The sequence below is a fragment of the Streptomyces lanatus genome, assembly GCF_014655715.1.
Taxonomy (GTDB): Bacteria; Actinomycetota; Actinomycetes; order Streptomycetales; family Streptomycetaceae; genus Streptomyces; species Streptomyces lanatus.
Genome location: NZ_BNBM01000001.1, coordinates 1 through 230,686, shown reverse-complemented (window position 1 = coordinate 230,686; position 230,686 = coordinate 1). Strand labels below are relative to the sequence as shown.

206 protein-coding genes, 2 tRNA genes, 3 pseudogenes and 1 riboswitch (1 of these 212 cut by a window edge) are annotated in these 230,686 nt (G+C 70.6%); of the genes and pseudogenes, 122 read left to right on the top strand and 89 right to left on the bottom strand.

Annotated features, from left to right (window positions below):
* The 3 genes from IE325_RS01050 to IE325_RS01040 all read right to left on the bottom strand — a co-directional run.
* Positions 1-624, bottom strand: the 5' portion of a protein-coding gene (locus IE325_RS01050) for a carbohydrate ABC transporter permease (RefSeq protein ID WP_190067705.1). It extends 327 nt beyond the left edge of the window; 624 of the gene's 951 nt are visible here — the first part of the coding sequence; the start codon lies at positions 622-624; its stop codon lies off the left edge, out of view.
* Positions 624-1,910, bottom strand: a complete 1,287-nt coding sequence (locus IE325_RS01045; RefSeq protein WP_190067704.1) for an ABC transporter substrate-binding protein — start codon at positions 1,908-1,910, stop codon at positions 624-626. The genes IE325_RS01050 and IE325_RS01045 overlap by 1 nt, the downstream gene beginning before the upstream one ends.
* 67 nt (positions 1,911-1,977) lie before the next feature.
* Positions 1,978-2,997, bottom strand: a complete 1,020-nt coding sequence (locus tag IE325_RS01040; RefSeq protein WP_190067703.1) for a carbohydrate kinase family protein — start codon at positions 2,995-2,997, stop codon at positions 1,978-1,980.
* 128 nt (positions 2,998-3,125) lie between these two features.
* On the opposite strand from IE325_RS01040, the gene IE325_RS01035 reads away from it, so the two are divergent.
* The 4 genes from IE325_RS01035 (at position 3,126) to IE325_RS01020 (ending at position 9,650) form a co-directional block, all read left to right on the top strand.
* Positions 3,126-3,890: a DeoR/GlpR family DNA-binding transcription regulator gene (locus IE325_RS01035; RefSeq protein WP_190067702.1), complete on the top strand. Its 765-nt coding sequence runs from the start codon at positions 3,126-3,128 to the stop codon at positions 3,888-3,890.
* The gene (locus IE325_RS01030) at positions 3,887-5,227 is read left to right on the top strand and encodes a 6-phospho-beta-glucosidase (protein WP_190067701.1); all 1,341 of its coding nucleotides are present in this window, start codon (positions 3,887-3,889) and stop codon (positions 5,225-5,227) included. The genes IE325_RS01035 and IE325_RS01030 overlap by 4 nt, the downstream gene beginning before the upstream one ends.
* A gap of 86 nt (positions 5,228-5,313) precedes the next feature.
* On the top strand, positions 5,314-8,400 hold the full coding sequence (locus IE325_RS01025; RefSeq protein ID WP_190067700.1) for an alpha-mannosidase: 3,087 nt from the start codon (positions 5,314-5,316) through the stop codon (positions 8,398-8,400).
* Complete coding sequence (locus IE325_RS01020; RefSeq protein WP_190067699.1) at positions 8,400-9,650, top strand: alpha-L-fucosidase; 1,251 nt, start codon at positions 8,400-8,402, stop codon at positions 9,648-9,650. Before IE325_RS01025 ends, IE325_RS01020 begins: the two co-directional genes overlap by 1 nt.
* Positions 9,651-9,838: 188 nt before the next feature.
* Here the strand turns inward: IE325_RS01020 and IE325_RS01015 are convergent, their stop codons facing one another.
* Positions 9,839-11,524: a carbohydrate binding domain-containing protein gene (locus tag IE325_RS01015; RefSeq protein ID WP_190067698.1), complete on the bottom strand. Its 1,686-nt coding sequence runs from the start codon at positions 11,522-11,524 to the stop codon at positions 9,839-9,841.
* 195 nt (positions 11,525-11,719) lie between these two features.
* Positions 11,720-12,853, bottom strand: a complete 1,134-nt coding sequence (locus IE325_RS01010; protein WP_190067697.1) for an ATP-grasp domain-containing protein — start codon at positions 12,851-12,853, stop codon at positions 11,720-11,722.
* 336 nt (positions 12,854-13,189) lie between these two features.
* Between IE325_RS01010 and IE325_RS01005 the strand changes: the two genes are divergently transcribed.
* Together IE325_RS01005 and IE325_RS01000 are read left to right on the top strand one after the other, a co-directional pair.
* A complete protein-coding gene (locus IE325_RS01005; protein ID WP_190067696.1) occupies positions 13,190-14,077 on the top strand; it encodes a metallophosphoesterase family protein in 888 nt (295 codons plus the stop codon).
* On the top strand, positions 14,074-14,754 hold the full coding sequence (locus tag IE325_RS01000) for a 4'-phosphopantetheinyl transferase family protein (protein WP_190067695.1): 681 nt from the start codon (positions 14,074-14,076) through the stop codon (positions 14,752-14,754). Before IE325_RS01005 ends, IE325_RS01000 begins: the two co-directional genes overlap by 4 nt.
* 22 nt (positions 14,755-14,776) lie before the next feature.
* Here the strand turns inward: IE325_RS01000 and IE325_RS00995 are convergent, their stop codons facing one another.
* From IE325_RS00995 to IE325_RS00985, 3 genes are all read right to left on the bottom strand, one after another.
* Positions 14,777-15,007 carry a hypothetical protein gene (locus IE325_RS00995; RefSeq protein WP_190067694.1) on the bottom strand — a complete coding sequence of 77 codons (231 nt, stop codon included), beginning with the start codon at positions 15,005-15,007 and terminating at the stop codon, positions 14,777-14,779.
* A 118-nt stretch (positions 15,008-15,125) separates the two neighbouring features.
* Positions 15,126-15,650: a toxin-antitoxin system, toxin component gene (locus IE325_RS00990; protein ID WP_190068469.1), complete on the bottom strand. Its 525-nt coding sequence runs from the start codon at positions 15,648-15,650 to the stop codon at positions 15,126-15,128.
* A gap of 39 nt (positions 15,651-15,689) precedes the next feature.
* Positions 15,690-16,340 carry a helix-turn-helix domain-containing protein gene (locus IE325_RS00985; RefSeq protein ID WP_190067693.1) on the bottom strand — a complete coding sequence of 217 codons (651 nt, stop codon included), beginning with the start codon at positions 16,338-16,340 and terminating at the stop codon, positions 15,690-15,692.
* 223 nt (positions 16,341-16,563) lie between these two features.
* Here IE325_RS00985 and IE325_RS00980 point away from each other — a divergent pair, with 223 nt between their 5' ends.
* The 6 genes from IE325_RS00980 (at position 16,564) to IE325_RS00955 (ending at position 22,203) form a co-directional block, all read left to right on the top strand.
* Positions 16,564-17,226, top strand: a complete 663-nt coding sequence (locus IE325_RS00980) for an MmyB family transcriptional regulator (protein WP_190067692.1) — start codon at positions 16,564-16,566, stop codon at positions 17,224-17,226.
* Between the two features lie 123 nt (positions 17,227-17,349).
* Positions 17,350-18,510, top strand: a complete 1,161-nt coding sequence (locus tag IE325_RS00975) for an NAD(P)/FAD-dependent oxidoreductase (RefSeq protein WP_190067691.1) — start codon at positions 17,350-17,352, stop codon at positions 18,508-18,510.
* Entirely contained in the window at positions 18,507-18,815 is a 309-nt protein-coding gene (locus tag IE325_RS00970) for a (2Fe-2S)-binding protein (protein ID WP_190067690.1), read from the top strand. Before IE325_RS00975 ends, IE325_RS00970 begins: the two co-directional genes overlap by 4 nt.
* Positions 18,802-20,208, top strand: coding sequence for an NAD(P)/FAD-dependent oxidoreductase (locus IE325_RS00965; RefSeq protein WP_190067689.1), 1,407 nt, complete (start codon positions 18,802-18,804; stop codon positions 20,206-20,208). The genes IE325_RS00970 and IE325_RS00965 overlap by 14 nt, the downstream gene beginning before the upstream one ends.
* A 73-nt stretch (positions 20,209-20,281) precedes the next feature.
* Positions 20,282-21,181 (top strand): dihydrodipicolinate synthase family protein, encoded by a 900-nt coding sequence (locus tag IE325_RS00960; RefSeq protein ID WP_190067688.1) that lies wholly within the window; start codon positions 20,282-20,284, stop codon positions 21,179-21,181.
* 20 nt (positions 21,182-21,201) lie between these two features.
* On the top strand, positions 21,202-22,203 hold the full coding sequence (locus IE325_RS00955; RefSeq protein ID WP_190067687.1) for a proline racemase family protein: 1,002 nt from the start codon (positions 21,202-21,204) through the stop codon (positions 22,201-22,203).
* 13 nt (positions 22,204-22,216) lie between these two features.
* Here the strand turns inward: IE325_RS00955 and IE325_RS00950 are convergent, their stop codons facing one another.
* The 3 genes from IE325_RS00950 to IE325_RS00940 form a co-directional block, all read right to left on the bottom strand.
* On the bottom strand, positions 22,217-22,891 hold the full coding sequence (locus IE325_RS00950) for a response regulator (RefSeq protein ID WP_190067686.1): 675 nt from the start codon (positions 22,889-22,891) through the stop codon (positions 22,217-22,219).
* A complete protein-coding gene (locus tag IE325_RS00945; protein ID WP_229911603.1) occupies positions 22,888-24,111 on the bottom strand; it encodes a histidine kinase in 1,224 nt (407 codons plus the stop codon). Before IE325_RS00945 ends, IE325_RS00950 begins: the two co-directional genes overlap by 4 nt.
* 103 nt (positions 24,112-24,214) lie before the next feature.
* A complete protein-coding gene (locus IE325_RS00940) occupies positions 24,215-24,733 on the bottom strand; it encodes a hypothetical protein (RefSeq protein ID WP_190067684.1) in 519 nt (172 codons plus the stop codon).
* 159 nt (positions 24,734-24,892) lie between these two features.
* On the opposite strand from IE325_RS00940, the gene IE325_RS00935 reads away from it, so the two are divergent.
* Positions 24,893-25,591, top strand: a complete 699-nt coding sequence (locus IE325_RS00935) for a GntR family transcriptional regulator (protein WP_190067683.1) — start codon at positions 24,893-24,895, stop codon at positions 25,589-25,591.
* A gap of 21 nt (positions 25,592-25,612) precedes the next feature.
* Here IE325_RS00935 and IE325_RS00930 read toward each other — a convergent pair whose 3' ends face one another.
* Together IE325_RS00930 and IE325_RS00925 are read right to left on the bottom strand one after the other, a co-directional pair.
* Complete coding sequence (locus tag IE325_RS00930) at positions 25,613-26,389, bottom strand: MerR family transcriptional regulator (RefSeq protein WP_190067682.1); 777 nt, start codon at positions 26,387-26,389, stop codon at positions 25,613-25,615.
* A 23-nt stretch (positions 26,390-26,412) separates the two neighbouring features.
* Positions 26,413-27,231, bottom strand: a complete 819-nt coding sequence (locus tag IE325_RS00925) for an alpha/beta fold hydrolase (protein ID WP_190067681.1) — start codon at positions 27,229-27,231, stop codon at positions 26,413-26,415.
* Positions 27,232-27,323: 92 nt separating this feature from the next.
* Between IE325_RS00925 and IE325_RS00920 the strand changes: the two genes are divergently transcribed.
* The 6 genes from IE325_RS00920 (at position 27,324) to IE325_RS00895 (ending at position 35,458) form a co-directional block, all read left to right on the top strand.
* Positions 27,324-28,322 carry a LacI family DNA-binding transcriptional regulator gene (locus tag IE325_RS00920; RefSeq protein ID WP_190067680.1) on the top strand — a complete coding sequence of 333 codons (999 nt, stop codon included), beginning with the start codon at positions 27,324-27,326 and terminating at the stop codon, positions 28,320-28,322.
* A 109-nt stretch (positions 28,323-28,431) separates the two neighbouring features.
* A complete protein-coding gene (locus tag IE325_RS00915; RefSeq protein ID WP_190067679.1) occupies positions 28,432-29,781 on the top strand; it encodes an ABC transporter substrate-binding protein in 1,350 nt (449 codons plus the stop codon).
* 6 nt (positions 29,782-29,787) lie between these two features.
* Positions 29,788-30,744, top strand: a complete 957-nt coding sequence (locus tag IE325_RS00910) for a carbohydrate ABC transporter permease (RefSeq protein WP_190067678.1) — start codon at positions 29,788-29,790, stop codon at positions 30,742-30,744.
* Complete coding sequence (locus IE325_RS00905) at positions 30,741-31,601, top strand: carbohydrate ABC transporter permease (RefSeq protein WP_190067677.1); 861 nt, start codon at positions 30,741-30,743, stop codon at positions 31,599-31,601. The genes IE325_RS00910 and IE325_RS00905 overlap by 4 nt, the downstream gene beginning before the upstream one ends.
* Positions 31,602-31,634: 33 nt before the next feature.
* Complete coding sequence (locus IE325_RS00900; RefSeq protein WP_190067676.1) at positions 31,635-33,236, top strand: glycoside hydrolase family 13 protein; 1,602 nt, start codon at positions 31,635-31,637, stop codon at positions 33,234-33,236.
* A 68-nt stretch (positions 33,237-33,304) separates the two neighbouring features.
* On the top strand, positions 33,305-35,458 hold the full coding sequence (locus IE325_RS00895) for a discoidin domain-containing protein (RefSeq protein ID WP_229911602.1): 2,154 nt from the start codon (positions 33,305-33,307) through the stop codon (positions 35,456-35,458).
* On the opposite strand, the gene IE325_RS00890 is transcribed toward IE325_RS00895, so the two are convergent.
* Genes IE325_RS00890 through IE325_RS00875 form a run of 4 tightly spaced genes read right to left on the bottom strand, consistent with a single transcriptional unit; the run spans position 35,427 to position 38,772 of the window.
* A complete protein-coding gene (locus tag IE325_RS00890) occupies positions 35,427-36,239 on the bottom strand; it encodes an ABC transporter ATP-binding protein (protein WP_190067674.1) in 813 nt (270 codons plus the stop codon). The two genes, IE325_RS00895 and IE325_RS00890, sit on opposite strands and share 32 nt — an antisense overlap.
* A gap of 24 nt (positions 36,240-36,263) precedes the next feature.
* Complete coding sequence (locus IE325_RS00885) at positions 36,264-37,040, bottom strand: ABC transporter permease (RefSeq protein WP_190068468.1); 777 nt, start codon at positions 37,038-37,040, stop codon at positions 36,264-36,266.
* Positions 37,040-37,807, bottom strand: a complete 768-nt coding sequence (locus IE325_RS00880) for an ABC transporter permease (protein ID WP_190067673.1) — start codon at positions 37,805-37,807, stop codon at positions 37,040-37,042. The genes IE325_RS00885 and IE325_RS00880 overlap by 1 nt, the downstream gene beginning before the upstream one ends.
* Entirely contained in the window at positions 37,804-38,772 is a 969-nt protein-coding gene (locus IE325_RS00875; RefSeq protein ID WP_190067672.1) for an ABC transporter substrate-binding protein, read from the bottom strand. The genes IE325_RS00880 and IE325_RS00875 overlap by 4 nt, the downstream gene beginning before the upstream one ends.
* Positions 38,773-38,950: 178 nt before the next feature.
* Here IE325_RS00875 and IE325_RS00870 point away from each other — a divergent pair, with 178 nt between their 5' ends.
* Entirely contained in the window at positions 38,951-39,802 is an 852-nt protein-coding gene (locus IE325_RS00870; RefSeq protein WP_190067671.1) for an IclR family transcriptional regulator domain-containing protein, read from the top strand.
* Here the strand turns inward: IE325_RS00870 and IE325_RS00865 are convergent.
* The 4 genes from IE325_RS00865 to IE325_RS00850 form a co-directional block, all read right to left on the bottom strand.
* The gene (locus IE325_RS00865; protein ID WP_190067670.1) at positions 39,717-40,652 is read right to left on the bottom strand and encodes a PDR/VanB family oxidoreductase; all 936 of its coding nucleotides are present in this window, start codon (positions 40,650-40,652) and stop codon (positions 39,717-39,719) included. The genes IE325_RS00870 and IE325_RS00865 overlap by 86 nt on opposite strands.
* On the bottom strand, positions 40,645-40,812 hold the full coding sequence (locus tag IE325_RS00860; protein ID WP_190067669.1) for a hypothetical protein: 168 nt from the start codon (positions 40,810-40,812) through the stop codon (positions 40,645-40,647). The genes IE325_RS00865 and IE325_RS00860 overlap by 8 nt, the downstream gene beginning before the upstream one ends.
* The gene (locus tag IE325_RS00855; RefSeq protein ID WP_190067668.1) at positions 40,809-41,879 is read right to left on the bottom strand and encodes an aromatic ring-hydroxylating dioxygenase subunit alpha; all 1,071 of its coding nucleotides are present in this window, start codon (positions 41,877-41,879) and stop codon (positions 40,809-40,811) included. Before IE325_RS00855 ends, IE325_RS00860 begins: the two co-directional genes overlap by 4 nt.
* 104 nt (positions 41,880-41,983) lie before the next feature.
* Positions 41,984-43,057, bottom strand: coding sequence for an alkene reductase (locus tag IE325_RS00850; RefSeq protein ID WP_190067667.1), 1,074 nt, complete (start codon positions 43,055-43,057; stop codon positions 41,984-41,986).
* A gap of 126 nt (positions 43,058-43,183) precedes the next feature.
* On the opposite strand from IE325_RS00850, the gene IE325_RS00845 reads away from it, so the two are divergent.
* Complete coding sequence (locus IE325_RS00845; RefSeq protein WP_190067666.1) at positions 43,184-43,561, top strand: MerR family transcriptional regulator; 378 nt, start codon at positions 43,184-43,186, stop codon at positions 43,559-43,561.
* Between the two features lie 33 nt (positions 43,562-43,594).
* Positions 43,595-44,800 carry a cysteine desulfurase-like protein gene (locus IE325_RS00840; protein ID WP_190067665.1) on the top strand — a complete coding sequence of 402 codons (1,206 nt, stop codon included), beginning with the start codon at positions 43,595-43,597 and terminating at the stop codon, positions 44,798-44,800.
* 18 nt (positions 44,801-44,818) lie between these two features.
* Here the strand turns inward: IE325_RS00840 and IE325_RS00835 are convergent, their stop codons facing one another.
* The 6 genes from IE325_RS00835 to IE325_RS00810 all read right to left on the bottom strand — a co-directional run bounded on the left by IE325_RS00835 (position 44,819) and on the right by IE325_RS00810 (position 51,065).
* On the bottom strand, positions 44,819-45,817 hold the full coding sequence (locus IE325_RS00835) for a sugar phosphate isomerase/epimerase family protein (protein ID WP_190067664.1): 999 nt from the start codon (positions 45,815-45,817) through the stop codon (positions 44,819-44,821).
* A gap of 25 nt (positions 45,818-45,842) precedes the next feature.
* Complete coding sequence (locus IE325_RS00830) at positions 45,843-47,039, bottom strand: Gfo/Idh/MocA family protein (protein ID WP_190067663.1); 1,197 nt, start codon at positions 47,037-47,039, stop codon at positions 45,843-45,845.
* A 185-nt stretch (positions 47,040-47,224) separates the two neighbouring features.
* Positions 47,225-48,082: a sugar phosphate isomerase/epimerase family protein gene (locus tag IE325_RS00825; RefSeq protein ID WP_190067662.1), complete on the bottom strand. Its 858-nt coding sequence runs from the start codon at positions 48,080-48,082 to the stop codon at positions 47,225-47,227.
* Positions 48,083-48,115: 33 nt separating this feature from the next.
* The gene (locus IE325_RS00820) at positions 48,116-48,961 is read right to left on the bottom strand and encodes an ATP-binding cassette domain-containing protein (protein ID WP_190067661.1); all 846 of its coding nucleotides are present in this window, start codon (positions 48,959-48,961) and stop codon (positions 48,116-48,118) included.
* 5 nt (positions 48,962-48,966) lie between these two features.
* On the bottom strand, positions 48,967-50,046 hold the full coding sequence (locus tag IE325_RS00815) for an ABC transporter permease (RefSeq protein WP_190067660.1): 1,080 nt from the start codon (positions 50,044-50,046) through the stop codon (positions 48,967-48,969).
* The gene (locus IE325_RS00810) at positions 50,046-51,065 is read right to left on the bottom strand and encodes a sugar ABC transporter substrate-binding protein (RefSeq protein WP_190067659.1); all 1,020 of its coding nucleotides are present in this window, start codon (positions 51,063-51,065) and stop codon (positions 50,046-50,048) included. The genes IE325_RS00815 and IE325_RS00810 overlap by 1 nt, the downstream gene beginning before the upstream one ends.
* Before the next feature lie 177 nt (positions 51,066-51,242).
* On the opposite strand from IE325_RS00810, the gene IE325_RS00805 reads away from it, so the two are divergent.
* Positions 51,243-52,286, top strand: a complete 1,044-nt coding sequence (locus tag IE325_RS00805; RefSeq protein ID WP_229911601.1) for a LacI family DNA-binding transcriptional regulator — start codon at positions 51,243-51,245, stop codon at positions 52,284-52,286.
* Positions 52,287-52,305: 19 nt separating this feature from the next.
* On the opposite strand, the gene IE325_RS00800 is transcribed toward IE325_RS00805, so the two are convergent.
* Both IE325_RS00800 and IE325_RS00795 read right to left on the bottom strand, forming a co-directional pair.
* Positions 52,306-52,881, bottom strand: coding sequence for a hypothetical protein (locus tag IE325_RS00800; RefSeq protein WP_190067657.1), 576 nt, complete (start codon positions 52,879-52,881; stop codon positions 52,306-52,308).
* An 18-nt stretch (positions 52,882-52,899) separates the two neighbouring features.
* Entirely contained in the window at positions 52,900-54,198 is a 1,299-nt protein-coding gene (locus IE325_RS00795) for an MFS transporter (RefSeq protein WP_190067656.1), read from the bottom strand.
* Positions 54,199-54,369: 171 nt separating this feature from the next.
* On the opposite strand from IE325_RS00795, the gene IE325_RS00790 reads away from it, so the two are divergent.
* Entirely contained in the window at positions 54,370-56,421 is a 2,052-nt protein-coding gene (locus IE325_RS00790) for a phosphocholine-specific phospholipase C (protein ID WP_190067655.1), read from the top strand.
* 18 nt (positions 56,422-56,439) lie between these two features.
* Here IE325_RS00790 and IE325_RS00785 read toward each other — a convergent pair whose 3' ends face one another.
* Together IE325_RS00785 and IE325_RS00780 are read right to left on the bottom strand one after the other, a co-directional pair.
* On the bottom strand, positions 56,440-57,420 hold the full coding sequence (locus IE325_RS00785; protein ID WP_190067654.1) for a DMT family transporter: 981 nt from the start codon (positions 57,418-57,420) through the stop codon (positions 56,440-56,442).
* On the bottom strand, positions 57,417-58,223 hold the full coding sequence (locus IE325_RS00780; protein WP_190067653.1) for a phosphatase PAP2 family protein: 807 nt from the start codon (positions 58,221-58,223) through the stop codon (positions 57,417-57,419). Before IE325_RS00780 ends, IE325_RS00785 begins: the two co-directional genes overlap by 4 nt.
* A gap of 233 nt (positions 58,224-58,456) precedes the next feature.
* Here IE325_RS00780 and IE325_RS00775 point away from each other — a divergent pair, with 233 nt between their 5' ends.
* On the top strand, positions 58,457-59,077 hold the full coding sequence (locus IE325_RS00775; RefSeq protein ID WP_190067652.1) for a TetR/AcrR family transcriptional regulator: 621 nt from the start codon (positions 58,457-58,459) through the stop codon (positions 59,075-59,077).
* A 151-nt stretch (positions 59,078-59,228) separates the two neighbouring features.
* Here IE325_RS00775 and IE325_RS00770 read toward each other — a convergent pair whose 3' ends face one another.
* The 3 genes from IE325_RS00770 to IE325_RS00760 form a co-directional block, all read right to left on the bottom strand.
* Complete coding sequence (locus IE325_RS00770) at positions 59,229-60,257, bottom strand: DUF2510 domain-containing protein (RefSeq protein WP_190067651.1); 1,029 nt, start codon at positions 60,255-60,257, stop codon at positions 59,229-59,231.
* Between the two features lie 72 nt (positions 60,258-60,329).
* Positions 60,330-61,484: an anhydro-N-acetylmuramic acid kinase gene (locus IE325_RS00765; RefSeq protein ID WP_190067650.1), complete on the bottom strand. Its 1,155-nt coding sequence runs from the start codon at positions 61,482-61,484 to the stop codon at positions 60,330-60,332.
* A gap of 4 nt (positions 61,485-61,488) precedes the next feature.
* On the bottom strand, positions 61,489-62,760 hold the full coding sequence (locus tag IE325_RS00760) for an MFS transporter (protein WP_190067649.1): 1,272 nt from the start codon (positions 62,758-62,760) through the stop codon (positions 61,489-61,491).
* A 206-nt stretch (positions 62,761-62,966) separates the two neighbouring features.
* On the opposite strand from IE325_RS00760, the gene IE325_RS00755 reads away from it, so the two are divergent.
* A complete protein-coding gene (locus tag IE325_RS00755) occupies positions 62,967-65,636 on the top strand; it encodes an ATP-binding protein (RefSeq protein WP_190067648.1) in 2,670 nt (889 codons plus the stop codon).
* 101 nt (positions 65,637-65,737) lie between these two features.
* Here IE325_RS00755 and IE325_RS00750 read toward each other — a convergent pair whose 3' ends face one another.
* The 8 genes from IE325_RS00750 to IE325_RS00715 all read right to left on the bottom strand — a co-directional run bounded on the left by IE325_RS00750 (position 65,738) and on the right by IE325_RS00715 (position 72,999).
* Positions 65,738-66,529, bottom strand: a complete 792-nt coding sequence (locus IE325_RS00750) for an SDR family NAD(P)-dependent oxidoreductase (protein ID WP_190067647.1) — start codon at positions 66,527-66,529, stop codon at positions 65,738-65,740.
* 64 nt (positions 66,530-66,593) lie between these two features.
* Entirely contained in the window at positions 66,594-67,706 is a 1,113-nt protein-coding gene (gene pcaDC, locus IE325_RS00745; RefSeq protein WP_190067646.1) for a bifunctional 3-oxoadipate enol-lactonase/4-carboxymuconolactone decarboxylase PcaDC, read from the bottom strand.
* Positions 67,703-69,001: a 3-carboxy-cis,cis-muconate cycloisomerase gene (gene pcaB / locus IE325_RS00740; protein ID WP_190067645.1), complete on the bottom strand. Its 1,299-nt coding sequence runs from the start codon at positions 68,999-69,001 to the stop codon at positions 67,703-67,705. Before pcaB ends, pcaDC begins: the two co-directional genes overlap by 4 nt.
* Entirely contained in the window at positions 68,998-69,603 is a 606-nt protein-coding gene (pcaG, locus tag IE325_RS00735; RefSeq protein WP_190067644.1) for a protocatechuate 3,4-dioxygenase subunit alpha, read from the bottom strand. The genes pcaB and pcaG overlap by 4 nt, the downstream gene beginning before the upstream one ends.
* A gap of 6 nt (positions 69,604-69,609) precedes the next feature.
* Complete coding sequence (gene pcaH, locus IE325_RS00730) at positions 69,610-70,383, bottom strand: protocatechuate 3,4-dioxygenase subunit beta (protein WP_190067643.1); 774 nt, start codon at positions 70,381-70,383, stop codon at positions 69,610-69,612.
* A gap of 17 nt (positions 70,384-70,400) precedes the next feature.
* On the bottom strand, positions 70,401-71,603 hold the full coding sequence (locus tag IE325_RS00725) for a thiolase family protein (protein WP_190067642.1): 1,203 nt from the start codon (positions 71,601-71,603) through the stop codon (positions 70,401-70,403).
* On the bottom strand, positions 71,600-72,244 hold the full coding sequence (locus tag IE325_RS00720; RefSeq protein WP_190067641.1) for a CoA transferase subunit B: 645 nt from the start codon (positions 72,242-72,244) through the stop codon (positions 71,600-71,602). The genes IE325_RS00725 and IE325_RS00720 overlap by 4 nt, the downstream gene beginning before the upstream one ends.
* Positions 72,244-72,999 carry a CoA transferase subunit A gene (locus IE325_RS00715; RefSeq protein WP_190067640.1) on the bottom strand — a complete coding sequence of 252 codons (756 nt, stop codon included), beginning with the start codon at positions 72,997-72,999 and terminating at the stop codon, positions 72,244-72,246. The genes IE325_RS00720 and IE325_RS00715 overlap by 1 nt, the downstream gene beginning before the upstream one ends.
* A 211-nt stretch (positions 73,000-73,210) precedes the next feature.
* Between IE325_RS00715 and IE325_RS00710 the strand changes: the two genes are divergently transcribed.
* Positions 73,211-73,675 carry a MarR family winged helix-turn-helix transcriptional regulator gene (locus tag IE325_RS00710; RefSeq protein WP_190067639.1) on the top strand — a complete coding sequence of 155 codons (465 nt, stop codon included), beginning with the start codon at positions 73,211-73,213 and terminating at the stop codon, positions 73,673-73,675.
* A gap of 23 nt (positions 73,676-73,698) precedes the next feature.
* Here IE325_RS00710 and IE325_RS00705 read toward each other — a convergent pair whose 3' ends face one another.
* On the bottom strand, positions 73,699-74,646 hold the full coding sequence (locus IE325_RS00705; RefSeq protein ID WP_190067638.1) for a DUF3048 domain-containing protein: 948 nt from the start codon (positions 74,644-74,646) through the stop codon (positions 73,699-73,701).
* Between the two features lie 240 nt (positions 74,647-74,886).
* Between IE325_RS00705 and IE325_RS00700 the strand changes: the two genes are divergently transcribed.
* Positions 74,887-76,125, top strand: coding sequence for a zinc-dependent alcohol dehydrogenase (locus IE325_RS00700; RefSeq protein ID WP_190067637.1), 1,239 nt, complete (start codon positions 74,887-74,889; stop codon positions 76,123-76,125).
* A gap of 15 nt (positions 76,126-76,140) precedes the next feature.
* On the opposite strand, the gene IE325_RS00695 is transcribed toward IE325_RS00700, so the two are convergent.
* Positions 76,141-77,211 carry an ATP-dependent DNA ligase gene (locus IE325_RS00695; protein WP_190067636.1) on the bottom strand — a complete coding sequence of 357 codons (1,071 nt, stop codon included), beginning with the start codon at positions 77,209-77,211 and terminating at the stop codon, positions 76,141-76,143.
* Positions 77,212-77,285: 74 nt separating this feature from the next.
* Between IE325_RS00695 and ligD the strand changes: the two genes are divergently transcribed.
* Complete coding sequence (ligD, locus tag IE325_RS00690; RefSeq protein ID WP_190067635.1) at positions 77,286-78,299, top strand: non-homologous end-joining DNA ligase; 1,014 nt, start codon at positions 77,286-77,288, stop codon at positions 78,297-78,299.
* Here the strand turns inward: ligD and IE325_RS00685 are convergent.
* Entirely contained in the window at positions 78,296-80,473 is a 2,178-nt protein-coding gene (locus IE325_RS00685) for an OmpL47-type beta-barrel domain-containing protein (protein WP_190068467.1), read from the bottom strand. The genes ligD and IE325_RS00685 overlap by 4 nt on opposite strands.
* A 14-nt stretch (positions 80,474-80,487) precedes the next feature.
* Positions 80,488-82,965 carry a ThuA domain-containing protein gene (locus IE325_RS00680; RefSeq protein ID WP_190067634.1) on the bottom strand — a complete coding sequence of 826 codons (2,478 nt, stop codon included), beginning with the start codon at positions 82,963-82,965 and terminating at the stop codon, positions 80,488-80,490.
* A gap of 178 nt (positions 82,966-83,143) precedes the next feature.
* Here IE325_RS00680 and IE325_RS00675 point away from each other — a divergent pair, with 178 nt between their 5' ends.
* The 3 genes from IE325_RS00675 (at position 83,144) to IE325_RS00665 (ending at position 86,241) form a co-directional block, all read left to right on the top strand.
* Positions 83,144-84,145, top strand: a complete 1,002-nt coding sequence (locus IE325_RS00675; RefSeq protein ID WP_190067633.1) for a multicopper oxidase domain-containing protein — start codon at positions 83,144-83,146, stop codon at positions 84,143-84,145.
* Positions 84,146-84,159: 14 nt separating this feature from the next.
* Positions 84,160-85,095: an ornithine cyclodeaminase family protein gene (locus tag IE325_RS00670; protein ID WP_190067632.1), complete on the top strand. Its 936-nt coding sequence runs from the start codon at positions 84,160-84,162 to the stop codon at positions 85,093-85,095.
* A gap of 108 nt (positions 85,096-85,203) precedes the next feature.
* Entirely contained in the window at positions 85,204-86,241 is a 1,038-nt protein-coding gene (locus tag IE325_RS00665) for a LacI family DNA-binding transcriptional regulator (RefSeq protein ID WP_190067631.1), read from the top strand.
* A 21-nt stretch (positions 86,242-86,262) separates the two neighbouring features.
* Here the strand turns inward: IE325_RS00665 and IE325_RS00660 are convergent, their stop codons facing one another.
* Positions 86,263-87,054, bottom strand: coding sequence for a VOC family protein (locus IE325_RS00660; protein ID WP_190067630.1), 792 nt, complete (start codon positions 87,052-87,054; stop codon positions 86,263-86,265).
* Positions 87,055-87,284: 230 nt separating this feature from the next.
* Here IE325_RS00660 and IE325_RS00655 point away from each other — a divergent pair, with 230 nt between their 5' ends.
* Complete coding sequence (locus tag IE325_RS00655) at positions 87,285-87,578, top strand: WhiB family transcriptional regulator (RefSeq protein WP_373315062.1); 294 nt, start codon at positions 87,285-87,287, stop codon at positions 87,576-87,578.
* Positions 87,579-87,669: 91 nt separating this feature from the next.
* Here the strand turns inward: IE325_RS00655 and IE325_RS00650 are convergent, their stop codons facing one another.
* The 5 genes from IE325_RS00650 to ssgD form a co-directional block, all read right to left on the bottom strand.
* Positions 87,670-88,644: an acyl-ACP desaturase gene (locus tag IE325_RS00650; protein WP_190067628.1), complete on the bottom strand. Its 975-nt coding sequence runs from the start codon at positions 88,642-88,644 to the stop codon at positions 87,670-87,672.
* Positions 88,645-88,863: 219 nt separating this feature from the next.
* Positions 88,864-89,640 (bottom strand): dimethylargininase, encoded by a 777-nt coding sequence (ddaH, locus tag IE325_RS00645; protein WP_190067627.1) that lies wholly within the window; start codon positions 89,638-89,640, stop codon positions 88,864-88,866.
* A gap of 101 nt (positions 89,641-89,741) precedes the next feature.
* Entirely contained in the window at positions 89,742-92,021 is a 2,280-nt protein-coding gene (locus IE325_RS00640; protein ID WP_190067626.1) for an ATP-binding cassette domain-containing protein, read from the bottom strand.
* 10 nt (positions 92,022-92,031) lie between these two features.
* A complete protein-coding gene (locus IE325_RS00635; RefSeq protein WP_190067625.1) occupies positions 92,032-93,657 on the bottom strand; it encodes an ABC-F family ATP-binding cassette domain-containing protein in 1,626 nt (541 codons plus the stop codon).
* 284 nt (positions 93,658-93,941) lie between these two features.
* Positions 93,942-94,358, bottom strand: a complete 417-nt coding sequence (gene ssgD, locus IE325_RS00630; RefSeq protein ID WP_190067624.1) for a spore wall synthesis regulator SsgD — start codon at positions 94,356-94,358, stop codon at positions 93,942-93,944.
* A 240-nt stretch (positions 94,359-94,598) separates the two neighbouring features.
* Here ssgD and IE325_RS00625 point away from each other — a divergent pair, with 240 nt between their 5' ends.
* Together IE325_RS00625 and IE325_RS00620 are read left to right on the top strand one after the other, a co-directional pair.
* On the top strand, positions 94,599-95,684 hold the full coding sequence (locus IE325_RS00625) for a WD40/YVTN/BNR-like repeat-containing protein (RefSeq protein ID WP_190068466.1): 1,086 nt from the start codon (positions 94,599-94,601) through the stop codon (positions 95,682-95,684).
* Between the two features lie 48 nt (positions 95,685-95,732).
* Complete coding sequence (locus IE325_RS00620) at positions 95,733-96,059, top strand: plasmid stabilization protein (protein ID WP_190067623.1); 327 nt, start codon at positions 95,733-95,735, stop codon at positions 96,057-96,059.
* A gap of 3 nt (positions 96,060-96,062) precedes the next feature.
* Here IE325_RS00620 and IE325_RS00615 read toward each other — a convergent pair whose 3' ends face one another.
* On the bottom strand, positions 96,063-96,359 hold the full coding sequence (locus IE325_RS00615; RefSeq protein WP_190067622.1) for a YciI family protein: 297 nt from the start codon (positions 96,357-96,359) through the stop codon (positions 96,063-96,065).
* Between the two features lie 41 nt (positions 96,360-96,400).
* On the opposite strand from IE325_RS00615, the pseudogene IE325_RS00610 reads away from it, so the two are divergent.
* Positions 96,401-97,084, top strand: a pseudogene (locus IE325_RS00610) (endonuclease V); the annotation flags it as partial.
* A 546-nt stretch (positions 97,085-97,630) separates the two neighbouring features.
* The gene (gene mmpA / locus IE325_RS00605) at positions 97,631-97,777 is read left to right on the top strand and encodes a morphogenic membrane protein MmpA (protein WP_190067621.1); all 147 of its coding nucleotides are present in this window, start codon (positions 97,631-97,633) and stop codon (positions 97,775-97,777) included.
* A gap of 18 nt (positions 97,778-97,795) precedes the next feature.
* Here the strand turns inward: mmpA and IE325_RS00600 are convergent, their stop codons facing one another.
* Positions 97,796-98,974 (bottom strand): saccharopine dehydrogenase family protein, encoded by a 1,179-nt coding sequence (locus tag IE325_RS00600; protein WP_190067620.1) that lies wholly within the window; start codon positions 98,972-98,974, stop codon positions 97,796-97,798.
* Positions 98,975-99,065: 91 nt separating this feature from the next.
* Between IE325_RS00600 and IE325_RS00595 the strand changes: the two genes are divergently transcribed.
* From IE325_RS00595 to IE325_RS45890, 8 genes are all read left to right on the top strand, one after another.
* Entirely contained in the window at positions 99,066-99,446 is a 381-nt protein-coding gene (locus IE325_RS00595) for an MmcQ/YjbR family DNA-binding protein (protein WP_190067619.1), read from the top strand.
* Between the two features lie 129 nt (positions 99,447-99,575).
* Entirely contained in the window at positions 99,576-100,724 is a 1,149-nt protein-coding gene (locus tag IE325_RS00590; protein ID WP_190067618.1) for a CaiB/BaiF CoA transferase family protein, read from the top strand.
* On the top strand, positions 100,721-101,863 hold the full coding sequence (locus tag IE325_RS00585) for an acyl-CoA dehydrogenase family protein (protein ID WP_190067617.1): 1,143 nt from the start codon (positions 100,721-100,723) through the stop codon (positions 101,861-101,863). The genes IE325_RS00590 and IE325_RS00585 overlap by 4 nt, the downstream gene beginning before the upstream one ends.
* Before the next feature lie 21 nt (positions 101,864-101,884).
* Positions 101,885-103,099 carry an acetyl-CoA C-acetyltransferase gene (locus IE325_RS00580; protein ID WP_190067616.1) on the top strand — a complete coding sequence of 405 codons (1,215 nt, stop codon included), beginning with the start codon at positions 101,885-101,887 and terminating at the stop codon, positions 103,097-103,099.
* Positions 103,100-103,142: 43 nt separating this feature from the next.
* Positions 103,143-105,323, top strand: coding sequence for a 3-hydroxyacyl-CoA dehydrogenase NAD-binding domain-containing protein (locus IE325_RS00575; RefSeq protein ID WP_190067615.1), 2,181 nt, complete (start codon positions 103,143-103,145; stop codon positions 105,321-105,323).
* Positions 105,324-105,521: 198 nt separating this feature from the next.
* Positions 105,522-106,556: a sensor histidine kinase gene (locus IE325_RS00570; protein ID WP_190067614.1), complete on the top strand. Its 1,035-nt coding sequence runs from the start codon at positions 105,522-105,524 to the stop codon at positions 106,554-106,556.
* 121 nt (positions 106,557-106,677) lie between these two features.
* Complete coding sequence (locus IE325_RS00565) at positions 106,678-108,306, top strand: thiamine pyrophosphate-binding protein (protein ID WP_190067613.1); 1,629 nt, start codon at positions 106,678-106,680, stop codon at positions 108,304-108,306.
* Positions 108,307-108,397: 91 nt separating this feature from the next.
* Complete coding sequence (locus IE325_RS45890) at positions 108,398-108,718, top strand: helix-turn-helix domain-containing protein (protein ID WP_308437621.1); 321 nt, start codon at positions 108,398-108,400, stop codon at positions 108,716-108,718.
* On the opposite strand, the gene IE325_RS00555 is transcribed toward IE325_RS45890, so the two are convergent.
* The gene (locus IE325_RS00555; RefSeq protein ID WP_190067612.1) at positions 108,649-109,374 is read right to left on the bottom strand and encodes a MerR family transcriptional regulator; all 726 of its coding nucleotides are present in this window, start codon (positions 109,372-109,374) and stop codon (positions 108,649-108,651) included. The genes IE325_RS45890 and IE325_RS00555 overlap by 70 nt on opposite strands.
* Before the next feature lie 219 nt (positions 109,375-109,593).
* Between IE325_RS00555 and IE325_RS00550 the strand changes: the two genes are divergently transcribed.
* The 3 genes from IE325_RS00550 to IE325_RS00540 are packed head-to-tail and all read left to right on the top strand — an operon-like array spanning position 109,594 to position 112,484.
* Complete coding sequence (locus IE325_RS00550; protein ID WP_190067611.1) at positions 109,594-111,060, top strand: amino acid permease; 1,467 nt, start codon at positions 109,594-109,596, stop codon at positions 111,058-111,060.
* Positions 111,061-111,099: 39 nt separating this feature from the next.
* Complete coding sequence (locus IE325_RS00545; protein ID WP_190067610.1) at positions 111,100-111,588, top strand: macro domain-containing protein; 489 nt, start codon at positions 111,100-111,102, stop codon at positions 111,586-111,588.
* Positions 111,585-112,484 (top strand): PfkB family carbohydrate kinase, encoded by a 900-nt coding sequence (locus tag IE325_RS00540; RefSeq protein WP_190067609.1) that lies wholly within the window; start codon positions 111,585-111,587, stop codon positions 112,482-112,484. The genes IE325_RS00545 and IE325_RS00540 overlap by 4 nt, the downstream gene beginning before the upstream one ends.
* A gap of 25 nt (positions 112,485-112,509) precedes the next feature.
* Here IE325_RS00540 and IE325_RS00535 read toward each other — a convergent pair whose 3' ends face one another.
* Positions 112,510-114,003, bottom strand: a complete 1,494-nt coding sequence (locus IE325_RS00535; RefSeq protein WP_190067608.1) for a M1 family metallopeptidase — start codon at positions 114,001-114,003, stop codon at positions 112,510-112,512.
* A 229-nt stretch (positions 114,004-114,232) separates the two neighbouring features.
* On the opposite strand from IE325_RS00535, the gene IE325_RS00530 reads away from it, so the two are divergent.
* The 5 genes from IE325_RS00530 to IE325_RS00510 all read left to right on the top strand — a co-directional run bounded on the left by IE325_RS00530 (position 114,233) and on the right by IE325_RS00510 (position 122,107).
* Positions 114,233-116,182, top strand: a complete 1,950-nt coding sequence (locus IE325_RS00530) for a Xaa-Pro dipeptidyl-peptidase (protein ID WP_190067607.1) — start codon at positions 114,233-114,235, stop codon at positions 116,180-116,182.
* Positions 116,179-117,438 (top strand): M14 family metallopeptidase, encoded by a 1,260-nt coding sequence (locus IE325_RS00525; protein WP_190067606.1) that lies wholly within the window; start codon positions 116,179-116,181, stop codon positions 117,436-117,438. The genes IE325_RS00530 and IE325_RS00525 overlap by 4 nt, the downstream gene beginning before the upstream one ends.
* Positions 117,439-117,527: 89 nt before the next feature.
* On the top strand, positions 117,528-119,234 hold the full coding sequence (locus IE325_RS00520) for a BCCT family transporter (RefSeq protein WP_190067605.1): 1,707 nt from the start codon (positions 117,528-117,530) through the stop codon (positions 119,232-119,234).
* Between the two features lie 164 nt (positions 119,235-119,398).
* Positions 119,399-120,421, top strand: coding sequence for an oxidoreductase (locus IE325_RS00515; RefSeq protein ID WP_190067604.1), 1,023 nt, complete (start codon positions 119,399-119,401; stop codon positions 120,419-120,421).
* Positions 120,422-120,466: 45 nt separating this feature from the next.
* Positions 120,467-122,107, top strand: coding sequence for an ABC-F family ATP-binding cassette domain-containing protein (locus tag IE325_RS00510; RefSeq protein WP_190067603.1), 1,641 nt, complete (start codon positions 120,467-120,469; stop codon positions 122,105-122,107).
* Here the strand turns inward: IE325_RS00510 and IE325_RS00505 are convergent.
* From IE325_RS00505 to IE325_RS00495, 3 genes are all read right to left on the bottom strand, one after another.
* Positions 122,104-122,658, bottom strand: a complete 555-nt coding sequence (locus tag IE325_RS00505; RefSeq protein WP_190067602.1) for a putative glycolipid-binding domain-containing protein — start codon at positions 122,656-122,658, stop codon at positions 122,104-122,106. The two genes, IE325_RS00510 and IE325_RS00505, sit on opposite strands and share 4 nt — an antisense overlap.
* A 96-nt stretch (positions 122,659-122,754) precedes the next feature.
* Complete coding sequence (locus tag IE325_RS00500) at positions 122,755-125,136, bottom strand: Tex family protein (protein WP_190067601.1); 2,382 nt, start codon at positions 125,134-125,136, stop codon at positions 122,755-122,757.
* Positions 125,137-125,413: 277 nt separating this feature from the next.
* The gene (locus IE325_RS00495; protein ID WP_190067600.1) at positions 125,414-126,283 is read right to left on the bottom strand and encodes an SCO6745 family protein; all 870 of its coding nucleotides are present in this window, start codon (positions 126,281-126,283) and stop codon (positions 125,414-125,416) included.
* Between the two features lie 112 nt (positions 126,284-126,395).
* Between IE325_RS00495 and IE325_RS00490 the strand changes: the two genes are divergently transcribed.
* Both IE325_RS00490 and IE325_RS00485 read left to right on the top strand, forming a co-directional pair.
* A complete protein-coding gene (locus IE325_RS00490; RefSeq protein WP_190067599.1) occupies positions 126,396-127,358 on the top strand; it encodes a GlxA family transcriptional regulator in 963 nt (320 codons plus the stop codon).
* Between the two features lie 31 nt (positions 127,359-127,389).
* On the top strand, positions 127,390-128,025 hold the full coding sequence (locus tag IE325_RS00485; protein ID WP_190067598.1) for a DJ-1/PfpI family protein: 636 nt from the start codon (positions 127,390-127,392) through the stop codon (positions 128,023-128,025).
* Here IE325_RS00485 and IE325_RS00480 read toward each other — a convergent pair.
* Positions 128,012-128,767 (bottom strand): enoyl-CoA hydratase/isomerase family protein, encoded by a 756-nt coding sequence (locus IE325_RS00480; protein ID WP_190067597.1) that lies wholly within the window; start codon positions 128,765-128,767, stop codon positions 128,012-128,014. The genes IE325_RS00485 and IE325_RS00480 overlap by 14 nt on opposite strands.
* Positions 128,768-128,879: 112 nt before the next feature.
* On the opposite strand from IE325_RS00480, the gene IE325_RS00475 reads away from it, so the two are divergent.
* Both IE325_RS00475 and IE325_RS00470 read left to right on the top strand, forming a co-directional pair.
* Positions 128,880-129,512 (top strand): HdeD family acid-resistance protein, encoded by a 633-nt coding sequence (locus IE325_RS00475; RefSeq protein ID WP_190067596.1) that lies wholly within the window; start codon positions 128,880-128,882, stop codon positions 129,510-129,512.
* Between the two features lie 174 nt (positions 129,513-129,686).
* The gene (locus IE325_RS00470) at positions 129,687-130,196 is read left to right on the top strand and encodes an ATP-binding protein (protein WP_190068465.1); all 510 of its coding nucleotides are present in this window, start codon (positions 129,687-129,689) and stop codon (positions 130,194-130,196) included.
* A gap of 34 nt (positions 130,197-130,230) precedes the next feature.
* On the opposite strand, the gene idi is transcribed toward IE325_RS00470, so the two are convergent.
* The 3 genes from idi to galE form a co-directional block, all read right to left on the bottom strand.
* Positions 130,231-130,824, bottom strand: a complete 594-nt coding sequence (gene idi, locus IE325_RS00465) for an isopentenyl-diphosphate Delta-isomerase (RefSeq protein ID WP_190067595.1) — start codon at positions 130,822-130,824, stop codon at positions 130,231-130,233.
* A gap of 206 nt (positions 130,825-131,030) precedes the next feature.
* Positions 131,031-131,966, bottom strand: a complete 936-nt coding sequence (locus IE325_RS00460; RefSeq protein ID WP_190067594.1) for a cation diffusion facilitator family transporter — start codon at positions 131,964-131,966, stop codon at positions 131,031-131,033.
* Positions 131,967-132,134: 168 nt separating this feature from the next.
* Positions 132,135-133,106, bottom strand: coding sequence for a UDP-glucose 4-epimerase GalE (gene galE, locus IE325_RS00455; protein WP_190067593.1), 972 nt, complete (start codon positions 133,104-133,106; stop codon positions 132,135-132,137).
* Between the two features lie 267 nt (positions 133,107-133,373).
* Here galE and IE325_RS00450 point away from each other — a divergent pair, with 267 nt between their 5' ends.
* The 20 genes from IE325_RS00450 to IE325_RS00360 all read left to right on the top strand — a co-directional run bounded on the left by IE325_RS00450 (position 133,374) and on the right by IE325_RS00360 (position 154,491).
* Positions 133,374-135,182, top strand: coding sequence for a DUF5941 domain-containing protein (locus IE325_RS00450; RefSeq protein WP_190067592.1), 1,809 nt, complete (start codon positions 133,374-133,376; stop codon positions 135,180-135,182).
* Positions 135,179-135,931, top strand: coding sequence for a phosphocholine cytidylyltransferase family protein (locus IE325_RS00445; RefSeq protein ID WP_086868346.1), 753 nt, complete (start codon positions 135,179-135,181; stop codon positions 135,929-135,931). Before IE325_RS00450 ends, IE325_RS00445 begins: the two co-directional genes overlap by 4 nt.
* A complete protein-coding gene (locus IE325_RS00440) occupies positions 135,919-136,980 on the top strand; it encodes an iron-containing alcohol dehydrogenase family protein (protein ID WP_190067591.1) in 1,062 nt (353 codons plus the stop codon). Before IE325_RS00445 ends, IE325_RS00440 begins: the two co-directional genes overlap by 13 nt.
* Positions 136,958-137,737 carry a CDP-alcohol phosphatidyltransferase family protein gene (locus IE325_RS00435; protein ID WP_190067590.1) on the top strand — a complete coding sequence of 260 codons (780 nt, stop codon included), beginning with the start codon at positions 136,958-136,960 and terminating at the stop codon, positions 137,735-137,737. The genes IE325_RS00440 and IE325_RS00435 overlap by 23 nt, the downstream gene beginning before the upstream one ends.
* Before the next feature lie 32 nt (positions 137,738-137,769).
* A complete protein-coding gene (locus IE325_RS00430; RefSeq protein ID WP_190068464.1) occupies positions 137,770-138,615 on the top strand; it encodes a glycosyltransferase family 2 protein in 846 nt (281 codons plus the stop codon).
* Between the two features lie 93 nt (positions 138,616-138,708).
* Positions 138,709-139,638, top strand: coding sequence for an ABC transporter permease (locus tag IE325_RS00425; RefSeq protein WP_190067589.1), 930 nt, complete (start codon positions 138,709-138,711; stop codon positions 139,636-139,638).
* Entirely contained in the window at positions 139,631-140,410 is a 780-nt protein-coding gene (locus tag IE325_RS00420; RefSeq protein WP_190067588.1) for an ABC transporter ATP-binding protein, read from the top strand. Before IE325_RS00425 ends, IE325_RS00420 begins: the two co-directional genes overlap by 8 nt.
* Positions 140,411-140,800: 390 nt before the next feature.
* Positions 140,801-141,700, top strand: a complete 900-nt coding sequence (gene hpnC, locus IE325_RS00415; protein WP_190067587.1) for a squalene synthase HpnC — start codon at positions 140,801-140,803, stop codon at positions 141,698-141,700.
* Entirely contained in the window at positions 141,697-142,644 is a 948-nt protein-coding gene (gene hpnD, locus IE325_RS00410) for a presqualene diphosphate synthase HpnD (RefSeq protein WP_190067586.1), read from the top strand. Before hpnC ends, hpnD begins: the two co-directional genes overlap by 4 nt.
* Positions 142,644-142,787, top strand: a complete 144-nt coding sequence (locus IE325_RS46935; RefSeq protein ID WP_350895672.1) for a DUF6380 family protein — start codon at positions 142,644-142,646, stop codon at positions 142,785-142,787. The genes hpnD and IE325_RS46935 overlap by 1 nt, the downstream gene beginning before the upstream one ends.
* A complete protein-coding gene (hpnE, locus tag IE325_RS00405; RefSeq protein ID WP_190067585.1) occupies positions 142,784-144,211 on the top strand; it encodes a hydroxysqualene dehydroxylase HpnE in 1,428 nt (475 codons plus the stop codon). Before IE325_RS46935 ends, hpnE begins: the two co-directional genes overlap by 4 nt.
* A gap of 71 nt (positions 144,212-144,282) precedes the next feature.
* The gene (locus IE325_RS00400) at positions 144,283-145,347 is read left to right on the top strand and encodes a polyprenyl synthetase family protein (RefSeq protein ID WP_190068463.1); all 1,065 of its coding nucleotides are present in this window, start codon (positions 144,283-144,285) and stop codon (positions 145,345-145,347) included.
* Positions 145,348-145,490: 143 nt separating this feature from the next.
* Positions 145,491-147,506 (top strand): squalene--hopene cyclase, encoded by a 2,016-nt coding sequence (shc, locus tag IE325_RS00395; protein ID WP_190067584.1) that lies wholly within the window; start codon positions 145,491-145,493, stop codon positions 147,504-147,506.
* On the top strand, positions 147,506-148,147 hold the full coding sequence (locus IE325_RS00390; protein WP_190067583.1) for a phosphorylase family protein: 642 nt from the start codon (positions 147,506-147,508) through the stop codon (positions 148,145-148,147). Before shc ends, IE325_RS00390 begins: the two co-directional genes overlap by 1 nt.
* 5 nt (positions 148,148-148,152) lie before the next feature.
* Positions 148,153-149,175, top strand: a complete 1,023-nt coding sequence (gene hpnH / locus IE325_RS00385; RefSeq protein WP_030945596.1) for an adenosyl-hopene transferase HpnH — start codon at positions 148,153-148,155, stop codon at positions 149,173-149,175.
* A gap of 4 nt (positions 149,176-149,179) precedes the next feature.
* Positions 149,180-150,337 carry a flavodoxin-dependent (E)-4-hydroxy-3-methylbut-2-enyl-diphosphate synthase gene (gene ispG / locus IE325_RS00380; RefSeq protein ID WP_190067582.1) on the top strand — a complete coding sequence of 386 codons (1,158 nt, stop codon included), beginning with the start codon at positions 149,180-149,182 and terminating at the stop codon, positions 150,335-150,337.
* A 27-nt stretch (positions 150,338-150,364) separates the two neighbouring features.
* Positions 150,365-152,293 carry a 1-deoxy-D-xylulose-5-phosphate synthase gene (gene dxs / locus IE325_RS00375; protein WP_190067581.1) on the top strand — a complete coding sequence of 643 codons (1,929 nt, stop codon included), beginning with the start codon at positions 150,365-150,367 and terminating at the stop codon, positions 152,291-152,293.
* Positions 152,290-153,675, top strand: coding sequence for an aspartate aminotransferase family protein (locus IE325_RS00370; protein ID WP_190067580.1), 1,386 nt, complete (start codon positions 152,290-152,292; stop codon positions 153,673-153,675). The genes dxs and IE325_RS00370 overlap by 4 nt, the downstream gene beginning before the upstream one ends.
* A gap of 76 nt (positions 153,676-153,751) precedes the next feature.
* The gene (locus IE325_RS00365; RefSeq protein WP_190067579.1) at positions 153,752-154,375 is read left to right on the top strand and encodes a helix-turn-helix domain-containing protein; all 624 of its coding nucleotides are present in this window, start codon (positions 153,752-153,754) and stop codon (positions 154,373-154,375) included.
* Complete coding sequence (locus tag IE325_RS00360) at positions 154,372-154,491, top strand: DUF6126 family protein (protein ID WP_190067578.1); 120 nt, start codon at positions 154,372-154,374, stop codon at positions 154,489-154,491. Before IE325_RS00365 ends, IE325_RS00360 begins: the two co-directional genes overlap by 4 nt.
* Positions 154,492-154,507: 16 nt before the next feature.
* Here the strand turns inward: IE325_RS00360 and IE325_RS00355 are convergent, their stop codons facing one another.
* Positions 154,508-155,305, bottom strand: coding sequence for a tyrosine-protein phosphatase (locus IE325_RS00355; protein ID WP_190067577.1), 798 nt, complete (start codon positions 155,303-155,305; stop codon positions 154,508-154,510).
* Between the two features lie 180 nt (positions 155,306-155,485).
* On the opposite strand from IE325_RS00355, the gene IE325_RS00350 reads away from it, so the two are divergent.
* From IE325_RS00350 to IE325_RS00340, 3 genes are all read left to right on the top strand, one after another.
* Positions 155,486-157,555, top strand: a complete 2,070-nt coding sequence (locus IE325_RS00350; protein ID WP_190067576.1) for an alpha-galactosidase — start codon at positions 155,486-155,488, stop codon at positions 157,553-157,555.
* Positions 157,556-157,862: 307 nt separating this feature from the next.
* Positions 157,863-158,021: riboswitch (cyclic di-AMP (ydaO/yuaA leader) on the top strand.
* 4 nt (positions 158,022-158,025) lie between these two features.
* Complete coding sequence (locus IE325_RS00345) at positions 158,026-158,928, top strand: M23 family metallopeptidase (RefSeq protein ID WP_190067575.1); 903 nt, start codon at positions 158,026-158,028, stop codon at positions 158,926-158,928.
* Between the two features lie 307 nt (positions 158,929-159,235).
* On the top strand, positions 159,236-160,021 hold the full coding sequence (locus IE325_RS00340) for an SGNH/GDSL hydrolase family protein (RefSeq protein ID WP_190068462.1): 786 nt from the start codon (positions 159,236-159,238) through the stop codon (positions 160,019-160,021).
* A gap of 120 nt (positions 160,022-160,141) precedes the next feature.
* On the opposite strand, the gene IE325_RS00335 is transcribed toward IE325_RS00340, so the two are convergent.
* Together IE325_RS00335 and IE325_RS00330 are read right to left on the bottom strand one after the other, a co-directional pair.
* Positions 160,142-160,753, bottom strand: a complete 612-nt coding sequence (locus IE325_RS00335; protein ID WP_190067574.1) for a TetR/AcrR family transcriptional regulator — start codon at positions 160,751-160,753, stop codon at positions 160,142-160,144.
* A 70-nt stretch (positions 160,754-160,823) separates the two neighbouring features.
* Positions 160,824-162,002 carry a Glu/Leu/Phe/Val dehydrogenase dimerization domain-containing protein gene (locus IE325_RS00330; protein WP_190067573.1) on the bottom strand — a complete coding sequence of 393 codons (1,179 nt, stop codon included), beginning with the start codon at positions 162,000-162,002 and terminating at the stop codon, positions 160,824-160,826.
* Positions 162,003-162,235: 233 nt separating this feature from the next.
* Between IE325_RS00330 and IE325_RS00325 the strand changes: the two genes are divergently transcribed.
* From IE325_RS00325 to IE325_RS00300, 6 genes are all read left to right on the top strand, one after another.
* Positions 162,236-163,411, top strand: a complete 1,176-nt coding sequence (locus IE325_RS00325; protein WP_190067572.1) for an MBL fold metallo-hydrolase — start codon at positions 162,236-162,238, stop codon at positions 163,409-163,411.
* A 593-nt stretch (positions 163,412-164,004) separates the two neighbouring features.
* Positions 164,005-166,632, top strand: coding sequence for a sensor histidine kinase (locus tag IE325_RS00320; protein ID WP_373315060.1), 2,628 nt, complete (start codon positions 164,005-164,007; stop codon positions 166,630-166,632).
* A 92-nt stretch (positions 166,633-166,724) separates the two neighbouring features.
* On the top strand, positions 166,725-167,159 hold the full coding sequence (locus IE325_RS00315; protein WP_190067571.1) for a roadblock/LC7 domain-containing protein: 435 nt from the start codon (positions 166,725-166,727) through the stop codon (positions 167,157-167,159).
* 2 nt (positions 167,160-167,161) lie between these two features.
* The gene (locus IE325_RS00310; RefSeq protein ID WP_190068460.1) at positions 167,162-167,533 is read left to right on the top strand and encodes a DUF742 domain-containing protein; all 372 of its coding nucleotides are present in this window, start codon (positions 167,162-167,164) and stop codon (positions 167,531-167,533) included.
* Positions 167,511-168,110 carry a GTP-binding protein gene (locus IE325_RS00305; protein ID WP_030956515.1) on the top strand — a complete coding sequence of 200 codons (600 nt, stop codon included), beginning with the start codon at positions 167,511-167,513 and terminating at the stop codon, positions 168,108-168,110. The genes IE325_RS00310 and IE325_RS00305 overlap by 23 nt, the downstream gene beginning before the upstream one ends.
* A 61-nt stretch (positions 168,111-168,171) precedes the next feature.
* Complete coding sequence (locus IE325_RS00300; protein WP_190067570.1) at positions 168,172-168,750, top strand: GAF domain-containing protein; 579 nt, start codon at positions 168,172-168,174, stop codon at positions 168,748-168,750.
* A 49-nt stretch (positions 168,751-168,799) separates the two neighbouring features.
* Here the strand turns inward: IE325_RS00300 and IE325_RS00295 are convergent, their stop codons facing one another.
* Positions 168,800-169,405 carry a GOLPH3/VPS74 family protein gene (locus IE325_RS00295; RefSeq protein WP_190067569.1) on the bottom strand — a complete coding sequence of 202 codons (606 nt, stop codon included), beginning with the start codon at positions 169,403-169,405 and terminating at the stop codon, positions 168,800-168,802.
* 321 nt (positions 169,406-169,726) lie between these two features.
* Here IE325_RS00295 and tdh point away from each other — a divergent pair, with 321 nt between their 5' ends.
* The 11 genes from tdh (at position 169,727) to IE325_RS00240 (ending at position 180,131) form a co-directional block, all read left to right on the top strand.
* Positions 169,727-170,755: an L-threonine 3-dehydrogenase gene (tdh, locus tag IE325_RS00290; RefSeq protein ID WP_190067568.1), complete on the top strand. Its 1,029-nt coding sequence runs from the start codon at positions 169,727-169,729 to the stop codon at positions 170,753-170,755.
* Between the two features lie 39 nt (positions 170,756-170,794).
* Positions 170,795-171,988, top strand: coding sequence for a glycine C-acetyltransferase (locus IE325_RS00285; RefSeq protein WP_190067567.1), 1,194 nt, complete (start codon positions 170,795-170,797; stop codon positions 171,986-171,988).
* Between the two features lie 114 nt (positions 171,989-172,102).
* Entirely contained in the window at positions 172,103-173,005 is a 903-nt protein-coding gene (locus IE325_RS00280) for a LysR family transcriptional regulator (protein WP_190067566.1), read from the top strand.
* Positions 173,006-173,051: 46 nt separating this feature from the next.
* Positions 173,052-173,651: a helix-turn-helix domain-containing protein gene (locus tag IE325_RS00275; RefSeq protein ID WP_190067565.1), complete on the top strand. Its 600-nt coding sequence runs from the start codon at positions 173,052-173,054 to the stop codon at positions 173,649-173,651.
* Positions 173,648-174,160: a GNAT family N-acetyltransferase gene (locus IE325_RS00270; RefSeq protein WP_190067564.1), complete on the top strand. Its 513-nt coding sequence runs from the start codon at positions 173,648-173,650 to the stop codon at positions 174,158-174,160. Before IE325_RS00275 ends, IE325_RS00270 begins: the two co-directional genes overlap by 4 nt.
* Positions 174,161-174,264: 104 nt before the next feature.
* The gene (locus tag IE325_RS00265) at positions 174,265-174,624 is read left to right on the top strand and encodes an MmcQ/YjbR family DNA-binding protein (protein ID WP_190067563.1); all 360 of its coding nucleotides are present in this window, start codon (positions 174,265-174,267) and stop codon (positions 174,622-174,624) included.
* Positions 174,625-174,696: 72 nt separating this feature from the next.
* A complete protein-coding gene (locus tag IE325_RS00260) occupies positions 174,697-176,007 on the top strand; it encodes an MFS transporter (RefSeq protein WP_190067562.1) in 1,311 nt (436 codons plus the stop codon).
* Positions 176,008-176,087: 80 nt separating this feature from the next.
* Positions 176,088-176,161 (top strand) — tRNA-Pro (locus IE325_RS00255).
* Between the two features lie 87 nt (positions 176,162-176,248).
* On the top strand, positions 176,249-177,190 hold the full coding sequence (locus IE325_RS00250; protein WP_190067561.1) for a nitrilase-related carbon-nitrogen hydrolase: 942 nt from the start codon (positions 176,249-176,251) through the stop codon (positions 177,188-177,190).
* Between the two features lie 134 nt (positions 177,191-177,324).
* Positions 177,325-179,202 carry a serine/threonine-protein kinase gene (locus tag IE325_RS00245; RefSeq protein WP_190067560.1) on the top strand — a complete coding sequence of 626 codons (1,878 nt, stop codon included), beginning with the start codon at positions 177,325-177,327 and terminating at the stop codon, positions 179,200-179,202.
* Between the two features lie 149 nt (positions 179,203-179,351).
* Positions 179,352-180,131 (top strand): FHA domain-containing protein, encoded by a 780-nt coding sequence (locus tag IE325_RS00240; RefSeq protein ID WP_190067559.1) that lies wholly within the window; start codon positions 179,352-179,354, stop codon positions 180,129-180,131.
* Positions 180,132-180,137: 6 nt separating this feature from the next.
* On the opposite strand, the gene IE325_RS00235 is transcribed toward IE325_RS00240, so the two are convergent.
* The gene (locus tag IE325_RS00235) at positions 180,138-182,045 is read right to left on the bottom strand and encodes a serine/threonine-protein kinase (RefSeq protein ID WP_190067558.1); all 1,908 of its coding nucleotides are present in this window, start codon (positions 182,043-182,045) and stop codon (positions 180,138-180,140) included.
* A gap of 235 nt (positions 182,046-182,280) precedes the next feature.
* On the opposite strand from IE325_RS00235, the gene IE325_RS00230 reads away from it, so the two are divergent.
* From IE325_RS00230 to IE325_RS00205, 6 genes are all read left to right on the top strand, one after another.
* Positions 182,281-183,066 carry a polysaccharide lyase family 7 protein gene (locus tag IE325_RS00230; RefSeq protein ID WP_190067557.1) on the top strand — a complete coding sequence of 262 codons (786 nt, stop codon included), beginning with the start codon at positions 182,281-182,283 and terminating at the stop codon, positions 183,064-183,066.
* Between the two features lie 80 nt (positions 183,067-183,146).
* Complete coding sequence (locus tag IE325_RS00225; protein ID WP_190067556.1) at positions 183,147-184,229, top strand: serine/threonine-protein kinase; 1,083 nt, start codon at positions 183,147-183,149, stop codon at positions 184,227-184,229.
* A gap of 68 nt (positions 184,230-184,297) precedes the next feature.
* Complete coding sequence (locus tag IE325_RS00220; RefSeq protein WP_190067555.1) at positions 184,298-185,632, top strand: hypothetical protein; 1,335 nt, start codon at positions 184,298-184,300, stop codon at positions 185,630-185,632.
* A complete protein-coding gene (locus IE325_RS00215; protein WP_190067554.1) occupies positions 185,629-186,156 on the top strand; it encodes a hypothetical protein in 528 nt (175 codons plus the stop codon). The genes IE325_RS00220 and IE325_RS00215 overlap by 4 nt, the downstream gene beginning before the upstream one ends.
* 20 nt (positions 186,157-186,176) lie before the next feature.
* Complete coding sequence (locus tag IE325_RS00210) at positions 186,177-188,678, top strand: Hsp70 family protein (RefSeq protein WP_190067553.1); 2,502 nt, start codon at positions 186,177-186,179, stop codon at positions 188,676-188,678.
* Between the two features lie 23 nt (positions 188,679-188,701).
* Positions 188,702-189,679: a tetratricopeptide repeat protein gene (locus tag IE325_RS00205; protein ID WP_190067552.1), complete on the top strand. Its 978-nt coding sequence runs from the start codon at positions 188,702-188,704 to the stop codon at positions 189,677-189,679.
* On the opposite strand, the gene IE325_RS47205 is transcribed toward IE325_RS00205, so the two are convergent.
* The 5 genes and pseudogenes from IE325_RS47205 to IE325_RS00180 form a co-directional block, all read right to left on the bottom strand.
* On the bottom strand, positions 189,676-189,912 hold the full coding sequence (locus IE325_RS47205) for a hypothetical protein (RefSeq protein ID WP_434095395.1): 237 nt from the start codon (positions 189,910-189,912) through the stop codon (positions 189,676-189,678). The genes IE325_RS00205 and IE325_RS47205 overlap by 4 nt on opposite strands.
* Before the next feature lie 301 nt (positions 189,913-190,213).
* The gene (locus IE325_RS00195; RefSeq protein ID WP_190067551.1) at positions 190,214-190,972 is read right to left on the bottom strand and encodes an NPP1 family protein; all 759 of its coding nucleotides are present in this window, start codon (positions 190,970-190,972) and stop codon (positions 190,214-190,216) included.
* A 13-nt stretch (positions 190,973-190,985) separates the two neighbouring features.
* Complete coding sequence (locus IE325_RS00190; RefSeq protein ID WP_373315056.1) at positions 190,986-192,137, bottom strand: chitinase; 1,152 nt, start codon at positions 192,135-192,137, stop codon at positions 190,986-190,988.
* 43 nt (positions 192,138-192,180) lie between these two features.
* Positions 192,181-194,397 carry an RICIN domain-containing protein gene (locus IE325_RS00185; protein WP_190067550.1) on the bottom strand — a complete coding sequence of 739 codons (2,217 nt, stop codon included), beginning with the start codon at positions 194,395-194,397 and terminating at the stop codon, positions 192,181-192,183.
* Positions 194,398-194,437: 40 nt separating this feature from the next.
* Positions 194,438-195,307, bottom strand: a pseudogene (locus tag IE325_RS00180) (chitinase); the annotation flags it as partial.
* Positions 195,308-195,677: 370 nt separating this feature from the next.
* Here IE325_RS00180 and IE325_RS00175 point away from each other — a divergent pair.
* Positions 195,678-196,313, top strand: a complete 636-nt coding sequence (locus IE325_RS00175) for a TMEM175 family protein (protein WP_190067548.1) — start codon at positions 195,678-195,680, stop codon at positions 196,311-196,313.
* Positions 196,314-196,328: 15 nt separating this feature from the next.
* On the opposite strand, the gene rox is transcribed toward IE325_RS00175, so the two are convergent.
* From rox to IE325_RS00135, 8 genes are all read right to left on the bottom strand, one after another.
* Positions 196,329-197,753, bottom strand: a complete 1,425-nt coding sequence (rox, locus tag IE325_RS00170; protein WP_190067547.1) for a rifampin monooxygenase — start codon at positions 197,751-197,753, stop codon at positions 196,329-196,331.
* Positions 197,754-197,914: 161 nt separating this feature from the next.
* Positions 197,915-198,442: an NUDIX hydrolase family protein gene (locus tag IE325_RS00165; RefSeq protein ID WP_190068458.1), complete on the bottom strand. Its 528-nt coding sequence runs from the start codon at positions 198,440-198,442 to the stop codon at positions 197,915-197,917.
* Between the two features lie 41 nt (positions 198,443-198,483).
* Positions 198,484-199,686 carry an amidohydrolase family protein gene (locus IE325_RS00160; RefSeq protein ID WP_190067546.1) on the bottom strand — a complete coding sequence of 401 codons (1,203 nt, stop codon included), beginning with the start codon at positions 199,684-199,686 and terminating at the stop codon, positions 198,484-198,486.
* A 1-nt stretch (position 199,687) separates the two neighbouring features.
* Positions 199,688-201,079, bottom strand: coding sequence for a type I glutamate--ammonia ligase (locus IE325_RS00155; RefSeq protein ID WP_190067545.1), 1,392 nt, complete (start codon positions 201,077-201,079; stop codon positions 199,688-199,690).
* A gap of 58 nt (positions 201,080-201,137) precedes the next feature.
* Positions 201,138-201,947, bottom strand: coding sequence for an SAM-dependent methyltransferase (locus tag IE325_RS00150; RefSeq protein WP_190067544.1), 810 nt, complete (start codon positions 201,945-201,947; stop codon positions 201,138-201,140).
* Between the two features lie 140 nt (positions 201,948-202,087).
* A complete protein-coding gene (locus IE325_RS00145; protein ID WP_190067543.1) occupies positions 202,088-202,897 on the bottom strand; it encodes a hypothetical protein in 810 nt (269 codons plus the stop codon).
* A gap of 110 nt (positions 202,898-203,007) precedes the next feature.
* Positions 203,008-203,712 carry a response regulator transcription factor gene (locus IE325_RS00140; RefSeq protein WP_190067542.1) on the bottom strand — a complete coding sequence of 235 codons (705 nt, stop codon included), beginning with the start codon at positions 203,710-203,712 and terminating at the stop codon, positions 203,008-203,010.
* Positions 203,713-203,771: 59 nt separating this feature from the next.
* Complete coding sequence (locus IE325_RS00135) at positions 203,772-204,143, bottom strand: DUF4333 domain-containing protein (RefSeq protein ID WP_190067541.1); 372 nt, start codon at positions 204,141-204,143, stop codon at positions 203,772-203,774.
* Between the two features lie 164 nt (positions 204,144-204,307).
* On the opposite strand from IE325_RS00135, the gene IE325_RS00130 reads away from it, so the two are divergent.
* From IE325_RS00130 to IE325_RS00095, 8 genes are all read left to right on the top strand, one after another.
* On the top strand, positions 204,308-205,489 hold the full coding sequence (locus IE325_RS00130; RefSeq protein WP_190067540.1) for a sensor histidine kinase: 1,182 nt from the start codon (positions 204,308-204,310) through the stop codon (positions 205,487-205,489).
* Between the two features lie 129 nt (positions 205,490-205,618).
* The gene (locus tag IE325_RS00125) at positions 205,619-206,272 is read left to right on the top strand and encodes a helix-turn-helix domain-containing protein (RefSeq protein ID WP_190067539.1); all 654 of its coding nucleotides are present in this window, start codon (positions 205,619-205,621) and stop codon (positions 206,270-206,272) included.
* A gap of 64 nt (positions 206,273-206,336) precedes the next feature.
* Complete coding sequence (locus tag IE325_RS00120; protein ID WP_190067538.1) at positions 206,337-207,662, top strand: M24 family metallopeptidase; 1,326 nt, start codon at positions 206,337-206,339, stop codon at positions 207,660-207,662.
* Positions 207,662-208,639, top strand: coding sequence for a thiamine pyrophosphate-dependent dehydrogenase E1 component subunit alpha (locus IE325_RS00115; protein ID WP_190067537.1), 978 nt, complete (start codon positions 207,662-207,664; stop codon positions 208,637-208,639). The genes IE325_RS00120 and IE325_RS00115 overlap by 1 nt, the downstream gene beginning before the upstream one ends.
* Positions 208,627-209,607 carry an alpha-ketoacid dehydrogenase subunit beta gene (locus tag IE325_RS00110; protein ID WP_190067536.1) on the top strand — a complete coding sequence of 327 codons (981 nt, stop codon included), beginning with the start codon at positions 208,627-208,629 and terminating at the stop codon, positions 209,605-209,607. The genes IE325_RS00115 and IE325_RS00110 overlap by 13 nt, the downstream gene beginning before the upstream one ends.
* A 22-nt stretch (positions 209,608-209,629) precedes the next feature.
* On the top strand, positions 209,630-210,982 hold the full coding sequence (locus IE325_RS00105) for an amidohydrolase family protein (protein WP_190067535.1): 1,353 nt from the start codon (positions 209,630-209,632) through the stop codon (positions 210,980-210,982).
* A complete protein-coding gene (locus IE325_RS00100; RefSeq protein ID WP_190067534.1) occupies positions 210,979-211,854 on the top strand; it encodes a cupin domain-containing protein in 876 nt (291 codons plus the stop codon). Before IE325_RS00105 ends, IE325_RS00100 begins: the two co-directional genes overlap by 4 nt.
* Complete coding sequence (locus tag IE325_RS00095) at positions 211,851-212,540, top strand: SDR family oxidoreductase (protein ID WP_190067533.1); 690 nt, start codon at positions 211,851-211,853, stop codon at positions 212,538-212,540. The genes IE325_RS00100 and IE325_RS00095 overlap by 4 nt, the downstream gene beginning before the upstream one ends.
* Positions 212,541-212,562: 22 nt before the next feature.
* On the opposite strand, the gene IE325_RS00090 is transcribed toward IE325_RS00095, so the two are convergent.
* From IE325_RS00090 to IE325_RS00080, 3 genes are all read right to left on the bottom strand, one after another.
* Complete coding sequence (locus IE325_RS00090) at positions 212,563-212,901, bottom strand: DUF3140 domain-containing protein (RefSeq protein WP_190067532.1); 339 nt, start codon at positions 212,899-212,901, stop codon at positions 212,563-212,565.
* Between the two features lie 45 nt (positions 212,902-212,946).
* A complete protein-coding gene (locus IE325_RS00085) occupies positions 212,947-213,429 on the bottom strand; it encodes a Dps family protein (RefSeq protein ID WP_190067531.1) in 483 nt (160 codons plus the stop codon).
* A 120-nt stretch (positions 213,430-213,549) separates the two neighbouring features.
* Entirely contained in the window at positions 213,550-214,359 is an 810-nt protein-coding gene (locus tag IE325_RS00080; protein ID WP_190067530.1) for an alpha/beta hydrolase, read from the bottom strand.
* A gap of 142 nt (positions 214,360-214,501) precedes the next feature.
* Between IE325_RS00080 and IE325_RS00075 the strand changes: the two genes are divergently transcribed.
* Together IE325_RS00075 and IE325_RS00070 are read left to right on the top strand one after the other, a co-directional pair.
* Positions 214,502-215,689: a thiolase family protein gene (locus IE325_RS00075; protein ID WP_190067529.1), complete on the top strand. Its 1,188-nt coding sequence runs from the start codon at positions 214,502-214,504 to the stop codon at positions 215,687-215,689.
* 66 nt (positions 215,690-215,755) lie between these two features.
* The gene (locus tag IE325_RS00070; RefSeq protein ID WP_190067528.1) at positions 215,756-216,529 is read left to right on the top strand and encodes a sulfite exporter TauE/SafE family protein; all 774 of its coding nucleotides are present in this window, start codon (positions 215,756-215,758) and stop codon (positions 216,527-216,529) included.
* A 6-nt stretch (positions 216,530-216,535) separates the two neighbouring features.
* Here IE325_RS00070 and IE325_RS00065 read toward each other — a convergent pair whose 3' ends face one another.
* Complete coding sequence (locus tag IE325_RS00065; protein WP_190068457.1) at positions 216,536-217,978, bottom strand: alpha/beta hydrolase; 1,443 nt, start codon at positions 217,976-217,978, stop codon at positions 216,536-216,538.
* A gap of 310 nt (positions 217,979-218,288) precedes the next feature.
* On the opposite strand from IE325_RS00065, the gene IE325_RS00060 reads away from it, so the two are divergent.
* Positions 218,289-219,053, top strand: a complete 765-nt coding sequence (locus IE325_RS00060) for a cobalt-precorrin-6A reductase (protein ID WP_190067527.1) — start codon at positions 218,289-218,291, stop codon at positions 219,051-219,053.
* Here the strand turns inward: IE325_RS00060 and IE325_RS00055 are convergent.
* The 3 genes from IE325_RS00055 to IE325_RS00045 all read right to left on the bottom strand — a co-directional run bounded on the left by IE325_RS00055 (position 219,037) and on the right by IE325_RS00045 (position 222,566).
* Positions 219,037-221,118, bottom strand: a complete 2,082-nt coding sequence (locus tag IE325_RS00055) for an MDR family MFS transporter (protein ID WP_190067526.1) — start codon at positions 221,116-221,118, stop codon at positions 219,037-219,039. The two genes, IE325_RS00060 and IE325_RS00055, sit on opposite strands and share 17 nt — an antisense overlap.
* A gap of 86 nt (positions 221,119-221,204) precedes the next feature.
* On the bottom strand, positions 221,205-221,978 hold the full coding sequence (gene cobF, locus IE325_RS00050; protein WP_190067525.1) for a precorrin-6A synthase (deacetylating): 774 nt from the start codon (positions 221,976-221,978) through the stop codon (positions 221,205-221,207).
* A gap of 69 nt (positions 221,979-222,047) precedes the next feature.
* Positions 222,048-222,566: a DUF309 domain-containing protein gene (locus IE325_RS00045; protein WP_190067524.1), complete on the bottom strand. Its 519-nt coding sequence runs from the start codon at positions 222,564-222,566 to the stop codon at positions 222,048-222,050.
* A gap of 116 nt (positions 222,567-222,682) precedes the next feature.
* On the opposite strand from IE325_RS00045, the gene IE325_RS00040 reads away from it, so the two are divergent.
* From IE325_RS00040 to IE325_RS00030, 3 genes and pseudogenes are all read left to right on the top strand, one after another.
* A tRNA-Pro gene (locus tag IE325_RS00040) sits at positions 222,683-222,756 on the top strand.
* Between the two features lie 228 nt (positions 222,757-222,984).
* The gene (locus IE325_RS00035; RefSeq protein ID WP_190067523.1) at positions 222,985-223,476 is read left to right on the top strand and encodes a GNAT family N-acetyltransferase; all 492 of its coding nucleotides are present in this window, start codon (positions 222,985-222,987) and stop codon (positions 223,474-223,476) included.
* Between the two features lie 43 nt (positions 223,477-223,519).
* Positions 223,520-223,873: pseudogene (locus IE325_RS00030) on the top strand (transposase family protein); the annotation flags it as partial.
* 9 nt (positions 223,874-223,882) lie between these two features.
* Here the strand turns inward: IE325_RS00030 and IE325_RS46930 are convergent.
* A complete protein-coding gene (locus IE325_RS46930) occupies positions 223,883-224,098 on the bottom strand; it encodes a hypothetical protein (protein WP_350895738.1) in 216 nt (71 codons plus the stop codon).
* A 319-nt stretch (positions 224,099-224,417) separates the two neighbouring features.
* Between IE325_RS46930 and IE325_RS00020 the strand changes: the two genes are divergently transcribed.
* The 4 genes from IE325_RS00020 to IE325_RS00005 all read left to right on the top strand — a co-directional run bounded on the left by IE325_RS00020 (position 224,418) and on the right by IE325_RS00005 (position 230,443).
* Positions 224,418-226,097 (top strand): extracellular solute-binding protein, encoded by a 1,680-nt coding sequence (locus IE325_RS00020; protein WP_190067522.1) that lies wholly within the window; start codon positions 224,418-224,420, stop codon positions 226,095-226,097.
* Positions 226,097-227,158 carry an ABC transporter permease gene (locus IE325_RS00015; protein WP_190067521.1) on the top strand — a complete coding sequence of 354 codons (1,062 nt, stop codon included), beginning with the start codon at positions 226,097-226,099 and terminating at the stop codon, positions 227,156-227,158. Before IE325_RS00020 ends, IE325_RS00015 begins: the two co-directional genes overlap by 1 nt.
* Positions 227,155-228,081 carry a carbohydrate ABC transporter permease gene (locus IE325_RS00010; protein ID WP_190067520.1) on the top strand — a complete coding sequence of 309 codons (927 nt, stop codon included), beginning with the start codon at positions 227,155-227,157 and terminating at the stop codon, positions 228,079-228,081. Before IE325_RS00015 ends, IE325_RS00010 begins: the two co-directional genes overlap by 4 nt.
* 154 nt (positions 228,082-228,235) lie before the next feature.
* Positions 228,236-230,443, top strand: a complete 2,208-nt coding sequence (locus tag IE325_RS00005) for a sialidase family protein (RefSeq protein ID WP_190067519.1) — start codon at positions 228,236-228,238, stop codon at positions 230,441-230,443.
* The last annotated feature ends 243 nt before the right edge of the window (positions 230,444-230,686 follow it).

Here is a 230,686-nt window from a genome sequence, read left to right as displayed (position 1 = left end):
GCGCGCCGCCTCGTACAGGTCGCTCGGGATGGTCTGGAGTCCGGCGAGGAAGATGATGGCGTTGTAGCCGGTCCACTGCCAGGTCATCAGCGCCGCGATGGTGACCTTGATGCCCCACGGTGTGTTCAGCCAGGCCACCTGGTCGAGGCCCACCGCGTTGAAGACGGCGTTCACCAGGCCGGAGTTGGTCGAGAAGATCGAGCCGAAGACGATGGCGATCGCGACGACCGAGGTGACGTTCGGCAGGAAGTACGCGACGCGGTACAGGCCCTTGAACCGGACCGCCGAGTTGAGCATCACGGCCGTGACCATCGCCAGGAAGATCATGGGGAAGGTGGCCAGCGCCCAGATGATGATCGTGTTGCCGATCGAGTTCCAGAAGTCGCTGTCGCTCAGCAGGTACTGGTACTGCGAGAGCCCGGCCCACTCCATCGAGCCGAGGCCGTCCCAGCGGTGGAGGGACAGATAGAGCGAGAAGCCGACCGGGAACAGGCCGAAGCCGAGGAAGATCAGGTAGAAGGGGGAGATCGCGGCGTAGAGGTGCCAGTACTTGCGCCAGCCCTTCTTGGGCTGTGTGGGCGAGGGCTGTGCCACCGCCGGCGGGGTCTGCTCCAGGACGGCCATCAGTAGCTCACCCCCAGGTGCTTCGCGATGCGACGGCACTTGCTCATGGCGTCACTCCAGGCCTTCTTGGGGTCCTTGCCGAGGACGCCGACGTTCTTGATCTCGTCCTTGATGGGCTGCCCGAGCGCGACGTCGAACGGGCTGTTGTAGGCGACGGCGATCTTCTGCGCGGCGGGCCCGAAGACATCGGTCGTGACCTGGCCGCCGAAGAACTCGTCCGGCTCCTGCATCTGCTTCAGGCCGTACGAGGCGGGCGTGGACGGGAAGAGGCCCGCGTCGACATAACCCTGTGCCTGGTTGGCCGCGTTGAGCATCCAGGTGATGATCTCGAAGGCCTGCTCGGGCTCCCGGCACGCCTTGGTGATCGACAGGAACGAGCCGCCGTTGTTGGCGGGCCGCACCGGCATGTCGGCGACCCGGTACCTGCCCTTGGCCTTCGGCACACCGTTCTTGATGTCGAAGGCCGCCCAGGACGCGCCCAGTTCGCTGGGCAGCTTGCCGTCCTGCTTGGCCGACAGCTGGTCCGGGGTGCCGCTGACGAGATCCGAGACGATCCCGCGCCGTTTGGCCTCCACGGCGAGCGCCCAGGCCCGGCGCACATGTTCCTGGTCGCCGATGAAGTGGCGGTCCTTGTCGACGTACCGCTTGGAACCCTGCTGCACGACGTTCTCGAAGACGGAGTTCACATCGGTGAGGAGCATGGTCCCCGGGATCCGCTTCCTGAGCTGTTCACCCGCGTCGAAGAACCGCTCCCAGGTGTTCAACTCCTTGGAGACGTCGGCCGGTTCGTAGGGAAGTCCCGCCCTGCGGAAGATCTCGTACTGGTAGTAGTGCGCGACCGGCCCGCAGTCGATCGGGAAGCCGACCATCGTGCCGTCGTCGGCGATGCCCTGGTCCCACTTCCAGGACAGGTACTGGTCCTTGTACTTCTCGGCTCCCAGCGTCCGCAGATCGATGAACTGGTCCGCGTTCGGCAGATAGGCGGCCATGTCCTCGCCCTTGAGCCCCGCGATGTCGGGGATGTGGGCCCGGCCGGTGATGGTGGTGATGAGCTTCGAGCGGTACTGGCCGCCGATCTGGATGGCGTCGAGGTCCACGGAGCTGTCGTAACGCGCCTTGGCGTTCTTGACGACCGTGTCGCTGAGACCGCCGCTCCAGTACCACAGGACCATGTTCCGGCCGGTCGAGCCGGTCGGAACGGCACAGCCGGACGCCAGGCCGCCGAGCGCCGTGGCGGCCGTACCGGCCAGGCCCGCGCGGAGCAGGCCTCTTCGTGAGAGCCGCACAGCTCCCACCGCCTTTCGGGTTTCTTCGGGACTTCGCATGAGGTGCGTGGGGGAAGACAGGGGGAGATCAGTTCTGCCGTGCGGGCGGGGTCACGGGGGCGTACGCGACGGGCGGCCCGGGATCGTCCGGGAGCCGGTCCGCCAGGAAGCCGTACGACCGCTTGAGGTCGGGGTCGGTCAGGGAGCGCCACCAGCGGTCGACGCCGTACCAGCCGGGCGCGGCCAGCGCACCGCCGTGCCGGCCGACCGAGAGACCGGCGGAGAGGACGGCGAACCGCAGCCGCTCCTCCAGGGGCCAGCCGCCCAGCGAGGCCGCCACGAAGCTCGCCCCGAAGACATCGCCGGCGCCCGTCGCGTCGAGGACGTCGACGGGCAGGGCCGGGACCTCCGCGTACTCGCCGGTGATCTGATCGACGGCCACGGCCCCGTCACCGCCGCGCGTCACCACGGCCACCGGCACCAGCTCGCTGAGCGTGCCGAGCGCCGCGACCGCGCTGTCGGTGCGGGTGTACGCCATGGCCTCGGTCTCATTGGGGAGGAAGGCATGGCACAGCCGGAGCTGGTCGAGGAGGTCCGTCGACCACTGCTGGGTGGGGTCCCAGCCGACGTCGGCGTAGATGTGGGTGCCGTCCGCCGCGGCCTTGGCGAGCCACTCGCGGGGCTCGGCCTCGATGTGCACGAGGGCGGTGCGCGCCTCGGGCGGGTCGCCCATCAGCACGTCCTGCGAGTACGGGGGCTCCTGGCCGTGGGTGACGAGAGCCCGGTCCTGGCCGTAGGCGAGGGAGACGGTGACGGGGGTGGGCCAGCCGTCCGCGGTGCGGGAGAGCGACAGGTCGATGTCCTCCTGGTCGCACAGGACGTCCCGGCAGTACTCGCCGTACAGGTCGTCCCCGAACACCGTGGCCAGCGAGGTGCGCAGGCCGAACCGGGACGCGGCCACCGCGAGGTTCGCGATGCCGCCCGGACCGCAGCCCATCCCGCCGGTCCAGATCTCCTCGCCCGGGGTCGGCGGCTTGCCGAGCCCCGTGAGGACCAGGTCGTAGAACAGCAGCCCGGTGAGGAGCACGTCGGGCCTGTCGTCGTCCACGCGCACACCCTCTCGTCAAAACTCGTCATTTTCGATGACCGGAATCGTGCGCCGCTCCGGGAGATTGGTCAATACCCGAGCAGAAATGAGCATGGCGATGATTGAAGATGACGAGTAGTGTTCACGCTGTGCTGGCAGAACGACGACACCAACTCATCCTGCGGGCCCTGCGCTCAGGCGGCCCCGCGGCCGTGACCGATCTCTCCGAGCAGCTGGGTGTGAGCCCCGCCACCATCAGGCGTGACCTGCTCAAACTCGAGGAGGACGGCCTGCTGACACGTGTGCACGGCGGCGCCGTCGTGGAGGAGGGCGACCAGCCCTTCGCCGAGGTCGCCGAGGTGCGCGTGGCCGAGAAGGACGCCATAGCCGCGCACGCGGCCGCCATGGTCGAGGACGGCCAGTCCGTGCTGCTCGACATCGGCACCACCGCCTTCCGCCTCGCCCGCCAGCTGCACGGCCGCCGCCTCACCGTGATCACCAGCAACCTGGTGGTCTACGAGGAGCTCGCCGACGACGAGGGCATCGAGCTGGTGCTGCTCGGCGGCATGCTCCGCCGCGAGTACCGCTCCCTGGTCGGCTTCCTCACCGAGGACAATCTGCGCCAGCTGCATGCCGACTGGCTGTTCCTGGGCACCAGTGGGGTGCGGCCGGGCGGGCAGGTGATGGACACGACGGTCGTCGAGGTGCCGGTCAAGCGGGCCATGATCAAGGCCGGTGAGAAGGTCGTCCTGCTCGCCGACGCGGCGAAGTTCCCCGGGCACGGCATGGCGAAGGTGTGCGGTCCCGAGGACCTGGACGTGGTGGTGACGAACGAGCCGGTCGACCCGGCGACGCGGGCCTCTCTGCAGGAGGCGGGCGTCGAGGTCGTCGTGGCGGGAAAGGTGCAGACGTGAAGCTGACGATTCTGGGCGGCGGAGGATTCCGTGTGCCGCTCGTGTACGGGGCGCTCCTGACGGACCGCGCCGAGGGCCGGGTCACCCATGTCGTACTGCACGACCTGGACGCGCGGAGACTGTCCGCCGTGACCCGCGTGCTCGCCGAACAGGCCGCGGCCGTACCCGACGCGCCCCAGGTCACCGCCACCACCGACCTGGACGAGGCCCTGCGCGGCGCCGACTTCGTCTTCTCCGCGATCCGCGTCGGCGGCCTCGAAGGCCGGGCCAACGACGAGCGGGTCGCGCTCGACCAGGGCGTCCTCGGCCAGGAGACGGTCGGCGCGGGCGGCATCGCCTACGGCCTGCGCACCGTCCCGGTCGCCGTCGACATCGCCCAGCGGGTCGCCCGCCTCGCGCCGGACGCCTGGGTCATCAACTTCACCAACCCCGCGGGCCTGGTCACCGAGGCCATGTCCCGCCATCTCGGCGACCGCGTCATCGGCATCTGCGACTCACCGGTCGGCCTCGGCCGCCGTATCGCCCGCGTCCTCGGTGTCAAGAACCCCGGCGAGGCCTGGATCGACTACGTCGGCCTCAACCACCTCGGCTGGGTGCGCGGCCTGCGCGTCGCAGGGCGCGACGAGCTCCCGCGTCTGCTCGCGGACCCCGACCTGCTCGGCTCCTTCGAGGAGGGCAAGCTCTTCGGCGTCGACTGGCTCCAGTCCCTCGGCGCCATCCCGAACGAATACCTGCACTACTACTACTTCAACCGCGAGGCCGTCCGCGCCTACCAGCAGGCCGACAAGACCCGCGGCGCCTTCCTGGCCGACCAGCAGGCGCACTTCTACCAGGAGGTCGAGCGGTCGGACGCCTCCGCCCTGGACATCTGGGACCGCACCCGCGCCGAGCGCGAGGCCACCTACATGTCCGAGAACCGGGAGACGGCCGGCGCCGGCGAGCGCGACGCCGACGATCTCTCCGGCGGCTACGAGAAGGTCGCGCTCGCCCTGATGCGGGCCATCGCCCGCGACGAACGCACCACCCTGATCCTCAACGTCCGCAACCAGAACACGCTGTCGGTGCTCGACACCGACGCCGTCATCGAGGTGCCCTGCCTGGTCGACGCCAACGGCGCCCACCCGGTCGCCGTCGCCCCGCTGCCCGACCACGCCACCGGGCTGGTCTGCTCCGTGAAGGCGGTCGAGCGGGAGGTGCTGGCCGCCGCCGAGTCCGCCTCCCGTACGACCGCCGTGAAGGCCTTCGCGCTGCATCCGCTGGTCGACTCGGTGAACGTGGCCCGCAGGCTGGTGGAGGGGTACTCCGCCGTCCATCCGGGGCTGGCGTACCTTAGGTAGCGCTGGTCTCGGAAAGCGCTTTCAGCGGCTTCCGGTAAACCCTCCCCTCGCTTCCCCCTCCGTTCTCTCCCTCCCTGGAGACCCTGATGCACGACGAACGCCGCCGGATCGAGGAACGCGTCGAGCGCGTCCACAATCAGCGCATCAAGCCCGCGATCTACTCGGCCACCGTCCCCTTCGAGGTCGAGGCCTGGCAGGCGCCGGGTGAGCCGGTCTCCTTCGAGGAGGCCGCGGCCGCCCGGTACACGCCCTTCGCGATGGACACCCCGTGGGGCCCGCCCTGGGGCACGACCTGGTTCCGGATGCGCGGACAGGTGCCTGCCGAGTGGGCCGGACGGCGGGTCGAGGCGGTCATCGACCTCGGCTTCGTGGGGGACTGGCCCGGCAACCAGGCCGAGGCCCTGGTTCACCTCGCCGACGGCCGCCCCCTGAAGGCCGTCAACCCGCTCAACCAGTACGTCCCGATCGGCAACCCGGTCGCGGGCGGCGAGGAGATCGACTACCTCGTCGAGGCCGCCTCCAACCCCGACATCCTCGCCAACGACTTCGCCGCCCCGACCCCGCTCGGCGACGTCCTGACCGCCGGCGACAAGCCGCTCTACACCTTCCAGCGCGCCGACATCGCCGTCCTGGACGAGGAGGTCTGGCACCTCGACCTGGACCTCCAGGTGCTGCGCGAGCTCATGGTCCACCTCGGCGAGCACGAGCCCCGCCGCCACGAGATCATGCACGCCCTCGACCGGGCCATGGACGTCCTCGACCTGGACGACATCTCCGGCAGCGCGACGGCCGTACGCGAGGCACTCGCCCCCGTCCTCGCCAAGCCCGCGCACGCCAGTGCGCACACGATCTCCGGTGTCGGCCACGCCCACATCGACTCGGCCTGGCTGTGGCCCATCCGCGAGACCAAGCGCAAGACGTCCCGCACCTTCTCCAACGTCACGTCCCTCGCGGACGAGTACGACGACTTCATCTTCGCCTGCTCACAGGCCCAGCAGTACGAGTGGGTGCGCGACAACTACCCGCACGTGTGGGCCCGCATCCAGGAGTCCGTGAAGAAGGGCCAGTGGGCGCCGGTCGGCGGCATGTGGGTCGAGGCCGACGGCAATCTGCCCGGCGGCGAGGCCATCGCCCGCCAGCTCATCCACGGCAAGCGGTTCTTCATCGAGCACTTCGGCGTCGAGACCAAGGGCGTGTGGCTGCCGGACTCCTTCGGCTACACCGCGGCCTACCCGCAGCTCGCCAAGCTCGCCGGCAACGAGTGGTTCCTGACCCAGAAGATCTCCTGGAACCAGACCAACAAGTTCCCCCACCACACCTTCTGGTGGGAGGGCATCGACGGCACCCGCATCTTCACCCACTTCCCGCCCGTCGACACCTACAACGCCCGCTTCAGCGGCGAGGAGATGGACCGCGCCGTCCGCAACTACTCGGAGAAGGGCGGCGGTTCGCGCTCGCTGGCCCCCTTCGGCTGGGGCGACGGCGGTGGCGGCCCCACCCGCGAGATCATGGAGCGGGCGCGCCGGCTCGCCGACCTGGAGGGCTCGCCCAAGGTCGTCGTGGAGCACCCGGACGAGTTCTTCGCCAAGGCCCGCGCGGAGTACGAGGACGCCCCGGTCTGGAACGGCGAGCTCTACCTGGAGCTGCACCGCGCCACCTACACCTCCCAGGCCCGCACCAAGCAGGGCAACCGCCGCAGCGAACACAAGCTCCGCGAGGCCGAGCTGTGGGCGACGACGGCCGCGCTGCACGCGCCGGGCTACGCCTACCCGTACGAGAAGCTCGACCGGCTCTGGAAGACGGTCCTGCTGCACCAGTTCCACGACATCCTGCCGGGCTCCTCGATCGCCTGGGTGCACCGCGAGGCCGAGGCCGAATACGCCCGCGTGGCAGGGGAGTTGGAGGAGCTGACGGCCGAGGCGGTCGCGGCGCTGGGCGGCGGCGAGGCCCGGGTCTTCAACACCAGCCCGTTCGAACGCGCCGAGGTGGTCCGTACGGCCGAGGGCGCAACGGCGTTTGTGAAGGTGCCCGCGAGCGGCAGCGCGCCCCTGGCCTCCGCCGAGCCCGAGCACCCCGTGTCCGTCACCGGCCGCGTCCTCGACAACGGCCTGGTCCGGGTCGAGGTCGCCGAGGACGGCACCCTGTCCTCCGTGTACGACCTCCGCGCGAACCGCGAAGTCCTGGCCGACAAGGGCAACCTGCTCCGCCTCCACACCGACCTGCCCAACTACTGGGACGCCTGGGACATCGACAAGCACTACCGGAACCGCTACAAGGACCTGCTGGAGCCGGAGTCGGTCACCGTCGTCGAGGAGGACCCCCTCCTCGGCGCGATCCGCGTCACCCGCTCCTTCGGCAAGGGCTCCAAGCTCACCCAGACGATCACCGTGCGCGCCGGCAGCCCCCGGATCGACTTCGAGACCGAGATCGACTGGCACGAGGCCGAGAAGATCCTCAAGGCGGGCTTCCCGGTGGACATCCGCGCCCCGCACTCCTCCGCCGAGATCCAGTTCGGCCACATCCAGCGCCCCACCCACACCAACACCAGCTGGGAGGCGGCCCGCTTCGAGGTCTCCGGCCACCGCTGGGTGCACATCGCCGAGCCCGGCTACGGCGTCGCCGTCATCAACGACTCGACGTACGGCCACGACGTCACCCGCACGGTCCGCGAGGCGAGCGAAGCGAGATGGGGGTCCCCCCGGCCGGAGGCTGGGGGAGGTACGACGACGAGGGTCAGCCTCAGCCTGGTGCGCGCCCCGCGCGTCCCGGACCCCGAGGCCGACCAGGGCATGCACCGCTTCACCTACTCCCTGCTCCCCGGCGCGGACATCGAGGACGCCGTCGCCGAGGGCTACGCCCTCAACCTCCCGCTGCGCGTGGCGGACGCGGCCGGCGCCCCCGAACCGGTGGTCTCCGTGGACGGCGACGGCGTGACCGTCGAGGCGGTCAAGCTGGCCGACGACCAGTCCGGTGACGTGGTGGTGCGGTTGTACGAGTCGCGGGGCGGCCGGGCACAGGGCGTCGTACGCACCGGGTTCCCGCTGGCGGGCGCCCAGATCACCGACTTGCTGGAGCGCCCGCTGGAGCCGGCCGAAGTCGATGGCGGTGTCGCGGTCTCGCTGCGCCCCTTCCAGGTCCTGACCCTGCGCCTCCAGCGTGCCGGAGCTCAGTGATGGCCATCCAACCCTGGTTCACCGACGCCAAGTTGGGGATCTTCATCCACTGGGGCATCTACGCCGTCGACGGCGTCCAGGAGTCCTGGTCGTTCTACGACGACATCGTCCCGTACAACCGGTACATGTCCCAGTTCGACCGGTTCACGGCGTCCCGCTACGAGCCGCGCGACTGGGCGAAGCTCTTCGCGCGGGCCGGCGCCAAGTACGCCGTCCTGACCAGCCGTCACCACGACGGCGTGGCCCTGTGGGACACGGCCCACGGCGATCTCAACGTGGGCCGCGACCTCATCGCCGGTTACGCCGACGCGCTGCGCGAGCAGGGCCTCAAGGTCGGCCTGTACTACTCCCACTCGGACTGGAGCCACTCCGACTACGCCTCCACCCGCAAGCCCGGCCGCCCGCCGGGGCTGGAGGACAACCGGTACTCCGAGGTCGCCGCCGAGGACGAGGACCTGGCCGCCTGGGACCGCTTCCTCGCCTACCGGGACGGCCAGATACGGGAGTTGACGTCCCGCTACAAGCCGGACCTGCTGTGGTTCGACGGCGAGTGGGACCGCAGCGAGGAGCAGTGGCGTATCCCGCAGCTGGCCGAGCTGATCCGCTCCGAGGTGCCGGACGTCGTCTTCAACGCCCGCATGCTCAGCGAGGGCGACTACGCCACGCCCGAGCAGGGCGCCCCGGTCGTCCCGCCCGAGGGGCCCTGGGAGCTGTGCCTGACGATCAACGACTCCTGGGGCCATCAGCACCACGACCACAACCACAAGTCGGTCGACCAACTGATCCGCTACTTCACCGAGACCATCGGGGGCGGCGGCAACCTGCTGCTGAGCGTGGGCCCGCGCGAGGACGGCACGATCCCGGCCGAACAGGCCGAACGCCTCGAGGGACTCGGCGACTGGATCGCCAAGCACGCGGAAGCGGTGTACGGCACCGAACGCGGCCTGCCCACCGGACACCACTACGGCCCGAGCACCCTCTCCAAGGACCACCGCACCCTGTACCTGATCCTCTTCGACGCCCCGCGCGCCGAGATCAACGTACGCGGGCTGCTGGGCGGCGTACGCCGGGTCACGGTGCTCGGCAGCGGCCGCGAACTGGCCCACCGGGTCACCGGAGGTCTGCACGAGACACCCGGTGTGCTCTGGATCGAACCGCCCACCGGGGCGGACCTCGACCCGCACGCCACGGTGCTCGCGGTCGAACTGGAGGGGGAGCTGGAGCTGTACCGGGGCGCGGGCCGCTTCTGACCCCCCGTGCGGCACACTTCGGGCCGGCCGGCGGCTGCCCCCGTGACAGCGGTCGGCCGGCCCGAAGCCCCCGTGCTTCCCCCGGTTTTCCCTCGTTCCCCCGTTGCCTTTCACTCTTATGAGCACGCGATCGGCGCCCTGATACACCCTCCCGGGAAAAATTCTCCCAGGAGGGTGACCGGGGCGCCTCAGCCGGTGAACCCGGCCGTGATCGACGTGAACTGCCAGTTGCTCTGACTGATCCCCGAGCAGTTGCTGGTGACCCCGCCACCCGGGCACGGCCGGTCACGGTTGACCGACCAGAACGCGAGCCGGGCGATGTGATGCGAGTTCGACCAGTCCCGGATCCGGGTCCAGGTCTCGGGCGAGGTGAGCTCCTGCTGGTCGGACAGCCCGTTCATGCCGGAGATGCCGATGTGGGCGTAGGCCGTCGCGTCGTCCCACCCGAAGGTGGACTTCAGCTTGTTCTTCAGCCCCTCCGTCGCGTTCACGGTGTTGCCGTACATGTCGGCGCCGCCGCCGAAGTCGAACGGCATGATCGTGAACACGTCGATACCGGCGTTGAGCGCCTTGGCCTGCTCGATGAGCCGGTTGCCCCAGTACGTCGGCCCGGTCGTCGAGGTACCGAAGGTGAGGACGGTCCGCAGGCCCGGGTTGTTCGCCTTGACGATCTTCAGGGCGTTCAGGATCCGGTCCTGCACGGTCGCGTTCTCGAATTCATCCGTGTTCTCGAGGTCGACGTCGATGGCCTTCAGCCCATAGGCGTCGATGACCTTCTGGTACGCCCCCGCCAGCGCCTCGGCGCTGGAGCAGTTCGGTCCGAGCTTGTTGCCGCTCCAGCCGCCGATCGACGGCACGATGTCACCGCCGGCGGACCGGATGGAGTTGATGACGGCCTGGTCGTTGCCGCCGGTCAGGGCGCGCTGCCCGTCCCAGGCGGGGTTGCAGCCACCGGAGGAGAGGATGAACGCCATCGTGAACCACTTCACGCCGGTCGCGCTCATCACCGAGGTCGCGCTCGGCGGATCGCCCCAGCCCAGGTACAGATAGGGCGCGGCCTGCTTGAAGCCGGTGCCGCCACCGCCGCCCGTGTCCGTGGTGACGGTGACGGCGTTGGAGGCGGGCGAGGTGTTCCCGGCGGCGTCCCGCGCCTTCACCGTGAAGGTGTACGAGGTGCTCGCCGCGAGCCCGCCGACCGTGGCGCTCGTACCGGACACGCTCAGCACCTGGTTCGAGCCGCTGTAGATGTCGTATCCGGTGACCCCGACGTTGTCCGTCGAGGCGTTCCACGCGAGCGAGACGCTGGACGAGGTCTTGCCGGTGGAGCGCAGGCTGCCCGGAGCGGTGGGCGCCTGGCTGTCGGAACCGCCGCCACCGGGACCGTCGAGAGAGATGTCGTCGGCGTAGTAGGTGCCCTGGGCGTACCAGCCGTGCACATAGACGGTCGCGCTCGTCTGGGAGGCGCCGGTCGTGAACGACACGGACAGCTGGCTGTACGCCGACGGCGACGACGTCCAGGTGGAGGCACCGCCGTCCACACCGAGGTAGACGTACGACCCGCGCACCCAGCCGCTGAGCGCGTATGTGGTGTTCGGCCGTACGGAGACGGTCTGGCCGCACTTTGCGATGTCGCTCGAACTCACCGCCCCCGCGAGGGCCTTGGACCCTGCGCGCACGGGGGAGGACACGACCGAGCCGAGATTGCCGGTGCAGGACCAGGGGGAGAGTCCGCCCGACTCGAAGCCGGGGTTGGACAGGACGTTCGCCGCGTGGGCGGTACCGGGGAGGGCGACGGCTCCGGCGACCGCGAGAGCGGCGGAGCCGAGCAGAGCGAGAAGTCGACGTCTGAGGCGTCTGAGAGGTTGATTGCGCACGGTGATCTCCCTGAGAAACGTGAGGTGTTCGGGAGTGCACGAGGTGCAGAGAGGTGCGCAAACAAAATTGGTATGGACCAACTCGGCTGTCAAGCTTCAACGCAGAGATTGGTCCATACCAAGGAAGACTGTGCCTACCGAGGGGCGCGGGGAACTGCGCGACAAGCCACAGACAACCCGCACCCGGCGCTCAATCTAAAGCGGCAGTACCTGGGCAGCGCCACTCCCGACGGAGTCAACCGGTGCCGGAGCTGGCATCGCCGGCAACAACGGCCCCTCCACCTCCGCCCGCTGCTGCGGAATCGACACCGGCCGCAACGGCCGCGGCCCGGACACGACGGTGTAGTCCTGTCCGACGAACGGTGGCACAACCTCTCCCGGGTCATCGCCGAGGGCCAACCGCACGGCCAGCCAAGGCACATTGACCCCGCACAGCGACAGCTGATGCAACCCGCCCGCCGGCCGCGTGTTGACATCCATCAGCACCGGCGTGTCCCCGAACATCCGGAACTGAATGTTCGACAGATAGTGCAGCCCGAAGCCTTCAGCGATCATCCGCGCCGGCTCCAGCCACTGCTCCTGCAGGGTGAACCCGCGCCGACGCCCGTTCTTGATCCGGCCGATCGCCAGCCGCACCCGGTTGTCCGGACCGGTGAGGCAGTCCACCGACACCTCCGGCTGCTCCAGCCGCGGCATCACCAGCCAGTCCACCGTCTCGTCGGTCCGCCGCAACGCGTCCAGCACCAGATCCAGCTGCACATACGGCGTCGGGAACCCGTTGAGGTGCAGCAGCGAGAAGGGGGCGCGGGTGATGACACGGAAGCCCACCCCGCCCGCACCGGACGCCGGCTTGAAGCAGGCCTTGTGTCCCGCCGCCTCCAACTCCTCGACGGCGGCGACCAGTTCATCGGCGGTACGCACCCGCCACCACGGCGGCACCGGCACGCCGATCGCCTGTACGGCCTCGTATGCGATCACCTTGTCGTGGAAGACCGCCACGGCCTCCGGCGGCGGCGCCAGCAGCGCCGTACCCGCCGCCTCGAACTCCGCGCGGTGCGCCACGACCGCCGACTGGTGCAGCCGGGGTACGAACACATCGATCCCGCGGCGCCGGCACTGCGCGAGGGCGTACTCCACATACCCGGCCGGGGACAGGCCCTCTGGCTCCAGTTCGGCGGTGTCGGCGGCGGCCAGCACGGGGGAGTCGGCGTCCCCGTGCGTCGCATGGATCTCGACGGCCCGATCGCTGGGATTTCGTCGCAGCTGATCCATGAAGAACACGTTCTCCGCGTACGTGCGGTTGAGCCAGACGCGTACGCGAGAGACCATGCAGGGCCGTCCTTTCGGGGTTCGCGGGCAGGGCGAAGCAGGCCCGTGCCCGGGCAGGGTGGTTGGAGGGTCACCAAATCGCCCCTTGCGAGGGGACGTTCAGAGCGTGGTGTTGGGGCGATCATACGGGTTTCAAGGGGTGCCCCGTGCAACGTACGTGTTACGGAATTGCGGATCCTTCCTGACCGTCTCGTCCGCCGGGACATTCCCGGTCCGGCTACGACGTGATCCGGCCTTGAAGCGTTGGTGCCCCGTGTGTTCTCGTGGTGTCATTCGTGTGATCGTCCATGTTGATCGTTCGTGTTGATCGTTCGTGTTGATCGGAAGGGGCGCAGGGTGACGTCGACGGCCGGCGGTGCCGGACAGCTGCTGGCCATCAGTGACCTGCACATCGGGTACGACGAGAACCGTGCCCTCGTCGAGAGGATGCGCCCCGACTCGGACGAGGACTGGCTGCTCGTCGCCGGTGATGTCTCCGAGTCCGTCGCCGACATCCGCTGGGCCCTCAAGACGCTGGCCGGCCGCTTCCGCAAGGTCGTCTGGGCACCCGGCAACCATGAGCTGTGGACCCACCCGAAGGACCCGATCACCCTGCGCGGCGTCGAGCGCTACGAGCACCTGGTCGAGGTGTGCCGGGAACTCGGCGTGATCACCCCCGAGGACCCCTATCCCGTCTGGGACGGCCCCGGCGGTCCGGTCGCCGTGGCCCCGCTGTTCCTGCTGTACGACTACTCCTTCCTGCCCTCCGGCTGCACCACCAAGGAGGAGGGGCTGAAGTACGCGCACGGCACCGGGATCGTGTGCAACGACGAATACCTGCTGCACCCCGACCCCTACCCGTCCCGCGAGGCCTGGTGCGAGGCCCGGGTCGCCGAGACCGAGCGCCGGCTCGCCGCACTCCCCGAGGACCTGCCCACGGTCCTCGTCAACCACTACCCGCTGGACCGGCACCCGACGGACGTACTCTGGTACCCCGAGTTCGCCATGTGGTGCGGCACCCGGCGGACCGCGGACTGGCACCGCAGGTTCCGCGTCGAGACCATGGTCTACGGACACCTCCACATCCCGCGGACCACCTGGCACGAGGGCGTCCGCTTCGAGGAGGTGTCGGTGGGATACCCCCGCGAGTGGCGCAAGCGGCCCGACCCGCCTGGCCGACTGCGCCGGATTCTGCCCGCCGAGCCCAAGGAGCCCGAGGAGTCCGAGGAGGACGGGGCGCGTTGATCGAGGAACTGCTGCCGGAGCCGGTGGTCACCGTCGAGGCGTACGGCCATGACGAGGCCGCGGTCGCGTCGCTGTACCCCGAGGAGGAGGCGGTCGTCGCCAAGGCCGTCGACAAGCGCCGCCAGGAGTTCGCCGTCGTACGCTCCTGCGCCCGCCGCGCCATGGAGAAGCTCGGTGTGCCACCGCGGCCGATCCTGCCCGGCGAACGCGGCGCCCCGGGCTGGCCCGCCGGCCTGGTCGGCAGCATGACCCACTGCGACGGCTACTCCGCCGCCGCGCTGGTCCGCGCCGCCGACCTGGCCTCCCTCGGTATCGACGCCGAACCCCACCAGACCCTCCCGGAGGGTGTGCTGCCCGCCGTCGCGCTGCCCGCCGAAGAGGAGCGGCTGCGCCGCCTGGCCGACGAGCACCCGGACATCCACTGGGACCGGCTGCTGTTCAGCGCCAAGGAGTCCGTCTACAAGGCGTGGTTCCCCCTCACCGGAGAGTGGCTGGACTTCACCGAGGCCGACATCGACGTCTTCGCCGACCCCGGTGAGCGGCACAGCGGTGGCCTGCGCGCCCGGCTCCTCGTGCCCGGCCCGCTGGTGGGCGACCGCCGTATCGACGTCTTCGAGGGCCGGTGGACGGTCCAGCGGGGGCTGGTGGCGTCGGCCGTGAGCGTGCCGCACGCCTGAACCCCCGGGGGCGTCGGGTCCGCTACGGCTCCGCGGGGCACCAGTCCTTCAGCAGCCGGAAGAACTCCTCCTCGTTACCCGTCAGGCCCGCCTCCGCCAGCGCCTGTTCCGCCTCGGCGAGGACACTGGGCGGCACCACGGGTGGTCGGCCCTGCCCGGGAGGACCGTCGAACGCGGCTCGTACGGTGTGCAACAGCCGCAGATAGGCCTGGACTGCGGTGCGCTCGCGATCGGTCAGTACGGCAGTGGGCATCGGTCGGCTCTCCCCTGGTCGGCGTCGTCGCGTCACGCCCCGTACATGAGGGCGCACCACCAGCTTGCCGTCCACCACTGACAATCGGCTCCGACCAGCGCCTTCGCGCGCCGGTGTGTCAGCCCTGTGGCCCCAGGTACCCCAGCGACGCCTCGATCCGCCCCGCCAGATGGTCCCGCTGCCCCCGCACCGACGAGTACGCCAGCCAAGTACGGCACTTGCTGGCCAGCAGCAGGCCGAAGCTCTCGGCCTCCTTCTCCTCGGCCTCGTCGAAGCGGCTGCGGGCGGCGACCTTCAGGACCGTGGAGCGCAGATCGGCGTCGTCGCTGAGGAGCCGGGCCGCCACCGCGGCGCCCTCGATGCTGTGGGAGTGGTGACCGGCCTGCATGTGCCACAGCTCATGGCCGAGGATCACCAACTGGTGGTCCGGCGCGGTGCGTTCCTCGATCACCACGACGTCCTGGTCGGCCATGTCGAGCCACAGCCCGCTGGCCGTGCCGGGCGGGAAGGCGGCCGTACGGAAGTGGACTGGACGGCCGCGGCGGCTGCTCATGGCCTCGCACAGAGCGCCGTACAGCTTCTCGGGCGCCGCGGGCGCGGGGAACTCCAGTTCCGCGACCAACTCGCCGCACAGGCGGCGCATTTCCCTACCGATGCCCACAGATCTCCCGTTCTCCCCGGATCACGACTCGGGTCGCTTGACGCTCTCCAGGAGCATGTCCAGCCACTCGGCGACCTTGTCGCGATGCTGGTCGGTGGGCAGTTGGGCGGCCCGCCAGGCGATGCCCCGCACGCCGTGGTCCTGGAGGAGTCTCTCCAGCGGGTCCTCGGCGGCCTGCGCCGCCTCGCGCTCGGCGAGCTTCTGGAGCAGTTCCTGCTCGGCGCGCTGGAGGGCGCCCGCGAGCGCCTCGGGGTCCTCGGCGGTGAGGAAGCCGGCGTGCACCCGGAAGAAGCGCTGGATGGCGTCGCAGTGCTCCATCGTCGGGCGCCGGTCGCCGTTGATCAGGGCGCCTGCCTGCTGCCGTGACATGCCCGCGCCGTCGGCGATCTCCTGCTGGGTGTACTTGCGGCCGTTCGGCTTCAGACGGGTGCGGCGCAGCAGGTCGAGGCGCTGGAGGAACCGGGCCTGCACATCGGGCTCACCCGCGGGGCGCCCGCTCAGCAGGGCCTTGACCACGGGTTCCGGGACGCCGGAGGCGACGGACAGGCGGCCGGTGTCGAAGACCTCCGCATGCGGCACGCCGAGCCGGTCGGCGAGCGCGGCGACACGGGCGACGACGGCCGGCAGCACTGCCGTCGGCGTGGCGCCCGGACCCTCGAAGCCATCCGTCACCGACAGATCTCCTACGTCTCTCACAGGCTCCTCACAAGCCCTTCCCGTGAACTCGACGGAGATTACCGGTTAGTTCGAACTCACATCCAGGTCTCGCCACAACTGTGGCCTATTTCAGCCGTCAACAGGCACGAAATGCCACGATAGTTGACACGGCTCGGGCGTGGGCAGCAGGATCGGGGCGCCGCGTGAAGGCCGCATAGGCAAGAGGGGTGACCTCCCGATGGCATATCAGGCAGGTGGGCAGCGGTCCGTACCGCGCCCCGTCCCCGAGAGGCCCGAGGCCGAGGCGTATCTGCGGGACTACGCCACCCTCGTGGAAGCCGTGCCCTTCCCCTCCGTCGTGTTCGACCGCAGCTGGGACGTCGTCCTGGCGAACACCGCTTTCGCGTCACTTTTCCGTGGTGTGGGCCCCCATCCGACGGCCATGCCCGACGACAACTTCCTCAGATTCGTCCTCTTCCACCCGGACGCCGGCGCCGTCCTCGGCCGCCATGAATCCGACTGGTGCCTGCCGATGCTGGCGCACTTCGCGGCCGCCGTGGAGCAGCACGGCCATGACCAGGGGCTGCAGGCCATCCGCCGGGAGATCGCCCAGGACCCGATCATGGAGGCCGCCTACCGGCAGGGCCTGCCGCACTGGATCCGCGCGGTCGGCGAGCGGGCCGTCGCCCAGGACGGCTCCGTACGTCCGCTGCTGCATCCCGACCCGCGCTGGGGTGCCACCGAGTGCCGGGTCGTCGACGAGACGCCCAGGACCCTTCAGGAGATGGGCTACACCCGGCTGACGCTGGTGCTGCGCGAAGTGCGCCGCGACCGGCCCCGGGCGCGCGGGGTGCGCCGCGGCGCGGCCCATCTGCGCGTGGTGCCCGCCACCGAGAACTGAACGGGGCACCGTCGGCGTTCAGGTCGCCGACGGCGCCCCGTCAGAACATTGCGGCCGTCTCGACGTACGTCATCCTGCTGCGGCACTGTTCCGCCCGAGGGTGGTGTGTGACATAGTACTGGCGTGAATGTGGGACTGACCTGCGACGTCGTGGTCGTGGGCGCCGGGATGGTGGGCGCCGCCTGCGCGCTGTACGCGGCCCGGGCGGGCCTCGATGTGATCCTGGTCGACCGCGGCCCGGTGGCCGGCGGCACGACCGGCGCCGGTGAGGGCAATCTCCTCGTGTCCGACAAGGAACCCGGCCCCGAGCTCGACCTCGCGCTGCTGTCCGGGCGCCTGTGGGGCGAACTGGCGCGGGAGTTCGGGGCGGCGATCGAGTACGAGGCGAAGGGCGGCGTCGTGGTGGCCTCGTCCCCGGGCGGGCTCGCGGCACTGGAGCGCTTCGCCGAGGGGCAGCGCGCCGCCGGGGTCGTGGCCGAACCGGTCGCGGGCGACACCCTGTACGACCTCGAACCCCACCTCGCACCCGGCCTGCCCGGCGGCGTCCACTACCCGCAGGACCGCCAGGTCATGCCCGCCCTGGCCGCCGCCCACCTCACCCGCGCCTCGGGCGCCCGCCTGCTCACCGGCCGGACGGTGACCGCCGTCCTGCGCACCCGGGACGGCGCGGTGCGCGGGGTGCGCACCGACCGGGGCGACATCCACGCCCCCGCGATCGTCAACGCGGCCGGCACCTGGGGCGGCGAGCTCGCCGCACTCGCGGGCGCTCATCTCCCCGTCCTGCCCCGCCGAGGCTTCGTCCTGGTCACCGAGCCCCTCCCGCCGCGCAAGGTCCGGCACAAGGTGTACGCCGCGGACTACGTGGCCGACGTGGCCAGCGACTCGGCCGCGCTGCAGACCTCCCCGGTCGTCGAGGGCACGGCCGCGGGCCCGATCCTGATCGGCGCGAGCCGGGAACGCGTCGGCTTCGACCGGACCTTCTCCCTGCCCGTCGTACGGGCCCTCGCGGCGGGCGCGACCCGGCTGTTCCCGTTCCTGACGGACGTCCGCGCGATGCGCTCCTACCTCGGCTTCCGCCCTTACATGCCCGACCACCTGCCCGCCATCGGCCCCGATCCCCGGGTGCCGGGACTGCACCACGCCTGCGGCCACGAGGGCGCCGGCATCGGACTCGCCACCGGCACCGGCCACTTGATCGCGCAGGCCCTGACCGCGCCCGGGAAGACACCCGACCTGGACCTCACCCCGTTCCGCCCCGACCGCTTCACCGAGGAGGCAGCGTGAGAACCCCTCGCGAGCTCGCCGACGCCCACCCGGGCCCGGCCTTCACGGTCACCCTGGACGGTCGCGAGATCGAGGCACTGCCCGGCCAGACGGTGGCTGCCGCGCTCTGGGCGGCCGGGGTCACCTCATGGCGGACCACCCGGGGCGAGGGCCGCCCGCGCGGTGTCTTCTGCGGCATCGGCGTCTGCTTCGACTGCCTGATCACCGTCAACGACCGAGCCAACCAACGGGCCTGTCTGGTGCCATTGCACGCGGGTGATGACATCCGGACGCAGGAGGGGACGGGGCACGATGACCGACCGTGAACCAGGGCAGCCGCGTCTCGCCGTCATCGGTGCGGGGCCCGCCGGGCTCGCCGCGGCCATCGCCGCCGCTGCCCGGGGCGTACGGGTCACCCTGCTCGACTCGGCGGCGGAGGCCGGCGGGCAGTTCTACCGGCAGCCCGCCGCCGAACTGCGCGCCCGCAGGCCACAGGCGCTGCACCACGAGTGGCGGACCTGGGAGCGACTGAGGGACGGGCTCGACGCACACGTAAGGGCGGGCGCCGTACGGCATTTGACGGACCATCATGTCTGGCTCGTGGAGCGTCGGGCCGACGGTCGCTTCACCGTGCACGCCCTGCTCGGCCCCGAGCAGGAGGACCCGGCCGAGGTGTGCGCCGACGCCGTGCTCCTCGCCACCGGCGGATACGAGAAGGTGCTGCCCTTCCCCGGCTGGACGCTCCCCGGAGTCATCACGGCGGGCGGCGCCCAGGCCATGCTCAAGGGCACCCTCGCGACCGCCGGACGCCGCGCCGTCGTCGCCGGTACCGGGCCGCTGCTGCTTCCCGTGGCCACCGGGCTCGCCTCGGCCGGTGTCGAAGTGGCCGCGCTGGTGGAGTCCGCCGGTCCGAGGGCGTTCGCGGGGCGCGCCCGCGCGCTGGCGGCCCAGCCCGGCAAGGTCGCCGAGGGCGCGCGGTACGGGGCCCGGCTGCTGCGGCACCGGGTACGGCTCCTCGCGCGGCACACCGTGGTCGAGGCGCACGGTGCCGACCGGCTGGAGGCCGTGACGGTGGCCGCGCTCGACGGTGCCGGGCGGGTCAGGCCGGGCACCGGGCGCCGTATCCCCTGCGACACCCTCGCTGTCGGCCACGGGATGCTCCCGCACACCGACCTCGCCGAGACCCTCGGCTGCCGCCTCGACGGGCACGCCGTGCACGTCGACGACGAGCAGCGCACCGATGTGCCCGGCGTCTGGGCGGCGGGGGAGGCGACCGGTATCGGAGGCGCGGCGCTCTCGCTCGCCGAGGGGCACATCGCCGGGCGCTCGGCCGCCGCCCGTCTGCGCGGTGCGCGGCCGGAACCGGCCGAGTGGGCGGCGGCGGCCAGGACCCGTACCCGACTGCGCGCCTTCTTCGCCGCCCTGGACTCCGTCTACGCACCGCCGGCGCACTGGGCCGAGCAGGTCACCGACGACACCGTCGTCTGCCGCTGCGAGGAGGTCACCGGGGGTGCGATCCGGGCGGCCGTGGCGGAGCTGGGCGCGGGGGACGCGCGGACCGTGAAGCTGCTGACCCGGGCCGGGATGGGGTGGTGTCAAGGGCGGGTGTGCGGGCCGGGGGTGGCGGGGCTTGCGGGTTGTGAGCTCACACCCTCGCGCAGGCCTTTCGCCCGGCCCGTACCGCTCGGGGTGCTCGCAGCGGCGGGAGAGGACGACTGACCGCCGAAGCCACCGACGGCAGCAAATGGGAACAGGCTGTGCAATGTCACACTTCACCGAGAGGGAATCACAGATGACCGTCGTTACCGAGAACCGCCCCTGGCGCGGTGTCCTCGTCGCCACCGCCCTCCCGCTCGACGACGACCTCCGCGTCGATCACGCCAAGTACGCCGAGCACTGCGCCTGGCTCGTCGAGAACGGCTGTGACGGTGTCGTACCGAACGGCAGCCTCGGGGAGTACCAGGTGCTCACCCCCGAGGAGCGGGCGAAGGTCGTGGAGACGGCCGTCACCGCGATCGGCGGCTCACGGGTCATGCCCGGCGTGGCCGCGTACGGCTCGGCCGAGTCCCGGCGTTGGGCCGAGCAGGCCCGGGACGCCGGCTGTACGTCCGTGATGCTGCTGCCGCCGAACGCCTACCGTGCCGACGAGCGTTCCGTCCTCGCCCACTACGAGGAGGTCGCCAAGGCGGGCGTGCCGATCGTGGCGTACAACAACCCCATCGACACCAAGGTCGACCTCGTCCCCGAACTGCTCGCGAAGCTGCACGGCGAGGGATACATCCAGGCGGTGAAGGAGTTCTCCGGTGATGTCCGCCGGGCCTATCAGCTCGCCGAACTCGCCCCGGAACTGGACCTGTTGATCGGTGCGGACGACGTGCTGCTGGAGCTCGCGCTGGCGGGTGCGAAGGGCTGGGTGGCCGGATATCCGAACGCGTTGCCCCGCTCCACCGTGGAGCTGTACCGCGCGGCGGTCGGTGGCGACCTCGACACCGCCAAGAAGCTGTACGCGCAGTTGCACCCGCTGCTGCGCTGGGACTCCAAGGTCGAGTTCGTTCAGGCGATCAAGCTCTCCATGGACATCGTCGGCCGGCACGGGGGACGCTGTCGTCCACCGCGGGTGCCGCTGCTGCCGGAGCAGGAGGCCGCGATCCGCGCCGCCACGGAGCAGGCCGTCGCCGCGGGGCTCGCGTAAGCACAGGGGAGGCTGGACCCATGCGCAGCAAACTCGTCCTGCACGCCGTCGACTCGCACACCGAGGGCATGCCCACCCGCGTGATCACCGGCGGGATCGGGACCGTCCCCGGCGCGACCATGAACGAGCGGCGGCTGTACTTCCGTGAGCACCGCGACGACATCAAGCAGCTCCTGATGAACGAGCCGCGCGGCCACTCGGCCATGAGCGGCGCCATCCTCCAGCCACCCACCCGCCCCGACTGCGACTGGGGTGTCATCTACATCGAGGTCTCCGGCTATCTGCCGATGTGCGGGCACGGCACGATCGGGGTCGCGACCGTGCTGGTCGAGACCGGCATGGTCGAGGTCGTCGAGCCGGTCACCACGATCCGGCTCGACACCCCGGCGGGCCTGGTCGTCGCCGAGGTGGAGGTCGAGGACGGCGCCGCGAAGGCGGTCACCCTGCAGAACGTGCCGTCCTTCTCCGTCGCCCTCGACCGCAAGATCACCCTCGCCGACGGGCGCACGGTGACATACGACATGGCATACGGCGGCAACTTCTACGCCATCCTGCCGCTGGAGCAGTTCGGCCTGCCCTTCGACCGCTCCCGCAAGGACGACATCCTCCAGGCGGGGCTGTCCTTGATGGCGGCGATCAACGCCGAGGAGGAGCCCGTCCACCCGGAGGACCCCACCATCCGGGGCTGCCACCACGTCCACCTGATCGCGCCCGGCGCCACCGCCCGCCACTCCCGGCACGCGATGGCCATCCACCCCGGCTGGTTCGACCGCTCTCCCTGCGGCACCGGCACCAGCGCGCGCATGGCGCAGCTGCACGCGCGCGGCGAACTCCCGCTGCACACCGAGTTCGTGAACGAGTCCTTCATCGGGACACGGTTCACCGGACGGCTCCTCGGCACCACCGAGGTCGCGGGCCGCCCCGCCGTCCTGCCCAGCTTCACCGGGCGCGCCTGGATCACGGGCACCGCGCAGTACCTGCTCGATCCGTCGGATCCGTTCCCGGCCGGGTTCGTGCTGTAGCCCGTGAGCCGGGTCAGCGGCCTTTCACAAGGTTGTTGCGGTAGGCGTAGCCCACGGCCTGGGCGCGGTCGGTGGCGCCGATCTTCGCGAAGATGCGGTTGATGTGCGTCTTCACGGTGGCCTGGCCGACCACCAGCCGGTCGCAGATCTGCGCGTTGCTCAGGCCCTGCGCGATGAGGGTGAGCACTTCGGCCTCGCGCGGGGTCAGACCGTCGGGCGCCTGTCCTGTCGGCGGTGCGCTGTCACCGGGCTGCCGGAGCGCGGCGACCAGCCGCGCCTGCACCGCCGGATCGAGCCAGGTGCGGCCGCCGTACACCTCGCGGATCGCCGTCTCGACCTCGCTGTCGTCGGCGTCCTTGGTCAGATAGCCGAGGGCGCCGGCCCGCAGCGCCGGGAACACGGAGTCGTCGTCCGCATAGGTGGTCAGTACGAGGACGGTGCTGTCCGGCACCTTCTCCCGTAGCACCGCGGTGGCCGAAACCCCGTCCAGGACCGGCATGTTGAGATCCATCAGCACCACGTCCGGGCGCAGCCGCTCGGCGAGTTCCACCGCCTCGGCGCCGTCGCGGGCCGCACCGACCACCTCGATGCCGTCGAGCATGCCGATCAGCAGCACCAGCCCGCCCCGTACGACCTGCTGGTCGTCCGCGACGAGGACCCTGATCCGCTCGCCGGGCTCCCGCGTCATGCCGGCACCTCCATCCGTACCGTCCACCCGTCCTGGGTCGGGCCCGCGTCGCTGCTGCCACCCACCTCGCCGAGCCGCTCGCGCATACCGGTCAGGCCGAGGCCCGAGCCCACGACCAGCGGCGACGGGGCGGGGCCCGGCTCGGTTTGCCGGTCCTCGACCGTCAGCACCGTGGACTTCGATTCGTAAGTGAGGGTTACGGTGGTGCGGGCGCCGCGCGCGTAGCGGGCGGCGTTGGTCAGTGCCTCCTGCGCGCCCCGGTAGAGAGCGAGATCGGCGTCCGGCGGCAAGGCGCGACGGGGCCCGACCACGGACAGTGTCACATCGAGCTCCAGGTCCACCCGGTAGCGCTCGACCAGCTCCGCCAGCCGGTCCAGCGACGGCGTCTGCCGCCCGCGCAGCGCGCCCACCGCCCTGCGTGCGTCGCCCAGCCCCTCCTTGACGAGCCCCCCGGCCCGGTCCAGCAACTCCCGCAGCTCCGCACCGGCCTGATCGCGCCGCGCCATCCGTCGCGCCGCCTGCACCTGGACGGCCAGTCCGGACAGGGTCTGGGCGAGTACGTCGTGCAGGTCCTGGGCGATACGGGTGCGCTCGGCGAGTGCCGCCGCCTCGGCCTCCGCCTCCCGGGCGTCCTCCAGTTGCGCGAGCAGCAGTTGCGCCCGCTCCTCGTTCCGGCCCGACTGGCGCATGCTGATCGCCATCAGGGCCAGCACCGCGCAGAACGTCAGCTGGCTCAGCCAGGTCACCACACCGCCGTCCATCCCGGCGACCCCGGCCGCGACCAGGCCACCCGTGACGATGCCGCCGACCACGAGTGCCTGCCGTCGCGGCAGGGTCAGGAAGGCGGTCAGCATCGCCACCGACGGCGGCAGGACCGACATGGTGCCGGGCTGGATGACACCGAGCGCGAGCCCGAACGCGCTGATCAGCAGGCAGAACGTGATGCAGGGGGCCGGTGCCGTCACCGGCCACACGCCGGAGGCCACCGCGGCCGGCGGCAGCAGGCAGCCGAGGAGGACGAGGGTCACGGCGAGGTGCCGGCCGCTCGCGCCGGGCGCGGGGTCGGCGAACAGCGACTGCACGGCGATGGCGACCACGATGCCCCACAGCACCGGGCGCAGGCGTCTGCCCCTGCGCTCGCGCCGGTCCCGGGCGTCGGCCAGCGCCGCGGCCATCCGCGGACTGACGGCGACCGGCTCGCCCTGCGGGAAGTCCGTCATGCTCTGAAGAATAGGTAAGCGCCGGTGCGCCGACGCGACGGGCACCGGCCCGGCCCCGGGGAGCCGGGTGCCGTCGCGAGGGCAGGGCGGGGTCGGCATCGGGTCAGCCCCGGGCGGCCGACGCGGTGGCTCGGGAAGAGACCCGGCCCGCCTTGACACGGACCACCGCGAGCCGGGCGAGGACCTGGGCCAGAGCCATGAGCAGCAGCGCGGCCGTCCAGGCGGCGGCACCGGTGATCAGGTTGTCCCGGCTGAACCGGGCCACCACCGTGGAGCCGCTGTGGGTGGCCCAGAACTCGAACCCGGCGCGCGAGGCCATGCCCACGACCCACAGGACCCCGGCGGCGACCCCGGCCTTCGCCAACGCCACCCCGTCCGAACCGGGGCTCAGCCGGGTCGTCGCGCCGCAGGCGACGCCCAGGACCGCACCGGCGAGGACACCGATGACGTACAGCTGCACGTCATTGCCGTCGGTCGGGAAGGACTTCAGGTAATACGCGGCCGCCGCGGCGACGGCCACCAGGGGCAGGAGCACGTTGCGGGTCGTCTGGCGGGTGCCGCGGATCTGGGGGATCACCAGGAGGATCAGAGCCGCGGAGATCAGGTAGTCGATCGTCGTCATGGCGTCGAGCGTGCCGGGGAACGGTGCCCTGGATCGTCGGCCCCCGAGTTGACCGGCGGGTTGATTCCCGGGTCAACCCACGGGTTGAGAAGCGTCGGTGGCCGCCGGGGATAATGAGCGGTACCGCGTGACATTGCACTGACCACTAGGAGACACCCCATGGCCGCCCAGCGCACCGGCGCCGCCCGGTCCACCGCAGCCGCCCCGGTGCTGCCCACCCTGGGCGGCAAGAAGAGCAGCTACCGGGAGCGGGTCGCCGATGCCCTGCGGGCCGCGTTGATCGCCGGGGAACTGCTCCCCGGCGAGGTGTACTCGGCGCCGACGCTCGCCGCCCGCTTCGGCGTCTCGGCGACCCCGGTGCGCGAGGCCATGCTGGACCTGGTCAAGGAGGGCCTGGTCGACACCGTCCCCAACAAGGGCTTCCGGGTCACGGCGGTCTCCGAGCAGCAGCTCGACGAGTACACCCATATCCGCGCCCTCATCGAGATCCCCACGGTGGTGGACCTGGCCCGCACCGCCGACGAGGTCTCCCTGGAGGCGCTTCGCCCCGCCGCCCGGGAGATCGTCCAGGCCGCCGTCTCCGGTGACCTCATCGCCTACGTCGAGGCCGACACCCGCTTCCACCTCGGCCTCCTCGCCCTCGCCGGCAACGCCCACCTCGTCGAGGTCATCGGCGACCTCCGCAAACGCTCCCGCCTCTACGGCCTCACCGCACTCGTCGAGGCGGGCCGCCTGCTGGCCTCCGCCGAGGAGCACCTCGAACTCCTCGACGCACTGATCGCACGGGACGAGAAGGCCGTACGTGAGGTCATGACCCGCCATCTCGGGCATGTCCGAGGGCTGTGGGCGGCGAAATAGGAGCGGTCGCGAAGTAGCCGGTCACGGACGCGGGTTGACGCGCTCCAGCTTGGTCCAGCCCCGCCAGCCGCGTTCCTCCAGCAGCTCGATCAGCCGTCGGGCAGGGGGCACGGTGTGGAACACCAGGTCGTCCATGAGCGGGACGAGGGGTGGCTGGAGGTCGGTGTCGTCGACGTAGTCCTCGCCCTGTTCGTCGGCCATCCGGGTGAGGTGGGCGGCGAGTTCGTCGGCCAGTTCGATCAGCCGCGGGTCGTCGTCGGCGCGGTCCAGCGCCCGGCTGAGGGCGAGGTAGAAGCCGGTGAGCCGAGGGTCGGCGAGCTGCTCCCGCTTGCGCGCCATCCACTCCGGGACCCGCTCGGGCGAGTGCGCTGCCAGCGGGATCCAGCCGTCGCGTTCGGCGCGGACGATCCGCTCGTCGACCCCGAGGGCCCGCAGCCGGTCCAGATACTCGGTGACCTCCGGCGGCAGCGCCAGGCTGTCCCCGGCAGCGAGGCGTGCGATGCGCTCACGGTGCCGCTGCCGGTCCCGGATCTCCGCCCGCAGCCTTTCGTCGATGTCCGCGACCGCCGCGGCGAATTCCTCCTCGCCGGCCCGCAACAGCTCGTGCACGCGCGCCAGCGGGACCCCGGCCTCGGCCAGGGTGCGGATCCTGATCAGCTCGACCACGGCCCGGGCGTCGTACCTCCGATAGCCGGAGTGGTCCCGCTCCGGCTCCGGGAGCAGGCCCTTGGCGTGGTAGTGCCGCACCGCGCGCACCGTCACTCCGGCGTACGACGCCAACTCGCCGATGGTCAGCATGGGACCAGTCTCCTCCAGGCCGCTCAGTCATCAGGTCCACCGCGGACCAGGTCGGCGATCTCCCGGGCATGCGTGAAGGGAAGCCGGTGATCGCCGTCGAGCCAGGTCGCGGAGATGTGCGGCCGTTCGCGGACGAGCCGCTCGGCACCGGCCCGCCAGAGCCGGTTGTGCCGTGGCGCGCGCCCTTCGGTGCCGGGGCCTGCGATGGTCGTCGACATGATCATGCGGATGGGGTGGTCGATCCTTCGGTACCGGTCGAGGATCGCGGAACGGATCACGTCGATCTCCAGGTTCAGGCCGTGGATGTCCTGCGCGGTGAGCCGCACCTGACGTGCGATGTCCTCGGCTCGCGCGACCGCGTGCCGTTGTGCGAGGTCGTCCGCCATCGCGCGGAACGTCGCCAGGTCGGCCTCGGTGATGAACGGCTCGGGCAGCGGATTCGCGCCGTCGACGCCCACGAGCCCCGAAACGGCGTCAGGGTGCTCGGCAGCGAAGTGGACGGCCAGGTCCGCGCCCAGCGAGTAGCCCATGAGCAGGGGCGCCGAGGGCAGGTCGAGCCCCGCGAACACGGAGACCAGGTCGCTCAGGAACACATCGAAGGAGTACCGGTCGGCGTCGGGGGCGAGGCCGTGTCCTCGTAGATCGAAGGTCACCACGTCGTGGTCGAGCCTGAGAAGGTCCGTCAGCTCGCGCAAGTCGGCCTGTGTCGTGTTCAGTCCCGGGCAGAGGACCAGCGGACGCCCCCGGCCGCCGCGGGACACGGGGATCGTGACGCCGTCGTGGTGGAGCGTGAAGTGCCGCGTCGCCCCGGGGGTCCCGAGCGCGCTGGATTTCGTCGTCATGCCCACCAGGCTGCGAGGTTGCCCCTGCGTCAGGGTCAAGAGACGCAAACACAACGCAAGCAGCTTGCATGACTTGCGCTATTCTTGCGTTCATGACGCGACGACTTGCTGAAGTGGCGAAGAAGGTCGGGGTCAGCGAGGCCACGGTCAGCCGGGTGCTCAATGACAAGCCCGGTGTCTCCGAGGCCACCCGGCAGGCGGTGCTCTCCGCGCTGGACGTCCTCGGCTATGAGCGGCCCACCCAGCTGCGCGGCGAACGCGCCCGGCTGGTCGGGCTGGTGCTGCCCGAACTGCAGAACCCGATCTTCCCGGCGTTCGCCGAGGTGATCGGTGGCGCGCTGGCCCAGTCGGGGCTGACGCCGGTGCTGTGCACGCAGACCAAGGGCGGGGTGTCCGAGGCCGACTATGTGACGCTGCTGCTGCAACAGCAGGTCTCCGGGGTGGTGTTCGCCGGCGGGCTGTACGCGCAGGCCGACGCGCCGCACGACCACTACAAGCTGCTCGCCGACCGCAACATCCCGGTCGTGCTGGTCAACGCGGCCATCGAGCACCTCGGCTTCCCCGCTGTGTCCTGCGACGACGCCGTGGCCGTGGAGCAGGCCTGGCGGCATCTCGCCTCGCTGGGGCACGAGCGCATCGGGCTGGTGCTCGGGCCGGGCGATCACATGCCGTCGGCGCGGAAGCTCGCCGCCGCGCGCGGCATCGCGGGAGACCTGCCCGAGGAGCGGGTCGCGCGGGCCATCTTCTCCATCGAGGGCGGACACGCCGCCGCCTCCCGGCTGATCGACCGGGGCGTCACCGGCATCATCTGCGCGAGCGACCCGCTGGCGCTCGGCGCGATCAGGGCCGCCCGCCGCAAGGGGCTCGCCGTCCCGTCGGAGATCTCCGTCGTCGGGTACGACGACTCGGCGTTCATGAACTGCACCGAGCCCCCGCTGACCACCGTCCGCCAGCCCATCGAGGCCATGGGCAGGGCGGCGGTGGAGCTGCTGAACGCGCAGATCGGGGGCAGTGCCGTACCGGCGGAGGAGCTGCTGTTCGAGCCGGAGCTGGTCGTGCGCGGCTCGACCGCGCAAGCCCTCCGAGGCTAGAACCGTCCTGCTGTCAAATAATTGCAGATTCTGCGCGACATCTTGCGGGCCGATGTCGCCGGTGCTTGAGTGTGCGGCGCCCACCGCTCCTGCCCAGAGGGGTCCACCGATGAGAAGCACCGGGTTCCGCCGTACCTTCGCCGCGCTGAGCGTCTGCTCCCTCGCCCTGGCCGTCTCCGCCTGCGGTTCGGGCGGCGACGACTCGGCGAGCGGCAAGACCCGCATCACGGTCAACTGCATGCCGCCCAAGAGCGCCAAGGTCGACCGCCAGTTCTTCGAGCAGGACATCGCGTCCTTCGAGAAGGCCAACCCGGACATCGACGTCGTCGCCCATGACGCCTTCCCCTGCCAGGACCCGAAGACCTTCGACGCCAAGCTCGCCGGCGGGCAGATGGAGGACGTCTTCTACACGTACTTCACCGACGCCCGGCACGTCGTCGACATCAACCAGGCCGCCGATCTCACCCCGTACGTCAAGGAGTTGAAGAGCTACAGCACCATCCAGCAGCAGCTCCGTGACATCTACACCGTCGACGGCAAGATCTACGGCATCCCGCGCACCGGCTATTCGATGGGGCTCATCTACAACAAGGCGCTCTTCGAGAAGGCCGGCCTCGACCCCGACCAGCCACCGGCCACCTGGGACGACCTACGAGCCGCCGCCAAGAAGATCGCCGCTCTCGGCAATGGCACCATCGGTTACGCCGACTACAGCGCCCAGAACCAGGGCGGCTGGCACTTCACCGCCGAGCTCTACTCCCGGGGCGGGGACGTGGTGAGCGCCGAGGGCAAGAAGGCCACCGTCGACACCCCCGAGGGCCGCGCCGTCCTCCAGAACCTGCACGACATGCGCTGGACCGACGACTCCATGGGCAGCAAGCAGCTCCTCGTCATCAACGACGTCCAGCAGATGATGGGCTCCGGCAAGCTCGGCATGTACCTCTCCGCCCCCGACAACATCCCGATCCTGGTCAAGGAGAAGGGCGGCAGCTACAAGGACCTCGCGCTCGCGCCCATGCCCGGCGGCGAGGGCACGCTCATCGGCGGCGACGGCTACATGTTCAACAAGAAGGCCAGCCCCGAGCAGATCCGCGCCGGTCTGAAGTGGCTTGACCATATGTTCCTCACGCCCGGTGACGGTTTCCAGGGCGACTACGCCCGCGCCAAGAAGAACGACGCCCCCGTCGGACTCCCCGAGCCCCGCCTGTTCACCGGCGCCGCCGACGCCAAGGACCAGCAGGTCAAGAAGGCCAACGCCAACGTCCCCGTGGAGAACTACCAGGCCTTCCTCGACGGCAACCAAAGCCTCGACATGAAGATCGAGCCGCCCAGCGCCCAGCAGATCTACTCCGTCCTCGACGGCGTCGTCTCCGCCGTCCTCACCAAGAAGGACGCCGACATCGACCAGCTCCTCAAGGACGCGTCCGGGAAGATCGACGGCATCCTGGCCCGGGGCTGACGGGCCGTGACCAGGACGGCTCAGCGACGGACCGTCACCAAGGTCGCGGTCCGCCCGATGCAGGCGCCGCCCCCGGCAGGGGACCGGAGGCGGCGCCGCCTCACCGACCAGGCCCGCGCCTACGGCTTCCTCCTCGGCGGCCTCGTCTGCTTCGCCCTGTTCTCCTGGTACCCGGCGATCCGCGCCGTCGTGATCGCCTTCCAGAAGTACACGCCCGGCAGCGACCCCGAGTGGGTCGGCACCGCCAACTTCACCCGCGTCTTCGCCGACCCGGAATTCGCCGCCGCCTGGCGCAACACCCTCACCTTCACGCTGCTCGCCCTGCTGATCGGCTTCGCGATCCCCTTCGTGCTCGCCCTGGTCCTCAATGAGTTGCGGCACGCCAAGGCCTTCTTCCGCGTGGTCGTCTACCTCCCGGTGATGATCCCGCCGGTGGTCAGCGCCCTGCTGTGGAAGTGGTTCTACGACCCCGGCACCGGCCTCGCCAACGAGACGCTGCGCGCCCTGCACCTGCCCACCTCGAACTGGTCCAACGGCGCCGACACCGCCCTCATCTCCCTTGTCATCGTGTCGACTTGGGCCAACATGGGCGGCACGGTGCTGATCTACCTCGCCGCCCTCCAGTCCATCCCGGGTGAGCTGTACGAGGCCGCCGAACTCGACGGCGCGAACCTCCTCCAACGCATCCGGCACGTCACCATCCCCCAGACCCGGTTCGTGATCCTGATGCTGATGCTCCTTCAGATCATCGCCACGATGCAGGTCTTCACCGAACCGTTCGTGATCACGGGCGGCGGCCCCGAGAACGCGACGGTCACCGTCCTCTACCTGATCTACAAGTACGCCTTCCTCTACAACGACTTCGGCGGCGCCTGCGCCCTCAGCGTCATGCTGCTCGCACTCCTCGGCGCCTTCTCCGCCGTATATCTGCGTCTGACGCGCACCGAAGGGGAGGACGTATGACCACCCGGACACTCGTCTCCCCGGCGACCCTGGCCCGCCCGCGCGGCAAGGCCGTCTACTGGTCCGTCTTCACCGGCACCGTCCTGCTGTTCACGCTCGCCTTCCTCTTCCCCGTGTACTGGATGGTGACGGGTGCGATGAAGTCGCCGGACGAGGTGGCACGCACCCCGCCCACCGTCGTCCCGGAGCAGTGGCACATCAGTGGCTACACCGACGCCTGGGAGCTGATGCAGCTGCCCCGCCACCTGTGGAACACGGTCGTCCAGGCCTCCGGCGCCTGGCTGTTCCAGATCGTGTTCTGCACGGCCGCCGCCTACGCCCTGTCCAGGCTGCGGCCCGTCTTCGGCAAGGTGGTCCTCGCCGGCATCCTCGCCACCCTGATGGTCCCGGCCCAGGCGCTTGTCGTACCGAAGTACCTGACCGTGGCGGACCTCGGCCTGCTCAACGACCCGCTCGCCATATGGCTGCCGGCCGTCGCCAACGCCTTCAACCTCTATCTGCTCAAGCGGTTCTTCGACCAGCTCCCGCGCGATGTCCTGGAGGCCGCCGAGATCGACGGCGCCGGGAAGCTGCGCACCCTGTGGTCGATCGTGCTGCCGATGTCGCGGCCGGTGCTCGGGGTCGTCTCGATCTTCGCCCTGGTGGCCGTCTGGCAGGACTTCCTCTGGCCGCTGATGGTCTTCTCCGACACCGAGCAGCAGCCGATCAGTGTCGCGCTCGTGCAGCTGTCGCAGAACATCCCGCTGACCGTGCTCATCGCCGCGATGGTCATCGCGAGCATCCCCATGGTCGCGATGTTCCTGGTCTTCCAGCGGCACATCATCGCCGGGATCGGCGCGGGCAGCACCAAGGGCTGACGTCCCACTCGTTCTCATGGAAGGGGCCACACCGTGGCACAGTCCCGTCCTGCCGCCGCACCGTGGTGGCGCTCCGCCGTCATCTACCAGGTCTACGTCCGCAGCTTCGCGGACGGCGACGGCGACGGCACCGGCGACCTCGCGGGCGTCCGCGCCCGGCTGCCGTATCTCGCCGAACTCGGTGTGGACGCCCTGTGGTTCACGCCCTGGTACGTCTCACCGCTCAAGGACGGCGGCTACGACGTCGCCGACTACCGGGCGATCGACCCGGCGTTCGGCACCCTCGCCGAGGCGGAGAAGCTCATCGCCGAGGCACGTGAGCTGGGTATCCGCACGATCGTGGACGTCGTGCCCAACCATGTCTCCGACCAGCACCCATGGTTCCGCGCCGCGCTCGCCGCCGGGCCCGGCAGCCCCGAGCGCGAACTGTTCCACTTCCGCCCCGGACGCGGCCCGGACGGCGACCTCCCGCCCAACGACTGGCCCTCGCAGTTCGTCGGCTCCACCGAGCCCGTGTGGACCCCGCTGCCGGACGGGGACTGGTACCTCCACCTGTTCACCCCGGAACAGCCCGACCTCAACTGGGCCCACCCCGCCGTCCGTCAGGAACACGAGGACATCCTGCGCTTCTGGTTCGAGCGCGGAGTGGCGGGCGTACGCATCGACTCGGCCGCGCTGCTCGCCAAGGACCCCGCGCTCACCGACCTCGCCGACGCACCCGACCCGCACCCCTTCGTCGACCGCGACGAACTCCACGACATCTACCGCTCCTGGCGGACCGTCGCCGACGACTACGACGGCGTCTTCGTCGGCGAGGTCTGGCTCCCCGACCCCGAGCGCTTCGCCCGCTATCTGCGCCCGGACGAGCTGCACACCGCCTTCAATTTCGCCTTCCTGTCCTGCCCCTGGGACGCCGGACGGCTGCGCGCCTCCATCGACACCACCCTCGCCGAGCACGCTCCCGTGGGCGCCCCCGCCACCTGGGTGCTGTGCAACCACGACATCACCCGCACAGTCACCCGCTACGGCTGCGCCGACACCGGCTTCGACTTCGCCGCCAAGACCTTCGGCACCCCGACCGACCTCGCCCTCGGCACCCGGCGGGCCCGCGCGGCAGCCCTGCTCTCCCTCGCCCTGCCCGGAGCCGTCTACGTCTACCAGGGCGAGGAACTCGGCCTGCCCGAGGCCGACATCCCCCTCGACCGCATCCAGGATCCGATGCACGCCCGCTCCGGCGGCACCGACCCCGGCAGGGACGGCTGCCGGGTGCCGTTGCCCTGGGAGGCCGGGGCGCCGCACGCCGGCTTCGGCGCGCAGGAGGAGCCGTGGCTGCCGCAGCCCGCGGGCTGGGCCGCGTACGCCGCGGACCGGCAGGCCGCCGACCCGGGCTCGATGCTCGCCCTCTACCGCCGGGCGATCGCGCTGCGCCCGGAGTTCGGAGACGGCCCGCTGACCTGGCTGCCGGCGCCCGAGGGCGTGCTCGCCTTCACCCGCGCGCCGGGCGTCAGCTGCGTCGTGAACCTCGCCGACGCCCCCGCCGACCTGCCCGGTCACACCGAACTCCTCCTCGCCAGCGGCCCGTTGGACCCCGACGGGCGGCTGCCGAAGGACACCGCGGCCTGGCTGCGGGCCTGAGACCGCGGACCGCTATCCCCGCACCCCCACCACGAAGGGATCAGCACATGTTTAGATCTGTCAGGATCATGCCAACCGCCACGGCGACCGCAATCACCGTGGCCCTCGCCGCCGGCCTCCTCACCGCCACGGCCCCCACCGCCCACGCGGCCGCCGGCGCCACCCTCCCCTTCACCTCGGTCGAGGCCGAGTCCGCCACCACGACCGGCACGAAGATCGGCCCCGACCACACCCAGGGCACCCTCGCCTCGGAGGCCTCCGGGCGACAGGCGGTACGCCTCACCTCCGGCCAGCGCGTCGAGTTCACCTCGCCGCGCGCGGCCAACGCCCTCAACGTCGCCTACAGCGTCCCGGACGGCCAGACCGGCTCGCTGAACGTGTACGTCAACGGCACCAAGCTGGCGAAGACCATCGCCGTCACCTCCAAGTACTCCTACGTCGACACCGGCTGGATCCCGGGTGCCAAGACCCACCACTTCTACGACAACGCCCGCCTGTTGCTCGGGCAGAGCATCCAGGCCGGCGACAAGGTGGCCCTGGAGGCGGCGGGGGCCGAGGTGACGGTCGATGTCGCCGACTTCGAGCAGGCGGCCGGGCCCGCGGCACAGCCCGCCGGATCGGTCTCCGTCGTTTCCAAGGGCGCCGACCCCACCGGCAACGGCGACTCCACCCAGGCTTTCCGGGACGCCATCGCGTCGGCACAAGGGGGAGTGGTCTGGATCCCGCCGGGCGACTACAGGCTGACGTCCTCGCTGAGCGGCGTCCAGAACGTCACCCTCCAGGGCGCCGGTCACTGGCACAGCGTCGTGCACACCTCCCGCTTCATCGACCAGTCGAGCTCGTCCGGCGGCGTCCACATCAAGGACTTCGCGGTCATCGGCGAGGTCACCGAACGCGTGGACTCCAACCCGGACAATTTCGTCAACGGCTCACTGGGGCCCGGGAGTTCCGTCTCCGGCATGTGGCTCCAGCACCTCAAGGTCGGCCTCTGGCTGATGGGCAACAACGACAACCTGGTCGTCGAGAACAACCGCTTCCTCGACATGACCGCCGACGGCCTCAACCTCAACGGCAATGCGCGCGGGGTGAAGGTCCGCCACAACTTCCTGCGCAACCAGGGCGACGACGCGCTCGCCATGTGGTCGCTGTACGCGCCGGACACCAACAGCAGCTTCGAGAACAACACCATCACCCAGCCGAACCTGGCCAACGGCATCGCGATCTACGGCGGCACCGACATCACCGTACGGAACAACCTGATCTCCGACACCAACGCCCTCGGCAGCGGCATCGCGATCTCCAACCAGAAGTTCCTCGACCCCTTCCACCCGCTGTCCGGCACCATCACGGTCGACGGCAACACCCTGGTCCGCACAGGCGCGATGAACCCCAACTGGAACCACCCGATGGGCGCCCTGCGTGTCGACTCCTACGACAGCGCGATCGAGGCGCAGGTGAAGATCACCAACACCACCATCACCGACAGCCCGTACAGCGCCTTCGAGTTCGTCTCCGGGAGCGGGCGCGGTTTCGCCGCCAAGAACATCACCGTCGACGGCACCACCATCCGCAACACCGGCACGGTCGTCGTCCAGGCCGAGGCCCAGGGCGCCGCCACCTTCCGCAACGTCACGGCAACCGGCGTAGGCGCCGCCGGCATCTACAACTGCCCCTACCCCGCGGGCTCCGGCACCTTCACCCTCACCGACGGCGGCGGCAACTCCGGCTGGTCCAGCACCTGGTCCGACTGCTCGACCTGGCCGCAGCCCGGCCAGGGCAACCCCGACCCGGACCCGGCGCGCAACCTGGCCAAGGGCCGCACAGCGAGCGCCACCGGCTCACAGGACGTCTACACGCCGGGCAAGGCGGTCGACGGTGACGCCAACACCTACTGGGAGTCGACCAACAACGCCTTCCCGCAGTCCTGGACCGTCGACCTCGGGTCGACCGAGGCGGTCCGCCGGCTGGTGCTCAAGCTGCCGCCGTCCTCGGCGTGGGGCGCGCGCACCCAGACCATCACGGTGCTGGGCAGCACCGACGGCTCGAACTACGCCACGGTCGTCGGCGCCACCGGCTACCGCTTCGACCCGGCCACCGGCAACACGGCCACCGTAGCCCTGCCCGCCGGCACCAACGTGCGCCACCTGCGACTGTCGGTCAGTGCCAACACCGGCTGGCCCGCAGGTCAGCTCAGCGAGGTGGAGGCGTATCTGACTTCGTGACCGCGTCCTGCGGAACCCCGCGCTTCGCCGCCTGGATCTGCTCGTACACATGAGTACGCAGCTCGGCGAAGCGCGGGTCCACGCGGGTGTGCAACTGGTCGCGCTCGGCGGGCAGATCGACCTTCAGCTGCTCCCGGACGACGGTCGGGGAGGCCGACAGCACGATCACCCGCTCGCCCAGGTACACGGCCTCGTCGATGTCATGGGTGACGAACAGGATCGTGATGCCCCGCTCCCGCCACAGCCCCCGTACCAGGTCCTCCAGATCGGCCCGCGTCTGCGCGTCGACCGCCGCGAACGGCTCGTCCATCAGCAGCACATGGGGCTCGTACGCGAGGGCGCGGGCGATCGCGACGCGCTGCTGCATGCCGCCGGAAAGCTGCCACGGGTACGCCCCCGCGGCGTCCGCCAGCCCGACCGACTCCAGGGCGTCTCGGACCAGTTCCCGACGCCGCGCCTTGCCCAAGTCCTTTTGTTTCAGCGGGAGTTCGACATTCTCGCCGACCCGCATCCAGGGGAAGAGGCTGCGCCCGTACTCCTGGAACACGAACGCCATCCCGGGTGGCGGCCCGCTCACCCTGCTCCCCTCCAGAAGCACCTCGCCGCTCGTCGGCGTCAGCAGACCGCCCATGCACTTCAACAGCGTCGTCTTCCCGCAGCCCGACGGCCCGACCAGACAGACGAGCTCACCGGCGTCCACGGTGAAGGTGAGGTCGCGCACCGCCTCCACGCGCCGCCCGGAACCCTCGTAGACCTTCTTCAGGGCGCGTACGTCGAGCATGACCCTCCCCTTCACGGTGTTCACTCAGGACCGCCGGGTGGTCGCGCGCAGACCGCGGTACCAGCCGAGCACCCGGCGCTCGACCAGCTGGAACACGACGGAGAGCAGGAAGCCGAGCAGACCCAGGACGAGGATCCCGGTCCACATGTCGGGGATGGCGAAACTGCGCTGGAACTGGACGACGGTGAAGCCGATGCCGTTGTTCGCGGCGAACATCTCGCTGATGACCATCAGGATGATGCCGATCGACAGCGCCTGGCGCAGTCCGGCGAAGATCTGTGGGGCGGCCGACGGCAGCACCAGATGGCGCAGGCGGGCGACGCCCGTGACGCCGTACGAGCGTGCCGTCTCCAGCATCACCGAGTCGACCGCGCGCACGCCCTCCACGGTGTTGAGCAGGATGGGCCACACGCAGCCGCTCGCGATCACGACGATCTTCATCGTGTCGCCGATGCCCGCGAACAGCATGATGACCGGCACCAGTACGGGCGGCGGCACCGCTCGCAGGAACTCCAGGACCGGCTCACACACCGCGCGCACGGCCCGGTACGAGCCGATGACCGTGCCGAGCGCGACGCCGGCCAGGGCGGCGAGCGCGTAGCCCGCGAGGAGGCGGAGGAGGCTCGGTACGACGTCCGTGCGCAGGCGGTCGGCCGTCCAGACGTCCGGGAAGGTGTCGAGGATCGTCCGCAGGGGCGGCCAGAAGGGGTCGGTGCTGCCGGCTGACGCCGCCCACCACACCGTGACCAGGACGATGGGCAACGCGACGACGAACAGTGCTCTGAGCAGCAGCCGCCCGATCACACCGCCACCTCCCCGCGCACCGACTGGTGCCACGCCAACGCCCGCCGCTCCACCGTGCGCGCGCCGACGTTGATGAGCAGCCCCAGCAGTCCCGCCACCACGACCAGCGCGTACATCTCCGGCACCGCCTGCGAGGTCTGCGCCAGGGCGATCTGCTGGCCCAACCCTGGTGCCCCGATGACGAGTTCGGCGGTGATGGCGAGGATCAGCGCCACCGCGGCGGCCAGTCGCACGCCCGTCATGACGTACGGCAGCGCGGTCGGCCACAGCACATGGCGGACGCGGGCCCAGGTGCCGAGGCCGTACGAGCGTGCCGTCTCCTCGGCGACCGGGTCGACGTCCTGGACGCCGTACAGCGTCTGGATCAGCACCTGCCAGAAGGAGGCGTAGACGACGAGCAGGAGCACCGAGCGGAGTTCGGTGCCGTACAGCAGGACCGCCAGGGGGATCAGCGCCACCGAGGGGATCGGGCGCAGGAACTCGATCGTGGACGCCGTCGCCTCGCGCAGATACGGCACGACGGAGACGGCCACGCCCGCGACGACACCGGCGCAGACCGCGATGGCGAGGCCCAGCGCCCAGCCGGTGAGGGTGTCGCCGAGGGCCTGCCAGAAGGCGTCGTCGGAGAGTTCGTCGACGAGGGCCGAGGCGATACGGCTGGTCGGCGGGAAGTACGCCTCCTTGACCAGGCCGAGCCGCGGTACCGCCTCGCCCAGGGCGAGGAAGGCCGCGAGCCCGGCCGCACCGAGTGCCAGGTTCTTCACGGGAGCAGCGCGTCCAGGTCGGGCGTCTTCTTGAACAGGCCGTCCTCCTCGCCCAGTTTCATGAGGGCCTCGATGGAGGGGCGGTTCGCCTCGGCCGGCCACTTCGGCAGGACTACCTGCTCAAGGACCGACGCCGGGATCTTGGTGTACGTGGTGACGATCTGGCGGGCCTCGTCCGGGTGGGCCTCGGCGTAGGCGAGGGACTCGGCGGTGGCGTCCTGGAACTTCTTGACCACGTCCGGGTGTTGCTGGGCGTATTGCGTCGAGGTGAAGTACATCGCGACGGTGAGCTTCGGGGCGACGTCGATCAGCGGGGAGGCGATCTCCCGGCCGCCCTGGCTGCGGATGGTGGCCGTCGCCGGCTCGACCACGCACGCGGCGTCGATCTGGCCCTGGTCGAGGGCGGCGGGCATCTGATCGAAGGCCATCTCGACGAGGTCCACCTTGTCGGGGTCGCCGCCCGCCTCGCGCACCGCCTGCCGTACCGCGGTCTCGTTGATGTTCTTGAGCGTGTTGATGGCGACCTTCTTGCCCTCCAGCTCCTTCGCCGACTTGATGGGGCTGTCCTTCTTGACCATCAGGCCGTTGAAGTCCTTGCCCCGCACTCCGGTCGATGCGATGCCGTTGGCGACCGCCTTCACGGGAACGCCGTTGGACTGAGCCACCATCAGGGACGTCACATTGCTGAAGCCGAACTGGAACTGACCGCTAGTCACACCCGGCACGATCGCGGCACCGCCCTGCGCGGTGGTGAACTCCAGCTTCAGGCCCTGCTTCTCGAAGAAGCCCTTCTTCTGGCCGAGATAGAGCGGGGCGACATCGACGATCGGGATGAGCCCGAGCTTGACGGTGGTGATCCCGCCCGACGACGCTCCCGCGTCCGACGAACCGTCGTCGGACGAGCCACAGGCCGTCGCGACGAGCAGCAGGGCGCCGGTGGCGAGACCGGCGGACAGACGACGCATGGCTCCTCCTGTACAGACAACGGTGCAACGGTGTTCCGACAGGTTGTGCGCAAGGCGCACAGTAGTGCGCAGAGTTGCTCAGCGGGAAGGTAGAAGCCTCAAACGCATCCGGTCAATGGGTTCACCAAGGTTCGCCGACAACATTGTTGACACTTTTTGCTCTCTTCTGGAGGTGGCGATGTCCGCCGAAGCCCGCGCACCGCACTTCGTGAGGTCCTTCGAGCGGGGCCTCGCCGTCATCCGCTGCTTCGACGCCGACCATCCCGCGCGCACCCTCAGCGAGGTCGCCCACACCTGCGACCTGACCCGCGCCGCCGCCCGCCGACTGCTGCTGACCCTCGCCGACCTGGGCTATGTCCACCAGGACGGCCGCCACTTCCGCCTGACCCCGCGCGTCCTGGAACTCGGCTACTCCTACCTCGCCGGCTACACCCTGCCCCAGATCGCCGAACCGCATCTGGAGCAACTCGTCGCGCGCATACGGGAGTCGTCCTCGCTGTGCGTCCTCGACGGCGACGACATCGTGTACGTCGCCCGGGTGGCGACGCGGCGCATCATGACGGCGTCGATCACGGTCGGGACGCGCTTCCCGGCGTATGTGACCTCGGTGGGCCGGGTGATTCTCGCGCACCGGCCGGAGGAGGAGGTCGAAGTGCGGCTCGGGCAGGTCGAGTTGAAGCCGCTGACCGCGCGCACGCTCACCACTCCGGACGCCCTGCGGGCGGAGTTGCGCCGCGTCCGCCGGCAGGGTTACGCCGTCGTCGACCAGGAGTTGGAGGAAGGGCTGAGGTCGGTCGCCGCCCCGGTGCGGGACCGGGGCGGCGAGGTGGTCGCTGCCGTCAACATCGCCGTGCACGCCGGCCGCAACACCGTCGACTCCGTGCGCCGCGATCTGCTGCCGCCCCTGTTGGAGACGGTCGCCCGTATCGAGGCCGACCTGTGGATCACAGATCCAGGACCAGCCGCCGCCCCCGGCACCGCGACACACAGATCATCATCGTCTCGCCGCTCTCCTGCTCCTCCTTCGTGAGCACGGAGTCCCGGTGCTCCGGCGTCCCGTCGAGGACGTCGGTCTCGCAGGTCCCGCAGGTGCCCTCGGTGCAGGAGTAGAGCACCTCGATGCCGGCCGCCCGCACGGTGTCCAGCACGGAGACACCGGGTACGACGGTGAGCGTGCGCCCGCTCTGCGCCAGCTCGACCTCGAACTCCCCGTCCTCACCGGCGGGTTGCTCCTTCGGCTGGAACCGCTCGACACGCAGTACCCCGGCCGGGCACAGCTCCTCGACGGCATCGAGCAGCGGGCCGGGACCGCAGCAGTAGACGAGTGTGTCGCCGTCGCCGAGGACCGGGGCGAGGTCCAGCAGCCCGGTCTCGTCCTGCGGGGCGATGGTGACGCGGTCGCCGTACCGCGCCAGCTCCTCGACGAACGCCATGGACCGACGGGTCCGCCCGCCGTACAGCAGCGTCCACTCGGCGCCCGCCGCCTCGGCCGCCGCCAGCATGGGCAGGACCGGGGTGATGCCGATGCCACCCGCGATGAAGCGGTAGCGGGGGGCGGGCTCAAGGCGGAAGTGATTGCGGGGCCCGCGCACCCGGACCTTGTCGCCCGGTCCCAACTGCTCGTGCACATGCGCGGAACCGCCCCGCCCGTCCGGCTCCCTCAGCACGGCGATCCGCCAGACGTCACGGTCCGCCGGATCACCGCACAGCGAGTACTGCCGTTCCAGGTCCGGCCCGAGCACGACGTCGATGTGGGCGCCGGGCTCCCAGGAGGGGAGTGGTTCGCCGAGGGGATGGCGCAGGGTGAGGGCGAGGACGCCGTCGGCCACCAACTCCTTGTGACCGACGACGAGTTCGGCCTCGTACACCACGTCACTCATGAACTCGCACCTCGTGCCCCTGGGGGTGGGCGAGCATCCACTCCCACATCTCCACCGGGTCCTGCGCGGTGTGCTCGCGGCCGCAGTGACAGGTGCCGTGCAGGATGTCGGTGCCCGGCAGCCAGTCGATGCGGTAGATCTCTCCGGTCGGTGAGCTCACTGGACCTTCTCCACAGGCTTCGCGCCCTCCTCCACCAGCCGGGCGAGGATACGGCGGGCGGCCAGGCCACCGGTGTCGATGTTGATGCTGAGCTCCTGGTAGCCGTGGCGCTCGCTGCCGAGGGTGCGCTGGAGCAGGTTGAGGGCGGTGACGTCCTGCATCACGACCGTGTGGTTGTTGCTGCGCAGGAATTCGGTGACCTCGTCGTCGTCCGTCGCCCAGTCCCGGGAGACCGCCCAGAAGTCGTACACCTTGCCGTCGCCGGACGGGGTGATGGCGTAGGTGACCTCGGTGTGGAAGCCGCCCGGGTCGCTGCCGTCCGCCTCGGGCAGCACACCGACGGGTGCGACGCGGCTGTGCAGCAGATACAGACAGGGGGCGTGGTACTCGATGTCCTGCCAGCGGTTGATCCGCCCCTCGATCCCGGTCGACTTGGCGTAGAACGGCGGGCACTCGGCGTCGTCCATGTGCCGGCTGACCCGGACGATGCCAGCCCCCTCGTCGACCTCCGTGGTGATCGGGGTCTCGGCGACCTCGGGGGTGCCGATGTAGCCGCCGTGGAGGTAGGTCTCGTGGGAGAGGTCGAGGAGGTTGTCGACCAGCAGGCCGTAGTCGCAGTCGATGGGCTCCATGCCGCGCACGGTGACCCAGCCGGGGGAGTCCAGGTGCCGGGCCCGCGGGATGCCCTGCGGGTCGGCGAGCGCCGGGTCGCCGATCCACACCCAGATCAGGGAGTCCTGCTCGACCACCGGGTACGAGGCGACGCGCGCCGTACGCGGGACGCGTTTCTGCCCCGGCACATACACACACGTGCCGGTCGTGTCATACGTGAACCCGTGGTACCCGCACACGATCCGGTCGCCGTCGAGGCGGGTCGGGGCCTCGGACAGCGGGTACCGGCGGTGCACACACCGGTCGTGCAGCACGACCGGCGTCCCTTCCTCCTCCGTGCGGTAGAGAACGAGGGTCTCCCCGAGGATGGTCCGGCCGAGCAGCTCCCGGTCGACCTCATGGCTGTAGGCGGCGACGTACCACTGATTCCTGGCGAACGCGGTGGTGTGCGGCATCGTTGCGGCTCCCGTCTGTCTGCTGTGCTGGCATCGTCCGGAAGCCCGCCACCGCGCCGCAACACCTCTTCCGCCTCACGGAAGGAGCCGGGGAATCCGCCGCGTCACGCCGAGTGCTGGTACGCCGGATAGGTCAGATACCCGTTGTCGGCGCCCTCGAAGTACGTCGCCTCGTCGGCGGGGGCGATCGGCAGGCCGGTGCGCAGGCGTTCCACCAGGTCGGGGTTGGCGATGAAGGCACGTCCGAAGCTGATCAGGTCGGCGCCCAGGCCGAGCCAGTGGTCCGCTTCGGCGCGGCCGGTCTGCTTGGGGCCCATGGGCAGCACCGGGTTCATCACGAGGGTGCCGGGCCAGGTCCGGCGCAGGCCGAGGAGGGTCTCCTCGTCGGTGGTGGCCTCCAGGTGGACGTAGGCCAGGCGGAGGCGGGACAGCTCCGTCAGGAGCTCGGTGTAGAGCTCGGGCACATCGGTCTCCTCGATGCCCCAGAAGGGGCCGCCGGGAGAGAGCCGGATCCCGGTCCGCTCCGCACCCACGGCGTCGACGGTCGCGGCGGCCGCCTCGACCGCGAACCTGATCCGGTTGGCCACCGAGCCTCCGTAGCGGTCGGTGCGCAGGTTGGCGTTGGGGGAGAGGAACTGCGAGATCAGATAGCCGTTGGCGCCGTGGAGCTCCACACCGTCGAAACCGGCGTCGACCGCGCGGCGTGCGGCATCCGCGTACGACCGTATGTGCTCGGGCACTTCGGCCGTGGCCAGCGCGCGCGGAACCGGAGCGGGCTTCCGGCCGCCGGGCGTGAACACCTCGCCGACCGCCGCGACGGCCGAGGGCCCGACGGGCCGCAGCCCGGTGGTGTCGGGGTGCGACACCCGGCCTCCATGCATGATCTGGGCGAAGATCCGGCCGCCGTTGGTGTGCACGGCGTCGGTCACCGGGCGCCAGGCCGCGACCTGATCGTCGGTGTACAGACCCGGTGTGCCCGGGTTGGACTGGCCGATCAGGCTCGGCTGCACCCCCTCGCTGACGATCAGGCCCGCCGATGCCCGCTGGGCGTAGTAGCGCGCCATCGAGGGCGTCGCCAGTCCGCCCGTGCCGGCCCGTACCCGGGTCATCGGGGCCATCACCACCCGGTTGGGCAGGGCCAGTTCGCCGAGCCGGTGTCCGGAGAAGAGGGTCGTCACGTCATGTCTCCTTCGCGTTCCCGCGTGATCCGCCGTGCCCCGGTCGGGGACACGCCGGTTACGCTAAAACCTGACATTGACGTCAGAGGCAAGGGTTGTGCTCCGGATCACATCAGGGAGGGTGGCATGCGCATCGGCGAGCTCGCGGCACGGGCCGGGGTCAGCGTCCGGTCCCTGCGCTACTACGAGGAACAGGGCCTGCTCACCAGCGCCCGCAGCGCCAGCGGACAGCGGCACTACACGGAGGGCCAAGTCGAGCGGGTCGGTTTCCTCCAGCGGATGTACGCCGCGGGCCTGTCCAGCCGGACCATCGCCGAACTGCTGCCGTGCGTCGACTCACCCAGCGAGGCGACGTCCGACGCCGCGCTGGAGCGGATGGCCGAGGAACGCGAACGGCTCTCCGAGCACATCGAGGACCTCATCCGCACCCGGGAGGCCCTCGACATCCTGATGGCAACGAACCGGGCCCATCGCGAGGGGCTGAAACCGGCCGTGGCACGCTAGCCCCCCGGATCGAGCCGCCCGCAAGGAGCCCACGTGACGTACGACATCACCGCCCTGCGCTCCCAGTTCCCCGCGCTGGCCGCCGGAATCGCCCACTTCGACGGCCCCGGCGGCACCCAGACCCCCGAACCCGTCATCCGGGCCATCACCGACGCGCTTGCCGGCCCTCTGTCGAACCGGGGCCGGGTCACACCGGGGGAGCGTCACGCGGACGCCCTAGTCACACAGGCCCGCCAGGCCCTGGCCGACCTCCTGGGCGCACAGCTCTCGGGCATCGTCTTCGGCCGCAGTGCCACCCAGCTCACCTACGAGTTCTCCCGTACCCTCGCCAAGACCTGGTCACCGGGCGACGAGGTGCTCGTCACCCGCCTCGACCACGACGCCAACATCCGCCCCTGGGTCCAGGCGGCCGATGCGGCCGGGGCCGTCGTGCGGTGGGCCGACTTCGACCCCGCGACCGGGGAGCTGACCGTCGACGACATCCGCGCCGTGCTCTCGGAACGCACCCGGCTGGTCGCCGTCACCGCGGCCTCCAACCTGATCGGCACACGCCCCGCGATCGCCGAGATCTCCGCACTGGCCCACGACGCCGGAGCGCTCACCTACATCGACGGCGTGCACCACACCGCCCACGCGCTGGTCGATGTGGAGCGGCTCGGCGCCGACTTCTACGTCTGCTCGCCGTACAAGTTCCTCGGCCCGCACCACGGAGTGCTCGCCGCCCGCGAGGAGTTGCTGCAGACCCTGCGGCCGGACAAGCTGCTGCCGTCCACGGACCAGGTCCCCGAGCGCTTCGAACTGGGCACTCTGCCCTATGAGTTCCTCGCCGGCACCCGCGCGGCGGTCGACTTCCTGGCCGACCTCGACCCGAGCGCACCGGGCACCCGACGACAGCGCCTGACGGCTTCCTACGCCGCGCTCGAAGCACACGAGCGGGTCCTGCGCACACGCATCGACGAGGGACTGTCCTCCCTCGACGGCGTCACCGTCCACTCCAGGGCGGCCGACCGCACACCCACCGTGCTGCTGACGTTCGACGGTCACAGCACGGTGGACGCGTACGCCTACCTCGGTGAGCGCGGTGTCCAGGCCCCCTCGGGCTCCTTCTACGCCATCGAGGCCTCCCGCCGACTCGGCCTCCAGGACACCGGCGGCCTGCGGATCGGCCTCGCGCCCTACAACAGCACGGAGGACGTCGACCGGCTCCTCACCGGGTTGTCCGAGTTCCTGGGCCGCTGAGGAGCTCCGAGGGGTCGGTCAGAGTGCCGCCGCCGCGCCGCGCAGGTTCTTGGCGGCCAGGGCGAGGCCCTCGGTCTGGGAGAAGGCGGCGTCCTCGTGCTCGATGTTCACGGCCATGTCCGGGTCGACCTCGGCGAGGGCGCGCAGGAACTCGGTCCAGAACGGGACATCGTTGCCGAGGCCGACGGCGACGAACTTCCACGCCGGGTTCTCGGGCCAGGCGTTGCACCAGAAGCCGTAGCCCGTGGGGACCTTGCCCTCGGCGTCGGCCGGGACCCGGGTGAACGACGTGTCCAGTACGCCGCGGATATCGGCGCCGGGGCAGAGGGTGGCGTCCTTCGCGGCGGCGTGGAACACCAGCGGGCCCAGCCACTTGATGGAGGCGATGACATCCATGCCCTGCCACATCAGGTGGGAGGGGTCCATCTCGGCGCCGACGTTGGTCAGACCGCCCGCGTCGACCAGCCGCTTCAAAGTCACCGGGGAGAAGACGAGGTTGTGCGGGTGCATCTCGATGGCGACCCGGACGTCGTTCTCCCGCGCGAGGGCGTCGATCTCCTTCCAGAACTCGACGGCCACGCCCCACTGGTAATCCAGTACGTCCATGTAGACGCCGTCCCACGGGTTGACGACCCAGGACGGGTACTTGGCGTCCGGGTCGGAGCCCGGGGTGCCGGACATGGTGACGACGTGCCTGACGCCGAGCAGGCCGGCGAGGCGGATGGTGCGGCGCAGGTCGTCGGCGTGCTTCGGGCCGACGCCGGGGAGTGGGTTGAGCGGGTTGCCGTTGCAGTTGAGGCCGGTCAGTTCCATGCCTCGGTCGGCGAAGGTCGCCAGGTACTCCTCGCGGGCGGTGGCCGAGGACAGGAGCAGGTCGACGGGGCAGTGCGGGGACGGGATGAAGCCGCCGGTGTTGACCTCGACCGAGGTCAGCCCGTTCTCCTTGAGGATGTCGAGGGCCTCGGTGAGGGTGCGGTCGTGCAGACAGGCGGTGTAGGCGCCGAGCTTGAGAGCCATGTTCGTTTCCTTCGGGGGCGGGGGTTCAGGCGAGGGGCGGGACGGCGACGGCGGCGCCGTCCTTGCGGGAGGACTCGACGATGGCCTGGATGATCTCCATCGTCCGCAGCGCGTCGGCGAAGGTGGCGCAGGCCGGCAGCGGTTCGACGACCCCGGCGACCTGGTCGAGGAAGGCGCGGGCCTGGTAGGTGAAGTTGTCGCCGTTGGAGGCGCCGACACCCGGAGCCTCCATCGGGACGCCACCCGCGAAGTACGGCAGCTGCGGACCGGCGATGACCTGCCGGGCACCGCGTGTGCGGGCCTCGGGCTGGGCGTCGTCGAAGAGGTACTCTGCGGGCCGGTGCTGGTCGAACGCGGCCCGGCCGCCGACGCCGAGGACGTCGAAGAACAGGCCGTTGGGAAGGCCGAAGCCCGTGCGCGTCACCGAGAAGGTGCCGACGAGGCCGGACTCGAAGCGGGCGGTGAAGGTCGCGGTGTCCTCGTTCTCGACCTCCCCGAACTCGTCGGACACGGGAGCCGCGTTGTGCCCGACGACCGCGCCCAGCGGCAGCGGACGCTTGGTGATCTGCGTGGAGAGCGACGCGCCGGACACGGACGCTATGGGCCCGGCGACATACTCGGCGACATCGATGACGTGCGAGCCGACGTCCCCGAGCGCGCCGGAACCCGGGTCGCCCTTGAAGCGCCAGCTCAGCGGGCCGTTCGGGTCGGTGGCGTAGTCGCACCAGTAGCGCCCGCTGAACAGCGTCAGATCACCGAACTCGGAGCGCTGGACATGCTCACGGATCGCCGCGATGCCGGGCGCGCGGCGGAACGTATAGCCGACGGACGTCACGACCTCCGCCGTCCGCTCCAACTCGGCCATCGCCCGGGCGTCCTCCATCGAACCGGCCAGCGGCTTCTCACACAGCACGTGCTTGCCGGCCGCGACCAGCGCCTCCGCGATCGGCCGGTGCAGCGCATTGCCTACGACGATGCTGACGGCGTCGATCGTCGAGTCCTCGACCACAGCCTCCCAACTCGGCAGGGCCTTCTCGAAGCCGTAGCGGCGAGCGGCGTCCTCGGCCAGCGCGACATTGGCGTCGGCGACAGCGGCCAGGCGGACCGGCGGCAGACCGGCGCCGAAGACCGTGTTCACATTGCGGTATCCGGCGGCGTGACTGCGGCCGGCCATACCGGCTCCGATGACCGCGACGGACAGGGGTTTGGGGGTGGTGGCCATGGCGGTGCCTTTCACTGACGAAGTGGGGGGCAGCCGGCGTGCTGCCGACGGAAGTGGGACTCGATGGGGAGACAGGGAACTCAGCTGGACGTGGGGAAGCGGCGGAGTGCCGACCCAGTCGACTTAAAGCGCTTCAAAAACTTGGCAGTACGATGCCCTGCGCTAAATGTCATGTCAATAGGTTGTCAGGAGTGATTGGCCAGATACTGGGCGATCTTCTCCCGCATGAACAGCGACGACTCCCTGGCCCGGTCCTCCCAGGCGAAGACGCACGCCGTGAGGGTGCCGTCGAAGCCGTTCGCGCGCAGCTCGTGGAAGAGCTCGTCGAAGTCGACCTCGCCCTCCCCGATGTCCAGGTGCTGATGGACCCGGGCCGCTGTGCCGGGCGGGTTGAGGATGTAGCGGTTGCCGGAGGACGCCGTGTGGTCGAGTACGTCGGCGAGATGGACGTGGGTGAGGAGTTCACCCGCGTACTTGATGATGCCGGGGGCGTCGTTGCCGATGTGGAAGGTGTGCGGCGCGCAGTAAAGGAAGCTGACGTTGGGGTGGTTGATACCCCGGATCAGATTGACCGCGTCGAAGCCGTTCTCGATGAAATCGTCGGGGTGCGGCTCCAGGGCGAGGCGGATGCCCTCGCGCTCGAACACCGGCAGCAGCTCGTCCATCGACTTCCAGAACTGGGCCTCGCTGCGGTCGGGTTCCTCGGGTCGCCCGTTGAACTCCGAGATCATGCTGTTCACGCCGAGGTCCGCGGCGATCTGGATGGAACGCTTCCAGTACCGCACGGCGGCCTGCCGGGCGTCCTCGTCGGGGCCGGACCAGCGGAACAGCGGCAGGACCGAGGAGATCCCGACACCGGCCGAGTCCAGCGCCTTGCGGAACTTCCGCACCGTCGCGTCGTCCACGCGGGGGTGGCGGAAGAAGGGGATGAAGTCTTCCCGGGGGGACAGCTCGATCCACTCATAGCCCAACTCGGCCACCGCGGCGGGCAGTTCGAGGAGGGGTACGTGGCGGATCATGTACGGGTCGAGGGCGATCTTCATGAGGGAATGCCTTCGGATCGAGTAGGTGTCTGTTCAGGAGGCGGTCGCGGTGAGGTCGGACTCCTCGGGGAGTTCTTCGACGTCGACGCCGCGGACCTGGGCCAGCTCGTGCTTGAGTGCGGTGAGTTCGGTGCCGCCGGCCATGTGGTTGGTGAGCTCTTCGAGGCTGACCTCGTCGCGGGAGGCGTTGAGCTCCATGGTGCCCAGGCGCAGGACGCTGAAGTGGTCGCCGACCATGTAGGCGTGGTGGGGGTTGTGGGTGATGAAGATGACGCCCAGGCCCCGGTCGCGGGCGGCGGCGATGTACTTCAGCACCACACCCGACTGCTTGACGCCGAGCGCGGCGGTCGGCTCGTCGAGGATGAGGACGCGGGCGCCGAAGTACACGGCGCGGGCGATCGCCACGCACTGGCGCTGGCCACCGGAGAGGGTGCCGATGGGCTGTTCCAGGTCGTCCAGGACGATGCCCATCTCACGCAATTCGTGATCGGCGGTCTTCTTCATCTTCTCGATGTCGAGACGGCGTACGGGCCAGGGGCCCTTGGTCATCTCGGAGCCGAGGAAGAAGTTGCGCCACACCGGCATCAGGGGCACGACGGCCAGGTCCTGGTAGACCGTGGCGATGCCCTTGTCCAACGCCTCGCGGGGGGTGGAGAAGCGGACCGGCCGGCCGTCGACGAGGAACTCGCCCTCGGTGTGCTGGTGCAGCCCGGAGATGATCTTGATGAGGGTGGACTTGCCCGCGCCGTTGTCACCGAGGACGCAGGTGACCTGGTTGGGGAACACCTTCAGGTCCACGCCGTGCAGGGCACGGATATTGCCGTACGCCTTGCCGGTGGACCTGAGCTCGACGACGGGGGAGTCGTTCGTGGTTGTCATCGCGGTCACCTCCTGGTCGCCGTGCGGCTGACCCACAGATTGATCAGGGTGGCGCCGAGGAGCATCACGCCGAGGAAGGCCTTGAACCAGTCCGGGTTCCAGCCGGCGTAGACGATGCCCTGCTGGACCATGCCGAACATGAAGGCACCGAAGACCGGGCCGATGGCGGAACCGGCGCCACCGGTCAGCAGGCAGCCGCCGATGACCGCCGCGGCGATGTAGATCAGCTCCTGGCCGACGCCCTCACCGGACTGGACGGTGTTGAAGGCGAAGAGCTGGTGCATGCCGACGAACCAGGCGCCGAAGCCGACCAGCATGAAGAGCGAGATCTTCGTGAAGGTCACCGGGACACCGACGGCCCGCGCGGACTCCTTGTTGCCGCCGACGGCGAAGATCCAGTTGCCGTACTTCGTGCGGATGAGCACCCAGGTCGCCAGCGCGGCGAAGACCAGCCACCACACCACCGTGATCTTCACCTGGACGCCGCCGACGTCGAAGGACGAGGCGAAGATCGCCTTGGCCTGGTCGAAGCCGTCCATGTCCTGGATGTCGTCGGTGGCGACGTTGCCGGTGACCAGCTTGGTCACCGCGAGGTTGACGCCCTGGAGGATCAGGAAGGTGCCGAGGGTGACCAGGAAGCTGGGCAGTCCGGTCTTCACCAGCAGCCAGCCGTTGAAGAATCCGACCGCGAGGGACACGACCAGGGCGACGATCACACCGACCCAGACGTTCATGCTCAGTTGATACGCGGTCATGCTGGCCGTCAGCGCCGAGGTGATCACCGCGACACCGGCGGACAGGTCGAACTCGCCGCCGATCATCAGCAGGGCCACGGGCAGCGCCATGATCCCGATCGTCGACGACTGGTACAGGATGTTGGCCATCGAACTGCCGTCACGGACCGGGGGCGCCGCGACCAGGAAGAACACGAACACCGCGACGGCACCGAGGAAGACGCCGATCTCGGGACGGGCGAGCAGCCGAAGCGCCAACGGGCGCTGCTTGGTTCGCCCGTCTCGCTCCATGCCGGGGCCGGAGGCCGGCGGTGTGGTCACCGCCGGCTCAGCCTGTTGCGTCATGCCCATCACCGGGTGCCCTTCGCGGCGAACACGCCGATGGCGTCGACGTTGGACTTGTCGACGAACGCCGGGCCGGTCAGGATCGGCGCCTCGCCGCCGCCCATGTAGTTGCCGTTGTTCTTGTAGAGCCACAGGGAGTCGACGGCGAGGTAGCCCTGGAGGTAGGGCTGCTGGTCGACGGCGAACTCGATGGTGCCGTCCTTGATGGCCGCGATGAGTTCCTTGTTGAGGTCGAAGGTGGCGATCTTCGCCTTGCTGCCGGTCTCGTCGACCGACTGCGCGGCCGTCAGCGCGACCGGGGCGGCGAGCGTGACCACCTGGTCGATGGAGGAGTCCTGCTTGAGCTTGGCGGTGATCGTCGACTTCACCGAGGGCATGTCGGCGCCGTTGACATAGAGCTTGTCGGTCTTGCCCTTGAAGCCCTTCTCCACACCGGCGCAGCGCTGCTCCAGATTGACGGCGCCCTGGACCTGGACCACGCACAGGGCGTGCTTGGCGCCGGTGTCGTCGAGCTTGGTGCCGAGTGCCTCGCCGGAGATGGTCTCGTCCTGGCCGAAGAAGGACAGCAGGCCCTGCTTCTGCCACTCGGACATGCCGGCGTTGAAGCCGATGACGGGGATGCCGGCCTTGACCGCCTTGGCGACGACGTCCTTGAGAGCGTCGGGCTTGGCGAGGGTGACCGCGATGCCGTCGACTTTCTGGTCGATCGCGTTCTGCACGAGGTTCGCCTGGTCGGCGGCGGTCTCGTCGTTGGAGTAGATCAGCTTGACGTTGTCCTTGGCCGCGGCGACCTCGGCGCCCTTGCGGATGGTGTCCCAGAAGGTGTCGCCGGAGGGCGCGTGGGTGACCATCGCGATCGTCATCCGGGGCGTGGTGGCCTTGCCCGCGGACACGCCGCTGTCGGCGTCCTCCGCCTTCTTCCCGCCGGAGCTGCTGGAACAGCCGGCGAGGACCAGCGTGGCCGCGGCGGCCACGGCCACGGCGGGGACGAGTCTGCGGGGGAGGGGGAGGAACGTACGGCTCATGGTGCGTGCACCTCACTGTGCGGCGGGGCGGGGAGGGGTCCGGTGGCTGTGGAGTGGCCGGATCGACTTTGTCGGTACAACAGGATGTTTTAAAGCGCTTTAAGTCCTGGTACTATCAATCCGGTTTCACGGATGTGTCAAGGGTGTTGCGCCAGGAGATCTGCCCGGGAGGTCCAAGTGGGGGATGTCGATTCCGGGCGTCAACGTAAGGGCACGGGCTCGAACAAGCGCCCGCGGCTGGAGGACGTGGCCGCCCGGGTGGGTGTGTCCACCGCTTCCGTGTCCCTGGTGCTGCGCGGTGTGGCCGGACCCAGCGAGCGCACCCGGGAGCGGGTCCTGAAGGCCGCCGCCGACCTGGGCTATCAGGTGGACCGCACCGCCAGCACCCTCGCCAGCAGGCGCAGCCGGCTGCTCGGCGTGCTGGTCGACATCCACAGCCCCTTCCACGCCGAACTGGTCGAGCATCTGCACATCGCCGCCGAGGAGGTCGGCTACGACCTGGTCCTGAGCACCCAGACCCGCACCCGCGACCAGAACACCGCCATCGAGACCCTGCTGGCGTTCCGCAGCGAGGCCCTCATCCTGCTCGCCCCGTCCGCCCCCGCCGACACCCTCGCCGCCCTGGACCGCAAGGCACCCGTCATCGTCGTCGGCCGCCGTATCGCCGAGGGGGAGCTGGACGTCGTGCGCACCGCCGACGACGACGGCGTCGGCCAGATCGTCGACCACCTGGTGGGCCTCGGCCATCGGGCGATCGCCTACGTCGACGGCGGCAAGGGCGTGATCGCCACGGACCGGCGCCGCGGCTACCGCACCGCCATGCGCCGGCACGGCCTGGACGAGCACATCAGGGTGCTGCGCGGAGACCACACCGAGGCGTCAGGGGAGCGGGCCGCCCGTCACCTCATCGACTCCGGCGACCTCCCCACGGCCGTCGTCGCCTACAACGACCAGTGCGCCATCGGCGTCCTCACCGCCCTCACCCGGGCTGGAGTCGCCGTGCCCGCCGAGGTGTCCGTGGCCGGCTACGACGACGACACGCTGTCCCGCCTGAGCTGCTTCAATCTGACCACCGTCAGCCAGGGCGCCCGCGAACAGGCGCGGTACGCGGTCGCCGCCGCGGTGGAACGCCTGGACCAGGACCGCGAGGAGCCCCGCGAGGTGGTCCTCACCCCGGAGCTCGTGGTGCGCGGGAGCATCGCCGAGCCGCGCGAAGGCTGACCCGGGACCCGGGGGGCCTTCAGCCCAGGGTCGGTTCGAAGGTGATGCCCAGGTGCCGGAGGAGGCCTTCACGCTGCTCCGCCGTGGCCAGGACCATGAAGTCGTCGTCGAGGTGCGGGCCTTCCTGCTCGACACAGCGGAAGTCCCGGGGGTCGTCATCGGGGCTGAGCGCTTCGATGGCCTGCCGCGCCGCTCCCATGTCGAGATAGTCGTTGGACTCCTGCTCGATGCCGAAGGAGAGGGGCTCGCCGTTGCGCTTGAAGTGCATCGTGCCCAGGCCGCAGTCCTCGTCGTCCGGGTAGGACTTCTCGAACCGGTAGTCGGAGACGGTGACCTTGCCGCCGGTGAGCGCCGCGGCCTCGTCCAGGAGCCAGTCGTAGTGCTCGTCGGCGAAGTCGACGTCCTCGGAGTGGATGGACACGGCGACACCGAAGGACTCGAGGGCACCGGCGACTTCGTGCCGCCGGTCGATCGGCCCGGTCGCGTAGGAGACGGCCTCCTCCAGGACGCCGCAGGCCTTGTCCGCGGTGATCATGCCGAGGCCGGTGAGAACCTCGGCTATCCGTACGTAGGTGATCGCCTGGGTGTTCGCCACGCGGGCATCCTGCCAGGCTCACCGTTCCAGCGGCTTGTGGGCGGTCTCCGGAAGGCGCAGATACACCAGCGACGAACCGAGGCAGAGCACGGCGACGTACCAGGGGAAGAGGTCCGCGTGGCCGAGCTCCTTGAACAGTGTGCCGACGTACGGTGCCGTGCCGCCGAACATCGCCACCGTCAGCGAGTACGGGAACCCGATGCCCGCCGCCCGCACCCGGGGCGGGAACGCCTCGGCGTTCACGGCCGCGCTGATCGAGGTGAACCCGGTCAGCAGCACCATGCCCGCGCACTGCACCAGCAGCAGCACCGCGAAAGAGTCGTGCAGGGAGCGCAGGAGCGGCACGGTCAGGAGCGTGAAGCCCAGGCCGAAGAAGAGGAGCAGCGGGCGGCGGCCGAAGCGGTCCGAGAGGAGGCCGCCGATCGGCTGGAGCAGTCCGAAGAAGGCCAGCGAGATCGTGCCCGCGAGCAGCGCGTCCGACTTCTCGATGCCCGCGTTGAGTTCGGCGTACGTCGGCAGATACGACGTCCAGGTGTAGTACGCGATCGTGCCGCCCGCGGTGATGCCGCAGATCAGCAGGGACTGCCGGGGATGGCGGCGCAGCGCCTCCAACAGGCCGGGGCGCGGGGCCCGTTGCTGCTCGGCGCTCCTCGTCTCCTGCGCACCCTGCCGGATCCAGAAGCCGACCAGGCTGAGCACGGCACCGAGGACGAACGGCACCCGCCAGCCCCAGCCGTTCATCTGGCCGTCGCTCAAGGTGTCCACCAGCAGCGTCGCGATACCGGAGGCGACCAGCTGCCCGGCCGTCGTCGACACGTACTGGAAGCTGGAGAACAGCCCGCGCCGGCCCGGCCCCGCCGACTCCACCAGGAAGGTCGTCGAGGCCGCGAACTCACCGCCCACGGACAGGCCTTGGAGCAGCCGGGCCAGGACCAGGACCATCGGAGCGAGGACGCCCACCGACTCGTACGTCGGCGTCAGACCGACCAGCAGACTGCTGCCGCCCATGAGGAGGATGGTGACCGTCAGGGCGGCTCGCCTGCCTCGCCGGTCCGCGATCGCGCCCATGAGCAGCCCGCCCACCGGGCGCATGAAGAAGCCCACCGCGAAGACGGCGAAGGTCGAGAGCAGCGGAACCAGGGAGTTGTCCGCGCTCTTGGGGAAGACCTCGGCGGCGATGTAGGTGGCGAGGAAGGTGTAGGCGTACCAGTCGTACCACTCGACGGCGTTGCCGACGGAGGCGGCGAGGAGCTGGCGTACGGGCCGTGAGGTCGGCGGGGAATCCGTGCGCGTTGTCTCTGTCATGATCGCGACCATCCCCGTACCTCGGGCCCGGCACACCTCACGTACCCGCGACTTTCACACGAGCGCCACCGGACCCTTCCCTGACGTTTGGTGCTCCTGGAACACTCCTTCCGCGCGCATTCCGTCACATGCCGTGCGGTCAGATCGGTCAGATCACCCCCTATGGGAAGAGGTCCCTCACTCATGCCCGAAGTCAATCGCCGCAGATTCCTTCAACTCGCGGGCGCGACCACGGCGTTCACGGCTCTGTCGAGCAGCATCCAGCGGGCAGCCGCGATCCCGGCGAACCACCGCACCGGGTCCATCGAGGATGTCGAGCACATCGTCGTCCTGATGCAGGAGAACCGTTCCTTCGACCACTACTTCGGCGCGCTGCGCGGCGTCCGCGGCTTCGGTGACCCGCGCCCGGTGGCCCACGGCAACGGCAAGTCGATCTGGCACCAGTCGAACGGCACCAAGGACATCCTGCCGTTCCACCCGGACGCCGACGACCTCGGTATGCAGTTCCTGGAGGGCCTCCCGCACGGCTGGAACGACGGCCAGCAGGCGTACAACTCCGGCAAGTACGACAAGTGGATCCCCGCCAAGGGCACCACGACGATGGCGTACCTGACCCGTGAGGACATCCCCTTCCACTACGCCCTCGCCGACGCCTTCACGGTCTGCGACGCCTACCACTGCTCGTTCATCGGCTCCACCGACCCGAACCGCTACTACATGTGGACGGGCTACACGGGCAACGACGGCACCGGCGGCGGCCCGGTCCTCGGCAACGACGAGAAGGGCTACGGCTGGACGACGTACCCCGAGCGTCTGGAGCAGGCCGGTGTCTCCTGGAAGATCTACCAGGACATCGGCGACGGCCTTGACGCGGCAGGCTCCTGGGGCTGGATCCAGGACGCCTATCGTGGCAACTACGGCGACAACTCGCTGCTGTACTTCAACAAGTACCGCGACGCCAAGGCGGGCGAGCCCTGGTTCGACAAGGCCCGCACCGGCACCGACGCCAAGAGTGGCGAAGGCTACTTCGACCGGCTGAAGGCCGACGTCAAGGCCGGGAAACTGCCGCAGATCTCCTGGATCGCCGCGCCCGAGGCGTTCTCCGAGCACTCCAACTGGCCCTCGAACTACGGCGCCTGGTACATCGCCCAGGTCCTGGACGCCCTCACCTCCAACCCGGAGGTCTGGTCGAAGACGGCCCTGTTCATCACCTACGACGAGAACGACGGCTTCTTCGACCACGTCGTACCGCCGCTGCCGCCGAAGGACGCCTCCCAGGGCAAGTCCACCGTCGATGTCTCGCCCGACCTCTACAACGGCGACGCCGGCCGTCCGGCCGGTCCGTACGGCCTCGGCCCGCGGGTGCCGATGCTGGTCGTCTCGCCGTGGAGCAAGGGTGGTTACGTCTGCTCCGAGACGCTCGACCACACCTCCATCCTGCGCTTCATGGAGGCCCGCTTCGGCGTCAAGGAGACCAACATCTCCCCCTGGCGCCGGGCCATCTGCGGCGACCTGACCTCGGCCTTCGACTTCTCCCGCAAGGACAGCCGCCCGGCCGCCCTGCCGGGGACGGACGACTACGAGCCGCAGGACCGCGAGCGTCACCCCGACTACAAGCCGGCCCCGCCGGCCGATGTCGACATGCCGAAGCAGGAGCGCGGTCTGCGCCCCTCGCGCCCGCTGAAGTACGCCCCGCACGTCGACGGTTCGGTGGACGCGGCGGCCGGCAAGTTCACGCTGTCCTTCGCCTCCGGCGCCAAGGCCGGTGCCGCCTTCCACATCACGTCGGGCAACCGCACCGACGGCCCGTGGATGTACACCACCGAGGCCGGCAAGGGCATCGCGGACACCTGGAACTCGGCGTACTCGGGCGGCTCGTACGACCTGACCGTGCACGGCCCGGCAGGGTTCGTGCGCTGGTTCAAGGGCTCCAACAAGGTGGCCGGACCCGAGGTCACCGCCCGCCACAAGGGCGACGACATCGAGCTGACCTTCACCAACAAGGGCACGGCGAGCGTCCGGCTCAAGGTGGCCAACGGGTACGGCGGTCGCGCCACGACGGTGACGGTCGCACCCGGCGCCACCGTGCGGCGCTGCATCGACCTGCTGGCCGGCCGGCGCTGGTACGACCTGACCGTCACCGCCGACGGCGACCCGGCGTTCCTGCGGCGGTTCGCCGGGCGCGTCGAGAACGGGCGGCCCGGTGTGAGCGACCCGGCGATCATCACGGAGTAGCCCGGACCAGAGCTCCGCTCAGAGCGCCGTGAGGTGCCCCGGCCCAGGCTGCCGGGGCACCAACGCCGGTTCCTGGGCGGCGGACTCGGGCTCCAGGGCCAGTACGGCGGCGACGGGGTGGTCCGCGTCCATGGCGACCGTGTTCGTGGCCACGACGATGGACGGCTCGGACTCGGCCGGCTTCGGTGTCGCCCGGCTCAGCAGCACCACGCCCCAGGACGCCAGGCCGGCCCCGGCCAGCGCGAGCAGGACGCCCGCCGGGCCGCCCTGCAACCGCTCGCCCAGCAGCACGAGCCCGATCGCCGCGGCCGCCAGCGGGTTCGCCAGCGTCACCATCGCGAGGGGTGCGCCGAGCCCGCCCCGGTAGGCGGTCTGCGACAGCAGCAGCCCGCTCGCCGCGAGGGCCGCGACCAGCAGCGCCACGCCGATCACCTGCGGGCTGAGCAGCGGCGCCGAGTGATCCGTCGCGGCGACCGTCACCGTCTGGGTGAGCGCCGAGGCGACCCCGGAGGCGAAGCCGGACGCGGTCGCGTGCCGCAGCCCCGGGCGGGCGCCGGGCCGCGACAGCATGCCGATCAGGGCCACCGTCACCCCCGCGACCGCCAGCGCCTCGGACGTGCTCAGCACCTCCTCGGGCGCGGGCCCTGACGCCGTGACGAGGATCGCGCCCAGGCCGGCCAGCGTCAGCGCCGTACCGCGCCACTCGACCCCGCTGACCCGCCGCCCCGCGAGACGCGCGCCCAGCGGCACCGCGGCCACCAGGGTGAGCGCGCCCAGCGGCTGCACCACGGTCAGCGGACCGTACTTCAGGGCCACGACGTGCAGCAGCGCGCCGGAGGCGTTCAGCAGGACCGACCCCCACCAGGCGCCGGAGCCAAGGAGGCGCAGCAGGCCGGTGCCCGGGGCTCGGGAGGCCAGCCGCTCCTGGGCGACGGCCGCGGCGGCATAGGCGACGGCGGAGAACAGGGACAGGACGACGGCGAGCACGGTGGCGTTCATCGGGCCGCTCCCACGAGTACGGAGTCCTCGTCGACGGGTTCCTTGTGCCGGGCACCCGGGATGGGCCTCCCGGCGGCGGTGGTGGTGCGCTCGGGCAGGCGGATGAGCGCGAGGGCGGCCCCGAGCATGGCCGTCGCCACGATCGCGTCGAGCCAGTAGTGGTTGGCCGTGCCCACGATGACCAGCAGCGTCAGCAGCGGGTGCAGCAGCCAGAGCCAGCGCCAGCGCGACCTGCTCGCCACGATCAGGCCGATCGCCACCATCAGGGCCCAGCCGAAGTGCAGCGACGGCATCGCAGCGAACTGGTTGGAGAGGTGGTCGGTCTGGGGCGAGCCGTACACGGAGGGGCCGTACGCCTGCCCCGTGTCGATCAGTCCGGTCGCGGCCAGCATGCGCGGCGGGGCGAGCGGGAACGTCAGATGCACCACCAGGGCGGCGGCGGTGACCGCGGCGAGGACGCGCCGGGCCCAGACGTAGTGCGTGGGGCGCCGCAGATACAGCCAGATCAGGAAGGCCGCGGTGGCCGGGAAGTGGACGGTCGCGTAGTAGGTGTTCGCGATGTGCACGAGCGTGTCACCGTGCAGCAGCAGGTTCTGCACCGAACCCTCGCCGGGCAGATGGACCGCCCGCTCCAGGTCCCACACGCGGTCCGCGTTGCGGAAGGACTCCGCGGTGTGGCCCGTGGCCAGCTGGCGGCCGAACTTGTAGACGAGGAAGAGCCCTGCGACGAGCAGGAGCTCTCGAACGAGCGGAGGCCGCGCTATCGCGGTCTCCGCCTCTGAAGGCTCGGTTCGGGCATTCATCCCCCGGCCCTTTCGCTGACGTGGGTGGTGCTGGCGGCGCTTGTCGAGCTGGAGACTCCGCGGAGTCGGCGAACTCATCGATACGTCGGCGTACCGAAACGCCCCTGTACCGATACGCCACTGTACCGATACGCCAGCGTTCCGGTACAGTGGCGTTTCGATAGACGTACGACACACTGGAAGGCGAGCCCCCGGACAGGGCGGGCGTGGCACCCGAGCGAGGAGACGAGCAGATGACGTCGCAGGCCGCGGACGGACCGGAGACGGTCGCCGCCACGCGCCGCTCCAAGATCACGCCCGAGCGTGAGCAGGAGTTCTTCGACGCCGTGCTCGAACAGGTCCGCGCCTGCGGCTATGACTCCGTGACCATGGAGGGGGTGGCCGCCAGCACACGGTGCAGCAAGGCCACGCTCTACCGGCAGTGGAAGACGAAGCCGCAGTTCGTGGCGGCGGCCCTGCGCGCCAGCCGGCAGTCGCGTTTCGACGGCATCGACAGCGGGTCGCTCGCCGACGACCTCAGGGAAGCCGCGCGGGCGGCGGGGGCGTGGTCGGCCAAGGACACCCGGCTGTTCCAGGCCCTCGGGCACGCCGTCATGGAGGACCCGGAGCTGAAGAAGGCGCTGCGCGAGGCGCTGATCGACCCCGAGATCGACGCGCTGCGGCAGATCCTGCGGCGCGGTGTCGAACGGGGCGAGGTGGCCGCCGACAATCCGGCGCTGGAGTACATCCCCGCCCAGATCTTCGGTGTGCTGCGCGCCCGGCCCGTGCTGGAGGGCGAGGACGCCGATCCGGAGTACATCGTCCGGTTCGTGGAGGCGGCAGTGCTGCCTACGCTCGGACTCACAGAGACATAGGACTCAGGCCGCCGTCCATGGGATGACTGGACGGTGACCTGTTACGCGCCGCACCGTGGGGACGGGGGCGGCGCGCACCCCCCGGCCGGGTGGGGTTCCCCTTGAGCGGAGGGGCGCCCCACCCGGCCGCATCGTTCATGGCCGGGGTGCGTCAGATGTCCTGGCCGTTGCCGCCGTCGGTGGACATCTTGATGCCCTTGGCGATCTCGTCGAGGACCGACTGGCCCTCCGCGACATCGACGCCGAAGCGGATCAGGACCATCTGCTTCGCGCTCGCGGGGGAGGGGAAGGCGAGCGACTCGACGAAGCCGTCGCTGCCCTTGCTGGTGACCGCCTTCCAGCGCACCAGGTAGCCCTTCTGCCCGGCCACGGTCACCGCCTTGGAGGCCAGCACCTCGTGCGAGGTGATCTCGCCGTACCCCTTGCCGTACGACTCCTTGGCGTTCGCCTCGATGTCCGCCTTGGCGATCTCCTCGGCCGTGTCGCCCTTGGCGCCGTGCACCAGCGCGGGCGCCGAGTAGGCGCCGCCCTTCATGCACTCCTGGGAGGTGTCTGCGGGGCACTTGTAGGTGTCGTCCGACGCCACCTGCGCGCCCACGGTGAGCTGCTGGCCGTACCAGCCGTCCGGGATCGGGATGCTGATCCCGCTCACCGGGTCGGTCACCGAGCCGCTGTCCACCTTCGGGGCCTCGGAACCCTCGGGCGAGGGCGACTGCCCACCGGACCCGCCGTTCCCGCCACCGGATCCACCGTCGCCGCCACCCGGGCCGCCGAAGGGGCCGCCCTGTCCGCCCCCGGGACCGCCCTGGCCCTGCCGGGAGCCGGCGCTGTCGGAGCCGTCGTCGGCGGACAGCGCGTACACGCCCACGCCGATGCTCGCCAGCACGACCGCGGCCACGCCCACGGCTATGCCGGTGCGCAGACCGCGCCGGCGGCCCGACTGCACGACCTCGCCGGGATAGCCCGGGTGCACCGGATACGCGGGCTGCGCGAGCTGCGCGGGCTGTGCCGAGGCCGCCGCGTCGGCCGGCGGCTGCTCCGGAGGACCCGGTACATCGGCCGACCCCACGGGCCGGACCTGGTCCGTCCATGCCTTGCCGTCCCACCAGCGCTCGGTGGGCGGACCGTCACTTTTCTGGCCGGGGTCGGGGTACCAGCCGGGAGGAGTCACCTGCGTCATGTGCTCACCGTATGAGGTGTCGGTGAAAGCCGGATGAGAGGAACCGGCTCCGGGCGGCCCGACTTCCGGCATTTACCCCAACACAAGCCGCACCGGACCCTCGCCGCCACCCCCCGGCAGCCGCACCCCATCCCGTCCCGGTGTGATCGAACCGAGCATGCTCCTGTGCCGGGCCCCGGTGGCCGTCGGGACGGTACCGGGGAGCCCGTGGGCGGTCAGGAACCCCAGCACCGCGAAGGCGTACGCCTCCTTCGCGGCCGACGGCAGACCCAACTCGTCGGACGTGCGCAGGACCACCCCGGGCAGCTGCTGCTCCAGCATCCGCATCAGTACGGGGTTGCGGGTCCCGCCGCCCGAGGCGATCACCTCGGTCGCGCCCACCGCCCGCACCGCGTCGGCGACCGTCCGCGCCGTCAGCATGGTGAGCGTGGCGATGACGTCCTCGGCGGGGAGTGTCCCCACGCCGGACAGGGCGTCGCGCAGATGGCCGAGGTGGAACAGTTCCTTGCCGGTCGTCTTCGGTGCGGGGAGCGCGTAGTACGGCTCCTCCAGCAGTCGGCGCAGCAGCGGCTCGTGGACCGTGCCGCGAGCGGCCAGCGCGCCCTCGGCGTCGTACGTCAGGCGTCCGCCGCTGAATCCCCGCGCCGCCGCGTCGATCAGCGCACAGCCCGGCCCGGTGTCGAAGGCCGTGCCGTCGGGTGCGGTGAGGTTGGCGATGCCACCGACGTTGAGGGCGACCGGTCGGCCCGGCAGGCCGCGCAGCCACAGCAGGTCGACCAGGCTGACCAGCGGTGCGCCCTGGCCGCCGGCGGCGATGTCGCGCGGCCGGAAGTCGGCGACCACGGGGAGGCCCGTCGCCTCCGCGATCCAGGCGGGCTGCCCGAGCTGGAGCGTGCCGTGCACCCGGCCGTCCTCGGCCCAGTGGTACACGGTCTGCCCGTGCGAGGCGATCAACTCGGCCCGCCCGGCGCACAGTTCACGGTCCGCCCGGACGGCCGTCGCCGCGAACGCCCGCCCGATCAGGGTGTCGAGGCGGCACACGGCCTCCATCGACGTCGTCGCCGGGGGCAGCGCCGCCGCGAGCGCCTCCCGCAGCGGCTCGTCGTACGCCTCGCTCACCAGCCCCAGCGGCTCGACGACGAGGCTGTCGCCCACCAGGCGCAGATCGGCGGCGCCGGCGTCGATGGCGTCGTACGACGTGCCCGACATCAGGCCGATCACCCGCATCCGTTCAACTCGCCTTTCCTCTCGGGCGTGCCGCCAGCGCGAGCACGCTCACCGCGCAGGTCGCCGCCGCGTAGTACGCGGGGATGTCCACGCTCCCCGTCCGTTCGATCGTCTCCGTGATGATGAGCCCGGCACAGCCCGAGAAGACCGCATTGGACAGGGCGTAGGCGAGTCCGAGACCCGTATAGCGGACGTTCGTCGGGAACAGCTCCGCGAGCATCGCCGGACCCGGCCCCGCCATCAGCCCCACCACGGCACCCGCGCCCCACACTGCCGCACCCTTCACGGTGAGGGAAACGCCCGGATCCTGAAGAAGGTTGAGCAGCGGCACCGCGAGCACCACCACCAGCACCGCCCCCGTCAGCATCACCGGCCGCCGCCCCAACCGGTCGCTCACCCACCCCGCCGGCACGATCGTCATCGCGAACCCCAGATTGGCCAGCACCGTGGCGATCAGCGCCTGCTGGAAGGTCGCGTCGAGGGATGACTGGAGGTAAGAAGGCAGCACCACCAGGAACGTGTATCCCGCCGCCGCCCATCCCATGATCCGCCCGGCGCCCAGCGCGATCGCCCCCGCCACGGCACGCGCGGGCGGCCGCTCGGCCTCCGACTCCTGCCGGAACGCCGGCGTCTCGTCCAGCCGCAGCCGCAACCACAGCGCCCCCAGCCCCATCGGCAGCGTCAGCAGGAACGGCAACCGCCAGCCCCAGTCGCCCAGTTGCCGCTCGGTCAGCACGGTGGCCAGCAGCGCCGCCGCCCCCGCACCGCCGAGCAGCCCCAGCGCCACGGTGAACGACTGCCACGACCCGTACAGCCCACGCCGCCCCGGTGGCGCGAATTCGGTCATCACCGCCACCGCGCCCCCGAACTCGCCGCCCGCCGACAGCCCTTGGAGCACCCGCAGCAGCGTGAGCAGCCAGGGCGCGAGGGCGCCCACCGTGGCGTACGTGGGCAGTACGCCGATCAGCGTCGTCGCCCCCGTCATCAGGGTGATGACGAGGATCAGCACCGGACGCCGGCCGATCCGGTCGCCCAGTCGGCCGAAAAGGGCCGCCCCGACCGGCCGGAAGAAGAACGCCAGCGCGAACGAGGCGTATGTCTTGACCAGCGCCTCGACCTCGCTGCCGCCCTCCGGGGTGAAGAAGCGTGCCGCGATGATCGTGGCGAAGTAGCCGTAGACACCGAACTCGTACCACTCGATGAAGTTGCCCACCGACCCCGCGACCAGGGCTCTGCTGGGGCGTGCCGTGCCTCGATCCTGGGACGTCAGCGTCATGTCCGCGCCTTCCGACTGCCGTTCGAGCATGGGATTCTGACTGTGGGTCAGTTATGCGGGGGCAGGTCGCGGGCCCTGCGCGTCGCCCGCCCGCACTCCCCGTCACCCGTCACGGCAACAGCTGCCCCGACCGGCCTCCACTTAGGCAGACGGACGGCTACGCTCGATGTCTGTACGTCGACAGGGCGATCTGGGGAGGTAGCGGGATGACGCAGGTACGGCCCACACCGGCCGCCTCGGCTTCCCTCTGGGAACGCGACGAGGAACTCGCCGCGGTCGAGGGAGCCCTCGACGCCCTGTGTGCCGACGAGTCGTCCTCGGGCGGCCTGCTGGTGCTGCGGGGCGAGGCCGGACTCGGCAAGACCGCGCTGCTGGCCGAAACCCGCCGTATCGCCGAGGCCCGCGGCTGCACCGTGTGGTCCGCCCGCGGCAGCGAGACCCTCAGCTCCGTCCCGTTCAACGTCGTACGGCAGCTGCTGCAGCCCGCGCTGCTGTCGCTGATGCCGGAGGAGGCGCGCGAGTACCTCGGCGACTGGTACGACATCGCCGGCCCCGCCCTCGGCATAGCGGACCCCGGCGAGCGCCAGGCCGACCCGCAGGGCGTGTGCGACGGACTGGTCGCCGCCGTGCGCAGGCTGGCCCGGCGCGACTGGCCGCTGGTCCTGCTGGTCGACGACGCCCACTGGGCCGACCAGGAGACGCTGCGCTGGCTCGCCGCGTTCGCCGAACGCCTCGACGAACAGAGCGTCCTGGTCGTGGTCGCCCGCCGCCCCGGCGAGATCAGCGGCGACGGCGCCCGCCACCTCGACACCGTCGCCGCCGCGGGCTCCTCCGTCGCCACCCTGAGCGCCCTCACCCCCGACGCCACCGCCGGCCTCACCCGCGCCACCCTCGGCCCGCACGCCGACGCCCCGTTCTGCCGCGAGGTCTGGGCCGTCACCGGCGGCAACCCGTACGAGACCGTCGAACTCCTCGCCAAGGTGCAGGACAGCGAGTACGAACCGACCGAGTCCGCCGCGGCCGAGCTGCGCGCACTGAACCGCGCGGCCCGCGGCGGCGGCCTCGTCGCCCGTCTGGAGACCCTCGGCATCGAGGCCACCCGGTTCGCCTGGGCGGCGGCGATACTCGGCACCGGCATCTCCGTCGACCTGGTCGCCGAACTCGCCACCATGAATTTCGACGAGGCCGCGCGCTGCGCCGACAAGCTGCGCACCGCCCGCATCCTCACCGAGTCCGACCCGGCGGGCGGCCAACCCGACGACGGCGAGCTCCAGTTCGTGCATCCGCTGATCGCCAGCGCCGTCTACAACTCCATTCCCGACGCCCTGCGCACCGCGATGCACGGCATCGCCGCCCGCGTCGTCACCGACAACGGCCACGGCGCCGCGGTCGCCGCCCGCCACCTCCTGGAGGTCCACCCGGACGACGACGAGGAACTCGTCGAGCAACTGCGCGAGGCCGCCCGCGAGCACCTCGCCGTCGGAGCCCCCGACGCGGCCCGCCGCTGCCTGGAGCGCGCCCTGCTGGAGCCACCCCTGCCCGCGGTCCACGCGCGCGTCCTCCACGAACTCGGCTGCGCCACCCTGCTGACCGCACCCGCCACCACCATCGACCACCTCCAGACCGCCCTCGCCATGCCCGGCCTCGACGGCGACGAACGCGTCGACGCCGTCTACCGCCTCTCCCAGGCCCTCCTCCACAACGACCAGCTGGAGGAGGCCGTCCGCACCGTCGAGGCGGAGGCCGCCCGGCACCCCGCCGGACCGGCCAAGCTGCGGCTCCAGGCGGTGCAGTTCATGTGGGAGGGCATCCACGCCGGCGAGACGCCCGCCCCCGGACGCTCCGAGCGCCTCGCCGAACTCGCCCGGACCTGCACCGGCCGCGACAACCCCGAGCGCGCCCTGCTCATACTGCGCGGCTTCGACGCCATGGCCCGCGGTGAGAACGCCGAGGAGGTCGTCGAGCTGTGCGACCGCGCCCTCGTCAACGGCCGCCTCGCCCCCGGCCTCGGCTGGACCGACCCGGAGTGGGGCATCGAGCTGCCGATGATGCTGGCCAGCGCCTATGCCTACAGCGACCGCCTCGACCGGGCCGAGGCCCTCTACAACGAGGCGCTGCGCGCCTACGAATCCGTCGGCTGGAGCGGCGGCCACCTCTCCCTGGCCCACGCCTACGTCGGGCTCGGTCTGCGCAGGCGCGGACGGCTCCGCGAGGCCGAGGCGTCCCTGCGCAAGTCGCTGGCCCTCGCCGAGCGCGTCGGCCGACGGCTGCCCCTGCACTGGTCCGCCACCTGCAACCTCGTCGACACCCTGCTCGCCCGCGGCCATGTCCAGGAGGCCTGGGACATCGCCGAACAGTACGGCTTCGCCCCGCCCTACCCGTCCACCATCGTCCTGCCGGACCCCCGCTCGGTCCGCGGCCGGCTGCTCCTCGCCGTCGGCCGCGTCCAGGACGGCATCAACGAACTGGAGGCCGCCGAGAAGGCGGCGTCCGTGCGCGGCCACCACAACCCCGTGCTCGTCCCCTGGGCCGTCGACCTGACGCGCGTCCTCGCCGGCGAGGACCCGGCCCGCGCCGCCCGCCTCGTCACCGAAGTACGCCGCAGCGCCGAGCGCCTCGGCACCGACACCGCCATCGGAGAGGCCCTGCGGTGCGCCGCCGCGCTGGAGACCGGGCAGCGCGCGGTGCGGCTGGCCGAGCAGGCGGTCGCCTACCTGGAGGCCTCGCCCTGCCAGTACGAACACGCGGCCGCCCGGGTCGAGTACGGCATCGCCGCGAGGTCCTCCGTCGAACTCCGGCGTGGGTTGACGCTGGCGTTGTCGTGCGGGGCGGATGGGCTGGTGCTTCAGGCTGAGGCGGCGCTGGCGCTCCGCTGAGGGGGCGGGTGGGGTCCGTTTCTGTCTGCGGCGTCGTGGGGGCTGGTCGCGCCCACGCGGCGGAGCCGCACATCGACACAGCCCCGCGCCCCTTTACGGCGTCAGATCCTCAGGAGTTGATCTGTGACGGCCGATAGGCGTCGCCGCGTCTCCGGGTCGTACGTCCCCTCATGTGCCCGCGCCCTCGTCGTCCCGTCGTAGTAGCCGCCCGTCCCCATGTCCTGCGTCGCCAGAGCCAGTACGCCCGGTGCGCCCTCCGCGACCGTGTTCCACGGCGTGATGCCGCCCTCGCGGACCATCCCCGTGTCCATGTAGGTCGCCGGATGCAGCACATTTACAGAGACGCCGGTGCCATCCAGCTCCTCGGCCAGGGTGAACGTGTGGGCTGCGAGGGCGAACTTGCTGCGCCAGTACGCCGTTCGGCCGTCGTAGCCGCGGAGGAGTTCGGGGTCGTCGAAGTCGAGGGGTTCCTGGCCCGCGGAGCCGACGTTCACGATCCGCGCGGGTGCGTTCGCGCGTAGTACGGGAAGCAGGGCGCGGGTCAGTACGACCGGTGCCAAGTAGTTGACCGCCAGGCGCAGTTCATGGCCGTCGGCGCTGAGTTCGCGGGGCGCGTCGGGTGCGCCGAAGCCGATCCCCGCGTTGTTGATCAGTACGTCGAGCTCGGGATGCTCCCCGGCGACATGCGACGCCAGCTCCCGCACCTGCCCCAGCGAGGCCAGATCCGCCACGAACCCCTCGGCCTCGCCCTCGGCCCGCAGCTCCGCCACGAGTCGCTCGGTGCGGTCGGCGTCCCGGCCGTGTGCGAGGACGCGCTGACCGGAGCGCACCAGCTCGAAGGCGACATGGCGGCCGAGTCCCGAGGTGGCGCCGGTGATCAGTACGGTGGACATGCCTCCACCGTAGGCACGGGGCGCGGAGATGTGCGAGCGGCTGCTGGACCTACGACCGGCAGGGTCACCCTTCCTCCTCCGCGAGCACCCGCTGGGCCGCCGCGAACGCCGAGTTCGCCGCCGGAACCCCGCAGTACACGGCCGTCTGGAGCAGTACGGCGCCGATCTCGTCCGGCGTCAGCCCATTGCGCCGGGCCGCCCGGACATGCATGGCCAGCTCGTTGTAGTGGCCGTGCGCGACCAGCGCCGTCAGGGTGATCATGCTGCGCTCGCGGCGGGTGAGCGTCGGGTCGGTCCAGATCTCGCCCCAGGCGTAGCGCGAGATGAAGTCCTGGAAGCGTGCGGTGAAGGGGGTCTGCCTGGCCTGCGCGCGGTCCACGTGGGTGTCGCCGAGGACTTCGCGCCGTACCGCCATGCCCCGCTCGGCGCCGCCGCCGAGGTGGGCCCGCAGCGCCGTCAGCACCGCTTCCGGGCACTGCGCGGGCGCCAGGTGGGAGGCCCCGGGGAGCTCGACCAGCGCGGCGCCGGGCACCGCGTCCGCGATCTCCCGCAGATGCGCCGGCGGGGTCGCCGGGTCCTGGCGCCCGGCGATCAGCAGCGTCCGCGCGGAGATATCGGTCAGCCGGTCCCGCAGGTCGAAGGCGGCGAGCGCGTCACAGCACGCGGCGTACGCCTCCGGATCGGCGTCCCGGTGGTCCTGGACCAGCTCCGGCACGGTGAACCCCGGCGTGAACCAGCGGGCGTCAGCGCTCTCCGCCAGCCCCGCGAGCCCCTCGCGCCGCACCAGCGCGGCCCGCTCCTCCCACGGCTTCGAGCCGTTGAAGTGCGCCGACGAACAGATCACGGCCAGCGAGCCGACCCGCTCGGGGTGGTGCACGGCGAGATGCAGTCCGACCGCGCCGCCGAGCGAGACACCCGCGTACGCGAACCGCTCGATGCCCAGCGAGTCGGCGAGCGCCAGCACCAGTCCGGCGAGGTCACCGACGGTGGCCCCCGCCTCGATCAGATCGGCCGCCGCGCCACCGTGCCCCGGCAGATTCCAGCGGACCACGCGATGCGTGATCGACAGCTCCGGCGCGACCTTGTCCCACAGGGCGTACGAGGTGCCGAGCGAGGGTCCGAGCAGCAGTGGCGGTGCCGAGGTGGGCCCTTCGGCACGGTGGTCGAGGAGTGTCAACGTCGCTCCAGAGCACGGTCGGTGAGGGTTCCGGCCGTGCCGGTGTAGTGGGTGGGGTCGAGGTCGACGTCCGCCAGCTCCGGTGCCTCGGCGAGCGGGCGGCCCTCGGACGCCAGCCGGGTGAGCAGTTCCTTGGCACGGGCCCGGCCCAGCACCGGGGCCAGCTCGGCGGACAGCCGCTCGGACACGATCAACCCGTGGGTGAGATCGAGGTGTTCACGCATGACATCGGGGCGCACTCTCAGCCCCTCGGCCAGTTCCACGGCGTCCCTCGCCGCCCCGCCGACCAGCCGCAGCAGCTCCCGCAGCGGCTCCCACTCGGCATGCCAGGCCCCCGCGGGCCGCTCGTCCTCCGCCACCAGCGCCCCGTACAGCGTGGCCGCGAGCTGAGGTGCACGCCGCGCCGCGGCGACGATCAGGGTGGACCGTACGGGATTGGACTTGTGCGGCATCGCCGACGAGCCCCCGCCGCTGCCCTCCGCGAGCTCCGCGATCTCGGTGCGGGAGAGCGTGAGGACGTCCACGGCGACCTTGCCGAGCGCGCCCGCCGTGAAGGCGAGACACCCGGCGAGATCGGCGACCGGCGTGCGCAGCGTGTGCCAGGGCAACTCCGGCTCCCGAAGGCCGAGTTCATGGGCGTACGCCGCCGGAAGCCCGGTCGGATCGCCCGCGCCGTACGCTCCGAAGGCCGCCAACGTTCCCGCTGCACCGCCGAGTTGGGCGGGCAGCGAGTCCCGTACGGCCGTCACCCGGTCCCGCGCGTCGAGCACCAGCGCCCGCCACCCGGCCGCCTTCAGCCCGAACGTCGTCGGCACCGCGTGCTGGGTCAGTGTCCGCCCCGGCAGCGCGGTGTCGCGGTGCTCGGCGGCCAGCCGGGACAGGGCGCGCTCGGCACGGGCGAGATCGGCGAGGAGCAGATCGAGCGTGCGCGCGGCGACCAGCATCGTCGCCGTGTCCATGATGTCCTGACTGGTCGCGCCCCGGTGGACATGGGGGCCGTACGCCTCACCGACCGCCTTCGTCAGATCCGCGACCAGGGGAATCACCGGGTTGCCACCGGCGCGGGCGCGCCCGGCGAGGGAGCGCACGTCGAAACGGCCGGCGTCGGCCGCCGCCGTCACCGCCGAGGCAGCCTCGGCCGGGGCGAGGCCAAGGGCGGCCTGGGCCCGGGTGAGCGCGGCCTCCGCGTCGAGCAGCGCCTGGAGGTAGGCGGTGTCGGAGGTGGCCGACGCGCCGGGGGAACCCGTCCACCCGGGGGCGAGCAGACCGGTGTCGTCGGGATCGGCAGAAGTCACTGGAACTCCAGGAAGACCGTTTCGCCTTCGCCCTGAAGGCGGATGTCGAAACGGTAGGCGGCAGGGCCCCGCTCCTCGGCGATCAGCGTGCCCCGGCGCGCCTCGTCCACCCGCGCGAGCAGCGGGTCGGCCGCCAGCGACGCCTCGTCGCCCGGCAGATAGATCCGGGTGAACAGATGCACCAGCAGCCCGCGCGCGAACACGCACACACTGAGGTACGGCGCGCTCAGCCCACGCGCCCCCGGCCGCAGCGTACGGGCCGTCCAGTGGCCGTTGGCATCGGTCTGCACCCGCCCCCAGCCGGTGAACTCCACCCCGTTGCGCCCCAGGAAGCCGCCGCTCGCCGGGTCGCGCCGCATCGAGCCGTCGACGCGCGGGACATCGCCGTCCGGGTCGGCGCCCCACAGCTCCACGAAGGCGTCCGGCAGCGGATCGCCCTCGCCGTCCAGGACGTACCCCTGGAGCACGATCGTGTCCGGGTGGCCGAGGGGCGCGATGTCGCCGCCGCCGGGGAAGGGCAGGGCATGGCCGTAGAAGGGGCCGACGGTGTGCGAGGGCGTCGGGAGCACCGTCTCCGGGCGACTCGTGTCGATCTTCGTCATGGGAGGTCAGCGCCCTTCTTCGATCCAGGTGGCGTGCGGCCCGTCGAGCACGATGTCCCAGTGGTAGCCCATCGAGAACTCCGGCACCGACAGGCTGTGGTCGTATGTCGCGACCAGCCGCTGCCGGGCCGCGTCGTCCGTGACCGACTGGATGATCGGGTCGTACGGGAACAGCGGGTCGCTAGGGAAGTACATCTGCGTCACGAGCCGCTGCGTGAACGCCGTGCCGAAGACGGAGAAGTGGATGTGTGCCGGCCGCCACGCGTTGACGTGCTGGCGCCAGGGGTACGGCCCCGGCTGGATGGTGGTGAAGCGGTAGAAGCCGCTGTCGTCGGTCAGGGTGCGGCCGACGCCAGTGAAGTTCGGGTCCAGCGGCGCGTCGTGCTGCTCGCGCTGATGGGCGTAACGTCCGGCCGAGTTCGCCTGCCAGATCTCGACGAGCTGACCCCGGATCGGACGCCCGTCACGATCGAGAAGCCGCCCCTCGACGGTGATGCGCTCACCGATCGGCTCACCGGTGTGCTGCCGGGTGAGGTCATTGTCGATCTCGGTGATGTCCCGCTCCCCGAAGGCGGGGGAGTGCAGCTCCACCAGCTCCGGGTCCTTGCTGACGTCGATGGAGACGGGCGGCTGCTTGGGGTGGCGGAGGACGGAGGAGCGGTACGGGGCGTAGTCGCGGCGGGGTTGATGCTCCACCGGGGCGCCGTCGGCGAGGCGCTTCTCGTAGGCGGCGCGCTCGGCGGCGATTTCGAGGTCGATGTCGTGCTGGGTGAGTGTCATGGGGATCCTGCGTTCCGTTAACGTTCGAGGACGAGGGCGAGGCCCTGGCCGACGCCGATGCAGAGGGTGGCGACGCCGACTCCGCCGCCCTTGCGGGCGAGTTGGTGGGCGACGGTGCCGGCGAGGCGGGCACCGGAGGCACCGAGGGGGTGGCCGAGGGCGATGGCTCCGCCCTGGGGGTTGAGGATCGCCGGGTCGAACTCGGGCCACTCGGCGACACAGCCCAGCACCTGTGCGGCGAAGGCCTCGTTCAGTTCGAGGACCGACAGGTCGCCGAAGCCCTTGCCTGCCTTGGCGAGGGCGCGGTTGACGGCCTCGACGGGCGCGAGCCCGAAGTAGTCGGGGTCGAGGGCGTGCACGCCGGTCGCGGAGATCCGGGCGAGGGGCTCGCGGCCGGTGGCCTTCAGGCCCTCCTCGTCGACGAGGAGCAGGGCGGCGGCGCCGTCGTTGAGCGGTGAGGCATTGCCGGCGGTGACCGTCCCGCCGTCCTTGCGGAACGACGGCTTCAGCCGAGCCATCGCAGCCAGGGAGGCGTCTCCTCGTACGCATTCATCCGCCCCGAACACCACCGCGTCACCCTTGCGCTGCGGAACCGACACAGGCGCGAGCTCGGCGTCGAACAGACCGGCCTGCTGGGCCGCTGCGGCCTTCTGGTGCGAGGCCAGCGCGTACTCGTCCTGCTGCTCGCGCGTGATCTTGTGCTTGTCGGCGATCAGTTCCGCCGACTCACCGAGCGGGATCGTCCACTGCGGCTCCATCCTGGGGTTGACCATGCGCCAGCCCAGCGTGGTGGAGTACAGCTCGGCATGCCCGGCCGGGAACGGCTTGTCGGACTTGGGCAGGACGTACGGCGCCCTCGTCATCGACTCGACCCCGCCGGCCACGGCGATGGAGGCGTCCCCGGCGGCGATGGCGCGGGCCGCCTGGATCACGGCCTCCAGGCCGGACGCGCACAGCCGGTTGACGGTCACGCCCGGCACGGAGGTCGGCAGCCCGGCGAGGAGCGCGGCCATGCGGCCGACGTTGCGGTTCTCCTCGCCGGCGCCGTTGGCGTTGCCGAAATAGACGTCCTCGATCCGGGACGGGTCCAAGTCGGGCGTACGGCCCAGGAGTTCGCGGATGGCGTGCGCGGCCAGGTCGTCCGGGCGGACGGAGGCCAGCGTGCCGTTGTAGCGGCCGATCGGGGTGCGGACCGCGTCGACGAGGTAGACGGTGTTCACAGCAGGCCCTCCGCGACGGTCACCTTGGCATCGGTCTTGGCGAGGATCTCGTCGACGCCCACGCCGGGCGCGGTCTCGACGAGCCGCAGCCCGTCGTCGGTGATGTCCAGCACGCCGAGGTCGGTGATGATCCGGTTCACGCACGCCTTCCCCGTCAGCGGCAGCGCGCATTGATCAAGGATCTTCGGGGAGCCGTCCTTGGCCGTGTGGGTCATCAGCACTGTCACCGTGCGGGCGCCGTGCACCAGGTCCATCGCGCCGCCGATGCCGGTGATCATCTTGCCGGGGATCGCCCAGTTCGCCAGGTCACCGGTCTCGGACACCTGCATCGCGCCCAGCACGGCGACATCGATGTGCCCGCCCCTGATCATCGAGAAGGACAGCGCCGAGTCGAAGAAGGACGCCCCCGGCAGTACGGTGACGGTCTCCTTGCCCGCGTTGATCAGATCCGGGTCGACCTGGTCCTCGGTGGGGTAGGGGCCGGTGCCCAGGATGCCGTTCTCGGACTCCAGGATCACCTCCACGCCCTCGGGGAGATGGTTCGGGATCAGCGTCGGCAGGCCGATGCCGAGATTGACGTACTGCCCGTCCTGAAGCTCGCGCGCCGCCCGCGCGGCCATCTGCTCGCGTGTCCAGGCCATCAGCTGCTCACCGTCCGCTGCTCGATCTTCTTGTCCGCCGCCTGCTCGGGCGTCAGCGCCAGCACCCGCTGCACGAAGATCCCCGGCAGATGCACGGCGTCCGGGTCGATCCCGCCGGGCTCCACGAGTTCCTCGACCTCGGCGATCGTCACCCGCCCGGCCATCGCCGCGAGGGGGTTGAAGTTCCGGGTGGACTTGTTGAACACCAGGTTCCCGTGCCGGTCGCCCTTGGCGGCCCGGACCAGGGCGAAGTCGGTGCGGATCCCGCGCTCCATGACGTACTCGACGCCGTCGAACTCCCGCACCTCCTTCGGCGGCGAGGCCAGCGCGACCCCGCCGGAGCCGTCGTAGCGCCACGGAAGGCCGCCGTCGGCGACCTGGGTGCCGACTCCGGCCGGTGTGTAGAAGGCGGGGATCCCGGCGCCGCCGGCCCGCAGCCGCTCGGCCAGGGTGCCCTGCGGGATCATCTCGACCTCCAGCTCACCGGCCAGGTACTGCCGGGCGAACTCCTTGTTCGCGCCGATGTAGGAGCCGGTGACCCGGGCGATACGTCCGGCGGCGAGCAGTACCGCGAGCCCGGACTCCATCGCCCCGCAGTTGTTGGAGACCACCGACAGCGAGCCGGTGCCCTGCTCGTACAGAGCCTGGATCAGCACGTTCGGCACACCGCTCAGCCCGAAGCCACCCACCGCGAGCGACGCGCCGTCGCCCACCTCGGCCACTGCCTCCTGGGCCGTGGCGACCACCTTGTCCATCCGAGAAGCCCCATCTCTTCCGAGCTCCCAGCACCCTCAATTAGTCAGGGCACTGATTATTTCTGCGAGGTTCTCCCTCACGCTGCCACCGGAGCGGGAAGCCGTCAAGACCTCGGTAAATGTGAGCCCTGTCCGATGGCGTGAGCCGCAGACAGTCAGGTAGAGGACAGGTATTGTTCAGTGCACCGACGAATACGACCAGGGAGCGCGCATGGCCGCCGTGGACCTCACCACCCACCCCGGGCATCTGGCCCGGCGGCTCCAGCAGGCGCACTACCTGCTGTGGAACACGATGGTCTCCGAGGAGATCACCTCGCCCCAGTTCGCCGTCCTCAACACCCTCGTCGCCGAGCCGGGCCTGGACCAGCGCACGGTGGGGGAGCGGGTCGGGCTCGACCGGTCCACGATCGCCGAGGTGATCAGCCGGCTGGGCCGGCGCGGGCTGCTCGACAAGGTCCGCGACCCCCAGGACGGCCGACGCTTCCTGCTGCGCCTCACGGACGACGGGCTGCGCACCCACAAGAAGCTGACCGTGCGCACGGCCCGGATGAACCAGGTCTTCCTGGCGCCGCTCTCCGCCGAGGAGCAGACGCTGTTCTTCGATCTGATCCGTCGGGTCGCCGACGCGGCCGAGGGGTTGCGCAACCCGGGGGAACCCCTCGTCGCGCAACCCTGATCCCGGCCCTGCCTCCCCAACGCTCAGGACGCGTTGGCGTACACCACCCACACCTGGCCGTGCTGGAGGTTCATCGGCTTGCCGTCCTTCGTGGTGAACGTCGTGCCGGCCGCGGCCTTCGGACGCTTCCAATTGACGTTGTAGGCGCGGCCGTCGCGCAGCACCCTCGCCTTCCCGGAGCCGACCGTCTGGGTGTAAGGCGTGTAGTGGCCGAGCTTGTCGTGGAAGGTGGACTTGCGCACCTTCACGTACTGCACGATCACCGTGCCCGCCATGACCCGCTTGCCGTCGCTCGTACTGGCGGCCCTGCCGTCCATGGCGACCATCCAGCGGTTCTGGCTCCTCGACCAGGTGAAGGTGAACCGGGCGAGGTCGTAGCGCACCGTCTGGGAGGCCGTGGCCTTGCCGCCGCGCGGGGCGGCGCCGAAGGTGAAGCCGGTCGTCAGGACGGAGGTGCCCGGCGGGGAGGCCATCAGCCGGTGGGGCCGCAGATAGAGGTTGTGCGGTGCGGGCCGGTACTTGCCGCGGAAGTACGCCTTGGTCGCCTTCTCCGGCGGCCGTGCCTGCACGGGGGCCCTGTCGATCAGCGGCAGGAGCCGGCTCTGCGCCCCGGAGAAGGCGAGCACCGGCCGGTTGAACTGGCGGAGCACTTCGAGGTCGCTCTCGCGTGCGCTGCGCACCGGCCCGATGACCTTCGGCAGCTTCTGCGCGTACACCGCCATCAGACGGCTCAGTCCGCCCTCGACCTGCTCGACGTACACGATGTCCGCCTCGTTCAGGCCTGTGTGGGGCCGTGCGGAACGCGAGTTGTCGATCTTCACGGCGAGCGCCGCGAGGCCCTTCGCCATGCTCTCGTCGTCACCGGGCGCCGATGTGCGCCCCTGCCCGCGCCCGTCGTCGCGGGGTCCGTCCGACGTCGTGCAGCCCGCGGCCAGCGAGGCCGCCAGTGCGGCTGCCAGCAGCCCCGTCATGGTCGTGGCACGTCTGGTGCGCGCCGCTCGTTGTCCGCCCACTGTCGTCACCCGTAGCCACCCGTCCGGTTCATGTCAGCAATTGTGCGCTTATCTGTTCATAGGTAGTCATACCCGGTTGCTTTCGGCGGTCCCGGTGAATCCGCCGATCGGCCCTGACCCGGTGGTTGGGCGGGGGAGCGCCGGGTACCCGGGCGGCCCGGGAGCGCGGACGCGCGGATGACGGAGGGAGCGCGGGCCATGAGGGCAGTGACCTGGCAGGGCAAGCGGGACGTGCGGGTGGAGACCGTGCCCGATCCGGAGATCCAGGAGCCGACGGACGCCGTCGTCCGCATCACCTCCAGCGGGCTGTGCGGTTCCGACCTGCACTTGTACGAGGTGCTCACGCCGTTCATGACGCCCGGGGACATCCTCGGCCACGAGCCGATCGGCGTCGTCGAGGAGGTCGGCGCCGCGGTGCCGGACCTCCAGGCGGGGGACCGGGTCGTGGTGCCGTTCCAGATCGCCTGCGGCAACTGCTGGATGTGCCTGACCGGGCTGCCCACCCAGTGCGAGACCACCCAGGTCACCGGCGAGGGCATGGGCGCCGCCCTGTTCGGCTACACCCGGCTGTACGGCTCGGTGCCCGGCGCCCAGGCCGAGTATCTGCGGGTCCCGCAGGCGCAGTACGGCCCGATCAAGATCCCCGACGGGCCGCCCGACGACCGGTTCGTCTACCTCTCCGACGTGCTGCCCACCGCCTGGCAGGCGGTCCGCTACGCCGAGGTCCCCGAGGGCGGCAGCCTCGCCGTGCTCGGCCTCGGGCCCATCGGCGACATGGCCTGCCGGATCGCACAGGTCCGGGGCGCGAGCGGAGCGACTGGGGGTCCCCCCGGTTCGAGCATTCGCGAGAACTGGGGGAGGGTGTTCGGGGTGGACCTGGTGCCCGAGCGGCTGCGGCGGGCGCGGGAACGGGGCGTCGAGACCTTCGACCTGAGGAGCTTCGACAACGAGAAGGAGCTGGTCTCCGCCATCCGCGACCGCACCGACGGCCGCGGACCCGACGCCGTCGTCGACGCGGTCGGTACCGAGGCCCACGGCAGCGCCGCCGCCCGGCTGGCCCAGCAGGCCTCGGCGATGCTGCCGCGCAGGATCAGCGCGCCGCTCGCCGAACGCATAAGCGTCGACCGGCTCGCCGCCCTGCACACCGCCATCGAACTGGTACGGCGCGGCGGCACCATCTCCCTGTCCGGGCTGTACGGCGGTACCGCGGACCCGATCCCGCTGCTCACCCTGTTCGACAAGCAGATCCAGATCCGCATGGGGCAGGCCAATGTGCGCCGCTGGAGCGACGACATCCTGCCGTACCTCACGGACGAGGACCCCCTCGGCGTGGACGACTTCGCCACCCACCGGCTGCCGCTGAGCGACGCCCCGCAGGCGTACGAGATGTTCCAGCACAAGGAGGACGGCGCGGTGAAGGTGCTGATGAAGCCCTGAATTCCAGGCTGAGGGTCAGGCCTGCGGGCCGAAGATCGCCGCCAGGTCGTAGCGCACCGGCTCCTCCAGCTGCGCGTAGGTGCAGCTCTCCGGGGTGCGGTCCGGGCGCCAGCGGCGGAAGCGGGCCGTGTGCCGGAAGCGCACCCCGTTCTCCATGTGGTCGTACGCCACCTCGACCACCCGCTCCGGCCTCAGCGGCACCCAGGACAGATCCTTCTTGCCCGACCAGCGGCTCGGCGCCCCCGGCAGCCGGGCCGACTCATGCGCCGCCTCCTCGGCCCAGGCCGCCCAGGGATGCCCCGCGGCATCCTCCATCCGCAGCGGCTCCAGCTCCTCGATCAGCTCGGCCCGCCGCTTCATCGAGAACGCGGCCGACACCCCCACATGCTGGAGGGTGCCCTGGTCGTCGTAGAGACCGAGCAGCAGGGAACCCACGATGGGCCCGCTCTTGTGCAGCCGGTAGCCGGCGACGACGACATCGGCCGTCCGCTCGTGCTTGATCTTGAACATGGCCCGTTCGTCCGGGAGATAGCGCAGCGTGAGCGGCTTGGCGATCACTCCGTCCAGACCGGCGCCCTCGTACTGCTCGAACCACCCCTGCGCCGTCGCCACATCGGTCGTCGCCGGCGCCACATGCACCGGGGCCGTCACCCCCGACAACGCCATGGTGAGCAGCGCCCGCCGGTCCGCCAGCGGCGTCTCCACCAGCGACTCGTCGGCCAGCGCCAGCAGATCGAACGCCACGAACGACGCCGGGGTCCGCTCGGCCAGCGTCCGCACCCTGGAGTCCGCCGGGTGGATGCGCTCGGTGAGCGCGTCGAAGTCCAGCCGCCCCTCCCGCGCGATCACGATCTCCCCGTCCAGCACGCACCGCTCGGGCAACCGCTCCTTCAACCCCGCCACCAGCTCGGGAAAATACCTGGTCAGCGACTTGGTCGTACGACTGCCCAGCTCGACCTCGTCCCCGTCACGGAACACGATCGCCCGGAACCCGTCCCACTTCGCCTCGTACTGCATGCCCGGCGGAATCTTCGCCACCGACTTGGCGAGCATCGGCTTCAGGGGCGGCATCACCGGCAGGTCCATGGTCCGATTCTGCTCGCATCCGGCTCCCGCCGCCCGGTGTGCGCGGCATGCCCGCTGCGCCTACCGTGGCTCGCATGGGTGAAGCGGTGGAGCTGGAGGCCGGCGGGCGGACCGTACGGCTGTCCAACCCGGGGAAGATCTTCTTCCCGGAGCGTGGGTTCACCAAGCTGGACCTGGCCCAGTACTACATCGCCGTCGGCCCCGGCATCCTGCGCGCCCTGCGCGACCGGCCCACCACCCTGCAGCGCTACCCGGACGGCGTGACCGGCGAGTGGTTCTACCAGAAGCGGGCGCCCAAGAACATGCCCGACTGGATCCCCACCGCCCACATCACCTTCCCCAGCGGGCGCAGCGCCGACGAGATGTGCCCCACCGAGGAGGCCGCCGTCCTGTGGGCCGCGCAGTACGGCACGCTCACCTTCCACCCCTGGCCGGTCCGCCGCGGCGACGTCGACAGCCCCGACGAACTCCGCATCGACCTCGACCCACAGCCCGGCACCGACTTCGACGACGCCGTCCGCGCCGCCCATGAACTGCGAGCCGTCCTCGAAGAGTTCGGCGGCCTGCGCGGCTGGCCCAAGACCTCCGGCGGCCGTGGCCTGCATGTCTTCGTGCCCATCGAGCCGCGCTGGACGTTCACCCAGGTCCGGCGCGCCGCCATCGCCGTCGGGCGGGAGCTGGAGCGGCGGATGCCGGAGCAGGTGACGATCAAGTGGTGGAAGGAGGAGCGGGGCGAGCGCATCTTCGTGGACTACAACCAGACGGCCCGCGACCGCACCATCGCCTCGGCCTATTCCGTACGGCCCCGCCCGCACGCCCCCGTCTCCGCACCCCTGACCTGGGATGAGGTCGGCACGGCCCACCCGCAGGACTTCGACATCGCGACCATGCCCGCGCGCTTCGCCGAACTCGGCGACGTACACGCGGTCATGGACGACCACCGCTTCTCGCTGGACGCGCTCCTGGAGCTGGCCGACAAGGACGAACGCGACCACGGGCTCGGCGATCTGCCGTACCCGCCCGAGTACCCGAAGATGCCGGGCGAACCCAAGCGGGTACAGCCGAGCCGAGCCCGTAAGGATACTTAGGGCAACTCCTTGATCCGGACGTCCCGGTACGACACCACGTCCGTCGTGCTGTGCACCTGGAGCCCGATGTAGCCGGAGGCGAACCGCCGTCCGTCCGTGCCCGGGTCGTCCGAGCGGGGCGGGACGAACTCCTGGCCGCCGGTGTTGTCGAACTCGTTGATCAGCACACCGTTGCGGTAGACCGAGTAGTGCTGGTCGACCACCCGGATCTCGTAGTCGTTCCACGTGCCCTTCTGGGTGACGCCGGCACCGGCGAGCCCCACCCGGTCGAAGCCGTAGACCGAACCCGTCTTGTACATGTCGCCGTCGGGCCGGTCGAGCACCTGCATCTCGTGCCCGTACTTGATGGCGACCCACTCCGGCCGTGACTCCTCGGGGTGGTCATGGACCCACGGGAAGCGCACGAACACACCGGAGTTGGCGTTGCCCGTGCCAGGGGCGTCATCGCGCCACTGGAGCTTGAGTGAGAAGTCGCCGTACTTGCGCTCGGGGAACCACAGCATGCCCAGGCCGTCCTTCGTCGTCCCGGACGTGATCGAGCCGTCGCCGTTCGGCGCGAACGAACCGCCGCCCACCTGCTGCCACTTGGTGAACGACTCGGCGCTGCCGTCGAGGATCGTGCGGTAGCCCTCGGTCTGGCCGGGCTTGCCGATCCCGGACTCACGGGCGGCCTTGCGGATGGCGTTGTACTCGCGCTGGTCGACGACCCCCTCCTTGAGGAGCTTGTCCAGGACCGTCTTCACATGCTTGAGGAACAGCGCCTGGGACGTCCACTCCCGCTCGTCCTCGATCAACTCGTTGATCCGGCACCGGCTGTTGGTGATCCGGTTCGGGACACCCGAGTCGACCGTGCCGACGATCACCGTCAGACGTTCGTCGAACTCGGCGCAGTTGGGTGCCGGGACCTGACCGGTGACGACGGTGAAGGTCACCGTGCGGGCCGAGGAGGTGTTCCCCGCCTTGTCGGTGGCCCGGTACCCGAGGGTGTGCGTGCCCGCCCGGTCCACGACCACCGGTGCGCCGTACGCCAGATAGGGCCCGCCGTCGATCGAGTACTCGATCCGGTCGACGCCCGAACCGCCGTGTTCGTCGGTCGCCGCGACGGTCACCTTGGCGCTGCCGATGTACGCACCGGACGAGTTCTTCGTGCCCTCGACCGTCACGCCCGTCACCGGCGGAGTGGTGTCCGGCTGCGGCGACGCCACCACCGTGAACTGCACGTTCTTCTCGGCGGCGACATTGCCCGCCTTGTCGGTGGCCCGATAGCGCACCGTGTGCGAGCCGACCTGATGCACCATCACCGGAGCGGTGTAGGCCTGCCAGGCACCGTCGCCGATGGCGTACTCGATGGTGTTGACGCCGGAACCGGTGTCGGACGCGGACACGGTCACGGTCGCCATGTCGATGTACGTCCCGTCCGGGTTCTGCTCGCCGGTGACCGTCGCCGAGGTCTCCGGCGCCGTCGTGTCATCGGTGGGCGGCGCGACGACCGTGAAGGTGACGCTCTTCTCCGCGGAGACGTTCCCCGCCTTGTCGAGGGCGCGATAACGGATCTTGTGATCGCCGACCTGATCGACCACGACCGGCGTGGTGTACGGCGTCCAGGCGCCCGCGTCGCCGACCGCGTACTCGACGCGGTCGATGCCGGAGCCGCCCTCGTTGTCGGTGGCGTGCAGTGCCACGCTCGCCGAACCGACGTACTGCCCCTGGGCGTTCTGCGTCCCGCTGACGTGCGCGGACGCCTCCGGTGCCGTCGTGTCCTCGCCGCTGCCCTCGGTCACGACCAGGATGCCCTGCATCTGCCCGTGACCCGGGATCGTGCAGTAGTAGCGGTAGCGGCCGGGGGTGAGCGTGACCTCGGCGGTGTGCTTGCCGCCCTGGTCGTCGTTCGGGTTGGCGAGGATGTTCAGCTGGACATCGTTGTTGTACTCGGGATCGGAGGTGTCGAACGTCAACGTGTGCGGCATGCCGGTGGTGTTGCCGGTCGCCGTGCTGTTCTCGAAGACGATCGTCGTCGCGCCTGCCACAGCCGTCGTGGGGGCCGAAGCGTACTTCGTGATGTCGTCACCGGCGGTCCAGGTGAGAACCTGAGCCGCGGCTTGTGGCTGTCCGGTCGCGGGTAGGGCCTGCAGCCCGAGCACCACCATGAGTGCGGCCAACAGGGCCGCCCACATTCTTCGTCGCCGGGTCACCGCGCCCCCCTCGCCAGCTGATCGGCGGCCGGGGTCGGCCCGCCGCCCGTGTAAGTGACCCGCCACAGCGCTGACTTGGCGTCCGAGGTGAAGAAGCCCCGGCCGTAGTCGAGCACATACAGCGCGCCGTCCGGACCGAACTTCCAGTCCATGAGGTTCTTGATGCCGTCGTTGCCGATCGGCACGATCTTCTTCAGCGACTCCGAGTGCACCGGCAAGCCGCCGTCCCCGTGCGTCTTCGGGTCGGTGAGCACCGCGTTGCGCGGCTGGTCGGCGTCGTAGAAGTCACCGACGAACCACTTGCCGTCCCAGTAGGCCGGCCACTTGGTGCCGCTGCTGCTCGCCGCGTCGTACCGGTAGACCGGCCCGTTCATCGCGGCCTGACCGCCGCCCTTGAGCCACGGCAGCCCGTAGGAGGCCTCCTCCTGCTTGTACGACGGCACGCCGTTCGCGTCGCGCGGGTAGTCCGGGGCGCCGCCCTGGGGCGAGTACCAGATGTTGTTGCCGGTGACCGGCGGAAGGTTGACGAGGCCGTCGTTGTTCGGCGACTCGTTCTTCGGGTGGTCGCAGTCGTACCAGCCCAGCGGCTTGGTCGGATCCGGCAGATTGCGGTCCCGGTAGGGCTGCTTGTTGCCCATGCAGTACGGCCAGCCGCGGTTGCTCGCCTTGGTGATGACGGCGAACGTGTCGTACTTGGCCGGACCCCAGGTCGTCGACGGAGCGCCCGCGTCGGGGCCGACCCAGCCCGCGTACAGGGTGTCGGTGGTCTTGTCGACGAAGATGCGCGCCGGGTTCCTGACGCCCATCACATAGATCTCGCCGCGCGTCTTCCCGCCGCCCTCGTCCGGCTCCTCGCCGGTGAAGAGGTTGCCCGCCGGCAGCGTGTAGGTGCCGTCCGGCTCCGGGTGGATGCGCAGGATCTTGCCGTTGAGGTTGTTGGTGTTGCCGGCGGTGCGGCGCGCGTCGGCGAAGGACACGCCCTTGTAGTTGGGCTCGGGATTGTTGCCCGAGTAACCGCCGCTGAACCCGCTGGAGTTGTTGTCGCCGGTCGCGATGTACAGGTTGCCCTTGGAGTCCCAGGTCATCCCGCCGCCCGCGTGACAGCAACTGTGCACCTGTACCGGCCACTTGAGCAGCACCTTCTCACTGCCCAGGTCCAGCTTGTTGGTGGCGAGGTCGAGCGTGAAGCGGGAGATGCGCCGCTCGGCCATCTGCTTGTCGCGGTCGAGCTGCGAGTGCGGGGTGTAGTGCAGATACACCCAGCCGTTCTCCTCGAAGCGCGGGTCGAGCTCGATGCCGAGCAGCCCCTCCTCGACCTTGATCAGCTCATCGCCGCCGCCCTTGTTGCCGAACACCGTGAGCGCCCCGGCCAGGGTGACCTTCTTGGTCTTCGGGTCGTAGACATGGATCTCGCCCTTGCCCTTGCCGATGTCCGGGTTGTTCCAGTCGGTGACCACCGGCTGGGAGGAGTCGGCGCCGCCCCGGCCGATGTAGAGCACCCGGCCGTCGGGGGCCGTGACCAGGCCGTGCGGTTCGCCGATCTGGTCGTTCTGGCCCGGCTGGTTGGCCTGGGTGAGGCGCTCGGCCTTGTAGTTGCCGTTGATGGTGGCCTTGCAGTCGGCCTGGGAGAGCCGGGTGGTCCACAGTAGGGCGCCGCGCAGATGCGTACGGAAGTCGGTCTCGTCGTACGACGACACCGTGCCGCCCATGCCGGTGTAGAAGGACCGGCCGCCGTCGTAGTCGCGGCACCAACTCACCGGGTGATCCCAGCCGTTGGCGCTCGTGCCCGGCTGATAGCTCGACTCCCGCACCCGGGCGACCGTGTGCACGTCACCCGAGGGGTTCTTCGCCCAGTTCAGCCATTTGTCCGGCCGCTTCCACTGCAGCGGCAGATCCTTGGTGGCCGGATGCCGACGGTCGCCGACCTCGACGACCGCGCGCTGAGCGTTCGTCGGGCCGCCGGCCGCCGGGCGGGCACCCACGAGACCGGTGAACCAGTCGGAGTACGGCTCCGCGCGGGCCGCGTCATGGACGCCGACGAAACCGCCGCCGGCCTCCATATAGGCCTCAAGTCCCGCCTCCTGCTCCGGGTCGAGGACATCACCGCCGCCGGTCAGGAACACGATGGAATTGAACCGGCCCAGCTTGGTCTCATCAGTGAACACCGAGGCGTCGTCGGTGGCCACGGTCGCGAAACGCTGCTCGGCGGGGCCCGACAGGCCGATCTTCTCTATCGCCTCGATACCGGCGTTCACCAGCGGCGACTCCTCGCCGGCCGCGGCGGACCCGTAGAAGACGAGCACCCGTACATTTGCGCCGCCCGGGGGCGACTTGATGGACATCGTTGTCAGGGATGGTTCGGGGACAGGGCGCGCGTCGGCCGCCGGGGCTGCCATCAGTCCGGCGGCGACGATCCCTGCCGTCACAGCAGCCACGCTGGTCTGTCTTCTCGTGCTCAACCCTCGTAAGCGCATGGGCACCTCCACGGTCACAGCAACAGCGACAAGGAAGCTAGACCCCTTTGAACAACTCGCCAATACCTATGACCGAAGTGCGGCGAACTTTGTCCTGGGTGTGGATAAACGGAAAGGTGGCCGGTACCGTCTCACCGGTTCACCCCCGTAATTTCCGTACCGCCGTGGGGAGTTCGGCATGGACAGACGCAGCTTCGACCGGCGCAGCTTCAACAGACGTGTACTGCTGGGTGGTGCCACCGTCGCGACATCGTTGTCGCTGGCATCGGTACCCGAGGCCGTGGGTGCCGACACCCCGCCGAGGACCGCCCCGGCCGGCGGCGAGGTGAGACACCTCAAGCTGTACGCCGAGAAGCTCGCCGACGGACAGATGGGCTACGGCCTGGAGAAGGGCAAGGCGACCATCCCCGGCCCGCTCATCGAACTCAACGAGGGCGACACCCTGCACGTCGAGTTCGAGAACACGATGGACGTGCCGGTGAGCCTGCATGTCCACGGCCTCGACTACGAGATCACCAGCGACGGCACGAAACTCAACAAGAGCGATGTCGAGCCCGGCGGCACCCGCACCTACACCTGGCGCACCCACGCCCCCGGCCGCCGAAAGGACGGCACCTGGCGGGCGGGCAGCGCGGGCTACTGGCACTACCACGACCACGTGGTCGGCACGGAACACGGCACGGGTGGCATCCGCAAAGGGCTCTACGGCCCGGTCATCGTCCGCCGCAAGGGCGACATCCTGCCGGACGCGACCCACACCATCGTCTTCAACGACATGCTCATCAACAACAAACCCGCCCACAGCGGGCCCAACTTCGAGGCCACGGTGGGCGATCGCGTCGAGTTCGTGATGATCACGCACGGCGAGTACTACCACACCTTCCATATGCACGGTCACCGCTGGGCGGACAACCGCACGGGCATGCTGACCGGCCCCGACGACCCCAGCCAGGTCATCGACAACAAGATCGTCGGCCCGGCCGACTCCTTCGGCTTCCAGGTGATCGCGGGGGAGGGGGTCGGGGCGGGCGCGTGGATGTATCACTGCCATGTGCAGAGCCACTCCGACATGGGGATGGTGGGGCTGTTCCTGGTGAAGAAGACGGACGGCACGATTCCCGGTTACGAGCCGCATGAGCATGGTGCGGAGGCGGCTTCCGGGTCTGCGCACGAGCACTGACGGATCATGGAGGGGTGACCCTTGTTCTGACGCGCGGTGATCTGGAAGCGGTGCTGGCACCCGGGACCTGTCTGGAGGCGCTGCGCGACGGCTTCCTCTGGGCGCGGGACACCACGGTCGCCGGACAACGGGTGCGCACCGACCTGCCGTTCCCCGGCACCGCCACCGCACTGATCCCCGGCGTCCTGCCCGGCATCGAGGCGTACACGGTGAAGGTCAACGCCAAGTTCCCCGGCGCCCGGCCCGCACTGCGCGGGGTGATCTGTCTGCACAGCGGGCGCGACGGGGAGTTGCTGGCCCTGCTGGACTCGGCCACGGTGACGGCGTGGCGTACGGGACTGGCGGCGGCGTTGGGCACGCATGCGCTGGCCGGCCCCGGGGACGTCCTCGGGGTGGTCGGCGCGGGAGCCCAGGCCGAGCTGACGCTGCGCGGGCTCGCGGAGCTACGTCCCTGGCGCGCCCTTGTCGTCCATGACACGGACGCCGCACGCGCCGAGGACTTCGCCGCACGGCACGCCGGCCGGACAGCGGCCTCGGCCCAGGAGGTCGCGGCGGCCGCCGACACGGTACTGCTGGCCACCTGGGCCCGGGAGCCGCTGCTACACCTGCCGGACACCCGGGACGGCCAGCACTTCACCAGCCTCGGCGCCGACGAGCCCGGCAAGCAGGAGCTCTCCGCAGACCTCCTGCGCGCCGCGCTCCTCGTCGTGGACGACCGCGAACTCGCCGCGAGCACGGGCGCTTTGGCTTCAGCTGCCCTGCCATCGGCCGCCGCCGACGCCGAACTGGCGGACATCCTGCGGGGCGACCACCCGGGGCGGGTGAGCGCCGAGAGTCGTACCGTCTACGCGCCGATAGGGCTGCCGTGGCAGGACCTGGCGCTGGCGTGGGTGGCGTATCGGGCGGCGGAGGGGGAGGGGGTGGGGCGGCGGGTGGATCTGCTGGGGTGAGGCGGGGTCGCCCGCAGCGGGGAGCGTTCGGCGTTGCGCGAGAGCGCTCTCACGTGCCGTGCATCGCGGGGCTATCCTGATCCGCAACCGTCGATGAGGAGCCGCCCAGTGGCCGAAACCGCCCCACGCCCCACCCTGGAGGCCGTCGCCGCGCGGGCCGGGGTCTCTCGGGCCACCGTGTCGCGAGTGGTCAATGGTGGGGACGGGGTCAGGGAGCCGCTCGTGGAGCGAGTCCGCAAGGCGGTGGAGGAACTCGGGTATGTGCCTAATCAGGCCGCGCGCAGCCTGGTGACCCGGCGGCACGACGCCATCGCCGTCGTCGTCGCCGAACCGGAGACGCGGGTCTTCGCCGATCCGTTCTTCGCGCTGCAACTCCGGGGCATCAGCAAGGAGTTGACGGCCCATGACAATCAGCTCGTGCTGCTGCTCACGGAGGGCCGGGACGATCACGCGCGCGTCGGGCGCTATCTCGCCGGTGGGCATGTCGACGGGGCGCTCGTCTTCTCGCTGCACCTCGACGACCCGTTGCCCGAACTGATCCAGCGCGCCGGAGTGCCCACCGTGTTCGGCGGACGCCCCGGCTGGAGCGGCGACCGGCGCGGTGTGGTCTACGTCGACGTGGACAACCGGGGCGGCGCCCGTGACGCCGTACGGCATTTCGTCGGCCTCGGCCGCAGCCGCATCGCGCACATCACCGGCGCCCTCGACCAGACCTCGGCGGTGGACCGGCTGGACGGGTACCGCGACGTCATGGTCGACGGCGATCCACAGCTGATCGTCGAGAGCGACTTCACGCCGGCCGGTGGGGAGCGGGCGATGCGCGAGCTGCTGGCGCGCTGCCCGGACCTGGACGCGGTGTTCGCCGCCAACGACCTCACTGCCGCCGGGGCGATGCGGGTGCTGCGGGAGGCCGGGCGGAGGGTGCCGGAAGATGTCGCCGTCGTCGGGTTCGACGACATGCTGCCGGTGGCGGAGCAGACCGAGCCATCGCTCACGACGATCCGTCAGGACATCGAGGAGATGGGCCGGTTGATGGCCCGGCTGTTGCTGCGGGCGCTGGAACGGAACGCCGCCGACCAGGGCATCACGGCCGCGCCGTCCAGTGTGGTGCTGCCGACCACGCTGGTACGGCGGGCCTCCGCGTAGAGCCACCCCCCGGCTTCCCCCTCAGCTCTGTGCCGGTGCGCTCTTGATCACCGCGAAGCGGGCGCCGTACGGGTCGGTGAGCTTGGCGATACGGCCGACGTCCGGCAGATCAGTGGCCGGCATCCGGACCGTGCCGCCCAGTTCCCGTGCCTTGGCGACCGTCGCGTCCGTGTCGCCGACCTCGAAGTACGGCAGCCAGTAGGCGGCGCCCTCCGCCTCCGCCGGGTCGTCCGCCTTGTCGACGACGCCGCCGAACATGGCGTCCTCGCCCTGCCCGCCGGGGCTGAACGTCGTGTAGGTGCCGCCGTAGAAGTCGAGGGCGAAGGTCTCCATGCCCAGCGTCGCGTTGTAGAACCCCGCCGCGGCCGGCACGTCCGTGGTGTACAGCTCCAGCCAGCACAGTGAGCCCGGCTCCTGGACGAGGTCGAGGCCCTTGTTGGTCCCGGGCTGCCACAGGCCGAAGGACACGCCCGCCTTGTCGGTGAGGATGGCCATGCGGCCCATGTCCATCACGTCCATCGGCTGCACCACCGCCGCGCCGTGTGCCTGCTCCGCCGCCTTCGCTGTGGCGTCGGCGTCCGGTGTCTGGAAATACACCGTCCAGGACGGCGGACCCTGCTCCTCGGTCGTCTGCATACCGCCGGCCACCGTCTTCCCGTCGAGCTGGAAGAGGCCGTAGCCGCCGGTCTCGGGTCCGCCCGGCTGGAACCGCCAGCCGAACAGACCGCCGTAGAAGGAACCGGCGCCCTCGATGTCGGGGGTGCCGAGGTCGATCCAGTTCGGCGCGCCGGTGACGTATCGGGTGGTGAGCATCATCGCCCTCCTAGAAAGGGTCCCGCTGCCTGCTCTGCCGAGTCTTGCACCGCCCACTGACAATCGCTGCCGGAACCCCGCCGTCTGCCCGGACCGTCTTCCGGTCACTGCCGGTGACGGTCAAGCTTCTCGTTGTTTTCCTCCGACTCCGCGCGCCGCCGTGCGCCACGCCCTGTGGAGGGGGAGCATCGAGTCGGCCGGAGGCCCTGCGACGCGGCGTTGATCCCGCGTTGATCGAACGTTTTTCGCCGCCCGGCACGATCCTGTCCATGCACATCGACATGATCACAACGATCACCTCGCCCGACCTGGCCTGGCAGGAGGAGGCGTTGTGCGCACAGACCGGGGCGGACTTCTTCTTCCCCGAACCAGGAAGTTCCGTCCGGGAGGCGAAGCGGATCTGCGGCATGTGCCCGATCCGCTCCGCCTGTCTCGAGTACGCCCTCGACAACGACGAACGCTTCGGCGTGTGGGGCGGCCTGTCGGAGAAGGAACGCCTGGAGCTCAGGCGTACGTCGCGCTGAGCCCCCGCGTCGACCTGGTGCATGACGGGGGAAAGCGACGGCCGACCCGCTGTGCGGCGGGCCGGCCGTCGGTGAGCGTGGGAGGCGGTGGTCAGCCGGCCGCGCGGGCCGCCATGCGGGCCTTGCGGGCCGCGAGCTTCTCGTCGAACTTCAGGGCCTCCGCGTCCAGTCCGCCCATGAACAGCCCCAGCTCCTCCTGGGCCTTCTGGCCCTCCGGGCCGAGGCCGTCGATCTCCATGATCTTCAGGAAGCGCAGGACGGGCTGCAGCACGTCGTCGTGGTGGATGCGCATGTTGTAGACCTCGCCGATGGCCATCTGGGCGGCGGCGCGCTCGAAGCCGGGGATGCCGTGGCCGGGCATGCGGAAGTTGACGACCACGTCGCGCACGGCCTGCATCGTCAGGTCCGGAGCGAGCTCGAAGGCGGCCTTCAGCAGGTTGCGGTAGAAGACCATGTGGAGGTTCTCGTCGGTCGCGATGCGCGCCAGCATGCGGTCGCAGACCGGGTCGCCCGACTGGTGGCCCGTGTTGCGGTGCGAGATACGGGTCGCGAGCTCCTGGAAGGCGACGTAGGCGACAGAGTGCAGCATCGAGTGGCGGTTGTCCGACTCGAAGCCCTCGCTCATGTGGGACATGCGGAACTGCTCCAGCTTGTCCGGGTCCACCGCGCGCGAGGTCAGCAGGTAGTCGCGCATCACGATGCCGTGCCGGCCCTCCTCGGCGGTCCAGCGGTGCACCCAGGTGCCCCAGGCGCCGTCACGGCCGAAGAGCGAGGCGATCTCGTGGTGGTAGCTGGGCAGGTTGTCCTCGGTGAGGAGGTTCACCACGAGGGCGATCCGGCCGATCTCGGTGACCTTGGAGTGCTCCTTGTCCCAGGCCTCGCCGTCCTCGAAGAAACCGGGGAAGTTACGGCCGTCCGTCCACGGCACGTACTCGTGCGGCATCCAGTCCTTCGCCACCGCGAGATGCCGGTTCAGTTCCTGCTCGACCACTTCCTCCAACGCGTACAGCAGCCGGGCGTCGGTCCAGACTGCAGGGCTGCCGAGGTGAGGAGAAGTGATCGTCACGGGAACTCCAGGGGGACGCGCAACACGGGGAAAGGTGACCGGCGAGCGGTTGCCGGAACCTACGGGATCGTAGGCTACGAATCCGTAGGTTACGAAGCCGTAGGTTAAGGGCGTTGTAAAGACCGCTGATCAGCAGCCGTTCCGGCGAAAGTTCACGGGTGTGCGTAAAGCCCCAGGACTCGCAGGTCCCGGGGCTGAAAGGGCTATCGCATCAGTCGGTCAGGCGTACAGGTCCCGCATCCGGACCGAGAGGCATGTCACACATCCCTCCAGCTTCTCGAACTCGCTGATGTCGACCAGCACGGGCTCGTGGCCCAGGTCGGCGAGCAGCTCCGCCGTCTTCGGGGCGCTCGCGGCCATGAGCAACTTGTCGCCGCCGAGCAGCACCACATGCGCCCCGGACTCCTCCGGCACCGGCAGGAAGCGCGGGAACAGCGACGGGGCGTCCAGCTGCGGGATACGGCCCAGGATCGTTCCGTCGGGCAGCGCCGTGATCGCCGACTTCAGATGCAGCACCTTGCTCACCGGGACGGCGACGACCCGCGCCCCGAGCGGCTCGAAGGCGGCCCGCAGCTGCTGGACGCCGGCCGCGTTGGTCCGCCCGCCCCGGCCGACGTAGATCGTGTCGCCGACCTTCAGGACGTCGCCGCCGTCCAGCGTGCCCGGCTCCCAGATCCAGTTCACCGAGCAGCCGAGCGAGGCCACGGCCTCCTCGACGCCCTCGGTCTCGTCGCGCCGGGACTCGGCGCCGGACCGGGCGATCAGCGCGACGTTCCGGTACATGACGACCGTGTCCTCGACGAACACCGAGTCGGGGCAGTCGTCGGCCGGGTCCACCTCGATGGTCTCCCAGTCGTGCGTGCGCAGGGCCTCCGCGTACGCCTCCCACTGCTCGCCCGCGAGATCGGCGTCGACCTTCTCCCGTTCGATGTGCGTGACCAGCCCTTCGGCGAGGCGCGGGCTGGGGCGGCGGATGAGGGCCTTCTTGCTGGGCACGACGGGATCTCCGGATCGGTGGCAGGAATCGGCGCCCATGATGCGGGGGCGCCGACCCCTGCATCATGCAGGTGTTACCCGCCCGTACAAAACCCCCGTGGTCAGGCTGTGGCGCTCCTGAGATGCTCCGCGGTGAAGGAGGCGCGGGTTTCGAGGAGCCGCCGTGGCGTTCCCTCGAAGATCACTTTGCCGCCGTCCCGACCCCCGTCCGGCCCCAGGTCGATGATCCAGTCGGCGTGCGCCACCACGTCCAGGTTGTGCTCGACCACCACCACCGTGTTGCCGGCGTCGACCAGCCGGTCCAGCAGCCCGAGCAGTCCCTCGACGTCCGACATGTGCAGGCCGGTCGTCGGCTCGTCCAGGACGTAGACCGCGCCGGTGCGGTGCAGCCGCGTCGCCAGCTTGATGCGCTGCCGCTCACCGCCGGACAGCGTGGACAGCGGCTGCCCGAGCGTGAGGTACGTCAGCCCCACGTCCCGCAGGGCGCGCAGCCGTCGCCGTACGCCCGCGTCCTGGAAGCTCTGCAGCGCCTGATCGGCCGTCATCTCCAGTACGTCCGCGATGGAGTTGCCATCCACGGTCAGCCGCAGCACCTCGTCCTTGAAGCGCCGCCCCTCGCAGTTGTGGCAGGTGGTGGTCACCGGGTCCATGAAGGCGAGGTCGGTGTAGATGATCCCGCGTCCCTCGCAAGTGCCGCACGCGCCGGAGGAGTTGAAGCTGAAGAGCCCCGGTTCGGCGCCCGTCCCGCGCGCGAAGATCTTCCGTACCGTGTCCATGATGCCCAGATACGTCGCCGGAGTCGACCGTGCGGAGATCCCGATGGACGACTGGTCCACGACCACGGCGTCGGCGTGCGCGGCGGTGAACTCCCTGACCAGCGTGCTCTTTCCGGACCCAGCGACCCCGGTCACCACGGTGAGGACCCCGCTCGGGAACTCCACCGTCACATCCCGCAGATTGTGCCGGTCGGCCCCCTTCACCCAGAGCCCACCGCTCGCCGTCCGTACGCCCGCCTTGATCGCTGTACGACGCCCCAGACACCGCCCCGTGACCGTGTCCGCCCCGGCCAGCTCGCCCGGCGTCCCCTCGAACACCACCCGCCCGCCTCCCGCACCGGCCCTTGGCCCCATGTCCACGACATGATCGGCGAGCGCGATGACGTCCGGGTCGTGCTCGACCACCAGCACCGTGTTGCCCTTGTCGCGCAGCCGCAGCAGCAGATCGCCGAGGCGGCCGACGTCGCGCGGATGCAGGCCGACGCTGGGCTCGTCGAAGATGTACGTCATCCCGGTGAGGCTGGAGCCCAGATGCCGGACCGTCTTCAGGCGCTGCCCCTCGCCGCCCGACAGGGTGGATGTCTCGCGGTCGAGGCTGAGGTAGCCGAGGCCGATGGCGTCGATGCGTTCCAGGGCGGTGACGGCGGCCCCGGAGATCGGCCCGGCGACCGGGTCTGCGATGTCCTGCAGCGCGGTGATCAGGTCGGTGACCTGCATGTGCGTGCAGTCGGCGATGGTCAGGCCGTTGACGCGGGTCGCGAGCGCCGCGGCGTTGAGACGGGCGCCGGCGCACGCCGGGCAGGTGCCCTCCACCAGGAACTCGCTCACCAGGTCACGGGTCTTCTGGCTCATCGCCGACAGGTCCCGCTTCAGATACAGCCGCTCGAAACGGGTGGCGAGGCCCTCGTAGTCGGTGGTCCAGGTGCCGCCCGTGCCGTTGACAGTGACCTTGCTGCCGGGGCGGCCGCGCATCAGGAACTCCAGCTCGGCAGCGGTGAATTCGGCGACGGTCTTGTGCGGATCGAGCTCGTCCGTGTTCGTGTACGCCTGCCCCTGCCAGGTCCCGGCGGCGAAGGGAGGGAAGCGGACCGCGCCGTCGGCGAGCGAGCGGTCCGGGTCGAGGATGCGGTCGTAGTCCGGCCGTATCGCCCGGCCAAGCCCGTCGCACTCCGGGCACATGCCGGACGGGTCGTTGAAGGAGTACGCGGTCGCCGGACCGGCGCTCGGGGTGCCGTGCCGGGAGAACAGCACGCGTAGCACCGAGTAGATGTCGGTCATGGTGCCGACCGTGGACCGGGAGTGGCCGCCGATCGGCCGCTGGTCGACCACGATCGCGGGGGAGAGGTCCTCCAGGGCCTCCGCGTGCGGGCGCTCGTACTTGGGCAGCCGGTTGCGGACGAACCAGGTGAAGGTCTCGTTCAGCTGGCGCTGCGACTCCACCGCGATCGTGTCGAAGACGACGGACGACTTCCCCGATCCCGAAACGCCGGTGAACACGGTCAGCCGGCCTTTCGGGATGCGGAGGGTGACGTCCTTGAGGTTGTTCTCGCTCGCTCCGGTGATGGTGATGAACTGAGGTGTGGACGTGGGCACGAGATCGGGCATGCCCCCGAAGCTAGGCGGGATACCCGACAGCTTCTGGCGTGATTTCCTTCAGTTCTCCCTCCTCCAGCATCAGCCAGCGCGTGATGCCGATCGATTCCAGGAACGGCAGGTCGTGGCTGGCCACGATCAGCGCCCCCTCGTACGACTCCAGGGCCGTGGTGAGCTGCCGGACGCTTGCCATGTCCAGGTTGTTCGTCGGCTCGTCCAGCATCAGCAGCTGGGGAGCCGGCTCGGCCAGCATCAGCGCGGCCAGCGCCGCGCGGAAGCGTTCGCCGCCCGAGAGCGTCGCCGCCTGCTGGTCGGCGCGGGCACCCCGGAACAGGAAGCGGGCGAGGCGCGCCCGGATCCGGTTGTTGGTGGCGCCCGGCGCGAACCGGGCCACGTTCTCCGCGACCGTCAGCTCACCGTCGAGGACGTCGAGGCGCTGCGGCAGGAAACGCAGCGGCACATGGGCCGTCGCCTCGCCCGCCACCGGCTCCAGCTCACCGGCGATCGTCCGCAGCAGCGTCGTCTTGCCCGAGCCGTTGCGCCCGATCAGCGCGATCCGCTCCGGACCGTGCAGATCGAGCCCGCCGGAGACGCGTGCGCCGTACAGCAGCTCCAGATCGCGGAGTGTCAGCACGCTCCGACCCGGCGGTACGGCCGTGTACGGCAGGTCGACGCGGATCTCGTCGTCGTCCCGCACGGCGTCCACCGCCTCGTCGAGCCGGTCCTTGGCATCGGCGAGCCTCTCCTCGTGCATGATCCGGTGCTTGCCCGCGGACTCCTGCGCCGCGCGCTTGCGCGCACCCATGACGATCTTCGGCTCGCGCTTCTGGTCCCACATCTTCTGGCCGTACCGCTTGCGGCGGGCCAACTTGACCTGGGCGTCGACCAGTTCGCGCTTCTGCTTCTTCAGGTCGGCCTCGGCGACCCGCACCATGCGCTCGGCCGCCTCCTGCTCGGTGGCGAGCGCCTCCTCGTACGCCGAGTAGTTGCCGCCGTACCAGGTGATCTCCCCGGAGCGCAGATCGGCGATCTGGTCGACCAGGTCGAGGAGTTCACGGTCGTGGCTGACCACCACCATCACGCCCTGCCAGGACTCGACGGCCGAGTACAGCCGCCTGCGTGCGTACAGGTCGAGGTTGTTGGTGGGCTCGTCGAGGAGCAGGACGTCCGGGCGGCGCAGCAGCAGCGCGGCCAGCCGCAGCAGCACCGACTCGCCGCCGGACACCTCGCCGATCGTGCGGTCCAACTCGACGTGGCCGAGCCCGAGTTCGCCGAGGGTGGCGATCGCGCGCTCCTCCACGTCCCAGTCGTCACCGACGGTCTCGAAGTGCTCCTCGGCCACGTCGCCCGCCTCGATGGCGTGCAGCGCGGCCCGCTTGCCGGCGATGCCGAGGGCCTCGTCGACCTTCAACGCGGTGTCGAGGGTGACGTTCTGCGGGAGATAGCCGACCTCGCCCGCGACGCGCACGCCGCCGTCGACCGGGGTCAGCTCACCCGCGATGAGCTTCAACAGGGTTGACTTTCCCGACCCGTTGACGCCGACGAGCCCGGTCCTGCCGGGGCCGAAGGCGACGTCCAGGCCCTCGAAGACGGCGCTGCCGTCGGGCCAGGTGAAGGACAGGGAAGTGCAGGAAATGGAAGTAGGCATCAGGGCGCCTCCGCGGTTGCTCGCAGTGATCAAGGGGGCAAACGCGTATCGAGACACCGGCGACCAACAGGCGGTGAGAAGCCCTGGGCATGAGAAAAGCCCTGTTCCGTGGAGACGGTTGGACGGCTCGAACGCCGAGGTCGCACGCGGCGTGCACACACTTCAGGTGTGACGCGGTGTCTCAGACCTCAGACGAGCAACGTCCTTCTCCAATCGGCGGCAACAGGACCTTGTACACCGTAGGAGGGGGCTCCGCCGGTGTCAACGGAATTAGGCGGGGCGCCTCAGTAGGCGTCCCGCATCAGCTCCGCCAGGTCGTGGTCCAGGTCGAGCTGGAGGTGCTCCAGACCGAGGGGCACCAGCTCGCTGGTGGCCTGGAGGAAGCGGCGGACCTCGCCGCTGCGGATGTGGATCACGGCGGTGCCCTCGGGGGCGTGGAACTCCAGCACGGTCCGGTCGAAGCCGTACGGCCGCACCCGGACGTCGCCATGGCCCTCCGGCGCCTCCAGGCCGCCGAGCAGCAGCTCACGGCTGAAGGTCCAGCAGACCTCGACGCCCTCCAGGGTGGCCGGGGCCGGGAAGGTCATGCGGACCGCGAACGGGTCGCGCCGGTCGTAGTGAAGGGTGGCGGGAATGCTCGGCATCCGCGGCGCGGCGGCGACGAGACGGGCCTCAACGGGCTGCTCGATGACGGTGGACAACGCCTTGCTCCCTTGTGACGGCTGGACGAACTTCCGGGTGGACGAGACCGGGCACTGGTAGAGACGACGGAATCGGCCAATCCGTGCACACGAATAGCGAGTGACCTCTGTCACCGCCTTCATGCACGGGTGTGAGGTGTTCGTCCTGCCGTGACCGGATGGTCACCTGTGATGGGGCGGCCATCTGGACGCCATCGGGGCGGTGGACTAGCTTCGCCCGCCATGAGGCGTTCGGGGAGCATGCGACGGGCGGGGCGTACGTTTCGGACGGTGGCCGCGGGGGTGGCGTGCGGGGCGGCGCTGGCCGCGCTGACGGCCGTACCCGCGCAGGCACAGCAGTCGGAGCGCCGGGTTCCGCACTGGGCGGTCAAGGACAGCGGGGCGCCCGAGGCGCGGTTCCGGGGGCTGGCCGCCGTCAGCCGGCACACCGCGTGGCTCGCCGGGACCAAGGGCACCGTGCTGCGCACCACCGACGGCGGCGCGAGCTGGCGGAACGTCTCGCCGCCCGGCGCCGCCGGGCTGGAGTTCAGGGACGTCGAGGCCTTCGACGCGCGGCGCGCCGTGGTGCTGGCCATCGGGGAGGGCGAGGCGTCCCGCGTGTACCGCACGGACGACGGCGGCACGACCTGGACCGAGTCCTTCCGCAACACCGACGCGCGGGCCTTCTACGACTGCATGACCTTCTTCGACCACCGCCACGGACTGGCGATGAGCGACCCGGTCGACGGCAGGTTCCGCATCCTGTCGACCGGCGACGGCGGCCGCTCCTGGAAGGTGCTGCCCGGTGACGGGATGCCCGCCGCGCAGACCGGCGAGGCCGGGTTCGCCGCGAGCGGGCAGTGCCTGGTGAGTTCCGGGCCGAAGGACGTCTGGCTGGCCACCGGCGGGGCGGCACGCGCGCGTGTGCTGCACTCGGCCGACCGGGGCCTGACCTGGACGGCCGCCGAGTCACCGATCCCGGCGGGCGACCCGGCCCGCGGCGTCTTCGCCCTCGCCTTCCGCGACCGTACCCATGGCCTCGCGGTCGGCGGCGACTACCGCCCCGACCAGGCCTCCCCGCGCGCGGCGGCACGCACCGCCGACGCCGGACGCGGCTGGACGCCCGCCGCCACGCCCCCGCCCGCCTACCGCTCCGGCGTCGCCTGGCTCCCGTACAGCCGCACCGCCGCCCTCGCGGTCGGCCCCACCGGCACCGACCTGACGACCGACGGCGGCCGCACCTGGCGGACCGTCGACACCGGCTCGTACGACACCGTGGACTGCACCCCCGACCTGGGCTGCTGGGCCGCGGGGGAGAAGGGGCGGGTCGCACGGCTGGAGAGCTGAGCCGGAATCGGGGTACTCGGGTGCCGACTGCGAGAGGAGTGACCCGACATGCCACGCGGTTCCAGCCCGAAGCGGGAACGCCAGTACGAGCACATCAAGAAGAGCGCCCAGGAGCGGGGCGAGAGCACCGGGCGCGCGGAGGAGATCGCCGCCCGGACGGTCAACAAGGAACGCGCGCGGTCCGGTGAGTCCAGGACCGCCAGCCGCACTTCCACCGAGGACATGTCCTCCGGCAGGCGGGGCGGACAGCGGTCCGGGAAGGGCTCGCAGGGGCCGACCTACGACCAGCTCTACGAGGAGGCCAGGCGGCGCAACGTCCATGGCCGTTCGGACATGAACAAGAGCGAGCTCAAGCGGGCGCTGGGCGGCAAGTGAGCCTCACCCCGGCGTCTCGCGGTACCGCTCCAGCGCCGGCGCGGTCTTCGTCGCGACGAACTCCGTGACGCGGTAGGCGCACACCCCGGCGCCGACGAACGGATCGGTCGTGGTGAGCTCCTCGATCCACGCACGGTCCGGTGCGACGGCGAGGATCACCCCGCCGTCGCGCGGGTTCCTCGGCCCGGACGTGAGGAAGATCCCCTTCTCGTACTGCTCGTCGAGCCACGCCACATGAGCCTCCAGCGCGGCGTCGACATCCTCGATGGGGGCGGTGTAGGTCAGCTCCAGCACGAACATGATCGCGAGCTTATCGCCGGACCCGTACGCTCATGCCCACCATGACGACCGTAAGCATCCCGGCGGGCTGGCCCGCGACCGAGGAAGAAGCCCGCGCGGTCCAGGACGAACTCCGGGCGGGAGTGGTGCTCGACGAGCCGGGGCCACCACCCGGATCCGGCCATGTGACCGGTGTCGACGTGGCCTACGACGACGAGCGGGACGTGGTCGCGGCAGCCGCGGTGGTGCTCGACGCCGCGACCGTGGAGGTCGTCGCCGAGGCCACGGCGGTCGGCCGGATCTCCTTCCCGTACGTCCCCGGCCTGCTCGCCTTCCGCGAGATCCCCACCGTCCTGGCCGCCCTCGACGCCCTGCCCCGACCGCCCGGCCTGGTGGTCTGCGACGGCTACGGCCGCGCCCACCCGCGCCGCTTCGGCCTCGCCGCCCACCTCGGCGTCCTCACCGGCCTGCCCACGATCGGCGTCGCGAAGAACCCGTTCACCTTCACCTACGACGCCCCCGCCGCCGCACGCGGCTCGGCCACGCCGCTCATGGCGTCCGACGAGGAGGTCGGCCGCGCCCTGCGCACCCGGGACTCCGTCAAGCCCGTCTTCGTGTCGGTCGGCCACCGGGTGAGCCTGGACAACGCCTGCGCCCACACACTGGCGCTGACCCCCGAGTACCGGCTGCCGGAGACGACACGGCGTGCCGATTCCCTGTGCCGGCAGGCACTGAAGCGGGCGACCGCGCCGCCGCCGGAACTCGCCGCCCGAGCGGCCGCCGACCCCACGCGCAGCTGGGGGCGGTCCCTGTTCGAGCGGCAGCCCGACCCGGTGACCTGGGCGGGGCGTGTGCTCGCCGCGGCGGCGGAGGGCACCGAGCGGGCGCCCGAGATCCAGGCCGCCCTGGCACTGGCGGCCGACCGCGACCGATGGAGCCAGGGCCGCGAGGTGTTCGGGCAGGTCCGTGGGCAGGCGCCCGCGGACCTGGAACGGCTCGGCGAGGCGCGCCGCGCGCTCGTCCGCCTCGCCGAGCTGGTCGCCAAGCTCGCCCACAACGCGGCCGGCGCCGCGCCGTACTTCGACCACCACACGGGGTGGATGATCGGGCCCCTCGCCGTCCTCGTCGCCAACGCCTCCGACGACCCGGCCGCACGGGACCGGATCGCCGCCGCCCTGGGGGAGTGGCCACCGGCCGGATCCGACGGCACGTCCTGAACGGGCGGACTGAGTACATGAGCTGAGTACCCGTACGGATGTGGCGGCCTCCCCGTGATCGGCAGGCTGGGCCGCATGACGACGCACCGCTCCCCGAAGCCCCTCGCCGACCCCGACCGCCCCGTCGAGCGCGCCGTGACGGTCGCGCTGGTCCTCGCCACCCTGGCGGGGATCGGATGGATCGTCGGGATGCTCTACACCATCGCGGAGTGGCCGCTGTAGGGCGGTTGCAGGATCGGTTCAGCGGGTGGCGGCCACCCGGAAGGTGATGCCCGCCGCGCGCAGGCGCTCGATCAGGGCGTCGCCCATCGCGACCGCCGTGGTGACCTGCCCCGCGGTCGGCGGAAGGTCGTCGAACGCCAGGGACAGGGCCGACTCGGCGAACATCTTCGCCGTCTCGTCGTAGCCCGGGTCGCCCCCGGCCACCTCGGTGAAGACCCGTCGGCCGCCGCCCTCCCCGACGAAGCGCACCGAGAACCAGCTCTTGGCGCGCTTCTCCGGGCTCGGGCCCTCGCCCGGCTTCAGCCGGCCGGACATCCACCGCCGGGCCGGCGGCAGTTGGGCGGCCGTGAAGAGCGCGCCCATCGCCGCGACCCCGCCGACCGCGACCGGCAGATGCCGTACGGCGGCGAAGTGGCGGTAGCGGAAGTCGGGACCGTAGCGATCGAGGGCCCGCGCGGAGCGCTTGACGATCTGCGGGTCGATGGTCGGCAGCGGCACCGCCCAGGAGCCGACCTCCTTGGCGAACCGGGGCACACCCGTCGGCGCCAGCGCCCGGCGCCCCATCAGCCGCGGTTCGTGCCGGGCCCGGTCGCGGGCGGCGGCCAGCATCTGGCGCCCGCGCGCGAACTGGTTGAGCGCCGACGCGAACGTACCGCCCGAGAACATGGCGTCGGCGGTCACGAACCCGTCCACCGTCAGTGGCACCTCCTGCGGCAGCTGCTGGACGGTGAAGTACGCGCCCAGGTCGTGCGGGACCGAGTCGAAGCCACAGGCGTGCACCAGCCGGGCACCCGTCTCACGCGCGCGTGCGTCGTGCCGGACGTACGTCAGGTCCACGAACTCGGGCTCACCGGAGAGATCGAGATAGTCGGCGCCGGTGTCCGCGCAGGCGGCGACCAGATCCTCGCCGTAGGTCACATAGGGGCCCACCGTGGTGGCCACCACGCGCGCGTGCTCGGCGAGCCGGCGCATCGAGGCCGGATCGGCGACGTCCGCCTCCAGCACCCCGACCCCGTCACCACCGGGCAGCGACTCGCGCAGCCGCTCCAGTTTCTCGGCGCTGCGCCCGGCGATCGCCCAGCGCAGACCCTCGGGCGCGTGCGCGGCGAGGTACTCCGCGGTGAGTACCCCGACGAAGCCCGTCGCCCCGAAGAGCACGATGTCGTACGGACGGTCCGCCCTGCTCAGCCTGCTCATGACACCCCTCGGTCCCGCACCACGCGCCGTTGTCGGTGGCCGAGGCTAGCGTGAGGGGTGCGGAGCCCGACGACGAGCCCGGAGGTAAGCGGTGGCCGTGCCCAGGACTGCCCTGAAGAAGTGGGAAAAAGTACGTGAGTTCGCCCTCGGGATGCCCGGCGCCGTGGAGGAGTTCCCCTGGGGCGAGACGGTCGCGAAGGTCAACAAGAAGGTGTTCGTCTTCCTCGGTGTGGACGACGGCAGCTATCCGCTGGGCGTCACCGTGAAGCTCAAGGACGAGTCGGCCCATGCCCATGCCCTGACCTGCCCGGGCGCCGAGCCCGCCGGTTACGGCCTCGGCAAGGCGGGCTGGGTCAGCATCCCGCTGCAACAGCAGGGCGCCCCGGCGGCGGAGCTGCTGTGCGACTGGGTGGAGGAGAGCTACCGCACGATCGCGCCGAAGCGGCTGATAGCGGAGCTGGACGCACGCTGATCAAGCTTGGCCGGGTTCGCGGGCGGGCTTCCGGCAGGTAACTTCCTAAGCGCTTGCTCTTGTGTCCGTCGGGACACTTTCTTAGCATCATCGGTGTTACAGCAGTAGTGTCACACCCCTGGGGGCAGGATGGCGACGACGCCAGGACAGGGCCCGCTCACCGGCGTGCGCGTGGTCGAGCTGGCCGGGATCGGACCCGGCCCGTTCGCCGCCATGCTCCTCGCCGACCTGGGCGCCGACGTCGTCCGCGTCGACCGGCCGGGCGGCACCGGGCTCGGCATCAACACCGAGTACGACATCACCAACCGCAACAAGCGCTCGGTGATCATCGACCTCAAGGCCCCCGACGGCCCCGCGCGCGTCCTCGACCTCGCCGCCCGCGCCGACATCCTCATCGAGGGCAACCGCCCCGGCGTCGCCGAGCGCCTCGGCGTCGGCCCCGAGGCCTGCCACGCCCGCAACCCAGCGCTGGTCTACGGCCGTATGACCGGCTGGGGCCAGGACGGACCCCTCGCCGACCGCGCCGGCCACGACATCGCGTACATCGCGCTCACCGGCACCCTCGGCATGATCGGCAGCCCCGACGAACCACCGGCCGTCCCCGCCAACCTGGTCGGCGACTACGCGGGCGGCTCGCTCTACCTGGTCGTCGGCATCCTCGCGGCCCTCCACCACGCACGCGCGACCGGCACCGGCCAGGTCGTGGACGCCGCGATCGTCGACGGCACGGCGCACCTCTCCGCGATGATCCACGGCATGCTCGCCGCCGGCGGCTGGCAGGACCGGCGTGGCGCCAACCTCCTGGACGGCGGTTGCCCGTACTACGGCACCTACGAGACGGCCGACGGCAAGTACATGGCGGTCGGCGCCCTGGAGCCGCAGTTCTACGACGAGTTCCTGAGCCTCCTCGGCATCGAGGGCTTCGCCTCCGCGCGCAAGGACTTCTCCCGCTGGGGCGACCTGCGCGAGGCCGTGGCGGCCCGCTTCAAGTCCCGTACCAGGGACGAGTGGACGGCCGTATTCGAAGGCACCGACGCCTGCGTGGCCCCCGTGCTGTCCCTGCGCGAGGCCCCGCACCATCCCCACCTCGCCGCCCGCGGCACCTTCACCGGCCACGGCGGCATCACCCAGCCCGCCCCGGCACCCCGCTTCTCCGCGACCCCCACGGCCGTCCGCACCGGCCCCGCGCAGCCCGGCGCGGACACCGCCGACGTCGCCCGCGACTGGGACGTACCCGACCTCATGAAGCACCAGGAACCCCTGAAGGGCCTCGAATGAAGCGGCAGATCTTCGCCCCGGAGCACGACGCGTTCCGCGCGACCGTGCGCAGCTTCCTGGACCGGGAGGTGCTGCCGCACTACGAGCAGTGGGAGAAGGACGGCATCGTCTCCCGCGACGCCTGGCGCGCGGCAGGCAAGCAGGGCCTGCTCGGCCTCGCCGTGCCCGAGGAGTACGGGGGCGGCGGCACCGACGACTTCCGCTACAGCGCGGTCCTCGCCGAGGAGTTCACACGCGCGGGCGCCCCGGGACTCGCCCTCGGCCTGCACAACGACATCATCGGCCCGTATCTGACCTCGCTGGCCACCGACGAGCAGAAGCGCCGCTGGCTGCCCGGCTTCTGCGACGGCTCGCTGATCACCGCCATCGCCATGACCGAGCCCGGCGCGGGCTCCGACCTCCAGGGCATCCGCACCCACGCCGAGGACCGCGGCGACCACTGGGTGCTCAACGGCTCCAAGACCTTCATCTCCAACGGGATCCTCGCCGACCTGGTGATCGTCGTCGCGAGGACGACCCCCGAGGGCGGTGCGCACGGGCTGTCGCTGCTCGTCGTCGAGCGCGGCATGGACGGCTTCGAGCGCGGCCGCAACCTCGACAAGATCGGCCAGAAGTCGCAGGACACGGCCGAGTTGTTCTTCAACGACGTACGGGTCCCGAAGGAGAACCTCCTCGGCGAGCTGAACGGGGCGTTCATCCACCTCATGACGAACCTCGCGCAGGAACGGCTGAGCATCGCCGTCTCCGCGATCGCCGCCGCCGAACACCTGCTGGAGATCACCACCGCCTACGTCAAGGAGCGCGAGGCGTTCGGACGGGCGCTGGCGACCAAACAGCACATCCGGTTCGAGATAGCCGAGATGGCCACCGAGTGCGCCGTCACCCGCACCTTCCTCGACCGCTGCATCGTGGACCACTCCGAGGGCGAACTCGACGCCGTGCACGCCTCCATGGCCAAGTGGTGGGCGACCGAGCTGCAGAAGCGGGTCGCCGACCGGTGTCTGCAACTGCACGGCGGCTACGGCTACATGAGCGAGTACCCCGTCGCCCGGGCCTTCACGGACGGCCGTATCCAGACCATCTACGGCGGGACGACCGAGATCATGAAGGAGATCATCGGCCGTTCCCTGCTCGGCTAACCCTCATTGAAAGGCTTTCCAGTGAGCACCGAAGCGTACGTGTACGACGCGATCCGCACCCCGCGCGGGCGCGGCAAGGCGAACGGCGCCCTGCACGGCACCAAGCCCATCGACCTGGTCGTCGGACTCATCCACGAACTCCGCGACCGCTTCCCGGACCTCGACCCGGCGGCCATCGACGACATCGTGCTCGGTGTCGTCGGACCGGTCGGCGACCAGGGTTCCGACATCGCGCGGATCGCCGCCATCGCCGCCGGACTGCCGGACACGGTGGCCGGAGTACAGGAGAACCGCTTCTGTGCGTCGGGCCTGGAGGCCGTCAACATGGCGGCCGCCAAGGTCCGTTCGGGCTTCGAGGACCTCGTCCTCGCGGGCGGCGTGGAGTCCATGTCCCGGGTGCCGATGGCCTCGGACGGCGGCGCCTGGTTCAACGACCCGATGACCAACCTCTCCGTCAACTTCGTGCCGCAGGGCATCGGCGCCGACCTCATCGCCACCATCGAGGGCTTCTCCCGCCGCGACGTCGACGAGTACGCGGCGCTGTCCCAGGAGCGGGCGGCGACGGCCTGGAAGGAAGGGCGCTTCGACCGGTCCGTCGTCCCCGTCAAGGACCGCAGCGGCCTGACCGTCCTCGACCACGACGAGCACATGCGCCCCGGCACCACCGCCGACTCCCTCGCCAAGCTGAAGGCGTCCTTCGCGGACATCGGCGACCTGGGCGGCTTCGACGCGGTGGCGCTGCAGAAGTACCACTGGGTCGAGAAGATCGACCACGTCCACCACGCGGGCAACTCCTCCGGCATCGTCGACGGCGCCTCGCTGGTCGCCATCGGCTCGCGCGAGGTCGGCGAGCGCTACGGCCTCACACCGCGCGCCCGCATCGTCGCCGCCGCAGTCTCCGGCTCCGAACCCACCATCATGCTCACCGGCCCCGCGCCCGCGACCCGCAAGGCGCTCGCCAAGGCCGGTCTGACCATCGACGACATCGACCTGGTCGAGATCAACGAGGCCTTCGCGGCGGTCGTCCTGCGCTTCGTACGGGACATGGGCCTGTCCCTGGACAAGGTCAACGTCAACGGTGGCGCCATCGCCCTCGGCCACCCGCTGGGCGCGACCGGCGCGATGATCCTCGGCTCGCTCGTCGACGAACTGGAGCGCCAGGACAAGCGGTACGGCCTCGCCACGCTCTGCGTCGGCGGCGGCATGGGCATCGCCACCATCGTCGAGCGCATCTGACCCCCTCCCGACGGATACGACGGATCACACGGAGCACTTCCTCATGAGCACTGAATCCACCACCATCCGCTGGGAGCAGGACCGCGAGGGCGTTGTCACCCTCGTCCTGGACGACCCCAACCAGTCCGCGAACACCATGAACCAGGCGTTCCGCGACTCCCTGGCGGTGATCGTCGACCGCCTGGAGGCGGAGAAGGACACCATTCGAGGTGTCATCATCACCTCCGCCAAGAAGACCTTCTTCGCGGGCGGCGACCTGCGCGACCTGATCCGGGTCACCCCCGAGACCGCCCAGGACCTGTTCGACGGCGGCATGGCCATCAAGCGCAACCTGCGCCGTATCGAGACCCTGGGCAAGCCGGTCGTCGCCGCGCTGAACGGCGCGGCCCTCGGCGGCGGTTACGAGATCGCCCTCGCCTGCCACCACCGCATCGCGTTGGACGCGCCGGGCTCGAAGATCGGCTGCCCCGAGGTGACGCTCGGCCTGCTGCCGGGCGGAGGCGGCGTCGTCCGCACGGTGCGTCTTCTCGGCATCGCCGACGCGCTGCTGAAGGTGTTGCTCCAGGGCACGCAATACAACCCGCAGCGCGCCCTCGAAAACGGCCTGGTCGACGACGTGGCCGCCACCCAGGACGAACTGCTGGCCAAGGCCCGCGCGTTCATCGAGACCCACCCCGAGTCGCAGCAGCCCTGGGACAAGCCGGGCTACCGCATCCCCGGCGGTACGCCCGCCAACCCCAAGTTCGCGGCGAACCTGCCCGCCTTCCCGGCCAACCTGCGCAAGCAGACGAACGGCGCGCCCTACCCCGCCCCGCGCAACATCCTCGCGGCGGCGGTCGAGGGCTCCCAGGTCGACTTCGAGACGGCCCAGGTGATCGAGGCGCGCTACTTCGTGGAGCTGGCGGCGGGCCAGACGTCGAAGAACATGATCCAGGCGTTCTTCTTCGACCTCCAGGCGGTCAACTCCGGCGCGAACCGCCCGAAGGGCATCGAGCAGCGCAAGGTCCGCAAGGTCGCCGTCCTCGGCGCCGGGATGATGGGCGCCGGCATCGCCTACTCCTGCGCCCGCGCGGGCATCGAGGTCGTACTGAAGGACGTGTCTGCGGAGGCGGCGGCGAAGGGCAAGGCGTACTCGGAGCGGCTCTGCGCCAAGGCGGTGTCCCGGGGCCGTACGACTCAGGAGAAGGCCGACGCGCTCCTCGCCCGCATCACGCCGACCGGCGACCCCGCCGATGTCGCGGGCTGCGACGCCGTCATCGAGGCCGTCTTCGAGAACCCCGAGCTCAAGCACAAGGTCTTCCAGGAGATCGAGGGGATCGTCGCGCCGGACGCCCTGCTGTGCTCCAACACGTCGACGCTGCCGATCACGGTGCTCGCCGAAGGCGTGGAGCGCCAGGCCGACTTCATCGGGCTGCACTTCTTCTCCCCGGTCGACAAGATGCCGCTGGTCGAGATCATCAAGGGCGAGCAGACGGGGGAGGAGGCGCTGGCCCGGGCCTTCGACCTGGTCCGCCAGATCAACAAGACGCCGATCGTCGTGAACGACTCGCGCGGCTTCTTCACGTCTCGTGTCATCGGGCACTTCATCAACGAGGGCGTCGCGATGGTCGGCGAGGGCATCGAGCCCGCGTCGGTCGAACAGGCGGCGGCGCAGGCGGGGTACCCCGCGAAGGTGCTGTCCCTGATGGATGAGCTGACGCTCACGCTGCCACGCAAGATCCGGAACGAGTCCAAGCGGGCGGTGGAGGAAGCGGGCGGCACGTGGGTCTCCCATCCCGCCGAGGCCGTCATCGACCGCATGGTCGAGGAATTCGACCGGCCGGGGCGTAGTGGTGGGGCGGGGTTCTACGACTACGACGAGTCCGGCAAGCGGGGTGGGTTGTGGCCGGGGCTGCGTGAGCACTTCGCTCGTGAGGGCGGCGCGGAGATTCCCTTCCGGGACATGCAGGAACGGATGTTGTTCTCCGAGGCGCTGGACACGGTGCGGCTGTTGGAGGAGGGCGTCCTTACGTCTGTCGCGGACGCGAATATCGGGTCCATCTTCGGGATTGGGTTCCCGGGGTGGACGGGGGGTGTGCTCCAGTACATCAACGGTTATGAGGGCGGTGTCGACGGGTTCGTGGCGCGGGCGCGGGAATTGGCGGCGGCGTATGGGGAGCGGTTTGCTCCGCCTGCGTTGCTGGTGGAGAAGGCGGGGGTGGGGGAGGGGTTTTCGGATGTGTGACGGGGGGTGGGGGCGGGGGTGATCGGGTTTCTCGCCCCCGCCGCGCCTACCCATTCCCGTCCCCGGGGGCTGCCGCCCCCGGGCCCCCGCTTCGGCCCTGAAGGGGCCTCGTCCTCAAACGCCGGACGGGCTGAAAAAGCCTCACCCGCCGACCGTCGCGGAAATTCAGCCCAGCGGGTCGAGGCCGGCCTGGACGAGATGCTGTTCGGCAGGTCGGCCGACCCGGTCGAGACGCTGACCCGGCTCGGCACGGACCTGACGGCTGGCGCCCCGCCGCCGCTGTGGCTGCACACCCTGCGCCCCACCCTCGGGGTGCCCGGAATCGCCCTGCGCCAGGACGGCACCACCATCGCCACGGCGGGCACCGTGGACGACGGCCACACCACGCTCACCGCGTTGCGGGCCGGCGGCGAGAAGGTGGGTGATCTCGTGGTGTGCCTCCCGCCCGGGCATCTGCGGCTGCCCCGGGCCGCGGCGGCGGTGGTCGAGCTGGTGGCGGCACCGCTCGCCCAGGCACTGCACGCCGCACGGCTGACCGAGCAACTGCGCCTCTCCCGCAGCCGGGTGGTGACCGTACTGGAGGAGGAGCGCCGCCGGATGCGCCGCGACCTGCACGACGGGCTCGGCCCGACGCTGACCGGCATCGCCTACAACGCGGACGCGGCCGTCAACCTCATCGCCCCCGACCCGCACCGCGCCGTGGAGACACTGCACGGGCTGCGCGCCGACGTCGGTGACGCGATCGGCGAGATCCGCCGCATCGTGTACGGCCTGCGCCCCAGCGCCCTCGACGAGCTCGGCCTCGTCGACGCGGTCCGCCAGCGCGTCGCCCATCTGCGCTGCGCCGACGGCCGGCCGCTGGACGTCACGATCACCGCCCCGGACCGGCTGCCCCCGCTCCCCGCGGCCGTCGAGGTCGCCGCCCACCGTGTGGCCGTGGAGTCGGTGACCAACATCGCCCGGCATTCCGACTGTGCCACCGCCGCGCTCACGCTGGAGCTGGTGAACGCCGACTCCCTGTGCGTGACCGTCGCGCACACCGGCCGCTGCGCCGAACCATGGACGCCCGGCGTGGGCATCCGGTCCATGCACGAACCCGTCGAGCAGATCGGCGGCACGCTCGCGATCGACGCGACCCTCGAAGGCGCCACCGTCACCGCCGACCTGCCCCTCACCACCCCGGAGAACGGCACACCGCACCCGGACAACGGTCCGTTGACCGTGAACCCATGAGTAGCCGTGCGTCCACTGCCGTCCGTACCGCTCAGCGACACGCCCCCTTGCCCGTACGGGACATGGGCCCCGACGCTGGCCAGTGAACCGGTCTCCGCCCCACCCCCCTTCAGGAGCCCCCATGGGAACCCGCCCCGCCCTTGCCCTGCTGGACATCCTGCGCGGCGAGGGCGTGGACCGCGTCTTCGGCAACCCCGGCACCACCGAACTCCCCTTCCTGGCCGCGCTGTCGGAGGCCGACGACGCCCCCGAGTACGTCCTCGGCGTCCACGAGGGCTCAGTCGTCGCCATGGCCGACGGATACGCGCGCGGCACCGGCCGCCCCGCCTTCGTCAGCCTGCACATCGCCGCCGGCCTCGCCAACGGGCTGATCGGCCTGCTCAACGCCCGCCGCTCCCGCACCCCGCTCGTGGTGACGGCCGGCCAGCAGGACCGCCGGCACCTCCAGCAGGACCCGATGCTCTCGGGCGACCTCACCGCCCTGGCCGCACCCGCGGTGAAGGCGACGTACGACATCCAGCACGCCCGCGACCTCCCGCTGGCCCTGCGCCGCGCCTTCGCACTCGCCGTGCGGCCCCCAGCGGGGCCGGTGTTCCTGTCGATCCCCACGGACATCCTCACGGACGACACCGAGGTCGAGATCCCCGCCCGCACCTCCACCCCCGAACCGGGCCCGGCCCCGGGCCTCGAACGCGCCGCCCTCCTCCTCGGCGACGCCGCCCGCCCCGCGATCGTCGCGGGCGACGGCGTGGGCCGCGAGGAAGCGCTAGGCGCGCTAGTGCACACGGCCGAGGCCTGCGGCGCGACGGTGTACCACCAACCGATGGCAGACTGCCTGAACTTCCCGACCACACACCCCCTGTATGCCGGGATGCTGCCACCCCGCCACGACGCCATCCGCGCCGCGCTCGCCGCCCACGACGCCGTACTGATCGTCGGCGCGCACGCCTTCACCCCGCACCACTACACCCCCGGGCCCGCGCTGCCGCCCGGCCTCACCGTCGTACAACTCGACTCCGACCCGGACGAGATCGGCCGCAACTTCCCCGCCGACGCCGGACTGGTCGGCGCCCTCGCCCCTTCCCTGCACCGCCTCGCCGACCTACTCCGCGACCGCGTCCCCGACCACACCGCCAAGGCCCGCGTCCTGCGGGCGGGCGAGCGGCACTCCGCCGACCGCGACCGCGCGGAGTCGGCCGCCCGCGCCGCCTACTCGCGGGCCCCGCTCGCGCCCTGGGCCGCCGCACACGCCGTGGCCGCCGGGCTGCCGCACGATGCCGTGGTCGTGGAAGAGGCCATCACGGTCGGCCTGTTGTTACGCCGCCTCGTACGCCTGGAACGCCCCGGCAGCTACACCCACACCGTCGGCGGCGGCCTCGGCTGGGGCATCGGGGCCGCCGTAGGCCGCGCGCTGGCGGAACCGGGCCGCCCCGTGGTCGCCGTACTGGGCGACGGTTCGACGATGTTCGGCCTGCAAGGCCTGTGGACCGCGGCACGGCAAAGCACCCCCGTCCTCTTCCTGGTCATGAGCAACGGCGCCTATCGCACCGTCCAGGAGACGTACGAGGCGATGGGCGGCAAGGGCGTCTGCCCCGGAACCGACCTGGGGCAACTGGATTTCACGCAGGCGGCAGCCTTCTTCGGCGTCGACGCGGTGCGGGCGGAAAGCGCGACGGCGCTGCGCGAACTGGTAGCCGGGGCAGGCAAGTTGAAGCGACCGCTTCTGGTGGACGTCCCCCTCCGCCAGTGACGCCGACTCACAGGCACCCACACCTTGTCACCGCCCCACCCAACCCCCACCATCGGTCCATGACGGACGGTCGCCCGCACGCGGCGCGGCCCTGCTGCGCGCCTGCGGCGACTCCGACACCGCCCTCACCCTCGCCGAACTCGCCCTGCGCACCGGCCTGCCCAAACCCACGGCACACCGCTTGACCGCCGAACTGGTCCGTCTCGGCTTGGTCGAACGCAATCCCGATGGGCGAAGATCGGCGGGTCGAGGTTCTCCAGGACGATGCCGTCCTTGGCGCCCGCGTGCTCTGCGGCGCTCTCGGCGCCGAGCACCATCTCGTGGGCGAAGACGCTCAACGTGTCAGGCGGAGCCGCCTTCCTCTGAGATGCCGCTCAGCCAGTCACGGAGCTCCGCTCTGAGCGACCGCTGAAAGGTCGTCAACAGGGCCTGCACGATGACGGGTTGCATATAGGCGGAGAGTGACTTCACGTCCTGCGCGGCGCGTTCGGACACCTCGCCGCGGAAGAGCTGTGACAGTTCGTGCGCGGCGGCGCGCGAGTGCTCGATGAGGACGTTGCGCGCGGCGAGGATCGCCTCCTGCGACAGCGGTACGTCCAGCAGCCCGACCCCGAGCCGCAGCAGCCCGAGGTCGACGCGGTACCCGCCCTCGGTCTCCTCGACGACCCCCATCGCGACCAGCCGCTCCACCTCGTCGTCGCCGAGCTCCCGCCCCGCCCGCCGCACCAGCTCGGCCCGCGTCACCGACTCCACCGCGTCCGGCGCCCAGGACGCCACGACGGCCCGGTGAATGGCGAGGTCATGGGCGTCCAGGTCGGCCGGCAGCTGGTGCAGATACCGCTCGATGGCCGCCAGCGTCATGCCCTGCTGCTGAAGCTCCTCGATGAGCGCGAGCCGGGCCAGATGCTCACGCCCGTAGTGCCCGACCCTGCGCGGACCGATCACCGGAGGCGGCAGCAGCCCCTTGGTGCCGTAGAACCGCACCGTGCGGACCGTTGTCCCGGCGCGCGCGGCCAGCTCGTCGATCGTGAGAGTGGGCTGGGTCGGTTCCTCGGTGGCGCTCGTCATGTGCAGCAGTATCGCTGTCTCACCATCGCTGTGACACCCGCCGGGGCAGATGGGACGCCCGTGTGAGAAGTAACGCTCTGTGACATACGCCACCGCGTGAGCCTTGTTCCGTGGGGGAAGGTGGCCCCTTGGTCTGTGCCTTTACGCAGGGCGCAGGCCATACGTACGTCCGGACACCCGAGCGCGATCCGCTCGGGCGCACCAGAGAGTGGTACCCCCGTGAGCAAGGACGCCGTGAACACGGCAGTGGCCGCATCCCGCACCGACGCGGCCCAGGTGCCCGCGGACGCGGGCGACGCCGGTTACAGCAAGGACCTCAAGGCCCGCCACGTCAACATGATCGCCATCGGCGGAGCCATCGGCACCGGCCTCTTCCTCGGCGCCGGCGGCCGCCTCCACAACGCGGGCCCCGCGCTCGCGATCGCCTACCTGGTCTGCGGCATCTTCGCCTTCTTCGTCGTCCGCGCCCTCGGCGAGCTGGTCCTCTACCGCCCGTCGTCCGGTTCGTTCGTGTCGTACGCGCGCGAGTTCCTCGGCGAGAAGGGCGCCTATGTCGCGGGCTGGATGTACTTCCTGAACTGGTCGACGACCGGTATCGCCGACATCACGGCGATCGCGCTGTACACGCACTACTGGAGCATGTTCACGGACATCCCGCAGTGGACGCTGGCGTTGATAGCGCTGGCCGTCGTCCTTGCCGTGAACCTGATCTCGGTGAAGATCTTCGGCGAGATGGAGTTCTGGTTCGCGATCATCAAGGTCGCCACACTGGTGGCCTTCATGTTCGTCGGCATCTTCCTGCTGGCCACACAGCACGAGGTGGGCGGCACGACGCCCGGCGTCAGCGTGATCACCGACAACGGCGGCGTCTTCCCGCACGGCATGATGCCGGTCGTCCTGGTCATGCAGGGCGTGATCTTCGCGTACGCCGCCCTTGAGCTGGTCGGTGTCGCCGCGGGTGAGACCGCGGAGCCGGAGAAGGTCGTCCCCCGCGCGGTGAACTCGATCATGTGGCGCGTGGGCCTGTTCTACGTGGGCTCGGTCGTCCTCCTGGCGCTCCTGCTCCCGGGCTCCGTCTACTCGGCCGACGAAAGCCCCTTCGTCACGGTCCTGTCGAAGATCGGCGTCCCGGCGGCGGGCGATGTGATGAACCTGGTGGTCCTCACGGCGGCGATGTCCTCGCTGAACTCCGGCCTGTACTCCACCGGCCGCATCCTCCGCTCGATGGCGATGGCGGGCTCGGCCCCGAAGTTCACGGCCCGCATGAACCGCAGCCAGGTCCCCTACGGCGGCATCCTGCTCACCTGCGCGGTCTGTGTGCTCGGCGTCGGCCTGAACTACCTCATGCCGGCCCAGGCCTTCGAGATCGTGCTCAACGTCGCCTCGCTCGGCATCATCTCGACCTGGGTGATCATCATGATCTGCCACCTGATCTTCGTCCGCCGCGCCAAGGAAGGCCTGGTGGAGCGCCCGTCCTTCCGCCTCCCGGGCAGCCCGGTCACGGAGATCGCCACGGTCGTCTTCTTGCTGGCCTGCCTGGCGATGATGTGGAACGACCCGGAGGTCGGCCGCAAGACCCTCATGCTGATCCCCGTCATCGCCCTGATGCTGGTCGGCGGCTGGTACGCGATCCGACGCCGGGCCGCCAAGGCGGAGGACCAGGAGCTGGCCGAGCTCACGAAGTAATCACGGGCCACTGTCAGTGGCAGCGCCTACGGTGGCGTCATGTCGGAGATCACTTACATCCGGGGTGACGCCACCGTTCCGTCGGTGAAGGGCGTCAAGGTGATCGCCCATGTCTGCAATGACATCGGGGGATGGGGGAAGGGGTTCGTGCTGGCGGTGTCGCGCCGCTGGCCCGAGCCGGAGAAGTCCTACCGGGCATGGCACCGCGCCCGCGCCTCGAACGACTTCGGGCTGGGCGCGGTCCAGTTCGTCCAGGTCGAGCCCTACGTCTGGGTGGCCAACATGGTCGGACAGCGCGGCACCCGCACGGGCAGCAAGGGCGTTCCGGTGCGCTACGAGGCGATCGACGCGGCGCTGGAGCGGGTGGGCGAGAAGGCGGTCGACCTGGGCGCGTCGGTGCACATGCCCCGGATAGGGTGCGGTCTGGCCGGTGGCAAATGGTCCCGCGTCGAGCCGTTGATCAACGAGCGACTCGTGCGGCGGGGCCTCGCCGTCACGGTCTACGACCATGGGGAGGGCGTGAGTTGAGCCGCGACATCGATGTGCTCGTGCTGGGCGGTGCGGGCGTCGACACCATCGTGTACGTGCCGGAACTGCCGCTGCCGTACGCCGACAGCTACATGATCGACACCGGGATCCGTACGAGGGCCGGGCAGACCGGCGACTTCGTGGCCCTGGGCCTCGTCGCCCTCGGTCTGAGGGTCCACCACCTCGACATGCTGGGCGACGACCCCGAGGGCGACCTGGTCCGCACCCTGCACCGGGAGAAGGGCATCGAACTCACCGCGATCCCGCAACCGGCGGGGACGAAGCGTGCGGTGAACCTGGTCGGCCCCGACGGCAGACGACTGTCGCTGTACGACACCAGCCGCGGCCACGACGACCGCTTCCCGTCGGACACGGTGCGTGCCCTGTCAGGGTCGAGCCGCCACGTCCACGTCACCATCACCCAACCCGGCGCCCACTCCCTGCCCCTGCTCCGCGAGTCGGGCGCGACGCTCTCCACCGACCTGCACGACTGGGACGGCGAGAACGCGTACCACGAGGAGTTCGCGTACGCGGCGGACGTGGTGTTCCTCTCCGCCGCCGCCCTCGCCGACCCCGAGCGAACGATGCGCCGCATCGCCGACCGGGGCCGGGCCGAGGTGGTCGTGGCCACGGCGGGCGCGAAGGGCGCGTACCTGCTCGCCGACGACGAGCTGACCCACGTACCCGCCACGCCGCCACCCGCACCGGTGGTTGACTCCAACGGCGCGGGCGACGCCTTCGCCGCAGCGTTCCTCTATGCCTGGCTGAACCGTGAGACGCCTAGGCGCAGCGCTTTGTACGGCACGATCGCGGGGGCTCACGCCTGCACGATCCCGTCGACAGAGACAACCGCAATAGGCCTGGACGACCTACTCCGGCTAGCTGCCACCCCCTAAGGGGCGCGGGGCTGTCGTTGGCGCCTTAATGCCCGTGCACCTCATTGGTCGCGGCAATCTTCTTCCACGACTTAGGCTGCACAGGCACCTCAGCCGACTTGGCGATGGACGCACTGCGCGCCGCAGGCGCCCCCGGCTTCGACGCCTGGAACAACCACGTATCGAACAACCCCGCCAACGGCTTACCCGACACCCCCTCGGCATACCGCACAAAGTCCCCCACCGAAGCGTTGCCGTAGGCGTACTTCGCAGGCCACCCCTTCAAAATCGTGAAGAACGCGTCGTCCCCGATCTCGTTCCGCAACGCCTGAAGAGCCAACGCCCCCCGGTCGTACACCGCGATATGGAACTGGTTCTCCGGCCCAGGATCACCGGGCCGCACCTTCCAGAACGCGTCGTCGGCCGCCCGAGAGGCATACACATAGTCGGCGATCTCCTGCGCCGTCCCCTCACCCTCGTGCTCCGACCACAGCCACTGCGCGTACCGGGCGAAGCCCTCGTTGATCCAGATGTCCTTCCAGCCCTTGACGGACACGAGGTCGCCCCACCACTGATGGGCCAGTTCGTGCACGACGACGGAGGTGTTCGAGCCGTTCGCGAAGTTCGACGGGCTGTAGTACGGCCGGGTCTGGGTCTCCAGCGCGTACCCGGTGGTCGTGTTCGGCACATACCCACCGACCGTGCTGTACGGATACGGCCCGAAGTATTCGCTCAGCCAGTCGGTGATCTCCCCGCTCCGCTCGATGCTCGCCCGCGCCGCACCGGCAACGTCCCCGAGGTCCTTGCTGTACGCGTTGATGACCGGAATGCCACTCTCGGAGGTCCCCGTGGTGACGTCGAACTTCCCCGCCGCGAAGGTGGCCAGATAAGTGGCCTGCGGCTTGTTGGAGCGCCAGCTGTAGCGGGTCCAGCCGGCCCGGGAACTCGTCGACTGGAGCGTGCCGTTGGAGACGAACTGCGTACCGTCCGGCACCTGCACCGACACGTCGTAGGTCGCCTTGTCCGACGGGTGGTCATTGCTCGGGAACCACCACCAGGCCCCCTCGGGCTCACCCGCGGCGACCCCGCCGTCCGGGGTGCGCAGCCACGCGTTGAAGCCGTACGCCTCCTTCGTCGACGGCACGCCCCGGTAGCGGACGACGACGGTGAGGGGCGTGTCCTTGGCCAGCGGCTTCTTCGGCGTGATCTCCAGCTCGTGCTCGCCGGAGGTCGCGAACGACGCCTTCGCGCCATTGATCCGAACCTCGCTGACGTCCAGCAGGAAGTCCAGATTGAAGCGGGACAGGTCCTGCGTGGTCTTCGCCAGCAGGGTCGCCGTGCCCTCCAGCTCGTCCGTGGCCGGCTGGTACTTCAGCCGGAGGTCGTAGTGGGAGACGTCGTAGCCGCCGTTGCCGTAAGCCGGGTAGTAGGGGTCGCCGATGCCCGGAGCGCCGGGGGAGTGACTCGCCGCCGAGGCCGGGATCGCCAGCATCAGAGAGGCGGCTGCGAGTGCGCCCGGCGCCATGATTCTGCGGTGCACGAAAGCTCCAAGTCGTAGTCGTGTTCGTTGGGGCCGAAGTCTGTCCGGAGCCTATTCAGTACCTGTGTCCCCTGCGTGTCCATGATCACCGCTGTCACACGATCGCCATTCGGCCGACATGGGCGGATGCGCCACACGGGTGTTTATCGGCCACTTGAGGTCACTTGGGACGTCATACGCCGTCAGCCGCCCTCTTCTGCACGGGAGTTGACCGATGTACCGTCCGCGCATGCCGAAACGCACGCGCTTCACGATCTGGAGACCGCTCGCGGCAGCGGCCGTGGCCGCCCTGCTGGCCACGTTCCTGGCACCGGCCACGGCCCACGCCGGCCCGCCGCGCGAGAGCAAGCCCGTCCACTCCTACGCCAACGCCATCCGCGAGGCCGTATGGGTCGACACCGGACTCGACCTCGACCGGGACGGCAAACACGACCGTGTCGCCGTCGACATCGTCCGGCCCCGGGAAGCCGCCGCACAGGGCCGCAAGGTCCCCGTCATCATGGACGCCAGCCCGTACTACTCCTGCTGCGGGCGCGGCAACGAGAGCCAGAAGAAGACGTACGACGCCGACGGCAACGTCGTCCAGATGCCGCTGTTCTACGACAACTACTTCGTGCCCCGCGGCTACGCCGTCGTCGGCGTCGACCTCGCCGGAACCAACCGCTCCGACGGCTGCGTCGACGTCGGCGGCCGCTCCGACGTCCTCTCCGCGAAGGCCGTCGTCGACTGGCTGAACGGCCGCGCCAAGGCGTACACGACACGCACCGGCACCACCAAGGCCAAGGCGACCTGGACCAACGGCCGCACGGGGATGATCGGCAAGAGCTGGGACGGCACCATCGCCAACGGAGTCGCCGCGACCGGCGTCGAGGGCCTGAAGACCATCGTGCCGATCAGCGCCATCTCCTCCTGGTACGACTACTACTTCCAGCAGGGCGCCCCGCTGTACGACTCAGGACCCGACTGGCTCTCCGACTACGTCGACAGCCCCGACGCCCGTGCCAAGTGCGGTGCCGTCCAGCAGATGCTCGTCGACGGGGCGCCGCGCACCGGAGACTGGACGCCGTTGTGGACCGAGCGCGACTACGTGAAGGACGCGCGCAAGGTGAAGGCGAGCGTCTTCGCGATCCACGGCATGCAGGACCTCAACGTCCGTATGAAGCACCTCGGCCAGTGGTGGGACGCCCTCGCGAAGAACGGCGTCGAGCGCAAGATCTGGCTCTCCCAGACCGGCCATGTCGACCCCTTCGACTTCCGCCGCGCGGACTGGGTGAAGACCCTGCACCGCTGGTTCGACCACGAACTCCTCGGCTACGACAACGGCATCGACCGCGAGCCGATAGCCGACATCGAGCGCCACCCCGACCAGTGGGTCACCTCCAAGGTCTGGCCGCCGAGCGGCACGCACACCACCACCCTGCGCCCCGCCAAGGGCACCCAGGCGGGCGTCGGCACCCTCGGCCTGACCCAGGGCACGGGCACCGAGTCCTTCACCGACGACCCGCAGCACAGCGAGACCGACTGGGCCGCGCACATCGACCAACCGACCCCCGACAAGGCGGGCTTCACGACCGGGCCGCTCACCCGCGACCTACGTCTGTCCGGCTCCTCCGAGGTCACCGTCACCGCCACGCCCAGCACCACGACGGCCCATCTCTCCGCCGTCCTGGTCGACCTCGGCCCCGACACCATCCGCGACTACACGGACGGCGGCGAAGGCATCACCACGCTGACCGACCGCACCTGCTGGGGCGCGAGCACCACCGGTGACAGCGCCTGCTACAAGAAGACGGCGGCCAAGACGGCCGACGTCGACCACACGGTCGTCAGCCGCGGTTGGGCCGACCTCGGCAATCACGCCTCGGACCACAAGGGCGAACCCCTCACGCCGGGCAAGCCGTACACGATCACCCTCGACCTCGCGGCCACCGACCACGTCGTCCCAGCCGGCCACCGCCTCGCCCTGATCATCGCGGGCACGGACAAGGACCTGATCGACCCGCCGTCCACCAAACCGGCGATCACCCTCGACCTGTCCCGCACGAAGGCCCGCGTCCCGCTGGTGGGCGGCGCCCCCGCCTTCGCCGACGCACCGTCAGCCACCCCCGAGGCAAAGCGCCTCGACGGCGTGACGATCGCCCCACGCCCCGCCCACCGCATCCCGGAGGCAGGCCGGTGACCCGCATCCGAACCCTCACCCTGACCGTGGCGGCCCTCGCCGCCTCTCTGGTGGCCGTGCCCGCCCAGGCCGCCGAGACCCCGCCCCGCACCGGCTTCGAGGAGTCGGGCGGCGCCCGCTGGACCAGTCAGCCCGAGGAGCAGCGACTCCTCGCCGCCGTCGACAGGGCGAGCGACCGGGTCTCCGTGGCCCGGATCGGGACGACCAAGCAGGACCGACCGGTCCAGCTCGTACGGATCGGTGAACGCCCCGCGCAGAACAAGGTGCTGCTCATCTGCAGCCAGCACGGCGACGAACCCTCCGGCCGCGATGCCTGTCTCTCCACCATCCGCGATCTGGCCTACGCCAAGGACCGGCAGACCCGGCGCTTCCTGGAGCGCACCACCCTGCTGGTCGTGCCCACCGCCAACCCCGACGGCCGGGCCGCGAACACCCGGGGCAACAGCGACGGCGTCGACATCAACCGCGACCACCTCGCACTCCAGACCGCCGAGGGCCGCGCCATGGCCGCCGTCATCCGCGACCAGCGCCCCGACGTCATCTACGACCTGCACGAGTACGGCGCCACACCCCCGTACTACGACAAGGACCTGTTCGACCTGTGGCCGCGCAACCTCAACACGGACGACGCCGTCCATGACGCGGCACAGACCCTGTCCGAGTCCTACGTACGCCCGGCCGCGGCGGACGCCGGCCACTCGACCGGCACCTACGGCATCTGGACCGACCCCGAGACGGGCGAGCCGATCAAGCAGGTCGCCGGTGACGGCCAGGAACGCATCCTGCGGAACATGTCCGGCGTCAAGCACTCCGTGGGCCTGCTCATCGAGAGCCGCGTCGATCCGCTCACCGAGGCGGAGCAGGCCGACGAGGCCCTGAACAACCGGCGTCGGGTCAACTCCCAACTCGCCGCGCTGGACGGCCTGTTCGACTTCACCGACGCCCGACGCGGCCAGGTCGAGACGGCGACCGGCCTTGCCCGTCTGACCGGCTACACCGACACCGGCCCCGTCTACGTCGGCGGCGCCGACAACGACCCGGCCGAACCGGCCGAGGTGATCCAGGACCCGCCCTGCGGCTACCGGCTCACCGACGACCAGTACGCACAGGTGAAGGACGAACTCGCCCTGCACGGAGTGCGCAGCCACGGCACCTACGTCCCGCTCCGCCAGTCCCTGCGCGCCCTCGTCCCGCTGCTCCTGGACGAGCGTGCCCCGTACCACCTCACGGCCGCGGAGCCCGACACCGGCTGCTGAAACCGTAGAGATCGACGGGATTTGTGGTACGTCCTGGAAAACGATGGGGAAACCTGCGTATCCAGCGCTCCCAGGGGAAGGTGCCGCAGATGACCGATGATCTGAAGAAGAAAGGTGGCGGCGGCCCGGAAGCCCCTGAAGGGGCTTCCGGCCGTCACACCGACCAAGTGGTGTTCGGGGTCACGGCGGCCATCACCGTGGCCTTCGTGATCTGGGGCTGGGCAGGGACGGACTCGCTGGAGAGCGTGTCCACGAAGATGCTCAACGGCCTGATCCACAACGGCGGCTGGGCCTTCATCCTGGCCGCCTCGGGCTTCGTGCTCTTCGCGCTCTGGCTCGCGATCAGCCGCTATGGCCGGATCCACCTGGGCGCCGAGGGCGAGGAACCCGAGTTCAGGACCGTTTCCTGGGTCGCGATGATGTTCAGCGCCGGTATGGGCATCGGCCTGATGTTCTACGGCGTCAGCGAGCCGCTCGCCCACTACACCACCCCGCCGCCCGGCACGGACCCCGCGGGCTCCGGGGAGCGCATGGAAACGGCGATGGCCACCACGCTCTTCCACTGGACACTGCACCCCTGGGCGATCTACGCGGTGGTCGGCCTCGCGATCGCCTACAGCACCTTCCGCAAACGCCGCCGCCAGACCATCAGCGCGGTCTTCACCCCGTTGATCGGCGAGAAGCACGCGAACGGCGCCGGGGGACGGGTGATCGACATCCTCGCGATCATCGCCACCGTCTTCGGCTCCGCGGCCTCCCTCGGCCTCGGCGCGCTCCAGATCGGCTCCGGCTTCCAGGAGCTGGACTGGATGGACGACGTGAGCACCGGACTGCTCGTCGCGATCATCGCCGTACTGACCCTGGCGTTCGTCGCCTCGGCCGTCTCCGGCATCGAGCGCGGCATCCAGTGGCTGTCCAACACCAATATGGTGCTCGCCCTGATCCTCGCGCTCTTCGTGTTCATCGCGGGCCCCACGATCATCGTCCTCGACCTGCTGCCCACTTCGATCTTCGCCTACCTCGGTGACCTGCCCCAGCTCGCCGGCCGCACCGAGGCCAGCGGCGGCGAGGGCGTCGCGGACTGGCTCGGCAGCTGGACCGTCTTCTACTGGGCCTGGTGGATCTCCTGGACGCCGTTCGTCGGCATGTTCATCGCCCGCATCAGCCGCGGCCGCACCATCCGGCAGTTCGTCGGCGGCGTCATCCTCGTCCCCAGCACCGTCAGCCTGGTCTGGTTCGCGATCTTCGGCGGTACGGCGATGAAGGTGAAGGAGCGCGGCGGGCTCGGCGGCGAGTCGACCCCGGAGGGCCAACTCTTCTCCCTCCTCCAGGAGTACCCCATCGCCACCGTCACCAGCCTGCTGGTGATGATCCTGGTCGGCATCTTCTTCGTCTCGGGAGCCGACGCCGCCTCCATCGTGATGGGCACGCTCTCCCAGAAGGGCGCCCTCGAACCCGGCCGCTTCGTCGTCGTGTTCTGGGGTGTGGTGACCGGAGCGGTCGCCGCCATCATGCTGCTCATCGGCAGCGGCAAGGGGGACGCGCTCACCGGCCTGCAGAACCTCACGATCCTGGCCGCCGCGCCCTTCGTCCTGGTGATGATCGGCATGTGCTTCGCCCTCATGCGCGATCTGCGCCGGGACCCGGTCATCGTGCGCGGCGAGATGGGCACCGAGGCCGTCGAACTCGCCGTGATCACCGGTCACAAGGAGTACGACGGCGATTTCGAGATCAAGGTCGGCCCCGGTCCCGGCACCGGAGCGGAGGGCGACCCCCTGGGCCACGACCACGCGTGACCGGTGCGCACCGGGGGGCGTCGGCGAGTCCGGCCGCCCCCCATGTGCTCCCACGCCCCTGTCGGTCTGGACAGCCTTGCCCACCTGTTCGTTCCCCATGCCGGGATGTAGCGGAATATGTCATGCCGCGCTCATATCGGTCTCACTCTGGGGATACTCACAGCATGTCTGCCGAGTACGCGACCTTCGGCCTGGCACCGGCGATGCGTGCCGGTGGCGTCCTCGCCGACGGCGGTTACCAGGTGCACCGGGACTTCGTGGACTTCATCGTCGACGGACGCCCGCTGCTGTTCCAGCTCTCCGACCTCGACGCCGTCTCCCCGCTCGCCTCCGACGTCCCGCCCGCCATCTTCACCGCACAGGTCCGCAGCCTGCTCCTGGAGGCGGAACCCCCGCTTCCAGGCGGGCGGTACGTCATCTACGGCTGCCCCGAGTGCGCGGACCTCGCCTGCGGCGCCGTCACCGCGGTCATCGACAAGGAGGACGACGACTACATCTGGCAGGACTTCGCCTGGCAGACCGACGAACACGCCGACCTGGAGCTCAACGGCTACCACGGCATCGGCCCCTTCCGCTTCCAGGGCACCGAGTACCGCGCGGCCCTCGGCGCCCTGCTCGACCGGGCGGCCGAGGCGCCACGCCGCGGGGTGCTCCTCATCGGCGCCCGGGTCGCCGTACTGGCCAAGCTCGCCGCCGCCCTGCGCACCATCGGCATCGGCGCCGACATCACCCACGACGTCGGTGGCGTCCCCGCCGACGAACTGCGCGCCTACGGCGCGGTCGCCTTCGGCCGTGGGATCGGCGGGGATCAGCGCGCCGCCGTGCGCCGCGTCTTCACCGAGGCCGGGGTCGAGGTGACGTACGTCGACGGGCTCGCGCCGATCGTGCCGTTGCTGGTCGCGCAGATCGAACACGCGCTGGACCGCAGCCCGCAGGAACAGCGCCGGCTGACCCGGCTGGTCGCCGCGGACGGTGAGGCTGGGGTGGAGGTGACCTCGCCCTGCCGGGTGCGGCTGACCGCGTATCGGCTCGACCGGCTCTATCGGGCTCACGCCCAGGAGGTCTTCGACGGTGTCCTGGAGGCGGGGCGGCATCGGATCGCGCTGGACGCGAAGGCGGTGAAGGGGGAGTCGTTCGTGGTGGCCAGGACGTCCGGGAGCGTCCTGGTGGAGGCGATGGCGCGGTGAAACGAAGGTGCTCGCGACCCGGCGGGGCGATTAGGATCGCCCTCTGTGACTGCCACCCTCGTCGTCAAGGACCTCGCCGCCGGCCACGGTGACCGTTCCCTGTTCAGCGGGCTCGATCTCGTCGTCGCGCCCGGAGATGTGATCGGCCTGGTCGGGGCCAACGGCGCGGGCAAGTCCACGCTGCTGCGCCTGCTGGCCGGGCTGACCGCGCCGGAGGAGGGCGAGCTGCGGCTGTCCCCGCCGACGGCGACCGTCGGTCACCTCCCGCAGGAGCCGGAGCGGCGCCCCGGCGAGACCGTACGGCAGTTCCTGGCCCGCCGCACCGGAGTCGCCGAGGCGCAGCGGATCATGGACGAGGCGACGCAGGCCCTCGTCGACGCCGCGCCGGGCGCAGACGACGCGTACGCCACGAGCCTGGAGCGCTGGCTGGACCTCGGCGGGGCCGACCTCGACGAGCGGGCGGAGGAGACCGCCGACTCGCTCGGCCTCGCCATCGACCTGGACCAGCCGATGACGTCCCTGTCCGGCGGCCAGGCGGCCCGCGCCGGACTCGCCTCGCTGCTCCTCTCCCGCTACGACGTCTTCCTGCTGGACGAGCCGACCAACGACCTCGACCTCGACGGCCTGGAGCGCCTGGAACGCTTCGTCTCCGGCCTGCGCGCCGGCACGGTCGTCGTCAGCCACGACCGCGAGTTCCTCACCCGCACCGTCACCAAGGTCCTCGAACTCGACCTCGCCCAGCGGCAGATCAACCTCTACGGCGGCGGCTACGAGGCGTACCTCGAAGAACGCGACGTGGCCCGTCGGCACGCCCGGGACGACTACGAGGAGTACGCCGACAAGAAGGCCGCCCTCCAGGACCGTGCCCAGATGCAGCGCTCCTGGATGGACAAGGGCGTCAAGAACGCCCGGCGCAAGGCGAGCAACGACAACGACAAGATCGGCCGCAAGTTCCGCAGCGAGGCCAGCGAGAAGCAGGCCGCGAAGGCCCGCCAGACCCAGCGCATGATCGAGCGCCTCGATGTCGTCGAGGAGCCCCGCAAGGAGTGGGAACTGCGCATGGAGATCGCCTCGGCCCCCCGCTCGGGCGCCGTGGTCGCGACCCTGCGCGACGCCGAGGTACGCCGCGGCGGCTTCACCCTGGGCCCGGTGTCTCTCCAGATCGACTGGGCCGACCGCGTGGCCGTCACCGGCGCCAACGGCGCGGGCAAGTCGACGCTGCTGGGTGCCCTGCTGGGCCGCGTCCCGCTGACCGCGGGCCAGGCGTCGCTCGGCTCCGGTGTCCTCATCGGCGAGGTCGACCAGGCCCGCGAGCTGTTCCACGGCGAGGAGTCCCTGCTGGACGCCTTCTGCGCGGCCGTCCCGGACACCGAACCGGTCGAAGTCCGCACCCTCCTGGCCAAGTTCGGCCTGAAGCAGGCCCACGTCCTGCGCTCCGCCGCCACCCTCTCCCCGGGCGAACGCACCCGCGCCGCCCTCGCCCTCCTCCAGGGCCGGGGCGTCAACCTCCTGGTCCTGGACGAGCCCACCAACCACCTCGACCTGCCCGCCATCGAACAGCTGGAGTCGGCCCTCGACGCCTACGAGGGCACGCTGCTCCTGGTCACCCACGACCGGCGCATGCTCGACGCGGTCCACGTCACCCGCCGCCTGGAGGTCGCCGACGGCAAGGTGACCGAACGCTAGGGCGCGATCCGGGTGGCCAGATCCGGGTAGTCGACGACGAAGCCGTCGTCGTCGAACTCGATGTCCCTGCGGAAGTCGCCCGAGACGAAGCGAACCCGGCCCGGCCCGAGATGCGTGTACGTCTGCCGCGAGGCGACGACGGTCAGCTCCGGCACCGACACCCACGCCATCAGGAACTCCCGCTCCCCGGCCGTCCGATGGAGCCCGTGCCGCAGGACCGGCATCGTGTTGGTGAGCGGGCACAGCCCGAGATCGCAGTCGAGGGCGCCGTCCGCGTCGGGCAACCGCACACCGTTCGCCGTCCACCGACCCGCCCCGTCGTGCCGCAGATCCAGCGAGCGCACACCGCCCGCAGACTCCAAGGCGACGGACAGCCGACGCGTCACGAAGGCGTCGGCCGTGTCGAGTTCGTACGAGATCCAGTACGGCTCCGGAACCGTACCGACCGCTCGGCCGCGCCCTCGCAGGGTGCCGTCGCCGAGCTCGGCCCAGGCGGTCTCGATGCCCTTGCTGCCCGACACTTCCCAGGTGATGACACGCGACGTCGGCATGCGGCCACTGTACGGCGAACGGGCCCGGGCCCTCCGAGTCGTACCGGAGGGCCCGGGCCCGTGTGTCATATCAGCGCGGCCGCCCCGCGGGCAGGCTCAGCGCTTGCCCTTCTTGGGGTCGAGCAGACCCGCGCGGCGCAGGGCGTCGGCCATCGCGCTGTTGGCCGGAGGCGGAGCCTGGCGCGAACCGCCACCGCCACCGCCGCCCCCACCGCGGCCCTGCCGCTGCTGAGGCGGGCGCCCGCCGCGCTGCCGGCGCTCGCCGCCGCCCCCGCCCTGCTGCTGGCCCTGCGGGGCCGCCTCGTCGTCGAGCCGCAGCGTCAGGGAGATCCGCTTGCGCGGGATGTCCACGTCGAGGACCTTCACCTTGACGATGTCACCGGGCTTCACCACGTCCCGCGGGTCCTTCACGAACGTCTTCGACATCGCCGAGACGTGCACCAGCCCGTCCTGGTGGACACCGACGTCGACGAACGCGCCGAAGGCGGCGACATTCGTGACGACGCCCTCCAGGACCATCCCGGACGACAGGTCGGAGATCTTCTCGACGCCCTCCTTGAAGGTGGCCGTCTTGAAGGCGGGACGCGGGTCGCGCCCGGGCTTCTCCAGCTCCTTGAGGATGTCGGTGACGGTCGGCAGACCGAACGTCTCGTCCACGAAGTCGTTCGGCTTCAGCGAGCGCAGCACACCGGTGTTGCCGATGAGCGAGGCCACCTCCTGACCCGATGTCTTCACCATCCGCCGCACGACCGGATACGCCTCCGGGTGCACGCTGGAGCCGTCCAGCGGGTCGTCACCGCCACGGATCCGCAGGAAGCCCGCGCACTGCTCGTAGGCCTTCGGGCCGAGCCGCGCCACGCCCTTGAGCTGCGAGCGGGAGGTGAACGGGCCGTTGGCGTCCCGGTGGGACACGATGTTCTCGGCGAGCCCGGAGGTGATGCCGGAGACGCGCGAGAGGAGCGGCGCGGAGGCGGTGTTGACGTCGACACCGACGCCGTTCACACAGTCCTCCACCACCGCGTCCAGCGAGCGCGACAGCTTCACCTCGGACAGGTCGTGCTGGTACTGGCCGACGCCGATCGACTTGGGGTCGATCTTCACCAGCTCGGCGAGCGGATCCTGCAGACGCCGCGCGATGGACACCGCACCGCGCAGGGAGACGTCCATGTCGGGCAGCTCCTGCGAGGCGAAGGCGGACGCCGAGTACACGGAGGCGCCGGCCTCGGACACCATCACCTTGGTGAGCTTCAGCTCCGGGTGCTTGGTGATGAGTTCACCGGCGAGCTTGTCGGTCTCGCGGGACGCCGTGCCGTTGCCGATGGCGATCAGCTCGACGGCATGCTCCTTGGCGAGCCGGGCAAGCTTGGCGATGGCCTCGTCCCACTTGTTGGCCGGGACGTGCGGGTAGATGACGTCCGTGGCGACGACCTTGCCGGTCGCGTCGATGACGGCGACCTTCACACCCGTACGGAAGCCGGGGTCCAGACCCAGCGTCGCGCGGGTGCCGGCCGGTGCGGCGAGCAGCAGGTCCCGCAGGTTCGCCGCGAAGACGTCGACCGCCTCGTCCTCGGCGGCGGTGCGCAGCCGCAGCCTGAGGTCGATGCCGAGGTGCACGAGGATCCGGGTCCGCCAGGCCCAGCGGACCGTGTCCGTCAGCCACTTGTCGGCGGGCCGGCCGCGGTCGGCGATCGCGAACCTGTGGGCGACGATGCCCTCATAGGAAGACGGCCCTTCGGTCGCCTCCTCGGGCTCCAGGACCAGATCCAGAACCTCTTCCTTCTCACCGCGGAGCATCGCGAGGATCCGGTGCGAGGGGAGCGCGGTGAACGGCTCGGCGAAGTCGAAGTAGTCGGCGAACTTGGCGCCCGCCTCCTCCTTCCCCTCCCGCACCTTGGCGGCCAGCCGCCCCCGCCCCCACATGCGCTCACGCAGCTCGCCGATCAGATCGGCGTCCTCCGAGAACCGCTCGGTGAGGATCGCCCGGGCACCGTCGAGGGCGGCCTGCGGATCGGCGACGCCCTTGTCGGCGTCCACGAACGCGGCGGCGGCCGCCAGCGGCTCGACCCCCGGGTCGCCCAGCAGCCCCTCGGCGAGCGGCTCCAGCCCCGCCTCCCGGGCGATCTGCGCCTTGGTACGCCGCTTCGGCTTATAAGGCAGATAAATATCCTCGAGCCGCGCCTTGGTCTCGGCGCCGCGGATCTGCGCCTCCAGCTCCTCGGTCAGCTTGCCCTGCTCACGCACCGAGTCCAGGATCGCCGTCCGCCGCTCCTCCAACTCCCGCAGATAGCGCAGCCGCTCCTCGAGCGTGCGCAGCTGCGCGTCGTCGAGCATCTCGGTCGCTTCCTTGCGGTAGCGGGCGATGAAAGGCACCGTCGAACCGCCGTCGAGCAGCTCCACGGCAGCCTTCACCTGCCGCTCCCGTACGCCGAGCTCCGCGGCGATCCTGCCTTCGATGGACCCTACGAGGGGTGTCGTCACGATCCCGTCCCGCCTTCTCACTGAGGTTGCGCGGCAATTGTGGCAGGTGACACCGACAACCGAGGATCAGGGCACCAACCCGGCCCGTCGCAACGCCGGAACCATACGACGAACGGCCGCTTCTCAGGGCAGGTCGGTGTTTTCAGCCCGTCCGGCGTTTGAGGACAAGGCCCGTTCAGGGCCGGCAGCGGGGGTCTGGGGACGGCAGCCCTCAGAGAGGGCCCGGGGTCGAAGGGGCAGCGCCCTAGGGGCGGCGAGGGCGAGGAACCGCCCCGGCTCACCCCCTCCCCAGCAGATCCGCCGGGAACGCCCCCACCCCCACCGCCCTCCGGGCGAACCCCGTACCGAGCTCCGTCAGCCGCGCCACCCCCGCCGCCCCGAGGTGCTCGTACGGCGCCCGGTCCAACCGGTCCGTCCCGGCCTCGATCTCCTCGCGCAGGGCGGCACCCTCGGCGGTCAGATCACCCGAGCCGTCCAACAGCCCCCGCTCACGCAGTCGTGTGCAGGCCGCGTCCCAGTCCTCCTGGGTCCAGCCGCGCGTGGAGAACACCCACTTGGGCGTCATGCCCTTGCCGGTCGCGGTGTGGGTCACCACCGCCTCGAGGCCGTCGAGCCCCGCGGACATCAGCATGGCCAGGTGCCCGTCACCCCGGTGCTCCCGCAGCAGCGTCGTGGCATGGAAGTACGCCATGTGCGGCTCCTCGGGGACCGGCAGGTCGGCATGCGCCGAGTACAACGGCCGAGCACTGCGCGAACACCCCTCCGCGGCCCGCAGCGCGAGCCCCGCCGCCTCCACCATCTCCGCCGACCTCACCGCGTCCTCACCGAGCAGCCGCCGCAGCGCCGCATCGACCGCACGCGCGCGTGCCGCGAGCACGTCCTCGGGCGAGGCGATCGCCCAGACCGCGGGAACGTGCCGGGCCACCAGCTCATGCTTGTAGTTGTAGAACGTCGCCGTCACCGCACCCGCACCCACAGGCCCCATCGCGGCCGCACGCACCGCGAAGTTGACGGCCCGGGGATGCGTGATCCCGAGGGCGCCCAGTTCTTCGCCCAGTTCGGGCGCGAAGTAGGACGTCGAGTGCACGGAGTTGAGCATGTTGTGACAGCGTCGGCCGGCACGCGGCTCAAGGGCGGCAGTAGTCATGGCCGCAGATTACCAACCGCTTGGTACGTACCCCATACCTCCGCACACCATGGCAGAAAAGGTGGGGACCTCGTCATTGCGGCCACCCCGACCAACACCAAGAATCGAAGGCATGGCGCAGCGAACCGTTCTCTTCGTACTCTTCGACGCGGTACAGAGCCTCGATGTCACCGGCCCGCTGGAGGTCTTCGCGGGGGCCGAGACGCACGCCCCGGGCACCTACGACATCCGCACGGCCTCCCTGACGGGCGCCCCCGTCCGCAGCTCCAGCGGCCTGACCCTCGTACCGGACCAGGCCCTCGAAGAAGAACCCGTCGACGCGCACACCCTCGTGGTCCCAGGCGGCCAGGGCACCCGCACCCCCGCCCCCGACCTGGTCGACTGGCTCCGCGAACACGGTCCCCGAGCCGAACGCCTCGTCTCCGTCTGCACCGGCGCGATCCTGCTCGCCGCGGCCGGACTGCTCGACGGCCGCCGCGCCACGACCCACTGGGCGTACTGCCACAAGCTCGCCCGCGACCACCCCGCCGTCGAGGTCGACCCCGACCCGATCTACATCCGCGACGGTCACGTCGCCACCTCCGCCGGCGTGACCTCGGGCATCGATCTCGCCCTCGCCCTGGTGGAGGAGGACCTGGGTAGGGACGTGGCCCTGGGCATCGCACGCCACCTCGTGGTCTTCCTGCGCAGGCCGGGAAACCAGGCCCAGTTCAGCGCCCAGCTCGCCGCCCAGACCGCCCAGCGCGAGCCCCTCAGAGAAGTCCAGCGCTGGATCACCGAGCACCCCGACGCCGACCTGACCGTCGAGGCGCTCGCCACCCGCGCGAGCCTCTCCCCGCGCCACTTCGCCCGCGCCTTCCAGGCCGAGACCGGCATGACCCCGGGCCGGTACGTCGACCGGGTCCGTCTCGAACACGCCCGACGGCTCCTGGAGGACACCACCGACGGCGTCGAGGAGATCTCCCGCTCCAGCGGCTACGGCACCCCGGAGGCGATGCGACGCGCCTTCGTCAAAGCCCTGGGCGCGGCCCCGGCCGAGTACCGCCGCCGATTCCACCCCGCGCCAACCCACTGACACCGACACCGACACGACCGAAGGAAAAGCCGTGCAGATCGCCATGGTCCTCTACGACCGCTTCACCGCCCTCGACATCATCGGCCCCTACGAGGCCCTGAGCCGACTACCCGACGCACAGGTCGATTTCATCGCCGAGACCGCGGGCCCGGTCCGCGCCGACACCGGATTCCTGGCGATCATGGCCGACAAGTCCCTGGCCGACGTACCGCACCCCGACATCCTCGTGGTCCCCGGCGGACCCGGCACCCTCGACCAGATCGAGAACGAGACGCTCCTGGAGTGGCTCAGGACCGCCGACACCACCAGCACCTGGACGACCTCCGTGTGCACCGGCTCGCTGCTCCTGGCCGCCGCGGGCCTGCTCGAAGGCCGCCGCGCCACGACGCACTGGCTCACCCTCGACTTCCTGGCGCAGTACGGCGCCGAGTCCACGGGTGAGCGGGTCGTACCGGACGGCAAGTACATCACCGCCGCCGGTGTCTCCTCCGGCATCGACATGGGCCTGACCCTGGTCGGGAAGATCGCCGGCGACGAGCACGCGCAGGCCGTACAGCTGCTCACCGAGTACGACCCGCAGCCGCCCTACGACGCCGGCTCCCCGCAGAAGGCGCCCGCGCACCTCGTCGAGGAGTTCCGTACGAACAGCCGCTTCAGCCTGGCGTAGCCACGTTCCAGCTGAAGCTCGGCTGCCTGCGCTCCAGGAACGCGGCGACGCCCTCCGCGGTGTCGCCGCTTCCGCGTGCCTGCTCGGCCCAGTGGGCGTCACGGTCGGTGCGCCCGCCCGCGAACTCCTTCGCCGCGGCCTGCGTCAGCTGAGAGCCCGAAGCCAGGATCCGGGTGAACTCCAGGACCCGCTTGCCGAGTTCGCCCTCGGGCAGCACCTCGTCCACCAGGCCCGTGCGCAGCGCACGCTCAGCGCCGATCAACTCGCCCGAGAACAGCAGGTACTTGGCGGTGGCCGGCCCCACCAGCGACACCAACCGCCGGGTGGAGGAGGCCGGATAGACGATCCCGAGCCTCGCCGGCGTCACCCCGAACAGCGATCCCTCTTCCGCGAACCGCAGATCGCACGCCGCGGCCAGCTGCGACCCACCGCCCACGCAGTGCCCCCGGATCGCAGCCAGCGTCGGCTTCGGAAAGGCCGCCAGCGCCTCCTCCGCGGCCACGGCCAGTGTCTGCGCCTCCTGCGGCGACCCTTGCAGCGTGGAGATGTCCGCGCCCGCGCAGAACGTCCCGCCCTCACCGGTCAGCACCAGCACCCGTACGGCCGGGTCGGCGGCCAGCGTCCGGAGCAGCGGCGGCAGCGCGCCCCACATCGCGGCCGTCATCGCGTTGCGCTTGGCCGGATGGTGGATGACGACGGTGGCGACCGAATCGGTGACGCTCCGCAGCAGCTGGGGCTCCATGCGGCGGATGCTATCCGCTTGCGCCGAACGGCCCAGCAGGAAGGGCCCCGCGAACCAGGCCGGTCAAAGGTGCAAAGTGGGGTGAAGGGTAGCGAGTGGGAAGGAGACGCCCATGGCCAGGTCCACCAGACCCTCGGGCGAGGCGGCGAAGCTCCGGCGCGGGTTCGGCCTGCTCGGCGCCCTCGGCGTGCTGCTGGTCGCCGGGGGAGTGATCGGGCTTCTCTACACCGCGTTCGCCACGCTGACCTCGATGCTGCTGTTCGGCTGGCTGCTGCTGATCGGCGGTGTCATCGGCCTGGCGCACGCCGTCCAGGCACGCGGCACCAACTTCTTCTGGCTCGGCGTCGCCGTCGCGGCGCTGAACATCGCGGCCGGCGTGGTCGTCATCCGCAGACCGGAGGCGGCGGCCGAGGCGCTGGCCATGTTCGCCGCCCTGCTGTTCCTCACGGGCGGGCTGTTCCGCCTGGTCGGCAGCCTGGTGGTGCGCGGCCCGCAGATGGGCTGGACGCTGCTGCAGGGTGCCTTCGACCTGGTCCTCGGCATCCTGGTGCTCGGCACCTGGCCCAGCAGCCGGTACGTCATGGGCACGCTCTTCTCGCTCGCCCTGCTCTTCGACGGGCTCGGCCTGATCGCCACGGGCTTCGGCGGTCGCCGGATCGTCGGTATGGTCACGGAGCGTGTCGGTGACGGGGGTGCGGGACAGGCCGCGGGCAAGGGTGCCACCAAACCCGTACAACCCGAATAGTTCGCCAAGTCGGCACGAGCAGTTCAGGAGCGGTCCCACAACTGACCGCGTCATACGCCAACGGTCAGATTCGCTCGATACTTGCTGACTTCTGTTCAGTCATACGGTCCGGACCTGCGCGTTACCAACACTCGACATGTGGTGACAATCGAGCGCGAGGGTGGCGACCGGACGATGGAGAACCACGGGCGCGGGTCCGGCCCACGCCCAACAGGCGGCGCGGACGAACCCCTTGATCCCCGGCCGCCGAATCCACTGCCCTACGAGGGCGTCTGGCGGTTCACCGCCCCCGCCGTGGACGCCTCGGTACCGCAGGCCCGGCATGCCGTACGGGACCTGCTGTACCGCCAGGGCGTACCGGTGTCGGACGACACCGTTCAGGGAGTGCTGCTGATCGTGTCGGAGCTGGTCACGAACGCCGTCCGGCACGCGGCACTGCTCTCCCCGATGCTCGCCGTGGAGGTCGCCGTAGGCGCCGAGTGGCTGCGGGTGTCGGTGGAGGACAACCACCCCTACCGCCCTACCGCCCTGGAGGCCGACCACGGCCAGACCGGCGGCCGCGGGCTGCTCCTGGTGCGCGAGGTGGCCAGGGAGGCGGGCGGTGTGTGCGACGTCGAGCACACGGCGAGCGGAGGCAAGGTGATCTGGGCGGCGGTGCCGCTCAAGCCCGTGCATGTGCCCTAGGGGCCCGTCCGGCGGAGCGGGCCCCCAGGCTCCGTCACCAGCCGGCTGACGGGCCCGTCAGTTCCCGTACCGCGGGACGGGCGGCGTCCAGCACGGTCATGAACCAGGCCGAGAAGGTGTCCTTCTCATGCCGCTCGGCCAGCTCGGCCGGGGTCACGAAGGCCGTCTCGTCGACCTCCTCCGGGTCCGGCCGCAGCGGCGACTGCACCATGCCGACGAAGAAGTGGTTGTACTCCTGCTCCACCAGGCCCGAGTCCGGGTCCGGGTGGTTGTAGCGGACCGTGCCCGCCTCGGCGAGCAGTGACGGGGAGACACCGAGTTCCTCGTACGTCCGCCGGGCCGCGGCCGCGAAGGGCGCCTCACCGGGGTAGGGGTGGCCGCAGCAGGTGTTGGACCAGACGCCGGGGGAGTGGTACTTGCCGAGGGCCCGCCGCTGGAGCAGCAGCCGACCGTGCTCGTCGAACAGGAACACCGAGAAGGCCCGATGGAGCTGTCCCGGCGGCTGATGGGCGGCGAGCTTCTCGGCGGTGCCGATCGTCACGCCGTTCTCGTCGACGAGTTCCAGCAAAATCGCGTCAGCGGCGCCGTTCGACGGACTCTGCGTCGTGGTGCCAGGCGTGGTCGGCATACCCATCCTTCACATTGGTCTTGCGCCCCAAGTGTGCCGTACGAATCCGGCACTCCCGGCAGTTGATCGTGCCCGGCGCGGCGGGTACGGAACCGTCGACGGGAGCGCTGTGGGCGTGAAGACGCCACGGACCACCGGATCGCTGCATTCCGCCCGTACTGACGTGTTGTCGGACCGTACGGTTGTTTCACTGCTGAAGCCCCGCCTCAGTGGCACAGCCGCGCCTCGTGCTCGGCGTGCCCGATCGGCTCCAGCTGGAAGGTGCAGTGCTCCACGTCGAAGTGGTCGCCGAGGCAGCCCTGGAGCTCGTGCAGCATTTTCTCGTGCCCGATCGCGTTCAGGACGTCGGAGCGCACCACCACATGCGCCGACAGCACCGGCATCCCGGACGTGATCGTCCACGCGTGCAGATCGTGTACGTCCTCCACGCCGTCCAGTGCCAGTATGTGGGACCGGACCTGCGCCATGTCGACGTCCTTGGGGGCCGACTCCAGCAGTACGTCCAGGGTCTCGCGCAGCAGCTTCAGCGTGCGCGGCACGATCATGAGGCCGATGACCAGCGAGGCGATCGGGTCGGCGGCCTGCCAGCCGGTGGCCAGGATCACCGCCGCCGAGATCAGCACCGCGAGCGAGCCCAGCGCGTCCGCGGCCACCTCCAGGAAGGCGCCGCGCACGTTCAGGCTCTCCTTCTGGCCGCGCATCAGCAGCGTCAGCGAGATCATGTTCGCGACCAGGCCGATCGCACCGAACACGATCATCAGGCCGCCCTCCGTCGCCGCGGGCGTGAAGAACCGCTGGATCGCCTCGTACAGCACGTAGCCGCCGACGCCCAGCAGGAGCAGACAGTTGGCGAGGGCGGCGAGGATCTCCGCACGGGCGTAGCCGAAGGTGCGTGTCGTGCTCGGCGGACGGTTCGCGAAGTGGATCGCCAGCAGGGCCATGCCCAGGCCCAGCGCGTCCGTCGCCATGTGCGCCGCGTCCGCGATCAGGGCCAGCGAGTTCGCGACCACGCCGCCGACGATCTCGACCACCATGACGCCGAGCGTGATCGCCAGCGCGACCCGCAGTCTCCCGCGGTACGCCGCGGCCGCCGTACCGGTCGTCGGCGCGTGCGCGTGCCCGTGATCGTGCCCAGCCCCCATGGAAAGCCGCCCTTCAGTGTCCGTACCGCATCCGTCGGACGATCGGAATTTCCGTCCCGGGATCACAGTGAACTACGGGTGGGGGGTATCGGGCAACGCGGCACTGAACACCGTTGTCATGTGCCCTGACCTGCGGAAACGATCCGCAGGTCAGGGTGGTGCGCTTGATCAGAGACCGTGGTGCAGCCGCCAGCCCGCCCACGCCGACTCGACCATCTCGCGTACCCCGCGCCGGGCCGTCCACCCGAGCCGCTCGGCGGCCAGCGCGGCCGAGGCGACCGCGCGCGGGGCGTCCCCGGGGCGCCGGGGCTCGACGACGGCGGGGCGCCGATCGCCGGTCACCTCGCCGATGACGGTGATCAGCTCGCGCACGGAGACGCCCTCGCCGCTGCCGATGTTGACCGTGAGATCGCCGCTGTCGTTCGCCTTCGTGAGCCGCCGGGCCGCCGCCAGATGCGCCTCGGCGAGATCGGCGACGTGAATGTAGTCACGGACGCAGGTGCCGTCCGGCGTCGGATAGTCGTCGCCGAAGATCCGCGGAGCCTCGTCACGGGTGAGCCGGTCGAAGATCATCGGGACGATATTGAAGACGCCCGTGTCGGCCAGCTCCGGCGAGGCGGCGCCCGCGACGTTGAAATAGCGCAGACATACGGTGGAGATCCCGTGTGCCCGGCCGGCCGCGCGCACCAGCCACTCCCCGGCGAGCTTGGTCTCGCCGTACGGATTCACCGGCGCGCACGGAGTGTCCTCCGTGATGAGATCCACATCAGGGTTGCCGTAGACGGCGGCGGACGACGAGAACAGGAACCGCTTGATCCCCGCCTCCGCGACCGCCTCCAGGAGCGTGGTGAGACCGCCCACGTTCTCCCGGTAGTAGCGCGTGGGCTGCGCCACGGACTCACCGACCTGCTTGCGCGCCGCGAGATGCACCACACCCGTCACCGCGTGCTCGGCGAACACCCGCTTCAGCAGGTCACCGTCCAGCGACGAGCCCTCGACCAGCGTGACGTCTCCCGGGAGCCGCGCGGGATACCCGGCCGAGAGATCGTCCAGTACGAGCACGCGTTCCCCGGCGCCGGTCATGGCCCGCGCCACATGTGCCCCGATGTAGCCGGCTCCGCCTGTGATCAGCCATGTCATGGTCGCCCACCCTATGCGCAGCCCTTCGCGCGCTGCGCAATGTCGCCGATGCCCCGTTCTGTACGCACGAGTTTGTGGGGCGGCCCTGAGATCCCTGATGATGATCGCGGCCGGGTTTCGGCAAATCCTGCCGATCGCTTCGCCGAACGGCCGGTGAACGTTGGCTTCCAATCATCCGATAGCCTCTGCCGACACGCCGCCCGGCCAGGCATTTGACACGGCCCCGGCCAACAGGCGCTGCCACCCACGTACAGGGAGTGAGTTCGGTTGTCGACCGCCATCCTCACCGGTCAGCCGGTCCCCGGATCGTCGATCGAGGGCGATCTGCGGTCCCTCGGCTACGACGTGCGGGTCGCCGCCGACCCGGCCGACGCCGAGACGCTCCTCGCCCAGGTCCCCGGCGACCAGCGCGTCGCCCTGATCGACGCCCGCTTCGTCGGCCACCAGCACGCGCTGCGCCTCGGTCTGACCGACCCGCGCTTCCCGCTCGCCGCGATCCCGGGCGCCGTGACCGCCCAGGCGGCCGGCCGCAAGGCCCTGACCCGCGCCATGGCCCGCGAGACCTCCGCGGGCGGCGGTGCGGCGGTCGCCGTCGACAGCCTCGCCGACCGCGTCGTCACCGCCCTGGACGACGACGGCACCGACGTCCACCGCCCCGAGCTCGGCAGCCTGGTCGCCGTCGTTCCGGCCGACCCGCAGGCCCGCAACGAGGCGCGGCAGGCCGTCGCCTCCGTCGACGACGAGGCCGTACGCCTGAAGTCGGCCGTGAAGGCCCGCGACGGCTTCTTCACGACCTACTGCGTCAGCCCGTACTCCCGCTACATCGCCCGCTGGTGCGCCCGCCGGGGCCTGACCCCGAACCAGGTCACCACCGCCTCCCTGATCACCGCGCTCATCGCGGCGGGCTGCGCGGCCACCGGCACCCGGGTCGGCTTCATAGCGGCGGGCCTGCTGCTGATCTTCTCGTTCGTCCTGGACTGCACCGACGGCCAGCTGGCCCGCTACTCCCTGCAGTACTCCACGCTCGGCGCCTGGCTCGACGCCACCTTCGACCGCGCCAAGGAGTACGCCTACTACGCCGGCCTCGCCCTCGGCGCGGCCCGCGGCGGCGACGACGTCTGGGCCCTCGCCCTCGGCGCGATGGTCCTCCAGACCTGCCGGCATGTCGTGGACTTCTCCTTCAACGAGGCCAACCACGACGCCACCGCCAACACCAGCCCCACCGCAGCACTCTCCGACAAGCTCGACAGCGTCGGCTGGACGGTCTGGGTGCGCCGGATGATCGTTCTGCCCATCGGCGAGCGCTGGGCGATGATCGCGATCCTGACGGCGGCCACGACCCCGCGCATCACCTTCTACGCACTCCTCATCGGCTGCGCCTTCGCCGCGACCTATACGACGGCGGGCCGCGTGCTGAGGTCCATCACACGCAAGGCGACACGGACGGACCGCGCGGCGCAGGCGCTGGCGGACCTCGCGGACAGCGGGCCGCTCTCCGAGGGCCTCGCCGGGCTGCTGAGGAAGCTGCCCGCCCGCGGGCCGCTCGGCTCCCGCGCCCTGGTCGCGCTGCCGGGCGCGGCGCTGCTCGTCGCGGCCGCCGGGCTCTCGGCGTACGGCAGCGCGCTGCCGATCGCCCTGGCCCTGCTCTATGTCATCACCTCGGCCGCAGCCGTCGCCCTGCCCCTCAAGGGCGCCCTCGACTGGCTGGTCCCGCCCCTGTTCCGGGCCGCCGAGTACGGCACCGTCCTCGTCCTCGCAGTTAAAGCCGAGGTAAACGGAGCCCTTCCTGCGGCTTTCGGACTGGTGGCCGCCGTCGCCTACCATCACTACGACACGGTGTACCGCATCCGCGGCAACGCCGGAGCGCCGCCGGCCTGGCTGGTGCGCGCCATCGGGGGGCACGAAGGACGGACGTTGCTCGTCACCGTTCTCGCCGCGGTGCTCTCCGCCTCGCAGTTCACGGTCGCGCTCACGGTCCTCGCCGTGGCCGTCGCCCTCGTGGTGCTCGTCGAGAGCATCCGCTTCTGGGTGTCCTCCGGGGCGCCCGCCGTACACGATGAAGGAGAACCCGCATGATCGGCCTCGTGCTGGCGGCCGGCGCCGGACGGCGTCTGCGCCCCTACACCGACAGCCTTCCCAAGGCTCTGGTGCCGGTGGGGCCCGCGGGCATAGAAGGCGAACCCACGGTTCTCGACCTGACCCTGGCGAACTTCGCCGAGATCGGGCTGACCGAGGTCGCGATCATCGTCGGCTACCGCAAGGAAGCGGTGTACGAGCGCAAGGCGGCCCTTGAGGCGAAGTACGGCCTCAAGCTCACCCTCATCGACAACGACAAGGCCGAGGAGTGGAACAACGCCTACTCCCTGTGGTGCGGACGTGACGCCCTCAAGGACGGCGTGATCCTCGCCAACGGCGACACCGTCCACCCGGTCTCCGTCGAGAAGACGCTGCTCGCCGCCCGCGGTGAGGGCCGTCGCATCATCCTCGCCCTGGACACGGTGAAGAGCCTCGCCGACGAGGAGATGAAGGTCGTCGTCGACCCCGCCAAGGGCATGACGAAGATCACCAAGCTGATGGACCCCGCCGAGGCCACCGGGGAGTACATCGGCGTCACCCTCATCGAGGGCGACGCCGCCCCCGAGCTGGCCGACGCCCTCAAGGCCGTGTGGGAGACCGACCCGCAGCAGTTCTACGAGCACGGTTATCAGGAGCTCGTGAACCGCGGCTTCCGCATCGACGTGGCGCCGATCGGCGACGTCAAGTGGGTCGAGATCGACAACCACGACGATCTCGCCCGCGGACGGGAGATCGCATGCCAGTACTGACCCGGCTGATTCCCTCGCCGGTCGTCGTCGACATTCGCCCGGGTGCCCTGGACGACCTGGCCTGTGTGCTCGCCGACGAGCGCATCTCGCACTCCGGCAAGCTCGCCGTCGCCGTCAGCGGCGGATCCGGCGCGACGCTCAGGGAGCGGCTCGCTCCCTCGCTGCCCGGTGCCACCTGGTACGAGGTCGGCGGTGGCACTCTCGACGACGCGATCCGGCTGGCCGGCGAGATGAAGGCCGGCCACTACGACGCGGTCGTCGGCCTCGGCGGTGGCAAGATCATCGACTGTGCCAAGTTCGCCGCGGCGCGGGTCGGCCTGCCGCTGGTCGCCGTACCGACGAACCTCGCGCACGACGGCCTGTGCTCGCCCGTCGCGACCCTCGACAACGACGCGGGCCGCGGATCGTACGGCGTGCCCAACCCGATAGCGGCCGTCATCGACCTCGACGTCATCCGCGAGGCCCCGGTGCGTTTCGTGCGCGCGGGCATCGGCGACGCGATCTCCAACATCAACGCGATCGCCGACTGGGAGCTCGCCAACCGCGTCAAGGGCGAGAAGATCGACGGCCTCGCGGCCGCCATGGCCCGACAGGCCGGCGAGGCCGTGCTCCGGCACCCGGGCGGAGTCGGCGACAACGACTTCCTCCAGGTCCTCGCCGAGGCGCTGGTCCTCACCGGCGTCGCCATGTCGATCTCCGGCGACTCGCGCCCGGCCTCGGGCTCGTGCCACGAGATCAACCACGCCTTCGACCTGCTGTTCCCCAAGCGTGCCGCGAGCCACGGCGAGCAGTGCGGCCTGGGCGCGGCCTTCGCGATGTATCTGCGCGGAGCCCACGAGGAGTCGGCCTACATGGCCGAGGTGCTGCGTCGGCACGGTCTGCCGGTCCTGCCGGAGGAGATCGGCTTCACGGACGACGAGTTCGTCCGCGCCGTGGAGTTCGCTCCGCAGACCCGGCCCGGCCGCTACACGATCCTCGAACACCTCGACCTGACAACCGACCAGATCAAGGACATCTACGCCGACTATGTCAAGGCCATCGGTAGCTGAACTCCGCCCCGTCGTTCACCCCGCGGGGGTGAAGGACCGGCGCAGCGGTGAGCACTGGATGGGACGCCTCTACATGCGAGAGGTGTCCCTGCGGGTCGACCGCTACCTGGTGAACACCAGGGTCACGCCCAACCAGCTCACGTACCTGATGACCGTCTTCGGTGTGCTCGCGGCCCCGGCGCTCCTGGTGCCGGGGATCACGGGCGCCGTCCTGGGCGTGGTGTGCGTCCAGATGTATCTCCTCCTGGACTGCGTCGACGGCGAGATCGCCCGCTGGAAGAAGCAGTACTCGCTCAACGGCGTCTACCTGGACCGGGTCGGCGCCTACCTCACCGACGCCGCCGTGCTCGTCGGATTCGGGCTGCGCGCCGCCGACCTGTGGGGCAGCGGCCGTATCGACTGGCTGTGGGCCTTCCTCGGCACGCTGGCCGCGCTCGGCGCGATCCTGATCAAGGCCGAGACCGACCTGGTCGGCGTCGCCCGCCACCAGGCCGGCAAGCCGCCGGTGCAGGAGGCCGCGTCCGAGATGCGCTCTTCCGGCATGGCGATGGCCCGCAAGGCCGCCGCTCTGCTGAAGTTCCATCGCCTCATCCTCGGCATCGAGGCCTCGCTGCTGATCCTGGTCCTGGCGATCGCCGACCAGGTCCGCGGCGACCTGTTCTTCTCCCGGCTCGGCGTCGCCGTGCTCGCCGGCATCGCCCTGCTCCAGACCCTGCTGCACCTCGTGTCCATCCTCGCCTCCAGCAGGCTGAAGTGACCGGCGTGAAGGTCGGCGCGGTGATCATCACCATGGGCAACCGCCCCGACGAGCTACGGGCCCTGCTCGACTCGGTCGCCAAGCAGGACGGCGACAAGGTCGAGGTGGTCGTCGTCGGCAACGGCTCCCCGGTGCCCGACGTCCCCGAGGGCGTGCGCACCATCGAGCTGCCCGAGAACCTCGGCATCCCCGGCGGCCGCAACGTCGGCATAGAGGCATTCGGCCCCAGCGGCCGCGACGTCGACATATTGCTCTTCCTCGACGACGACGGCCTCCTCGCCCACCACGACACCGCCGAACTCTGCCGCGAGGCCTTCACGGCAGACCCGAAGCTCGGCATCGTCAGCTTCCGTATCGCCGACCCCGACACCGGGGTCACCCAGCGCCGCCACGTCCCCCGGCTGCGCGCGGCCGACCCGATGCGCTCCTCCCGGGTCACCACCTTCCTCGGCGGCGCCAACGCCGTACGCACCCAGGTCTTCGCCGAAGTCGGCGGACTCCCGGACGAATTCTTCTACGCCCACGAGGAAACCGACCTTGCATGGCGGGCCCTCGACGCGGGCTGGATGATCGATTACCGGTCGGACATGGTGCTGTTCCACCCGACGACCGCGCCCTCGCGGCACGCGGTCTACCACCGCATGGTGGCCCGCAACCGCGTCTGGCTCGCTCGCCGCAACCTCCCCGCCCCCCTTGTCCCGGTCTATCTGGGCGTCTGGATGCTGCTCACGCTGGCCCGGCGCCCCTCCCGCCCCGCCCTCCGGGCATGGTTCGGCGGATTCAGGGAAGGCTGGACCACTCCGTGCGGTCCCCGCAGGCCCATGAAGTGGCGTACGGTGTGGCGGCTGACTCGACTGGGCCGACCTCCCGTCATCTGACAAGCTCGACCCTGAGAGTGACCGGGCCCGACGGCCCCAGGTTCATGCCAGGCCCGCACAGTCTGCGCATCTCGAAGACGAAAGTTTCAACTGGTGAGTGAGACAACGCACGACGGCTCGGTCGCGGTGAGCGCGCCGCCGTCGCCCGACGAGGGACTCACGGCGGCCCAGCTGGCCGCCAAGTACGGGCTCGCTGTGAGCGGCGCCCGGCCCTCGCTGTTCGAGTACGTCCGTCAGCTCTGGGACCGGCGGCACTTCATCCTCGCGTTCTCGCGGGCGAAGCTGACCGCCCAGTACAGCCAGGCGAAGCTCGGCCAGCTCTGGCAGGTGGCCACGCCGCTGCTGAACGCGGCCGTGTACTTCTTCATCTTCGGCGTGATCCTCCAGGCCGACCGGGGCATGCCCCGCGAGGTGTACATCCCGTTCCTGGTCACCGGCGTCTTCGTGTTCACCTTCACCCAGAGCTCGGTGATGGCGGGCGTCCGCGCGATCTCGGGCAACCTGGGCCTGGTGCGCGCACTGCACTTCCCGCGCGCGTCGCTCCCCATCTCCTTCGCGCTCCAGCAGCTCCAGCAGCTGCTGTACTCGATGATCGTGCTGTTCGTCGTGGCGATCGGCTTCGGCAGCTATCCGAAGCTCAGCTGGGTGCTGATCCTGCCGGTGCTGGTCCTTCAGTTCCTCTTCAACACCGGCCTCGCCCTGATCATGGCCCGCGCCGGCGCCAAGACCCCCGACCTGGCGCAGCTGATGCCGTTCGTGATGCGTACGTGGATGTACGCGTCCGGGGTGATGTTCTCCATCCCGATCATGCTCAAGGGCAAGCCAGACTGGATCGCCACCGTCCTGCAGTGGAACCCGGCCGCGGTCTACATGGACCTGATGCGCTTCGCTCTCATCGACGGCTACGACCACACGCAGCTGCCCGACCACGTCTGGGCGGCGGCCGCCGGATGGGCCGTGCTGTTCGCGGTCGGCGGCTTCGTGTACTTCTGGAAGGCGGAGGAGAGGTACGGCCGTGGCTGAGCAGAGGGCGGATGCGCACATCCCCACCGTCATCGCGGACGAGCTGCACATCGTCTACCGCGTCAACGGCGCCAAGTCCGGCAAGGGCAGCGCCACCGCCGCCCTCAGCCGCATCATGAAGCGCGGCGAGGAGCGGGGCGTACGCAAGGTGCACGCCGTACGCGGCGTCTCCTTCGTCGCCTACCGGGGCGAGGCCATCGGCCTGATCGGCTCCAACGGCTCCGGCAAGTCCACCCTGCTGCGCGCCATCGCCGGACTGCTCCCGCCAGAGAAGGGCAAGGTCTTCACCGACGGCCAGCCCTCCCTGCTCGGTGTGAACGCGGCACTGATGAACGACCTCACCGGCGAGCGCAACGTCATATTGGGTGGGCTCGCCATGGGCATGACCCGCGAGCAGATCAAGGAGCGCTACCAGGGCATCGTCGATTTCTCCGGCATCAACGAGAAGGGCGACTTCATCACCCTGCCCATGCGCACCTATTCCTCCGGCATGGCGGCCCGGCTGCGCTTCTCCATCGCCGCCGCCAAGGACCACGACGTCCTCATGATCGACGAGGCGCTGGCCACCGGCGACCGCAAGTTCCAGAAGCGCTCCGAGGACCGCATCCGTGAACTGCGCAAGGAAGCCGGCACGGTGTTCCTGGTCAGCCACAACAACAAGTCGATCCGCGACACCTGCAACCGCGTGCTGTGGCTGGAACGCGGCGAGCTGCGCATGGACGGCCCGACCGACGAGGTCCTCAAGGAGTACGAGAAGTTCACGGGCAAGTAGTCCACCCGGACATGGGCCAAGCGGCCCAGCGCCTTTCCCGGAGCCCCGCCGGAACTGCCCCGGCGGGGCCCGCGTCTGCAAAGGAAACGTCAACTCCGGCCGGTGCCAGGAATCTTGACATCAATCGGTGTGTTGTTGTGATGTGCAGGACGCCCCCAAGGGCCTCGGTGCGTTGTACAACGTAAGCTGTACCGGTACCGAAACGCGGCAAGTGGGGCGATAAGGCGCGACACCCCTCTCTCCGGGCCGCGGCGCGGACAGCCGGGCGGCGTGTCCGAAATAGTGTGCATTGGGTCTGCGGTGTAGAACGGGAGATGTGACGGCAATGGCTACGGAAACTCCCCAGCTCAACGCCTCCGCCTGCGCCGTCCCCGCCCCGGGCAGCCCACGGTGAACCGAACCGGCGCGCCCTCCGACGATCCGGAGCGCGGCACGCTCGACAAAGCCGCAGCGGAGAACTTCCCCGTGGCCCCGTTCTTCCTGCCCAGGGCCTGGCGAACCGACCTCATGGCCGTCTACGGCTTCGCCCGCCTGGTCGACGACATCGGCGACGGCGATCTCGCTCCCGGCGGCGCCGACGCCCGACTGCTGGGCGTACCGCCCGAGGACGCCGAGGACCGCCTGATCCTGCTCGACGCCTTCGAGGCCGACCTGCGCCGCGTCTTCGACGGCACCCCGAGCCACCCCCTGTTGCGCCGCCTCCAGCCGACGGTCCGCCGCCGCTCGCTCACCCCCGAGCCCTTTCTCGGCCTGATCGCCGCCAACCGCCAGGACCAGCTCGTCGGACGCTACGAGACCTACGACGATCTGCTTGCCTACTGCGAACTCTCCGCCAACCCCGTCGGCCGCCTCGTCCTCGCCGTCACCGGCACCGAGACGCCCGAGCGGATCCGCCTCTCCGACGCGGTGTGCACCGCGCTGCAGATCGTCGAGCACCTCCAGGACGTCGCCGAGGATCTCGGCCGTGACCGGATCTATCTGCCCGCGGCGGACATGAAGCGCTTTCACGTGCAGGAAACCGATCTCGCGGCAGAAACAGCGGGCGCATCGGTGCGCGCACTGGTTGCATACGAAGCCGAACGTGCCCGGCTCCTCCTGAATGAAGGCACCCCCCTGGTGGGTAGCGTCCACGGCAGGCTCAAGCTGCTGCTCGCGGGTTTCGTGGCGGGGGGAAGGGCGGCGATCCGTGCGATCGCCGCCGCCGAATACGACGTACTTCCCGGCCCGCCCAAGGCCAGCAAGCGCCAGCTGCTGCGTGAGGTGGGCGTGACTCTGCGAGGAGAGGGGTGATCCGGACCGTGGAGTCTGCACCACACGCGTCCGCACCGGTACTCGCCGCCTACAGCTACTGCGAGGCCGTCACCGGGCAGCAGGCCCGTAACTTCGCCTACGGCATCAGGCTGCTGCCCACGTCCAAGCGCCGCGCCATGTCGGCGCTGTACGCGTTCTCGCGCCGCGTCGACGACATCGGCGACGGCGCCCTGACCGGCGACGTCAAGGTCGCCAGACTCGAGGACACCCGTCAGCTGCTGACCCGGATCCGCGACCGTGAGGTCGACGAGGACGACGTCGACCCCGTGGCCGTGGCCCTCGCCCACGCCGCCGACGTCTTCCCGATCCCCCTCGGCGGACTGGACGAGCTGATCGACGGCGTCCTGATGGACGTACGCGGGGAGACCTACGAGACCTGGGACGATCTGAAGGCCTACTGCCGCTGTGTGGCCGGCGCCATCGGGCGGCTCTCGCTCGGCGTCTTCGGCACCGAACCGGGTGCGCGCGGCGCCGAACGCGCTCCCGAGTACGCCGACACGCTCGGGCTCGCCCTGCAGCTGACCAACATCCTGCGTGATGTCCGGGAGGACGCCGAGGGAGGGCGCACCTATCTGCCCTCCGACGACCTCGCCAAATTCGGCTGCTCGGCCGGCTTCAGCGGGCCGACCCCACCGGAGGGCTCCGACTTCGCGGGCCTCGTCCACTTCGAAGTGCGACGGGCCCGCGCCCTTTTCGCCGAGGGCTACCGGCTGCTCCCCATGCTCGACCGGCGCAGCGGCGCCTGCGTCGCCGCCATGGCCGGTATCTACCGCCGACTCCTGGACCGCATCGAGCGTGACCCGGAGGCCGTGCTGCGCGGCCGGGTCTCCCTGCCCGGGCGCGAGAAGGCGTACGTCGCCGTGCGCGGTCTGTCCGGTCTGGACGCCCGGCATGTCACCCGAACCGTCAGGAGGCGCGCCTGATGGACATTCCGGCCCAAGGTGATGCCACCGGCGAAAAGCGGCAGGCAACCCTCCGCTCCCATGCGGCGTCCCTGACTGAGACGACCGGCCGTGGACCGTTGAACCATCGGCGCGGCGGCCGCGCAGGGGAGGGTGCACGATGACCGAGGGCACACGGCCGGAGGGGTCGCTCGCGGACATCCCGGGACACTCGGGGCGGGACGCCGTCGTGATCGGCGGCGGGCTCGCCGGCATCACCTCCGCACTCGCGCTCGCCGACGCGGGCGTCCGGGTCACCCTGATCGAGGGCAGGCCGAGGCTGGGTGGCCTGGCCTTCTCCTTCCAGCGCGGCGATCTGACCGTCGACAACGGACAGCACGTCTATCTGCGCTGCTGCACCGCCTACCGCTGGTTCCTCGACCGGATCGAGGGGACGGCGCTGGCTCCGCTCCAGGATCGTCTCGACGTGCCCGTGCTCGACCTCGACAAGCCCGAGGGCCGACGGCTCGGCAGACTGCGGCGCGACGCCCTGCCCGTACCCCTGCACCTGGGCCGGAGCCTGGCGACCTATCCGCATCTCTCCCTCGCCGAACGCGCCAAGGTCGGCCGTGCCGCGCTCGCGCTCAAGGGGCTCGACCTCGCCGATCCGACCCTGGACACCCAGGACTTCGGCAGCTGGCTGACCGCGCACGGTCAGTCGGCGCGTGCCGTCGAGGCCCTGTGGGACCTGGTCGGGGTCGCCACCCTCAACGCGGTCGCGGGCGACGCCTCGCTGGGGCTCGCCGCGATGGTGTTCAAGACCGGTCTGCTGTCCGACCCGGGCGCCGCCGACATCGGATGGGCGCACGTCCCGCTGGGTGAACTGCATGACCGGCTGGCCCGCAAGGCGCTCGACACCGCGGGCGTCCGTACCGAGGTCCGTACACGCGTCACCTCCATCTCCTCTGACGAGAACGGACGTTGGAGCGTCGAGGTTCCCGGTGAGACGCTGCACGCGGACGCGGTCGTGCTCGCCGTGGCCCAGCGCGAGGCGTACGACCTGCTGCCCGACGGCGCACTCGACGCCCCCGAAAAGCTCCTGGAGATCGGCACGGCGCCGATCCTGAACGTCCATGTCGTCTACGACCGCAAGGTGCTGAGCACACCGTTCCTCACGGCCCTCGGCACCCCCGTGCAGTGGGTGTTCGACCGCACCGAGGCCTCCGGGCTCCGGGACGGCCAGTACCTCGCTCTGTCCCAGTCGGCCGCGCAGGACGAGATCGACGAACCCGTCGCCGCCCTGCGTGAGCGGTATCTGCCCGAGCTGGAACGGCTGTTGCCCGGCGCGCGGGGCGCGCACGTCAAGGATTTCTTCGTGACCAGGGAGCGCACGGCGACATTCGCTCCCACCCCAGGCGTCGGGCGGCTGCGGCCCGGCGCCCGTACCAAGGCATCCGGCCTCTACCTGGCCGGAGCGTGGACCGCCACAGGGTGGCCCGCGACCATGGAGAGTGCGGTCCGCAGTGGCGTGAGTGCGGCCGGCGCCGCGCTGAGCGCCCTGGGCCGGCCCCGCCCCAGCCACCTCTTCAGCGTCGAGGAGGCGGCGTGATGCTGAACGAGCGCACGGCGGCAGGCTCCCGCACCCCCGGTACCGCAACAAGAGGAGAGAACGTGCCCACTGTGCCCCCGGCCTCGAAGGCCGCTCGAGAGACCGCGGTGGACGTCACCGCGCTCCTGGAGCGCGGTAGGACCCTGACGACACCGGTACTGCGGGCGGCCGTCGACCGCCTGGCCCCTCCCATGGACACCGTTTCCGCCTACCACTTCGGCTGGATCGACGCCGACGGCAACCCCACGGCCGGCGACGGCGGCAAGGCCGTACGCCCCGCCCTCGCGGTCCTCTCCGCCGAGATCACCGGAGCCGCGCCCGAGGTCGGCATCCCCGGTGCGGTCGCCGTCGAGCTGGTCCACAACTTCTCCCTGCTGCACGACGACCTGATGGACGGCGACGAGCAGCGCCGTCACCGCGACACCGTCTGGAAGGTGCACGGCCCGGCCCAGGCCATCCTCGTCGGCGACGCCATGTTCGCGCTGGCCAACGAGGTGCTGCTGGAGCTCGGTACGGTGGAGGCGGGCCGCGCCACCCGCCGGCTGACCACCGCCACCCGCGCCCTCATCGACGGTCAGGCGCAGGACATCTCCTTCGAGCACCGCGACCGCGTCGGCGTCGAGGAGTGCCTGGAGATGGAGGGCAACAAGACCGGCGCCCTGCTGGCCTGCGCCAGCTCCATCGGCGCGGTGCTCGGCGGCGCGGACGACCGTACCGCCGACACCCTGGAGAAGTACGGCTACCACCTGGGCCTCGCCTTCCAGGCCATCGACGACCTGCTCGGCATCTGGGGCGACCCGGAAGCCACCGGCAAGCAGACCTGGAGCGATCTGCGCCAGCGCAAGAAGTCCCTGCCGGTCGTGGCCGCGCTCGCGGCGGGCGGCCCCGCCTCCGAGCGGCTCGGCGAGATCCTCGCCGCCGACGCCAAGAGCAGCGACTTCGAGAACTTCTCCGAGGAGGAGTTCGCCGCCCGCGCCGCCCTCATCGAGGAGGCGGGCGGCCGTGAGTGGACCGCCGCGGAGGCGCGCCGACAGCACACCATCGCCGTCGAGGCCCTCGACGCCGTCGACATGCCCGAGCAGGTGCGGGCGCGGTTCACGGCGCTCGCCGACTTCGTCGTCGTACGGAAGAGATGATCACCAGCGGGCGAAAAGAGATGATCAGTATCGGTCGAATAGCCCTCGCGTAGTCGCCGGCCGGTGTCGCTGGAAGAAGCGCACCGGCCGACGGCGGACCCACAGCAGACGCACTACCAGGAGCACTGCACGAAGGGGAAGCCATGACAGCGACGACCGACGGAAGCACCGGGGCGCCGGCGCCCCGGGCAGCCGCGGCCAGCGACACCGACAGCGAGACTCCCGTGGCGGCCGGGGTGCACGAGGTCGCCGAACACGCGGTACGGCGTGCCACCGATTTCCTGCTGGCGAAGCAGGACGCCCAGGGCTGGTGGAAGGGCGACCTCGAGACGAACGTCACCATGGACGCCGAGGACCTGCTGCTCCGTCAGTTCCTGGGCATCCGCGACGAGAAGACCACCCGGGCCGCCGCGCTCTTCATCCGCGGGGAGCAGCGCGAGGACGGCACCTGGGGCACCTTCTACGGCGCCCCCGGCGAACTCTCCGCGACCATCGAGGCGTACGTCGCCCTGCGCCTGGCCGGTGACGCGCCGGACGCCCCGCACATGGCGCGGGCCTCCGCCTGGATCCGTGAGCAGGGCGGCATCGCCGCCTCCCGGGTCTTCACCCGGATCTGGCTGGCCCTGTTCGGCTGGTGGAAGTGGGAGGACCTGCCCGAACTCCCGCCGGAACTCATCTACTTCCCCAAGTGGTTCCCGCTCAACATCTACGACTTCGGGTGCTGGGCCCGGCAGACGATAGTCCCCCTGACGATCGTCTCCGCGAAGCGCCCGGTACGGCCCGCGCCCTTCCCGCTGGACGAACTGCACACCGACCCGGCCGACCCGAATCCGCTCAAGCCCCTTGCCCCGGTGGCCAGTTGGGACGGCGCCTTCCAGCGGCTCGATAAAGCCCTGCACCAACTGCGCAAGGTCGCCCCGCGCAGGCTGCGCAGAGCCGCCATGAACAGCGCCGCCCGCTGGATCATCGAGCGGCAGGAGAACGACGGCTGCTGGGGCGGTATCCAGCCGCCGGCGGTGTACTCGATCATCGCGCTGCGACTGCTCGGCTACGACCTCGAACACCCCGTGATGCGCGAGGGGCTGGCGTCCCTTGACCGCTTCGCCGTGTGGCGCGAGGACGGGGCCCGGATGATCGAGGCCTGCCAGTCGCCGGTCTGGGACACCTGCCTCGCCACCATCGCGCTGGTGGACGCGGGCGTACCCGCCGACCATCCGCAGCTCGTCAAGGCAGCCGACTGGATGCTGGGCGAGGAGATCGTCCGGCCCGGCGACTGGGCGGTCAAGCGGCCCGAACTGCCGCCGGGGGGCTGGGCGTTCGAGTTCCACAACGACAACTACCCCGACATCGACGACACCGCCGAGGTGGTCCTCGCGCTGCGCCGGGTCCGGCACCATGATCCGGAGCGCGTGGAGAAGGCGATCGGCCGCGGGGTGCGCTGGAATCTCGGGATGCAGTCGCGCAACGGCGCGTGGGGCGCCTTCGACGTCGACAACACCAGCCCCTTCCCCAACCGGCTGCCGTTCTGCGACTTCGGCGAGGTCATCGACCCGCCCTCGGCGGACGTCACCGCGCACGTGGTCGAGATGCTCGCGGTCGAGGGCCTCGCCCACGACCCGCGCACCCGGCGCGGCATCCGCTGGCTGCTCGCCGAGCAGGAACCGGACGGCTCCTGGTTCGGGCGCTGGGGCGTGAACTACGTCTACGGCACCGGATCCGTCGTACCCGCCCTGGTGGCCGCCGGCATCCCGGGCTCGCACCCCGCGATCCGGCGCGCCGTCACCTGGCTGGAGTCCGTCCAGAACGACGACGGCGGCTGGGGCGAGGACCTGCGCTCCTACAAATACGTCAAGGAGTGGAGCGGCAAGGGCGCCTCGACCGCCTCGCAGACCGCGTGGGCGCTGATGGCGCTGCTCGCGGCGGGGGAGCGGGACTCCAAGGCCGCCGAGCGCGGCATCGAGTGGCTCGCCGCCACCCAGCGCGAGGACGGCTCCTGGGACGAGCCGTACTTCACCGGCACCGGATTCCCCTGGGACTTCTCCATCAACTACCACCTCTACCGGCAGGTCTTCCCGCTGACCGCGCTCGGCCGGTACGTCCACGGAGAGCCCTTCGCCGACAAGGCCGGGGCGGCTCTCGCCGAGGCCAAGGGGAGCTGATGAGCCCACAGCCCGCCCCGGCCCCGCTGCTGATCGCCTGCGCGCTCGGCATCGAGCAGTTCGCCCTGCGCGCCGGCGAGCGCGGTGGAGCCGGCGGGCCGGTCACGGTGCTCCGTACGGGCATGGGACCCCGGGCGGCGGAACGCTCCGTCACCCGTGTCCTGGCCGATCCCGCCCTCAGCGGGGCCGCCGTCCTCGCCACCGGCTTCTGCGCGGGGCTCGCCCCCGGGATGCACCCCGGCGATCTGGTGGTCGCCGAGGAGACCCGGGATCCGGCGGGAACCGTTCCGTGCGTGGGGACCGACCTACTCGTCAAAGAACTCGTGCGGACCATCCCGGGCCGCACCGTCCACACCGGACCGCTCACCGGCTCCGATCATGTCGTCCGTGGTCAGGAACGGTCCGATCTGCTCGCGACCGGCGCAATCGCGGTCGACATGGAGTCGGCGGTCACGCTTCTGAGCGCCGTCCGCACGGGCGAGCGCCCGGTTGCGGCCGTCCGGGTGGTCGTGGACGCTCCAGAACATGAACTCGTCCGGATCGGCACGTTGCGCGGTGGAATATCAGCTTTCCGCGTTCTTCGTTCCGTTCTACCCGCATTCTATGAATGGCACCGTTCTTTGCTGCTCCCCAGGAGGTGAGCCAGATGGCCATGCCGCTGCGTCAGTCCATCAAGGTCGCTACTTACTTGGCCGAACAGAAGCTCCGCAGGCGTGACAAGTTCCCGCTGATCGTCGAGTTGGAGCCGTTGTTCGCCTGCAACCTCAAGTGCGAGGGCTGCGGCAAGATCCAGCACCCGGCCGGAGTACTGAAGCAGCGCATGCCGGTGGCCCAGGCCGTGGGGGCGGTGCTCGAATCCGGTGCGCCCATGGTGTCCATCGCCGGCGGCGAGCCGCTGATGCACCCGCAGATCGACGAGATCGTGCGCCAGCTGGTGGCCAAGCGGAAGTACGTCTTCCTGTGCACCAACGCCATGCTGCTGCGCAAGAAGATGGACAAGTTCACGCCCTCGCCCTACTTCGCCTTCGCCGTGCACATCGACGGCCTGCGCGAGCGCCACGACGAGTCGGTGGCCAAGGAGGGCGTGTTCGACGAGGCGGTGGAGGCGATCAAGGAGGCCAAGCGGCGCGGCTTCCGGGTCACCACCAACTCGACCTTCTTCAACACCGACACCCCGCAGACCATCGTCGAGGTGCTCAATTTCCTCAACGACGACCTCAAGGTCGACGAGATGATGATCTCGCCCGCCTATGCCTACGAGAAGGCTCCCGACCAGGAGCACTTCCTCGGCGTCGAGCAGACCCGCGAGCTGTTCAAGAAGGCCTTCGCGGGCGGCAACCGCAGGAAGTGGCGGCTGAATCACTCGCCGCTGTTCCTCGACTTCCTCGAGGGCAAGGTCGACTTCCCGTGCACCGCCTGGGCGATCCCGAACTACTCGCTGTTCGGCTGGCAGCGCCCCTGCTACCTGATGAGCGACGGCTACGTCCCGACGTACCGGGAGCTGATCGAGGACACCGACTGGGACAAGTACGGCCGCGGCAAGGACCCGCGCTGCGCCAACTGCATGGCGCACTGCGGCTACGAACCCACCGCCGTACTCGCCACCATGGGCTCGCTGAAGGAGTCGCTGCGCGCCATGCGCGAGACGGTCTCCGGAAACCGGGAGTGACGCCATGACCGCCATCTCCTTGGGCGTCCCCGAGGTACCGGTCCGGCCGGTCGCCGAGCGACGTGTGTCGCGGCAGATCCAGGTCGGCCCGGTGGCGGTCGGGGGCGGTGCCCCGGTGTCGGTGCAGTCGATGACGACGACCCGTACGTCGGACATCGGCGCCACCTTGCAGCAGATCGCCGAGCTGACGGCGTCGGGCTGCCAGATCGTGCGGGTCGCCTGTCCGACGCAGGACGACGCCGACGCTCTGGCGACGATCGCCCGCAAGTCGCAGATCCCGGTGATCGCGGACATCCACTTCCAGCCCAAGTACGTGTTCGCCGCGATCGAGGCCGGCTGTGCGGCCGTACGCGTCAATCCCGGCAACATCAAGCAGTTCGACGACAAGGTCAAGGAGATCGCGCGGGCCGCGAAGGACCACGGGACGCCGATCCGGATCGGCGTCAACGCCGGGTCGCTGGACCGGCGGCTGCTCCAGAAGTACGGCAAGGCCACTCCGGAAGCCCTCGTGGAGAGCGCGCTGTGGGAGGCGTCGCTGTTCGAGGAGCACGACTTCCGGGACATCAAGATCTCGGTGAAGCACAACGACCCGGTGATCATGATCGAGGCGTACAAGCAGCTCGCGGCGCAGTGCGACTATCCGCTGCACCTCGGGGTGACGGAGGCCGGGCCAGCCTTCCAGGGCACGATCAAGTCGGCCGTCGCCTTCGGAGCGCTGCTGTCGCAGGGCGTCGGCGACACCATCCGGGTGTCCCTGAGCGCTCCGCCCGCCGAGGAGGTCAAGGTCGGCATCCAGATCCTGGAGTCCCTGAACCTCAGGCAGCGGCGCCTGGAGATCGTCTCCTGCCCGTCGTGCGGGCGGGCCCAGGTCGACGTCTACAAGCTGGCCGACGAGGTCACGACGGGCCTGGAAGGCATGGAAGTGCCGTTGCGGGTGGCCGTCATGGGCTGTGTGGTCAACGGCCCCGGCGAGGCCCGCGAGGCCGACCTCGGCGTCGCCTCCGGCAACGGCAAGGGCCAGATCTTCGTCAAGGGCGAGGTCATCAAGACCGTCCCCGAGTCCAAGATCGTCGAGACGCTGATCGAAGAGGCGATGAAGATCGCCGAACAGATGGAACAGGACGGCGTCGCGTCGGGGGAGCCGGCCGTCACCGTGAGTTGAACAGCACGGACCGAAGGGGGCCCGAGCGTGACGATTCTGGAGAGCATCCGGGGACCACGCGACCTGAAGGCGCTGTCCGAGACGGATCTTCGCGAACTGTCCGAAGAGATCAGGGAGTTCCTGGTGCACGCGGTCGCCAGGACCGGCGGACACCTCGGGCCCAACCTGGGGGTGGTGGAACTGTCCATCGCGCTCCACCGGGTCTTCGAGTCGCCGGTCGACCGCATCGTCTGGGACACCGGCCATCAGAGCTATGTGCACAAGCTGCTGACCGGGCGCCAGGACTTCTCCAAGCTGCGCGGCAAGGGCGGCCTGTCCGGCTACCCCTCGCGCGAGGAGTCCGAGCACGACATCGTCGAGAACAGTCACGCCTCGACCGCGCTCGGCTGGGCCGACGGGCTCGCCAAGGCCCGCCAGGTGCAGGGGGAGAAGGGGCACGTCGTCGCGGTGATCGGCGACGGGGCGCTGACCGGCGGCATGGCCTGGGAGGCGCTGAACAACATCGCGGCCGCCAAGGACCGGCCGCTGATCATCGTCGTCAACGACAACGAACGGTCGTACGCGCCGACCATCGGTGGCCTCGCCAACCACCTGGCGACCCTGCGGACGACGGACAGCTACGAGAAGGTCCTGGCCTGGGGCAAGGACGTCCTCCTGCGGACGCCGATCGTCGGCGGCACGATCTACGAGTCCCTGCACGGCGCGAAGAAGGGGTTCAAGGACGCCTTCGCGCCGCAGGGCATGTTCGAGGATCTGGGACTGAAGTACGTCGGTCCCATCGACGGGCACGACATCGGGGCCGTCGAGTCCGCGCTGAGGCGCGCGAAACGCTTCCACGGGCCGGTGCTGATCCACTGCCTCACGGAGAAGGGGCGCGGCTATGAACCCGCCCTCGCCCACGAGGAGGACCACTTCCACACCGTCGGCGTGATGGACCCGCTGACCTGCGAGCCGCTCGCCCCCTCGGGTGGGCCGTCCTGGACGTCGGTGTTCGGCGAGGAGATCGTGCGGATCGGGGAGGAGCGGGAGGACGTCGTCGCGATCACGGCGGCCATGCTGCACCCCGTCGGGCTCGGCAAGTTCGCCGAGCGGTTCCCGGACCGGGTCTGGGACGTCGGGATCGCCGAGCAGCACGCGGCCGTGTCGGCGGCGGGCCTCGCGACGGGCGGGCTGCACCCGGTCGTCGCCATCTACGCCACCTTCCTCAACCGTGCCTTCGACCAGCTCCTGATGGACGTCGCGCTGCACCGCTGCGGAGTGACGTTCGTACTGGACCGGGCCGGCGTCACGGGCGCCGACGGTGCCTCCCACAACGGCATGTGGGACATGTCGATCCTCCAGGTCGTGCCCGGTCTTCGGATCGCCGCGCCGCGTGACGCCGACCAACTGCGGGCACAGCTGCGCGAGGCTGTGGCCTGCGACGACGCGCCGACACTCGTACGGTTCCCGAAGGAGTCCGTCGGGCCGTCGATCCCGGCGGTCGACCGGGTGGGCGGGCTGGACGTGCTGCACCGCGACGCCGGTGAGCCGGACGTGCTGCTCGTCGCCGTCGGTGTGATGGCCCCGGTGTGCCTCCAGGCGGCCGAGCTGCTCCAGGCCCGCGGCATCAACTGCACCGTCGTCGACCCGCGGTGGGTGAAGCCCGTCGACCCGGCGCTCGCGCCCCTCGCCGCACAGCACCGGCTGGTGGCCGTCGTCGAGGACAACAGCCGCTCGTCGGGGGTGGGCTCGGCCGTGGCGCTGGCGCTGGGCGACGCCGATGTGGATGTGCCGGTGCGGCGGTTCGGGATCCCGGAGCAGTTCCTCGCGCACGCCAAGCGGGGCGAGGTGCTCGCGGACATAGGGCTGACGCCGGTGGAGGTCGCCGGGCGGATCAGCGCGAGCCTGGCGCTCAAGGAAGCCGACGGCGGCCAGGTGCGTCGTATCGTCGCGCCAGTCAAGGAGAAAGCCGAATGACGAGCGAGTTCGACCTCGGCGCCCTCCTCGCCGAGCGCGGAGCCGAGCGCTATGAGCTGCACTCGAAGTATCTGAACCACCAGCTCCCGCGCATGCTGCACACCATCGGCTTCGACAAGGTCTACGAGCGGGCCGAGGGCGCCTACTTCTGGGACGCGGACGGCGACGACTACCTGGACATGCTCGCCGGGTTCGGGGTGATGGGCCTGGGACGCCACCACCCCGTCGTCCGCAAGGCGCTGCACGACGTCCTCGACGCCCAGCTCGCCGACCTCACCCGCTTCGACTGCCAGCCGCTGCCCGGGCTGCTGGCGGAGCGGCTCCTCGCGCACAGCCCGCACCTGGACCGGGTGTTCTTCGGCAACAGCGGGACGGAGGCGGTGGAGACGGCGCTGAAGTTCGCGCGGTTCGTCACCGGCAGGCCGAGGGTGCTGTACTGCGACCACGCCTTCCACGGGCTGACCACGGGCTCTCTGTCGGTCAACGGCGAGTCCGGCTTCCGGGACGGCTTCGCGCCCCTCCTGCCCGACACGGCCGTTCCGCTCGGCGATCTGGACGCCCTGGCGCGGGAGCTGAAGAAGGGCGACGTCGCCGCCCTGATCGTCGAACCCGTCCAGGGCAAGGGCGTGCACGAGACCCCGCCCGGCTATCTGCGGGCCGCCCAGGAACTGCTGCGCAAGCACAAGGCGCTGCTCATCGCCGACGAGGTGCAGACGGGCCTTGGCCGGACCGGCGACTTCTACGCCTACCAGCACGAGGAGGGCGTCGAGCCGGACCTGGTGTGCGTCGCCAAGGCGCTTTCCGGGGGCTATGTGCCGGTGGGGGCCACCCTCGGCAAGGACTGGATCTTCAAGAAGGTCTACTCGTCCATGGACCGCGTGCTCGTCCACTCGGCGAGCTTCGGTTCCAACGCACAGGCCATGGCGGCCGGACTCGCCGTGCTGTCGGTGATGGAGAACGAGCAGACCGTCGCGAACGCGCGGGCGACCGGGGAGCAGCTGAGGTCCCGGCTCGCGGCGCTGATCGACAAGTACGAGCTGCTCGCCGACGTCCGCGGCCGGGGCCTGATGATCGGCATCGAATTCGGGCGGCCCAAGTCGCTGGGGCTGCGCAGCCGTTGGAGCATGCTGCAGGCCGCGCGCAAGGGATTGTTCGCCCAGATGGTCGTCGTACCGCTGCTGCAGCGGCACCGGATCCTCACCCAGGTCTCCGGCGACCACCTGGAGGTGATCAAGCTCATCCCGCCGCTCGTCATCGGGGAGCGGGAGGTGGACCGGTTCGTCGACGCCTTCACCGATGTGATGGACGACGCGCACAGCGGGGGCGGGCTGATGTGGGACTTCGGAAAGACGCTGGTCAAGCAGGCGGTCGCCAATCGGTGAGGTGAGCGTGACCGAGGGGCTTTGCCTCTGAGGCAATAAATTTGCCTCAGAGGCAAAGGTCCGGCTGAATGGAGGCATGAGCTCTTCCGAGACGGAGCCCTCGGCGGAACACGAGGTCGCCCTGCCCGTCGTCGCACCCCAGCTCCGCGCCCTGCGCCGCCGAGCCGCCCTCACCCTGGAGGCAGCGGCCCGCGCCGCCGGACTGTCACCCGCCCACCTCTCCCGCCTGGAGACCGGGCAGCGCCAGCCCTCACTGCCGATGCTGCTCGCACTCGCGCGTATCTACGGTACGACGGTCTCCGAGCTGCTCGGCGAGACGGTCGCCGAGCGGGACGCCGTAGTGCGCGCCGGTGACATGGAACCGACCGCGGCCGGTGGCTGGACCTACTGGCAGGCGGGCGCGCACGGGCGCGGGATGCAGGCCCTGCGTGTCCATGTGCCGCACGGCTCGCAGGGCGACATCGTGCGCGTGCACGCCGGCGAGGAGTGGCTCTACGTCCTCCAGGGGCGGCTGCGGCTGCGCCTCGGGGACACCACGCACCGGCTCGCGCCCGGAGACAGCGCGCACTTCGACTCACTCACCCCGCACCGCATCGCCGCCCAGGACGAGGGCGGGGTCGAGCTGCTGTTCGTCCACACCCTGCTGCAGAGCCCCACGGCCACGCTGTGCCTGGGCCCCACCCCTGGAGTCACGCCATGAGCAACACCGAGGACAGGTTCCCGCGCGCGCTGTGGATCCGGCTGATCATCTACATCGCGGTGGGGCATCTCTTCGCCGCCTTCATCTACTTCCTGTTCGAGGCGGGCGCGAAGTAGGCCGGGGCGCGCCGCCTCAGTCGAGCAGCCGCTCCCGCAGCAGCTCCCGGGACTCCGGTGACAGCCGCAGACCCTGCTCCAGGTAGGTGTCGACGCCGCCCCACGTCTCCTCGATCGTCTCGAACGCCGCCGTCAGATATTCGGCCCGCGCGTCGAACAGCGGGCTGAGCAGCTCCATGACCTCGGGCGAGTAGGCGGAGGCGCCGCTGCCGCTGCGGCGCACCTTGTAGCGGCGGTGTTTGGCGTTGGACTCCAGGTAGTCGGTGACGATCGCCTCCCGCTCGACGCCGAGGGCCAGCAGCGTCACGGCGATGGACAGACCCGCGCGGTCCTTGCCGGCCGCGCAGTGCATCAGCGCCGGCACGCTGTCCTCGGCGAGGGAGTGCAGCACCTGGGAGTGCTCGCCGGTGCGCTCCTTGATGATCGAACGGTAGGAGACGATCATCCGGTTCGCGCCCTTGCCGTCGGCCAGGATCGCGCGCAGCTGGTCGAGATCGCCGTCCCGGACCATCTTCCAGAACTCCGCGCCGTCCGCCGGGTCCGACAGCGGCAGGTTCACATTGCGCACGCCCGGCAGCTCGACGTCCGGCCCCTCCAGCTTCTGGTCGGCCGCGTTACGGAAGTCGAAGACCGTGTGCAGCCCCAGGGAGTCGAGGAAAGCGGCGTCCTCGGCGGTCGCGTGCGCGAGGTGGCCGCTGCGGAACAGCACTCCATGGCGCACCCGTCGTCCGTCCACCGTGGGCAGGCCGCCCACATCACGGAAGTTGCGAACCCCGGCCAGTTCGGGCTCGGTCGACGGGATCTGCTGCGTCACGGGGGCTCCTCCCGGTCGGCCCCGGCGGCGCGGCTCGGCGATGCGGCCGACGGGGTGCGCTCTCGACCATACGACATGGATTCCTGGGGCAATGAGTTGTCCACAGGCGTTGCCGTGGGGCCGATCAACCCTTGATGATGTTGGTACTTGATCGCGCCTGTTCGTCTCTGTGGGGGCTTGATGCTGGAGATCTCCGACCACGGCCGTACCTGGCTCCTCACCGGGCCGACCAGCAGCTACGCCGTCCACCTGACCGACGCCGACGAACTGCTGCACCTGCACTGGGGACCCCGGATCGCGCTCGCCGACGCCGAGGCCCTCGCCGTACGCCCGCTGCCGGAGTACCGGCCCTTCGAGTCCCCGCTCGACGGACGCGAGGAATACCCCGTCGAGGGCGGCCCCCGCTTCGTACGGCCCGCCCTGTCGGTGCGCACCGAGGAGCGGCGCGGCACCGAGTGGGGTTTCGAGCGGTACGAGACCGAGGGTGACGAGCTGCGGTTGCGCTTTCGTGACGGCGGGCTGAACGTCACCCTGCATTACCGGATGCGCGGGGACGTCGTGGAGCGCTGGGCGACCCTGGACAACCAGGGGCCCGCCCTGGAGCTGCTGCGCGCCGACTCGGCCACCTGGACGCTGCCCGACCGGGAGGACTGGCGGCTGTCCCAGCTGCACGGCCGCTGGGGCGCCGAGTCCCGGCTGGCGCGGGCTCCCCTCACCTACGGTGAGAAGGTCATCGGCAGCCGCCGCGGCCACACCGGGCACCAGCACCTGCCCTGGGTCGCGCTCGACACGGACGCCACCGAGGAACGCGGCGAGGTCTACGGCTGCGCCCTCGGCTGGTCCGGGTCCTGGCGTATCGCCGTGGCCCAACTCCCGGACGCGCGCGTGCAGATCACCGGCGGTGCCGGACACGACGACTCGGGCCTGCTGCGCCTCGCGACGGGGGAGTCCTTCACGACGCCCGTCTTCGCCGGCCTGTGGAGCGACGGCGGCTTCGGCGGGGCGAGCCGGGCCTGGCACGCGTACCAGCGCGCGTATGTGATCCCGGACGCGGACCGGGACCGGCCGGTGCTGTTCAACTCCTGGGAGGCGACCGAGTTCGACATCTCCGAGGAGCAGCAGAGCCTCCTCGCGCGGCGGGCCGCGGCCATCGGCGTCGAGCTGTTCGTGGTCGACGACGGCTGGTTCGGCACGCGCACCAGCGACCGCGCCGGGCTCGGCGACTGGACGCCAAACCCCGACCGCTTCCCCTCGGGCCTGAAGCCGCTCGCCGAGTATGTGCACGCGCTCGGCATGCGGTTCGGTATCTGGGTCGAACCGGAAATGGTCAATCCGGACAGCGAGCTGTACCGCGCCCACCCGGACTGGGCGCAGCATCAAACGGGACGAAAGCGTACGGAATTCCGCAATCAGCTCGTACTGAACCTCGCGCGTGAGGACGTCCAGGAGTACCTCTGGGAGCAGCTCGACGGGCTCCTCTCCAGTGCCCCGATCGACTATGTGAAGTGGGACTTCAACCGCCCCTTCACCGACGCGGGCTGGCCCGGCGAGCCCTACCCGCAACGCCTCTGGGTGGACCATGTGCGGGGCCTGTACGCCCTGCTCGACCGGCTGCGCGCCGCGCACCCCGGGGTCGCCTTCGAGTCCTGCTCGGGCGGCGGCGGACGCATCGACCTCGGCATTCTCGGCCGTACGGACCAGGTGTGGACCTCGGACAACACCGACCCCCTGGACCGGCTCGCCATCCAGCACGGCTTCAGCCAGATCCACCCCGCGCGGGCCATGGCCGCCTGGGTCACCGACAGCCCGAACGCCATGCTCAACCACCGTGCCAGCTCGCTGCGCTTCCGCTTCGTCAGCGCCATGGCCGGGGTCCTCGGGGTCGGCGGCGACCTCTCGCGCTGGACCGAGGAGGAACTCGCCGAGGCCCGGGAGTGGGTGGCGCTCTACAAGGAGATCCGCCCGCTGGTGCAGCGCGGCGACCTCTACCGGCTGCGGCCGCCCACGGGCGGGCTGAGCGCGGTGCAGTACGTCCTCGGGGACGAGACGGTCGTCCTCGCCTGGCTCCAGGCCCAGAGCTACGGCGAGCCCCTGCCGGCCCTGCGGCTGCACGGCCTCGACCCGACAGCTGCGTACCAATGCCTTGAAACGGGCGAAATTCACCGAGGTGCCGTACTGGTGCATCACGGACTTCATGTCGGCCTGCGGGGTGACCTGGATGCGACGGTTATTCGCCTCCGTCGTATCTAGGGTTTCTGTCCGAATTGGCGCCTTCATTCCAACTCGCTCTGCGGCAAAGGAAGCTGGAGCAGTGTCACGTGAGGAGCGTCATATTCGTGACCGTGCGTCGCCCGTCATGTTCACGTAATTCATGCGCTTTTCAAGGGGCTTTGAGTCGGGCGACGCCCCATAAATGCACGGAGGGTGACCGGTAATTCCCACAAGGGATCAACAGGAACGCATTCGGACGGAACCTCTCACTTGTTCCCGTGCGTCTTCCTCGCTTACGTTCCCAACCAATCCGGACGGACGCCTAATCCTGCCGCCGACCGGAACCCGCGCTAACTCACCCGACCATGGCAGGAGCGGGGGACCCACAGGTAGAACCGCCTGATCCGGTCTCTGGAACAGGCTTGGGGTCAAGTCGCGTCCCCACGCGGCCGGGCATCTCCAGCCCGCACCCGACAGCTCACCTCGCAGGCGCCGGAGAGGAATTCGCCATGCCCGCGAAGGGTAAGCACCGCCGCCCGAAGTCCCTGCGCTTCACCCGCTCCATCGCCGTCGCCGGAACCGGTGGCGCCGCTCTCGCTCTTCCGCTCATGGGGGCCACCGGCGCCCACGCCGCTCCCTCGCAGTCCGTTTCGGAAAAGGCCGTTCAATCCCTTCAGGTCGCCGGCCAGAAGGCCGCCCCGAAGAAGGCCGCCGACAAGAAGACCGGTGTGCGGACCTATTCGGTGAAGGTCGGCGACTATCTCTCGAAGATCGCCGACGAGCAGAACGTCAGCGGTGGCTGGAAGCGGCTCTACGCCGACAACCGCACGGTCGTCGGCGAGGACCCCTCGCTGATCCGCCCCGGCCAGAAGCTCACGATCGGCGGCAAGAAGGCCGCGACGAGCACCCCCAAGTCGTCGCCCTCCGAGTCGAAGCCGTCGAGCGCCCCGAAGTCCGCCGCGCCGAAGGCGTCGACGGCCGCTGACACCGCCAGCACCGTCAACGGCTTCTCCGCCCCGCTGTCCGGCGCCTCCCTCGGCACCGGCTACAAGGTGGCCGGCAGCATGTGGTCCAGCGGCTACCACACGGGTGTCGACTTCGCCGCCGCGACCGGCACTCCGCTCAAGGCGGTCGGCGCGGGCACCGTCGTCTCGGCCGGCTGGGGCGGCGCCTACGGCAACCAGGTCGTCATCCAGCTCGAGGACGGCCACTACGCGCAGTACGCCCACCTGTCCTCGCTCTCCGTCTCGGCCGGCCAGGCCGTGACCGCGGGCCAGCAGATCGGCCTCTCCGGCGCCACCGGCAATGTCACCGGACCGCACCTGCACTTCGAGATCCGCACCACGCCGGACTACGGCTCGGACATCGACCCGGTCGCCTACCTCCTCTCCAAGGGCGTCGGCATCGGCTGACGACCACCCCGCGCGGCGGTCATCTGCCTGACACACGGCCGAAGGCCGGACCTCGATCCCCGGGTCCGGCCTTCGGTGTGCGCGGTGTGCGCGGTGTGCGCGGTGTGCGCAGTGTGCGCGATGTGCGCGATGTGCGCAGTGTTGCGCGCACAACACCCCTGCTCAGAGGGTTATTCCTGGTTTGGGAAACACTTGGGGAGTGGCTTATCTCACCGCTCGTCAACCCTTTCCTACGGTCGCGTAAGTCACATTCGAAGGTGAATCATGTCCCGACGTGGCAGACGATTCGAAGAGTGACAGCAGATCAGTGATCGGGTCGTACGTCGCGGTGGGGGACAGCTTCACCGAGGGCGTCGGCGACCCCGGCCCCGACGGGGCGTTCGTCGGCTGGGCGGACCGTTTCGCGGTCCTGCTCGCGGACCGGCTCCCCGAGGGCGACTTCGACTACACCAACCTCGCCGTGCGCGGCAGACTTCTCGACCAGATCGTCGAGGACCAGCTCCCCAAGGCCGTCGAACTGGCCCCGGACCTGGTCTCGTTCTGCGCGGGCGGCAACGACATCATCCGACCCGGAACCGACCCCGACGAGGTGGCCGAGCGCTTCGAACGGGCGATCATCCGGCTCACCTCCGCCATCGGCACCGTCATGGTGACGACCGGCTTCGACACTCGTGGCGTACCCGTGCTCAAGCATCTGCGCGGCAAGATCGCCACGTACAACGGTCATGTGCGGGCCATCGCCGACCGGTACGGCTGCCCGGTGCTCGACCTGTGGTCCCTGAAGACCGTTCAGGACCGCCGCGCCTGGGACGACGACCGGCTCCACCTGTCTCCCGAGGGGCACACACGCGTGGCGCTGCGCGCGGGCCAGGTGCTCGGCCTGGAGATCCCCGCGGACCCGGACCAGCCCTGGCCGCCCCTCCCGCCCCGCGGCACCCTGGAGGTCCGCCGGGACGACGTGCACTGGGCGCGCGAGTACCTGGTGCCATGGATCGGCCGACGACTGCGCGGCGAGTCGTCGGGGGACCATGTGACCGCCAAGGGCGCGATGTCGCCCGACGACATCAAGATGCGGATCCGGTCGGTGGCTTGAACACGGTGGTCACGAGTGGTCGGTGGCTGGAGGGCCGTACGCACGAGTGACCGGCACGTCCGGGCCGTATCGACACCCGATCGGTACGGCCCGGAACTCGGTGTTCCGTCCACCGCGGCCCTATCGAGTCAACGCCGCCCGCTCCAGGCCCAGTTCACGGGCCAGCGCCTCGTCCACCCACTCCTGGGCACGCGCGCGTGACACCCCGCCCGGGTACGACGTCAGCTGTACGGCGAGCCCATCGAGCAGGGCCGTCAGGCGCAGGGCCGTGCCGGCGGGGTCCGGGCAGCGGAACTCCTCCGAGGCCACGCCCTCGGCGATGACCTCGGTGAGGGCCGCCTTCCACTGCCGGTCGAGATCGCGAGCGACCTCCTGCAGGGCGGGCTCGCGCAGCGCCGCCGCCCAGCCCTCGATCCACAGCCGCCAGCCCTTGGCCTGGCCGGTCGGCGCGTACCAGCGCACGGCCGCCCGCAGCCGTCGCAGCGCCGTCGTACGGCGGCCCAGCAGCTTGCGCAGATGAGCCAGGTCGCCTTGCGCCGCATGAGTGAACGCGGCCGCCACCAGCTTCTCCTTGGTGGCGAAGTGATACAGCACCAGCGCGTTGCTCACACCGAGCACCGAGGCCACGTCGGCGATCCTGACCGCCGCGACGCCCCGCTCCTCTATCTGTTCGACGGCGGCACGCAGCAATTCCTCACGCCGCTCCGCCACGCTCAACCGCACTCTTGCCACGTCGTCACCCTAGAGCCTCGCCGAGGGCCGGTACCTGGCGCGGGCGCCGGCGGGGGGCGAGTCAGCTCAGTCACCGGTACCGGCCGAACCGCTCCGTGATCACCGGCAGCCGGTCCGCCGCGATCGCGTGCGCGGCGGACCGCGGTGCCGTCCCGTCGGCCTCCGCGCGGGACAGCGTCAGGTCGGTCAAGGCGCGCATCGAACGCCGGATGTGGGTGAACGCCTCATCGGCGGCCGGCCCGATGTCCCCGAACAGCGTCCACCACCACCAGGCGTTCGTCGCCGAGTTGACCACCACGTCCGGCAGCACGGTCACGCCCCGCGCGGCCAGCAGCTCCTCCGCGTCGGACCGTACCGGCATATTGGCCGCCTCGGCGATCCAACGAGCCGTGACGCGCCCCTGGTTGGAGGCGTCGATCACATACGACACGGCCGCCGGGACCAGCACCTCCGCCTCGGCCGACAGCCAGGCGTCACCAGGCAGTTCACGGTCACCGGAGCGCAACGCGGCCCGGTCGACGGTGCCATGGGCGTCCCGCGTGGCCAGCAGCGCCTCGACGTCGAGCCCCGCCGGATTGGCGATCGTGCCCTTGATGTCGGCGACGGCCACGACGGTGAGCCCGGCGCGCGTGAGGAAGCGTGCCGTGGCCCCGCCCATCGTCCCCAGGCCCTGCACGGCGACCCTCGTCCGCCAGTACGGCACACCGGCCCGGTCCAGAGCGGTCAGCACCGATTCCGCGACCCCGCAGCCACCGACCAGTTCGTCGAGCCCGATGCCGTCCACCTCGACCGCGAAGGCCTCCGCGAGCCGCCGCCGGGCCACCACCTCGTCGTCGAGCAGCGGATACACGGCCTGGACGGACGAGACCAGCCCCGCCTCGGCCGCCGCCCGGTCGACCACGTCCTGGGAGAGACCGAGATCCTCGCCCGTGGTCCAGAAGCTCTCGATATACGGCCGCATGGTCCGCAGATAGCGCACCAGGAGCCCGTACGCCTCCGGATCCCGGGGATCGCAGTCGATGCCGCCCTTCGCGCCGCCGAGGGGGACGTAACGCGCCTCGGGGTCGTAGTGCAGGGCTTCCTTCATGCTCATGCCGCGAGCCAGCCCGGTGACCTCGTCCAGTGTGCAGCCCGGCCGCATCCGCAGCCCGCCGCTGGCCACGCCGCGTACCAGCCGGTCGATCACCAGGAACCCCTGGCGGCCGGTGACGTGGTCGGTCCAGGTGAGCGACAGCAGAGGGGTGGTCATGAGGGGGCTCCGGGGTCGAGGCCGGTCGCCGCGGGCATGGCCCCCGGACCGAACGGCTACTGAACGATGAGTCAGTATCGGAGGGAGGCGGGGACATGTCAACGGAGGGGGTGGATCTCCCGTGGCGGGGTGGCGCACAGGGGCGCCTGAGCCTGCCGGGCCAGGGGGTATCCGGGAGTGTCGGCGGGGCCGACCATAATGGGATTACTCACCGACTCCACCTGGAGGTACCCGTGGCCGGTTTCCGTTTCCCGAGCTCCGGGCTGCGCGCCCTGCGGCCCGAGGCCTTCGGCGTGGATCCCACCGGTGAGCGCATGGCGCGCATCCGCAGATCACCGCACTTCAAGGACGGTGTCTTCCAGAACCCCGGGGGCGGTGCCCGGACCAGGCCCTCCGGATCGATGCTCGAGTTCGCCAAGATCTATTTCGACAAGGAGGCCCGACCCCGCCGGGCCCCCAAGGGCACCGTGCCGGTGCACCCCACCACCTACGCCGACCTGGCCAAGCCGCCCGCGGGCGGACTGCGCCTGACCTGGATGGGGCACTCCAGCATCCTCGCGGAGATCGACGGCCACCGCGTGCTCTTCGACCCGGTGTGGGGCGAGCGCTGCTCTCCGTTCCCCTTCGTCGGACCCAAGCGACTGCACCCCGTGCCGCTGCCGCTCGCCGCGCTCGGCCCTGTCGACGTCGTCGTCATCTCGCACGACCACTACGACCATCTCGACATGCCCACCATCAAGGCGCTGGCCGGCACCGACACGATCTTCGCCGTACCGCTCGGCGTCGGCGCCCACCTCGAACACTGGGGCGTGTCCGCCGACCGGCTGCGCGAGCTGGACTGGCACGAGGCGACCAAGGTCGGCGGGCTCACCCTGACCGCCACACCGGCCCGCCACTTCTGCGGCCGCGGACTGCGCAACACCCAGCACACGCTCTGGGCGTCCTGGTCCGTCGCCTCGGACGAGCACCGGATCTTCCACAGCGGCGACACCGGCTACTTCGACGGCTTCAAGGACATCGGCGCCGAACACGGCCCGTTCGACGCGACGATGATCCAGGTCGGCGCCTACTCCGACTTCTGGCCCGACATCCACATGACTCCGGACGAGGGCGTACGGGCCCACCTCGACCTCCAGGGCGGCGACCCGGCGGTCGGCGTGATGATGCCGATCCACTGGGGGACCTTCAACCTCGCGCCCCATCCGTGGGCCGAGCCGGGGGAGTGGATGATGCGGGCCACGCACAAGGCCGGGGTCACCCTGGCGGCCCCGCGCTGCGGCGAGCCCTTCGAACCGGCCTCGATGCCGCCCATGACGCCCTGGTGGCGGGATGTGGCCGAGGCACCCGCCGAGGGCTGGCCGGCGTGGCCGCCGGTCGCTTCGGAGGCGGACGGTGCGGCGGTCGGATAGGGCGACCTCCACTTCGGAGATGGGCGGCGCGGCCGTCAGGTAGGGCGACCTCGCCATTTGTCGGCATAGGGGGCGCGGGGGTTTTCCTCGCGCCCTTTCGCTTTTGATTCGTGCGGGGCGTGTGGGGGTGCGTCCGGGCGCTCGCGGACTCATGTGTGCCGTTACGGGCGGTGACGCTCTGGGGGGTGGCGGGCTGGGCGCGAGGGGTGCTGAATCGTCCCGGCCGGGGCGGTCGCGGGCGCGGGAGCGGCAGGGCTGCGAGGGGCGGGCGCGAAAAGCACCCCGCCCCTCGACTTTTCTTCGTGACCACTTCTGACCAGGACCGATCGTTCGATTGCTCCTTGTGGGCGAACGGCGGGCCGAGTTATCGGTCTGTCGTACGAGGCCTCATACCAGAGCGGGACGCTGCCTGCGGGACTTTGTCAACTGCCCACCGCACTTGATGCGGAGCCGACTACTGTGAGTGTCCGTCGGGCGACACATAGCCGAATTCTCGTCGGCTTCCGTCGACCGACATCGCGATGGCGCATGCCCCGGGCCGCGCAGACCGCGTGCCCCCAGGCCCCGACCGACGGACCAGTACGAGGACCCCGATGTCTCAACTACGCGCCCCGGCCACACGCGCAGACCGCCGTGAGGGCGGGCGGCACGGGCGCCCGGCTGCCCGCACCGCTCCCGCGCTGCCCGAGACCCATATACGGCCCCAACTGCTGCGACTGGCCGTGCTGCCGCCCGTCGCGGTGACCCTCAGCGCCTGCGCGGCCGTGCTCTTCGTCGTGCGCTCCGCCGAGGTACGACCGAGCCTCACCCTGTGGGGTGTGCTCGCCGGAGCGATCTCGGTGACCCTCGCGGGCATCGTGATCGCCGCCGTGGCAGCCAACCGCGCCGCCAGATCCGTGAACGACCGCATCCGCGCACTGCGCCGCAGCAGCGCACGCGGAGAGGCCGACCTGCGGGACATCGTGGAGACGCTGCGACGCGGCGACGGACCGCCGAAGCGCAAGGTGCGCAGCGGTCCACCCGAGGGCGCCGACGACTTCGAACTGCTCGCCGCCGACCTGGCCCGCGCCCACGACGGAGCCGTCAGCGCCGTGGTCCAGGCCTCCCAACTCTCCAGCCAGACGGGCAGCGAACAGAAGCTCGAGGTCTTCGTCAACCTGGCCCGGCGCCTCCAGTCCCTCGTGCACCGCGAGATCTCCATCCTCGACGAGCTGGAGAACGAGATCGAGGACCCCGACCTGCTCAAGGGCCTCTTCCACGTCGACCACCTCGCCACCCGCATCCGCCGCCACGCGGAGAACCTCGCCGTGCTCGGCGGCGCCGTCTCCCGGCGTCAGTGGAGCAACCCGGTTTCCATGACCGAGGTGCTGCGCTCTGCCATCGCCGAGGTCGAGCAGTACTCGCGGGTCAAGCTCGTCCCACCCATCGACGGCACCCTGCGCGGGCACGCCGTCGCCGACGTCATCCACCTCCTCGCCGAACTCGTCGAGAACGCCACGGTGTTCTCCGCCCCGCACACCCAGGTGCTGCTCCGCGCCAACATCGTGACCTCGGGGCTCGCCGTCGAGGTCGAGGACCGCGGGCTCGGCATGCCCGTCGGCGAGCAGAACCGGATGAACGCCCTGCTCACCGACCCCGACCAGGTCAACGTCGCCAGCCTGCTCGCGGACGGGCGCATCGGCCTGTTCGTCGTGTCCCAACTGGCGAAGCGGCACGGCATCCATGTCCGACTGCAGACCAACATCTACGGCGGCGTCCAGGCGGTACTCGTCGTGCCGCAGGGGTTGTTGGGCAGCGAACCCGGGGCGCGCCCGGGGGCGGGGCGGGCGCAAGAGCCCCATGAGCCGCGCGGGGCGGGGGGTACGGGAGTGTCGCCGCAGCCTCCGTCGCAGGTACGTCCGCAGCAGCAGGCGTCGGTGACGCAGCAGCAGCGTGGAAGGCATGCGTCGGGGGCGGCGGCCGGATCTGTGGGCGCTCATGGGGCAGTTGACGCTGCGGGCTCGGTTGGAGCTGAGAGCGGCGGGCAGCCGGGTGTGGCCGAGGCGTCGCACGGGTCTCACGCGGCATCGCAGGGCACGCCGCGTGGGCAGCAGCCGCAGGCCGGCGGAAGGGGAGCGGTCGCAGGAGTGGACGGCACCGGACCGGCGCCGCTGCCCGTGCGCGGTGCCCGGGCCGTACGGGCCAATCCGGCTGAGGCCGTGCCCGGCATCAGGCACGACGAACGCCGGCTCGTCGCCGAGAACACGGTCGAACCGCCCACGCCACGCGTCAGCACCGTCCGCGGCACCATGGGCAAGCCCCAACTTCCCCGACGCCGCGCCCAGGAACACATCGCACCCCAACTCCGCGGTGGTCCCGCACCGCGCCAGGAATCCGACCAACTCGCCGGGCACGATCCGGGGTTGATGGCGGCATTCCAGCGGGGGATCGGGCTGGCGGAGACGCAGCAGCACATGGAGTCGGTGCGCGGGGATGCCGAGCGTGTGGGCGGCGGACATGTGGCTGATGGACATGTGGGTGATGGACGTGTGGGTGACGGGCCGGTGGGGGGTGGGCCCGTGGACGGTGGGCAGGCTGATGCCGGTCACATGGGCATCGGCCACATGGACTCCGGCGCCACGGGCGCCGGGCGTGTGGACGTCGGATCCATGGGTGCCGAGCACATGGGTGCCGCGCACATGGGCGGTGGATCCGTGGAGTCGGGGTTCGGAGAGCTCGGACATGTGGAGTCCCGCCCTATGGGTGGCGCACACATGGGTCCGGGGCATACCTCCGCGCCCCACATGGATGCCCACCACATGGACGCCACCCACACCGCGTCGGGCCACACAACCCTGGACCACATGACGTTCGGCCACACAGCTCCCGGCCACACAGCTCCCGGCCACGCCACCTCAGGCCCAGTGAACTCAGGGCATACGAACGCGAGCGGCATCGACGCGGGCCACATGGAGTCGGCGCACACCGTCACCACCCACGGGACCACACCCGCCTACATCCCCTCGCCACACTCGCCCTCCGACACGGATCACCCGCAGCCCACACGGCTGCGCGCGACATCCCTGGATGCCCTCCACATGGATGTGCCCCATAGGACCAACCGGCCCTCCATAGAGGTATCGCCCATGGACCCGGCCGCCCACGCAACCGAGCCGTACCCCGGGCGTGAGTCCGGTACCGACCACACCACCTGGCCCGACGGGAGCACACCAGCCGGATGACCACGACCGTGACCAGCTCGACGTCCGCCTGGAAGACCACCCCCACCCCCAGCGCTCCCGCTGACCCTCGTACCTCAAGGAGTCGATCCACCATGGCGAGCGAAGCGCCGACCGCCCATGTCTCCGATCTCGACTGGCTGATGAGCGGCCTAGTGCAGCGCGTACCGCACACGACCAGCGCGGTCCTCCTGTCCTGCGACGGGCTCGTGAAGTCGGTCCACGGCCTCGACCCGGACAGCGCCGACCACATGGCCGCGCTGGCATCCGGGCTGTACTCGCTCGGCCGCAGCGCCGGGGTCCGTTTCGGCGACGGCGGTGACGTGCGTCAGGTCGTCGTCGAACTCGACTCGAGCCTGCTCTTCGTCACCACCGCAGGCTCCGGCACCTGTCTCGCCGTGCTGGCAGGCCGCGAGGCCGACGCGGCGGTGCTGGGCTACGAGATGGCGATGCTGGTCAAGAGCGTCCGCCCGTACCTGGTCACCGCGCCCCGGCAGCACTCCGTCGAACCCTCGGCGCTGAGGCCTTGAACGTGACCGCGGCCGGCGACGGACCGTGGCTCGACGATGCGGCCGGCCGGCTGGTGCGCCCTTTCACGGTCAGCAACGGCCGTACCCGGCCCACCGTCGCGCTCGACCTCATGTCGCAGGTGATGGCAACCGGGGCGACCCCCCTCGGCTATCTCGGCCCCGAGCACGAGCTGGCACTCGACCTGTGCCGGGCCCCCGTTTCGGTCGCCGAGGCAGCCGCCCACCTGAAGCTGCCGGCGGCGGTCACCAAGGTGCTGCTGTCGGACCTCGTCGACTGCGGGGCGCTCACCACCAAGCCCCCCGAGTTCCACCACAACCCGACTGACCGGGCCCTTCTGGAGGCAGTGCTCGATGGACTACGACGACAGCTCTGACCCCTTCCCCACTGCACTGAAGATCTTGGTGGCGGGAGGGTTCGGGGTCGGCAAGACGACCTTCGTGGGCGCGGTCAGCGAGATCGCGCCGCTCAGCACGGAGGAACTGCTCACCACGGTCAGCGCAGCGACCGACAGCCTCGAAGGGGTCGAGAACAAGGTCGAGACGACGGTGGCCATGGACTTCGGCCGCATCACCCTCGATCCGGAACATGTCCTGTATCTGTTCGGCACGCCCGGACAGGAACGCTTCTGGTTCATGTGGGACGAACTCTCGGAAGGCGCGCTCGGCGCGGTGATCCTCGCCGACACCCGGCGCCTGGAGGACTGCTTCGCCGCCGTCGACTTCTTCGAGCAGCGAGGCCTCGGTTTCATCGTCGCGATCAACGAGTTCGACGGCGGCTACCGGTACGACCCGGAGGAGGTGCGCGCCGCCATCGACCTCGACCCGGAGATCCCCATCGTCCGCTGTGACGCGCGGATCTCCAGCTCCGGTGTGCAGACCCTGCTGACCCTGGTACGGCACCTCATCGCCCACACACCGGCACCCGCGCCAAGCCATGGTGCCCACATGTGACATCCGCACACACCCGCACGGAGCCGCATATGACGTACGCCCACAGGGACGGAACCCGCCCATGAGCCACGGCCCACCCCACCCGGTCGCTCGCCTGCTGCTCACCCCCGAGGACAAGGAGGCCCCTGCCCGCGCCATGCGGCTGCTCCGGCTGGGTCTTGGCGACCACACCGACCCGGCCCTCGACGTTTTCGCGGACCGTCTCGCCGAGCTCACCGGGGCGCCGTACGCCATGGTCAACTTCATCGACGAGAACAGGCAGTTCTTCGCAGGGCTGCATGTGCGGCACAGGGTGACTCTTACGCGGGCCGATGACGACAAGCCGGAGCTGGGCCGGTACATGGAGCGAGACCATGGGTTCTGCCCCCATGTGGTCGTGCGACGCAAGGCGCTGGTCCTGGAGGATGTCTGCGACTATCCGCGCTTCGCTGGGAATCCGATCGTCGACGAGTTCGGTATCCGGTCCTATATGGGCGCGCCGCTCATCGACAGTACGGGGATGGCGCTGGGCACGGTGTGTGTCGTGGACGTGGAGCCGCGCCCCTGGGGAAGAGCCGGGCTGGAGACCATCAAGGCGTCGGCGGCGGACCTGGTCACCCGGCTGGAGCGGCGGGAGGCGGACGGGCTGCCGATCCTCTGACGCGAGACTCCGCCAGGCTCCGCCCGACTCGCGATCGCCGCTGCTTCGTCTAGTAGCCCCGCCACACATTGTCGAACGCGGCGTCCTCGATCGCCCGCCGCTGCCGTACCGCCTCCAGCTCCATCACCGCGTCCCCCACCGCGGCCAGCACAGTGGTGACCGACTCGTCGGCGAGGTCCTCGGCGACATCGGTCGAGTCGCCGCGGATTCCGGCAGCGCCGGCCAGGGCAGTGAGCACCGGTTCCCCCGATGTCCAGCGCTCCTCGGCCTGGCGACGGGCCGCCGAGTCGACCGGCACCGTGCGCGCGGCCCGCAGTGGTATCCGGCGGCCCCGGGGCCGGGCCGTGAGCCCCACACGCTCCAGATCCGCGACATAGGCCGCGGACAGTCCGCGACCCCGGCGCCACAGCCAGTCCCCGACCGACTCGTACGGCTCCTGTCGTACGAGTGACGAGGCGGCCTCGTCCAGCAGACGGTCGCCGGTGGGGGCCTGTGCGCTGGGCGCGATGAGGTCGCCGTCCAGGACGAGGGCCTGGGCGTCGATGAGGTCGCACACCTCGGCCGCCGCGAGCGCGAGCGACAGATCACCCTGCTCCACTGTGTGGTCCGGCGCCATGTCGAGGGCGACTATCGCGAGGTCACGTGCGGTGTTCATGAGCGGCTCCCGGTCGGTCGGCCCAGTGCGGGGCGCGGGCGGCAGGCCACCTCGGCGATCCGGGTGTCCTACGCCGATTCTCGCTCCCGTCCGCGTGGTGTGCGGCCTATTGCCGATTACCACCATGCGGCGCGGGAGGCCGATCCTCAGCGGAGGCGGTCGGGTCGAGGGCGTGAAGGAAAGCTGTGGCGCCGCTTAAGAAATCCTCGATGGATCGGGGCGCCGCCGTACGGCAGATTGCTAAGCGATTCCACCCCCCTCCCCGGCTGCGGGCTCCCTCGGCATGCCCGCAGCCGGGACTCACGCACAGGAGCCGTTGCGTTGAAGGCGCTGGTCAAGGAGAAGGCGGAGCCCGGGCTGTGGCTCGCGGACGTTCCGGAACCGGCCGTCGGGCCGGGTGACGTACTGATCAAGGTGCTGCGTACGGGCATCTGCGGCACCGATCTGCACATCCGGTCCTGGGACGGCTGGGCGCAGCAGGCGATCAGCACCCCGCTGGTGGTCGGGCACGAGTTCGTCGGCGAGGTCGTCGAGACCGGCCGGGACGTCGCCGACATCAAGCCCGGTGACCGGGTCAGCGGCGAGGGCCACCTGGTCTGCGGGAAGTGTCGCAACTGTCTGGCCGGCCGCCGGCACCTGTGCCGTGCCACGGTCGGCCTCGGTGTCGGAAGGGACGGTGCCTTCGCCGAGTACGTCGCCCTGCCCGCCGCCAATGTGTGGGTCCACCGTGTGCCGGTCGATCTCGATGTGGCCGCGATCTTCGACCCGTTCGGCAACGCCGTGCACACCGCGCTGTCGTTCCCGCTGGTCGGCGAGGACGTCCTGATCACCGGCGCAGGACCCATCGGTCTGATGGCGGCGGCCGTGGCTCGGCACGCGGGCGCGCGCCACGTCATGATCACCGATGTGAGCGAGGAGCGGCTGGAGCTGGCGCGCAAGGTCGGCGTGAGCCTCGCCCTGAACGTGGCCGAGGCGAGCATCGCCGACGGACAGCGCACGCTCGGTCTGCGCGAGGGCTTCGACATCGGCCTGGAGATGTCCGGCCGCCCCGAGGCCATGCGCGACATGATCGCCAACATGACGCACGGCGGCCGTATCGCCATGCTGGGCCTGCCCGCGCAGGAGTTCCCGGTCGACTGGGCCCGCGTCGTCACCTCGATGATCACCATCAAGGGCATCTACGGCCGGGAGATGTTCGAGACTTGGTACGCGATGTCCGTGCTGCTGGAAGGCGGCCTCGACCTCGCCCCCGTGATCACCGGCCGGTACGGGTACCGCGACTTCGAGGCGGCGTTCGCCGACGCGGCGAGCGGCCGCGGCGGCAAGGTCATCCTCGACTGGACCGCGTAAGCCACCGCGTAAGTCACCTGCATTCCTGGGAGCTTTGAGATGTTCGACTCCGTGCGCGACGACCTGCGCGCCACCCTCGACGAGATCCGCGCCGCCGGCCTGCACAAGCCCGAGCGCGTCATCGACACCCCGCAGTCCGCGACCGTCAACGTCAGCGCGGGCGGCCGCCCCGGCGAGGTCCTCAACTTCTGCGCCAACAACTACCTCGGCCTCGCCGACCACCCCGAGGTCGTCGCCGCCGCCCACCAGGCGCTGGACCGCTGGGGCTACGGCATGGCCTCGGTCCGCTTCATCTGCGGAACCCAGGAGGTGCACAAGGAACTGGAGGCCAGGCTCTCGGCGTTCCTCGGCCAGGAGGACACGATCCTGTACTCCTCCTGCTTCGACGCCAACGGCGGCGTTTTCGAGACGCTCCTCGGCCCCGAGGACGCGGTGATCTCCGACGCCCTCAACCACGCGTCGATCATCGACGGCATCCGGCTGTCCAAGGCCCGCCGCTTCCGCTACGCCAACCGCGATCTGGCCGACCTGGAAGCCCAGCTGAAGGAGGCCCAGTCGGCGCGGCGCCGGCTGATCGTCACCGACGGCGTCTTCTCCATGGACGGCTATGTGGCCCCGCTACATGAAATCTGCGACCTTGCCGACCGCTACGACGCCATGGTCATGGTCGACGACTCGCACGCCGTCGGCTTCGTCGGCCCCGGCGGCCGTGGCACCCCCGAGTTGCATGGCGTCATGGACCGCGTCGACATCATCACCGGCACCCTCGGCAAGGCGCTCGGCGGTGCGTCCGGCGGCTATGTGGCGGCCCGCGCCGAGATCGTCGCCCTGCTGCGCCAGCGCTCCCGGCCGTATCTGTTCTCCAACACCCTGGCGCCCGTGATCGCGGCGGCCTCCCTCAAGGTCCTCGACCTGCTGGAGGCGGCGGACGATCTGCGCGTCCGGCTCGCCGAGAACACCGCCCTGTTCCGCCGCCGGATGACGGAAGCGGGCTTCGAGATCCTGGCCGGTGATCACGCCATCGCGCCCGTGATGATCGGCGACGCGGCGAGGGCCGCCCGCCTGGCGGAACTCCTGCTGGAGCGCGGCGTGTATGTGATCGGCTTCTCGTACCCGGTCGTGCCCCAGGGCCAGGCCCGCATCCGCGTCCAGCTCTCCGCCGCGCACTCGACGGACGACGTCAACCGCGCCGTGGACGCCTTCGTCTCGGCACGGGCGGAACTGGACGGCTGACGACGAACGGCTGCGAGATCGACACCCGGCCGCAAGGCCGACGCCCGGCGGACGGCTGATGCCCGGCTGGATGGCTGGCGTCCGCCCGGTCCAGACCTTGCGATAATCGATCTCATGATCGAAGCGCGGCGGCTCCACATCCTCCGTGCGGTGGCCGACCACCGCACCGTGACGGCGGCTGCCGCCGCGCTGTATCTCACCCCCTCCGCGGTCTCCCAGCAGCTCGCCGCCCTGGAGCAGGAGACCGGCCACCGTCTGGTGGAGCGCGGCGCCAAGGGCGTACGGCTGACCCCGGCCGGCGAGATCCTGCTCAGCCACACCAACGCCGTGCTCGCCCAGCTGGAGCGGGCGGAGGCCGAGCTCGCGGCCTACAGCTCGGGCGCGGCCGGCACGGTCACCGTCGCCTCCTTCGCGACCGGCATCGCCCTGGTCGTCGCGCCCGCGGTGGCCCGCCTCGCCGGGACGGCCCCCGGCATCCGCCTCCGCGTCCAGGACGCCGAGGGCGACGCCAGCCTGCCCATGGTGCTGGACCGGCAGGTCGACATCGCGGTGGCCGTCGAGTACCGCGGGGCGCCCCCCGCCGACGACCCGCGCCTCGCGCACGTACCGCTGTACGCCGAGCCCTTCGACGCGGTCGTCCCGGTCGGCCACCGGCTGGCCGACGCGCCCGAGGTCCCCCTCGCGGAGCTGGCCAAGGACGCCTGGATCGGCCCCTACCCCGGCAACCCCTGCCATGACGTCGTCGTCCTGGCCTGCGAGAACGCCGGATTCCAGCCCCGCCTCGAACACTCCTCGGACGACTTCCGGGCCGTCGTCGCCCTCGCCTCGGCCGGCGCGGGAGTGGCGCTCGTCCCGCGCTCGGCACTGCGTGGCATGGACCTCGCCGGGGTCGTCGTACGGCCCGTGGACGGGGTGGCCCCCACACGCCGGGTCTTCGCGGCCGTACGAAGGGGAGCCGAGGAGCATCCCTTGATCCGGCCGGTGCTGGAGGCGCTCCAGGAAGTGGCGGGGGAGTGAGCCTCCCGTAACACGGGTGTTTCATATTCGGGATAACGTCCCGGATATGAAACAGGAAGTGATGGGTGGCCAAGCCCCGGACCAGGCCGGCACCCGCCTCGACACTCGTCTCGGCGCCCGCCTGGCCGAGCTGCGGGCCGAACGCGGCTGGTCCCTCGGCGAGTTGGCGGACCGCAGCGGCATCAGCCGTTCGACGCTGTCCCGGGCCGAGCGGGCGGAGATCAGCCCCACCGCCTCGCTGCTGAACCGCCTGTGCCATGTGTACGGCCGCACCATGTCCCAGCTGCTCAGCGAGGTCGAGTCGGAGCCCGCGCTGCTGGTGCGGGCGGCCGAGCAGCCGGTGTGGGAGGACCGTTCCTCCGGTTTCGTACGACGATCCGTGTCGCCACCGCATGCCGGGCTGCGTGCCGAACTCGTCGAGGGGCGGCTGGCCGAGGGCGCCGACATCGCGTACGACCGGCCGCCCGTGCCGGGGCTGGAGCAGCACATCTGGGTGCTGGAGGGGGCGCTGGACGTGACGGTCCAGGAGGCCGAGCACCATGTGGGTGCCGGGGACTGTCTGCGGATGCGGGTGTGGGGGCCGACGCGGTTCCGGTGTGCGGGACCCGGGGCGGTGCGGTATGTGCTGGCGGTGGTGCTGCCGTGACCGTGAAGCGTGTGGACGAGGCCCAACTGCTCGACCTGATCGGGGACTTGGCCGACCTGTTGATGGACGCCGTGGCCGACGGAGCCTCCGTCGGATTCCTGGCGCCCCTCGACCGTACGGCGGCCGAGGCCTGGTGGAAGGAGCGCGCGGCGGCCGTCGGCGCCGGGCGGATCGCGGTGTGGGTGGCGCAGGAGGGCGGGCGGACCGTCGGCACGGTCGGCCTGGACTTCCCCGCCAAACCCAACAGCCGCCACCGCGCCGAGCTGGTCAAGCTGATGGTGCACCGGGACGCGCGGCGCAGGGGACTCGGCCGCCGGCTGCTGACGACCGCCGAGCACGCGGCGATCGGGGCCGGTGTCAGCCTCCTCCACCTGGACACCGAGACCGACAGCGGCGCCGAGCGCCTGTACGAGGCGGCCGGTTGGACGCGGGCCGGGGTGATCCCGGACTACGCGGCGAGCCCGGCGGGAGTGCTCCGGCCCACGACGCTCTACTACAAGCACGTGTGACGGCACCGGCCCCGCACCGCTGCCAGGGTTCGACGGGCCTGCCTCCAGGCCCGGTTACCTCTCTCACCAGGTGATTGTCAGTGGCAGGCGCTACGGTGCGTCTCATGCCGGATGCCGAAGACGTACGCCGTATCGCCCTCTCTCTGCCGGACACGACGGAGAAGATCGCCTGGAGCATGCCCACGTTCCGGGTCGCGGGCAAGATGTTCGCCACCCTGCCCGAGGAGGAGACCTCCATCGCGGTGCGCTGCCCCAAGGAGGAGCGCGACGAACTGGTCCTGGCCGAGCCGGAGAAGTTCTGGATCGCCGACCACGAGGCGCAGTTCGCGTGGGTCCGCGCCCGGCTGGCCGCCCTGGAGGACGAGGACGAACTGCGCGACATCCTCGCCGACTCCTGGCGTCAGGCCGCACCGCCCCGACTGCTGGAGGCGCATCCGGAATTGGGGCCGTCGACGGCGGACTGAAATCCGTGGGGCGTTGTCAGTGCCCCGTGTCAGCATGGGCGAGAAGCTCGGTCGGGGGAGGGCACGAAGGGCATGGGCAGGGGCAAGGAGGCCGGGGCGCACCCGGTGTGGTCGCGGGACTTCGGCCTGTTCTTCGCCGCGCGTGCCGTCGCCCAGCTCGGGGACACCATGCTGCCGGTCGCCCTCGCCGCGGGCCTCCTGCAGCAGGGGTACGGCGCGGGCGCGGTCGGTCTCGCCCTCGCCGCGACCTCGGCCGCCTTCGCCGGGCTCATCGTGTTCGGCGGGGTCATCGCCGACCGCTTCAACACCCGCAGGCTGATGATCGGCGCAGACCTGGTCCGGGTGTGCACCCAGGCCCTGGCCGCCGTGCTCTTCTTCTCCGGGCATGTGGTGCTGTGGCAGATCTGCGCGATCGGCTTCGTCAACGGCGTGGCGGGCGCCGTGTTCCAGCCCGGCGTCGCCGGCACCGTGCGCCGGCTCGCCGCCGACGTTCAGGGCGCCAACGGCGCCATAAGGATCGCCGAGGCGGTGGCCCAGCTCTCGGGCCCGGCCCTCGCCGGTCTGCTCGTCGGCTTCGCCTCACCCGGCGCCGTGTTCACCGCCCACGCGACCACGTACGCCGTCAGCGCACTGTGCCTCCTGCTGCTACGCCTGCCCGCGCAGCCCCGATCACGGGGTGACGGCGGCGCCGGCCGTGGAACGAGGGCCTTCCGCGCCGATCTGGCCGAAGGCTGGCGGGAGTTCAGAGCCCGTACCTGGCTCTGGGGCGTCATAGCAGTCTGGTGCCTCTACATGATCACCGTGTGGGGCCCGACCGTGCCGCTCGTCGCCACGGAAGTGGTCCAGCAGCACGGCCCCCGCTCCTACGGCCTGATCAACTCCGCCCTCGGCGCGGGCACCGTCGTAGGCGGCCTGCTCGCCCTGCGGCTGCGGCCTCGCCGTATGCTCCGCGCCGGTGCCATGGGCCTCTTCGCCTTCGCCGGTTTCCCGGTGACGGTCGGCGCGGGGCTCGGGGTCCCGGCGATGGCGGCGGGCGCGGCAGTCGCGGGGGCCGGCATGGCCTTCTGGAGCGTGATGTGGGCCACCAGCGTCCAGACGCAGGTCCCCGGCGATGTCCTCAACCGCATTCACGCGTACGACGTGGCGGGCTCCCTCGCGATGATGCCGGTCGGCCAGGCCCTCGCCGGACCGGCCGCCGCGACGCTCGGCGCCGATCATGTGCTGCTGGTCGCCGGAGGGATGAGCCTCGTCGTCGCGGGCGCGTTGCTCTCGGTGCGGTCGATACGGGGGCTGGTGCGGGCGGACCTGCCGAGGACGTCGCGGGCGGCGCCGGCAGGTGAGCGCGTGCGCCTCGGAGGCGCCGAAGGCCGTGGGCACGAATAACGGGTGCGCGACCACCGACCCGAGTGCGGTATTGTTTCCATGCACGTTCGGCCGGGGGAAACCCCAGGTCAGACGGGCACCGGGACGTGGCGCAGCTTGGTAGCGCACTTGACTGGGGGTCAAGGGGTCGCAGGTTCAAATCCTGTCGTCCCGACTTGCGACAGAGCAAGTCAGGGGATGTGTCAGAGGTTTCTGATACATCCCCTTGATTGTTTTCCAGCTTGATTGTTTTGTCGATCTCATGTCCTCCGAGCCACGCCGCACCCTGACCGCCGCCGTCGTCCAGGCGAGCGCTCCCCTCTTCGACACACAGGCCGCGCTGAGCCGCGCCGAGGCACTCGTCCGGGAGGCCGTCGGTGAACGCGGGGCACAGGTCGTCGTCCTTCCCGAGGCCTTCCTCGGTGGCTACCCCAAGGGCCTGGACTTCGGCATCACCGTCGGCAGCCGCACCCCGGCCGGGCGCGAGCTCTTCCGCCGCTACCATGCCGCCGCCATCGACGTGCCGGGCCCCGAGGTCGACGCCCTGGCCGACCTCACCCGGGAACTCGGCTGCCACGCCGTCGTCGGCGCCGTCGAACGACAGCGCGGCACCCTCTACTGCGTCGCCCTCCACTTCGGTCCCGACGGCTACCTGGGCCTGCGCCGCAAGCTCATGCCGACCGCCGCCGAACGCTACCTGTGGGGCCAGGGAGACGGCTCCACCCTCCCGGTCATCGACACCAGCACGGCCCGTATCGGCGCGGCCATCTGCTGGGAGAACTACATGCCGTTGTTCCGAACGGCCATGTACGCCAAGGGCGTCGACCTGTGGTGCGCGCCGACCGTGGACGACCGTGACGCCTGGCAGGCCACGATGCGGCACATCGCGCTCGAAGGCCGCTGCTTCGTCCTCGGGGCCTGCCAGTACATGCGCCGCGACGCCCTGCCGTCCGACCTCCACCCCGTCCAGGGCGACGCACCCGACACCGTCCTCATCGGCGGCGGCTCCGTCATCGTCTCCCCCCTCGGCGAGGTCCTCGCCGGCCCGCTGCGCGACGGGGAGGGCATCCTGACCGCCGAGCTCGACCTCGACGACCTCACCCGCGCCCGCTTCGACTTCGACGCCACCGGGCACTACGCCCGCCCCGACGTGTTCACCCTCCATGTCGACGAATCCGCGCACGCCGGGGGCGTCGGCGGCTGAGCCGGGGCGGGCGACCGGCCTCTGCGGTCGACGGCGCGGGAGGGCTCCCGAGTGGGTGGGGTGAGCATGTGGCCGACGACCGTCGGGGGCTGCCGGCGGCCGGTCGGGAAGCGCGGCCGAAGGAGGGGGCGTTCGTGGCACGGGAGGAACGGGTCATCGCCGGGAGGTACCGGCTGCTGCAGCGGCTCGGCTCCGGCGGCGGGGGCGACGTCTGGCTGGCCCAGGACGAGGAACTCCGGGTCCGGGTCGCGGTCAAGGAGATCGACGTACCGCACGAGCGCACCGGATCCAGCGGCGACGACCCCGCGGCGCGGGGGCGCAAGGAGGCGCTGAAGGCGGCGCAGTTGCGTGAGCATCCCAACGTGATCACGGTGTACGACGTCGTGGAGGACGACGACCGCCCGTGGATCGTGATGGAGTACCTGCCGGGCACCCGGGATCTGCGCGCCGCCGTCAAGGAGCGCGGGGCCCTGCCGAGCGAGGAGGTGGCCGGCATCGGCGCCGCCGCCCTGGACGCGCTGAACGCCGGGCACCGGCTCGGCATCATCCACCGGGACGTCAAGCCCTCCAACATCCTGCTGGCGCCGGACCGTTCGGGCGCCGCCGACCGCAGGGTCCTGCTCACGGACTACGGCATCTCGCTGTGGCCGCGCGAGACCCGGGTCACCCAGAGCGGCATGGTGGTCGGCACCCCGGGCTTCCTCGCGCCGGAGCGGCTGTCCGGGGGCGAGGCGACGCCCGCGACCGACCTGTTCTCGCTCGGCGTGACGCTGTACTTCGCCGTCGAGGGCGTCTCCCCGTTCGAGCGGGACACGCTCGACGCCTCCCTCATGGCGGCGCTGACCACGGACCCCGCCGTGCCGCAGCGGGCGAGCGACCCACTGAACCGCGTGATCATGGGACTGCTGGCCAAGGACCCGGCGCAGCGCACCCGGACGGAACGGGCACGCGAACTGCTCGCCGAAGCCAGGGGCAGCGGCAAAGGCACGCCTGCGCCCGCGCTCACCGGATCCGCCCCGGCGGGCCCCGCTTCAGGGTCCGGCCAGGACAACAGCGCCGCCGACCCCACCGACGTCGGTGCCACCACACGCCCTTCCCCCTCCCCGCCCTCCTGGAGGGACCGCGCCCGGCGCCGCGCCACAGCCTCCGACCGTCCCGCACCCGGCTGGCGCACCCCCGCGCTGCTGGCCCTCGCCGCCCTGCTCTTCGGGGCCGGCGGCTACGCGCTCGGCGCCGTCGGCCACCAGGACGGGGCCAAGGAGCAGGGGGCCGACGCGAAGGTGGCGGCGACGCCCTCCCCGACGGTGACCCGTGGCGCGTACCCGTACGGCCGCCAGGCCGGTCTGCGCCAGGAGCTCACCCCGGGGCAGTGCGTCGACGCCGACTGGAAGGACGGCGCGTACAAGGGGCGGGCCGGGCTCAAGACCCGCGACTGCTACGACGACGATCCCGAGGGCCAGGTCATCGCGACCGTCGCACCCGGCACCCAGCCGGTTCGGGACGAGTGTGCCCGGCGCACCGCGGACCTGCGCAAGACCATGGCCGACCCGGTGCTCTACGTCCTCACCCCCGAGCCGGGGCAGAGCGAGCCGCCCGCCTCGGCCTGTCTGCTCTTTCTCAGGAACGCCACACTCGGCGGGCCGATCGGTGACTTCCGCAAGTTCGGCGACGAGGTGTACATCACCCAGCTCGGCCCCGGCGACTGCATCGACGTCGAGGAGCACGAGGACGACTCGTACACCAAGACCCTGGTCAGCTGTGACCGCCCGCACGACGAGCAGTTGGTCGGCTGGACCCGCGCCTCGGGCGACAGTTCGTCGGACAGCGTCGACACGGGCGAGCTCTGCCAGGAGAGGTACGGGGTCAACTGGGCCCGCGGCAAGGGGCACGAGATGTGGGGCTGGTACTCCTCCGACGAGGAGTGGGAGGCCGGATTCCGCCAGGTGCTGTGCAGCGTGGGCCGCGAGGACGGCGGGAAGCTTCCCGCAGGAGCGCTGAAATCGGCGTACTGACGCACACCCGGACCGGGTGACCGACCGGTTTGGGGAGGGGTCCCGTGCAAGGTGCGGACACTGGTCAGAACGCCGTAGTGCATCCACCGAACAAGCCCATCAACTCCATGAACAAGTCCTAGAACGACCTTGAACCGAGGAGACCAGCGATGCCCCTCTCCGCCAGCCTCGCGCGTGGTGTCGCGCCCGCCGCGCCCGGGACTCTGCATGCCCGTACGGTCACCGGTGAGCTCAGCGCCCCGCCCCGCCCGGGGCTGACGGTGCGCTTCGGGCGCGGTGACAAGCCCGACGTGGACCTGGGAGTCGGCGTCGACGACCTGCGGGTGAGCCGGCGCCACGGTGAACTGACGTACCGTCAGGGGCTGTGGTGGCTGCGCAACACCGGGCAGCAGCTCGTGCGGCTGCCGCGTGGCCGGATGATGCATATCGCCACCGAGCCGGTCCCGCTCGCCACCGGCTACACCCCGCTCTTCGTGAAGGGCTCCGGCTACCGCGAGCACCTGGTCGAGCTGTATGTGGCCGGCCATGACGACCAGGGACCCGTCTCACGCAGGCAGGCCGAGACCATCCGCCCGGAGACCTGGGCGCTCGACGACGACGAACGGCTGCTGCTGGTCGTCCTCGGCCAGCGGTATCTGCTCTACGAGGAGGAGCCGCGGCCCCTGACCTACTCCGTGGCCGCCAAGCAGCTCAAGTATCTGCGCCCGGACGCCAACTGGACCGAGCGCAGGATCGAGCACCGTATCGAGGTCGTACGGCACCGCCTGGACCGCACGGGCTTCCGGTACCCGTTGCTGCACGACAAGGCCGAGGGCAGGCCCGGCGACAACAGGCTGCTGCACAACCTGATCAAGGGGCTGGTGGAGTCGACGACGCTGGTGCCGCCGGACCTGGACCTGATGGAGGACGACGCGCCCTGGCCCGACTAGCGGACCTCAGCGCGCCGGGAGTTCGGCGGCGGCCGAGGTCGCGAGCTTCTTCGCCATGCCGCACAGTTCGGCCGTGGGCCGTCGGCCGCCGACCTCCAGGCGCACCATCTCGGCGGCGGTCTCGGCGTTCTGGCCGCTGTACTCGCGGTATTCGATGTAGGCCGTGCAGGTGTCGCCGTCGTCGTTCCGCTCGATGATCGTGCGGTGTCCGCTGAGCGTGACGGCGGTGGCGCCGTCCTCCGCGGACTTGGGCTGATCGCGGAAGAAGCTGATCTCCGCGTCCAACTCGTCCACGTCGCTGGACCACTCGCAGCTCCAGCCTGCGACGCCCTCCACCGGCACGTCGACCTTCAGGCCGGGGACGGCGGACAGTGCCTTTGCGTTGAGTAGCTTGCAGGCGTTCGACCACGCCAGCGACTCGGGCGGGTAGGGCGACGGACGGCGTGGGAGCGGACCGCGGTCGAGGACGCCGGCCGCGGTCGTGGCCGCCTTGTTCGCGACGGTGCACAGGGTCGCCGTGCCGCCGAACACGGTGCCCTTGCCCATGTTCACGCGGATCCCGACGAGGGTGTCGTCGGCGGACGTGAGCAGCAGGTTGCACTCGTCGCTCTCGCCCTCCTCCTCCCGGATGCCGATCTGACCGATGGTGCGCGAGGGCTTCGACCCCTCGGGCGGCGAGCCCTCCAGGATGCTGATCTTCACGTCGATGCGGGTCTTGTCGTCGACGTCCACGAGCACGTCGCAGCGGTCGAAGTTCCCGTAGTCCACGTCCTTGTGGACCTCCCCGTCGCCGCCGAAGTCGAGCGTGGCGGGGTCGGACAGGGCACACACATCGGCCGTGTGCGGGTCGCCGATCAGGGGGCGCGCGTTCGCCTGCAGGCTCTGGCCGGGGGTGGGGTCGGCCTTCGCGTCGTCGTCGCCGTCCCCGGGCAGGACCACGACGCCCAGGGCAAGCAGCGCACTGACGCCGAGGGCCGCCGCGACCAGCGGCCGACGCCAGCGGCGGCGCGCGGGGGCGGTGCTGGTGGTGGCCGTGTCCCGCGAGGGTTTCGGCTCGGACCCGGCGATGTCCTGAAGGAGCCGCCGGACCTCGGCGGCGTCGGGGCGTTGCCGGGGGTCGCGGCGGAGCATGGACGTCAGCACGGGGTACAGCGGCCCCACGGCGGCGGCGTCCAGCTCGACGACGCCCTGCTCGGCCTTCCAGTACCGCAGCCGCTCCGCGTCCCCGCCGTCCTCGCCCGTCCCGGCGGGGGCGTCGCCGTGGGACGTGGTGCCGCGCGGCGGCGCCCCGGTGACCAGCGCGCAGAGGGTGGCGGCGAGGCAGAACACATCCGAGGCCGGCCGGGGCACATTGCCTCGGGCCAGCTCCGGAGCGGCGTAGTCCGGGGTGAAGCTGTACGGGCCGTTGACGGTGATGGTCTCCGCGCCACCGACCCGGTAGGCGGCGCCGAAGTCCAATAACTTCGCGGCGCCGTGCCGGGTGAGGCCGATGTTGGCGGGCTTGACGTCACAGTGCACGATGCCCGCCTCATGCAGCGCGGCCAGCGCGTCCGCGAGTTCGGCGCCGATGCGGGCCGCCCGCTCGGGGGAGACCGTCGGCTGCCGGTCGAGGCCGCCGCCGGGGACGTACTCCATGACGAACCAGTACGTCTCCGAACCGGGCCCGTCCTTCGCCACCGTCACCACGTCGAACAGCGTCACGACATGAGGGTGGTCGCGGAACTTGGCCATGGCGCGCGGTTCGCCCAGCAGCCGCCGCAGCGCGGTGTCGCTCTCGCCGTCCGTCCGCTCCGGTTTGAGCGCGACGTCCTGGCCCACCACCGTGTCGTGCGCGAGCCACACATCGCCGCCCCGCCCCGCGCCGATGACGTCCTTGAGGACATAGCGGTCGGCGAACTCCTCCCCGGAACGCACGGATTCTTCCCCCTCGGTCGAGTCCGGAACGCACACGGCCACGGTCCAGGGCCGTGCGCATGGGTCGAACCTACTGCGTACGGCAGGCCGTACGCAGTGTCTACCCAGAGCCTTCATCAGTCGCACGCATGCGTAGACAGCGGCCGGAACCGAGCCATCCGGGAGGGGTCCCGCGCGGTGCCCTTACGGTACGCGTCGGCCCGTACCGCACACCCCCCGACGCAGGAGACCTTCCATGCCCAGTACCCGGACCGTCGTGCTCGCCGGCCTCACCGCGGCCGTCTCGACCGCCACGCTCACCCTGTCCGCGCACGCGGAGCCCTCGACCCCGCAGGCACGGGCGGCGGCGGCCCGCTGCGCGCACCCCGCCGACGTCCTCGACCTCACGGACTGGAAACTGACCCTGCCCACCGGCGACGACGAGGACCCCGCCGAGATCACCCAGCCCGAGCTGGCAACCTTCTCAGCCAAGCCCTGGTTCCGGGTCGAGTCCGGCTGCGACGCGGTCCGGTTCCGGGCCGCCGTCAACGGCGTGACGACGTCGGGGTCGAGCTATCCGCGCGCCGAGCTGCGGGAGATGACCGAGGGCGGCGGGGACGAGGCCGCGTGGTCCACCACGGAGGGCACCCACACCCTCGTCGTCAGGGAGGCGTTCATGGCGCTGCCCGAGGAGCGGCCGTGGCTGGTCGGCGCGCAGGTCCACGGCGGGGACGACGACGTCACCGTCTTCCGCCTCGAAGGCAGCAAGCTCTACATCACCGACGGCGACGACCGGCACCACCATCTCGTCACCGACGACTACGAGTTGGGCACCGAGTTCGAGGCGAAGTTCGTGGCCGAGGACGGGGAGATCGACGCGTACTACAACGGCCGCCTCCAGACCACGATCTCGCACGACGGCGACACCAACTACTTCAAGGCGGGGGCCTACACCCAGGCCAACTGCGACAACTCCGCGCCCTGCTCGGACGACAACTACGGCGAGGTCCGTATCTCCGGCATCGAGGTCACCCACTCCTGACCGGCGCGCGCTCCCGGGAGGGGTCCCGGAGGGTGCGTGGCACGGTGACGTGGACCGGAGGCGGGAAGGGGGCGCGGCGGATGGCGGGGGACACGACCGGCGTGGAGGGGACACTGCTGACCCGTGCGCAGCGGATCAACTCGGCACTGGTCGTGGACCGCAGGCTGGGCGAGGGCGCCTTCGCCGAGGTGTACCGGGTACGGCACCACATCCTCGGCTGGCAGGCCCTGAAGCTGTTCAAGCACGTCGCCTCGCTGGCGGCAACCTCCCGGCTGTTCGACGAGGCCCGCATCCTGTCCACCCTCGGACACCCCAACATCATCCGGGTGTTCGACGCCGGCACGGTGCAGACCTCGGAGGGGATGCGCGGCTACATCACCATGGAGTACGTGGCCGGCGGCAGCCTGGAGCGGCTGGTCGCGTCCCACTCCGGGGCGGTACCGGTCGACGAGGCCACGGCCGTGCTGCGGCAGGCCGCCGAGGGGCTCGCCGTCGCCCATGAGCGGCAGCACCCGATCGTGCACCGCGATCTGTCGCTGGCCAACGTGCTCATCACCTACGACGAGTCCGGACTGCGGGTCAAGGTCAGCGACTTCGGACTGGCCAAGGAGACCGACCCCGGCACCATGGCGGCCAGCGCGCAGGGCACGGTCGCCTACATGCCGCCCGAGGTGCTGCGCCGGGGCACCGGCTACTCGTGCGCGGGGGACGTGTGGGCGTTGGGCACCATCGCGTACTTCCTGCTCACCGACCACTTCCCGTACAACGGCGGCGACCCGGTGCAGTCCTTCTCCCTGGAGCGGTTCAACGCGCCCCTGCTGCCGCCGAGCGCCTTCAACGACGGTGTCGGGCCCGAACTGGACCGGCTGGTCGTCGACATGCTGCGCGTGGACCCGGCCGAACGCCCCGCCTCGGCCCGCGAGGTCGCCGAACGCGCCGAGGCACTGCGGCCGGCGGCCGGGGTGAGACCACCGCCGCACGGGGCGGCCGCGGTGGAGAGGTCGGTCGAGGAACAGGTACGGGCGGCCCTCGAGCTCTCCCGGACACCGGGACGGCTCACCGATGCCGCCAACCAGCTGGAGGAGGCCGTCAGCCGCCATCCCCGGCTCAGGGAACGGCACATGGCGCGGCTGATGACGTGGCGCCGGGGGGTGGTCATGTGAACGGCCCGACACACGGGGCACGGACCCACGGGCGACGGACGTACGGGCAGCGGACGTTGGGAGAGCGGATGGACAAGACGACTGCGGGCGGCCGGAGGGGCGAGCCCTCCGCCGCCCGGACCGGCACCGGGAACCTCTCCCGCTTCACCGATCTGGCCGGGATGCGGCTGTACCGCGACAACGCCTTCGCGGTCACCGGCCTCCCGATCGACGCGCAGGGACGCGCCGTACGGCAGCACCGGCAGCGGCTGGACGCCAGGCTCGCCGTCGAGGACACCTGGGTCCCGGACCCGGACTCGCCCCTCGTGGGCGGGCACCGCAAGGACGAGGTGCGGGCGGCGTTCGAGGAGTTCCAGGACCCGCGGCGGCGCCTCGTCGACGAACTGCTGTGGCGGTGGGGCGAACCCGGCCCCGACTGCGGCTGCCCCGCCTCCGTGCACGAGGAGCACGACAACGCGGTGCGCTTCCACGCCATGGCCCTGGACGCGGAGGCCGGACGGGGCCACGCCACCACGGACGCCCGGGACATCCTGTGGCAGGGCGCGGCGAGCGCCTGGGGACCGCTGCTGGAGCGCCCCGAGTTCCGCCGGCACATCGCCCACCGGATCGAGCGGCTGGACGATCCGCGGCTCGGCGAGCACTCGGCGGACGACTTCCTCGCCGAGCTTCCCGGCCTCCTCGTCTCCCCGTTCCGCGAACTGGCCGCCGACCCGGACTTCAGACCGCGCCTCACCGGGATCTGCGCCGGCTGGGCGGAACAGACCGCGTTCTCGGGCCTGTTCACGGAGATGTTCGAGGACGCCGTGGAGGAGACGGTCGAGAAGATCACCGACGGTCTGCGCTCCGCGAGCGGCCACAAGGACGCCGAGCGGTACACCGACGCCGTCCGGGTCCTGAGGCAGGACGTCCTCCCCGCGTTCGACCGGTTCGGCGACTTCCGGGCGTACGTCCCGCAGTGGCGGTACGACGACGTGGCGCACATCGTCGCCGTGGGCGTGGGCAACCTCGCCGTGGCGCTGCTGGGCCACTACCAGTTCCACCGGCCGACCGTCGCCGAGAAGAAGACGGTGGTCGAACTCGCCGAGCGGGCCTACGAGATCGCCCCGGAGCGCCATGTGAAGGCGTTCAAGGACAACTGGGACGTCATCTACGAGTGGTCCGAGGGAGTCGTCCTGACCCGCCCCGACCCGGGGACGGCGCCGAGCATGTCGGGCGGCGAATGGGCCGGGTGCGTGCTGACAGTCCTGGCGCTGACCGGCCTGATCACGCTGTGGGTGGTCCAGGGGTGGGAGGCGGCGGTGGGCGGCTTCTTCATCCTCGGCCTGCTCTACGGCGCCTACGAGAAGCTCGCCGAATGGAACGCGCGGCTCCGGATCTACCGGGCCAGAAGGAGGTACCGGTGACATCCCGAACCCACCGGAGGGTACGCCAAGTGCGCGCCGCGCTCGGCCAGTTGAGGCACCCGCCCGAGTTCCGGGTCGCCCGCCCGCTGCTGGAGCCGGCCCAGGCCGAGTGGGCGGCGGCCGTGCTCGCCGAGGCCGAGTCCGCCGAGGCCCTCGCACGGCAGGCCCGCACCCCGCAGGGCGCCGGCACCGACGCGATGCTCGGTGCCGCCGTGGGCATCTGGCGCGCCCTGCGCAAACTCGACCAGGGCACCGGCCCGCTGTCGTCGGCCGATCTGCGGCAGGTGCGCCGCCAGGTCCACGCGAGCCGTCAGGCGCTCGCCGACGACGGGCTGGAGATCCAGGAGCACGACGGGCAGCCCTTCGACTCCGGCCAGTCCCTGGAGGTCCTGGTGTTCCAGGACGAGCCGGAACTGGACCGCGAGGTCGTGCTGGAGACCGTACGGCCGTCGGTCTACTTCCGCGGCGAACGGATCCAGATGGGCCAGGTCATCGTCGGCCGTCCCGGCCCCCGGGCCACCTGAACGACCAAGGAGATCACGACATGCGCGAGACCATCGACTTCGGCATCGACCTCGGCACCACCAACAGCGCCATCGCGGTGGCCGAGGACGACGGCGTACGGATCATCAAGAACAACGACGGCTGGGACTTCACGCCCTCCGCCGTATGGGTCCCCAAGCAGGGGGTGATCCACGTGGGCAGGCGGGCCCGGGAGCGCACGGAGAGCGACCCGGGGAACGCCTACGCGGAGTTCAAGCTGGAGATGGGCGCTGCGGGCGCGGGCCGGCTCTTCGAGCGCACCGGCCTCTCGCTCAGCCCCGAGGAACTGTCCGCCGAGGTGCTCAAGTCGCTGCGGCAGGACGCCGCGCACGAGTACGGGTACCAGCCGGAAGCGGCCGTGATCACCGTCCCGGCGTCCTTCGCCCTGAACCAGAACAACGCCACCGGCTCCGCGGCCGCCCTCGCCGGGCTCGGCGAGCACTGCCCGCTGGTGCAGGAGCCGACCGCCGCCGCCATCGCCTACGGCGTGCAGGACGCCTCCGAGTCCGCCCACTGGATGGTGTTCGACCTGGGCGGCGGCACCTTCGACGCGGCCGTGATGAGCAAGCGCGACGGCGAGCTCCAGCTCATCCAGCACGCCGGCGACCCCTACCTCGGGGGCAAGCTCATCGACTGGGCCCTCGTCGACGACCTGCTGGCTCCCGCGGTCCGCCGGGACCTGGGCCTCACGGACTTCACCCGCCAGAACCGCGAGCGCTGGCGCAAGAACTTCGCCAAGCTCAAGCTGGAGGCGGAGAACGCCAAGATCTCGCTGTCCCGGGCGAGTTCGGTCGAGATCTCCGTCGACCTCGACGACGGCCACGGCGGCACCGAACCCTTCGAGTTCACCCTGACCCGGGGCGCCCTGGACGACCTGGCGCTGCCCTTCTACACCCGCGCGATCCGGCTCTGCCGCGACGCGCTGGCCGAGAGCGCGCTGCGCCCCGACCACATGGACCGGCTGCTCCTCGTCGGCGGCGCGACCCTCAGCCCCGGGCTGCGCGAACTGCTCGCCGACCCCATCGAGGGCCCCGGCATCCCCCTCGACCACACCCAGGACCCCACCACCGTCGTCGCGCGCGGCGCCGCCGTGTTCGCGCGCACGATCCGCATGCCGAAGAAACCGCAGCGGGCGGCGCCGGGCGAGTTCGTCATCGAGCTGCACTATCCGGCGCAGTCCGTCGACACCACCGGCATCCCGGTCTCCGGCAAGGTGAGCAGCGGCGGCGCGGTGGACTGGACGCGGTACACCGTCACCCTCAGCAACCCCGACGGACGCCCGCCCTTCCGCGGCCCGAGCACCGTGCTCGGCACGGACGGCACCTTCTACACCGAGGTCGCCATCGACGCCGACACCCGCTCCCGCTTCACCGTCGAGCTCACCGACAACGCCGGCACCCGGCGCGACCTCGCGGGTGACACCTTCTCCATCACCCACGCCGCCGTCGTCCCCGGCGACGCCGTGCTCACCGGCACCCTCGGCATCGGCAAGGCCGACGGCACCTTCGACCCGCTGCTGCGCAAGGGCACCACACTCCCGGCCCAGGTGACCAAGCCGTACCGGACGACCATCCCGCTGCGCCGCACCGAGCCCGACGCCGTGATCCGGATCCCGCTGCTGGAGGGCGAACGCAGGCGCGCGGACCGCAACACCCGGGTCGGGCTGATCGAGATCCGCCCCCGCGACATCCGCATCGACCTGCCCGCGCAGAGCGAGGTCGAGGTCACCTTCGAGATCCAGGCGAGCAACCGCGAGGTCCTCGTCACCGCCGACATCCCCCTGCTGGAGCAGCAGTTCGAGGCGACCATCAACCGGTCCGAGCTGCTGGCGCCCGAACACACCGAACTCGTGGACCGGCTGCACGATCTGGAGCAACGCGTGCGCATCCTCCAGGACCAGGCCGAGGACGTCCACTCCGAGCAGGCCCAGACCCGGCTGGAGGACCTGACGGATCAGCAGGCCATCCCGCAGCTGCGCAAGGAGGTGGACGCCGCCGCCGTCGACACCGGCGCGGCCGTCACCAGCGACCGCCGCATCCGCGATGTGGAGGCCCAGCTCGACGACATCGAGGAGGCCATCGAGATCCCCGGCCTGCAACGCGAACTGTGGGATCTGCTCAGCTCCTGCGAGGACGTCATCGAGCAGGTCGGCGGCGGCCCGTCGGACCGGCGGGAACTGCAGAACATGCGCGACCGGGCCAGCTCGCTCGGCGAGGACGCCACCCCGGCCGATCTGCGCCGGCTCATCAAGCGGGCCGGACAGTTCCACGTCGAGCTGCTGCGCCGCACCGACCAGTGGGAGTACGTCGTCTTCCACGCGCTGGTCGAGATGCGCGACGAGATGTTCTCCCGCGCCCAGGCGGACGCCGCGATCCTGGAGGGCCGCCGCGCCGTCGCCGCCGGGGACCGCCGCGCCCTCGCCGGAGTGAACGAGCGGCTGCGCCGGCTGCTGCCGCCGGGCGTCGCCGATGAGGCCGAGCGACTGTCCGGCGGCATCAACTAGTCGGCAGACAGGAGGACTTGACGGTGACCACATCCAGAATCCCGGCGGACGTCCCGTCCGAGGCGTTCCGGCCCGCCGACCGGAACGACGGCGAGCGGGTCGACACCCCGCCCCCCGCCGCCGACTCGCTCCGGACCGCGCTGCTCGTCTCGCGTGCCCGGACGGCGGCCCGCTCCGGTGACCTGGACGGTGCCGTCCGGTTGCTGCACGACGCCGACGACGCCCACCGGGACGTACTGGACCTGCTCGCCCGTCTGCACGCCCAGCGCGGGGAGTTGGCCCGGGCCGCGGAGTACTGGCGCCGGGTCCAGGAGCAGCACCCGAGGGACCCGGCAGCCGCGGCCGGGCTGGCGAGGATCGACCGGCTCGGCCGTCGCGGCCCACGGTCGGCACTCGCCCGGCACCGCGCCGGTACGGCCCTCGCCGCCGCGGTGTGTGCCGTGGCCGCGATCACGGCCGGCACGGTCGCCCTCACCGACGCGCGGGGCGACCGGCCGGCTCCGTCGCAGACCGACCGGGCGGAGCGGCTCGCCGAGCGTCTGGACGCCGAACGCAGGGCGCAGCAGGCACAGGACCGTGCCCGGGAGGCGGAGCGCCGGGCGGAGGCGGCCCGGGCACTGGCCGACGCGCTGCGCGCACCGGGCATCGCCCCGGTCGCCCAGGACGGATCCGTGGAGGTCGCCTTCGCCGACGGGCTCTTCTCCGAGGGCGCCGAGCTGACCCCGGTCGGCGCCGAGCGGCTCGCCGTGCTGGGTGAACGCCTGGCGGGACGGACCGTACGCGTCGAGATCTACGGCCAGACGGCGACCGTGCCCGGCGCCCCGACCAGCGGCGGTTCGGTCCTCTCCCTGTGGCGGGCCCTCATCGCCGCCCGGGAGTTGAGCACGGCCGCCGACAAGCCCCTGACCGCCTTCACCACCGCCAGCGCCGACCAGCGCGACGCGCCGTTCGCGGGGGTCGCGAGGAACCGGACGGTGACGGTGGTGATCACGCCCGTCTAGAAGACCGCTTCGAGGATCCCGAGGATGTCCTGCTCGGTGGCCCGGCGCGGTGCGTTGCGGGTCACGGCGTCCGCGAGGGGGCTGGAGGCGATCGGCGTCAACAGGTCGGGACGGACGCCGAGTTCGCGCAGCGACTGCTCGATGCCGAGCGTGCCGGAGATCTCACGGACCGCGTCGATGCCCGTACGGCATCGAGGTGGACATCGACGCCGAGCTCGACGAGTCCCAGGCACCCGCGAGGGAGGAGTTCCGGGCGCTGTTCAGCCGTTCGCCAGCGTCTTCTGGGCGGCGCTCGTCCTGCCGTACTTCGCCATCGGCACGTTCTGGACGCAGGTCTTCGGCGCGGAGTTCGTGCTGCTGATCGGCTCCGGGGTGCTCGCCCTCGGCGGCCTCGTCTCCCAGTTCCTCGCCCCGGAGACGACCGACATGGACCTCGCCCGGGCCGCGCGCAAGGCACGCGGGGCCTAGCCATCGCACGCAAACGGAACGGCCCCGCAGGCGAGTGCCTGCAGGGCCGTGCTGCGCTGTCGAGCGTCAGGCGTAGGCGTCGAAGGGGATCCCGGACGGCTTCGCGTAGTTGAGCGCCCACTGGAAGTCGCCGTCGTCGATCTTGATGGTGGCGGACCCGAAGTCGGCGCTCATGAGCTTGTCGCGGTATCCGGCCGGATAGCCGTTCCAGCCGACCAGGCGCGGGAAGAACCAGTTGCCGGTGGCGTTCTCCGCGGGCTCGTCATTGCCGTTGGCGAAGCGGAAGCAGTGACTCGATACGCCGTCCTTGTGGTAGACGATCTTCGGGTGGGTGCCGTCGAAGCGGATCGCCGAACGGGCCGCCAGCTGATAGGTGTTGTGCTGGGACACCGACACGTACTCGGCCTGGTTGTCGCGGACCCACACGATCACGTGTTCCCAGTCGTGCGTGTGTCCGAGGGCCGCCGGACCGAGGGTGATCTGGTCCTTCTCGAAGTAGCTGGCGTACATCACCGCGCACCAGCCGTTGCTGCACTTCGCCCGCGAATAGGTGTTGGCGTTGGCCAGCTGGGCGTAGTCGTGGCACTTGCCGTTGACGTCGCCGCCGAGCTTGAGACCCGGGTTGAGGGTCCCGTCGGTGCCGATGGCGGCCGTGGCGTAGCAGCCGTCGCCGTCGTAGTCGTAGGCAGGGGAGAACGTCTGCTCCAGGCCGTCGGCGTTCTGGGGGAGCAGGGTCAGGACACTCGCGTGGGCACTCGCGGGGAGGCCCACGACGAGCGTCATCGCTCCGAGGAGGGCCATCGCGAGGGTGCTCAACTTACGCATCACGGCTCCCGGTTCAGCAGTAGAGGTTGCCGCCCGGCGAGACGCCGAGGATCGAGGTGAACCGGTTGTAGGCGTCGACGCGGCTCTGTACCTGTGCCGGGTTCTTGCCGTCGCACTCCAGGGAGCCGTTGATGGAGCGGATGGTCTGCCCGAAGCCAGCCTGGTTCACCATCGCGTTGTGCGGGGTCATGGTGCCGGGCCCTGACTGGGTGTTCCAGTACCAAAGACCCGTCTTCCAGGCGACGGCCGCCTCGTTCTGCACCCGCCAGGGGTTGTTGAGCAGGTCGATGCCGAGGGCGTCTCCCGCCGCCTTGTAGTTGAAGTTCCACGACAGCTGGATCGGACCGCGGCCGTAGTAGGCGGCCTGACCGGCCGGGCAGCCGTAGGGCTGGTTCCAGTCGCAGTAGTGAGGGTAGTTGGCGGTGTTCTGCTCGACGATGTGGACCAGGCCGCCGGTCTCGTGGTTGACGTTGGCGAGGAAGGCCGCCGCCTCCTGCTTCTTCACGGTGTCGCTGCCGGTGTTCGCGAAGCCGGGGTAGGCGCTCAGCGCGGCGACCAGGCCGCTGTACGTGTAGAACGAATTCCGGCTCGGGAACATCTGGTTGAACTGTGCCTCGCTGACCACGAACCCGGACGGGGTGCCGCCGCCCCCGCTCGCGGGCGCGTTCCACTTCTGGTTCGCGGTGCCGGTGCAGGTCCAGATCTGCAGCCGGGTGCCGTTGGCGCTGTTGTTGTCCCGGACGTCCAGGCACTTGTTCGCGGCCGGGTTCACGATGTCTCGCGCACCGCTGACCACCCACTGCTGGTTGGCGCCGCCCGAGCAGTCCCAAAGCTGGACCGCCGCGCCGTCCGCCGTGCTGCGCTCGACGACGTCCAGACACTTGCCGAGCGCGCGCAGCGTGCCGTCACCGGAGTTGGACCAGACCTGCGCGCCGGTCCCGTTGCAGTCGTAGAGCTGTACGGCGGTGCCGTTGGCGTTGCTCGCCCCCGCCACGTCGACGCACTTGCCGACGAGGCCGGTGATCGTGCCGTCGGCGGCCTGGGCGGGGGTCACGGTGAGCAGGGCGGTGAGGACGGCGGTGAGGACCGCGAAGATCGCGAGCCGGGGTCCGGGCCGCGGCCCGGGCTGGGGTCTGAGCTGAGGTCTGAGTCGGGTCATGGACATGTTGAGGACGCTCCTTCGCTGCGGGGGGCGCTACGGGTGGTCGCTACGGGTAGTTCGTCAGATTGGCCACGTTGGAGCCGGAGTTGGACGGACCGCCCGTGCCGTTGACGACGTGCCGGATGGTGCCTGTACCGCCGAGGGAGACGGTCACCATGCTGGTGAAGCGCACTCCCGCCTTGTTCGGAGCCTCGATGGCCCGCTCGGCGGTCACACTCGGGTTGACGTTGAAGAAGCAGTAGCTGCCGAGGCCGTAGGCCTGGTGGCTGGTGACGGAGTCGGCGACCTTGTAGGCCGCGTAGCCCTGGGTGGAGCCGTTCATCCACGCCGCCTGGTTCGGCGGGTCGTACGGCATCTCGTTCTGGTAGAAGTACGTCCGGCCGCCGTCGCCGTTCCAGATGGTCTGGTACTTCTGGTAGTGCTCGACGAACAGGCCGTACGCGGTGACGTTGTCGCCGTTCACGATCAGGCCGGTGTCACCCGTGTTGGTGTTCCAGCCGACGCCGCTGCCGTGGTCGGCGCGCCAGATCCACATGTGGTCGCCGATGACGTTGTCGCTGTTGATGACGAGGCTGGTGGTCGCCTTGCCGACGGCCGCGCCGCCGACGCGGAAGTACACGTCGTGCAGCGAGGTCGGGTTCGCGGCGTGGGACGCGGACGAACCGGTCGGGCCGACCTCCATCAGGGTGGGCGAGTTGGTGGTGCCCGCGTCGAAGAGGACACCCGCGATCTTCACGCCGTCGACGTCGGCCACCTTCATGGCCGTGACGCCGTTGTCCGGGATGAACGTGGCGAGGCCCAGGCCGAGGACGACGGTGTCGGCGCGGTTGACCTGGAGGGTCTGGTTGAGGTGGTAGACACCCGGGGTGACCAGCAGGTTCTTGCCCGCCGCCAGCGCCGCGTTGATATCGGCGGCGGTCGAGCCCTGCTTCACGACGTAGAAGCTGTCCAGGGAGAGGGAATTACCGGACGGCGATCCGCCCGCCCAGCTCGTCGCGCTGGAGTTGGACCGCACCGACGGCACGAACACCTTGTAGGTCCCGTCGCCGTCGACGTACAGGAACGGCTTCTCCCGGCTGACCGGGGTCTGCGCGACCGATGTGTACGGCGGGTTGGGGAAGCTGGTGCCCGGGACGCCCTGGCTGCCGACGAAGACCATGTTCCAGTTGGAGCCGGTCCAGCTGCCGAGCTGGGAGTTGCGGGTCAGCCACTGCTGCTGGCTGCCGGAGTTGACCTGCCCGTCGACCTTGGTGTCGGCGAGCAGACCGCCGCTGGACCAGCCGCCGTCGTCCAGGGCGAGGTTGCCGCGCAGATGCATCCGGCGGTAGGCCGACGCCTGGGAGACCGCCCAGCGGTCGGCGCCGTTCGTCGGGTTGACGGACAGGTTCTCGGCGCCGCGCCAGAAGTTCTGGGTGGCGTTCTGCGGCGGGAACCAGTCGGCCTCGACGTGCACCGCGCCGTTGATGGTGACCGCGTCCGGGGACAGTCCGAGCCCGGCGACCTGGGTGTAGAAGCCGACGTTGGCGTTCGCGTTGTAGGAGCCCGGCTTGAACAGGACGGCGTAGCGCTGCGAGCCGAACTGGTTGGTCTCCTGCTGTTGGAAGATCGAGTCGAGGCGGTTCTGGATGGTCGAGGACGACATGGACGGGTCGAAGACGACCACGTTCGGACCGAGGTCGGGGTTGGCGGTGGACTGGTTCACGGGGACCACCTGGAAGCGCTGGGCGGCGCTGCCGTTGCACGCGTACTGCACGAACTGCACGCTGTCGGCGAGCGACGCGCCCGGGTCGTCCAGGCACTTGCCGCTGTTGCGGTTGACGAAGCGGTAGACGCCGCCGCCCTCGTCGACGGGCAGCCACTGCTGGTTGGCGCCGCCGCCGTAGGCCCAGAGATGGACCGGCGCGCCGTCGGCGGTGGACACCTCGGCGACGTCCACGACCTGGCCGGTGTTGTTGCGGTTGTTGATGCGGACGTAGCCGTCGCTGGTGGGCGTGAAGCTCCAGTTCTGGGCCGTCGAGCTGTTGCAGGAGTACTGTTGCACGACGGTGCCGTTGGCGGTGGCGGCCGATCGGGCGTCCAGGCATCTGCCGCTCGCGGCGTTCATGATGGTCGCGAAGTCGGAGGGCAGCGCGGCCGCCGCGCTCTGAGCGGCGCCGGCGGGCGTGGGCGCCGAGGTGAGGAGGGACGCGGCGGCCACGGTGACGACCGTGACGGCGGTGGATCTGCGGAGGCGCCTGAGCGCGGTGCGGGGGAACGTGGGCATGGGATCTCCTTGCCGGGCGAAGCGACAGGGGGTGGCTGGATCAGCCGGTGTATCCGGCGAACACCCGGGTGAAGTCCCAGTCGGACTGGTTCACGCCGGAACAGCTGTCGGCGGGGCCACCGGTGCATGGGCGGTCCCGGTTGGCGGACCAGAAGGTCAGCCGTGCCAGGTGGTGTTGCTGGGCGTAGGCGAGCATCGTCTTGAAGTCGTTGACGGTGACGGTCTCGTTCTGGTCGGTGATGCCGTTCATCGACGAGATGCCCATGGACCGGTAGGCCTGGTCGTCGCTGTAGCCGTACGCCGACTTCAGCGAGTTCTTGAGCCCCTCGGCGGCCCGCACGGACAACTCGCCCATGTTCTGGCCGTTGCCGCCGAAGTTGAACGGCATGATCGTCCAGGCGTCCACGGTCAGGCCCGCGTCGGCAGCCCGGTTGATCAGGCTGGTGTCGGGGCCGTTCTGGCCGGTGCCGATGGTGATGTACACCTTCAGGCCGGGGTTGTCGGCCTTGACCTTCTTCAGGGCGTCGACCGTGCGCTGCTGCACGGTCGGGCTGTCGTAGGCGTCGGCTTCGAGGTCGATGTCGATGGCCTTCAGACCGAAGGCGCTGATGACCTTCTGGTAGGCGGCGGCCAGCTCGCCCGCGTTGGAACAGGAGCTCTCCAGCTTGTTGCCGCTCCAGCCGCCGAACGACGGGACGACATCACCGCCGTTCGCCCGCACCGTCTCGATGGTGCGCTGGTCGACACCGCCGGTCAGCGCCCGGCCGCCGTCCCACTGCGGGTTGCAGTGGCCGTTGCTCAGGACGAAGGCGAGCGTGAAGTACTTGACGCCGGTGGCGTTGCTGACCGTGGTGGGGTTCGGCGGACTGCCCCAGCCGTTGTAGAGGTACGGCGCCACGGCCGATGACGCCAAGGGGGCGGCGGCCTGTGTCGGTGGGGCGGTCAGCAGGCCGGTGGTGAGGGAGAGCGCGGTGAGGGATAGGGCGGCGGGGAGAGTTTTGGGCATGTTCGCGGAAGCCCTTCGTGGGGGGTGAGCAACCGGGGCCGCGTTCACCTTCTGAACGGTGAGTGCGTCACGTGGGTGTCTGGCTGACCCGTGAACCTAAAGGTATGGACCACTTTCGTCAAGACGTGAAGTAAGCTTTGGCAACAATTAATTGGGGCCCCGCTCGGAACGGACCGACCGGCCTCCCCGAGGCCCGCCGCGGCACGTGGTACTTGTAGCCTCCCCGGCCCCGCCGCCGTACCAGACCGTCGACGATCCGCCTGGTGGCACCGATATGACGAACCGCCCGATCGGCCCGCGCCGCCGTCACATGACCGTCGGCCCCGAACGGCTACTCGCCCTCGGCGACGCCGTGTTCTCCATCGCGATGACACTGCTCGCGCTCGACATCACCGTCCCGGACGGCCTGCCCGAGGCCGATGTCGCCGGCGCCGTGGCGGACGCGGTGCCCACGATGGGCGCCTATCTGCTCAGCTTCGCCGTCATCGGCACGCTCTGGCTGGTCCAGCACGGCCTGTTCCGTCTGATCGCCACGCTCGACCGCTGTCTGCTCCTGCTCTACTTCGCACTCCTCGCGCTGGTCGCCGCGCTGCCCTTCCCCACCCGGCTGATCAGCGAGTACGGCGAGACGACCACGGCGACCGCCTGCTACGCGGCGGCGATCGCCGGGGCCGTGGCCCTGATGTGCGGCATGTATGTGCGCCTGCTCGTGAACCCCGCCTTGGCGGCGCCGCACGCCTCTCCCGCCGCCCTGAAGCAAGAGGTCCGCCATGGCGTCCTGCTGTCCCTCGTCTTCGCCACATCGATCCCGGTGGCCTTCTACTCGCCGGCCCTCGCCAAATACTGGTGGCTGCTGGCCATCGGAACCCGGCTGCTGCACCGCAAGCCGGCCGCCGACGCGGAGAAGTGACGACCCGTCGCCAGCTCAGCCGGCGTCGCCGAACCACCGGCGCAGCGGTTCGAGCAGCCCCTCCTGGTCCTCGCCGATCCAGGCCACGTGGCCGTCCGGTCGCAGCAGTGCCGCGGGTACGTCCAGGTCCTCGCTGACGTCCACGACATGGTCGACCCGGTCCGCCCAGCCCTGCACCGACAGTCGGCCGGTGCGGTCGAGGAGGAGTCCGCGGCCGTCGCGCATCAACTCGTAGAGGCGGCCCTGCTTCAGGGGCATGTCCCGCATGCGGCGGCCGAGGAGTTCGTGGCCCTCGCCGAAGTCGTAGCGGATCTCGACCGCGGTGATCATTCCGGTGATGTAGCGGTTCACCTCCTCGAAGTCCATCAGCTTCGAGAACAGCTCGCGCAGCGCGGTCGGGCCCGGTTCCGCGCCCAGCAAGGTGATCTGGGCCCGGGTGTTGGCCAGCACGGCGGCGCCCACCGGGTGCCGTTCCGCGTGATAGGTGTCCAGGAGCCCCTCCGGTGCCCAGCCCTTGACCGCGGCCGCCAGCTTCCAGCCCAGGTTGAAGGCGTCCTGGACACCGAGGTTGAGGCCCTGTCCGCCGGTCGGCGGATGGATGTGCGCCGCGTCGCCGGCCAGCAGCACCCGGCCGACCCGGTAGCGCTCGGCCTGCCGGGTGGCATCCCCGAACCGGGACAGCCAGCGCGGCGAGTGCGCGCCGAAGTCACTGCCTCCGACGGCCCGCAACCGCTCCTTGAACTCCTCGATCGTCGGCTCGCCCGCCCGGTCCTCGGACACACCGTCGGCGGGCACCACGACGCGGTACACCCCGTGCTCGTCGGCGGCGGCACCGAACCGCAGCTGGGTCCTGCGGACTTCGGCGACGACGGCGGCGATCGTCTCCGGATCCTCGGCCAGCTCCATCTCGCCCAGCAGTGTCTCCACCGTGGCCGCCTCACCGGGGAAACCGACGCCGAGCGTCTTGCGCACCAGGCTGCGACCGCCGTCACAGCCGACGAGATAGCGCGAGCGCAGCCGCGTGCCGTCCGCCAGCTCGACGGTCACCCCGTCCTCGTCCTGGCCCAGCCCCACCACTTCGCGGCCACGCCGGATGTCGGTGCCCAGTTCACGGGCACGCTCGTCGAGCAGCCGCTCGGTGACCGGCTGCGGAGTGGCCACGCCGTACGGATGGGCCGTGTCCAGCCCCTCCGGCCACGCCTTGGCGATACCGCCGAACAACCCGCCGACCTGGAACTTCTCACTGACCGCGAGAAAGCGGTCCAGGATGCCGCGCTGGTCCATCACCTCGACGCTGCGCGCGTGCAGCCCCTGCCCCCGGGACTGCCGCGTCGGCTCGGTCAGCTTCTCCAGCACGACCACATTCACATCATGCAGCCGCAGTTCGCAGGCCAGCATCAAGCCGGTCGGTCCACCGCCGGCAATGATCACATCGATCATCACAATCCCCGTTTCCGCAGGTCCTGGGCCTAGGTCGGTGATTGTGCGGCACGATGGGGGCCTTGCCGCAAGCCCCCCGGTGCGCTATAAGTTGAGAGTGGCGGGGAGCCGACGGCATCCCTGCCTTCGGTGTTTCCGGGGGCCTTCGGTGTCTCCGGGGTTCAGATCACGCAGCCCACATGCGCCAGCGCCTGCTTCAACAGCACCCCGTGCCCGCCCGGCATCTCGCTCTCCACCGCCGGCGACAGAGCCTCCTGCGGGCTGAACCACACCAGGTCGAGGGCGTCCTGACGAGGGCGGCAGTCGCCGGTGACCGGCACGACATAGGCCAGGGACACCGCGTGCTGACGCGGGTCGTGGTACGGCGTGATGCCCTGCGTCGGGAAGTACTCCGCGACCGTGAACGGCTGCAGCGAGGTCGGCACCCGGGGGAGCGCCACCGGGCCGAGGTCCTTCTCCAGGTGGCGCAGCAGGGCGTCGCGGACCCGCTCGTGGTGCAGCACACGGCCGGAGACCAGGGTCCGGCTGACCGTTCCGTCCGGTCCGATGCGCAGCAGCAGGCCGATGCTGGTGACCTCGCCGCTGTCGTCGACGCGCACGGGCACGGCCTCGACGTACAGGATCGGCATGCGGGCGCGTGCCTGCTCCAGGTCGTCGCTGCTCAGCCAGCCGGGCGTGGTTTCGGTCATGTCAGACATTGCTTGATCATACTTTCCAGGATCGCGAACACTCAGTCGCGGTGCGGACGGGTGTCGGGGGCGGGACGGGTAGCGGGGGCGGAGTCCGGGGCTCGGCCGGGTTCGGGTGCGGTGAGTCCATAGAGGCGGCGGGCATTGTCGCCGGCCGCCCACGCGGCGATCCGCAGCGCGTCCGGCAGGCCCAGCTCGTCGGCGTCCACCCGCTCCTGGAGCAGTTCGCCCAGGCCGCGACGGAACGCCAGTGCGCCGAGCCGGTACAACTCGGCCAGACCGTAGGCGTCGGAGCTGTACAGCAGTTTGCGGAACGGGGTGATCTCCAAGGCCTCGGCCAGGATCGCCCGGGAGCGCGCCGGGCCGACATGGTGCAGGGTGAGGCCCACATCCAGATACACCTGCTCGAAGACCGCGGCCAGATAGGCGGCCTGGCGCTGGTACGGCCAGCAGTGCAGCAGCACGACGGGGATCGTGCCCCTGATGAGACGCAGCCAGTCCGTGAGGAGGGCGGGGTCCGCCCGGTGCAGCCGGATGTCGTCGTCGCCGAAACCGGTGTGGAGCTGGAGGGGCAGGCCCAGATCGACCGCCGTCCACAGCAGATGCCGTACCAGCACCGGGTCGGCCAGCCGTCCGCCGTGCGCCGACCATTGCCGGGCCGCCGCGGCGACCAGCGTGTCCGAGGGGCGCGCCGGGTCCAGGTCGAAGCCGGTGCGATAGGCGGCCACCGACTTCACGGCCACCACACCGGGACGCCGTACGGCCTCCTCGGCGGCCGTGCGGAAGGCGTCCGGGTACGCGTCCGGTTCCACGCCCGTGGATGCCAGCTGCTCCGCGACCGACTCCAGCCGTACGACCTCGTACGCGGTCGCGTCGGCGGTCGCCGCCAGTTCCCGGGGCGTGGTGATCGGGTGGGGCGTGTACCCGGTGTCGACGCAGAAAGTGTCGGTCGCGGCGGCGGTGAGGAAGCGCCGGTTCACCTCCGGCCCGCCCAGTTCCGCACGCCGGGTCAGATAGGCGTCGGGGGAGGCGTGACGCGGCAGGTCCAGCAGGGGTGCGCAGTGGCGGCGTACGGCGATGCCGAGCGGCGTGTCGAAGGGGGAGACGCCGGGCCAGGGCTCGCCCTCGGTGAGCAGGGACTCGAAGCCCGGCAGGTCCAGGTCCGCGGTGACGATCCCGTGGCAGTGATGGTCCGTCAGCGGCAGCGCCGCGAGGGCCTCGTGGACCGGACCGGTGGCATTCATGTCAGTACTTCCAACGGTAGGCCGCGGCCACTTGGTCGTCGTCCAGCCCGGCGACCGCGCCGATCTCGCCCTGCCGTACGGCGATCACGGCATCGGCGAGCACCGGGCCCAGCGCGGCCCGCAGCGGCCGACAGGTGCGGAACTCCTCGACGGCCTCGCCCAGGGAGGTCGGCAGTCGGCGTACTCCTTCGGCGTCACTGAGATGCGCCGGGTCGCCCGTGATCTCCTGGGGCAGCCGCGCGCCCTTCGCGAGTCCGTCCAGCCCCGCGGCGATCAGACAGCCCAGGGCGAGATACGGGTTGGCCGCGAGGTCCACCGGCTTGACCTCCAGGTTGGCGGCCTGGTCCCGGTGCCCCGCCATGCCGGTGATCACCCGCAGTCCCGCCTCCCTCGTCTCCCGGCCCCATGCGGTGAACACCCCGGCCCACTGCGACGGTTTGAGCCGCAGATAGCTCGCCGGGCTCGGCGCGGTCACCGCCGTCAGGGCGGGGAGATGGCCGAGCACACCGGCCGCGATGGACTCGGCCTCGGGTCGCATACCGTGGCGGCGGTCACCGCCCGCGTGCAGGTTCACGCCGTCGCGCCAGGCGGAGAGGTGGATGTGGCCGCCGTTGCCCACGCCCTGCCCGGACACCGCCGGGGCGAAGGACACCGCGAGGCCATGGCGCCGGGCCACCGCCCGGATCGTCTGGCGCACCAGCACACTGCGGTCGGCCGCCGCCACCGGGTCGAGGGCGGCCACCGACAGCTCGAACTGCCCGGCCGCGTACTCGGGATGGAACTGGTCGACGTCCACGCCCTGCCGCGCGAGCGCCGCGAGCAGTTCGGCCGCGCAGTCGCTCAACTCGACCTGACGGGTGGCGCCGTACGCCGGACCGGTGACCGCCGGGACGAACGCGCCGTCGGCGTCGGGCGGTCGGGCGACCGCCCATTCGATCTCGACGGCCGCCTTGAAGGTGATCTCCTGGTGTGCGGCGGCCTCCTGGACGGTCCGCCGCAGAAAGGTACGGGAGCATCCGGGATGCCGCTCGCCCTCCTGGGTGATCCGGTCGACCGGCGCCCACGCCCAGCCCGGCTGCGCGGCCAGCTCCACCAGCTGGTCCAGATCGGGGTAGAGACGCAGATCGCCGTCCGGGGAGCCGAGGACGTCGGTGGTGACGATGGAGTCGTTCGCGAGGAACGTGTCGAACACCGGCGACATCCCCACGCCCCACGCCGCCGCCGACGCCAGCTTCGCCGTCGGGATCGTCTTCACCCGGCCGATGCCCGCGGTGTCGACATAGGCCAGCACGATCCCGTGCACGCCCCGCCCGGCCAGCTCGCCGCTCAGCGCGCCGGCCCGCTCGACATCACCGGGCCGCCCTCCCGGGACGGGGTCGGCAAGGGTGGTCATACGGTCTCCTCGACGAGCTCGGCCCGGTCGGGCGCCGGTCCGTGTGGTCCCTGTCGGCTCAGGGTTTCACGGCGACCGCGCCGTACTGCGGCACCGGCGTGGGAGAGTCGGGGGCGTGCCACTGCGAGCAGGACACCATCCCCGGCTCCAGCAGCTCCAGGCCCTCGAAGAACGCGGCGATGTCGGCGCCGGCGCGGGCGGTGATCGGCGGCGTGGCGTTCTCGTTCCAGAACTCCATCGCCGGGATCTGGCCCTCGCCGCCGAGCTCGGAGTCGAACGTCGGGTGCGTCAGCACCAGGAGGCTGCCGGAGGGGACGGCGGTCATGACGCGCCGGACGATCTCGCGGGCCTTGTCGTAGTCCAGGACGAAGTTGAGGATGCCCAGCATCATCACCGCGACCGGCTTGTCGAAGTCCAGGGTCTGCCCGGCGCGTTCGACGATGGCGTCCGGGTCGTGTACATCGGCGTCGATGTACGCGGTGACGCCCTCATGGGTGCCGGTCAGCAGTGTGCGGGCGTGCACCAGCACGATCGGGTCGTTGTCGACGTACACGATCCGCGAGTCGGGTGCGACGCGCTGGGCGATCTCGTGGGTGTTGTCCGCCGTCGGCAGCCCGGTGCCGATGTCCAGGAACTGCCGTATGCCGCGCTCCTCGGCCACGAAGCGCACGGCACGGCCGAGGAACTCACGGTCCGCGCGGGCGATGTCCCGGATGATCGGGAACATCCCGGCGACATGCTCGCCGACCTGCTGGTCGACCTCGTAGTTGTCCTTGCCGCCGATCCAGTAGTTCCACACCCGCGCGTTGTGCGCCACACCGGTGTTCAGTCTCGCCGGCCCGCCCGACGGGGTGTGGCCATCACTCACGACTCGTCCTCTCCTCGCACGAACGACCGAAACCGGTCATCGTCGCCATTGTGCCGCTCCGTTGATCACGCTGTCCCCGGAATCGGCAATCGACGGAGGAGGTACGGCCGTTGGCAGGTGCGGAGGAAGGACGGGCCGCGCTACTCGATCTCGCTGGGGGTCGAGGCGGGCGACTTCCCGGCCAGGACGTCCTGGAGGCGCTGGGTGCCGAGCTTCACCGCCTGCTCGACCGAGTCGTGCTCGTCCCCTTCGAGGCCGCCCGCCGTGACGGTGATCGCGTCGGTGCCGACGCGTACGGCGGCGACGTCCTCGGTGAGGGTGGTCGGTTCGCCGTGCGCCTGACCCTGCACCGTGATGCGCAGGCCGGCGCGGTCGTCACCGACGTCGGGCAGCGAGGTCTCGATGACCTGGACCGTGCTCTGCTGACCCGCGTTGGTCATGGTGAACTGGTCGCACTCCTGCGGCAGGGTCTTCAGCCAGGCCAGGGACTCCTCCGGGTCGGTCCGCTCGTACGCGGCGACCTGGTACAGCAGTCGGGACTCGTCCTGCTGGAAGCCGCGCAGCGCCGACGCCCCGGACGGCTTGCCCAGCAACTGGTCGGTGTAGAGGCCGTCCATCAGCCGCTGGCAGTCGGCGGCGTCCGTCTTGCCGGTGAGGAAGTCGTCGGCGTCTACGGTGCCGATGATCAGGGTGTCGTGCCAGTTGGCGACCTCGGAGCCCTTCACCTGCGTCCAGTCGTCCTCGATGTCCGCCGCGGTGATCAGCGCGGTCTGCGCGCCGGCCTCGGTGAGCGTGGCGGTGGGCGAGGCGGTCGGCGTCTGCCGGGCGACGGCACCGGCCTGAGAGACGTCCTCACCGTCGCCGTCCGAGCAGGCGGCGGTGGTCAGCAGCGCACCGGCGGCCAGGGCCGAGCAGAGCACACGGACGGGTCGGGACGGGCGACGGGTCATCTGGGCTGCCTCCTGTAGACGTGACGCGTGTCCCCAGGCCACCACCGGATCTGACGGGCCACCAGCCGCGCCGGACCGTTCGAGTGAGCACCGCCGGCCGGGTCCGGCCGTCACCCGCCGGGCTGCCCGTATCCGCTCTGCCAGGCCCAGGCGGCGATCTCCACGCGGTTCCGGGCGGACAGCTTCAACTGGACGCTGGACAGATGCGTCTTGACCGTGGACAGGGAGACATACAGCTCGGCGGCGATCTCCGCGTTCGTACGGCCCAGGGCGACCAGACGGACCACGTCGGTCTCACGATCGGTGAGGGGCTCCGTCGGCGCGGCGGGCCTCACCGGGGCCGGGGCGGGGGCCGTGGGCTGTGGGGCGGTGACGTGCTTGAGCAGCCGGACGGTGATCGACGGAGAGACCAGCGAGTCACCGGCCGCCGCGGCCCGGACCGCCTCAGCGAGGAGGGTGGGCCCGGAGTCCTTCAGCAGAAACCCGCAAGCGCCGCCGCGCAGCGCGCCGTACACATATTCGTCGAGGTCGAAGGTGGTCACCACGACCACCCGCATCGGGTCCGCCACATCGGGTCCCGCCAGCAGCCGCGTCGCCTCCAGACCGTCCAGCTTCGGCATCCGGATGTCCAGCAGACACACATCCGGCCGCTCCCGCCGCGCCAGCGCCACCGCCTCCTTACCGTCGGCGGCCTCGGCGACCACGGTCATGTCGGGCTGCGCGTTGAGGAAGAAGCGGAATCCGGTGCGGACCATCTCCTGGTCGTCGGCGATGAGGACGCGGATGGGCGCCCCGGACGGGGGTGGGGTGGTCATGGCTCGATCATGCCTCAGGGGGGCGGGGCCGGGGTGTGCGTGGCCGCGGTCTGCCGTTGTCAGCGCTCGAACTTCCAGGTCACGCTGTCCTCGTCGGCCTTGGTGACTCGGACAGGGATGCGTACGACCTCGCCGTCGCTCTTCTTGCCGGTGCAGGTGATGCTCGCGCCGGTCACGGCCTTCAGGCCGGTCGGGCAGGTGACGCCGGAGACCTTGGTGCCGACCCAGGGCAGCGGGTGGTACTTGTTCTCGGTGCGGCCCGCGACGATGTTCGCGGCGAGTGCCCGGTGGCCGTCCACCGACACGGTGCTGTCCTTGTCCAGGCCGCTGGTCGACTCGGTGCCGGAGAGCAGATAGGTGCCGAGGCCGCCGAGCGCGACCACGGCGGTCGCTCCGCCGACGACTCCGACGGCGAACTTGCTGCGCTGCATCGAGTGCTCCTGGTGTCCGTGGTGAGGATGCGACGGTGAGGGTGCGACACCACGCTCGCCCGCGGGCCCGGCCGCGCGCCTCGGCCATAAGGTCGGCGTTCCGGCCCGGCCCCTCGGCCGATCGGCCGATCCGGACGTGCGCGGCCTCGCCTACCGTGATCGACATGAAGTCCGTGTCCCCCCGTGGCTGTGCCGGAGGCTTCGGCGTCGGCCTCCTGCTCGCCGCCTGTGTCGTCGACATCCTCTACGCGGGCGCCGACGGGACGAGCGTCCTGCCGACGGCGGACCCCGTCTGGCCGACGCTGGCCCTGCTGCTCGTGGGCCTGGCCGCCGTACTGTGGCCGGCCGGGCGGCGGCCCGAGTGGCTCACCCCGCAGGTGCGCACCATCACGTTCGCCCTCGTCTCGATCCTCTTCACGGCGGGCGCGCTGGTGGCCGGCTCGGGGACCATGTTCGGCCCCGGCGAGGTCGTGATCCTGCTGTGCCTGCTGTTCGTCGCGGTACGGCACTGTCCGCCGCCGTGGGCCGTGACGTGCGGCGTTCTCGACGTGGTCGCGCTGATGCTGCTGCCGATCCGGTATGTGGGGACGTGGAACGACGAAGCGCTGACCTTCATCGTGGTCGGTCTGCTCCTGGTCGGCACGGTCGCCGGACTCGCCGCCTATCTGCGCACCCTGGACTACCGGCGGACGGTCGCCGTCAGTGAGACCCGGCGCTCCGAACGCGTCGCCATCGCCGCCGACCTGCACGACTTCGTCGCCCACCATGTCACCGGGATCCTCGTGCAGACGCAGATGGCCCGGATGATGGCGCGGACCCAGCCGCAGGAACTCGACCCGGTCCTGGCCGGTATCGAACGGGCGGCCACCGAGGCCCTCGCCTCGATGCGCCGCACCGTCGGCGTGCTGCGCGACACCGGGGAGGAGGCGGCCGACCGGCGCCCGGTGGGCGATCTCGCGGGCATCGCGGAGCTGGCGGACGGCTTCGCGAGCCCGGTCCAGCGGGTCACGCTGCGCCGCGACGCGGCTGTCAGCGACGACCTTCCGCATGAGGTGCAGGCCGCCGCGTTCCGGGTGGTGCAGGAGGCGCTCACCAACATCCGCCGCCATGCCGGCGACGCCACGCACATCGAGGTCCGGCTGCGGGACGAGATCGGGTGCCTGGAGGTGTCGGTCGCGGACGACGGCCGGGGCGGCGCCCAGCTTCCGGCCGCCGCGCACGGCGGTGGCTTCGGGCTCGTCGGTCTGAAGGAACGGGTGACGGCACTGGGCGGCGAACTGCACGCAGGGCCGCGCGGTGGCGTGGGCTGGGAGGTGCGGGCGGTGTTTCCGCCGCGGAAGGGCTGACCCGGCCGATTTCCGGGACCGGTACCTTTCGGGCTCCCTTCGCTGTTCAATGAGAGCGTCTGTTCAATGAGAACGAACACTGCCGCCCCCTGTGCAGTGCCGTCTCCCGTGCCGGAGAGGAGCCGCCCCATGCCCCCCGCCGCCGTCCCACCCGTCGGCGCGCGCATCCGGCAGGCGCGCCTCGCCCATGGGACGAGCCTGCGGGCGCTCGCCCGTGAGATCGGTGTGTCGGCGAGCCTCGTCTCACAGATCGAGAACGGCAAGAGCCAGCCCTCGGTCAGCACCCTCTACGCCATCACGACGGCCCTCGGCATCTCCGTCGAGTCCCTCTTCGAGACGGGCGAGGCCGATGCCGCGCCCCTCGTGGCGGCGGCCTCCGGCACCGTCCCGCACGCCCTGGCCGCCTTCGCCGCCGACCCCGGCCGCCGCATCGGCCCGCTGGTCACGCCGGACCGGCGGGAGGTGCTGGAGCTGGACTCGGGTGTCGTATGGGAGCGTCTCGGCCATGTTCCGGGCACCCACGTCGACTTCCTCCAGGTGACCTACCGGCCGGGCGGCGCCTCCTCCAGCTCCGGTGGCCTCATGCGCCACACCGGTACCGAGTACGGCCACCTGACCTCGGGCGAGCTGATCCTCACCCTCGGTTTCGACGAGTACACGCTGCGCCCGGGCGACTCGGTCTGCTTCGAGTCGACGACCCCGCACCGCTACCGCAACGATGGAGACGTACCGGCCATCGGTACCTGGTTCGTGTCCACCGAGATGTTCGGGGACGGCCGGTGAGATGTTCAGTGACACTTGACACCCGCCCTGGACAGTCGTTGACTCCGAAGTGGGGGTGGTCGCCATGGCGATCCGCACATTCGGACCCAATGCCGTCGACTGGGAAGAGCGCATCGACCTCGACCGGCTGCGCAGACAGCGGCTGGCCCGACTGAACGAGACCCTGAACCGCTCCGAGCTCGGCGCGGTGCTCAGCTTCGACTTCGCCAACATCCGCTACATGACCGCCACGCACATCGGTACCTGGGCGATGGACAAGCTGATCCGCTTCGCCCTGCTGGTCCGCGGCGGTGAGCCGATCGTCTGGGACTTCGGTTCCGCCGCCCGCCACCACCAGCTGTACAACCCGTGGCTCGACTACAGCGACGGCAAGGGCGGCCCGCCCACCGGCGCCCGCGCCGGCATCTCCACCCTGCGCGGCGCCTTCCACCCGGACGCGGGAATCGCCGAGGACGTCGCCTCGAAGATCGCCACCGTGCTGCGCGAGCACGGCCTGGCCGGTGAGCCGCTCGGCATCGACGTGGCCGAGATGCCGATCCTCACCGCCCTGCGCGCCGAGGGCATCGACGTCGTCGACGGCCAGCAGGTCTTCCTGGAGGCCCGCCGCATCAAGACCCCGGACGAGATCGGCCTGCTCACCCAGGCCTGCGCGATGGTCGACGCCGCGTACGAAGAGCTGTACGGCTATCTGCGCCCTGGCGTGCGCGAGAACGAATGCGTCGGCGTGGTCAGCAAGGTCCTGTACGACCTCGGCAGCGAGTACGTCGAGGGCGTCAACGCGATCTCCGGCGAGCGCTGCTCCCCGCATCCGCATGTCTACAGCGACCGTCTGATCCGCCCCGGCGACCCCGCCTTCTTCGACATCCTGCACAGCCACCTCGGCTACCGCACCTGCTACTACCGCACCTTCGCGGTGGGCAGCGCCTCCGGCGCCCAGCGCGACGCGTACGTCCGCTGCCGTGAGTACATGGACCGGGCCATCGCCCTCGTCCGCCCCGGCGCCACCACCGCCGACATCGTCCAAGTGTGGCCGCGCGCCGAGGAGTTCGGCTTCGCCGACGAGACGGCCGCGTTCGCCTTGCAGTACGGCCATGGCGTGGGCCTGTCCATCTGGGAGAAGCCCATCTTCAGCCGGCTGGTCTCCCTCGACCATCCGGAAGTCCTCGAAGAGGGCATGGTGTTCGCCCTGGAGACCTACTGGCCCGCCGCCGACGGCTGGTCCGCCGCCCGCATCGAGGAGGAGGTCGTCGTCACCGCAGACGGCTGCGAGGTCATCACCAAGTTCCCGGCCGAGGAACTGCTGGTCGCGGGCCGCAAGTACTGGACGGTCGGCGGCGAGCTCAATACCCGCCGCGAATCGCAGTCCCACCTCAACACCGGGACGTCCTGATGGAACCGGCCGAACTCCTCGCCGCCTACGAGCAGATGGCCGTCATCCGCCGTACGGAGAAGGCAGCCCACGACCTGTTCCTTCAGGGCCTGGTGAAGGGCACCACCCATCTCGCCGCCGGACACGAGGCCATCGCGGTGGGCGCGAGCGCCGCCCTGCGCCCCGACGACTATGTGTTCGCCACCTATAGGGGCCACCACCATGCGATGGCCAGGGGCGCCACCCCCGAGGAGTGCCTCGCCGAACTCATGAGCCGGGCCACGGGACTGTGCAGGGCCAAGGGCGGCTCCATGCACCTCACCAAGGCGTCCACCGGCATGCTCGGCTCCTACGCCATCGTCGGCGCCCACCTCCCGATGGCGGCCGGCGCCGCCTGGTCGGCCCGGCTGCGGGGCACCGACCAGATCGCCGTCGCCTTCTTCGGGGACGGCGCCACCAACATCGGCGCCTTCCACGAGGCGCTCAACCTGGCCGCCGTATGGAAGCTGCCGGTGCTGTTCGTCTGCGAGAACAACCTGTACATGGAGTACACGCCGATCGCCGACGTCACGGCCGTGGCCCGGCCCGCCGCCGACCGGGCGCCGGCCTACGGCATCGAGGGCGAGGTCGTGGACGGCAACGACGTCGTCGCCGTCCAGGAGGCGGTGGCCCGCCTCGCGGCGCGGGCCCGGGCAGGAGACGGGCCCGCACTGCTTGAGGCACAGACCTACCGGCACTTCGGGCACAGCCGCGCCGACCCGGCGACCTACCGTCCGGCCGAGGAGGTCGAACGCTGGCTGAAGCACGACCCGCTGGACCTGGCGCGGGGGCGGCTCGTCGAGCTCGGTGTACCGCAGGAGACGGTCACCGAGGCCGACGAGCGAGCAACAGCGGTCGTGCAGAAGGCAGTTGAGGCCGCGAAGGCCGCCCCGGCCGCCGATCCGGACGAGGCGCTGACCGACGTATGGGCCGACGGAGGTGCGGCGTGGCGGACGTGATCAGCTACCGGGAGGCGGTCGCCGAGGGCATCGCGCGGGAGATGCGGCGCGATCCGTCCGTCGTGTGTCTGGGCGAGGACATCGGCGAGGCGGGCGGGGTGTTCAAGACGACCGCGGGGCTGTTCAAGGAGTTCGGATCCGAGCGGGTGTGGGACACGCCCATCTCCGAACAGGCCATCGTGGGGGCCGCCATGGGCGCCGCGATGACCGGGATGCGGCCCGTCGCCGAGATCATGTTCTCCGACTTCCTGGCCTGCTGCTGGGACTACCTCGCCAACGAGATCCCGAAGGTGCGGTACATGACGGGCGGTCAGGTCACCGTCCCGCTCGTGGTGCGCACCGCCAACGGCGGCGGGCTCGGCTTCGGCGCCCAGCACTCCCAGGCCACGGAGAACTGGGCGCTCACCGTGCCCGGCCTGAAGATCGCCGCACCGGCCACCCCCGCCGATGTGATCGGCATGATGGCGGCGGCGATCCGCAGCGACGACCCGGTCGTCTTCTTCGAGCACAAGGGGCTCCTCGCATCGAAGGGCGCGCCCCCGCCGCCCGGCCATGTCGTCGAGCTGGGCCGGGCCGCCGTCGTCCGCGAGGGCGCCGACGTCACCCTCGTGGCGCTGGCCTCGATGGTGCCGGTCGCGCTGAAGGCCGCCGAACTGCTGTCCGGCGAGGGCATCGAGGCGGAGGTCGTCGACCTGCGCTGTCTGGTGCCGCTCGACGTCACCACCGTACTGACCTCGCTCGGGCGGACCTCGCGGCTCGTCACCGTCGAGGAGAACCCGTACCAGGGCGGCTGGGGCGCGACACTCGTCTCGGTCGTCGCCGACGAGGGGTTCGCGCTGCTGGACGCGCCGGTGCGGCGGGTGGCGGGGGAGTGTGTCCCGCTGCCGTTCGCCGACGCGCTGGAGGAGCGGGTGATCCCCACCGTAGAGAAGGTCATGGCGACCGTTCGCGGACTCGCCGCCTACTGAACACCCCATGGGAGGAAGGGCGATGACCGAACGGATACTCCTGCGAGCGGGCCACGTACTGTCGATGGACCCCGACATCGGGGAGCTGCCCCAGGGGGACGTCCTCATCGAGGACGGGAGGATCGCGGCGGTGCGGCCCGAGATCAGCGCCGACGCGGAAGTGCTCGACATGACCGGCCGGATCGTGATCCCCGGCTTCGTCGACACTCACCGCCACACCTGGGAGGCGTCCATCCGCAATGTCGCCCCCGATGCCACCCTGGACGACTACTTCGTCGACATCCTCGACACCTTCGCCCCGCTGTACACCCCCGAGGACGTGTACGCGGCCAACCTCGCGGGCGCCCTGGAGTGCCTGAACGCCGGCATCACCACGCTCGTCGACTGGTCCCACATCAACAACACGCCCGAGCATCCGGACGCCGCGATCCGGGGCCTCAAGGAGAGCGGCATCCGCGCCCAGTACGCCTATGGCAGCGCCAACACCTCCCTCGCCGACTACTGGTTCGAGAGCAAGATCGTCATTCCGGGCGACGACGTACGGCGGATCCGCGGCACCTACTTCTCCTCCGACGACGGCCTGCTGACCATGGGCCTGGCCACCCGAGGCCCCGGCTTCTGTGTCAACGACGTCGTCACCGCCGAATGGGCCCTCGCCCGTGAGCTGGACATCCCGATCACCGTGCATGTGGCGATGGGCCGCCTCGCGGGCCGCTTCGGCATGGTCAGGCAGCTCAACGACCTGGGGCTCCTCGGCCCCGACACGACCTACGTCCACTGCTGCTACTTCCACGAGGACGAGTGGCGGATGGTCGCCGACAGCGGCGGCACCGTGTCGATCGCGCCCCAGGTGGAGCTGCAGATGGGGCACGGCTGGCCGCCCGTGATGAAGGCGATCGAGTACGGCCTGCGGCCCTCGCTCAGCATCGACGTCGTCACCACCGTGCCCGGCGACATGTTCACCCAGATCCGCGCGGCCTTCGCCGCCGAGCGCGCCCGGGTCAACGCCGACTGCTGGAAGGCCAACATGCCGGTGCCCGACACCATGCTGACGGCACGTCAGATGTTGGAGACGGCCACCCGCAACGGCGCCCATGTCGCCGGCCTGGAGGACCGCACCGGCTCCCTGACCCCCGGCAAGCGCGCCGACGTCGTCGCCATCGACGCCACCGCGCTCAATGTCGCGCCCGTGCACGACGCCGCCGCGGCCGTGACCCTCTCGGCGGATGTCTCCAACGTCGAGACCGTCATCGTCGACGGCGTGATCCACAAGCGCGACGGCCGTCTCGTCGCCGATGTCGACCGCGCCCGGCGACTGGTCCAGGAGTCCCGCGACCGGCTGCTGGCCGCGAAGGAGGCGAAGGGCTCCGCATGACCCGACACCTGGTGCGGCTCGCCGCCGAAGTCCCGCAGCCGCCGTACGACGAACTCGGCCACCGGCGGCGGGAGTTGGTGGGGGAGGCGGACGGCAGTGCGCACACCGGCTTCGGCCTGTGCGAGATACGGCCCGACGGATGGGTCGACGCGCATGTGCATTCGTACGAGGAGAGCTTCCACATCCTCGACGGGGCCGTGATCCTCGATGTGCCGGACGGCTCGTACCTCCTCGAAGAGGGCGACTACGGCCTGCTGCCGACCGGCGTCCCGCACGCCTGGCGCGGTGCCGGCGGCACAGGCGGGCGCTGGGCCGACATGCTCGCGCCGGTGCCGCGGGCCCGCTACGGGTACGACACCCAGGCCGTGCCCCCGCTCCCCGAGCAGGACCCCGTCCGTATCGACGTCCGCGATCCGCGCACCCGGTCCTTCGGGCACTTCGAGCCCGCGCAGATGGATGTCGGCAAGCAGGCGCAGGACCTGCTCGCGGTGTCGGCGAGCATGCGGACCGCGCTGCTCGTCTACAGCGGGATCACCGTGAAGATGATGGTGGACAGCGATCTCGGCGCGGTCGCCTCGACCATGTTCATGGTGCAGTACGCGCCGGACGGCGTCGCGGGCACGCACGACCACCCCTTCGAGGAGACGTATCTGATCGTCGAGGGCCTGGTCGACGCCACCTTCGACGGCGAGCGGTACCGGCTAGGGCCCGGCGACGTCGCCTGGGCCGGTGCCGGATGTGTGCACGGGTTCTCCAACGCGGGGGACGGGCCGGTGCGTTGGCTGGAGACCCAGGCACCGCAGCCACCGCCGCGGCACTCCTACCGCTTCACCCGGGACTGGGACTATCTGAGGGAGGCCCTGGACTCATGAGCAGTGTGGTCGTCGTCGGCGGGACATCCGGGATCGGCCGTGAGTTCGCCCGAATGCGCGCGGGACGGGGCGACGAGGTGGTGCTGACCGGCCGGGACGCGCATCGCTCCGACACGGTGGCGAAGGAGTTCGGCGCCCGGGGCCTGGCCCTCGATCTCTCCCGGCCACGGGAGATCGCCGCCGCGCTGGCCGACGTCGGACCCGTGGACCATCTGGTGATCGCCGGCATCTCACGGGACGAGAACCGGGTCGCCGACTACGACATCGAGGCCGCGCTGCGTCTCGTCACGCTCAAGCTGGTCGGCTACACCGAGGTCGTGCACGCCCTCGGCCCACGGCTGCACGCCGACAGCGCGATCGTGCTGTTCGGCGGCCAGGCCAAGGAACGCCCCTACCCGGGGGCGACGACCGTGGCGACCGTCAACGCGGGCGTGCACGGAGTGGTGAACACCCTCGTCGTGGAGCTGGCGCCCGTGCGGGTCAACGCCGTGCATCCCGGGGTCGTCGGGGACAGCCCGTACTGGGCGGGTAAACCCGAGGAGGTACTGGCCGGGCTGCGCGCCAGGACGCCCGGCGGACGGCTCGCCACCATGGCCGACGTCGTGGACGCGGTGGAGTTCCTGCTGCGCAACCGGTCGGTCAACGGGGTCGAACTCGCCGTGGACGGTGGGTGGTTGCTGGGCTGAGGAAGGCGGCCGGGGCCGTCCCTCACGGCCTGAGCGGATCGTGGCCGATCGTCATCAACTGATGGCGACGGCGCGTCTGTTCGGCCTCGGCCTCCGGCTCGTTCTCCAGGTCGGCCTCGGCCGTGACGGTGTCCACGACGTCGTACATGACTCGGATGTCGTCGTCCGTGAGGTCCGTGCGCCGCTTCTGGAGGATCGCGAGGACATGCTGGCCGATCGGCGGGCCGGCCTGGTCGGGCAGCGGCTCGGTCTCCTCGTCCGCGTCGCTGACCCGCAGCCAGGTGGCCAGCTCCTGCGAGGTCATGTTCACCACGCGGTGGAAGTCCTCCCACAGCGCGTCGAGTTCGAGGGCGTCGGTCACGGTGTGCCCTTTCTCCGCGGGTACGGCTCTTGCGGTACGGCCGGGTCACTCGCCGCGCGGCCAGTTCTCGGCGTCGAACATCCAGCGCTGCTTCTCCAGCTCACTCGTGATGGCGATCAGCAGGTCCTGCGTCACCGGGTCGGGCTCGGCGGTGGCGGTGATCCGTTCGCGCAGTCGCCCGATGGCCGTCTCCAGGGTGTCCGCGATCAACTGGACGACCTCGCCGTCGCGCACCCAGCCCTCCTTCGGACCGGGCAGTGTGTAGGCCGCGGCGATGGTCTCAGGCCGGCCGTCGGGCGGCACTCCGAGCGCGGCGGAGCGCTCGGCGACCGTGTCGGCGAACGAGCGGGCCGCCGAGACCACCTCGTCGAGCTGGAGATGGATCGACCGGAACCGCGGACCCACGATGTTCCAGTGCGCCTGCTTCCCGATCAGTGAGAGTCCGAGAAGATCGACGAGCGTGCTCTGCAGGGCGTCCCCGGCGACCCGGCGAGCCGGTTCCGGAAGCGTGCTCTTGACCACGGTCATGGCGAGCTCCTCCTTCTGGCTTCTGGCTTGGTCATGGCCGATGAGGAGCGGTGCGGCCTGGGCAACCGCTCCATGCGGGCGCGGGTGCCCAGGGGCGAAGCGGTGCAAACGCGACCTGTCTCAGTGTGCGAACACGTCGTCCAGGAAGTGGATCAGATCCGCGAGGACGACCGCCTTGTTCGTCTCGTGGAACACCTCGTGCCGCGCCCCCGCGTAGACGCGCTCGGTGAAATCGCTCCCACGCAGCTCCTCGATCCCGACGCGGCTCCCGGCGAGCGGGACCAGCCGGTCGTCGTCACCGTGCAGCCACAGCAGCGGCAGCCGTCCGATGTCACCGCCCTTGGACACGGTGTCCAGCATCCTTGCGTACGCCTGGAGCGTCGGCCGTTTCATCGACCCGTGCCAGACCAGCGGATCCCCGGCGTACGCCGTCCGCACCTCGGGATCCCGGGAGAGGGCGGCCGGACTGATGGGGGTGTCGGGGATCGTGTCGAGGGCGAGCAGCCGCGCGGGCAGCTGCCAGTCGCCGATCACGGGCCCGGACAGCACCAGGGCGGCGAGCTCGTCGCCGTACAGCTGTGCGTACCGCGCTGCGAGGAGTCCGCCCATCGAGTGCCCGACCAGCACGACCGGCACCTCCGGATGCGTGGTTCGGGCCAGGCCGGCGACGGCGTGCAGATCGGCGACCACATCCTCCATGTCATCGATCACCACGCGCTCGCCCGCCGACCGCCCATGACCGAGGTGATCCGGCCCGAACACGGCCGCGCCATGCCCGACCAGCACCTCGGCCACCTCCGCGTACCGGCCGATGTGCTCGCCGTAGCCGTGGGCGACGAGCGCGATGTAGCGGGGCCTGGGGTGCGGCCATTCACGGACGGCGATCGACCCCCGGCTGCCGTCGAGGATGTGCTCGCGGGTCTCGGTCATGGCTCCTCCGGCTGCGGGGCGGGTGTGTCGGTGCGGGTCCGCTGGGGATCTTTCCAGGGTGCGCCGAGTCGGTCTATAGTCCAAAACTAGCGGTGCTAATTAATTGGATGCCGTTCCATACGGCCCGGTCAGGAGTCCTGTCGTGCGTCCCGTCCACTTCGCGGCCGCCCGCCGCACCCCCATCGGCAAGCTGCGCGGAGCACTGTCCTCGGTACGGCCCGACGACCTCGCCGCAGCCGTGATCCGGGGCCTCGTCGCCGACGTCCCCGCACTCGATCCTGCCCGTATCGACGACGTCTACTGGGGCGCCGCCAACCAGGCAGGCGAGGACAACCGCAACGTCGCCCGCATGGCCGCGCTGCTCGCCGGCCTCCCGGAGTCCGTGCCGGGCGCCACGGTCAACCGCCTGTGCGCCTCCGGCCTGGAGGCAGTGACCACGGCCGCCCGCACCATCGCGGCCGGCGAGGCCGACATCCTGCTCGCCGGCGGCTCCGAGTCCATGAGCCGCGCCCCCTTCGTCCTGCCCCGCCCCGACGAGGCCCTGCCGCACCGCATGGACACCTACGACACCCGGCTCGGCTGGCGCCTGGTCAACCCGGCGATGAAGGACCTCCACGGCCTGCTGGCCATGGGCGAGACGGCCGAGGAGGTCGCCGAGCGCCACGGCGTCGCCCGCGAACGGCAGGACGAGTTCGCGCTGCGCAGCCACCAACGGGCCGCCGAGGCCCGCAAGAACGGCCACTTCGACGACGAGCTCCTGCCGGTGACGCGCCCGGACGGGGTGCTCGTCGACAGCGACGAATGCATCCGCGAGGACACCTCGTACGAGAAGCTGTCCCGGCTGAAGCCGGTCTTCCGGGCCGGCGGCACCGTCACCGCGGGCAACGCCTCGCCGATGAACGACGGCGCCGCAGGGCTCCTGCTGGTCAGCGAGGAGGCCCTGAACGAACTGGGCCTGGAATCCCTCGGCCACTATGTCGCCGGCGCCTCCGCCGGTGTCCACCCCGACGTGATGGGCATCGGCCCGGTCCCCGCCACCCGCAAGGCCCTGGCCCGCGCCGACTGGACGATCGGCGACATCCAGGAGGCCGAGTTCAACGAGGCGTTCGCGGCCCAGGCACTCGCCTGCGTGGACGAACTCGGCATCGACCCCGAGCTGGTCAACCCCAGCGGCGGCGCCATCGCGCTCGGCCATCCGCTGGGCTGCTCCGGCGCACGGATCCTCACGACACTGCTGCACCGCATGCGCCGGACCGGCGCGGAGCGGGGACTGGCGACGATGTGTGTAGGTGTGGGGCAGGGAAGTGCGGTGCTGGTGGAACGGCACTAGCAATCTCCCAACTGGCGAGACGGTCCTTACCGGTACCTGTTGTCTGCACATAGCATCGGTCTCCGCATGGACACGATGACTCTTTGGCACATAACAGGCTGGGAGTTCGCCGCGCTCGCCTTCGCGGCCCTGCTCGTCGGCTTCTCGAAGACCGCCGTGAGCGGGGCCAACACGGTCAGCCTGGCGATCTTCGCCGCCGTCCTGCCCGCCCGCGCCTCCACCGGCGTCCTGCTGCCGGTCCTGATCGCCGGCGACGTGCTCGCCGTCCTCACCTATCGACGGCACGCCCACTGGCCCACCCTGTGGCGGCTGTTCCCCGCGGTCGCCGCCGGAGTGGTCTTCGGCACCCTGTTCCTGGTCTGGGCCGACGACCAGATCGTCCGTACGTCGATCGGCGCGATCCTGCTGATGATGGCGGCCGTGACGGTCTGGCGGCGCCGCATCGCGGACAAGGAGGACGAGCCGGACTCGGTCACCACCAGGTCCGGCCGGGTCAAGGCCCGCTCCTACGGCGTCCTCGGCGGCTTCACCACCATGGTCGCCAACGCGGGCGGCCCGGTGATGTCGATGTACCTGCTGTCGGCCGGCTTCCGAAAGCTCGGCTTCCTCGGCACCTCCGCCTTCTTCTTCCTCATCGTCAACGTCTCCAAGGTGCCCTTCAGCGCCGGGCTCGGCCTGATCGACGGCCGCTCCCTCCTGCTGGACGCGGCACTCGTGATCTTCGTCGTGCCCGGAGCAGCGCTCGGCAAATGGGCCGTGGACCGGATCAACCAGCGGCTCTTCGAGCAGCTGGTGATCGCGGCGACGGTCGTGGGCGGCCTCCAGCTGCTGCTGCGCTGACCCCGCTCAGGGAGCTATGCCCACACCGTCGATCCTGCTCCAGGCCCGCTCCTGCTCGGCCGTCATGGCCGGCCAGTCCAGCCCGCCCGGCCGCGGCTCGACACGCGAGGCGTACGGACCCGGACGGAAGCCCGGGTCGTAGAAGCAGCCCGTGCCGTACGTCTCGTCGAAGCCGCCGCAGGACGCCGCGACCGACGACGCGGTGGGCTTCTTCCCCTTGCGCACCCATGTGTCCAGGGCCGCGATCGACGTGGCGTACTCGGCGTCGCTCAGCTCACTGTGCTCGTGCTCCCGAGTGAACGTCTGCACCAGGTGCCCGTCCCGCCCGGCCCCCTTGAGCGTGGCCCGGTAGGCCGCCTCGTGCTCCATGAACGCGGTCGGGTCGTCGATGGCGTGCAGCGTCAGCACCGGGATCGACACCTTGCCGGTGAGATCACTGTCGTACGACAGATCCCGTACGGCCGTGGGGTCGGGGGCGAACCGCTCGACACCGGCGTTGAGCGCCGCGTCGTCGTGCGACCCGGAGTAGCGCACGCCCTCGTTGCCGAAGGGATTCCGGTCCCCGAGCCGCTCGTGCACGATGTCCCGGAACGTGAACGTCGCGAACCGCAGATGCGACTCCAGCGTCCGCTCGGGGATGTGCGTGACCGCCAGGATGTCGTCGAGGTTGCGCTGCTGCAGGGCGGTCCGCTCGGCCGGCTGCGACGCGTACCCGGTGCACTCCTGGAGCCGGGCGCGCAGCCCCGCGGACGTCATGGTCGAGCCCGCCCGCAGGCCCTGCCACAGCGGGTACTGCGGCTCGGTCGGACGCGGGTGGTTGCCGCAGTAGTACTGGTAGACGACACGCAGGTCGACGCGGTAGTCGTACCCGCGCGAGCCCCCGCCCAGGACGCCGTTGGTGAGCAGCGCCCCGTCGTACACCCTGGTCTCGCGGCCGTAGGTCTCCACGACCTTCGCGGCGACGTTCCCGCCCCACGACTGGCCGTGCACATACGTCCGCCGCGGCTTGCCGAACTCCTCGACGAACAGCCGGCGCACGCTCTCGGTGTCGGCGGCGGCCATCCGCGTCCCGTAGCCGCCCCGGCGGTACGACGAACCCGCCCAGGCGTAGCCCTCCTTCACCATCACCGACCAGCGGCCCATGTCGTCGAGGCTGCGGGCCGGGTCGGAATCCGCGCCGAGATCGGGGCCGCCGTGGGCGTGCACGACCAGGGAGCCGTTCCAGTCGTTCGGTACGGCGAGCGCGTAGTAGGCGCCGTTCGCGTCCCGGCCGGTGTAGCAGTCGGCCTTGCCGACGAGGTCGGCGGGACAGTCGGCGGGGGCCGGACCCGCCGTCTCTCCCCGGGCGTTGGAGGCGCCGACGAGGATGCCCACGGCCAGGGCTCCGGCGAGCAGGGCGGCCAGTGTGGTGCGGCGCTGTGCGGGCGTGGGGACAGACCTGCGGATCACTGCGTTGGTTCTCGTCCAGTCCAAGACGCTGCTCCTCGTCCTCGTCGGCGCGTCGTCGAGCCGTGCGCGGCGATGCTAGGGAGCGGGCGGGGCGAGGGACCACGGTCCGGTCGTTGTGTTCATAGTGTTCGCCGGGTCGAACAGGAACGGGCACGGGAGGGAGCCCTCACGGGCACGGGTAGCGATGTATGCGGGCACCACATGTGCCCGTGCGGGCACGGTCGGCGTGTGTGGGGGTACGGCCGTAACGGCATGCGTGTGTGTGGGGGCGCACACCACTCATCCCGACCCCACCTCGTACGCTCGCCACATGTCCCCCCGCCACATACTGATCCTCGGCGGCACCACCGAGGCCCGTGAACTCGCCGCCGCGCTGACCGCGCACCCCGGCCTCCGCGTCACCACCTCGCTCGCGGGGCGCGTGTCACGGCCGGGCGCGGTCGAAGGGGACGTACGCATCGGGGGCTTCGGCGGTGTGGAGGGACTGGCCGACTGGCTGCGCGCCGAGCATGTCGACTTCCTGGTCGATGCCACGCACCCCTTCGCGGAATCGATCACGGCGAACGCGGTGCGCGCCGCGCGGGCGACCGGCGTCCCGACGGTGGTCCTGCGCCGCCCCGGCTGGCGCCCCGGCCCCGGCGACCGCTGGCACGAGGCCGCCTCGCTGGAGGAGGCCGCGGCCCTGCTGCCGAGGCTCGGCCACCGTGTCCTCCTGACCACCGGCCGCCTGGGCCTCGCGGCCTTCGCCCACCTGACGGACCTGCATTTCGTCGTACGCTCCGTCGAAACCCCCGAGCCACCCATGCCCCCGCACACCGAAGTGCTCCTGGCGCGCGGCCCGTTCACCCCCGACGACGAGCTGGACCTGATGCGTACGCACGCGATCGACGTCCTGGTCACCAAGGACAGCGGCGCGGACGCGACCTCCGCCAAACTCACGGCCGCCCGTCAACTGGCCCTGCCGGTCGTGCTCGTACGCCGTCCACCGCTCCCGGAGGGCGTGGACGCGGCGCCGGATGTGGCGGGGGTGTTGGGGCGGCTCGGTCTCGGTACGGGTGTCAGCGCGCCTCGCTGAGCGCGGGCTCCTTCACCCGGCCGGTCAACCCTTCGTCGAGGTCCTCGACCAGCAGGCGCTTGGCGATCGTATGGACGGCGCCGCGCAGGTCGGTGCCCGGTGGGCGGCCGATATCGGCGTGGACGCGTTCCTCCAGCCAGGAGGCCCAGGCCGTGCCGATGATCCGGGCCTCGCGGGCCCCCGCCTCGGTGTGGGAGAGGAGGGAACCATCGCGGGTGAGATAGCCCTCGGCGACCATCCGGTCGAACACGGGGAGCAGTACCTCGGGCGGCACATGGCGACGGGCCGCGATCAGGCCGAGGCTCGCGTGGCCGACCAGGATCGTCAGGATCTCGACCTGCATCACCGCCCAGGCGCCGGCCACGTCGAGGCGGGTGTCGGAGGCGGTGAAGATACGGCGGGCGGTATCGGCACCCGCACCGCTGATGATCTTCCCTACGGACGCCTCCAGCACCCGCTGGGCGTTGGCGTCGTGCGGTGACGCGAACCCGTCGCCCAGGTCGGTGGACCCCAGGCGCGCACTGTCGCGCAGCGGCACCTGCTTGAGGAACAGCGCGACCACGAAGCCGAGGGCCGCGACCGGCACCGTCCACAGGAACACGGTCTGGAGCGTGTCGGCGTACGCCTCGACGATGGGCGCTGCGACCTCCGGCGGCAGCCGGTTCAGGCCCTCGGGGCTGGTCGCGGCCCGCTCGATGGCGGCCGGATCGAGCCCGCTGCCCGCCCTGGCCGCCGCCGCGACCCCGTCGGCGAGGTTCGGCGTGAGCGTATTGGTGTAGATCGTGCCGAAGACGGCCGTCCCGAACGAGCTGCCCAGCGTACGGAAGAAGGTGACACCGGAGGTCGCCGTACCGAGGTCGGTGTAGTCGACGGTGTTCTGCACGGCGATCGTCAGGACCTGCATGCACAGCCCGATGCCGGTGCCGAGCACGAACATGTACAGCGATTCCAGCCAGGCGCCGCTCGACGGCCCCATGAGGGACATCAGGAACAGTCCGACGGCCATCACCAGGGAGCCGACGATCGGGAAGACCCGGTACTTCCCCGTCTTGCTGACCACGTTGCCGCTGAAGACCGAGGCGATGAGCAGACCGGCCACCATCGGCAGCGTCCGCACGCCGGAGACCGTGGCGGAATCGCCGTCGACGTACTGCAGATAGGTCGGCAGATAGGTCATCGCGCCCAGCATCGCGAAGCCGACGATGAAGCTGAGGACGGAGCAGACCGAGAAGACCGGGTTGGCGAACAGCCGCATGGGCAGCATCGGTTCGGCCGCCCGTGTCTCCGCCCAGCAGAACAGCCCGAGCGCGAGGGCACCGCCGACGAACAGCGCGATGATGGTGCCGGAGCCCCACGCGTACTCGTTGCCGCCCCAGCTCGTCGCCAGGATCAGCGCGCTGGCGCCGACCGCGACGAGCCCGATGCCCAGATAGTCGATGAGGGGCCGGGCCGCCGACTTCACGACCGGGATGGTCCGGGCCGCCGCGAAGACGACGAGGATCGCGATCGGCACATTGACGTAGAACGCCCAGCGCCAGGTCAGATGGTCGGTGAACAGCCCGCCGAGCAGCGGCCCGATCACCGTCGCCACACCGAACACCGCGCCGATCGCACCCTGGTACTTGCCGCGCTCCCGCAGCGGGATGACGTCCGCGATCAGCGCCATCGCCGTCACCATCAGCCCGCCGGCCCCGACGCCCTGCATCGCCCGCCACACGATCAGCAGCGTCATGTTGGAGGCCAGACCGCACAGGAACGAGCCCGTGATGAACACGATCGCCGAGACCTGGAAGACGATCTTGCGGCCGAAGAGATCACCGAACTTGCCGACCAGGGCCGTCGACACCGTCTCGGCGAGCAGATACGACGTGACCACCCAGGACATGTGCTCGGCCCCGCCCAGATCCGACACGATCGTCGGCAGCGCGGTGCCCACGATCGTCTGGTCGAGGGCCGCGAGCAGCATCCCCAGCATGATCGTCACGAAGACGATGTTCCGACGGCGCCGGTCGAGGACGGGCGGCTGGGAGGCTGCAGTCGGGGCGGATTCCTCGGCGAGCGTCACGGGGCCACGATCACAGCGGCCGACCGGCGGCGCATGCGGGAACGGTCCGCTCGGGTGTGCCGCAGGCCCGCTTCCAGACGGTGTTTCTACCGCTCCTTCGGATTCCGGCGCAGCAGATATGTGTCCATGATCCAGCCCTTGCGCTCCCGCGCCTCGGCGCGCAGCCGCTCGATGCGGGGCGCGGCCTCGGCGATCGGACCCGAGGCGAGGATCTCGTCCGGAGTGCCGATGTAGGCGCCCCAGAAGATCTCGATGTCCTGGTCGGCGTACTCCCGGAAGGTCTGGTGGGCGTCGAGCATCACGACCACGTCGTCCACGCCCTCCGGGAACCCCTCGGCCAGCCGCCGTCCCGTGGTGATCTGCACCGGCCGCGCCACCCGGTTGAGCCCCGTCCGGTGCCGGGCGACGAGCGCCGAGACACTGCTGATGCCGGGCACGACGTCGTACTCGAACTCCACGGCGCCGTTGTCCAGCACCTCTTCCAGGATCCCGAGCGTGCTGTCGTACAGCGCGGGATCACCCCACACAAGGAACGCGCCGGTCTCGTCCTCGCCCAGCTCCTCGGCGATCAGTCGCTCATAGATCCCGGCGCGGGCACTGCGCCAGTCCCCGACGGCGGGGGAGTAGGCGCTCCCCCCGGCCGACCGGTCCCGGTCGGGATCCCGGGCCGCCACCACCCGGTACGTCCCCTCGGGTATGTGCGCGTCCAGCATGTCCCGGCGCAGCCCCGTGAGGTCCGCCTTCACCTCGCCCTTGTCGAGGATGAAGAACACGTCCGTACTCCGCAGCGCCCTGACCGCCTGAAGCGTCAGCTGCTCGGGGTCGCCCGCCCCGATCCCGATGACATGAATCTTTCGCACGCCCAGAGTCTGCCCCACGCCACTGACAACGCGACCACCGCGTCCGGGAAGGGGCCGTTGACAGGGCCCCTACGCCCGTAGCCTCGGCGCCCGCTCCCGCGCGTCCACGGTCGCCCCGCCCCCGTCCTCCACAATCCCCGCCCGCTCCCGAGCCCACGACACCAGCCCCGCGATGTCCATCCCGTACGGCCGCGGTCCCCCACCCCCGGCCGCCCATTCCTCCATGGCCCCGGCGCCGCGCCGCAGCAACCTCACGCCGCCGGTCACATTCCCCCGCGCCGAGTGCGTGAGCCCCACGGCGAGCTGGGCGAGCCCCCGCCACAGGGCCCGCTCCTCCTCCGGCCCCGACTTCCACGCGTCCTCGAAGACCTCGTGCGCATGGAACGGCTTCCCCGCGTCCAGCAGCTCCTGTGCCTCCGCGACGGTCTGCTCCGGGGTGCGGACGACACCCTCGGGTTGCCGCTCGACACCGTCCGCGCCGTACGGCAGCGGCCGCCCGAGCCCGTCCCGGGGCCGTGCGTTGCGCGCCCGCCCCTCGGTGTCCCGGTCCCGCGCCGCCGCCTGCTCTCCTGACGATGTGCTGCCCATACCCCCGATTGTCCATCGCCCCGTCCCCGCACCGGACGCCGCCCGCTTCGGTGCGGTCGTCCACGTGAGGTAAAGTGCTGTTCGCGCGATCACGCGGTTCTCCGCGGGACACGCACCGGGACGTGGCGCAGCTTGGTAGCGCACTTGACTGGGGGTCAAGGGGTCGCAGGTTCAAATCCTGTCGTCCCGACAGTTCGATGGACTGTCATCGCAGGTCAGGGCCTTGTTTCACTTCGGTGGAGCGAGGCCCTTGATCGTTTCTGAGGCCCTCGTCTCACAATTTCTCACCAACACGCAACGCCATGGGGAACGCACCGCTAAAGGCTGTCCCGTATCGATCTCTGGTTGTGGCCCGTGGTTCTTGTGCCTGGCGACATAACGGTGGACGGCTTGCGGTGGGTCCGAGACCATGGCCTGCATGTCTAGCTGGACCATCAAGCCCGAGCCCGTCACTGGTGCGGCTGTGGACGAGGTGATGCGGCAGTACTTCACGGAGATGGGGCGGCGGGTGCTGGGACGCTCGGCGACGGAGGCAGAGCTTCGCACGGTGCTTGCCAAGGACCCGCACCATGACCTCAGCCCGCCCGACGGCGAGTTTCTCGTCGCACGCAACGACAGGGGTGAGTTGCTGGGCTGCGCGGGGCTGAGGCTGCTGGGCTGCACCCCGAAGACTGCGGAGCTCAAGCGGATGTACGTGCGCCCCGCTGGGCGGGGTGCGGGATTGGGCCGGGGTCTGCTGCTCGCCGTCGAGGAGTCTGCCAGGAGGCTGGGCGCTGCCCGGATCGTGTGCGAGACCAACACCCAACTCACTGAGGCACGGGCTTTGTACGCGCGGTACGGATACGAGGAGACAACGCCGTACGAAGGCCATGGCAGGGCGGATCACTGGTACGCCAAGGCCCTCGGGTAGCGAGTCTGACAGGTCAGCTCGCGGTCACTGAAATGATCTCGGTGTGGCTGGTGTGATCACGGCGTCGGAGCCGTCCTGGACAGCCCCGTTCACCGAGTTGAGCCCGCGCTGTTCCGGCAAGTTAGTGACCATGGTGCGCCGTGAGATCGGGGACGAGTCCCGGCGCGGGCGGCCGTGGAGCCTGCCGCTGGAGGACCGCATCCTGCTGGGCACGGCGTACCGGCGCACGAACTTGACGTTGCGTCAGCTCGCCCCGCTGTTCGGCGCCCCCAAGTCCGCCGCCGACCGGATCATCGACCACCGCAGTCCGAAGCTCGCGCTCCGGCCGCGCAGGCGGTTCGGCAAGGCCAGTGGGGTGGTACTCCCACCCGCGTGCGGATCTTTGGTCGTTGACCGAACGCGGCGGCTACCTGCGGTTGAAGGCGTTCGCACTGCCGGCGGCCGACAACCTGACCAAGGTGGGGAACACCGGGCGCGCATCGCAAACGGTGGCCCGGCCCATCCAGGCGATGCAGTGCAGGGCCTCCTGGCCGGTGCGGAACGCCGCGATGCCCAGGCGCTCGACGGAGGGCGTGAACTGATGCAGGGATCCCATCATTTCGCGGCGTGCTGGCAGGCACATGGGATTCCTTTGGGATGGAGCGGAGAGTCTTTCGAAGCGCTTCGATGCCTGGCAGGGCACTGGAAGAGTGTCAAAAGATCAAGAGGGTTCAGTAAGCAGGGCACATGGTGGGCCTTCTCCAGTGCCTTGTAGGAATCTTTGAAGCGACCCTTGTGCGCCCCTCAGGGTTCACTTAATCTCACTGCCACATCGAAGCGCTTCGACTGCACATTACGTCACAGTAATGGGATGTCCGCTCTCAGCTCAGCCGGTTCCAGTCACGACACCACAGTCGACGGCACCCGCCGGGTGTCCAGGTGCGCCATGAAGGGTTGACGCAATGACGCCGAACGCCGTCTCCATCTCGTCAGGACCCAGCCGGAGAAGCTTCCTCGCCTCCACAGCGGTCGCCACCGCGGCCGTGGCCGGTGGGATGCCGCTGCTCGCCGCGTGCGGCGGGTCGGACAGTGAGTCGCGCGAGGGCGCCACCTCGGGCAAGGCCGCCGACAAGCTGCTCCCGACGTACGTCGCCAGCACGGTCGCCCAGCCGGATCTGCCGTCGAAGAACGGTTCGGCGGCGGGCTACACCGGCAAGGACGATCTCGCCGCCCTCGCCACCTCGGTCCCGGACAAGCTCGGCACCGGCGCTCCCTTCCGGATCATGTCCCCGTTCTGGGGCACCCCGCCGAAGCCCGGAAACGCCTACTACACGGCGCTCGACGCCGCGGCGGGCACCAAGATCACCTGGCAGAACCAGGACGGCACCACCTACGGCGAGAAGCTCGGCGCCGTCCTCGCCTCCAGTTCCATACCCGACATGGTGGTCGTGCCGAGCTGGGAGCTGGGCGGCAAGATCCCGAACGCGGTCACCGCGAAGTTCATGGACCTCGGCCCCTACCTGGCGGGCGACAAGGTCAAGAAGTACCCGAACCTGGCCGCGATCCCCTCCGACGCCTGGCGCATGTCCATCTTCGGCGGCGCGCTGCGCGGCCTTCCGATGCCTGCCGCCCCCGCGGGCTTCATCGTGCCGTACTACCGCAAGGACATCTTCGACGAGAAGGGGTGGTCCGTCCCCAAGTCTCCCGAGGAGTTCCTCAGTTGGGCCAAGGACGTCACCAGCGCCAAGGCCAAGGTGTACGCCTGCGCCGACATGAGCTGGAGTTCGGCCGGCGTCTTCGGCGTCCGCCCCGCCGGGACGCTCGGCTGGAACATCGGGGACGACGGCAAGCTGACCTACCGCATCGAGGAGCCCGCGTTCCTCGAGGCCCTGGAGTGGGTCCGTAAGCTGTTCGACGCCGGCGTGGTCCATCCCGACGACAAGGCGCGCTCCGGCGACCCGAGCCAGCGGTTCACCTCCGGACAGATCCTGGTCTTCAACAGCGACATGTCCGCCTGGTACGGCAAGACCGCCGAACAGGCCCAGTCCAAACCGGACTTCGAGATCGACGCCATGGACTACTTCGGCGCCGACGGCGGCGACCCGACGCTGTGGGCCTCTCAGCCCGCCACCATCTGGTCGCTGATCCGCAAGGGCGCCTCGAACGAGACGATCGAGAACGCGCTGGCCGCCGCCAACTTCGCGGCCGCGCCCTACGGCACCAAGGAGCGGATGCTCGTCGACTACGGCGTCGAGGGCACCCACTACACCGTCAAGGACGGCGTCCCGGTCAAGAACGACCGAGGCAACTCCGAGGTGATCAACGCCTGGCCGATGCTGGCTGCCCCGGCTGCCTACTTCGCCCATCCCGACTTGCCCGACATCGCCCGCAGGCAGGTCGAGTGGCAGCAGCGGATGGGTGTCTTCATGAAGAAGACGTCCACCTACGGCATGAACATCGTCGAGCCCAGCCGCTATGCCAACCTGCGGAGTCAGTTCGAGCAGTTGGAGCTCGACTATGTGCGGGGTCACAAGAAGCTGTCCGATGTGCAGGAGGCCATCTCCACCTGGAAGTCCTCCGGTGGCGACAAGCTGCGCGACTGGTACAAGGAACTCCTCGACAAGAACGGCAGTGGCAACTGATGTCCCTCACGGCCAGGAGCAGGCCGGACGGGACTCGTCCCCCCGCGGCTGTCGAGGAGCCGATGGCCGCGGTCTCCGCAGCGGCGGCGAAGGATCGGGTGCCACGCAGGACGAGCAGGGCGGGCAAGGCGGGCAAGGTTCCCTTCCGGATCCGGCTGCGCCGCGACCGCGCGCTCATCCTGATGACTCTGCCCGTCATCGTCCTGCTCCTGCTCTTCAACTACGTTCCGCTGCTCGGCAACGTCGTCGCCTTCCAGGAGTACGACCCGTACGTCGCCGGCAACGGCACCACGGCGATCTTCCACAGCCCCTGGGTGGGCGTGGAGCAGTTCTCGCGGATGCTCGACGACCCGCTGTTCTGGAGCGCCACGAAGAACACCATCGTTCTGTTCGTGCTCCAACTGGTGTTCTTCTTCCCGGTCCCCATCGCCCTCGCGCTGGTCATCAACAGCGTGATCCGGCCCCGGGTGCGAGCCGTGGCGCAGGCGATCATGTATCTGCCGCACTTCTTCTCCTGGGTCCTCGTGGTCACCGTGTTCCAGCAGATCCTCGGTGGCGCGGGCATCATCGCGCAGACCCTGGAGAAGCACGGGTGGAGCGGCTTCGACCTGATGACCGATGCGGACCTCTTCAAGTTTCTGGTCATCGGGCAGGCCGTGTGGAAGGACGCCGGCTGGGGGATCATCGTCTTCCTCGCGGCCCTGTCCGCCGTCAGCACCGATCTGTACGAGGCCGCCGCCATGGACGGCGCCGGACGCTGGCGCCGCATGTGGCACGTCACGCTGCCCGCGCTGCGCCCGGTGATCGCGCTGTTGCTGGTCCTCAGGGTGGGTGACGCGCTGAGCGTCGGGTTCGAGCAGTTCCTGCTCCAGCGGTACGCGGTGGGCGCGGGAGCCAGCGAGGTCCTCGACACCTACGTGTGGAACATGGGTATCCAGAACGGCGACTTCAGCTACGCCGCCGCGGTCGGCCTCGTCAAGGGAGTCATCGGAGTGTGTCTCGTCCTGGGTGCGAACAAGGTCGCGCACCTGCTCGGCGAGCAGGGGGTGTACCAGAAGTGAGCCTCAACACGCAGCTCATCCGCAGCCTGAAGGCTCCCGCCCGTCCGGTGTGGGAGGAGCCGCCGAGCAAGGCCGGACTCACCGCCAAGACCGGCTTCGTCATGCTCTGCTGCCTGGGCGTGCTCGGTCCGCTGTGGATCGTGATCGTCACCAGCCTCTCCCCGAAGCCGGTGATCGACCAGGTCGGCGGTCTCGTCGTGATCCCTCAGGGCATCACCTTCGTCAACTACACGGAGCTGCTCAGCGGCGGCCAGGTCAGCCGGGCGATCATGGTCTCGGTCGGCGTCACGCTCGTCGGCACGCTGTTCTCGATGGCGGTGTCGGTGCTCGCGGCCTACGGCCTGTCCCGGCCGGGCAGTCTGGGCCACCGGTTCTTCCTGATGACCATGATGGCGACGATGTTCTTCGGCGCCGGGCTCATCCCGACGTACCTTCTGGTGCAGTCGCTGGGCCTCACCGACACCTACCTGTCGCTGATCCTGCCGAGTGCGGTCAGTGTCTTCAACATCCTTGTCCTGCGGGCGTTCTTCATGGGGATCTCGCCGGAACTCCCCGAGTCCGCCCGCATCGACGGGGCCAGTGACCTGCGGATTCTGCTGACCATCATCATGCCGCTGTCGCGGGCCGTGCTGGCCGTCATCTCCCTGTTCTACGCGGTCGGGTACTGGAGTGCCTGGTTCAACGCGTCCATCTATCTCACCGACCAGCAGATGATGCCGCTGCAGAACGTGCTCATCCAGCTGGTCCAGAAGAACACCGAGGCCCCCACCGGCCTCCAGCAGGCGGTCCGCACCGGACAGCTGTCCGCGCTGGGACTGCAGATGGCCGTCATGGTTCTTGCGCTGATCCCCGTCGCGGTGGCCTCGCCGTTCGTCCAGCGGCACTTCAAGAAGGGCATGTTGACCGGCGCGGTGAAGGGCTGACGCCCTCGAAGGAAGGTCTCGCCGTAGGACCACCGGTTGTCTGCTGCCTGCCGCTTCGTTGTGGCTGGTCGCGCCCACGCGGCGGAGCCGCATATCGAAGCAGTCCCGCCCCGAGGCAGGTATTCGCACCCCCGCTTCCAGAACGAGGTATGTCATGCGCACATCCCAGCCCAGCAGAAGAACCGTCCTTGCGGGGACGGCGGCCGCCGCCGCCCTCACCACCCTTCCGTCCCTCGCCGGTCGCGCGTACGCCGCCGGGCCGACTGCCGCCGGCCAGGCGTACCGCTGGCGCAACGCCGTCCAGGGCGGCACCGGATTCGTCACCGGCGTCCTCTTCCACCCCTCCTGCCGCGGACTCGCCTACGCCCGCACGGACATCGGCGGCGCCTACCGCTGGGACGACCGGACCGACCGCTGGATCCCGCTGACCGACCACCTCGGCTGGGACGACTGGAACCTGCTCGGCGTCGAGGCCATCGCCGTCGACCCCGCCCACCCGAACCGGCTCTACCTGGCCCTCGGCGCGTACACGCAGTCCTGGGCCGGCAACGGTGCCGTGCTGCGCTCCGAGGACCGCGGTGCCACCTGGAAGCGCACCGACCTCACCGTGAAGCTCGGCGGCAATGAGGACGGGCGTGGCTGCGGTGAGCGGCTGCTCGTCGATCCGCGCGACAGTGACACCCTGTGGCTCGGCACCCGGCACGACGGGCTGCTCAAGTCGACCGACCGGGGCGCCACTTGGCGGACCGCGGATTTCCCGGCCGACCCCGTGGCCACCGGCCAGGGCATCACTTTCCTGGTCGCCGCAGGCCGCAGCGTCTACGCCGGCTGGGGCGACTCGGACGGCACCGCCGAACGGCCCAACCTCTACCGCACCGCCGACGGTACGACCTGGGAGCCCGTCCCGGGCCGGCCGACCGGCACCGCCGCCAAGGTGCCGATCCGTGCCGCGTACGACCGCCACACGCGCGAGTTGTACGTGACGTACGGCAACGCGCCCGGCCCCAACGGCCAGTCGGACGGCAGCGTCCACAAACTGCGTACCGTCAACGGCAAGTGGACCGATGTCACCCCGGTGAAGCCGGGCGGAACGGCGACGGACGGCCAGCCCGACACCTTCGGCTACGGCGGTGTCGCCGTCGACGCCCGCTGCCCCGGTACGCTCGTCGTATCCACGAACAACCGGTGGGCCGAGATCGACACCGTCTTCCGCTCCACCAACGGCGGCCGCACCTGGACGTCCCTGAAGGACAACGCGGTCCTCGACGTCTCCGAGACCCCCTACCTCAAGTGGGGCGGGGACAAGCCCAAGTTCGGCTGGTGGATCCAGGCCCTCGCCCTCGACCCGTACGACTCCAAGCACATCGTCTACGGCACCGGCGCGACCCTCTACGGCACCCGCGACCTCAAGCACTGGGCCCCGCAGATCCGAGGCCTGGAGGAGGCGTCCATCCGCCAGCTGGTCTCGCCGCCGACCGGTGAGGCGCACCTGCTCAGCGGGTCCGGGGACATCGGTGTGATGTACCACGAGCGGCTCACGGCGTCGCCGTCGCGCGGCATGGCGTCGAACCCGGTGTTCGGCACCTGCACCGGCCTGTCGCTGGCCGCGGCCAAGCCGTCGTACGTGGTCCGGGCGGGCTGGGGCAACGACGGCAACGGCGCCTACTCGAACGACGGCGGCAAGACCTGGGCCCCCTTCGAGGCGCAGCCCGCCGTCGCCAAGGACGCGCCGGGGCCGATCGCCACCAACGCCGACGGCAGCGTGCTGCTGTGGTCCTTCGGCACGGCGAACCCCGGATACCGCTCGGCCGACAACGGCGCCACCTGGTCCGAGGTCGCCTCCTTCCCGAAGGGCGCCGCCCCGATCGCGGACCCCCTCGACGCGACCCGCATCTACGCCTACGACACCACGACCGGCACGCTGTTCGCCAGCACCGACAGCGGCAAGACCTTCACCGCGCGGGCCACCGGCCTGAGCACGGGCGACAGCGAGTTCCAGCTGACGGCTGCCCCGGGCCGCACCGGCGACCTGTGGCTCAGCCTCAAGGGCAACGGGCTGTACCGCTCCACCGACGGAGGCGCGACCTTCGCCAAGGTCAGCAGCTGCCACGCCTCCCACACCCTGGGCTTCGGCAAGGCCGCCAAGGGCGCTTCCTACCCGGCGATCTACATGGTCGGCGCCATCGAGAGCTTCAACGCCGTCCACCGCTCCGACGACGAGGCGAGGACCTGGGTGCGGATCAACGACGACCGGCACCAGTGGGGCTGGATCGGCGCCGCCATCACCGGCGACCCGCGCGTGTACGGCCGGGTCTACGTCTCCACCAACGGACGCGGCGTGCAGTACGGGGAGCCCGCCTGATGCCCGACCAGGCGCGCGGGCCGTGGATGGTCAGCGAGCCGGTGGTACGGCCGGGCGGCGATCAGCCCCGTTGATTCAGCAGTCACTCGCAAAGGAGAGGAAACTCCGTGAGAAAGTCTTGGGCCCTACCCCTGATCACGCTTGCCGCTGCCGCGCTCGGGGTGACGGCGGCAGGTGTGGCGCCTGCCTCCGCCGCCCCCACCACGCCCTTGCGGGTCATGCCGTTGGGCGACTCCATAACCT

Bases quoted from the DNA above. Each gene is read 5' to 3' on its own strand.
- IE325_RS00460 (WP_190067594.1), bottom strand. From the start codon at position 131,966: ATGGGGGCTGGGCACGATCACGGGCACGCGCACGCGCCGACGACCGGT.
- IE325_RS00635 (WP_190067625.1), bottom strand. From the start codon at position 93,657: ATGCCTACTTCCATTTCCTGCACTTCCCTGTCCTTCACCTGGCCCGAC.
- IE325_RS01010 (WP_190067697.1), bottom strand. From the start codon at position 12,853: ATGGTCTCTCGCGTACGCGTCTGGCTCAACCGCACGTACGCGGAGAAC.
- IE325_RS00965 (WP_190067689.1), top strand. From the start codon at position 18,802: ATGACCGACCGTGAACCAGGGCAGCCGCGTCTCGCCGTCATCGGTGCG.
- IE325_RS00080 (WP_190067530.1), bottom strand. From the start codon at position 214,359: ATGACCGAGACCCGCGAGCACATCCTCGACGGCAGCCGGGGGTCGATC.
- IE325_RS00520 (WP_190067605.1), top strand. From the start codon at position 117,528: ATGACCGATGATCTGAAGAAGAAAGGTGGCGGCGGCCCGGAAGCCCCT.
- IE325_RS00705 (WP_190067638.1), bottom strand. From the start codon at position 74,646: ATGACGGGGCTGCTGGCAGCCGCACTGGCGGCCTCGCTGGCCGCGGGC.
- IE325_RS00710 (WP_190067639.1), top strand. From the start codon at position 73,211: ATGGCCGCCGTGGACCTCACCACCCACCCCGGGCATCTGGCCCGGCGG.
- IE325_RS00145 (WP_190067543.1), bottom strand. From the start codon at position 202,897: ATGACCCGTCGCCCGTCCCGACCCGTCCGTGTGCTCTGCTCGGCCCTG.
- IE325_RS00060 (WP_190067527.1), top strand. From the start codon at position 218,289: ATGTCCCCCCGCCACATACTGATCCTCGGCGGCACCACCGAGGCCCGT.
- IE325_RS00950 (WP_190067686.1), bottom strand. From the start codon at position 22,891: ATGACGCGGGAGCCCGGCGAGCGGATCAGGGTCCTCGTCGCGGACGAC.
- galE (WP_190067593.1), bottom strand. From the start codon at position 133,106: ATGACATGGCTGATCACAGGCGGAGCCGGCTACATCGGGGCACATGTG.
- IE325_RS00935 (WP_190067683.1), top strand. From the start codon at position 24,893: ATGGCCGCCCAGCGCACCGGCGCCGCCCGGTCCACCGCAGCCGCCCCG.
- IE325_RS00570 (WP_190067614.1), top strand. From the start codon at position 105,522: ATGCTGTTCGGCAGGTCGGCCGACCCGGTCGAGACGCTGACCCGGCTC.
- IE325_RS00490 (WP_190067599.1), top strand. From the start codon at position 126,396: ATGGCGCAGCGAACCGTTCTCTTCGTACTCTTCGACGCGGTACAGAGC.
- IE325_RS00775 (WP_190067652.1), top strand. From the start codon at position 58,457: ATGACGTCGCAGGCCGCGGACGGACCGGAGACGGTCGCCGCCACGCGC.
- IE325_RS00700 (WP_190067637.1), top strand. From the start codon at position 74,887: ATGAGGGCAGTGACCTGGCAGGGCAAGCGGGACGTGCGGGTGGAGACC.
- IE325_RS00585 (WP_190067617.1), top strand. From the start codon at position 100,721: ATGAAGCGGCAGATCTTCGCCCCGGAGCACGACGCGTTCCGCGCGACC.
- IE325_RS00905 (WP_190067677.1), top strand. From the start codon at position 30,741: ATGACCACCCGGACACTCGTCTCCCCGGCGACCCTGGCCCGCCCGCGC.
- IE325_RS00920 (WP_190067680.1), top strand. From the start codon at position 27,324: ATGACGCGACGACTTGCTGAAGTGGCGAAGAAGGTCGGGGTCAGCGAG.
- IE325_RS00155 (WP_190067545.1), bottom strand. From the start codon at position 201,079: ATGACCACCCTTGCCGACCCCGTCCCGGGAGGGCGGCCCGGTGATGTC.
- rox (WP_190067547.1), bottom strand. From the start codon at position 197,753: ATGATCGATGTGATCATTGCCGGCGGTGGACCGACCGGCTTGATGCTG.
- IE325_RS00240 (WP_190067559.1), top strand. From the start codon at position 179,352: ATGCCCCTCTCCGCCAGCCTCGCGCGTGGTGTCGCGCCCGCCGCGCCC.
- IE325_RS00140 (WP_190067542.1), bottom strand. From the start codon at position 203,712: ATGACCACCCCACCCCCGTCCGGGGCGCCCATCCGCGTCCTCATCGCC.
- IE325_RS00430 (WP_190068464.1), top strand. From the start codon at position 137,770: ATGGGCAACCGCCCCGACGAGCTACGGGCCCTGCTCGACTCGGTCGCC.
- IE325_RS00360 (WP_190067578.1), top strand. From the start codon at position 154,372: ATGAGCAACACCGAGGACAGGTTCCCGCGCGCGCTGTGGATCCGGCTG.
- IE325_RS00195 (WP_190067551.1), bottom strand. From the start codon at position 190,972: ATGCGTAAGTTGAGCACCCTCGCGATGGCCCTCCTCGGAGCGATGACG.
- IE325_RS00720 (WP_190067641.1), bottom strand. From the start codon at position 72,244: ATGGCCTGGACACGCGAGCAGATGGCCGCGCGGGCGGCGCGCGAGCTT.
- IE325_RS00790 (WP_190067655.1), top strand. From the start codon at position 54,370: ATGCCCGAAGTCAATCGCCGCAGATTCCTTCAACTCGCGGGCGCGACC.
- IE325_RS01020 (WP_190067699.1), top strand. From the start codon at position 8,400: ATGGCCATCCAACCCTGGTTCACCGACGCCAAGTTGGGGATCTTCATC.
- IE325_RS00515 (WP_190067604.1), top strand. From the start codon at position 119,399: ATGTCTGCCGAGTACGCGACCTTCGGCCTGGCACCGGCGATGCGTGCC.
- IE325_RS00930 (WP_190067682.1), bottom strand. From the start codon at position 26,389: ATGCTGACCATCGGCGAGTTGGCGTCGTACGCCGGAGTGACGGTGCGC.
- IE325_RS00095 (WP_190067533.1), top strand. From the start codon at position 211,851: ATGAGCAGTGTGGTCGTCGTCGGCGGGACATCCGGGATCGGCCGTGAG.
- IE325_RS00115 (WP_190067537.1), top strand. From the start codon at position 207,662: ATGGAACCGGCCGAACTCCTCGCCGCCTACGAGCAGATGGCCGTCATC.
- IE325_RS00250 (WP_190067561.1), top strand. From the start codon at position 176,249: ATGTCCTCCGAGCCACGCCGCACCCTGACCGCCGCCGTCGTCCAGGCG.
- IE325_RS00185 (WP_190067550.1), bottom strand. From the start codon at position 194,397: ATGCCCACGTTCCCCCGCACCGCGCTCAGGCGCCTCCGCAGATCCACC.
- IE325_RS46930 (WP_350895738.1), bottom strand. From the start codon at position 224,098: ATGTGCCTGCCAGCACGCCGCGAAATGATGGGATCCCTGCATCAGTTC.
- IE325_RS00495 (WP_190067600.1), bottom strand. From the start codon at position 126,283: ATGACTACTGCCGCCCTTGAGCCGCGTGCCGGCCGACGCTGTCACAAC.
- IE325_RS00555 (WP_190067612.1), bottom strand. From the start codon at position 109,374: ATGACGAGCGCCACCGAGGAACCGACCCAGCCCACTCTCACGATCGAC.
- IE325_RS00225 (WP_190067556.1), top strand. From the start codon at position 183,147: ATGGCGGGGGACACGACCGGCGTGGAGGGGACACTGCTGACCCGTGCG.
- IE325_RS00995 (WP_190067694.1), bottom strand. From the start codon at position 15,007: ATGCCCACTGCCGTACTGACCGATCGCGAGCGCACCGCAGTCCAGGCC.
- IE325_RS00640 (WP_190067626.1), bottom strand. From the start codon at position 92,021: ATGCCCGATCTCGTGCCCACGTCCACACCTCAGTTCATCACCATCACC.
- IE325_RS00275 (WP_190067565.1), top strand. From the start codon at position 173,052: ATGAAACAGGAAGTGATGGGTGGCCAAGCCCCGGACCAGGCCGGCACC.
- IE325_RS00480 (WP_190067597.1), bottom strand. From the start codon at position 128,767: ATGGAGCCCCAGCTGCTGCGGAGCGTCACCGATTCGGTCGCCACCGTC.
- IE325_RS00660 (WP_190067630.1), bottom strand. From the start codon at position 87,054: ATGCTCACCACCCGATACGTCACCGGCGCGCCGAACTGGATCGACCTC.
- IE325_RS00085 (WP_190067531.1), bottom strand. From the start codon at position 213,429: ATGACCGTGGTCAAGAGCACGCTTCCGGAACCGGCTCGCCGGGTCGCC.
- IE325_RS00945 (WP_229911603.1), bottom strand. From the start codon at position 24,111: ATGACGGACTTCCCGCAGGGCGAGCCGGTCGCCGTCAGTCCGCGGATG.
- mmpA (WP_190067621.1), top strand. From the start codon at position 97,631: ATGACGACGCACCGCTCCCCGAAGCCCCTCGCCGACCCCGACCGCCCC.
- IE325_RS00545 (WP_190067610.1), top strand. From the start codon at position 111,100: ATGTCGGAGATCACTTACATCCGGGGTGACGCCACCGTTCCGTCGGTG.
- IE325_RS00960 (WP_190067688.1), top strand. From the start codon at position 20,282: ATGACCGTCGTTACCGAGAACCGCCCCTGGCGCGGTGTCCTCGTCGCC.
- IE325_RS00625 (WP_190068466.1), top strand. From the start codon at position 94,599: ATGCGACGGGCGGGGCGTACGTTTCGGACGGTGGCCGCGGGGGTGGCG.
- IE325_RS00350 (WP_190067576.1), top strand. From the start codon at position 155,486: ATGCTGGAGATCTCCGACCACGGCCGTACCTGGCTCCTCACCGGGCCG.
- IE325_RS00475 (WP_190067596.1), top strand. From the start codon at position 128,880: ATGGCCAGGTCCACCAGACCCTCGGGCGAGGCGGCGAAGCTCCGGCGC.
- IE325_RS00695 (WP_190067636.1), bottom strand. From the start codon at position 77,211: ATGGACCTGCCGGTGATGCCGCCCCTGAAGCCGATGCTCGCCAAGTCG.
- IE325_RS00825 (WP_190067662.1), bottom strand. From the start codon at position 48,082: ATGAAGATCGCCCTCGACCCGTACATGATCCGCCACGTACCCCTCCTC.
- IE325_RS00230 (WP_190067557.1), top strand. From the start codon at position 182,281: ATGCCCAGTACCCGGACCGTCGTGCTCGCCGGCCTCACCGCGGCCGTC.
- IE325_RS00175 (WP_190067548.1), top strand. From the start codon at position 195,678: ATGACGAACCGCCCGATCGGCCCGCGCCGCCGTCACATGACCGTCGGC.
- IE325_RS00005 (WP_190067519.1), top strand. From the start codon at position 228,236: ATGCGCACATCCCAGCCCAGCAGAAGAACCGTCCTTGCGGGGACGGCG.
- IE325_RS00320 (WP_373315060.1), top strand. From the start codon at position 164,005: ATGTCTCAACTACGCGCCCCGGCCACACGCGCAGACCGCCGTGAGGGC.
- IE325_RS00305 (WP_030956515.1), top strand. From the start codon at position 167,511: ATGGACTACGACGACAGCTCTGACCCCTTCCCCACTGCACTGAAGATC.
- ligD (WP_190067635.1), top strand. From the start codon at position 77,286: ATGGGTGAAGCGGTGGAGCTGGAGGCCGGCGGGCGGACCGTACGGCTG.
- IE325_RS00750 (WP_190067647.1), bottom strand. From the start codon at position 66,529: ATGTCCACCGTACTGATCACCGGCGCCACCTCGGGACTCGGCCGCCAT.
- IE325_RS00530 (WP_190067607.1), top strand. From the start codon at position 114,233: ATGCCGAAACGCACGCGCTTCACGATCTGGAGACCGCTCGCGGCAGCG.
- IE325_RS00940 (WP_190067684.1), bottom strand. From the start codon at position 24,733: ATGACGACGATCGACTACCTGATCTCCGCGGCTCTGATCCTCCTGGTG.
- IE325_RS00285 (WP_190067567.1), top strand. From the start codon at position 170,795: ATGTTCGACTCCGTGCGCGACGACCTGCGCGCCACCCTCGACGAGATC.
- IE325_RS00680 (WP_190067634.1), bottom strand. From the start codon at position 82,965: ATGCGCTTACGAGGGTTGAGCACGAGAAGACAGACCAGCGTGGCTGCT.
- IE325_RS00845 (WP_190067666.1), top strand. From the start codon at position 43,184: ATGCGCATCGGCGAGCTCGCGGCACGGGCCGGGGTCAGCGTCCGGTCC.
- IE325_RS00865 (WP_190067670.1), bottom strand. From the start codon at position 40,652: ATGAGTGACGTGGTGTACGAGGCCGAACTCGTCGTCGGTCACAAGGAG.
- IE325_RS00785 (WP_190067654.1), bottom strand. From the start codon at position 57,420: ATGAACGCCACCGTGCTCGCCGTCGTCCTGTCCCTGTTCTCCGCCGTC.
- IE325_RS01025 (WP_190067700.1), top strand. From the start codon at position 5,314: ATGCACGACGAACGCCGCCGGATCGAGGAACGCGTCGAGCGCGTCCAC.
- IE325_RS00440 (WP_190067591.1), top strand. From the start codon at position 135,919: ATGCCAGTACTGACCCGGCTGATTCCCTCGCCGGTCGTCGTCGACATT.
- IE325_RS00045 (WP_190067524.1), bottom strand. From the start codon at position 222,566: ATGGGCAGCACATCGTCAGGAGAGCAGGCGGCGGCGCGGGACCGGGAC.
- IE325_RS46935 (WP_350895672.1), top strand. From the start codon at position 142,644: ATGGACATTCCGGCCCAAGGTGATGCCACCGGCGAAAAGCGGCAGGCA.
- IE325_RS00220 (WP_190067555.1), top strand. From the start codon at position 184,298: ATGGACAAGACGACTGCGGGCGGCCGGAGGGGCGAGCCCTCCGCCGCC.
- IE325_RS00795 (WP_190067656.1), bottom strand. From the start codon at position 54,198: ATGGTCGCGATCATGACAGAGACAACGCGCACGGATTCCCCGCCGACC.
- IE325_RS00590 (WP_190067618.1), top strand. From the start codon at position 99,576: ATGGCGACGACGCCAGGACAGGGCCCGCTCACCGGCGTGCGCGTGGTC.
- IE325_RS00955 (WP_190067687.1), top strand. From the start codon at position 21,202: ATGCGCAGCAAACTCGTCCTGCACGCCGTCGACTCGCACACCGAGGGC.
- IE325_RS00470 (WP_190068465.1), top strand. From the start codon at position 129,687: ATGGAGAACCACGGGCGCGGGTCCGGCCCACGCCCAACAGGCGGCGCG.
- IE325_RS00980 (WP_190067692.1), top strand. From the start codon at position 16,564: ATGGCATATCAGGCAGGTGGGCAGCGGTCCGTACCGCGCCCCGTCCCC.
- IE325_RS00160 (WP_190067546.1), bottom strand. From the start codon at position 199,686: ATGAATGCCACCGGTCCGGTCCACGAGGCCCTCGCGGCGCTGCCGCTG.
- IE325_RS00120 (WP_190067538.1), top strand. From the start codon at position 206,337: ATGGCGATCCGCACATTCGGACCCAATGCCGTCGACTGGGAAGAGCGC.
- IE325_RS00835 (WP_190067664.1), bottom strand. From the start codon at position 45,817: ATGGCTCTCAAGCTCGGCGCCTACACCGCCTGTCTGCACGACCGCACC.
- IE325_RS00365 (WP_190067579.1), top strand. From the start codon at position 153,752: ATGAGCTCTTCCGAGACGGAGCCCTCGGCGGAACACGAGGTCGCCCTG.
- idi (WP_190067595.1), bottom strand. From the start codon at position 130,824: ATGCCGACCACGCCTGGCACCACGACGCAGAGTCCGTCGAACGGCGCC.
- IE325_RS00295 (WP_190067569.1), bottom strand. From the start codon at position 169,405: ATGAACACCGCACGTGACCTCGCGATAGTCGCCCTCGACATGGCGCCG.
- IE325_RS00565 (WP_190067613.1), top strand. From the start codon at position 106,678: ATGGGAACCCGCCCCGCCCTTGCCCTGCTGGACATCCTGCGCGGCGAG.
- IE325_RS00685 (WP_190068467.1), bottom strand. From the start codon at position 80,473: ATGTGGGCGGCCCTGTTGGCCGCACTCATGGTGGTGCTCGGGCTGCAG.
- IE325_RS00915 (WP_190067679.1), top strand. From the start codon at position 28,432: ATGAGAAGCACCGGGTTCCGCCGTACCTTCGCCGCGCTGAGCGTCTGC.
- IE325_RS00070 (WP_190067528.1), top strand. From the start codon at position 215,756: ATGGACACGATGACTCTTTGGCACATAACAGGCTGGGAGTTCGCCGCG.
- IE325_RS00190 (WP_373315056.1), bottom strand. From the start codon at position 192,137: ATGTCCATGACCCGACTCAGACCTCAGCTCAGACCCCAGCCCGGGCCG.
- IE325_RS00770 (WP_190067651.1), bottom strand. From the start codon at position 60,257: ATGACGCAGGTGACTCCTCCCGGCTGGTACCCCGACCCCGGCCAGAAA.
- IE325_RS00315 (WP_190067571.1), top strand. From the start codon at position 166,725: ATGGCGAGCGAAGCGCCGACCGCCCATGTCTCCGATCTCGACTGGCTG.
- IE325_RS00575 (WP_190067615.1), top strand. From the start codon at position 103,143: ATGAGCACTGAATCCACCACCATCCGCTGGGAGCAGGACCGCGAGGGC.
- shc (WP_190067584.1), top strand. From the start codon at position 145,491: ATGACAGCGACGACCGACGGAAGCACCGGGGCGCCGGCGCCCCGGGCA.
- IE325_RS00125 (WP_190067539.1), top strand. From the start codon at position 205,619: ATGCCCCCCGCCGCCGTCCCACCCGTCGGCGCGCGCATCCGGCAGGCG.
- IE325_RS00755 (WP_190067648.1), top strand. From the start codon at position 62,967: ATGACGCAGGTACGGCCCACACCGGCCGCCTCGGCTTCCCTCTGGGAA.
- IE325_RS00760 (WP_190067649.1), bottom strand. From the start codon at position 62,760: ATGACGCTGACGTCCCAGGATCGAGGCACGGCACGCCCCAGCAGAGCC.
- pcaH (WP_190067643.1), bottom strand. From the start codon at position 70,383: ATGACACTCACCCAGCACGACATCGACCTCGAAATCGCCGCCGAGCGC.
- IE325_RS00505 (WP_190067602.1), bottom strand. From the start codon at position 122,658: ATGCCGACGTCGCGTGTCATCACCTGGGAAGTGTCGGGCAGCAAGGGC.
- IE325_RS00280 (WP_190067566.1), top strand. From the start codon at position 172,103: ATGATCGAAGCGCGGCGGCTCCACATCCTCCGTGCGGTGGCCGACCAC.
- IE325_RS00435 (WP_190067590.1), top strand. From the start codon at position 136,958: ATGTCAAGGCCATCGGTAGCTGAACTCCGCCCCGTCGTTCACCCCGCG.
- IE325_RS00600 (WP_190067620.1), bottom strand. From the start codon at position 98,974: ATGAGCAGGCTGAGCAGGGCGGACCGTCCGTACGACATCGTGCTCTTC.
- IE325_RS00105 (WP_190067535.1), top strand. From the start codon at position 209,630: ATGACCGAACGGATACTCCTGCGAGCGGGCCACGTACTGTCGATGGAC.
- IE325_RS00390 (WP_190067583.1), top strand. From the start codon at position 147,506: ATGAGCCCACAGCCCGCCCCGGCCCCGCTGCTGATCGCCTGCGCGCTC.
- IE325_RS00210 (WP_190067553.1), top strand. From the start codon at position 186,177: ATGCGCGAGACCATCGACTTCGGCATCGACCTCGGCACCACCAACAGC.
- IE325_RS00780 (WP_190067653.1), bottom strand. From the start codon at position 58,223: ATGAATGCCCGAACCGAGCCTTCAGAGGCGGAGACCGCGATAGCGCGG.
- IE325_RS00815 (WP_190067660.1), bottom strand. From the start codon at position 50,046: ATGGGCATGACGCAACAGGCTGAGCCGGCGGTGACCACACCGCCGGCC.
- IE325_RS00890 (WP_190067674.1), bottom strand. From the start codon at position 36,239: ATGCTCGACGTACGCGCCCTGAAGAAGGTCTACGAGGGTTCCGGGCGG.
- IE325_RS00855 (WP_190067668.1), bottom strand. From the start codon at position 41,879: ATGCCGCACACCACCGCGTTCGCCAGGAATCAGTGGTACGTCGCCGCC.
- IE325_RS00260 (WP_190067562.1), top strand. From the start codon at position 174,697: ATGGGCAGGGGCAAGGAGGCCGGGGCGCACCCGGTGTGGTCGCGGGAC.
- IE325_RS00765 (WP_190067650.1), bottom strand. From the start codon at position 61,484: ATGCGGGTGATCGGCCTGATGTCGGGCACGTCGTACGACGCCATCGAC.
- IE325_RS00165 (WP_190068458.1), bottom strand. From the start codon at position 198,442: ATGACCGAAACCACGCCCGGCTGGCTGAGCAGCGACGACCTGGAGCAG.
- IE325_RS00715 (WP_190067640.1), bottom strand. From the start codon at position 72,999: ATGGACAAGGTGGTCGCCACGGCCCAGGAGGCAGTGGCCGAGGTGGGC.
- IE325_RS00020 (WP_190067522.1), top strand. From the start codon at position 224,418: ATGACGCCGAACGCCGTCTCCATCTCGTCAGGACCCAGCCGGAGAAGC.
- IE325_RS00135 (WP_190067541.1), bottom strand. From the start codon at position 204,143: ATGCAGCGCAGCAAGTTCGCCGTCGGAGTCGTCGGCGGAGCGACCGCC.
- IE325_RS00820 (WP_190067661.1), bottom strand. From the start codon at position 48,961: ATGACAACCACGAACGACTCCCCCGTCGTCGAGCTCAGGTCCACCGGC.
- IE325_RS00265 (WP_190067563.1), top strand. From the start codon at position 174,265: ATGCCGGATGCCGAAGACGTACGCCGTATCGCCCTCTCTCTGCCGGAC.
- IE325_RS00100 (WP_190067534.1), top strand. From the start codon at position 210,979: ATGACCCGACACCTGGTGCGGCTCGCCGCCGAAGTCCCGCAGCCGCCG.
- hpnE (WP_190067585.1), top strand. From the start codon at position 142,784: ATGACCGAGGGCACACGGCCGGAGGGGTCGCTCGCGGACATCCCGGGA.
- ispG (WP_190067582.1), top strand. From the start codon at position 149,180: ATGACCGCCATCTCCTTGGGCGTCCCCGAGGTACCGGTCCGGCCGGTC.
- hpnH (WP_030945596.1), top strand. From the start codon at position 148,153: ATGGCCATGCCGCTGCGTCAGTCCATCAAGGTCGCTACTTACTTGGCC.
- IE325_RS00830 (WP_190067663.1), bottom strand. From the start codon at position 47,039: ATGGCCACCACCCCCAAACCCCTGTCCGTCGCGGTCATCGGAGCCGGT.
- IE325_RS00990 (WP_190068469.1), bottom strand. From the start codon at position 15,650: ATGCGCCGCCTGTGCGGCGAGTTGGTCGCGGAACTGGAGTTCCCCGCG.
- IE325_RS00445 (WP_086868346.1), top strand. From the start codon at position 135,179: ATGATCGGCCTCGTGCTGGCGGCCGGCGCCGGACGGCGTCTGCGCCCC.
- pcaG (WP_190067644.1), bottom strand. From the start codon at position 69,603: ATGACGAAGATCGACACGAGTCGCCCGGAGACGGTGCTCCCGACGCCC.
- IE325_RS00810 (WP_190067659.1), bottom strand. From the start codon at position 51,065: ATGAGCCGTACGTTCCTCCCCCTCCCCCGCAGACTCGTCCCCGCCGTG.
- IE325_RS00675 (WP_190067633.1), top strand. From the start codon at position 83,144: ATGGACAGACGCAGCTTCGACCGGCGCAGCTTCAACAGACGTGTACTG.
- IE325_RS00875 (WP_190067672.1), bottom strand. From the start codon at position 38,772: ATGCGTCGTCTGTCCGCCGGTCTCGCCACCGGCGCCCTGCTGCTCGTC.
- IE325_RS00895 (WP_229911602.1), top strand. From the start codon at position 33,305: ATGCCAACCGCCACGGCGACCGCAATCACCGTGGCCCTCGCCGCCGGC.
- IE325_RS00925 (WP_190067681.1), bottom strand. From the start codon at position 27,231: ATGACGACGAAATCCAGCGCGCTCGGGACCCCCGGGGCGACGCGGCAC.
- IE325_RS00615 (WP_190067622.1), bottom strand. From the start codon at position 96,359: ATGTTCGTGCTGGAGCTGACCTACACCGCCCCCATCGAGGATGTCGAC.
- IE325_RS00035 (WP_190067523.1), top strand. From the start codon at position 222,985: ATGTCTAGCTGGACCATCAAGCCCGAGCCCGTCACTGGTGCGGCTGTG.
- IE325_RS00300 (WP_190067570.1), top strand. From the start codon at position 168,172: ATGAGCCACGGCCCACCCCACCCGGTCGCTCGCCTGCTGCTCACCCCC.
- IE325_RS00870 (WP_190067671.1), top strand. From the start codon at position 38,951: ATGTCCGCCGAAGCCCGCGCACCGCACTTCGTGAGGTCCTTCGAGCGG.
- IE325_RS00330 (WP_190067573.1), bottom strand. From the start codon at position 162,002: ATGACCACCCCTCTGCTGTCGCTCACCTGGACCGACCACGTCACCGGC.
- IE325_RS00130 (WP_190067540.1), top strand. From the start codon at position 204,308: ATGAAGTCCGTGTCCCCCCGTGGCTGTGCCGGAGGCTTCGGCGTCGGC.
- IE325_RS00370 (WP_190067580.1), top strand. From the start codon at position 152,290: ATGACGAGCGAGTTCGACCTCGGCGCCCTCCTCGCCGAGCGCGGAGCC.
- IE325_RS00620 (WP_190067623.1), top strand. From the start codon at position 95,733: ATGCCACGCGGTTCCAGCCCGAAGCGGGAACGCCAGTACGAGCACATC.
- IE325_RS00015 (WP_190067521.1), top strand. From the start codon at position 226,097: ATGTCCCTCACGGCCAGGAGCAGGCCGGACGGGACTCGTCCCCCCGCG.
- IE325_RS00345 (WP_190067575.1), top strand. From the start codon at position 158,026: ATGCCCGCGAAGGGTAAGCACCGCCGCCCGAAGTCCCTGCGCTTCACC.